A 230,686-nucleotide genomic window follows, 5' to 3' on the forward strand; every position below is an offset into this window, starting at 1 on the left:
CAAATGTATTGATTTTAGGTGAGTCAGGGGTTGGAAAGGAAGTGCTGGCCCGTTATATTCATAAGTGCAGTGAACGACGGGATGAAATATTCATGCCTGTTAATTGTCATTCATTTTCAGATGCTTTATTAGAGGCGGAATTGTATGGATATGAGAAAGGTTCTTTTACCGGAGCTCAGGAAAAACGAATCGGTAGATTTGAGGCATCAGATAAGGGTACTCTTTTCTTAGACGAAATCGGAGAAATCCCTCTATTAAATCAATCTAAAATATTAAGAAATATTGAACACAAAGAGATAGAAAGAATTGGAAGTAACAAATCCTTCAAAATAGACTTTCGTTTAATTTGTGCTACGAATAAAAATCTGGATGCAGAAATAAAAAATAAAAATTTCAGAGAAGATCTGTATTATAGAATCAGTACATTTATTATTGAAATTCCACCTTTAAGAGAAAGAAAAGAAGATTTGAGGGCAATGATTTCTTATTTTACAGAAAAGGCCTGTGCTGAACTAAAGAAACGTGTCATATCTTTTGATGATCCCCTTATGGATGTTCTATTGAATTATGATTATCCAGGAAATGTGAGAGAATTAAAAAATATTATTGAACGTATGGTGGTGCTAGCGGAAAAAGAAAAGTTTACATTACAGGATTTCAGTCAATATGATATTTTTTCCAGCTCACTGTTTATTGCAGGGAGTGAATCCTTGAGAGATGTTCGAGAAAAGGCTGAACGTTATCACATTATGAGAATGTTGGAAAAAAATCAATATAATATTGAACAAACTGCATTGGTTCTGCAGATTACATCCAGACAACTTTATAACAAAATGCATCAATATAATATAAGGTTTAGTAAAACCAATTCATAACATAAAAAAAGGCAGCTCTTATGAGCTGCCTTGATTTTTTAAAATCATAATAGAAATTTTTTGTACCCTTTTAAACAATCATTGATCTCCTGCTTATTTTATGTAAAAATAGGTTTATTTATTTGGGAAGGAATTAACTTACAAATATAGCCGAGAAAATTTAGGGGCTATTTTTGGAACTCTGAAGTGAAGAATATTTAATTCTGCCATCCTGTAGTTCAAGCAGCACTTCGGCCCTTTCTATCAAAGCACCCTGATTTCGGGAATCCAAAGTGTTATATAATTTACAAAGCTTTATTAAATCGTTACTGTAAGAACTTGTGCTTCCAAGCATTGTATCAACTGAAACGTTTAACTTTCTGCAAATTAATAACAAAGTGTCAAAATCAGGCTCTCTGTTGCTGTTTTCATAATTTCGGTATGTTGTAACATTAATTCCCAATTGTTCTGCAAAGGCTTTTTGAGTTAAATTTACATTTTCTCTAAATTTCCTTAGATTTTCTCTAAACAGATTCTGTTTCACATTTTCCTCCATAAATTATTTGAGTCAACGAATTCTTTTATTTTAAAATATCTTGCGCACTAATTTGCTAAATAACACAAAAAGAATTATTTTAACTGGATAACATTGACAAATAGCACATAATGAATTATTATTAATGCGACACAAAATGAATTTAATTATAAAACTATACTATAAATAACAGAATATTTCATGCAGAATTGAACCCATCTTATTATTAATAAAAATTGAAATAATAGTAAATTTTCATTTAATGGTATTATAATAATTTCTTTTACTATATAATATGGCGTTTCGCTGCCCCTAAATGCGAAAAGGTAATAGAAAAAGCGCGGTTTACAGCGCTTTATTTTTTTGAATGCAGTGTGAAATATTCAATGTTATGAATAGCTCATACTGTTTTTATTATGAGGAAAGCCATTAAGGATAGAGCAATCAAGCAAGTATAACTCATGACCAGGCTTCTTTTGAAGCAGAATAAATAGTTAATTAAGGGGACGTACAAATATAAAAAAATTATTAAAAGGAGAAAAAATATGTTAAAAAACTTGGAAATCGGTAAAAAATTATTTGTTCTTGTACTAAGCTTATTAATCTGCTTGTCAGTTGTGGGTGGATCATCGATTGTATTCATGAAACAGATTAACCAAGCCAGTACCGAGATTACAAAAAGCTGGTTACCCTCGGTTATTGCAGCAGAGGAATTAAATACTTGTACTTCTGATTACAGAAGATATGAAATAAACCATATTGTATCACAAGATAGTGCCACAATGAAAGAGTATGAGGATAAGCTCACCAGCAAGCAGAAAGAAATTGATGATAAATTTAATGCATATGAAGCTTTAGTCACAGATGACACAGATAGAAAGTTGATGGACAATGCCAAAACTGCCTGGGATAAGTATCTGAAACTTAGCGATGAAGTCATCGGGTTCAGTCAGGAAAATCAGAAGGAACAGGCACTGACTATTCTAAGAGGGGATTCTAAAACCTTATTTGATGAAGTGTCCGAAACCTGTATAAAAATAGTTGATTATAACAAATCTGGTGCAGAAAAGGCCAGTAACTATGGAGATTCATTGTTTAGTTTTTCTATTATCAGTATTATAATCATATCCCTGGTCGCAATAATCCTGTCAATCTTATTATCTGCATATATCGTTAAGCTGATAGTTAAACCGATTAATGAAATTAACATTGCTGCAAGAAAAATCGTTGAAGGGGATCTGGAATCATCAGTGGTTTACGATTCTAATGATGAAGTGGGAATGATGGCAAAGGCATTTTCATCAATGAGCTCTAATCTTAAGAACATGATAGAGGATATTAAGTATCTTCTTGGTTCCATGGCGGCAGGTAATTTCACAGTAGATTCTGAGTGCTCTGAGCTTTATGTAGGTGGGTACGAAAATATTTTAATTGCCATGAATCACCTTAAGGAAAATCTTAGTGATACTCTTGTTCAAATTGAGTATGCAGCAAGTCAGGTTGAAACAGGTTCTGATCAGGTTTCAGATGGGGCACAGGCTCTTTCACAGGGATCTGTAGAGCAGGCGTCTTCCATTGAAGAATTATCTGCAACAATTAGCGAAGCACTGGTACATATAAAGGCTAATGCCAAGAATGCGCAGGAAGCCAGTCAGCTGGTTATACAATCAGGAAATGGCGTTAAAGAAAGCAATAAGACCATGCAGGAAATGATAGTTGCAATGGATGCGCTGGAGAGCAGTTCAACTGAGATTGAAAAAATAATAAAGACCATTGAAGATATTGCATTCCAGACAAATATTCTGGCTTTAAATGCAGCAGTGGAAGCTGCAAGAGCAGGAAATGCGGGAAAAGGGTTTGCAGTTGTGGCTGATGAAGTCAGAAATCTGGCGCAAAAATCCGCAGATGCTGCAAATACTACAACCAGACACATCGAAAGCGTACTGGATGCCATTCAGAATAGTATAAAAATCGCAAATGATACAGCTGCTTCTCTGGAAACCGTTGTTCAGGATACAGGAGTGGTAGCTGATCAGATTCATGATATAGCAAGTGCTTCGGAACAGCAGGCGGATACCATTTCACAGATAACAATTGGTGTTGACCAGATATCCAGTGTAGTACAGACTAATTCTGCTACAGCAGAAGAAAGCGCTGCTGCATCGGAAGAACTGAACGGACAGGCTCATTTATTGAAAAATCTGATTAGCAAATTCCAACTAAGTGATAATTAAATAAGTAAAGTGAAAACTTAAAAGGCACCCTATGGTGCCTTTTGTTTTTTGCAGATTTTTTGTTCTCATTTTATATGTTTTATCTCTTGCACTGGCTGCGGGTTGACCTGTTGGATCTGCACTGGTTAGCATAATCATTACAGTCGTCAAAGCAGTCATCGTTGCAGCTGTTGTTGCAGCTATTGTTATTGTTGCAGCTGTTGTTGCGATTGTTTGCACCACAAGGGTTGCAGTCACATTCATCTTCTTCTGCACTAACGTCAGCGCAATTTTCCATTGTATCACTTTCCTTAATCTGATTAGGGAAAAGTGAAGGGAATGTTGAGCAAACTGCATTTACCTGAGGACTGATCTGTGCGAAACCAGTTGAAAGAACACAAAGCTGAACTGGTACTATGATTTTCTTTTCACAGGTAAAGACAGTTATTTTAAAAGGAGAAATAAGCTGGTTATATCACCAATCTCTACGATTCACAGATTTTTTAAACTTAAGTAGTAAAGCAATGCTTCTAATAATATATTATATTAAGTCAAAAAGTAGGAGGTTGGTGTATGAGATCAGTTAAAATATTTCAGGATTCTTGTATTCCGTCAAGTCAAATGAATTTAATCTTTGAGTCAAGGATAATATGGAGAGATCTGGCTAATTGGATTAGAGCTTATCTGGTAAGTGTTTATGCTGGTTTTGGCAATAAAACCGCAGTGGAAGAAAAAATTAAATCGATTTTATTAAAAAATACCAATATAATAAGCCTGATATTTGGCGAACAAAGTGCAGAACAATATATAGGTCTCATTACAGAATTCATCAGTACGTTAAAATCTTTAATTGATGCACAAATAAATGGTGACGCTGATGCAGTCAATGAATATACGAATAAGTTATATGAAAATGCAGATAAAAGAGCGGCTTTTGCATCAAGTATAAATCCTTTCTGGGTAGAAAGCGAATGGAAAAATTTTTTATATCAGTTTGTTCAACTAACAATAGATCAATCAGCCACCTTTTTAAATAAAGAATATACTAAGAACATAGAGATATATGACAGGATCTTAAATCTTACAAACAAAATGGGGGATTACTATTCTCAGGGATTAATCAATTATCTAACATACTCCAAATAAAAAAGCCTTGCATTTTTTCCTTAAATATGGATATAATAAAGAAAAGGATTACCGCTTCGACAATGGCGGATAGTCCAAAATACGAAGATTTTGCTAACCGTCTAAATTGTGAGTTTAGGCGGTTTTGCATTTATTTACTCTTGTGAATACACAAGGAAACAATGGCTACAATAAGCAATCCGAACTGAAAAAGTTCTGAATAAAAAAAGTCAAGTCTTTATTTAAGAAAATATAGGAGTATAGTGATATAGGAATCTAGTGTATGTGTGATTTAAGAATGGAGGAACATAAAGATGATTAAATGTACGCACTGTATGAGATATTTTGTTAAGAATTTAAATGATTCTGCAGAGAATGGATATATAAGATGTCCTTATTGCGGGGAATTAATAAAGGTTGAAACATATTAAAAGTCTAAATCAATAATAGTACTGTTTTAAAATAATTACTTTGAAGGTTAGCTATTTTAAAACAGTATTTTTTATTTAATGAGTCCTTTGTTGTGTTATGACATTAGGAAGCAGTGCAGGTACTCTCGTTTACTGGCAGATGATTTGCTTTTTTCAGATTTTTTATTACAAAGTACAGAGTGACAAGCACTGACAGGAAATCTGCAATGGGTTGTACTGCCAGCAAACCATTAATCCCGAGTATATGGGGCAAAATCAGAATCAGTGGTATAAAGAATGCGCCTTGCCTGCAAAGACTGAGTATGCCGCCTTCTCTGGCTTTTCCAATGGCCAGGAAGTAGGATCCATATACCACCTGAAGTCCCAGGGTCATAGTAGACAGAGAGTTAATGAAAAGGGCTTTTCTTCCCATTTCATAAACAAAAGAAGAATCCTTGTTAAACATATGAATCATTGGACCTGAAAAGGTGATACACAAAATCCCCATCAGTATGCAGAAGACCGTGCTCCAGATTAAAGCAGTCTTTGTAGCAGACTGGATTCTTGCATTCTTTTTCGCACCAAAATTGTATCCTACAAATGCCTGATATCCTTTCATAAATCCAAACATTGCCATTACTTCTAAAGAAATGATACGGCTGACGATACTCATGGCTGCAATCATTTCTTCTCCAAAGGGCTTGGCTGACACATTAGTCAGTCCGATTGCTGCTCCTGATAAAAACTGAAACATCATAATAGGGAATCCAATCTTAAGTATTTCAAAGTACATTTTTTTTGATGGATGGAAATTTTTTATGGATATACAGAACATACTTTTTCCATTCTTCAGGTAATAGATGTACAGTAAAAAGGTCAGTGCTCTGGTGGATAGGGTAGATAGGGCAGCGCCCGTAATTCCCATGTGAAATCCAAAGATAAAAACTGGATCCGCAATGGCGTTGCAGATTCCACCCAGCAACATAGCCATCATGCTGAAGGTACTGGCTCCTTCTGCTGTAATCATATTGTTGATGATTACATTGAAGATGTTTAAAAACAGACTAAGGATAAAGATGTATCCGTATTCTTTTACATATGGCATGATGCTGTCTGTCGCTCCTAGCATTTTCATGAGGGGCTCAAAGAAGATTAGCTGACAGGCTACTACGATGGCGGATACTGTGATACCTGTAATTAAAGTGGTGGAGGCACATTCTTTGACTTTATCATATTGTTTTGCACCTAAAAGTCTTGCCAGATAGGAGCTTCCACCGCTGCCAAACAGCAGCCCCAGTCCGGTTACGGCCATTGATACCGGGAATACTATGGATACCGCTGCCAGTTGGTTTGTTCCCAACTGTCCCACGAAATAGCTGTCTATGACATTATTCATTGCAGTCATGAGCATACCAATCATGGTAGGTACTCCAAGTTTTATTAATGCTTTTGTTATCGTTGCGTTTTGCATAAGATCTAATCTTTTACTCTCTTGCATATAAATTTCCTCTCTTTTTATGTTTAGTGGATATAGTGAATATGATGTATATCAGATTTACAGTATAGTAACTATACTGATGCGGCAAAAAAAACCTCCTTTTCATTATTGGTTAATTAAATCATCCATTGACTTTTCGTATTCCTGCATCAGTTTAACTAACAAATCATAAGTTTTATCGTCAAGGCCTTTCAACTGGGCAAACAGCATCTCATCGGCTTTTTTGTGATATTCCGTATGCATATCATATGCACCAATACCTGCATCAGTCAAAGAAAGAACGACCTCCGTATCTGATTCGGGAGAGACTTTTTTAATAACCAGGCCTTTATCAACCAGCTTATAAATCATCTGGGAGGCTCCGCCTTTTGTAATGCCAAGGTGTTTTGCCAGATTGGTCACATTGATACCAGGATTGTCTCCCACGGCTACTATAGTGTGGATTTCAGCTCTGGTCAGAATCAAATCAGCACCATAGGGCCTTTTGCGGTTTTCTACCTGATTGTATTTGTGGGCAATACGCTCCATCAATGTTGCAAGCCTTCTATAATCTTTCATTTACTCACCTCTTCATCTTGATGTATAGTTACTATATTGTATATTATATTAACTGTTTGAAATTGTCAACAATTTTTATATTTTAAATATTGATTGCTTTTAGAAAATAAATGAAGTTATAAATTTAACCATTATGGATAATATAAAGCTATAAAATTAAAAAGGAGAGGATATCATGCAAGAGGTAACTAAAACCAGTTTAGTGCATCAGATATTAGAAAGATTAAAACACCAGAGGCACAGCAAAAAGAGTACAATAAATAATAAATAAGGCAGGCATCCAGAATATTAAATTTAAGCCAGTTGCAAAATCAGCAGCTGGTTTTTTATTTTAAATAAAGTGTCTATTAATGTCGAAAAAGTATGAACAAACGTGTCACAAAAAGTAGAAAAAGAGAGGTATACTTAAAATGTATAATTATTTAAAGTTTGTATTGCGTTTAATAGTAATGCGTAGTCGGTGAAAATTAAGTAAATTAGCAAGTTAGATGGAGGACTCTCAATATAAATATTTTATAAGGAGGAAATATTTATGACTAAAAGATGTAATAGGTGTGGCAAAAATCTAGAAAAAGGTGAAGTACTCTATTGTGAAGAATGCAGGCAGATTGTGCACCAAGAATATTTAGAAAAACAAAACACTTCAAATACACTGGATACTCAAACTAATAAATTAAAATCAATTAATGCTCCATCAACCAATAGAATTGGTAATGCCTTAAAAATTGTTGGATTTATTTATATAGGCGTTTGTATTATATATAGGCTAATTATACCTGGATCAGATTCTGTGGGATATAACTTGTATGATGCTATTGTTTCAACGTTTTGTGCTTCTGCTTTTGGATTGCTGATCAGCGGTATTGGAGAGATTATATTATTATTACAAGCAAATTACGATAATTTAAAATCCATGTTATCAATAGATAAAAATAATCAGTAGAATAAATGAACTAAATGCCAATTATAGCAATACTGGGAAGTTACATGCTTAGTAATAGTGCGTATTAAAGGACGAAGATAACTATTAAGATATCTGTGTGGTGTACCATTTAAAAGAACGACTGCAAGTAAAAGAGTCGCAGGAGTGTTGAATTATCTTGCTGCACCCACTCTGAGCAGAAGAAAAAAAGCTATCATGTAAAATAGGATATTAAAAGAATGAAGGAGAAGAACTGTATGCGTTTTGACGACGAAGTTGTCAGAGCGGTAAAACACCAAGCCGCTCTTGATGATACTCAGCCGAGAAAAACAGATGATGAGCTTACTGCAATCACAGAGACAGTATGCGCTGCTGTTTCTTCTGGCACTTATGATTTTACCACTTCAACATCTCAAGTTCTTACGCAGTCTGGCGGTAAAAAGCGATATATAAAACAATATGCTGACTGCTATTCTGCAGAAAGCGTATTGTGCCAATGCATTAAGCAAATATTAGACAGAGCATTCCGAATTCGGTATCCAAATCGCAATAAATCTGTTCATTCGGTGTTCAATACGCTAAAGGCTGTTAAGCAAATGGCTGATTTTACAATAATCAAGTGTGATTTTAAGGATTACTTTAATTCGGTTTCTGCTCAATATGTATTTGAGAAATATATCAAGGCGAAATTATCGAACAGATTCGAGGCAGACCTGGTTGAAAAATTTACAAAGCAAACAAGATTTGCCTATGCCGGATTTAGCACATCAAATGTAATAGCTGAAATAATTGCAGAGCAATTTGATTCAGCGGTAAGGCTGGCATTTGCAGATAAAGGTATTTTATTTTTCGAGCGTTATATTGACGATACCCTAATTATTGTTAATGAGCATATTGAAGAAGCAAAATGCCTCCGAATTTTGAACGACATTCTAAAATCTGTTTACCACGATGAAAGCATTAAGCCAAAACCAAAATGTAAGACACGATTCAATCACTCAAAGTTTATCCATGTTACCCATCGAGGGTTAATGGCTATTCCAAATACAGTTAAGCCTGTTGATTATTTAGGTTATGAATTTCGATTTTTACATAATCCAAATGCTAAGAAGAACCAAGACATTGTTTTAACATATGGTATCACCGAAGCTAAGCGAAAGAAATATAAAAAGCGTCTGGAGCATCTTATTGCTCTGTTCACAGAGGAACGGATAGATGGTGTTGCAAATCCAGATTATCAAAATCTCGAACTTCTACGTCATAGAATTGCGGCATTTACTTCGAGAGAAGTATACCAAAGCCGAAGATTCCGTCAAACAGTATGGAAAACAAAAGGTTTTATCGGTAACTATGGAGAGCTTAGATATTTGTTGGAAACCGATTTGATTGATAGCACCACAAAAAACTTCTTGAAAGATATGGTAACCAATGCGTTCAATAATGCCGGTTTCACTACGCTTCCGTATTTCATGTTAGGTTCTTCAGGGAAAAGTGGTTATAACCTATTTGAAAATATGAAAAAGAACAAGACTCTTTTGTTTGTCGAGCGTATTGGATATTCAGAACAGGCATTAAAAAAGCTGTGTTCCCAAGTGGGAATAAGTCTCACTGATATTAACGGAAAAAATCGTGGTTATGGTAATTTAGCAAGAGATTACCTGATAAAGGTAAAAGTAGGTTACTAAATAACGAAGCGGCAAGGTTGCCCTTGCCGCTCCGGTACATTAAGCCTTAGCTATGTACTAAACGCTATGTCGTGCCGCCAAAGCGGTCGTGCAATGCGCCGATGATGTGTGTACGAGTTACCCCGCACTGCAAGTGAATTCGACTTGCTTAAATAGATTATAGTAGATTATGGAGGAAAAATCAATGGGTTGGAAAGGTTTAGAGCGTGATAAGCTCGATTATATATTAACGGATTTACTCCCGGTTGAGCTTTCGGAGCTTTTTTCCTTTCGTCCATTTTATGATTTTTTGATGCAAAAGGAGCAACAAAAGAAGCTACATCAACTCGCTGAGAGCCTTAAGACAGTTCAGACAAAGGCAACAGGAGTTATGTTTCAAGGGGCTTGGGCAACTGTTCCGTTCAAGTATAACATTCTTAAAGGGAATGATTCTTTACGCGAGATGAGCATAATACAACCGCTTGCCGCCCTGAATATTTATTTTTTCATGGAATGCTATCAAAAAGACATTTTAAATTTTTTGGATAAACACCATTGCTTTTCTATCAGGTATCATAAGAAAAGTTCCGACTTATACTATAAATCACGTTCTAAGAAAGCAATTCAATACTTTTCTTTGGATGTTCGCCGAAGAATAGGTAAAGCAGCTGTTCAGCAAACAGGCAATTTTTTTAAAATTGCAATGTTTGAGTCAATAAATTCGTTTGCCGATTCGCGAATATGGCGTATGTCAAATTTTGAATATAGATACTATGCTCAGATGGATTATAAGTCCTGCTTTGACAGTATCTACTCCCATGTTTATAAATGGATTATCGAAAGAAATGTTATAGACTCGAAAGATGCTAAGAATTCAAACCTCTTTATTACGATTGACCGCATTTTGCAGAATATTAATGGCCGACAGTCGAATGGATTAGTAGTTGGTCCGGAATTTTCCAGGATGATTGCCGAAGTGATGCTACAACAAGTAGATACAGAAGTTAAACTTTTTCTTTTAGGCCAAGGGATGGAACACGGTCGAAATTATAGAGTGTTTAGATATGTCGATGATATATTTGTTTTTGCCGATTCCCAGGAAAATATCAATAGGATTATAAAAGCTTTTCAAATAATTGGAAATCATTACTTGCTTCACTTAAATGAACTCAAACTAACCACAGGATTAACACCGCCATTACCTAAGCGTTGGCTTGAAAGAACGCGAATCCTTGCTGATAAAGTAGATGGATTTTTTCAAAAGATAAGCAAACATGAGTATGATAAACTGCCAGATGAAGAAAAACATCTCATAAAGAGCGATTATTTTCCTGTTGACAGGATTAAAGATGAGTTCATTACTTTAATGAATGATTTTCAGGATAACCGACGAACAATAGTATCATTTTTGCTTTCCGCTTTATTAAACAACATAAGCAAAGTTAAGGATGGATTTCGTCTGTTTGCAAATGAAAAAGCGAACAAAGCTTTATTGTTGATTGATTTAGCGTTTTTTATGTATGCCTTTTCTCCAACTTTTGATTCAACGCGAAAACTTATTTCTATGATTTCTTATGTGAATGATGAGGTCAACTTTATTCAGGAGAATAGCAAGGAAAATGATAGGCTGAAAAATGTCATCCAACGGTACTCTTTTATTTTTCAACGTGGGAACCTCCCCGACATAACCGATTGGTTACCTTTTTTTGCAGAATATCATATTTCACTGGATGCTTTTACAGAGACTGAAATAATAAAAAAAGCGGAAGCAGACAACAACCCCATTACATGGGCAAATCTTTTGCTGTATTCAAAGTATTACCAGCCCTTCTTCGAGAAAATAAAAACCAAGGTTGATATGATTATTGACAGAGAAGTGTCAAAGCTGTCGTCTGATGAATATATGATGCAAACTGAGTTTTGGTACATCCTTGTATATCATAATTGCCCCTATATCAGTAGCAACACAATTTCAAAAATAAATGATGTCATTTCAAGTATTCACACGCAGGCGCGTGCACAAATGAGCAATGGGAACACCATTCATACAGGGACAGCAACAGATTTGATATGTGACTTTTTGTGCCAACAATCTTCGGTAGGGAACAAGCCGCTTGAGAGCTTTTATGATTGGAATGAAAACAGGAGTATATCTCAGCAGATAACTTATCGTACATTTCAGAGAACGATTTTTAAGAAATACAGAAACAATCGCAATAATTTATTTACAAGCATTGACTAGCTTAAATGCAGATAATTAAGGTAATAACAGCTTAAAAATAAATGAATGCATTAAAGTCATAACCGTATCTAAAATCAGCAGATATCAGTATTATAGAACTTCGTTTAATGTTTATGATGGATAAGCTCAGAATAACAATTATGAAAGCTGAAATAAAAGTTTTAGCATTGCAGTGTCTACGTTTTTTGTTTACAAATATAAGAAATAATTAAAAGAGGTCTTGAATTGCCAGGTCAAGCAAATACAGTTGAAATGGAAGCTGAATATTTCAAAAGTCTATTATGTTGTGATAACAAGAGCATATACTGCCTTGATTATTTATCACAATCACAGGAGTTTGACGAAATCTCATACTTTGAGCAATTATTAGATAGTATTAAAGCAACCTGATTTATCATTTAGACCAAAATTATTCTAATAAAGTAGCTAAAAAAATATAAATGGTTTCGAGTTGCATGACGATATTGTATTTGCTGCTATCGAAAAGGGTACGCCAGCTTTCGATGAATCAAACGAGGAAATGAAGTTTGTATATGCTTATAAGGCATTTTTTTTTGAATACTATAAGTTACATATTGGAATGGATAGTTATAGAGAATGTTTCAAGAAGACAGTGGCCTTCAAGTCTCCTCAAATGGTGGGAATGTATAGAATGCTACAATTAAAAGTACAGGAGTTTGAACCAATAAAATCCCATTTTGATAAAGAAATAATGCAAGGCACTTATGGTGGTATAGTGACATGCGTAATCAAAATTTCAGAACAGATTAAATTTGCAGATTATGCATATATTGCTCCAGAATATGATTTGAATGGGAAGAAAATAAAGCATACAGTAAAAGGTATAATGCATCGGTTAGCCGTGACAGCGTTTCCAGAATCAACTCAGTCTTATATCTTGTTGAGTTGCTTGGAAACAGAAAGAAATATTTATCAAGAATTGTTCGATCAGTTAAAAAAGGCATCAGTTGATAAAATAAAATTCTATATGTCTATGGTATTACCACTGTACTCGGAAAATATGGTTTTGAGCTCAAAGTTGTGGGACTCATGGAATGAAGATACTCAGATGGCGTATACCTTCTACTCAAATTTGAATGGTCCAAAGGCTTTTGTATTTGGAAAATGTATTGGAATGGGATTACGAAACGCCGCAAAGATGAAGCCTAAGTTTGACTATAGTAAGCGTGGAAAAATTGATCTATTTATATAAAAATCCTAATTTACAAGTAACAAATCAGTAAAATATGGAATGTTACTATGAGTTTAGCTGAACTTCATGGCTAACGGGCTTGCATTGATGGCAGCCTGTAACTGATTGTCATCTACATGTATATATATTTCTGTTGTCACAATGCTCTCGTGACCGAGAATTTGTTGTAGGGAGCGAATATCGACACGGCCATACTTTGTATATAGGTGTAGCTGCTTTACGGCGCAGTTTGTATATTTTTTACAACATTCTGGATTGAGTGTGTTGTTAGGTGAGTTCTATTACGAGAAATAAACAAAGTGTTTGTGCTTACAGCCGTTGTGCCTGTTTAATGGCTGGAGTTATGTAGATCTTACGCTCCTTATTTCCTTTGCCAACAACGACGGATATGATATCTGAATCTACTTGATCAACATTTAGCGATGCCAATTCAGATAAGCGTAGGGCACAGTTTAAAAAGATTGTTATGATGCAATTATCAGATAATGATTAATATATGAGTATTTTGTTGTAATTATATATTTAAATCAAAATATATACAAAGGTAAGCTATTCAATAATGAAAGGGGAAACAATGATATACGAAGACTATAATTATAATAAAGAGGAAGATTTATCTTGCTGTGGAATTTGTAATAAGCAATTTTCAGAGGGAGAGCCAGTATCGGTTATTGATTTCCCTAAAGGACCTTTTAGAATAGTTTGCAAAGAATGTATGGATGAATTAAGATCTCTTTCATTGAAAGACCAAAGAACAGATAATGGTATTGTGGAACCCCAAAACATAATAAATGAATTAAAAGCTGAAAGTAAATTATGGAGATATATGGATTTAGCAAAGTTTATTAATATGTTGAAAAATAGTACACTTTATTTTTCGTCGCCAAATGACTTTGAAGATATATATGAAGGCGCATATGGTGAATTGAGAAATAAAGAGGCATGGGATAGTTATTATTTAAACCATGCAAAGACAAGTATAATTACAGCGCCAGATAATTGTTGGCATAATATAGAAGAGGAGAAACTTGAAGTAGATGCGCGAAGACTAGTTGAGCAAATTTCAATGAGACATGATAATATGATTTTCATAAATTGCTGGCACGAAAATGAGTATGAATCAGAAGCAATGTGGAAAATGTATTCTAAAAATGTAGAAAATGCAATTGCAATACAGACTAATTTTGGAGAGTTGAAAAAACAAATTGGTGAAAAAGCATCAATTGGCAAAGTAAAGTATATTGATTATTCCAAGAGATTTGTTGGAATAAATAAAGTATATTGGAATAAAAGAAAGGCTTTTGAATTTGAAAGAGAAGTCAGAGCAATTGTACATGGTTTTGATGAGTGCGGTAAAAACGGAATAGAGATTAAAATAGATTTGAAAGAACTAATTTGTAATGTCTATGTTTCACCATATGCTCCGAGTTGGTTTTGTGAGTTGGTAAAAGATATAATAAAAAAATATGGTTATGGGTTTGATGTGAAATATTCCGAATTACGTGAAGCACCGTTTTAAATTAAACAGAAAGAGTGAGGTGTGATGGTTAAATGCAAATTTCAATTTGTGAGTAATTTCAACTTCCCATTATGTTTATTTTAGGTAAGCTTGAAACGGAATAATGGAAAGTTTAAAAGTGAATGGAGAATAAAGAAATATGGGTGAAATTAAATAGATTTATCATTACTGTAGTGCAGATACCTTTGTTGCTATTATCAATATTAGGGTAAATTTACAGCCAAAATGACAAGTCATATTTTGGAATAGATATTGAAGGTGAGGGCTTGAAAAAAATTAAAAAAGAACTTCGAATTATGATAATAATATTTTTACTGTGGTTTGGGATACATATGCTGATAATTACAATTGATGGGTTAAATGATGAACTTGGGAAGTCTGATGTTGCAGTTGTTTTGGGAAACAAAATTGAGCTAGATGGAACCCCTTCTAAAAGATTACAGGGCAGGCTAGACAAAGCACTAAATTTGTATAAGAAAGGATATTTTAATTACATTATCGTCAGTGGGGGAATTGGCAAAGAAGGATACAGTGAAGCAGTAGTAATGAAAGAGTACTTGATAGAAAAAGGAGTTCCTAGTAATAGTATTTTGATAGATGAAGTGGGAAATGATTCTTATATGACAGCAAAAAACACAAAAAACATTATGAATCAGATGAATTTTCATTCCGTCACAGTAATTTCTCAGTTTTATCATATAACAAGGACAAAATTAGCATTTCGAAAGGTTGGTCTGAATGATGTATATACTGCCCATTCTACAAGCTATGATGTTCGGGATATTTATTCCCTATTAAGAGAGTTTCCTGCTTACTACAAATATCTAATAATGTAATGCCTTTTTTCAATGGCTGTAAGCTCAGAGGGAGTTCTTATGTTTATATTATACATAAAATCTATAAGGAAAGTTTTTCTTAAAGGTTTTTGAAATCAGTATTCACTAAGTGTCTTAAAGAGACTTTGCCTGATTATTTGAAGGCTTCTCAAGTGATTATTTTTAGGATGGTAATTAAAACTTCATATTGCTCTCTTCACTTTAATTATAACACAAGGAATGTGGGAAATATAGTCTTATAATACTTGGCATATGTAAGTATACTACTAATACAGTAATTCAACTTTGGTTATAATTTACTTATTATAACTTATTAATAAAAGGGGGAGATACGGAAGATGACTTACATACGTTTTGGCAACTCTGCCATGCCGCCAGTATGCCTGATTATGGGTGGTAAAGACATTATGTCTACATACGATTTAATTAATTTGGAGGTAAGATTAGATGAATATAAAATTTGATCCCAATAATAGTGTTATTAAACTCTGTGTAATGGGGATGAGTTTAGAAGATAGTGGGAACGTAGAAGAAGCAAGCGCTATGTTTCATAAAGCATGGAATGAAGCAACAGATGACTATGAAAAATTTATTGCAGCTTATCATTTAGCTCGTCAACAAAAGGATATTACAGATAAATTAAAATGGATGGAAACATCTTTACAGTGTGCGCTAAATATAAATGATGATAATGTAAATAGTGCATATTCAACGTTATATGTAAACATTTCAAAATGCTATGAGGATTTGGGTGATTCTGATAATGCAAAAAGAAATTATGAATTATCTGAATTATATAAAGGCGTGCCTTCTGATAAGGGACCGTTTTATCATGGGACTAAGGCAGATTTAAAGGTTGGTGATTTACTGACAGCAGGTGGAATTTCAAATTACAAGCCTGAGCTTCAAATGAATCATATTTATTTTACAGCTAATCCCAATGGTGCAGGACTTGCAGCGGCATTAGCAAAAGGTGAAGGGAGAGAACGCGTTTATATAATTGAACCAACAGGTGAATTTGAAAATGACCCGAATGTTACTGATAAAAAATTTCCAGGTAACTTAACACGTTCTTATCGCTCAAAAGAACCTTTAAGAATTATTGGTGAGGAAACAGAGTGGGCGAAACTGACAACTACGGAACTAAGTAAATGGCGTGAAAATTTAGCAAAAAACAAGGGCGAAATTATCAACTGAACAATATAAAAATATTAAAGGGGATATATGTTATGGCAGATGTAAGGGCCAATGGCATACAAATTGAGTATGAAATTTTTGGAAACAAGGAAAATCCTGCAATAGTGCTTATTGCAGGAAATGGTGCTCAGCTAAATTTTTGGGAACCAGATTTTTGTGAAATGCTTGCAAAAGAAAGTTTACAAGTTATACGTTTTGATAACCGTGATGCGGGACTGTCTACAAAATTTGATGGGGCTGGTATTCCTGATATGGAGAGAATATACCAGGCAGCACAAGAGGGTAAACCGATTGACACAGCATATACATTGGAAGATATGGCTGATGATGTGGCTGGTTTGATAGATGCACTGGAAATAAAGAAGGCTCACATCTGTGGTGCTTCTATGGGAGGCACCATTGCCCAGGTTTTTGCCTATAGGCATCCTTCTCGTATATGTAGTTTAATTTCTATTATGTCATCTACCGGTAATCCGAATAATCCTCAAATATCACCGGAAACATTAGCGATTGTCACAGCAACACCTCCAACTGGACGGGATGCATATATTGATTATACTTTACATATGTGGAAAAATATTTGGAGTGAGGGGTTTCCTTTTGAAGAAGAACGTGCAAGGCGCTATTGTGAAGAAAGCTATGATCGTTCTTATTATCCGCAAGGAGCTGTACGTCAAAATGCAGCGTTAGTTGCTAATGGTGATAGGAGACAACACCTTTCATTATTAACAATTCCAACACTGGTAATTCATGGAACTGCAGATACATTGTTTCCTGTTGAAGCTGGAAAAGATACGGCATGCACAATACCTAATGCTATATTACTTTTGATCGAAGGAATGGGACATGATATGCCTAAGGGAACATGGAAATCCATAGTGGAAGCTATTGCTAGCCAAGTGAACGACACCCAGAAAATAGATTGATTATCTGGAGGTAGATGGTATGAACCACAAATTCCCATACTATTTAATTAACAAGATATTTTCTATTGTTATTTTTATTATATTTTATTTATTTGTTGTTTATTTACAAGAAAAAATTAACGAGTATTTACCCTTTGGAATGTGGGGCTTAAATACCATAGGACTAATTATAAATCTTACATTTGGGGTTATAATTGGTTGGTTTTTGTTGGATGATATAAAATTGAAATTAAATAAACACCAGAATATTGCTACAATATGTATTTTGATATTTTTATCATTATACCAATACTTTTTTTATGCTCCAATTCTCAATAAATACTTAAGTTTTGAGTTGTTTTATGCAGTTAAGTATCCGCAATTAATATTAGGAGCATATCTAGTATTATATCTGAAAAAATTTTTTAAGGAGAAAACTTAATAAAAATCATATTAGGAGTGAGTAATGATAATTAAAAAGATAAGCACTGAGAACCGAAAAAAAGCATTGGCACTTGTATTATCCGTTTTTATGCAATATGAAGCACCAGAGTATTCACAACAGGGAATAAAAACTTTTATAGACTTTATCAGTAATAAAGATTCGATAGATGGACTCAAAATGTACGGTGCATTTAGAGAAAAAGACATAGTGGGCGTGATCGCAACCAGAAATGATGGCAATCACATCGCTTTGTTTTTTGTCCATGAGATTTATCATGGACAGGGAATTGGCAGAAAGTTGTTTGAAACAGTTATTAGTGAAAGCACTGGAGAAAAAATCACAGTTAATTCTTCCCCATATGCAGTTAAAATTTATAAAAAATTAGGGTTTCTTCCCGACAGTGATGAACAAATTGCAGACGGTTTGAGATATATTCCAATGACTTATATAAAATAAGTGTAGCATTCTGATTATAATGTATGAGGGCGCACATGCTAGTCAGGTGAGCGACGAGCTAAAAGGAGAAGAAAATGGATACATTGAGGAAAGTAATTAAAATTACAAAAGGCAAACCTGCTGTTGATGGTGCAGGTGTTAAGCTGGTTCGAGTCATAGGGTATCCGGATACAAAGGATTATGACCCGTTTCTGATGTTAGATGCATTTGACTCAGGAAATTCTGAAGACTACATAAAAGGGTTTCCATGGCATCCCCATAGAGGTATTGAAACAATAACCTATTTAATCTATGGAAATATTCAGCATGGAGATAGTCTTGGTAACAATGGGAGCATTCTAGATGGAGAATGCCAGTGGATGACGGCGGGTTCCGGTATTATTCATCAGGAAATGCCGAAAGCCAGTAGACGTATGTTAGGCGCTCAATTGTGGTTAAACCTGCCGGCCAAAGACAAAATGACTGAACCTGGTTACGGAGACATAAAGGCAGAAGATATACCAGTGATTAATGAAAACGGAGCAAAGGTTCATGTGATTGCTGGAGAGTATCAAGGGCATAAAGGTGCTTTTGAGGGTAAATACATTAATGCAACCTATCTGGATGTTGAATTGCAGTCTAATCAGGAATGGCATTTCATAAATAATGCTGAAGATACTTTATTTGTCTATATTTTTACTGGAAAAGCAATATTTGACCCAAATGAATCAATTAATAATCCTGAAGATTTAGTTGATGAAAAGCAAGCTGTGCTATTCAGCCATGGTGATAAATTTTGGATTAAGGCAGCAAATCAAGGTGTTCGTTTTATTCTTTTATCTGCTAAACCATTGAATGAACCTATTGCCTGGGGGGCCCCATTGTCATGAATACAAAGGAAGAACTTGATTTAGCGTTCAGTGAGTTGGATAACAATACTTTTATAAAATAACATATTACAAAAGAATTATAAGGAGGTTGGTTAATTATGGATAAAGTAATTAAAATTGTTGGATTTACAGGTAGCCTGAGAAGAAATTCATATAATAAAGCAGCATTGAGAGCTGCTCAAATGCTACTTCCGGAGAATGCAGTATTAGATATTCTTGACCTGGCTGAAATACCTTTTCTAAATGAAGATCTTGAAGCACAGGGGTTACCAGCTTCAGTGGCTGATTTCAAGAAAACATTGTCTGAAGCGGATGCTATACTGATTTCCACACCGGAATATAATTTTTCAATCCCTCCTGTTTTGAAGAATGCGCTGGACTGGGCGTCAAGAGGAGAGCCATTGCCGTTGTATGGTAAACCACTTGCAATAATGAGTGCTTCTCCAAGCATGCTTGGGGGTGCCAGAGTTCAGTATCATTTGAGGCAGGTATGTGTTTCACTAAATCTTATTCCATTGAATAAACCTGAAGTCTTTATTGCCAACGCAAATACGAAGTTTGATGAGGCCGGCAATTTGACAGACGAAAGAACCAGGAAATCTATTGAGGCATTATTAAAAGCCCTTGTTCAAAATGTATAAAATATATAAAAATATAGGGGCATACAATATGAAAGGCTAAAGGAGATTAAATGAATAGGCTTATAATATTAAAGATTGAAATGTCTTATGGAAAAGATACAGAATATATTTATCCAGTAGTTCTTTGCGACCATATCAATTGCGTACTAGTGGATTGTGGTTATGTGGGTTCTCTTTCTAAAATTGAGGAAGAACTTCATAATAACGGGCTTTCTCCAGAAGCTGTCACCCACATTATTCTTACACATCAAGATCACGACCACGTTGGTGCGGCAGCAGCCTTTAAAACGAAGTATCCTAATGTGAACATTCTGGCTTCGGCTGAAGAAACGCTTTACATCTCCGGTATTCAGAAATCACTTCGGCTGGAGCAGGCAGAGCAGCTACAAAAAGATCTTCCAGCAGATATGCAGGACTTTGGACATGCATTCTGTAGGCTGTTAAAATCTGTTGAGCCTGTCCAGGTTGATCAGGTGCTTTTGGATGATGAGGTGTTACCATTTTGTGGTGGCTGCCAGGTTCTCTCCACTCCAGGTCATACCCCAGGACATATTTCATTGTATCTTCCAGAATTTAACACCCTTATTTCTGGTGATGCCATGGCACTGGAAGACGGCAGACCCGTTTTGGCTAATCCTCAGTTTACCTTAGACAACGAGAAAGCCAACGCATCCATGCAACGATTATTAGCACATCCTGCAGAAAAAATTATTTGCTATCATGGTGGTGTATTGGTGAAAAATTCTTGAGTTATCCTGTTAACCATTTATAGATTTCCTTAATATCATATAATAATGTGATTTTAAGGAGTGATACATAAATGAAACCATATTATAAGAATAATTCATATTTACAAAATCAAGAAGATACCAATATACATATTTGCCCATTTTGTAATAACCTCATCGCTGATTCTGATGAACAATATGATGAGAAGCAATGGAATACGGTAATCGTGAATCAGAGACCGGATGAAATTAATAAAATTATGGCATTGATAAATCAGCAATTTAAAGATTATTATACGGAGCTTCAAAAATATAGAGTACAAAGACCGATTGCCCGTAATATCTTTAGAGGGATTGTAAGTTACGTAATAAATAAAGAAGAAAACTACACTGGCAACATTGAACAAAAAACAAATCGATTATTTGATGCGTATAGCCGGGATAATTTACTTATTCTTGCAACTTTAAGAGGATTTGGTGTACCAGCCAATCGTATTACCAGGATTATAAAAGATATTATACGCTTTACATTACAAAATTTAGAAGAGCAGCCTCCGAAAGAACAACCGCCTTCAGGATGGAGCAAGTGGGAGGATCTCGGTGGAGTGTTAACATCTGCGCCTACCGTATCATCATGGCAGTCTAATCGTTTAGATGTATTCGGCAGAGGACAAAATAATGCATTATGGCACAAGTGGTGGGATGGTTCAAGTTGGAGTACATGGGAAGATTTAGGTGGTATACTTACTTCTGCTCCTGCAGCAGTGTCCTGGGGGCCAAATAGAATTGACGTATTTGGCAGAGGACAAAATAATGCATTATGGCATAAATGGTGGGATGGCTCAAGCTGGAGTGGATGGGAAGATCTTGGCGGAGTGCTAACATCTGCACCTACCGTATCATCATGGCAGTCCAACCGTTTAGATGTATTTGGCAGAGGACAGAACAATGCATTATGGCACAAGTGGTGGGATGGTTCAAGTTGGAGTACATGGGAAGACTTGGGTGGCGTACTTACTTCTGCTCCTGCAGCAGTGTCTTGGGGGCCAAATAGAATTGATGTATTTGGTAGAGGACAAAATAATAGCCTGTGGCATAAATGGTGGGATGGCTCAAGTTGGAGTACATGGGAAGACTTAGGCGGAGGAGCCATAAGTTCAGGTCCTGCTGCAGCATCTACTGGTGTTAATCGCCTTGATATTTTCGCACGTGGGAGTAACAATCAGCTGCTCTATAGAACCTGGAATGGAAGAAGATGGGGTGGTTGGCAATCCCTTGATGGACAATTAACCTCAGAACCTGGGGCGGTGTCTTGGGGAGGCAATCGATTAGATGTATTTGTGAAAGGTGAAAATAATCACCTTTGGCATATTTGGAGACCTTAGTTATAAATCTAGGATAAGGGACAGGGGCAATTCCTTGTCCTTATCTAATTATGAATAGAGGTATTGACTATTTATATAATCCAGAAGATCAAAAAATCAGAATTTGAGGTGAACGTGTGAACAAATATACACAAGAAGAGTTAAAAGAAGCAGTGCAAATTGTGTCTTCCGTAATCAGCAGATGTGAAAAAATACAGCCTAAATTTGTGGAGGGTACCTCTCAGCACACACTCCTTAAGAACAGGATAAAAGCTTTGTATATTTCCAAATCATTGATAATGGATGAAGACGTTATAGAAAAATATATAAAAGAAGAATTGATAGAAGCGCTACAGCAAGTATCTTCGATTATCAATAAGTGTGAAAAAGCACAGCAAAAATTCCCGGAGGATACCTCTAATCATACTCGTTTCACGAACATGATTAAAGCGATGTACATTTCTAAATCACTAATAACAGATGAAATTAATAGAAGAGGTTGAATACCTATTTTGTCAGATGAGCAACCTGACAATTAGCAACATAAGATATACATTCTGTTATGCATATAACAGGAATATGATAAATTTTAATTTACAGGGAGGTATTATGAATAAGATAACTTGTATTTGTTTAGGCGTAAGAAACATGGAAAAAGCCCTTCAGTTTTACAGGGACAGGCTAGGGTTTCAAACCGAGGAAAAAGGTGATAGCCCCCAAGTTGTATTCTTTAACACGACTGGAACAAAGTTTGAACTTTATCCTTTGGATTTATTAGCGGAAGATATTAGTAAAGAACACACACCCCAAATCGGTAATGGTTTTGGAGGAATCACATTGATCTATAATGTGGAACATAGGGAAGATGTTGAAAAAGTAATAGAGTTGGCTAGAAATGCCGGAGCTGAAATTGTTAAGGAGCCTCAGGATGTTTTTTGGGGTGGATACCACGCATATTTTTCTGACTTGGACGGTTATTATTGGGAAGTTGCCTGGGGACCTGATTTCAAGTTTGATGATGAGGGTATGCTGGTATTTTAGCTAAGCCGTCTCCGGGAGTTATCGTATAATCTTATATATGAAGAATATAAGCAATTACAATCTTAAATTTAGAAAGAGGAACAATGATGGAATGTCCAAAATGTAATGACGTAATGATTCATGGGTTTATTCAGAGTGCCAACGGAATTTTTTGGAGTGAAAAAAAACACAAGATATATTTTGCTGCCAATGAACGTAAGGGAGAAATAGTGGTAACCGATACTTTGACAGATTATTGTACAGAGGCCTATTACTGCTCTAGATGCGGAACGATTGTGATACCAAACAAAGTTGAATAATTTTCCTTTCTGCTCAATTGCCTCATTAAAAGTACATTGAAATAAAAGAAAAAATGTAGTAAAATGTGGGACATAATGTTTAAAGGAGAAGTTTTTATGTTTTCTATGCCCTACTTATGTATCTGCATATACTGCATGCTTCAGTTAAGCTTTTTTATTATAATGGACAGACGATACCGAAATACCAGTTTCACAAAGGAATGCTATTTTCCTTTGATTTTGGTTATGATGCTGCTCTCGTTTGTAGCAGATATTGTAAGTACTCTTAATCAGACATCTGATTGGTTTTTCCCTTTTGCAGCCGCAGGTAATTATTTTGAAATTATTATTAATACAATGCTGCTTCCCGTATTTTACCTTTATGTTTGTGCACAGATTTATAATATGGACAAAATATTAAAACAGAGAATATATAATATTCTTTGGATATTAGCTGTGATTTGCAGTATGGTAGTAATTTCAACAGCCTTTACAGGACAGATTTTCTATTTTGATGATGACAGAATGTATCATCGGGGTCATTTATTCTGGCTTCCAATGATGATTCTCCTGGTCATGATGCTGATTATCCAGGTGTTTATTATTAAGCATAAGCCAAAAATAGAAGTAAGACATTATAAATCTTTGATTTTTTTCCTGCTTTTACCCTTACTTGGATGGGGATTACAGTTTTTGATTTTTGGATTACCTTTTTCATTGATTTGTGGAACTTTAGCGGCTCAGATTGTATTTATAAACATTCAAAATTTGAAAATGTCTATAGATTATCTAACTGGCGTTTTTAATCGTAAGGAACTGGACAAATATATGCAGAATAAAATTGCCGCTGCAGTCAGTAATCAATCCTTCTCAGCGATACTTCTCGATATTGATAATTTTAAGTCAATTAACGATCAGTTTGGTCACTATGAAGGGGATCTTGCATTATCAGATGCTGTTAATATTTTACGCAATTCATTTGAAAATAATGAGTTCATTGCACGTTATGGAGGAGATGAATTTTGTATAATTCTTGATTCGGATCAGGACTCTGAATTAGAAATTACCATACAGCGTATTAATAGTAACCTTCTAAACTTTAACAAACATTCACAAAAGCCATATGAACTAAGTTTTAGTATGGGGTATGCGGTATATCACCCGTCAATCGGGAAAAGTTCTGAACTATTCTTAAATACCATAGATCAGAAAATGTATGTTGAGAAAAAATCACGCAAAAAATGATAAGTTAATGCTATAACAGCAAGAAAAGGTATTAAAACTTTTTTCTGCTGTTATTTTTTTAAATGAGAACCTCTAAAAATTATTTACTTAAAAATAAAATATATATTTTTTAATTTATTTATTGAAAAAAATGTCGAATTTTGTTTAAATAGTAATAAAAATAGGAAATTCATGGCATAGTAATTCTAACTTTTACTAAAAAATAAGGGTACGCTGTTTTTAATTGTGGGAAATATTTGAGATTGTCTAAAGTAATTTGTACTTATTTGGAAGGAAAGAAAATGAATTTAGCTAAAAAGGTTTCACTATTAATCGGAATACTTCTCATTATTGCTTTATTTATATTAGGACTTATAGCTACCAAATTAAGTTCTACAGCACTTTTAAACGAAACCGAGACATCAATGCTGAAATATTCGAAAGAATGTGCAAATCGTGCAGGGATTGTTTTATCAAAAAACCTGGCAGTTTTACAAGCTGAGGCGGATAAAACGGAAGTAAAATCAATGGATATTATTATACAGAGAACAATGCTTTCTAAGGATGTAAATACTTTGGGGTATCTGGATATGGCTATTGTTACCCAGGATGGAGTGGCCCATTATATTTTAAATGATGAAACTGCACAATTGGGGGATCGTGAATATATTCAGGAGGCATTGAATGGAAAGGCAAATATCTCAGATGTAATAATTAGCAGAGTAACAGGTGAGCCAGTTATAATGGAGGCAGTGCCAATAAAAAATGGAAATCAGGTTATTGGCGTTTTGATTGGGCGAAGAGATGGGCGTGAAATAAGTCAGGAACTATCTATAGACAAAGAAGAAGGTTATGTTTTCGTTCTGGGTTCGGACGGAATTGTTTATATTCACCCAGATAAACAGATCGTTAAAGATAAGCGGAGCGTATTTAACGAAATTGAAACAAAAGGGGAGTTCAAAGATTTCGGGATTGAACTAAAAAAGCTGGGACTTAGAAAGGCCGGTATTTTGCGTTACAGTCTGGATGGTCAGAAACATATTACAGCAATGGCACCGATTCCAAACACTAATTGGACTCTGGGTGTAGGTAATTATGAAAGCGCTGTACTGAAGAGAGCTGTCTACCTTCGCAGCCTGATTCTTGTCATAGCTTTGGTTATTACTGTGATTGGTGTTACTGTAGTGGCGGTAATCGGAAAAGTGATGAAAACAGCTGAGAGAAAAATAAACGTTTTAAATCAACAACTGGAACAAAAGGTTTTACAACGTACAACTGAATTGCAGGAAATAAATGAAGCACTGGAAGAAAAAGTTTCTGAAGGTGAGCAGATGCAGGAAAGAATGCAAAAGTACCAGCTTCTTGCTGAAAATACCAATGATGCTATCTTTTTTACGGATAAAGAGGGAAATATTTTTGAAAGTAATTTTGCTGCAGCAAGAATTTATGGCTATTCCCATGAAGAATTTTTACTGATGAATATTTCTGATTTAAGGCATCTTGACCAGTTTTCATATTCCAGTGGTGAACTAAATTGTAAATATATAAATGGGGAAATTTTTGAAACCGTACATTATCTTAAAAATGGAACTGCTATTGATGTTGAAGTAAGTTTACAGGGCATCTTGTTAAAAGATAAAAAAGTCTTTTTAAGTATTGCAAGAAATATAACTGAGCGTAAAAGAACGGAAGAAAAAATTCTTTATTTAAGTTATCACGACCAACTTACTGGTATTTATAATCGAAGATTCTATGAAGAAGAACTGAAAAAAATTGATACAAAGCAGAATCTCCCAATTACTATTGCAATGGGGGATGTGAACGGTTTAAAGCTGATTAACGATACCTTTGGACATTCAGATGGAGACCAGCTTCTTAAAAAGTAACAGAAGTAATGAAAGAAAGCTGCAGAGAATCTGATATTATTGCCAGATTGGGAGGAGATGAGTTTGTAATTCTGTTCCCAAAAACCGATTCTCTTGAAGCGGGACAAATTATCAAACATATAAAGAAGCTGGCCTTAAATGAAAAGATTGGATTAATTGATGTTTCCATTTCTTTTGGTTATGGAACTAAGACACAGGAAAGCGAAGATATCCATGAGATAATTAAAAAAGCGGAACGGTATATGTATAAGAAAAAGCTTTATGAAAGTCAGAATATGAAAGGAAATACAATAAATACTATTATTGATACTCTTCATAAGAATAACAAAATGGAGGAACTACATTCTAACAGAGTTGCAAAGGAATGCGAAAAGATGGGGATAGCCCTTGGTTTGACAGAAGACCAGATTATGGAACTTAAGACTGTTGGACTCCTTCATGATATAGGAAAAATAGCTATCGATGATAATGTCCTTCATAATGCCAGAAAACTCACAGATTATGAATGGAAAGAAATAAAACGACATCCAGAAATCGGATATAGGATACTATGTACAGCAAATGGTATGTCAGACATTGCAGAGTATGTATTATACCACCATGAACGATGGGATGGAAAAGGATATCCAAGAGGTTTGGAGGGCGAAAAAATACCACTGATGTCAAGGATAGTTGCAATAATCGATGCTTATGATGCCATGACCAGTGACAGAAGCTATAGGAGAGCTTTGTCAGAGAATGCTGCAACAGAAGAATTGAGAAAAAATGCAGGTACTCAGTTTGATGCAAGATTAGTAAACGTATTTATTGAAAAAGTGTTATAATGGTAATATAGAACTTAGAAACTACCATATACTGACCAGAGATAAATTAATTCCTGCCTGTTTAATAGGTGACATATTCGGGAAATACTAAAATATAATGGTACTAAGCGGATAAAGAAGGAGTGGTTTAAGTGGAGAAAACTTATACAACCAAAAAAGGCAGCATTTTAGGATTTATAGTTGCAGTAGCCATACCCTTGCTGTGGGAGCATTAAGTGCATTCCTGACCAAAGACACTATGGCAAAATTTCAACAGCTGAATAAGCCAGATTTTGCGCCTCCAGGAAGTATATTTCCTATAGTGTGGACTATACTTTTTATCCTCATGGGTATAGCCAGTTATAGAATTTATCTAAAGGGCACGGAAAATCAGAATGTTAAAAGTGCACTTATATTCTATGCGGTTCAGCTCATAGTGAATTTCTTCTGGTCCATACTGTTCTTTGGGTTTGGTATGAGAGGTCTAGCCTTTATATGGCTGATTATTCTTTGGATTCTGATTGTTATTACTACTGTAAAATTCTATAAAATTGACAAGACAGCAGGTTATTTGATGATTCCATATATTCTTTGGGTTAGTTTTGCCGGAGTACTTAATTATTCTGTATGGATGTTGAATCGTTAATAAAAAGATAATATCCAGGAGCCAGTCTGAAAGGACTGGTTCTTTTTTTATGCGGGTAGTGGAAACCAATAGCAATATATGGTATGATATCTCAACAGACAGAAATGGTCAGTCAGACTGACTTTATACAACTGAGGTGAAGAAATGAATCAATTAAAATATCAACCGCTTCATGAGTCTCATGCAAATGATTTATTAGCGATTTGGTCTGATGAAGACGTTATCAGGTATACGAATATAAAAGAACCTTGCTCCTTGCAGGAAATTAATGAAAGAATCCAGATATTAAAATCCTTTGACGTTTTTATTGTCAGCAATGGGGATGGAGTTATTGGAATCATTGGTTGTCCCTGTGTGGATAAAGAAAAAGGCCAATATGGAGTGTTTTATCAATTTAGAAAGTCAAGCTGGGGGCAGGGATATGCAACGATGGCAACAGACTGGCTGTTAAACTATATGAGAAATAAATATAATGATGTAACTTTTTTTGCAGATGTGGTTACAGATAATGTGGCCAGTGAAAAAATCCTCAAACATTTTGGGTTTAACTATATTTCTGAAGAAGATGGGTTTGAACGTAATGGAATTAAAATGAAAATACATAACTACAGATTATGTTACTGAAAGGAAATGGTATGAAGAACTATTCAATTTATGTAAGAATTGATGAAGAACAGAATTTAGTACATACCTCTGGGGTTATCTTTAAGGAATTTGTTAAGGGATTAAATATAGTGAACAAAGGCTATTTAATACTAGCGGGTTTTCCAAACAACTGTTCATTTAATATGAATCTGCTTTTAGAATATGTTCCCAAAGAAATGGCGGAAGCTTTTATAAATGAAAATGTATATCATTATGGGGATTTTTGCTGGGTTGATTATACAGATCAGCAGCAGCTGGAGTACGTGACAAATGAAGAGTTAGCAGAGCTACTATATATGAGCCATAAAAAAGAACCACTTCACTGCTTTAAGATTAAAAGTTTAAATAACAATTATGCATACCTTTGCCATGATGACGGGTGGTGGAATAATGTATATATGGAAAATGTATCGGAATATAAAAGAGTTATTTCCTACAAATTGATGCAGGAGTTTAAGGGAAGGAAAAGAACAATAAGTGAGCCTCAAGAGGAACTAATGGATAAGATTTATGAGATGTGCAAAGATGGTCTTGTTATAGATTTTGAGAAAAAGACGGATAATGGCGTGAACTTATTTTGTGTAGGAAAAATATCAACCATGGACGACCTGGAAAACAAGATGCATCGATACAGAAATAAGTCAAACGGTTTAAGCATTTATTATGATACACGAAAAAAGTTGTGGGTATATTTTTAGTCGGTTACCTGGCGTAACAGGACAGGAAAATAAAAACAAAAAAGAAGGAAAATAGGGGATAAAATGAATTACAAAAAAATGTTTGTTAAAAGTTCTAGCTGCCTTTTAGTGTTTTCCATTATCATGAGTGGAATAACGGGAAATGCATATGCAAATACCAAAGGACAAAAATCTATAGGAGATATAGGTGTAAATATTACTTGGTATGATTTTGGAAAGAACTGTACTCATTATAATATTCAGGACGATTCGGACACAGGGTTTTACATGCTCAATATAAGTAATAATTCAGATGCTGCTGGTAAAACAGCTTTTGTCAACGGAAAAGGCGAAGTTGTTCTTAAACCTGATACTTATGATGGATATTCTTCCAGCAGTACAGGTGGAGAAAGCATGACTTTAATGAAAAAAGGAAGCCAGTATTTATATATTGATTCTTTCGGAATAAAGACCATAGATGGGAAAAACTATAGTGACATAGGATCATTTATTATGGGTTATGCTACCGTAACTTTAAAGTCTAATGGACATAAAGGGGTAATGGATAAAACCGGAAAGCTTATTTTTGAAGATAAAGAGGGAAAGTACAAGGAGTTTGAGTATATTGGTAAAGGACTGTTTTCAGCCTCTATAGATGGACGTTTATTTGACCTGTTAGATACTGCAGGGAAGCCCCTGACAAACAACCACTATGGATATGCTCCGCATATTAGTGAGGATACCATCAGAGTATCTAAAAACGACAAATATGGCTTTTTAGATTTATCCGGGAGGGAGATTATACCATTGATTTATGATTACTGCACTCCGTTTTATGAAGGACTTTCTGCAGTATCAAAAGATAAAAAGTGGGAATATGTGGATAAGGCAGGAAAACAAGTATTTTCCCAGCAATTCGATGAGGCAAAACCCTTTCATAATGGCCTTGCTCTTGTATCACTTAACGGTAAGTGGGGAATTGTAAACAAAGTGGGGGATCTTGTAGTTCCCATTGAATATGATGGAATTGTGGAGAATGATAAAGGATACTTTGAAGCTCAGAAGGGCCAGAAATCATTTCTAATTAACGCTTCTGGTGAAATCCTGAGTACTAAGGAGTATTCTTCTTTTAACATAGAAACAAAGGATAGAATTCGTGTAGAAAAAACCATACATAATTTACAAGTAAGTGGATATCTGAACAAAGATGAAAAAATGCTAACAGGATATAAGGATTTCGACCTTAGATATCTTAGTGACGACCTATATTTAGGAGGAAAATTCGGGGAGTATCCCCGGGAGTAGTGCCCCCACATGATTATGATCAGCGATTTGCACTTCTTGATTCAGCAGGAAATAATTTAACGGGATTTAAGTATTCAAATACTGGAGATTTCCTAAATGATTTTCAGGTTGTTTATAAGTATTATTATAATGAAGTTGGATTAGTAAATAAGTATGGGGCAGAAGTTCTCCCTACCATTTTTGATAATATTTTACTGACCAAGGATGGCTATGCTTTTGTGTCTATAGGTGATCCTGACACGGGGGATAATTCACGTGTAGGCTATTTCAAAATTCCAGACAGTTTTTCTGAGAAAAAAGGTTTAAAGCCAATTACCGTATATTTAGATGGGGTAGAGTTATATTTTGATTGTGAACCGATTATGAAAAATCAACGGACTATGGTTCCTATGAGAAAGATTTTTGAATCTTTAGGTGCCCAGGTAAAATGGGATAATAAAGCAAAGACTGCTTCTGCCAGCATCCATGGTAAAGAAGTCAGTGTAAGTATCGGAAGTCAGGTGGCCTATGTAAATGGTTCTAAAGTTTCCCTGGATACGGCACCTCTTATACAAAGTGATTTTACGCTGGTTCCATTGAGGTTTGTATCAGAAAATCTGGGTGCGGATGTAAAATGGGATGCAGATGCAAGACGAGTGATTATTACTTCGTCTGATCAGTAAAAAAGAAGGTGAGTGTAATGAACCATATCAATGAGTTGGTTTGTGGTTTAAAAGATAAAGATAATAAATCTGCATATCAATGCTTAAAACAGCTGGAAGCTGTGAGTGCTGAATCAGATGCTGTCTACCCTTATTTTGATACATTTGTGGAAATGCTGGATGATTTAAACTCTTACGTCAGGACAAGAGGATTGATTTTAATTGCTGCCAATGCCAGATGGGATAATGATTTCAAAGTGGACGAGGTTATTGACGAATATCTGAAACATATAATGGATGATAAGCCCATTACAGCAAGACAGTGTATTAAGACGCTGCCAGACATTGTTAAATATAAGCCAGAATTAAAAGAATGCATTTGCAGTGCTTTACGTAAAGCAAATCCTCAAATGTATAACAGCAGTATGCAGCCCTTAGTTTATTCAGACATTCAGGGTGCCTTAAAAAATATAGAGTCCCTCTGATCAAACTATGTTGACAGTTAATAGGGAAAATGATAGCATAAAGTAACAAATAAATAGAAATTTATGTTCTGCCCATAGATAACAACCAACTATTCTTTGTTATCTGCAGACTAAGAGGGAAGCAGGTAAAAGTCCTGCGCGGTCCCCGCCGCTGTATATGAAGAGTTCCATCAGATTGAGTTTATGAGGCTTTTAATCCTCATGAATGATATACCACTGAGCTTTTAGCTTGGGAAGGTTGAAGGGAATGATGACCCATGAGCCAGAAGACCTGCATAAATTTTCAAAAGTCTTCGACGGGTAATTTCGGAGGGCTTGAACAAGGGTGGGTATCCCACGGAGTTCTACAAAATTAATAATTGCAGAAAAACGGCTGTAACAGTAATGTTACAGCTTTTTGTATGTCATCAGGCAGAATCGATGTAAGCTTTATAAACAGAAATCATCATAATGGAGGAGGCAGATGGAATTGAAAAGTAATACGAAATTTACAGGATCATACAGCAGTGGCAAAGACAGCACCCTAGCTATATATAAAGCAATTCTCATGGGGTTTGAACCTCAAAGTTTAATAATGACATATAATGAAGATAAAAACAAAACGTGGTTTCACGGCATTGACGAAAAAATGATAGAAAGGCTTTGTGATTCTTTACAAATACCTATAAGACTAATAAGAACCTCAGGCAAAGATTACGAAATGAACTTTGAAAGAGTCTTAAAAGAAGAGAGAGCTAAAGGTGCAGAAGTCTGTGTCTTTGGAGATATAGATATAGAAGAACATCTGGCGTGGAACACAGATAGATGTAACAATGCAGATATAAAGCCTTTGCTTCCCCTTTGGAAAAAATCCAGGGAGCAGGTGGTTTATGATTTTATAGACAGTGGATTTATAACTTATATCACCGTTATAGATACACAGAAAATGGATGCAAAATATATAGGAAAACAGCTGACAAGAGAGCTTGTGGCAGAGCTAAAGTCAGAGGGTGTTGATGCATGCGGTGAGAATGGCGAATACCATACCTTTGTATGTGATGGACCACTTTTCAGTAAACCTGTTGAATTTAATCCAGGTATTCCGGTTTTTGATGGCAGGTATGTAAGAATAAAGGTTTTATAAATTGCTTAAATCTGAACTCAACAAGTCTTTAGCAAGGTATGGAGGTACTAATGAAAAATGAAATAGCTATTTATGGGAAGGGTGGTATTGGAAAATCTACGCTTAGCGCAAATATATCAGCGGCACTTGCTGACTCAGGAAAGCGGGTATTACAAATCGGCTGTGATCCAAAGCATGATTCAACCAGACTTCTGTTAAACGGGAGAAAGATAACAACGATTTTAGACTATATCAAAACAACAGGAGCGTTAGATTATAAAAAAGAAGACATATTGTTTGAGGGATATGGTTCTGTTGGGTGTGTAGAAGCAGGAGGGCCTGAGCCTGGAGTTGGGTGCGCAGGAAGAGGAATTATTACATCTTTTGAACTTCTGGAGCAGTTCAGGGTTAAGGAAGAATATGAGATAACTTTGTACGATGTTTTGGGTGACGTTGTGTGTGGGGGGTTTGCTGTTCCTATACGAAGAGAATATGCGGATACTATTTTTTTAGTGACCTCTGGAGAATATATGGCAATGTATGCAGCCAATAATATTCTCAGAGGGATAAAGAATTATGAAAATGGCAAGTACAGAGTAGCCGGCCTGTTATATAATTCCCGTAATATTGAAGATGAAGACAGAAAAGTTTATGCTTTTGCAGCAGCAGTGGGACTGCCTGTATGTGCTAAAATTCCAAGAAGCAATGTTTTTGCCCAGGCAGAAAGAAAAAATATTACGGTTGTAGAACTTATTTCTCGCAAAATGAAGCTAAATAAAGGAGCAGATATTCAAGATGAAGAACAAAAGATTTATGACATCTTTAAGTCTTTAAGCAGAAATATAATTGATGGTGTTCCAATGTATGAGGCAAATCCTCTTTCAGACGATGAATTGGAAGCCGTTATTTACCAGACCGTAAAGGCTGACTATAAGAAACCGTTTAGCAAATGTGATTCAGAAACAAAAGAAAGCGAAAATCATCAGGGTATAACCGTAAACAGCGAAAATCATCAGGGTATAACCGTAAACAGCGAAAATCATTCAGTCAAAGATGAAGTTACGTCATTAAACAGATATTTATCAAAGAATGTTATTCGAAATGAACCTTTGCACGGGTGTGCATTTAATGGCGCTATGACTATGAGTATCCATATCCGGGATGCTGTAATACTGGCACATGCGCCTAAGAACTGTGCCTATTTATCCTATCAAAGTATCAGTTCCTCTGGCAGGCGCAGACTCTTTGAACGGGGAGCGCTGATGCCTGTTTCTATATCACCTAATTTTCAATGTACAGATATGAACGAAACAGATATGATTTTTGGGGGCATGGAAAAACTTACTAAGAAAATAAAGGATATAAACAAACAGCAACCTAAGGCTATCATCGTGATAAGCTCTTGTCCTGCTGGTATCATAGGAGATGACATTGACCGGGTAAAAGATTTAGCAGACAAAGATATTCCAATACTTACGGTAAAATCTGACGGGAATTTGTCAGGGGATTATTTACAGGGGATGCTCTTATGCTATACAGAACTGGCAACTCAGATCATAGATAAAAGCGTTAAACCTGAGAAAAAAATAGTAAACATCGTATTTGAGAAGGTTGTTGCTAAAAATACAGAAAGTAATTTTCAAATAATTGAAGAATATTTAAAGCAGATGAATATAACAGTAAACTGCAGGTTCCTTTGCAACACAACCTTTGATAAACTGAAGAATTTTTGTAAGGCTGAATTGAATTTACTGGCATATAAAGACTATACAGGTATGATTCTGGAAAAATTCTTTAAAGAAAAATATGGCTGTAAATTTTTCGATAAGCAATTTCCTGTGGGATTTTCTGAAACTGCACAGTGGCTTAAGGAAATAAGTTCAGTAATGGGAGAAAGTGATGTAGCCCGAAAAATTGTCGAAGAAAATACTGCCGTCTATAAGGAAAGAATTGAAAAAATTAAAGCTACGTTAAAAGGCAAGAGACTTATGATTATTACATACAATCATAGTCTTGACTGGATTCTGACGGCAGCTATTGATGCGGGGATAGAAATTGTAAAAGTATGTATACTCAACTTTTCACAGGACGAAGGTTTCAGAACTCAATTGAATCATAGTTTTCTCATTGAAGAAAATTATGATAATGAAAAGAGGGAAAGTGATATAGAAAAATATAATCCGGATATTTTACTGTCTAATTATGAGTCAGGTAAAGCATATAAAAACTGCATAACCGATACCATACCTATGTGCCCGGATGCAGGTTTCTTTTCAGGATGCAGTATGGTAGAAAGATGGGCATCTTTAATAAAATTAAATTTACAGGGAGAATGGAAAAAAGATGAACGATTATTTAAAAAATATTACACCAGATAGCTTCTCCGGTATTGTTTTTGGACTGGAGGGGATTCCTAAAGCTATCGTTTTAATCAATGGACCTACTGGGTGCAAGTTCTATCATTCTGCTACTTCAGATAATCAAAATACAAAGCAGCTAGAACTGGATCCTTTGAACTATCCTGAGAAATGGTACTTCGGACAACCCAGAGTACCTTGCACATATCTTGATAAAAGGGATTATGTGTATGGAAGCAAAAATAAAATCATAGAAGCCTTAACTTTTTTTAAAAAGAATATGGAGTTTGATATAATATGTATAGTAAATTCACCGGGAGCATCTTTAATTGGTGATGATCTGAAGGGAATAGCAGAAGAATTTTGTGAAAATATTCCCTGCGTGTTTATCCAGACGCCAGGATATTCCAAAACGGTATGTGAAGGTTTTGAATATTCATTAATACAGTTATTCACTCAACTATTGGAAAGAGGATGGATAAAGAAAAAAGCAGAAAAAGAAAATCATGGTAGTCACCTTAAAAAGGTGGTAAATCTTTTGGGAATCTCCATCATACATAAACACTTTGAGGGGGACATTCAGGAACTGAAGCGTTTATTAAATATGTGCGGCATTCAGGTAAATGCAGTTTTATCTTGTGACTTAACATTGGAAAGTTTAAAAGAAGCAGGTAACGCAGATTTAAATATTGTTATAAATCCCGAATATGGACTAAACATAGCGGCGTATCTAAAGCAGGAATTCGGAACACCTTATTACCTGTGTGAGGGAATGCCGGTAGGATTTAAGGCGGTTGAAGGTTTTATAAAAGATATCTGTAGATTTCTGGAGACAGACCATGAAGGAATGGAACAGTTTTTAGAGGAAAGTGAAAAAGCCAGAGCACGGGCATATATATTTTTATCCAGATTAAATTCTTTAACAGGTCTACCAAAAGGTGTGCCTTTTGCAGTAGAAGGAAACTGGTCGGAGTGCTATAGCTATGTAACTTTTCTGGTAGAGTATTTTGGCATGGTGGCAGAAAGTATATCTATCTTAAATGCTTCGTATGATCCCGGAAATATGCAGTTAAAGCTGAGAGAGTTTCTAAAGCTTCACAGTATGGAGGCTTCCCTGGAAAACAATATTTTAGAGACCAACAGCGAACTGGTATTTGCCAGCGCAAATACCATAGCAAAGTTAAAACTTACGGAACTGAGGTTTAGTGGTATAGAAATCTCTTTACCAACCATGGGCTATGTAGATGTAATTCCTAAAACCCATATAGGGATAAAAGGGGCGCTGCTTTTAATTGAACAGGTTATAAACGGAATGATGTTCTAAATGCAGAAGAAAAAATGAAAAAAATATATTTAACACGGGATAAGGGCAGATAATGTCCTTATCCTGCTTTTTATAGAAAAAATTGAATATAACAGGAGAAAAATATGAAGATAATAAAAATACTGTGGGCAGTGCAATGGTGATACAAAAACATTGTGAGATAATAGAAAATAATGTAAAATAATAAGATATAATATTGAACTAAAATAGTAGGGTAATGGGAAATTTATTTTGTTGATAGGAGTTACATATGAATAAAATTCTAAGAAAAATGATAGTATGGACCATAACATTAATTCTAGTATTTTCTACCTTCAGTACCGCATATGCAATGCAAATATTTGTCAGAACATTAACAGGAAAAAATATAACGTTAGATGTTGAAGCAAGTGAATCTATTAAGATTATAAAAGCTAAAATACAAGATAAAGAAGGCATTCCACCTGAGCAGCAGAGATTAATTTTTGCTGGGAAGCAATTGGAGGATGGCAGGACCCTATCTGATTATAATATTCAGAAAGAGGCTACGATACATCTTGTTGTATCAAAAAACAGCAGTACGGTCATTACTGCCAAAGATGATGGACTGGTTGTGGATGAAGGAAACAAAATCATATCAAGTGGTACGTATTCTATTGTTCCCGGGGAAAGCCTCATCTCTGATGTTGAGACCAGGTTGAATTTCCCTACTGGCGCAACCATTAAATATTTTGATGATACGGTAGGGGCCAGTGTGAATAGTTTAACCGATCATAATTCTAATACAAGTATTCCTATGGTAGAATTACCTGTTTATAATAATTATTATATATCCCTAGTTTCAGAGGATGGGGCAAATTGGGCCAAATATCGTATATTGGCAGGGAAACAAGACCAACAAGCACCCACAGGACTGGCAGGTGTTGCACCCACATCAGCATTAAATGATGGAAAAATAACAGGAACTACAACTTTAATGGAATACAAACTTTCATCGGAGTCAACTACTTGGACTCCTGTGAGTGGAACGGAAATAACAGGATTGACTGCAGGAACTTATAATGTTCGGTATAGAGAAAAAGCAGGATTTAATGCAGGGGCATTAGCTAATGTGGTGGTGGAAGCATATACGGAATCCACTGGTAAAAGCAGTTCAACACATAAAGCAAAAGAAGCAGAAGATAAAATAGCTGTAGCAGTAAATGGACAAAAAGAAAAGGCAGGAATTGAAACCCAAAAAATAGTAAATGGTGCAACAGAAATTAACTTTGATGTGGATACTTCTATTTTATCTAAAAAAATAGAAGATGTATTGAAGGAAAAGAAAGACGGCCAACAGAATTTAGTTGAGGTAAATGTGGATAACGGAGATAATGCTACGGTAAGATTTACAGGTGACATTGTTAAGAAGATGGAAAAAGATGATTTCATTCTATCCGTTAATAAAGACAAAGTTAATTATGCTATTCCGGCTTCAGAAATTACAATTGATAAAGTAGCTGATATTTTAAAAGTAGATTCAACTACACTAAAAGACATAGACATTAATATAAAAATAAATAAAGTACCTGATTCTGTTTTAACTAAATATAATGAGATTGCTAACAAGTTTCAACAGGAATTAGTTGTGGCACCAGTTGAATTTGAAATAATTGCTAAAGCTACGGGAACAGACGGCAGTTTAAAGGAAACAACGGTAAGTAAATTTTCCAATTTTGTTGAAAGAGTGCTGGAAATACCATCAAACATAGATCCTAAAAAGATTACCACTGGTATCGTATTTAATGATGACGGAACTTATTCACATATACCAACTGAAGTATTCCAAAAAGATGGTAAGTGGTATGCAAAATTAAACAGTTTAACAAACTCCGTTTACTCTGTAATCTATAATCCAGTAACTGTAGAATCTATAAAAGGGCATTGGTCTGAAAAAGCTGTAAATGATATGGCGTCACGATTAGTTTTAACTGAATACAAAGATTTTAATGCTGACAAGGCTGTTACAAGAGCGGAATTTGCAGATTATATTGTAAGAGCACTGGGAATATACAGAGAAGATAAAGATAATAAGAGTGATTTTAAAGATATAATGGTAAACAGCGACAAATCTTTAAGTATTCAGATAGCCAGTGAATGGGGACTTGTTAATGGTTATTCAGATGGTACCTTCAAGGGAAACAATACCATATCAAGACAGGAGGCTATGGCAATGTATGCAAGGGCAATGGATATTGCTAAGATAGCCGATAACAAATCAAATAAATTGACTTATTACAGGGATAGTTCCCAGGTAGCAGTTTGGGCAGAACCATCTGTAAAGAGGGTAGTGAATACTGAAATATTTAATGGAAAAGGAAGTAATATATTGGATCCAAAGAGTAAATTAACGGAAGCAGAAGCATTAACAGCTGTACGAAATTTACTTGTAAAAGCAAAACTGATTAATGAATGAGATTAATAGCTTTATTTAAAAAACAAAAACTTGCAATTATAGTTGCAAGTTTTTGTTTTTTTGTTTTGTGATATAAAGTAAATTGTTTAAGATATGAGTTTGGTTATAAACATGCTGTTAAATTAATATATTGTATCAATATATAGACAAGGAGGAATTTATCGTGCGGAAAGAAAAAGAGCAGCAGCCGGAAATTATAACGGTTAATATTTTTAAGAGTTCAGAGGAAAAACGTAAAAAGATATTTGTAGACACGATGGCAAAAACCATTGCCAGAAATGAAGTAAATCTAAAAATAATCAGGTCTGAAGATCTAACGCATAACCATTAAGTTATAAAAAATTCATATCTAAATTTTCGGAGGTCAGGATGACAGTACGAGCAGTTGGGTATAGCAGATTAAGTAAAGAGGATTTAAATAAAATATACGACGACAGCGAAAGTATTAAGAATCAAAATAATCTCATATCAGAATATGTAGACAAGCAAGGGTGGATTCTTCAGGAAATCTACAGTGACGATGATTTTAAAGGCTCTGACAGAAACAGACCAGATTTTAACCGGATGCTTTCAGATGCATATCAAAACAAGTTCGACGTTATAGTCTGTAAAAACCAGTCAAGATTTGCAAGAGATATAGAATTGATCGAGAAATACATACATGGAAAATTTATTGAGGGAAATATTCGTTTTGTTGCCATACAGGACAACATTGACACGGCCAATATGAACAGCGCTTCTAAAAAAATCTCACAGCTTCACGGATTGACTGATACCTGGTATCTTGAGGATTTGTCTGGGAATATAAGTAACGTCTTTGATACAAAACGAAAAAAAGGAGAATATATTGCTTCCTGGGCACTTTACGGGTATTTAAAGAACCCGGAAAATAAAAATGAGCTGATTATTGACCCGGTTGCTTCAGAAATCGTTAAACTCATTTTTAAATGGTACATAGAAGGGAGGGGTCTGCAAAAGATTGCAAATCTGTTAAATCAGCGGAATATACCTAACCCCCTTAAATATAAGAAAGACATGGGCATGAAAATAGGTGCAAAATCCCGGATCACTTCTAAATCTTATCTCTGGAGGGGAGACACCATTGGCCGCATGCTGGAAAACCAAATGTATATGGGACATATGGTTCAGGGCCGGCTAAAAAAGGTTAGTTATAAAAGTAAGAAAATAGTCAGTGTGCCAAAAGATCACTGGATTATTGTTAAAAATACTCACCCAGCTATTATAGACCGTGAAACATGGGATACTGTTCAGAATATAAGGAAAACAAAAGTCAAACCAAGAAGAGACGGTATTGTGAACATGTTTAACGGCAAATTAAGGTGTCTGGAATGTTCAGAACTCATGTACGCTATTACATATCCTAAGCAGCTTCACGGTATAAAATCCAAAACAGAATTTAACACCATATTCAGGTGTTCCAAAAAAATGATTCAGTCCAACGCATGTGTCTCAACAGGAATTTCAATGAATCTGCTGGAACTACATGTATTATCTGAACTTAAGAAGTTTTCAGAGATATATTTTGACGAAAAATCTATTGAAACACAGCTGACTATAACGGACGGCAGGTTCGAAAATCTCACAAGGCTACAGTCAGATAAGGAAAGACTTAATAAACAGATTTCAGAAGGCAATCACGCAATCGCTACTCTTTATATGGACAAAGTCAGAGGGCTGATATCTGAAAAACAGTTTTCTCAGATTAATACCCAGATACTCATGGAAATAAAATCATCAGAAGAAGCATTGAAACAGGTAGAAAAGGAATTGGAAGGTATCTCTTTTAATATGTTTCAAAAAATAAATCTCTCTGAAATTATAGAAAGGTACAGAGAAATCAACAAGTTAAACAGAAATATTATTTTAGACCTGATAGATGTGATCTACATTGGGCGTAAAGACGAAAAAACAGGAAAGAGAATCATTAAAATCCTTTGGAATTTCTGAGAGGTTGTTAATATTTTTATCACAGAAAAAATATTGTCGAATTATAAAGTTTTTTCTGTAACGAGAAAAAACTTTGACGTTCATAGTTTTCAGTGATATACTTTGATAAAAGCGAGGTGTTATTAATGATTCAAAGAAAAGAATATTTGCAACAACTAATCACTAACAGAGAAAAACAAATTATCAAAGTAGTTACAGGGGTCAGACGATGCGGTAAGTCCACTCTTTTTTCATTATATATTAATTATTTAAAATCTGTAGGTGTATCTGATGAGCAAATTATATCAATCAATTTAGAAGACATCGATTATGAGGAACTTTTGAACTATAAGAGCCTTTATCAATATATAAAAGAAAAACTTTGTAAAGATAAATACAATTATGTGTTCATTGATGAAGTACAAAACTGTCAGCAGTTTGAAAAAGCGGTGGACAGCCTATTTATAAAAGAAAATGTTGATGTCTATATTACGGGCTCTAATGCGTATATGCTGTCGGGAGAACTTGCAACCCTTTTGTCCGGCAGGTATATTACCATTGATATGCTTCCACTTTCATTCTATGAATACTGCGAAGCAGAACCAAGAGCAACTCTGACAGTAAAAGAGAAATTCAATCAATATCTTAGATACGGTTCTTTTCCATATGTTGCAAGTATGGAACAAAACGATGAGACAGTACGATCCTACATTGATGGTATTTATAATACGATTTTGATAAAAGATGTGGCAAAGAGAGAGGGCATTACTGACATTGTACTGTTAGAAAACATAGTAAAAACTATAGCAAGCAGCATAGGCAGCCCTATTTCAATTAAAAAAATAAGCGATACCATAAATTCGGCTGGAAGAAAAATATCGGTCAATACCGTTGATCATTATGTCCATGCACTTACCGACAGCTATATTTTTTATAAAGCAGATCGATATGACATCAAAGGAAGACAGTATTTAAAAACTTTGAGTAAATATTATTTGGTGGATACAGGGATTCGTAATATGTTGCTGTCATCTGCTGCTTCGGATATAGGTCACTTGATTGAAAATATCGTATATTTGGAATTGCTTCATCGTGGGTACAAAGTGAACATTGGAAAGCTTGCAGAAAAAGAAGTGGATTTTGTTGCAAGTAATATGGATGGTATCACATATTATCAAGTTTCTGCCACTGTATTAGATGAGAAAACATTGGCACGAGAATTGGAACCATTACGAAGGATACCCGATCACTATCCTAAAATACTGCTGACTTTAGATGAAATAGGTGCAGGTGCAAATTATGAAGGAATACGGCAAATAAATTTAATTGAATGGCTTTTGAATAAATAACCAAAGAATAAATTAAATCTCAGATTACGGTCTGAGATTTTTTAATGCTGCAAATTACTTAGAAAGGAGGTATGAAGTCATTATTGGAAATCTGGAAGCATAAATGAAAAAACTCCTTTGGAATTTCTAAGAGGTTGTAAATCTTAAAATAAATGTTTTTACACAAGTTATACAGATAGCTATAATCAGGTTTGCAGAAATCTCTCCGTTTTGACCAATTGTTAAGTCTCTTCCAAAATTGTTTGTTGCAAGTCTTGTTTCGCATGCAGTGTTACAAAATTCAGTAAATCTTGGGAGAAATGCTGTATCAATTGTAGAAGGCATACAGATTTCAAAGAAGTTTGTAAGTACTAATGGCTGGGAATTTGTAGCTATGTTTACATCTGCACAAACGGTAAAGACTACTTCGTTATTGTTTCTATCACATAACAGTAAGTCAATAAATATCTGGACATTTCCAGTTACTTCAATACTTTGTGTACCGAAAATTGGTGTTCCCATACATTTTTCATCGCATTCGCTTGTATCTGCATATAAGATTTTTTCTGAGAAAGTTCCGTCAGGGCCTACTACTTCTATAGGGTTGCCCTGACCATTGTGTAAAAAGGTAGCGCCGGAAATAGTTGTATTCAAGTTTAGATTTAGATTTTTCGGATCGTCTATGTTACCTGGGTTAAAGAACCTCTTACAGCGTATGTCTAAAACTCTTCTAACTCTGTGACCTCTTGGAATATTTGGTGTGAAGTGCTGATTCTGAACTGTTTTCATTCCCTGAAGATTAAATAATACGGCATCGTATACTTTTTGAACATACAATGGTTCAGTTACTAAATCTTCAATATTACCGCTAAACTCACAGAGAGTATTTGCGTTGCAGCAATTCTGATAGAGGTCCGGCGATACTCTGTTGCCGAAACAACTCATATATTTCCCTCCTTCATGTGGCATGATAGTCTTTATGAGTTAGTATATGAAAGTTTGAAATAGTGTGTTACTGCAATTTGCATTTTCAGCTTCTTTCATATATAATAATAGATTATGTATTAGGAGAGAAAATCATGGCAGTAGGTATCAGAAAGACTACTTTTGACGAATTCTTTGATAATAGGAAGGCGTTGATTTATAAATATCAGAAAGGGGACTTAACAAAAAAAGAGTTTATAGAAGAACATTACTACTTTATGACAAGACTGAATTTAAAGCCTTTTCAACGAATAGACTCTTTTGAAAAGGGGATTTACAATTATCAGTATTACAATGCAGTGGCAAAATATAACACCCTGAGGGCCAGGGATAAAAAACTTATAGAAAAACATCCTGATCTGGTTCGGGAGATAGAAAATAAAATTAAATATAATTATAATAAAAAAGATGAATCTATTATAAAACTTCTGAGATATCTGAATTATGAAGAAATAGAAGCTTACTATATTAAATCAAAGTCAGATTATCTTGATAATAGGTTAATTGAAATAGTACTTCTGGATTACGATGATGTAATATTACACACCATCAATACTGGTATAGTGGATGAACTAAAACGTGAAGGTGTATTTGAAGATGTACGAAAACGATCCAAAATAGACAACTATGTCAACAAAAAATATTAGAAAATTACGGAGATATAAATATGCTGTTTTCATCAATTATTTTTATAAGCTGTTTTCTGCCTATAGTATTATTTCTCTATTATACCATATTCAGTTTCAGCCTTCGGGTGCAGAATATTTTTTTACTGGTAATAAGCTTGGGGTTTTATGCCTGGGGTGAACCGAAATTTGTATTTGTACTCATCATCTCAATTTTGGTGAACTGGATATTTGGACTTGCAGTTTCTAAATTTCGAATGGACAAACTCAAATCGAAAATAACAATTATTTTAATGCTTATTTATAATTTAAGCATTATTTTCGTGTTCAAATATCTGATGTTTACAATGGAAAATGTCCAGTATGTTACAGGTCTGGACTACAAAATTCCTAAAATAGTATTGCCAATCGGTATTTCATTTTTTACATTTAAAGCAATTTCTTATGTAGTTGATATATATCGGGAGAAGGCAGAAGCTCAGAAAAACCCCCTCAATGCGGGGCTTTACATAACTTTTTTTCCTCAGCTTCTGGCAGGACCTATAGCACGATATGAATCCTTTGCAGACCAGATTCAAAACAGAAAAGTCAGTTTTGACGATATATCAGCTGGTGTCTGCAGATTTCTTATAGGATTATCTAAAAAAGTACTACTGGCTAACAACCTGGCGCTGGTTGCAGATAAAGCTTTTAAACTGCTTGGGACGGATGATTTATCCCTGGCCATGGCCTGGTTAGGGGCTTTATGCTATACATTACAGATTTATTACGATTTTTCCGGATATTCTGATATGGCTATCGGACTTGGAAAAATGTTTGGCTTTCATACAGAGGAAAACTTTAATTATCCCTATATATCAAAATCAACCACCGAGTTCTGGAGAAGATGGCACATTTCTTTGGGTTCATGGTTCAGAGATTATGTATATATTCCTTTAGGGGGAAACCGGGTAGGAGGCAAAAAAAGATTATTCTTCAATCTCTTTGTAGTATGGGCCTTAACAGGGTTGTGGCATGGAGCAAACTGGACCTTTATTTGCTGGGGATTACTGTATTTCGTATCAATTTCATTGGAAAAAGTCACTGGATTAGACAAAATGCAATCTCATGTTATGCTTCGTCACATATACACCATGCTTCTTGTCATGTTTGGCTGGGTGCTTTTCAGAGCAGAGAATATAACAGATGCTCTTATTTACCTGAAGACCATGTTTATACCAGGAGGAGCCGGACTGGTTGATGCAGATGCCATGGTATGTTCGAAAGAATATTTAGGCTACTTGTTTTTCGGTATTCTGTTTACCAGACCTTTTGCAAAGAAACTGGCAAAGACAAAGCTGGCAAAGCTGAAATTATCTCAGGCATTTTATGTTATTACTTTAATGGTATTATTTCTGGCATGTATTTCTTATATGTTAAAGAGTGCTTATAATCCATTTATATACTTTAACTTTTAAGGAGGGACAGCTGTGAGGATTAAAAAAGAAAATATTACGGCCATTCTTTTCTTTGCGGTAATATGTGGAATGTTTGTAGGATTGCTTACATATAAGGACAATGACCCGATAAATGATTTTCTGACAGAATACAGGACAGAAGTATTACCAGGAACCCCTATATTGGAAAGATTGTCAGAGGCCATCGATATCGCTGATGATATTGTTTATGATCAGACCTGTTTTGAAGAACAGTATAATACGTTTTATGGGCTTATACAGAAACTTCTGGGGAAACACATTATTACAGATGCAGGATATGGAGAAATATACAAAACAAAATACAACCAGATTATATTCAAAGTACCTAAGAAAAATTTCAGAGTTATGCGTTCGTTAGATGCTGTTGAAGAATTAAAGTCTAAATTGGACGAAGCTGGCATACCATTTCTATATGTACAGGCACCATTTAAGCTGTCTGATGATGAGCAGCAGCTGCCAGCCAATAAAACAGATTATGCTGATTATAATGTAAACTTATTTTTAAAAGGTTTAGATGAAAGAGGTATTAAATATCTGGATTTAAGACCGCTGCTCAGGGATGGAGAAAAGACTCAGAACCAATTATTTTTTGACACCGATCATCACTGGAGAATTGAAACAGCTTTTGAGGCTACAGGCCATATAATGGACGAACTCAATAAAGATTATGGTTTTACTATTGACAGTAAATATAAGGATTTAAAGAACTATAATGTAGAAACTCTGAAAAAATGTTATCTGGGATCTATGGGCAGGCGTACAGGAAGGTTTTATTCTGGTTTAGATGACTTTACTTTGATTACTCCAAAATTTAATACCAGTTATACTTTATATGAACACGATTACGGGGCAGAGAAAATATACAAAGGTTCTTTCTATAAGGCAATATTGGACAAAAAATATTTAGTAAAAAAGGCGCCGGTTGACCTTAATAGATATGCTGTATACCATGGTGATAATGAAGAATTAATATTTAACAATAACCTAGTAAATAATGGAAAGGTTATGATGATAAAGGATTCTTTTGGAGTTCCTGTATATTCTTTCCTTTCTCTGGGAGTCCATGAGGTAAGAGCGTTGGATTTACGGCTTTTTAAAGATTCTGTGGCAAAATATGCAAAAGAAAATAAACCGGATGTAGTGATTCTTTTGTATAACGGAGACACCTTTAATGAGGAAATGTTTAACTTCGTAATGGAACCGTAACTTGAAGTTTTGCCAAGGGGTGTTAAAATAAAAATGTCGGGCTTAGATGGAAAAAAATAAGTTTTATGGCATAAATGATAATAAAAAGGGGGAAAAAATGAAAAAAAGTACGAAATTTTTAGCTGTATCTCTGGCCATTTCAGTAATAATTGCAAGTTTCTCAGGGTTTACATATTACGATGGCTTTGGTAATGTTTATCTGGATTCGGAAAAGAAAATCTTTGATGGAGTTACCTATCATGAACAAATTGGTGTAAATGGTACCCATGGGCTGGAACATGCTTTCTTTGTTCAGGCAGATACTTCGTCAGGAAATGTTAAACCTATGGTTTTCAATGGTGAAGTGAGAAGCATGGCAACCGTTGGAACCATGGCCCAATATGCGGAACAACAAGGCTATAAAGTTCTTGCAGCTGTAAACGGTGACCTTTTTGATACTTCAACTGGTACACCAAAGGGCCTTGTTATACATAATGGAAACATTGTTACTTCAGGCTATGCTCCTGACCGAGTTGTTGCTTTTGACAGCCAGGGAAAAGCTTCTCTGCAATATGTCAATTTAAGCTATGGGCTGAAAGGGACACTGGCTTATGATGATACTTCAACAGGAGTAACACAAAAGGTGCAGGCACCTTTTTCCGCTAAGATTGATTATTACAATGTTCCCCATGGAGCGGCCAAGGGACTGCATTTATTTAACAGGCATTATTCATCAAGTACAAAAACAGCAGGAAGTTGTATAGAAGTTGTTGTAGACTGTGGAAGTCAGGACAACATGCAGCTTCAAATCGGAAAAACTGTGAAGGGAACGGTGAAATCCGTCAATGTAGATACACATAATACTCCAATTGGGGATAATGAAGTCGTTTTATCAACCGTTTCTGGCTCTGCAACCGCTTCACAACTATATTCCATGGTGGTAGGAAGTCCAGTAGAAATCAGTGTAAGTGATAACGCAAATACAGGGCTTGCCAATGCTACAGAGGCTATGGGAATCTATTATTCCTTAGTTGAAAATGGAAATGTTGTGACCACTGGAGCAAACATAAATCCAAGAACTGCAGTGGGCATAAAGAGTGATGGAACCGTTATTCTTTACGCGGTAGATGGAAGAAAAACAAATTCAAAAGGCTTAAATCTTGTAGAGCTTGCCAATCATATGAAGGCTTTAGGCTGCACCTATGCTTTTAATATGGATGGAGGCGGGTCCACCGCTTTATATTCCAGACTGCCAGGTAAGGAAAATACTGCAGGTATAAAAAATACTCCGTCAGATGGAGCTGAAAGAAAAGTTTCTAATGCTCTGCTATTTGTTTATAAAGCAGATAATGGGGGAAGTTCGGCTCAGAATTTAAACCTTTATCCTTCTCTGACTTTGGCCATGCCAGGCGCAAATGTTCAGATAAACAGTTACGCTTCCAATAAGCTTTTTGAAACAGTATCTCTTCCGGGCACTGTAGGCTATACAGTAGAAAATGGGAACGGCAGTATTACGGGTAACGGATTATATACTGCAGGTGATACAGAAGGAAAAGTCAACATAACCGGAACCTGTGGAGATATATCGGGAACTACCCAGGTGGAAGTAGTAAAAAGCAATCTATCAATCACTCCATCGGTTACCAAGTTGTTTTTAAATGCGGGGCAAAGTTCCGACATCAATCTTTCTGTTAAAAGTGGTCCTATTGATGTAGTCTCCACTGATAAAACATTTACATGGACCTGTGATCAGAATATAGGTACCATTGATGGCAACGGACTGTTTAAAGCAGGGAGCCAAAATGCTCAAACAGGAAATATATACGCTACATATAATGACTATAAAATTACCATACCAGTTCAGGTGGGTTCCATGAGTGTTGACTTTAAGGATACTGCTAACCACTGGGCAAAGACTTATATTGGTTCTCTTGCTGCAAGAGGCATTGCAAATGGCATGGGAGGCAACTTATATCTGCCTGATTCACAGCTGACAAGAGCGCAGTTCCTTGCACTGCTGGCTAAGACTTTAGACAATGTTGATGTAAGTAAATCAAGTCCTGCAGGCTTTACAGATGTGCCAGCGAGTGAATGGTACTATAATTATGTAAACTGGGGATTTGAAAATGGTATTGTAAGCGGTATGACCGATACCACATTTGAGCCAAATGCAAATATAACAAGGGAACAGATGTGTATCATGCTTTGCAAGTTTGCGACAAGCCAGCAACTGGTATTGCCTCAGAAATCAACGGGCATAAACTTTACGGATCAGTCTGCAATCAGTCCATGGGCAACAAATTATGTAAATACTATTGTTGGTGCTGGAATCATAAACGGCCAGCCGGAAGGCAATTTCCAGCCTCAGGGATTAGCTACAAGAGCACAGGCTGCAAAAGTTATTTACGTATATCTGAATGTCAGAGATGGCATTACTAAAAAATAACTAGTTAAAATTAAAGTATAAAACAAACACCTCCACGCATAGTTTTAGTGGGGGTGTTTTTTTATGAGAAATAAAAACTGGACAGTCATGGGAATTGCTTTGTTCGCTGTTTGTGCGGCTGCATTTCAGGGCTTTACACATTTAGACAAGATTCTGGCGGATCAGACAGCGCAGACCTGGAACAGTATTTATGAAAGTCAGGAAAAAAATAATGCAGTAGAAACAGCAGCAGACACAAAAGATTACGAAAGTAAGATTATCAGGAACGGGGTAGAAGGAAATAAGCTTTGTACTTTTGCCTGTAATGTGGACTGGGGAGAAGAAATTATTCCCGATATGCTGAAAGTATTTAAAGATAATAATATCAAAGTAACATTTTTTGTAACAGGAAGGTGGGCAGAAAAAAATAAAGATTTATTACGGCAGATGTATGCAGCAGGCCATGAGATTCAAAGTCATGGTTACAGTCATGCTCTGTGCAGTGACATTTCTTCTGAAAAAGTTGAAGAAGAAATAGAGAAAACAGAAACAGCTATTATTGATGCTATTTGCATAAAACCCAACTATTTCGCTCCGGCTGCAGGGGATCACGATGCCAGAACGGTTGAAATAGCAGAAAGACTTGGGTATAAGGTAGTTCTTTGGAGTTCTGATACCATTGACTGGAGAGAAGGCTCCACTGCTTCTGTTATTGTGCAGCGGATTATGTCAAAACCTCTTGACGGAGCTATCATTTTGATGCATCCAAAACCAGAAACCTTAAAGGCATTACCAGAACTGATAAGTCAAATAAATGCGCAAGGTTACAGAATTGTCCCACTTTACAGAATGCCTGTATAAATGTATAATAAATAGGTATGACTATTAGTGAAATTAATTATAAAAAGAAAAGCGGTGAGGGTATGATTGAAACAAGAAAATTAGACTGTGGTATACGCATTGTTATGGAACAAATACCTTATGTTCAATCAGTTGCACTTGGTATATGGGTAAAAGCCGGGGCTGTTGACGAAACAAAAAATATTTCCGGTATTTCTCATTTTATTGAACACATGATGTTTAAAGGAACCGAAGAAAGAAGTGCAAAGAAAATTGCTGAAGATGTGGACCGTATAGGCGGACAGATAAATGCATTTACAGGCAGAGAAGCTACATGCTACTATATGAAAACTTTAAATTCTAATGCGGAACAGGCAGCAGAAATTCTTTTAGATATGTTTTTAAATTCTAAATTCGATAAAACAGAAATGTCTAAAGAAAAACAGGTTATTTACGAAGAAATGAAAATGATCGAAGATACTCCTGACGATTATGCACATGAAGAAATCAGTGACCTGATTTTTAAAGGATGTCCTTATGAAAAATCAATCATTGGAACACAGTCTTCTTTAAAAAGTATTTCCCAGGCAACATTAAAAAAGTATATTGAAGATGAATATACCAGGGACAGTATCGTTATTTCCATAGCTGGAAACGTTGATATGGATCAAATGTGTAAAATCTTTGAGGGAAAGCTGAGACATCTCAAAGAGGAAAAAGAAGTTAAGAAATTTTATAATGAAGCTTATGAACCTCGATTTAAGGTAAAGGTTAAAGAAATAGAGCAGTCTCATATTTGTCTTGGAACAAGAGGACTGTGCCTGGAAGATGAGAATTATTATGCATTGTCACTTTTAAATAATATAATGGGTGGAAGTATGAGTTCCAGACTTTTCCAGAATATCAGAGAACAAAAAGGCCTTGCTTACTCTGTTTATTCCCATGCAAGTTCTTTTGTAAATGCTGGATATTACAATATCTATGCCGGAGTGAGCCATGATAAGATTTATGATGCCATAAACGGTATAAAAGAGGAACTTGAGCTGTTAAAGAAAGATGGTATTACAGAAGACGAATTACATGTGGCAAAAGAACAACTCAAGGCAAATTATATCTTTGGACAGGAAAATGTAAACGGCAGAATGTTCTCTATTGGTAAAAACACGATTTTATTGAACAGAGTTTATACAGTAGAAGAAGTTATAGGAGAAATTGATGCGGTTACCATGAAAGATATAGAGAAAGCATCCGCCTTGATTGATAATATAGACAATTATTCAGCAGTCATTGTTACAAATAAAAAGTGCGATTTAAAGAAAATGGTAAAATCCTGATACAAAAGGATAAGAGGTAACATTAATGCAAAAGATGGCTAAGTTCCACAAAATAAGCTTAGAACAATTTAAAAAGACTGGGAAGATACCTTTGGGAAAGGTCAGTTTAAGCAGGAGATTTATGAAAATATCAGTCTGCCTGAACGGGCAACCACTGGTTCTGCCGGTTATGATTTTTTTGCTCCTGTAGAGATTAAGCTGGCTGCAGGTGAATCAGTAAAAATTCCTACTGGAATTCGGGCTGAAATTTCGGAAGGCTGGGTGCTTATGTGCTTTCCACGTTCCGGACTTGGATTTAAATACAGACTGCAGCTTGACAACACGGTAGGTATCATTGATGCTGATTACTTTGAGGCAGAAAACGAAGGGCATATTATGATTAAAGTTACAAATGATTCCAAGGAAAATAAAATACTGGTAGTGGAAGATGGAAAGGGGTTCGCCCAGGGGATATTTGTACCCTTTGGGATAACTGTTGATGACGAATCAACAGTACATAGAACAGGTGGATTTGGAAGTACCAACTAACAGGAGGATTTTATGAGAATTGCGTTGATTTCCTTCACGTTAAATGGAGGAAGGACCTGTAAATTAATAGCTGAGAAGCTTTCTCTCATGGGTGAGATGTGTCTTGCTTATGGTATGAAAGACTGGGCTTCTGATATGGGGCTGATTCCTATGGAAAAGTCTCTTGGTAAATGGACAAAAGAGGCTTTTGAAAATAATGATGCTATTATATTTATAGGTGCCACCGGAATAGCGGTCAGAGCTATTGCCCCTAATTTAAAAAGTAAAGATCAGGACCCTGCAATTATAGCAATAGATGAAACTGGCCAGTATGTCATATCTCTTTTATCAGGACATCTGGGAGGAGCCAACAAACTGGCTTCTGTTATAGCAGAAGCCATGGATGCCATACCGGTCATCACTACTGCTACAGATATAAATAAGCAGTTTGCAGTTGATGTATGGGCTAAAAGCCAAAATCTTCATCTGGTAAATTTAAAGGCTGCCAAACAGGTTTCAGCAGATATACTCAAAGGTAAAATGGTTTATCTCTATTATGATGGCCATATAGAAGGAAATACACCACAGGGAATCCAACGGATTGATGCTGTTACATTAAAAGAAAAGATTCATGAAGGTGAAACCTGTATTGTGATTACTGAAAAAGTTTTGGAATCCCTGAAAGGCAGAGATAAATTTTTACTCCAGCTTGTTCCCCAAAATATTTCTGTGGGAATGGGTTGTAAAAAAGATATTTCTTATAAAGCAGTTCTGGAATTGTTTGAAAAAGCCCTTGCTGAAACCCATGTTCGATTGGAATCGATTCAAAACTTAGCATCTATTGATTTGAAAAAATCGGAGAAATCATTGATAAAGCTGGCTGAGAAGTTCCACATACCATTTATAACTTTTTCAGGGGAAGAATTGATGAACGTACAGGGAGAGTTTACTCCATCTTCTTTTGTAAGAAGCATAACGGGAGTGGAAAATGTATGTGAAAGAGCTGCGGTGGCTTCTGCTCCAGACAGCACCTTATTACTCAGGAAACAATCATTAAACGGTGTAACTGTTGCCATAGCCAGGAAAGACATAACTTTAAGTTTTGTGGAGAATTACTAATGAGAAAGATTTATATAATTGGAATAGGTATGGGTAACCCAAATACTATTACGGTAAAGGGCGGGAAGTGCATTTCAGAGAGTGATGCATTAATCGGTGCAAAGAGAATGGTGGACAGCTTTAAGCTGGACAATCAGGAGACTGCATTTGCTATCGCACCAGATGACATATTGAACTGGATTGAAGTGCATAAAGAGATTAAAAACATTTCCGTTTTAATGTCTGGAGATTTAGGTTTTTTCAGTGGTGCGAAAAAGCTCCGGACCTTGGTTGAAGATCAATACGGTTCCATATGGGGAAATGAGCAGATTCACTTTGAGTATATACCGGGTATCAGTTCAATCTGTTACTTTTCATCTGCCATCGGCATTGCATGGGAGGATGCGGAGATTATCAGTCTGCATGGCCGTGATGATAAAGATATATCAGCCGTTTTAAATCACACAAAAACATTCTTTTTAACAGATGGTACGGACCACACTGTAAGGAAAATTTGTGGCAGACTGGTTGAATCCGGACTGGGGAATGTATTGGTTTTTGTTGGGGAACGGCTTTCTTATGAAGATGAAAGGATTACCAAGGCCACGGCTTTAGAATTATATGAAAAGGATTTTGAGCCATTAAGTGTGATGATTGTTCTCAATGACAATGCCTTATATCGTGAAAAAAATACGCTGGGCATAAGAGATGAAGAATTTATCCGGGGTAATGTACCTATGACCAAAGAAGAAGTTCGTACTATTACTGTATCAAAGCTGAATTTGAGTAAAAACCATGTTGTATATGACATCGGTGCAGGGACTGGATCTGTATCTGTAGAAATGGCACTGGCATGTCCTTATGGGGATATTTATGCCATTGAGACTAATCCCGAGGGCATCAATTTAATAAATGAAAACAAAAGCAACTTTGGAGTGAAAAATTTACATATAATCAAAGGGTTAGCCCCTGAAGCCACGGAAAACCTTCCTGCAGCTGACAGGGCATTTATTGGTGGCTCCAAAGGAAATTTAGATGAAATAATAAAATCACTTGTTACGAAAAATCCTGAGGTAAGAGTGGTTATAAATGTAGTAGCCCTTGAATCCCTGGTAGAAGCTGTAGCCTGTATAAAAAAATATGGGTTTAAAGATATAGATATTACCCAGATTAATGTATCCAAAGCAAAAGCTTTAGGGCACTACAATCTGATGATGGGACAAAACCCAGTATATATTATAGCTGTTCAGGGAATAACAGAGGCGGTTTAAAATGGAGACAAAAAATATACCTAGAATATTAATCGGGGCGCCAAGCAGCGGAAGCGGCAAGACTACTGTAGTCTGCTCTATACTTCAGGCGCTTATCAATAAGGGATTGAATATCGTATCTTTTAAGTGCGGACCTGATTATATTGATCCGATGTTTCATAAGGAAGCTCTGGGACTGGAATCAAGAAATCTGGACTTATTTTTTAATGATATGCCCACTATTAATTATCTTCTTGCCAAAAATTCAAAAAATGCTGATTTGGCAATTATAGAAGGGGTCATGGGATATTATGATGGTATGACCGGAAAATCATATGAAGCAAGCTCCTATGATCTGGCCAGAAGTACAAAGACTCCTTCAGTTTTAATCATAGACTGTAAGGCAAAGGCGGTCTCTATTCTGGCTGAAATAAAAGGGTTTAAAGAACTGGAAAGTGACAGTAATATAATAGGGGTGATTCTAAATAGAATTTCACCTGTCATTTATCAGGAAATCAAACCTCTTATTGAAGAAACCTTAGATATTAAGGTTTTGGGATACATGCCTATTTTGAAGGCATGCTCATTAGAAAGCAGACATTTAGGACTTGTTACTGCTCAGGAAGTAGGAAATCTCCACGAAATTCTTGATACTTTGGCAAAACAGGCAGCAGAATCAATTGATTTAGAACAATTAATAGAACTGGCACAAACTGCTCCTGCTATTGGATATACTAAACCTGAAATTGTTTGTGGTGAAAAAGTACGTATTGGAGTAGCCAGAGACAAAGCTTTCTGTTTTTATTATCAGGATAATCTGGACTTGCTCTGTGAACTTGGGGCAGAGATTTGCTATTTTAGTCCTTTGGAAGATAAGGAACTGCCAGAAAACATATATGGAGTATATTTTGGCGGCGGGTATCCTGAACTATATCTCAAAGAATTAGAAGCAAATAGTTCTATGAGAGAAAGTGTAAAAAATGCTTTAGAAGAGGGTATGCCATGTATGGCTGAATGCGGTGGATTTATGTATCTGCATGAAACCGTAAGGGACAAGCTTGGTCATTCTTATAAAATGGCCGGGGCTGTTGAGGGAGAAAGTTATTATGCTGATAAACTGGTCCGGTTTGGATATATAGATTTGGAAGCTGAAAAACCAAATCTTCTTTGTTCTGAAGGAATGCATATAAAGGGACATGAATTTCATTACTGGGACAGTACTAACTCAGGGGACTGTTTCCATGCCCAGAAACCTAAGAGAAAAACCAGCTGGAAGTGTGTTATTGGAAATGAAAATTTATATGCAGGCTATCCTCATGTGCATTTTTATTCTAATATAAAATCTGCAGAAAGGTTTGTAGATATATGCAGGAAGAAAAAAATAAAAGTTTAAATCCTAAAGAAGGGCAGATGCGAAGAGGCTATACAACAGGCACTTGCGCAGCTGCTGCAGCAAAGGCAGCTGCAATGCTTTCTTTAGGCCAACAGATACAGGAAATATCGGTGGATACCCCTAAGGGAATTCCCCTTGTTTTAGATATACTGGATTGCAAGATATGCTCTCAAAAAGTCTCCTGCGCCATAAAAAAAGACAGTGGAGATGATCCGGATATAACCAATGGCATATTGGTTTATGCCGAGGTGGAACTGTTTGAAAGCGATTCTGGTGAAATCATCATAGACGGGGGCACAGGAGTTGGCAGAGTAACCTTGCCAGGGCTTGCCTGTCCGGTGGGTCAGGCTGCTATCAATCCTGTTCCGAGAAAAATGATTAAACAAATGGTGTCGCAGGTTTTTTCACAATATGGTTATGAAGGTGGTGCAAAAGTGACTATTTCCATTCCAGAGGGTGAAGTACTTGCCAAGCGGACATATAATCCCAGACTTGGCATTGAAGGTGGTTTATCGGTGCTGGGAACCAGCGGCATAGTAGAACCCATGAGTGAACAGGCATTAATTGATACCATAAAGGTGGAAATAGACGTGAGAAAAGCTCTGGGAGCAGAGTATTTAGTCATTACCCCGGGTAACTATGGGGAAACCTTTTTAAAAGAATATTTTACTGATAGAGATTTTTATTCTGTAAAGTGCAGCAATTTTATTGGTGAAAGTCTGGATTATGCTGAGGAGCTTGGATTTAAAGGTGTGCTGTTTGTGGGACATATGGGCAAACTTGTAAAGGTGGCAGGAGGTATCATGAATACCCATTCTAAATACGCAGATGCCCGAATGGAAATTATATCAGCTCATATTGCCAGATTTGCTGGAAATCCTGAACTGATAGATAAAATTTTGAATTCTGTTACTACTGATAATGCTTATGAAGTGTTGGAATCTTATAGTGATGAATTAAAGAATCAGGTTATTTTATCCCTGATGAATAAAATAGAATTTCACTTAAAGAGCAGGACCCATGAAAGTATGGAAATTGGGGCAATCATGTTTTCAAATAAACATGGATATCTGGGCAAAACTTCGGAGGTTGACAATATTCTGCTTAAAATTTGAAGGAGCTTATATTAAATTAATAAATGTAGAAAGGTATTTTTTAAAATGATTAATTTTGTTGGAGCAGGTCCGGGAGCACCTGATTTAATTACAGTTAGAGGACAAAAGTTATTGCGAGAGGCAGATGTTATTATATATGCCGGTTCTCTGGTTAATCCTGAATTATTAAAACTTGCAAAGCCAGAGTGCAAAATCTACAATAGCGCCAGCATGACTTTAGAAGAAGTTATTGCAGTTATGGAAGAAGCAGAAGCTGAAAGTAAAATGACCGTAAGACTACATACGGGAGATCCAAGTTTATATGGAGCCATCAGAGAACAGATGGACCTTCTGGAACCAAAGAATATTCAATTTAAGGTAACACCTGGAGTTAGTTCGTTCTGTGGTGTGGCAGCTGCTCTGAATGCAGAGTACACCCTGCCAAATGTATCACAGTCCGTTATTATTACCAGAATGGAAGGAAGGACTCCTGTTCCTGAAAAGGAGGAAATGTCCCTTATGGCTTCCCATGGAGCAACCATGGCCATATTCCTGTCTACAGGTCTTTTAGATACATTAAAAGAAAAGCTGTTAATGGGAGGGTATACTGAAGAAACTCCGGCAGCTATTGTTTATAAGGCAACCTGGCCGGAAGAAAAAGTTTTCAGATGTACAGTAGGAACTTTACCGGAAACAGCGAGAAATAATAATATTACTAAAACTGCCATGATTGTAGTGGGCGGATTCCTTGGAGATAGTTATGAACGTTCAAAACTGTATGACCCAGGTTTCACACATGAATTCAGGGAGGCTTCTAAATAATGAAAAAAATATTTGTCGTAGGATTAGGACCAGGAAATCTCAGTCAGACTACTGAACGGGCTATTGAAGCTTTAGAAGCAAGTGATGTTATTGCCGGATATACTGTATATGTAGATTTAATAAAAGACCGTTTTAATAACAAAGAGCTGATTTCCACCGCTATGAAAAAAGAAGCCGACCGATGTAATCTTGCAGTAGATGAAGCAGTTAAAGGTAAGATTGTGTCTATGGTCTGTAGTGGAGATGCAGGAGTATATGGTATGGCAGGGCTGATGTTCGAAATTGTTCATGCCAGAGGATTAGATCAGGAGATTGAAATAGAGGTTATTCCAGGTATTACAGCAGCATGCAGCGGAGCTGCTGTTTTGGGGGCACCATTAATTCATGATTTTACAGTGATAAGTCTAAGTGACCTGCTTACCCCTTGGGAACTGATTGAAAAGAGATTAGAATGTGCTGCCATGGGGGATTTCTCCATTTGTTTATATAATCCTTCCAGTATAAAAAGGTATGACTATTTGCAAAAGGCCTGTGATATTCTTTTAAAGTACCGAAAGCCTGAAAATGTTGCAGGTTATGTTCAGAATATCGGACGAGAAGGTGAATCCGGAGTTGTATTGGACTTGAAAACTTTGAGGGATACAAAAGTAGATATGTTTACCACGGTATTTATCGGTAACTCCAAGACTAAGAACATGAATGGAAAAATGGTTACCCCAAGAGGTTATAAGGAAGTTGAGGCATTGATGAATGAATAGTATTATCATTGCTGTTCTGCCTTTGTTTATTGGATTTATCTTAGACCTTATCATAGGAGATCCCCATAACTGGCCGCATCCTATCCGATTAATAGGAAAGTCAATAGAAAAGTTTGAAATATTTTTCAGGTATTGTTTTTCTAAGACTAAAGGGGGAGAACTGGCAGCAGGAACTATAATGGCTATTTGCATCATTGTTCTGTCATTTTTCCTGCCTGCTGTAATTTTATGGATAGCTTATAAAATCCATCTGATTTTAGGTCTTGTTATGGAAACAATTATGTGCTATCAGATTCTGGCTGTTAAAGCTCTTAAAACGGAAAGTATGAAAGTTTATAAGGAACTTGAAAAAAATCATGTTGAAGGGGCCAGAGAAAAAGTATCCATGATTGTGGGAAGAGATACGGAAAGTCTTACAGAGGAAGGCATCATTAAAGCCACAGTAGAAACTGTTGCAGAAAACACTTCAGATGGAACAGTTGCACCAATGATTTTCATGGCCATCGGAGGTGCACCCTTAGGATTCTTGTATAAAGCTGTAAATACGATGGATTCTATGATTGGATATAAAAATGATAAATATCTGTATTTTGGCAGATTCGCAGCAAAACTTGATGACGTACTTAATTTCATACCTGCCAGATTGTCGGGTATATTTATGATTATTGCTTCTGCTTTCTGTGGACTTGACTTTAAAAATGCAGCCAGAATCTACAGAAGAGACCGAACGAATCATGCCAGCCCAAACAGTGCCCATACTGAGGCTGTTTGCGCAGGGGCATTAAATGTCCAGCTGGCAGGAGACGCTTATTATTTTGGCAAGCTGTATGAAAAAAAGACCATAGGAGATAAAAAAGACCTGTAGATAAAAGGGATATAATCCTTTCAAACAGGCTGCTTTATGGAACAGCCTGGATTACGTTAATTGTTTGTATGATAGGAATGGTAATGGTTAGATGGCTAATTTAATTCACGGTGGAGATATATATAGTGCGAAAGAAAAAGGAATAGAAGACATTTTGGATTTTTCTGCAAACATTAATCCAAATGGCCTTCCTGAAAGGGTAAAGCAGGCAATCATCGATGGTCTGGATTCATGTGTAAATTATCCGGACCCTCTTTGCAGACAGCTTATAACTGCAATTTCAGAATTTGAAGGAATCAAAGGGGATTGCATAATATGCGGTAATGGTGCTGCTGATATTATCTTTAGATTTGCACTGGCATTAAAACCAGAAAAAGCTCTGGTTCTGGCTCCCACATTTGCAGAGTATGAAATTGCTCTAAATACAGTGGGTTGTGAAGCAATTCATTATGAACTAAAGGAAGAAGAAGACTTTTCGTTAAGTGAGGAATATCTTAATGCCCTTGATTCTTCTTACGATGTGGTATTTTTATGTAACCCCAATAATCCTACGGGGCAGTTGGTTACAAAAGAATTGCTGGAAAAAATACTTCAGATCTGTGTAGAAAAGAATATTATGATGGTTCTTGATGAATGTTTCATCGAATTTATTGAGGAATATGAAAAATACACAATGAAATCTTATATTGAGAGCTGTAAGAACTTATTTATATTAAAAGCTTTCACTAAAAGTTATGCCATGCCTGGTCTAAGATTAGGTTATGGATTATCTTGTAATGGAGATTTACTAAAGAAGATTACAGATATGGGGCAGCCCTGGTCTGTTTCTATACCGGCACAAATTGCTGGGGTTCAGGCACTGAAAGAAAAGGAATATCTGGAAGAGTCTTTAAAACAAATCAGAGAAGAAAGAAAATATTTAGTATCAGAACTTAATAAGTTGGGAATAAAAAATTATAACCCGGCTGCTAATTACATATTTTTAAACATTGTTGATAATAAGCGATACAGCATATCAGATTTTAAGGAAAAGCTGTTAGAAAAAGGAATCATCATAAGAGACTGCAGTAATTATGCAGGACTTACAGCTGGATATTACAGAATCGCAGTTAAATCACACAGTGCAAATGAACGTCTTATAAATGTATTAAAATCCCTTTAATCATAAGGCTGTTCAAACAGTTTAAAGGATTTGAAGTACAGAGGAAAATGGAGGTTTTTTATGGCTAAAGCAATAATGGTTCAGGGAACCATGTCTAATGCCGGCAAAAGTTTACTTGTTGCAGGATTATGTCGACTATTTAAACAGGATGGATACAAAGTAGCACCATTTAAGTCTCAGAATATGGCGCTGAATTCCTTTATTACCAAGGAAGGGCTGGAAATGGGAAGAGCACAGGTGGTTCAGGCAGAAGCTGCTGGCATAGAGCCCTCTGTATTAATGAATCCTATTCTTTTAAAACCCACCAATGATATGGCATCACAGGTAATTGTAAATGGTGAAGTCTACAGTAATATGGATGCGAAGGAATATTATAAACATAAACGTGATATGGTTCCTGAAATAAAAAAGGCTTATGATAAACTGGCATCTCAATATGACATTATTGTTTTGGAAGGGGCTGGGAGCCCTGCTGAAATAAATCTGCAGGAAAATGATATCGTAAATATGTATATGGCAAAAATGGCTAAAGCTCCTGTTCTTCTTGCCGGTGATATAGACAGAGGAGGTGTTTTTGCTTCTCTGGTTGGTACCATGGCTCTTTTCAGTGAAGAAGACCGGGCAATGGTAAAGGGTACTATTATCAATAAGTTCCGGGGAGACAAAACCATACTTCAGCCAGGACTTGACATGCTTGAAGATATCATACACGTACCTACTGTTGGTGTTGTTCCTTATCTTCATGTGGATATTGATGATGAAGACAGTCTGACAGAAAGATTCAGTCGAAAAGGAAAAGTGGCCTTAATTGATATAGCGGTAATCAGGCTGCCTAGAATTTCTAATTTTACAGACTTTAATGTGTTTGAATATTCAGATGCTGTAAGTCTGAGGTACGTTGATTCTGTTGGACAGCTGGGAAATCCGGATTTGATTATTATACCTGGTACTAAGAATACCATGGAAGACTTACTGTGGATGAGACAGTGCGGGCTGGAGGCTGCGATTATAAAATATGCTGCTTCAGGTAAACCGTTGTTTGGGATTTGCGGTGGTTTTCAGATGCTGGGCACAGAATTGTCAGATCCATTTAATGTGGAACATGGTGGCAGTCTGAAAGGTATGGGACTGTTACCGGCTAAAACTGTATTTGAGAAAGAAAAAACCAGAACCCAGATAAAAGGACATTTTGTTACAGGGGGGAAAGGTTATTTTTCTGCCCTTGAAGGTGTAGAAATAGAGGGTTATGAAATACATATGGGACAATCTGCTGTTGAGGAATCACAGCAGGCCAGCGTCAGCAGTTTAACAAGGATAACTGAGATTTCTTCTGAAAAAGCGGATCAAGGTGCAGGACTTTTCAAAGAAAACATTTACGGATCTTATATACATGGTATCTTTGATAAGGAGAATGTGGTTAAAACCATCGTTTCTATTCTCCTTAAAAATAAGGGCCTTGATGAATCTGCAGTGTCTGGACTGGACGTAAAAGCATATAAAGAAAAACAGTATGACCTGCTTGCTGACGGGCTTCGTGAGAATATGAATATAGAAGCTGTTTACAGAATATTAAACGAAGGAGTTTAAAATGAAGATAGAATTACAGAAAGTACTACCAGCTGATATTGAAAAACGTAGTTTTGAAATCATCACAGAAGAACTGGGAGACAGAAAGATTCCAGAAGAATTAGCACCTATAGTAAAAAGAGTAATCCATACATCTGCGGACTTTGATTATTATGATAATATGAAGTTCTCAGAAAATGTTGTAAAGAATATTGCGCAGACTATAAGAAATGGAGCATGTATTGTAACGGATACCCAGATGGCAAAGTCTGGAATCAATAAGAAACTTTTAGAGACATTTGGCGGAGAAGTTTTCTGTTTTATGTCAGATGAAGATGTAGCTGAAAAAGCAAAAGAAAATGGAACAACCAGGGCAACAGCTTCAATAGACAAAGCCTCTTTACTGGAAAGACCGGTAATCTTTGCAATAGGCAATGCTCCTACTGCATTAGTAAGGATTTTCGAACTATATAGTGAAGAACAAATAAAGCCAGAAGCTGTAATCGGAGTACCTGTTGGATTTGTAAATGTAGTAGAGTCCAAAAATTTAATTATGTCCTCTGACATGCCGTATATTGTAGCTGCAGGCAGAAAAGGCGGAAGTAATGTTGCAGCAGCAATCTGCAACGCAATACTTTACATGATGCGTGACGGACTGCTGTAAAGTTCATGATCTTTTAGCATCTGACCTTCCATCAATTTGTTTCACAAATTGGGATAGGTCATGATACGATAAATTTCTATGAACTAAAGTTCATGTCTTTTTAGCATCTGACCTTCCATCAATTTGTTTCACAAATTGGGATAGGTCATGATAAACAAAATATAATCTGCTGCATATACTATTACATAATGGGGTGGTATTGTGACAGATTTTCTTTTATTTAACAAACTGGCTGAAATGAACAGAGAGATGACGCCAGAACGGTTATTTCATGAAAAGGGTGTAGGCGCTTACGGTAAATTTAATCTTTACATGCCTTTTTTTGACTACACTAAAGCGGGTTTTTTGAATAATACAGAAGAACCAACAGAAGTTTTTGTACGATTTTCAAGAGCTCTTGGACGAAGAGGCTCTTCTGAAACTGCCAGAGACATAAGAGGCATGTCTGTAAAGTTTTTTACAGGAAGCGGGAATTATGATCTGCTGTGTCAGAATATGCCTGTTTTTTTTATAAATGAGGCAGGTAAATTTCCTGATTTATATGCTGCCTTACGTCCTGTGAATGGACTGTCCTGTGACAGAGAAAAATTCTGGAAGTTTATTGCCGATAATCCAGAAGCTTTTCATCTGATTATGTGGCTGTTTTCAAATAAGGGCACTATAAAAAGTTATCGTCATATGGAGTCATTCAGTGTGAATACATATATATGGCGCAATGAAAAAAATAAAATCTTTTATGTCAGATATCATTGGACACCTCTTGCTGGTATTAAAAATATATCATCACAAGAGGCAGAATTCCTGGCAGGTTATGATCCAGATGCCTTGACCAATGATTTATATAAGGCTATAGAAGATGATATATATCCAGAATATGAACTGTCAGTGCAGATTATTCCTGAAAATGCTGCGAAAGAAGTTCCTTTTGATATCTTCAATAAAACATTAATCTGGCCTGAACGAGCCTGTCCTCACATAAAAGTTGGAAAAATGACCTTAAACAGGCTGCCATCAAACTTTCATGACGAAGTGGAAATGTGTTATTTCAGCCCGTCAAATATTGTGCCAGGTATCGAAATTCCAGATGATGAAATGTTAGCACTTATGTGTTTTGCCCATGATGACGGATGGCGGAACAGGAGGAGGTAATAAAATGGAAATCATATATCAGCAGGCCAACGACAGTTTAAAGTCTTTCAGTCCAACTGATAAAGAAGCTTTAATTTATAATTTGGTAGAAAGTTTAATGTTTATCAGTGATGAAGTACAGGAAAAGGTAATAGAATGTTTAAAACTTGTCAATGAAGAGCTAGGATCTACTATTCAAAAACAACTGTAATTTGAATAATTTCCTTAAATTCCCTGTAAATAAGGCCTTATCAGGCCTAATTTACATGCATTTTACAGTTATTTAACATTTTCTTAACAGAAACCGCACTTTTTGGCGTATAATTAACATAGAGTTAAATGTAAATACTTTTTTAACAAATTTGATTATGATATGAAAGAGAGGAAACCATGCTTAGTGCAAAGAAAAAAGAGGACATATTCTACAACTTATTTATAGAGTATGCTGAAAAGATTGTAACAGCTGGAGAAGCTTTTGAAGACCTTGTAAAAAATTATGAGAATGTTGAGGACAAGGTTGCTGCAATAAAAGTTATTGAAACAGAATGTGACATGGAAGCACATAAGATTTTGAAAGCTTTAAATGGTTCATTTGTTACCCCTTTTGACAGGGAGGACATCTATTCCGTGACAAGAGAAATGGATGATATCGTAGATTCATTAGAAGAAGTTGCCAATAGATTTTTAGTATTTAATGTACATGCTATCAAACAGGAAGCTGTGTATATGGCTGATCTGATCATGCAAAGTATCAGAGAATTAAATGTTTTGTTTAAACATCTTTCTGAAATGAAGAAAAATCAGATTGTAAGAGATCAGATTATTGAAGTTAACAGAATTGAAAATGAAGGTGACGTAATATATCGAAAAGCATTAGCAAAACTTTTCAGAGAAGAAAAAGACCCAATTGAGTTAATAAAATGGAAACATCTTTTTGAAGAACTTGAAGCTAGCCTTGACTCCTGTGAGAATGTGGCAAATATTTTGGAAGGTGTGGTAATGAAATATGCCTAGTAGCATACTGATATGGGTAATGGTGGTTTCGCTGTTATTCGAGTTCATAAATGGATTTCATGATACTGCAAATGCAATTGCAACTTCTGTATATACAAGAGCCTTATCAGCAAAAGAAGCTATTTTGCTTGCAGCAGTTATGAATTTTTGTGGTGCGTTAGTAAGTGAAAAGGTTGCACTTACTATATCCAAGGGATTAGTAAACATTGAGCTGGAACAATATGTTATACTTTCAGCTTTAATTGGAGCCATTATCTGGAACCTTATTACATGGTGGAAGGGGATTCCAAGCAGTTCTTCCCATGCTTTGATTGGTGGGCTGTTAGGGGCAACTATCGTTTATACTGCCTCATTAGACCATATTGTATGGTCAGGGGTTTTAGAGAAAGTTATTATTCCGCTATTCACTTCACCTGTTGTTGGTTTTATTTTCGGTTTCTTTTTTATGAAATTGATTTTTATTGCTTTTGCAAGCTGGTCCCAGAGAAAAGTAAATAAACTATTTTTGAAGCTGCAAATATTGTCTGCAGCTCTGATTGCTTATTCTCATGGTAATAATGATGCTCAAAAGACTATGGGAATTATGACACTGGCATTGATGACTGGTGGCGTTTTAGACAGCAACAGTGGAATTCCTCTATGGGTGAAAATAGCGTGTGCCACAACTATGGCAGCAGGCACTTCTATTGGAGGCTGGAAAATCATGAAAACTATGGGTGGCGGCGTTACTAAGCTGCAACCGGCCAGTGGATTTGCTGCACAGACTGGAGCTGCTTTAGTAATTGAAGGTATGTCATTCTTCGGTGCTCCTGTGAGTACGACTCACGTAATTACAACTGCGATTATGGGCGCTGGCAGCGTTAAAAGACTTTCAGCCGTTAAATGGGCTATAGCAGAAAGTATAGTAACCGCATGGGTTATAACTCTGCCAATAACCATGTGTTTAGGTGGAATGGCCGCATTTATAATAGAAAAGTTAATGGCATTATAAAAAACAGTTCCTGATTTGAATAAATAGAGGGTTAAATATGGTTACCAGGGAAGATTTAGAAAAAAAAGAATATATTAATTTATCATCTCTTGCTGCTAAATCAGCAGAATCAAAAGGCAGGGCATTACAGGAAGAAAAATGTCAAGTGCGTACAGAATTTCAAAGAGATCGAGATCGGATTATTCACTCAAAATCTTTCAGAAGGCTTATGCATAAAACTCAGGTCTTTCTTGCCCCCGAAGGGGATCATTTTAGAACCAGACTGACTCATACCATAGAAGTTTCCCAGATTGCCAGAACCATTGCCAGAGGGTTAGGATTAAATGAAGACTTGACCGAAGCCATTGCGCTTGGCCATGATCTGGGACATACTCCCTTTGGGCACAGTGGTGAGACCATTTTGAACAATATACATCCAGGAGGCTTTAAACATAATGTACAGAGTTTAAGGGTAGTTGAGGTGCTGGAAGGCAGCAAAGGCAAATTTGGCATGAACCTTACAGCTGAAGTAAAAGACGGGATTGTTAACCATACAGGACCAGTCAGACCTTTTACCTTAGAAGGGCAGATTGTTAAATTCAGTGACAGGATTGCCTATATCAATCACGATATTGATGATGCACTGAGAAGTAAAGTTATAGAACTTTGTGATTTGCCTGAGGAATGCCTTGATGTTTTAGGCAATTCCCATAGAGAAAGAATAAACACTTTAGTTATGGACATTATTGTTAATAGTGACAATCGAGATATGATTGCAATGGGCGATAGTTGTCAGGAACAGATGGATAAACTGAGAAATTATATGTTTGAAAATGTTTATCACAATGAAAAGGTCAAAAGACACGAAGATTTACACAGAGTTGAAATTATTATAAGCTCTTTGTATGATTATTATCTGGATCATCCAGAATATCTTCCCCAGGAACGACAAGAACTCATTGAAGAATATGGAATTGCAGAAGTAGTGAAAGATCATGTGGCTGGAATGACTGACAGATATGCCTTAAACATATATAACGAAATATTTATTCCTAAAGGATGGAAATAAACTAATTATTTAAAAAAAAAGAGCAAAAAAATAAAAAATAAAAAAAGGATTTGCTTAAAAATGTCGTATATAAAACTATGCAATATTTTTTAGTAAGCGGTGATTGATTTTGAGTAAATCTTTTAATGATAGTGTAACAGAAGAAATAAAAAGTAGGTGTAATATAGTTGATGTCATCGGACAAGTTGTTGCCTTAAAAAGAATGGGAAGCAACTTTAAAGGAGTTTGTCCGTTTCACAATGAAAAGACGCCTTCTTTTGTTGTTTCTGAGGCAAAACAGATTTTTACCTGCTTTGGATGTGGCGCTACGGGAGATGTTTTTGAGTTTGTTAAGAAATATTATAATCTTGATTTTCCAGGAACCGTTGAGAAACTTGCCAGAGAATATGGGGTTGAATATGTAAATAATTATAAAGAAGACGGCAGAAAAGAATTATATTATCAGATAAACAAGGAAGCTGCTACATATTATCTGAAGGCTTTCTGCCAGAAATCAAACCCTGGGTTAACCTATATGTTAAAAAGAGGAATCCAGCCTGTCACTCTGAAAAAATTTGGTATAGGATATGCCGATGGAGAGTGGGACAGTCTGTATAGATATTTTTTGTCAAAAACATTGATGTGAAGATATTAAAAGAGCTTGGACTGGTTTCAGAGTCTAAGGGCAGATACTATGATAAATTTAGAAACCGAGTTATGTTTCCTATTATAAACACAAGAGGTAAAGTAATCGGATTTGGCGGAAGGGCAATAGATGATTCCACTCCAAAATACTTAAATTCACCTGAGAGCCCTGTATTTATGAAAAAAATAATTTATATGGTTTAAATCTCAGCAGACAGGATATAAGTAAAGAGAACTGTGCTATTTTAGTAGAAGGATATATGGATGTTATATCTCTGTACCAAAGTGGTATCAGAAATGTCAGTGCGTCCCTGGGAACTGCTTTGACAGAAAATCAGGCTAAAATCCTTAGAAGATATACAAAAAATATTGTTTTGTCTTATGATGCTGACAATGCCGGACAGGCAGCAGCTCTTAGAGGTATAGATATATTATTTAAGGAGGGGTGTAAGCCAAAAGTATTACATGTAACAGACGGTAAAGATCCCGATGAGTTCGTAAAAAAGCATGGTAAAGATGCTTTTAAGAAACTGGTTGACAAATCCTTGGGGTTTGTTGACTATAAAATTTCTGTTCTTAAGAAAAAGTATAATCTGGATTCATATGAAGAAAGTATTGACTTTTTAAAGGAAGCAGCAGACATTTTACGGAATTTAAGCCCAATAGAAGCAGATATTCATATAAAAAAGCTTGCTAATGAAATTAAAATATCAGAAAATGCAATAAGACTAGAAATTAATGGCAATAATACACAGGAAGAGTTGATGATTCATAATCACATTGAAAATAACAAGAAGGAAGATAAGCAGATAAATTCCTCCATGTTATTGGTTGAAAAGAATCTTATCAAGCTTATGATTACTGATTACGAATACTTTAAAATTATTTCACAATATGAAGATGCCTTTAAGTCAGATCATGGGAAAAAGATTTTTTCCATAACAGAATCACTTTATAAAGAAGATAAAGAGCTTGATATTATGAAACTGCAGGATGGTTTGGAACAGGATGAAATGAATATGCTGGCAGATATTATAGATAATGTTCAGCTGGCAGACAAAGAAGAGCAGGTCTTGCAGGAATGTTTAAATAAAATTGAAGTAGAAAATTTAAAAGAAAAGGAAAACTCATTATTAATGAGACTTTCTATGGCTGATGAAGAAGAAAATCAGGAGACAATAAAAGTATTAACAGAGGAACTAATGGATTTGCAAAGACAGAAAATGGAAAGGGGTAAATAAATGAGCTTTGAGGAAGGAAACGCTATGGAAAAAAAGGACTATGTTCAGGACCTTGCGGAAAAAGCAAAAGCTAAGGGATCGATATCTTTTAGGGAAGTAGCAGATTATTTAGAGGGTATAGACTTAAATAAGGATCAGATGGATGAGATTTATGATTCACTGACAGCTATGGGGATAGAAATTGTATCAGAGGTCGATCCGGATGAATTCGAGCTTCTTTCTATAGAACAGGATGAAAATGACGATGTAGATATTATTTCAGTTTCAGACGATTCCAATGAAATTGATTTAGAAGCTACATTGCCTAAAGGAATTGCGGTAGATGACCCCGTAAGAATGTATTTAAAAGAAATCGGAAAAGTGCCTCTGCTGTCAGCGGATGAAGAAATAGAGCTGGCTAAAAAAATGGAACTTGGTGATGAGGAAGCAAAAAAGAGGCTTTGTGAAGCCAACTTAAGATTAGTTGTAAGTATTGCCAAGCGTTACGTTGGAAGGGGAATGCTGTTTCTTGACCTGATTCAGGAAGGAAATCTTGGATTAATTAAAGCAGTAGATAAGTTTGACTGGAGAAAAGGATATAAGTTCAGTACTTATGCCACATGGTGGATCAGACAGGCAATTACCAGATCTATTGCTGACCAGGCAAGAACCATTCGTATACCTGTACACATGGTAGAAACCATTAACAAACTTATCCGTATATCAAGGCAGTTGCTTCAGGAATATGGCAGAGAGCCTTCTCCAGATGAAATAGCTAAGGAAATGGATATTTCCGAGGAAAAGGTAAGAGAAATTTTAAAAATTGCTCAGGAGCCAGTGTCACTTGAAACTCCTATCGGTGAGGAAGAAGACAGCCATCTTGGAGACTTTATTCCTGACGAAGATGTTCCTGCACCTGCTGAGGCTGCGGCATTTTCAATGCTTAAGGAGCAGCTTGTTGAAGTACTGGATACTTTGACTGAAAGAGAGCAGAAAGTTTTAAAGCTGCGTTTTGGACTGGAAGATGGCAGAGCCAGAACTCTTGAAGAAGTTGGAAAAAGGTTTGATGTAACAAGAGAAAGAATAAGACAGATTGAAGCAAAAGCTTTAAGAAAACTGAGACATCCTTCAAGAAGCAAAAAACTTAAGGACTATCTGGAATAAATTTAACTATAAAATAAGGCAGATTGAGGTAATAGATGATTAAGCTATCAGACAGATTACAAATGATTGCCGACCTTATTGAAAATGGACAAACCGTGGCTGATATAGGTACCGACCACGGTTTTTTGCCTATTTATCTATGGGAAAGCGGAAAAAGTTCCAGAGTGATTCTGGCAGATATAAGCAAAGGCTCTCTTCAAAAGGCAATTGATAATGTGGAAATGCAAAACTTTAAAGAAGAGACCGTAAAAAACGGTTTTGATTTCAGACTGGGCAATGGTATAGAAGTTCTCCAAAACGGAGAAGTGGATGTAGTGGTTATAGCCGGTATGGGCGGTATCTTAATGACTGAAATTCTGGGAAAGAATCTGAATAAATCAAAAAGCATGAAATGTTTTATCTTACAGCCCAGAAATAGTCAGGGTAAACTCCGGTGGTGGCTGTTAAATAATGGATTCATCATAAAACAGGAGAAAATAGTCAGAGAAGGCAAATATATATGTGAAGTCATATTTGCTGAAGCGGAAGAAAATGACTCAGTTCTTATAGAGCTACCCAAGGAATCTGATTTAGAACTGCAGTCAGAAGACATAAGATATGAGGTCCCAGAATCAATACTTATGAGTAATGGCTCTTTAGCCCTGGAATTTGTGGAAAGAAAATTAGAAATTGAATTAAATATTCTGAAAAACATAAAAAAGTCTGCATCAATCAGTGGTGAAATAATTCAACAATCGGAATTACGCATTCTCTATTTGGAGAATTTATTAAAAAAATATAACAAAAGCAGGTGATTCGTATGGGTATTTCTAAGTTACAATTTATGAGCACATTGGAAAAAATAGCTCCAGCAGAATTGGCTGAATCCTGGGACAACTCAGGTTTCCAGATAAATCTTGAAAAGGGCATGATTAATAAAATCCTTGTAACCCTTGAAATTACTGGAGAAGTAATAAAAGAAGCTGCTAATTTGGGAGTTGATATGATAATCACACATCATCCTTTATATTTTTCTCCTTTCAAGGTTGTTGACCGTAATACAATTATAGGAAACTATACCCTAGAACTTATAAAAAATGGAATTTCAGTGTATTCTGCACATACAAATTTTGATAAAGCAGAGTATGGCAACAACTTTTATCTGGCCAGACTGCTGAATTTGAAAAATATAAATAATTTTGAAAAGTATAGCAGTGATTATACCGGATTGTTTGGGGAGCTACCTGAAAAGAAATCATTAAAAGAGATTGTAAGGGAAATGGAGAAATTATTAGATTTGCATCCCAATGAACTTCGTGTTGTTGGAAACCCAGAAGAACAAATCAGGAAGATCGGACTTTGTACTGGTGCTGGAATAGATATGCTTGAAATAGCAGAACTGAATGGCTGCCAGCTTTTTATTACAGGTGATGTTAAATATCATGATGCGATGAAAGCAAAAGAAAAGGGAATGAATGTCTTAGATGCTGGACATTATGGAACGGAAAAAATATTTGTAAGTAATATGGCCGGTCAGTTAAAGAATGAGTTAAAGGATGCAGTGGAGATTTTTCAATCCCAGGTTGATATAAATCCATTTGACTTTTTATAAGCATATGATATAATACTAGAGCATGTTTTGGGTAAGCCAGACAGTCGCGTGCATCTGCACGAGGAAAGTCCGGGCTCCATAGGGCAAGGGTGCCAGATAACGTCTGGCGTAGGTAACTATAGGGAAAGTGCAACAGAAACATACCGCCGAAACAGTCAGGCTGTGGTAAGGTTGAAATGGCGAGGTAAGAGCTCACCGGCGTTATGGAGACATAACGGCCGTGTAAACCCCACCTGGAGCAAGACCAAATAGGGCGCAAAAAGCGGCGGCCCGTCGCTGCCCGGTAGGTAGGTCGCTTGAGCGTATTAGCAATGATACGCCTAGATAGATGATTGTCAAATACAGAACCCGGCTTACAGACTTACCCAGAACATTTATTTTTGACTCTTTAAGACAAGGGTCTTTTTTTATTTTTTGAAATAATTAAATAGTTTAAAATGTTGTAATATTATGTCGGATAGTGTCGTATGGAAGGCATAGGAAAATTGAGGAAACAGATATAAAATATAATTAAAGATTTAAATTACCAGAATAATTTGTGTGGTTAATGAAAGGAGAAAATCTTATGGCAAACAAAATAAGAACATGCAAATCTTGTGGAGAAGAGTTAGAAAAAGGAAGTAAAGTCACCTGTCCAAAATGTGGGACAGTGAATACAAAGCCTGTATATACAAGAGCATGGTTTATCATTTTATGTATTGTAGTGGCCTTAGGTGTTATAGGCAGTTTAGGTGGTAAAGACGATTCAGATAATTCTTCAAAAAGTGCCAGTACTGAACCGGCAACTCAGGAAACTGCATCAAAGGATGTTGAAGAAAGTAAAATTAATTATGATAATTTCTTAAGTATCAATATGGGTTCAAGCTATACAGACGTGGTTGCTTTACTGGGAGAAGACGGAAGCGAAACATCATCTTCTGAAATAGCTGGAATTAAAACTGTAATATATACCTGGAGCGGATCAGGAATAGCAAATATGAATGTAACCATCCAGAATGACAAAGTAGTGTCAAAAGCACAATTAGGCTTAAAGGACGCAAATGATGGAATTACTCTTGAGAAATATAATCAGATAAAAGAAGGAATGACCTATGCACAGGTAAAAGATATTTTAGGAGAAGGCCAACTTCTTTCAGAAGCTGAAACTATGGGAATCCAGTCTTCAGTATATGAATGGATCAATAAAAATGGAGCAAATGCAAATTTAACCTTCCAGGGCGATAAACTCCAAATGAAAGCACAATTTAATCTGGAATAATACATATTATTTAAAACAAACTCGTGTAGCTGATTAAATTAGATAAATTATATTTTACCAAAACATAAAAAAGATCGGTATCTTATCTTATTGATATATGCCGATTTTTTGTTACCAGATAAATTCCTGCCTTTAATTATTCCTCATTTTAACAAAACTTGACAGAATGAAAATTGATGGTATAATATCTTAGCTAATAAAAACAAGAAAACAAAAATAGGGAACGATTTTATCGTTCCCTATAATGTTGAAATAGCAATTGTTTTGACTCTAGAAAAAGATGAGGGGTGGATTTATGAATGGAGAAAACAAAATGGGCACGATGCCAGTAGGAAAGCTTATGCTGTCCATGTCCTGGCCTGCGATGCTATCAATGATGATACAGGCCTTATATAATGTAATAGACAGTATTTTCGTAGCAATGATAAGTGAATCTTCACTTACGGCAGTTACACTGATATTTCCTATACAAATGTTACTTATTTCCGTAGCTGTAGGTACTGGAGTAGGGGTAAATTCTCTTATTGCAAGAAGACTGGGTGCTAAAAGATTTGAAGAAGCTGATCTGGCTGCCAGTCATGGATTCAGAATAGCATTTATAAACTGGGCAGTGTTTGCTATAATGGGACTGTTGTTCTCAAAAACATACATATCAGCTTATTCTGATTCCCCATATATTATTGAGAATGGTGCCTTATTTTTAATGATAACCACAGGTTTTTCATTATTTGTATTTATACAGGTAAATACAGAGAAAGTATTACAGGCAACTGGAAGTATGCTTTTGCCTATGCTTTGCAGTCTGTCTGGTGCTATAATAAATATAGTGCTTGATCCTTTTTTAATATTTGGTATTGGATTTTTCCCTAAAATGGGAGTTGCTGGTGCAGCAATTGCGACCACATTTGGACAGTTTATCTCCATGTGTTTAGGATTAACACTGTTATTTGGCCGTAAACATCAGGTTACCGTTAAAATAAAAGGATTTAAGTTTAATGGGGAAATTATTAAAGATATATATAATGTAGGATTCCCGGCAATGCTTATGCAGTCGATTGGTTCTGTAATGCTTTTCTGCATAAATGGAATTCTGGCATTTTCAGAAACTGCTGTAGCAGTACTGGGAAGTTATTTCAGACTGCAGTCTTTTATATTTATGCCAGTGTTTGGATTAAACCAGGGGGCTATGCCAATCATGGGGTACAACTATGGTGCACGTAATAAAGAAAGATTAATGCAGGCGTATAAAGTGGGAATTATTATAGCGGCAATCATAATGACTATTGGGACTATCATATTCTTAACTTTCCCAGAGCAGCTTTTAAAGATGTTCAGTGCCTCTGATAATATGTTAAAAATAGGAGTTCCGGCACTTCGAACCATTTGCCTATGCTTTATTCCAGCAGCGTTTGGCATCTTAACATCTACTATATTCCAGGCAACTGGGCATGGAATGCTGAGTATGTGGCAGGCTCTGATCAGACAATTAATCGGAATTGTGCCTTTAGCATGGATATTACTTAAAATAGGTGGGCTTACAATGGTATGGTGGGCATGGCCGATGGCAGAGATATTGGGACTTGTGTATTCGTTAATATTTGTAAAAAAACTATATAAAAAGGAAATTGAACCTTTAGGACACGAAAATGAAAAGTATAATCAAGAAAAAAACTTATAAAGCTATATACAGATTACTTGACAGAGTTTCCCCAATCAAAGGTGATTGCGGAAAACTTTGTGGAGCTGCCTGCTGCACTTGTGGGGGTGACAGTACGGATGAAGAAGGCCTGGATTACGATTTAGGCATCTATCTGCTGCCAGGAGAAGAGAAGCTGTTTACCATGAAAGAAGAGTGGCTTAAATGGAGTGTGGAATATGCAGAAGACTATGATTTCCCAGATTCCTGGTTTGGAAAAGTATATTTTGTAAGGTGTAAAACACCACCGGTATGCCCGAGGGAAAGCAGGCCTCTGCAATGCAGATTCTTTCCGTTGGCTCCACATTTTTCACCTGAAGGAAAGCTGCAATTAATTTGGTCTACTTCTGAACTTCCTTATACCTGTCCTTTGATTGCAGAAAAAACAGAGCTTACACGGGAGTTTAAAAAGGCAACATATACAGTATGGAAACATTTAATAAAAGATCCCTTGATATTTGATTTAGTGGAAATGGATTCAAGTGACAGAGAATCCATGGGCATAGAATATGAAGTGATTTACCAGATTTAAATACAAACTGATAAAAATTGTTTGTTCTTATTTGCTTGAATTTATGGTATAATACATCATTAATATGCATAATAAACAAAAACCTGAGGAGGGTATTGCTTATATGAGATTAGGTATTGATGTTGGCTCAACTACAGTTAAAGTTGTGCTTATGGATGAAAAAAATGATATATTATTTAAGAGATATGAGCGGCATATGTCTAATGTCTTTGAAAAAGTTCTTAATTTAGTTAAAGAACTTTATGAGAAATTTGGAAATGCAAAGGTACATATGACTATTACAGGATCAGGGGGGTTAGCCCTGTCACAGCTTTTGGATATTCCTTTTGAACAGGAAGTTGTAGCTTGTAGTAAAGCCGTTGAAACAATAGTGCCACAAACAGATGTGGCTATTGAACTTGGAGGAGAAGATGCCAAGATAACTTTTTATGGGGCTACGATTGAACAGCGGATGAATGGTACTTGTGCTGGAGGAACGGGTTCTTTTATAGATCAGATGGCCGTTTTGCTGAACACGGATGCCGGAGGGCTTAATGAAGCAGCCAAAAAACATAAACTGATTTATCCTATTGCTGCCAGATGTGGTGTTTTTGCTAAAACCGATATACAGCCATTAATCAATGAAGGTGCCAGTATTTCAGATTTGGCAGCCTCTATTTTCCAGGCTGTTGTGAATCAGACCATTAGCGGACTGGCTTGTGGACGAACTATTAAAGGCAATATAGCTTTTTTAGGCGGACCACTTTCATTTCTATCAGAACTTAGAACAAGATTTATTGAAACGCTGCACCTTAAGCCGGAAAACATTATTTTCCCGGAAGATTCACAGTATTTTGTGGCTATAGGAGCTGCTCTGACATCTCAGAAGTATGAACTAAAAAGTATAGACCAGGTTTTCCATGCCTTACAAAATGCAGATTCTACTGCATTATCTGAAACAAAGCGTACAAATCCCCTTTTTAAAAGTTATAATGAATATACTGAATTTAAACAACGACATGATAAAGATAAAATTAAACGTAAAGATATCAGAAAAGCAAAAGGAAAAGTTTTTCTAGGTATTGATGCCGGCTCAACAACAACAAAAGCGGCATTAATAGACAGTGAAAATAACCTGTTATATTCTTTTTACAGAAATAATGAAGGGAAACCCTTAGAAGTAACCATGGCCCTTCTGAAGGAGATGTATAACCTCTTACCAGATAATATGCAGATTTCAAACGCAACGGCTACAGGTTACGGAGAGGGATTAATAAGGGCTGCATTTAATGTGGATTTAGGGGAAATAGAAACAATTGCCCATTATAAAGCTGCTGAAGCATTTTTACCAGGAGTTGATTTCATTTTGGATATTGGCGGCCAGGACATGAAATGCATGAAAATAAGAGATGGTGCCATTTATAACATCATGTTAAATGAGGCCTGCTCCTCTGGCTGCGGATCTTTTATTGAGACTTATGCCAAGTCCGTTAATATGGATGTTCAAAATTTTGCCAAAGAAGCTCTTTTTGCAAAAACTCCGGTAGATCTGGGAACAAGATGTACTGTTTTCATGAACTCTAAGGTAAAGCAATCACAAAAAGAAGGGGCTACAATAGGTGATATTTCTGCAGGTCTTTCTTTTTCTGTTATTAAAAATGCCCTTTATAAAGTAATTAAGCTGAGAAATTCCGATGAAGCCGGAGAAAAAATAGTAGTCCAGGGGGAACTTTCTTAAACGATGCCATTCTCAGAAGTATAGAAACCATCCTTGGAAAAGAAGTTGTAAGGCCGGATATCTCAGGTATTATGGGTGCTTATGGAGCTGCACTTATTGCTAAGGAACGTTATGTAGAAGGTACGGAATCTTCTATTATAAAGCCTGAAGATATGGAGCTTTTTACAGTGATGAATTCCCATACCAGATGCAAAAAATGTGAAAATCAGTGTATTCTTACAATCAATAAATTTAATAGCGGAGAAAAGTTTGTAACGGGAAACCGATGTGACAGAGGAACCGGCAAAGAAAAAGATACGGATGAACTTCCAAATATGTATGAATACAAATATAAAAGACTTTTTTCTTATGAACCCACTGCAGAAATGTATGCTAAACGTGGAGTAGTAGGTATACCAAGAGTTCTTAATATGTATGAAAATTATCCGTTCTGGTTTACTTTCTTCACTAATTTGGGATTCAGGGTAGTGATTTCACCGCCGTCTACAAAAGCATTGTATGAGCATGGAATGGAAACCATTTCTTCTGACACAGCATGCTATCCGGCTAAGATGGTTCACGGGCATATAAAGTGGCTGGTGGATCAGGGAATTAAATGGATTTTTTATCCTAGCATTAATTATGAAGTAAGTGAGGATGAAACAGCACCAAATCATTATAACTGCCCAATAGTTGCTACATACCCGGAAGTAATAGGAAGCAATATGGATGAAATATTTGACGAACATGATGTTACTTTTACTCATCCATTTTTACCTTATGACAATGATCTTAGCCTGATTAAAGAGATGTATAATACATTAAAGGTATTAGGCGTATCCTATGCTGAAGTAGTAAAGGCTGTAAAAAAGGGCAGAATTGAAAATAAAAGATTTAAAGATGACATAAAAAAGCATGGGGCAAATGCCATAAGATATGCAAAGAAAAATAAAAAGAAGTGCATTATTTTGTCCGGCAGACCTTATCATCTGGATCCAGAAATAAACCACGGGATAGATAAACTGATTACCTCCTTTGACATGGTTGTATTGACAGAGGATTCTGTAGCACATCTTGCAAAAATGAACCGACCTATAAGAGTACTTGATCAGTGGGTATACCATTCAAGGCTGTATAAAGCAGCACTGGTGGCAAGCAAAGATGATGATATGGAACTGATACAGCTTAACTCTTTTGGATGCGGACTGGATGCTGTAACAACAGATCAGGTAGAGGAAATCATGAAGAACAGTAACAATATGTATACTGTTTTAAAAATTGACGAAGGTTCAAATTTAGGGGCAGCTAAGATAAGAATCCGTTCGCTTAAAGCAGCAATTGACGAAAGAGAAAAGAATAATATCAGGCATATTGATTGCGATAATAGGTTTATAAGAAAAGTTTTTACTCAGGAAATGCGTAAAGACTATACGATTCTGGTTCCCCAGATGTCGCCTATACATTTTCAGTTTATCGCGCCAGCTATGGAAAAGTGTGGATATCAGGTCCAGCTGCTTCCTTCTGTGGATAAACATGCAGTAGATGAAGGCCTGAGATATATTAATAATGATGCCTGTTATCCAACCATTGTTACCTTAGGTCAGATTATTTCTGAATTGAAATCCGGAAAGTATGATTTAAACAGGACAGCTGTATTTATGTCTCAAACCGGAGGCGGATGCAGAGCAAGCAACTATGTGGCATTGTTACGTAAGGCTTTAATTGACCTTAAGATGGAGCAGGTTCCTGTAATATCCTTTAATCTTGTGGGCATGGAGAAAAACAGTGGATTTAAACTTACCATGTCCATGATAAAGAGAATTTTAATGGGTGCGGTCTATGGAGATGTATTAATGCGTATGCTGTACGCAACCAGACCTTATGAGAAGGTACCAGGATCTGCAGATAATCTCTATGAAAAATGGTCCCGGGTTGCCTGCAAAAACATTAAAAACGGAAGTTTTGTATATTTTAAGCGGTTGATTAAACAAATGGTTCATGACTTTGATAATCTGCCACTTGAAGACATAATAAAGCCTAAAATCGGTGTGGTAGGGGAAATTTTGGTTAAATATCATCCTACAGCGAATAATGACATCGTAAAAATCATTGAAAATGAAGGCGGGGAAGCAGTTGTTCTGGATCTCATTGACTTTTTCCTGTATGGCATGCACAGTAAGGAGTTTAATTTTAAACATCTGGCAGGAAAATACAGTACCATGGTACTGAATAAAATGGCCATACAGTTTATTGAATGGTTCAGAGAGCCGGCCAGACATGCGTTAAACGAAAGTACAAGGTTTAGTGGACCTCATCGTATTGAAGATACGGCTAATAAAGCGAAACAATTAATTTCTTTGGGAAACCAGTGTGGTGAAGGATGGCTTCTTACAGGTGAAATGTTAGAATTACTTGATAGTGGAGTGAATAATATCGTTTGTCTTCAGCCTTTTGGATGTCTGCCAAATCATGTAACCGGGAAGGGCATGATGAAAGCCTTAAGAAGATATAATGAAAATGCAAATGTAGTGGCTGTAGATTATGATCCGGGTGCAAGTGACGTTAATCAGTTAAACAGAATCAAACTGATGATGGCTACTGCTTATAAAAACATGGAAAAGTCAGATTGCAATCACGAAGAAAAAGTAGTATAATATTTGAGTTGAAATTAAATAAGTTAGGAGGTGTCTCCATGGGAAGACACGGTACAATCGCAGGACGTAAAGCGGCACAAGATTCAAAAAGAGCTGCAGTATTTACAAAATATTCTAGAGCTATTACTGTAGCTGCTAAAAACGGTGGGGATCCAGAATACAATGCGTCACTAAAGGTGGCAATAGAAAAAGCTAAAGGCATTAATCTGCCAAATGATAATATTAACAGAGCTATAAAAAAAGGAACCGGTGAACTTGAAGGTGAAACTTACGAAGAATTGAACTTTGAAGGCTACGGTGTAGGCGGCGTTGCTGTTATCGTTGAAGCTTTAACGGATAATAAGAACAGAACAACAGCAGCTGTAAGATCTACTTTTGATAAGTTTGGCGGTAACCTTGGAGCACCAGGTTGTGTATCATATATGTTTTCAAGAAAGGGCGTAATCATCATTGAGAAAACAGATTCCATTGATGAAGATACTCTTATGGAAGCAGCCCTTGAAGCAGGCGCAGATGATATGATTGTTCATGAAGATGCATTTGAGGTCCAGACAGAACCGGCTGTTTATACAGATGTACATAGTGCATTAACAGCAGCAGGCTATGAATTACTTGAATCAGACATTGAATATGTTCCATCCATGGAATCAGCTCCATCTGATGAACATGATATCAAGAAGCTAAAGAAAATGATTGATATTCTGGAAGACAATGATGATGTCCAGAAAGTTCATCATAACTGCTCACTTGACTTAGAAGATTACGAATAGTTCAGATGATTGATAGATAGCCATCTAAATTTTATTTAGATGGCTTTACTATTATCCTGTACCAACAAAATACAATTGGTACAGGTAATTATGTGACTTGTGATTGTTAAATCTTAAAGTCTAAGGTATAATTATCTAAGAGCAGTGTCTATGGATTAAGGGGGAGTTTTATGCGTTGCGTACATTGTGGAAAAGAAGTAAGAAATAACATTGTGTTTTGCATTCATTGCGGCAGACCTGTGAAACGAGAATATAGTCACTATGCTTGTGAATATTATGACGGACTTTCTTTTTGGGATAAGTTTTTAAATCTGTTAAATGGGGTATCTATGGAGAAGAAAGATTACAGACAGGATGCCCGCTTAAGAATGACTACAACCAAAAACGTAAATATAAAAAACGTAATTAAGAATAAGCAGAACTCTATACAGGAATTATATGCCAGCTATACGAATGAAAGTGCAGCTAATACTAATCCCAAGAGAGTTCACGGAGACGGCCGTAGAATAGATACACATGAAAGCTCAAATGTTCATAATAAACAAGGGGCAGAAAATTTTAACGTAAATAACGTAAAAGATTCTATGCAAAAATCTTTTAAGAATTTTGCTAATTCTTCTGAAGAAGAAACATCTGCAAGCATAATGAAAACTCTGGGAATTATTTTAGCTATCATATTTGCAATCATAAGAGTATTTTCTGGAAGTTAAGACTAAACCATCATTTTAATAAAATTTTTGATAAATTTTTTAAATACTTTTCCAAAACATACTAGGCTATACCTATTGCAAAATCTGAATGAAATAGTATAATAGTCATATAATATAAATGCAAGAAATCCTGAAGTGTTCGTTAAGGTAGTATAATTCAACCTACACTGTGACCTTGGGAATCCGAGTCTTTGCAGCTTATGTCAAGCCTCCTTTGCAGTGGAAGACAGAAGCGGAAGCAGGGTACCCCCCTATCTACTGATAGGGTGTGAATTATCACCTGACGGCATGTCGGGATTTTTATTACAAAAGAATTTTGTATACTGTATATTACATATGGAGGAAATAAATGAAGCCATTAAAACCTGCAGAGATACTTGACTACACTATTGAAACAGGAGTAACCAAGTCAGATGGAAGTTTTTTAAAACTATTAATTTTAGGGATTATGGCGGGAGCATTTATTGCTTTTGCTGCAGAAGGCTCAAATATGGCGGCATTTAATTTATTTTATCAGCCAGCTACATACGGCCTTGGAAAAGTTCTGGCTGGAGCAGTCTTTGGGACAGGCCTCATGCTGGTAGTGCTTTGTGGTGGGGAATTGTTTACGGGGAACACATTGATTCTGGCTGCTGTATGTAGTAAAAGAGTCCGCCTCTTTACCATGTTTCGTAACTGGATTATAGTATATGCAGGAAATCTGATAGGTTCTCTGCTGATTGCATATATGATGTATCATTCAGGATTGTTTGCAAGTGGAGGAGATGTTCTTGGTGCAGTTACTGTAAAAATTGCAGCATATAAAACGGGATTAAGTTTTTCCCAGGCTTTCATTCTAGGCATCATGTGCAACTGGCTTGTATGCTTAGCTGTATGGCTTTCATATGGTGCAGACACCATGACAGGGAAAATATTTGGAATTTTCTTTCCAATCTGGCTATTTATTACTTCGGGTTTTGAGCACAGTGTAGCTAACATGTATTACATACCAGCAGGTATTCTGGCAAAAGCCAATGAACATTTTGCTGAATTATCTCACGCTTCTGCTGAAGCTTTAAATAATCTCACATGGAGTGGATTTTTCATTCATAACCTTATTCCGGTAACCCTTGGAAATATAGTAGGTGGAGGCATTTTTGTAGGCATAGCGTATTGGTTTGTTTATAAGAAAGCCTAGAATCTTCAATTTTAATTTCTTTGTATTGACTAACAATCACCAAAATATGTATGTTACTATATTTTTATTAAAAATAGAAAGAATAATAGAATCTAAAAAATTGAGTATATTGACATTGTAATGAAAAGCATGCTATTATACATAATGTTAGCTTTAGCTAACCTGATATATAATACAATTGTCGTATACCAATTTTTTTTATGATTCAAGGAGAATAAAAATGTGTAGCAAAGAAGAAATAAATGAAAAGTCACATAAGCATACCCATCATGGACATAGCTGTGGCTGTAGCTGTGGTGGACATGGACATAGCCATGATACTGAACAGGTACAGAACTGTGGCAGCTGTCATTCAACGAAGGAGCAGGGGCCAATTAATTTATCCAGGGAAGAACTTGAAATTCTGCTGGAGTTGAAAGAATTTAATTACTTACCAATTAGTGAGTTTATCATGAGTAATAGTGAAAATCACCATATAGAATTCAGTAGTCTAGCTCCCGTTTATATAAGGGATTTAAAGGATACCATGGAAACTGTCAGAAGTATAGGTTCCATTTTAAAAGAGCTGGAGAAAAAGGGATTAATTACTTTAGATTATGATATTCCACTGCAGGGTTATGATTATACAATGCATACCGAGTCTGAGTTGTATAAATATTTTATTAAAACAGTAGAAGAAGGGAAAAACACACCAGGTTTTCTCTGTGACAGAGGTGACATAGAGTTTGGCAGCGCAGCACTTACGCCATTAGGAGAGAGTGTCGTAAAAAGCATTCATGTGGAAGAAGATTAGTGGCATTAGAAGAAGATAATTACAATTAGTATTGAATTTTCCTGTTATTTATGCTATATTGACTAACGTGGACAGTATAAATGTAACTGTACCTTATGATTTTTTTATTTTTATTTTGAAGCCTATATCCTAAGGAGTGGGACTGATATATTAAAAAAAACATAATAAGGAATCATAAATCTTATGATTTTTTTATGTTTTCGAGTTCAGAAACATAGGCAGCTGATTTAATCAGACTGCTTTTTTTATGAGGAAAAGGGCGGACATTTCTTATTTTAAGGAGGAAAAGATGTCTTCACAAAACACGAAAGTAAAATACGCTGGATCATTTAAAGAACAATTGACTGCCAGAGGGCTCATTATTGGAAGTATTGGTGCCACCATACTGACCATGAGTTCTATGTTCGTTGCATTAAAACTGAGCTCATTGCCCTGGCCAATCATGTTCGTTGCCCTGGTTTCCATGTTTTCACTTAAAGCATGTGGCAATACAAATATAAACGAAATAAACGTGACGCATACAGCCATGTCAGCCGGAGCAATGGTAGCAGGCGGACTTGCATTTACATTACCTGGCATCTGGATGCTGAATAAAGAAGCAGAAATTAAACCATTAACACTTATTGTAATAACAGTTGGTGGTGTTATATTAGGATTAATATTCACTGCATTAATCAGAAAATATTTTGTAGTTACCAAAGAACTTCCTTATCCTATGGGACAGGCAGCGGCGGAAGCATTAATTATAGGTGATGCAGGGGGGAAAAAGGCAGTTATGCTTTTTGCATCTATGGGCTTTGCTGCAATTTTTACTTTATTAAGAGATGTTTTTCATAAAATTCCGGCAACCTTTATGAATTCAAAAATGCTTTCTTATGGCTCCGGAGGAGGAATCTGGCTTTCACCCATGCTTATCTCTGTGGGATATATAATCGGTCCCGTTTTTATCGGTATTTGGTTTTTAGGTGCTGTAATAGGTGACTTTGGTATCTTAATAGGTGGTCAGTATTTCGGTATTTGGAATGCTGCAACAGCTTCTTCCATAAAAGCATCTCTGGGAATCGGTTTAATGGTGGGAACTGGTTTAGGTATCGTGGTAAAAGGTATACTGCCACAGGCTAAAGAAATTTTTGGGGCAATGTTTAAAAAAGATAGTATAGGGGGAAGCTTTATACCACTTAGATGGGCTCCTTTTGTTATGGTAATCATAGCATTTTTATTTACTATTTCAGCTCATATGGGTATTGTTGCATCCATTGTAACCATACTTGGAGTATGGGTAGCTACAGCCATGTCAGCACAATGTGTGGGACAGTCTGGTATTAATCCCATGGAGATATTCGGAATCATTGTACTTATTGCAGCTAAAGCCGTTTCGGCTATAGGGCAGACAGAAGCCTTTTTTGTAGCAGCTGCTGTAGCCGTAGCATGTGGCCTTGCAGGAGACGTTATGAATGATTTTAAAGCAGGTTATATATTAAAAACTGACCCGAAAGCACAGTGGATTGCAGAGGCAGTAGGGTCTATAATAGGAGCAATCGTCTCCGTAGGAGTTCTACTTATTATTGTGGATGCTTATGGCTCCAATGTGTTTGGAACAGAAATTTTTCCTGCCGCTCAGGCAAGTGCTGTGGCAGCTATGGTAGGAGGCATTTCAAGCATACCTGCCTTTGCCACAGGGTTAGTTATAGCGGTGATATTATATTGTATCAATTTTCCAGTTATGACCTTGGGGTTAGGTGTATACCTGCCGTTTTACCTGTCTGCTACAGCTTTTATTGGTGGTATGCTAAGACTATTTGCAGATAAAGCTTTTCCTGCATTTGAAAAAAAGGGAACAGGCTCTATTATCGCTTCAGGCTTATTGGGCGGCGAAGCAATCGTTGGTGTTATACAGGCATTAGTTATTGCTGTCGGAATCATTGCAAAATAAAATATAATTTATTAGATAGCCATATTTGACGGGAAGGATTGTTTATGAAAGAGATTAGTATCAACCAAATAGAGGGAATCAGAGTAGGACATGCTCAATCTTTGGAAGGGGGCACAGGCTGTACTGCTATCATATGCGACAAAGGGGCATGGGCAGGTGTTGATGTCCGTGGAGGAGGACCCGCTACAAGGGAAACGGATCTTCTTAAATCAGAAAATATGGTTCAGCAGATACACTGTGTTATGTTGAGTGGTGGCAGTGCTTATGGACTGGATGCCTGTTCAGGCGCCATGGCCTATTTAGAAAAGCAGAAAATCGGATTTGATGTAGGAGTAGGCGTGGTGCCTATCGTTTGCGGAGCCTCCTTATTTGACCTGATTGTAGGCGACAGCACCTGCAGGCCGGATAAAGATATGGGCTACGCAGCCTGCGTGGCTTCAGAGAGAAATAATCCAGAGCAGGGTAATGTGGGAGCAGGAACAGGAGCTACTGTGGGAAAATATTTGGGAATTAATCGGCTGATGAAAAGCGGACTGGGTATTTATGCAGTACAGGCAGGAGAAATACAATGTGCAGCAGTAGTGGCCGTCAATGCTCTTGGAGATATACTGGACATTGATACAGGCGAAAGGATTGCTGGAATTTTAACGGAAGACAAAGCAAGTCTTGCCAATACAGAGGAAATCATGCTTTCAGAAATATCAGCACCCAGAAACGTGTTTAATGGAAACACTACTATCGGCTGTCTCATTACTAATGCCAGATTGAGTAAGCCTCAGGCAAATAAACTGGCATCTATATGTCATAATGGTTATGCCAGAGCTATAAGGCCTGTTCATACTTCGGCAGATGGTGATTCAATATTTGTTATGGCAACTGGGGAAGCAGAAGTTGCACCAGATTCACTAGGTGCTTTAGCAACTCATGTGATGGCTAAAGCCATAAATAATGCGGTAATCAATGCTAAGCCAGCCTATGGATTGAAAGCAGCATCTGATTTTGTAAATAACAGTTTATAAATATATTCTACCTGAACAACTCCTATATTTGTGGGAGTTGTTTTTTTCAATAAATTCATTAAACCAGTTCATGCACATATTTTTGGCTTTTTCACGAAAAATAACTTTAATTATGTAAGGCTGGAAGGAATAACTGAATTTATGAATACAATCATTCGTATATATAAACGAGACATCAGACGAATACTAAAAAATAGCGTTCTTTTGATCATAACAGCAGGATTAATTATTATACCAGCTCTTTATGCCTGGATTAGCATAAATGCCAACTGGGATCCTTATGGAAATACAAAAAATCTATTAGTAGCCGTAGTTAATAATGATAAAGGTACACAAATTAAAAATACTCATGTTAATTTCGGCGCTGAAATTATAGAAAAACTCAGGAAAAACCAAAGTATAGGCTGGACATTTGTAGATCAGGAAGAAGCAAAAAGAGGAGTCCAGTATGGAAAATATTATGCAAGCATCATAATATCAGAAGATTTTTCATCGGATTTGTTGTCCATTTTAACCCAAGATCAGCCACACAAAGCAAAACTAATCTATTCAGTAAATGAAAAAGTCAATGCTATTACACCTAAGATAACCAAAAGCGGTCTTACAAGCCTCCAGAATGAAATTGTAACTTCATTTACGCAAGAGGTAACAAACACGGTGCTTCTTTATTTAGATGCATATGGCGAGGAATTTGAGCAGTTTAAAGATAAAATGGATAACATGCTCAGCCAGACTGGAGAATTAGAATCAATTTTGCCTGATATGGGTAAAAAAATTAATCTGGCCAGTCAGCTGTCCAGTGACATTCATCAATCTGTCCAGAATATACAAAAAAGCATTCCGGTTATGACTAATATGCTCAATCAGTATACCGAAATGGCAAAAGCAAATAATAATTATATATCCCGGCTCAACGGGCAAATGAAAGATATTTCAAGGGTAATTAATACTAATTTGACTAATGCACAGGCTAAAACTGATAACGCTGTAGCCGGGCTAAAAAATGTTAACAGTACAATCATAACAGGTGACCAGGTAAGCGGTCAGGATATACAATGGGTTAGCGATAAGTTGCAGGATGCACTTACCATTCTTACAAATAATGTTTATGTTTTAAAATCAATGGACAATGTACTGAACAGCAATATTCTTTCTGGGTTTATTGACGATCAGCAGGGAATGATAACTAAGCTTCAGCAAGGTGTAGAGAACCTGAAACTTTTAACTCATGAGATAAATCTGGGTCAGAAGATTTCCACTGATACAGTGAATGACATGATTCAGTCACTAGGGAATGTTTCAAAGCTTTTAAATGGGGCAGAGAAGACTTTTAATAATAATATTTCACCTGTGATTAACAACTTTTCTGAAAACCTTATGGCTACTTCTGACAACTCTCTGCTTTTATTTCAAAACGCAAAAGACAATCTGCCCCTTATGAGCAGTATTCTTCAGGACACAGAAATTGCAACCGGACTGGGCAGTACACAGCTTAAAAAAGTCAATGATCGGTTTCCAGCTGTCCAACAAGATTTACAGAATGCAATAAGTAAAGTGAAGAATCTTAATAATAACGGTAGATTAAACAGTCTGATGGATTTGCTCCGTAAAGACCCTCAGGCAGTCAGCAATTTTCTTTCTAATCCTATTGAATTACAACAGGAGCGGATTTATCCATTTCCCAATTATGGCTCTGCCATGACGCCTTTTTATACAACTCTTGCACTTTGGGTGAGTGCCATTGTGCTTCTTTCACTATTAAGTGTAAAAGTAGATCCTTTTGAGAATGGTGCGGAAATACAAGCAAAAGAGCAGTTTTTCGGACGGTTTTTAACCTTTGCTACCATAGCCATTGTACAGGCTTTAGTAGTCAGTGCAGGTAATCTGTTTTTACTGAAAGCCTATGCTGTAAGTCCAGTAATATTTTTATTGTTCTCTGTTTATACAGGGATTATATTTAATATGATTGTGTACACGCTGGTTTCAATCCTGGGAAACGTGGGGAAAGCTTTGGCATTGATTATAATGGTTTTACAGGTCTCTGCATCGGGTGGGACGTTTCCAGTTCAACTGACTCCCAGATTTTTTCAAAACATCAGTCCCATGCTGCCCTTTACTTACGCAATAGGTGGAATGAGGGAAGCACAGGGAGGGATTATCTGGAGCATCCTGATGAAAAATGCAGCTATGTTATCAGTATTTTTCTTTATCTCCATGATTCTTGCAATATTCTTTAAAGAAAAAGTCAATAAAATCATGGAACGGTTTATTAATAAAGCAAAAGTAAGTGGGCTAATAGGGGATTAAAAATCACAAGAGCTGAACCAGATATGACTCCAGTTCAGCTCTTTATAAATTTTTAATTAAATAGTCTTAATGAAAATTTCATTTATTCTTCTCTGGTCGCAGTCAAAGATAATAAATTCGTAATTTTCATAGAGAATTTTATCATTAACCTGTGGAATAGATTTTAACTGTGAATATATCCATCCTCCAATGGTGTCAATATTATCATCTTCAATGTTGATATCTAAAAGATCATCAATCTCATCCAGGTGTACTTTACCCGACACCAGATAGGTACCATCTTCATTTCTAACTATTTCAGGACTTTCTACATTAAACTCATCCTGAATATCACCAACTATCTCTTCTAAAATATCTTCAAGGGTTATGAGGCCGCTTGTTCCTCCATATTCATCAATGATTACAGCTATCTGGTTTTTTTCTTTCTTGAAGATCTTTAATAATTCACTAATTGACATGGATTCTGGAACAAAGTCAACCTCACGGATGATATTTTCTATCTTTTGATCTGTACCCATAATTTTTTGCTTGTATAAATCCTTTATATGAATGAAACCTATCACATGATCCTTGTCCTTTTTACATACTGGATATCGGGTCAGTTGTCGTTCCAGAGCGTAGGCCAGAATCTCAGTGAAAGGGTCCTCAAGGAAGATACATTCCATATCCGTTCTTGGTATCATTATGTCTGTTACTGTTTTCTCAGAGAAATCAAATATATTATCAATTAAAGCCAATTCGGTTTTATCTACCAGACCATGCTTATAGCTTTCTTCAACCAACAGTTTGATTTCTTCATCTGTATGGGCATCTTCGTGCTCATCAGCCTGTGAAAGTCCAAATATCTTTAAGACTAAATTCGTGGTATGATTAAAGGCCCACATAATAGGGTAAGTTGCTTTATAAAACATGATTAGGGGCAGTGCCGTATATAATGCTATTTTTTCTGTATTGACAATTGCCAGTGATTTAGGAACCAATTCTCCAAGAACAATGTGAAAAGCTGTTATTACAGAGAATCCTATAATGAATGAGATTGAATGAACCATTGCACCTGAAAGATTGAATAAATCAAACAGGGGTTCAAGCATTTTAGAAACAGCAGGCTCGCCAACCCATCCTAATCCTAAAGAGGCCAGTGTTATTCCCAGCTGGCATGCAGACAAATAAGAGTTTAAATTGTTAACAATGGTTAACGTGTGTCTGGCACTATTGTTTCCGTCATTAACTAACGTTTCTATCCTGGACTTTCTTACTTTTACCATAGCGAATTCTGTAGCAACAAAGAATGCGTTAAAATAAACAAGTATCAATACAACGATAATATTTAACAAATGAATCATAAAATCAGTTCTTCTCCTTATATTTACGTATATGTCTGATGAATATTTTCTACTACCTATAGGATGTGTTGTAGAAATGGATTTTAAATATTAAATGGGAATAAAATTAACTTTTCTGTTTTCAAACGTAGAAATGTACCTGAATCCAATGTTTCTAAGAATTTCAAGAACCTCATCATAATGGTCCCCAATAAAATCCGGATTATGTGAATCAGAACCAAAGGTGATAATTTCACCCCCCAGTTCTTTATATAATGATAAGATCTCCCGGGTGGGTGTGGTTCTTCCGTCCTTTAAGTATCTATAGCAGGAGGAATTAAATTCAATGCCTTTCCCATTTTCTATCAGTTGCTTTAAGATTGAATGAATAATATCCATATAAGGTTTATAAGGTGGTATTTTATCAAAAGGCAAATATCTGTCTACTACATTGATATGACCCATCACATCAAAATCAGTATAATCTTTCAGGCATTCATGGGCATATTCATAATATCTCTCAAATGCTTTTGGAATATCTGTTTCTTCCGTAAAATAACCAGTATATAAATCTTTATTATCTGTGCAATGGAAAGAGCCAAGGATGAAATCATAGGGAAAAGCATGGGCAGCATTCCTGCATTTATTTAAAGTCTCTCCATGTTGAATACCTATTTCAAGACCTTTGATAATCTTAATTTTATCTTTATATTCTGCCTGCATCTGCAACAGTGTATCATGATATTTTTCAAAATCAACGACAAAGGGGTATTCCTGGTCCGGATAATCTGGATCATAATGATCCGTTATGGCTATTTCTTTCATTCCCTTTTTTATAGCTGCTTCTATCATATCCCTTGTAGGTATATCACAGTCATCCGAAAAAAAAGAATGAGTATGGTAATCATACATCTTTATAATCTCCTTGTGCTTTATATGTAAATTTTGTTATAATAAAGTATATTTGCCTTAGTTTATAATTTAAATGAAAGAGCAAATATTTTAGTTATGTATATTAGCTATATATATTATCATAAAAGGGACAGATTGAAAAGAGCATGGGCATTATGATTTCTGAAGAAGAAAGATTATTAATCAGAAAAGCAAAAGATGGAGACGAGGGTAGCTTTGAGACCCTCATTTTGTCATGCAAAGGAAAAGCCTATAATATTGCCCTGAGATATGTCAAAAACGAAAATGATGCTATGGATGTACTGCAGGAAAGCTTTATAAAAATATTCCGTCATCTGGGAAAATTTAATGAGGAAAGTAAATTTGAAACCTGGGTATATCGGATAGTAGTTAATTCCTGTTATGACTTTTTACGAAAATATAAAAATAAATATGATGAAATACCTATTGCTCCAAATGATAATCAGGATGAAAAGACGCTGGAGATTCCAGACCATACGCCTCCGCCAGAAGAGGTTATCCTGAACAGTGAGCAAAGTACATACATTTTAGAATGTCTTGAAAAAATACCCATAGATCATAAAAAAGTTATTATTTTAAGAGACATACAAGGGCTTTCATACGAAGAAATTTCAGTAATACTGGAATGCTCAACTGGAACTGTTAAATCCCGGATATCAAGAGCCCGAAAGAATCTAAAAGAAGTCTATTTAAATAATGATGCATAAAAAAATGAATTAATGCTTAATTTTATGGAACAAAACAGTTTGTTTTATGTCTAAAATAAAGAGATAAATTATGAAGGAAAGGAGACATCGTATGACTTGTCTGGAAGTACAAGACTTATTATCTGCATTTATCGATAATGAGCTTGATGAAGAGAAGATGAAAGAAATACAGGAGCATATTGAAAGTTGTCCTGTATGTAAACAGGATGTTACAGAGTTAAAAAGCATGCTTTCAGAGCTATCAGGTCTGAAAGATGTTCCTGTGCCTGAAATATTCCATGAAAAGCTCCATGAGGCTCTGGTTCAGGAAGGAATCAGTATTAGAAATTCAAGGGATATTTCCATAAAACACAAGAAAAAAATAATGTGGAAAAGATTATATTCTTTAGCAGCAGTTTTTCTGGTTGGTTTATTCTCCGTTATATTGTATAATAATAATTTAGATGACTTCTTCAGTAAGCAGGCTTTAAATTATAGTTACGTGGCAGATGATCAGGCACCGGTAAAAGAAAAATCAAAAGCAGAGGATACTCCGTCCCATAAGACCAATAAAGAAGCGTCCAATGCCAATGATTCAGCCTCTTCAAATATGAAAACAACCCCTAAGGAGTCTGTAAGCTCCAGCAGTAAAAAAGATTCTGCTGAAGTAACTGTAAAGAGAGCTCCTAAAACTTTAGAGCCTGAAAAGGCCAGTCTGCAAGCGGGAGGAGCTGCCTTGAATCAGGCACCGGTAAATGCTCCTTCACAGAATAAAACCATAGAAAGCCAGCCGGATATGTTTTTTAATTCTGTTGATAACACCGATCGTTCTGAGAAACTGAAATCAATAAATCTCCAGAATGTTAATGAAGAACTTAGTGACTATTTAGACCAGCTGGATAAAACTTTAGCTGAAAGTAATTATGAAATCATTTCTTGCACCCAGAACGATGAAGGAAATATGTGGATAATAGATATAACCATTACTACAGTTAATTCAGAGGGGCAGGAAGTAAAAGAAGATGCCGTTTATTGCGGTCAGGATGGTAAGTTATGGAAAAAAGAATTATAATTATAGATGGAAACAGTTTAATAAACAGGGCGTATTATGCTATGCAGCGTCCAATGATAACAAAAGAAGGACTGTACACTCAGGGAGTGTACGGTTTTCTTAATATGCTCACAAAAATTAAAAATGACTATGAACCTGCATATATCGTTGTAACTTTTGATAAAAAGGCGCCTACTTTCCGTCATCTGGAATATCAGGAATATAAAGCAGGAAGGAAAAAGATGCCTCCGGAACTGGCCATGCAGCTTCCTCTTTTAAAAGAAGTTCTTGAAGCCATGAATATTAAGATTATTGAGCTGGAAGGATACGAAGCAGATGATTTAATTGGAACCATTGCCAGAGTGGCAGAAGAACAACTTCTGGAACCTTTAATCATTACAGGAGACAAAGATGCATTACAGCTGGCTACGGATAAAACAAAAATTTTAATTACCAAAAAAGGTATTTCAGAGTTTGAAATATATGATAAAGATGCATTAATTGATAAGTATGGGTTTACTCCCACACAGTTTATTGATTTTAAAGGATTGATGGGAGATCAGTCGGATAATATTCCAGGCATACCCGGAGTAGGGGAAAAGACAGCCCAAAAACTTATTTTAGAATTTGGTTCAGTAGAAGCGTTAATAAGCAGCATAGATTTTATGGCGAAAGGAAAGCTCAGGGAAAAAATTGAAGAAAATGCTCAGCTGGCAATCATGAGTAAAAGACTTGCAACCATCAATACCCATGTACCTATTGATATAGACTTTTCTGAATATCTCATGGAAGAACCTGATTATGAAAGCTTAGTAAGTATCTACGTAAAATTAGAATTTAACAGTCTTTTAAAACGCTTAAAAGCAACGGATCTGGCAGCCGCCACAGATAAGCTGTCAGAAATAAATCAGGATAGCAGAAAATTTGAAAAAAAGGAAAGGCAGGCAATAAAAATCTCTTCTTTAGAGGAATTTGAAAGTTTCTTTGATGGCTTGGAAAATCAGGAAGAAATAGCTTTAAAAGTTTATTCTGATAAGAATCATAAATCTACGTCGTCTGTATACGGAATAGGAGTTATGTCTACCAACACGATTGCCTTTATTCAATGTGATGAATATGCTGATATTTTAAAGAGATTTGCAACTTTAATGGTAGAAAAAAGCTTGAAAATATTTGGATATTATTTAATAAATGATTATTATGTACTTTTAACATCATTAATCAGGAATGATAGCCCAATTATCGCCAGAGAGCAGGGCTTTTTCTTTAACACCATCTTTGATTGTGCCATAGCTCAATATGTTCTGGAACCGTCAAAGAGTAACTATGAATTGAAAACCGTGGCTTTTGAATTGCTTCACACAGAAATTGAAAATGAAGAAGAATTTATGTCTGCTAATGGACAGTTAAATATTTTTGGGGATTTAAGTGACAGTTATCTGGATTATACAAAGAAATGGGCGGAGACCATTGAAGAAATCAGATTTGTTCAGGAAAGCAAGTTGAAGCGTGAAGAACTGGAAGAAGTATATTATCAGGTGGAACTTCCGCTGATTGAACCAATGGCTTCTATGGAGTGCTATGGATTTAAGCTTGACAAAACGGAATTAATGACTGCTGGAGAATCCATTTCAAAACAGCTGGAAAAACTCACCGATATAATTTATGAATATGCAGGAGAAGAATTTAATATTAATTCACCTGTACAGCTTGGCACTATTTTATTTGAAAAGATGGGACTGCCTGCTGGTAAAAAGACAAAACGTGGTTACTCCACCAATGCAGAAATTCTTGAAAAAATCAGACATGAGCATGATATTATTCCTTGTATCCTGGAGTATAGAACCTTATCAAAACTGAAAGGAACCTATATCGATGGCCTGCTGCCCCTGGTTCATGATGATGGAAGGATTCATGCCCATTTTCAGCAGACTGTAACTGCTACTGGGAGAATAAGTTGTACGGAACCAAACTTGCAGAATATCCCTATAAAGCAGGAATTGGGAAGAAAACTCAGAAAAGCATTTGTATCAGAAGAGGAATTCACTTTAGTAGGTGCAGATTATTCTCAGATTGAGCTCAGAGTACTGGCACATATGTCAGAAGAGCAACATCTGATTGATGCGTTTAATAATGGGGATGATATTCATAGAATTACGGCTGCCAGAGTGTTTAAAGTCCCAGAAGAGGATGTTACAGCATTACAGAGAAGTAATGCCAAAGCCGTTAACTTCGGTGTAATATATGGAATGAGTGGTTTCGGCCTTTCGGAGGAACTTAATATTACAAGAAAAGAAGCCGAAAGATATATTGATGAATACTTTAAAACCAACACCAATGTAAAAATCTTTATGGATGAACAGATTAAGTTTTGCAAAGAAAATGGATATGTAGCCACAATCATGGGGAGAAAAAGAGCTATACATGAAATCAACGCAAGTAACTATATGGTCCGGCAGTTGGGAGAAAGGCTGGCAATGAACAGTCCTATTCAGGGAAGTGCTGCTGATATCATCAAACTGGCAATGATTAAAGTATATCGTGAACTTAATAAGAAGAATGCCAAATCCAGGCTTATTTTACAGGTTCATGATGAATTAATTATTGAAACTGCTGAAGAAGAGACAGCTGACATAGAAATTCTCCTAAGAGAATGTATGGAAAGTGCCATGGATCTTAAAATTAAGCTTGCAGTAGAACTGAATCAGGGTAATAACTGGTATAATCTGAAATAACAGATGAAGAAGGTGAAACAGTAATGAAAATCATAGGACTGACAGGCGGTATTGGAAGTGGCAAATCAACAGTATCAGACTATTTATCCCAAAAAGGATATCCGATTATTGATGCAGATAAAATTGCAAGGCAGATTGTTGCGCCGGATTCTGAAACTTTATTTAAACTTGTTGAATGCTTTGGAAACAGCATTTTGAACCAGGATGGCACTTTAAACAGAAAGGGTCTGGCTCTTACAGCTTTTTCCAATAAAGAGCAGAAACAAAAACTGGACAGTATCATGCTTAGTGAAATCGTGAGGATTATTTCAGATAATATTGAAAAATATGAGAAGCAGGGTGAAAAACTGATATTTATTGATGCTCCTCTGCTTTTTGAAACTGGATTAGATAAAAAATCAAATGAGATATGGGTAGTAGATGCTGAAGATGAAGTAAGAATCCAAAGAGTGATTAAAAGAGATGGCTCCTCACGGGAAGAAATACTGCTGAGAATTGAAAATCAGATGAGCAGGCAGGAGCAGCATGACAAGGCAGATTATATTTTGAACAATTCCACAACTCAGGAAGCTTTATATGAGCAAGTTGACAAATTATTGAAAAGTTAAATAAGGAAAATAAAAAAATGGTAAAGAAAGTATTAATTATAAGTGTAGCTATAATTATTCTGGCAGGAATCATTATATATAGCCAGCATGGTCAGGTATATAATTTATTAAATAAATCAAATAAGGAAAAAGTAGTTTATACAGAATCCCAAACAATTAAACTACCTATGGAGAAAGTCAGAACCCTCAATCCGGTCACATCAAAAGATTCAGATACGTATCAAATAAGCAAACTAGTCTTTGAAAGTTTGTTTTATCTGGACAACAATCTCTCTTTAACCAATGGCCTTGCCAGCAGTTACAGCTATTCACCAGATAAAGACTCCGTGACCATCACTATAAAAACAGATTCTTATTTTAGTAATGGGAGCAATGTAACTGGGGAAGATGTTAAATATTCTATTGATAATTATATAGCTGCTGCTGCATCCGGCAATACAATTTATGGTAGCTATGTTGCAAATATTCAGTCAGTATCTGTTGAAAGAAATGACAAATATTCTGTTGTGGTTAATTTTAAGAATAAAAGCGACGTCTCAATGGAAAACTTTGTATTTCCTATTGTTTCAGAGAGAAATTTCGGTAAATATCAGGCATCCAAGGTGGTCTCAACAGATTTTATACCTGTTGGATCTGGTCCTTATGCCATCGAAAATTATAATGACATCTCTAAACTGGATTTAGTTGCAAATGATTATTATAATGGTGAAAAACCAACGAATGCTTTGTCTTTCACTGTTTTGCCTGAGAAAAACGATGTTATTCCTTTGCTGGAAGTAAATAATATCTCCACGGGCTGTTTAGAAGCGTTATCAAGAAATACTCTTATTTCAGATAAAAAAATTAACTCTAAAAATTTTGCTTCTAATGAAGTTGAAGTTGTGGGATATAATTTTACCAAGGAAGCTATGGCTGATAAAAAGGTTCGCCAGGCAATAGCTTATGCCATTGATACAAAATCTTTAAATGAAACGGCCTACTATAAAAATGGAATAGCCTGTGACAGTATATATTTCCCAGGGTATTTAGGAATAAAAAATACTGGTGATCATTATAAATTTGACTTAAAGAAGGCGGCAAAGCTGCTGGCTTCGGCAAATTACCTTGATAAAGACGGAAATGGATATTTAGAAGATAAAAACAACAATGAGCTTACAGTATCAATTCTTGTGAATGGTGCAGATCAAAGCAGAAAGATGGTTGCTGAAGCTATAAAGGCATCACTGGATAAACTGTCTGTTTCCAGCCGTATTATTTACGCTACAGATTCAGATGATTTTAACAATAAATTACATGCAAAAGATTATGATATATTTGTAGGCGGCATGAAAATTAATGAAACATACGATTTAAGAAGCTTTCTCCATTCCGATTATAATAATATAATTGGTTATTCCAATAAAAAAGTTGACAGGCTTTTGGATAAATTAAAATCTGGAATAACACAGGATCAGAAAATAGAAGATGTAAAAGCCATAAAAAGCATACTCAGCGATGAACTACCATATTATTGTATTATTTATAAAACTTACGGTGCACTGACAGCAGAAAGTTTAAAGGGAAATAACAATAGTTTTATGTTCAACAATTTTTATAATGGCTGCCAAAGCTGGTATTGCAAATACCCTGTGGCTGAAACTCCTAAGGTGGTTGATTCAGCTGTGAATAATAATTCTGAAAATCAATAAGACAAACTATTTACTTTTTTATATAATTATGGTATTATATTCTTCGTGATTTATGGTTTGCGCCCGTGGCGGAATGGCAGACGCGCACGTTTGAGGGGCGTGTGAGCAATCGTACCAGTTCGAGTCTGGTCGGGCGCACCATTTAATAGTGCAAAATGATATATTTTGTACTTGAAATCAGATTAGAATTATGATATATTTATAACAATGCGCCGGCGTGATGGAATTGGCAGACGTGCGGGACTCAAAATCCCGTGGTGGCAACACCGTATGGGTTCGACCCCCATCGCCGGCACCATTTTTATATAACAAGTTAATCGTATTTAGATTTTAGATATTACACAAGGAGGAGTTACGAAATGGGATCGTTATACCAAAATTTATTGCCTTTTGTCCTATTAATAGTAATCATGTATTTTTTATTAATACGACCACAAAAGAAAAAGGAAAAAACTGTCAACGAAATGAGGAACAGCATTAAGGCTGGAGATGAAATTATTACTATTGGCGGTATTTGCGGAAAAGTCGTTAAAGTTAAAGATGAAACCATTGTTATTCAGGTTGGAGCAGAAAAGCTTAAATTTGAAATGATGAAGTGGTCTATTTCTAAAGTAGTCAACAGGGATGAATCAAAGAATTCTTCAAAGAAATCAAAGCCTGTTGAAGAAACTGAAGAAGCTCCTAAAAAGTCACTTCCTAAAAGACTGAAAAAGACAGAAGAAGATAGCGCAGAAGTTCCTGCTGTGGAAGAAAATACAGCTCAGGAAAGTCCGTTAACTGAAGAAGAAACTGAAAAATAAAAGTTTTTTATGGCCCCTGTAATGTTACAGGGGCTTTTTTTTGTTCTGATTTCCTTTAAAAATCAATATACTTATATAGATATCTACATTGAAATCTTGTATATAATGAGGAGGGAATGCCATGAACTATGTTTATAAATTACTAAAAGGTTACCTGATTGCTTTTATCATATTTTTTATTCTAACAGCTGTAATTACACTTTTTATAAAATTCACATCAACCCCTGAGAATTTATCAGTCTATTATCTGATTACGGCAATGTGTGCTGCGACCTTGTTTTTAGGGATTTTTTCAGGAAAATTAATTGGAAGGAAAGGACTTCTGTCAGCAATAGGATTATCGGGTATCTTTGTGTTTTTTATTATTTTCACCATAAACTGTACTTATTTTCAAGATTTAACATTAAATAGCTTCAATCCACAATATCTGTTTCCTGTGGCAGTGGGAGGTATCGGTGGCATAATAGGTGTAAATGCTAAAAAATAGCGATTTTGCAGTGATTAATACTTGTAGAAATGCTCAAAAAGTAGTAAAATAGTATGAAGTACTTTTTGATTATAAATACTAGGTATAGTATTTTATATAATGTTGATTTTCCTTAATCTGGCTTTGCCTAAGGAAATCAGCATTATATCATACGGCGGTGCAGCTTGTATGATACAAATTTACAAAAATAGAGGGGAAAAATAAAATGAGCGCACAAATGAAAAAAGCTTTAGCAGTCTTTACAATTATTATTATTGTACTGGGATGGGCAATCACCATATGGGGAGCAGGGCCTATACCATCAATTAAAGATAAAATAAAGCTGGGCCTTGACATCGAGGGTGGTGTTTATGTAGTAATGGAAGCAAAAACAAACGCCACTGGTGACAATTTGAAAAAGTTAATGGAGCAGACTCAGGCTGTAATCGAGCAGAGAGTAAACCAGATGGGTCTTTCAGAACCAATCGTAACCATTGAAGGTCAAAAGAGAATCAGAATTGAACTGCCAGGAGCAGAAGATGCAGATGAAGCCATCAAACAGATTGGTAAAACTGCTCAGCTACAGTTCTTCTTAGCTGATGGAACTAAAGTTCTTGATGGTGGTATGGTCAAGGATGCCGGTATTGAATCTGACAAACAGAATGGTGGATATGCTGTTTCACTTAAGTTTGATAAAGATGGTACAGAAGCTTTCGCACAGGCTACACAAAAGGCACTATCCGGCAGTGTACAGTCTACAATAAAAGGAGTGGATTCAAGAGCTATTGCTATTGTCTTAGATAATAAGATTATTTCAGCTCCAGTAGTAAACTCCGTTATTCAGAACGGACAGGCTATTATAACTGGAGGAACGGGTGGTTTCCCTCAGGAGGAAGCAACAAATCTTTCTGCTTTAATCAGAGGAGGATCATTACCTGTAGCCCTACAAGAAGTTAACACTTCAACACAATCTGCAACAATTGGTTATAATGCCTTTGAAATGAGTGTAATTGCAGGTATTATAGCAATCGGATTAATTATCTTTATAATGCTTGCATTTTATGGAATCATGGGTCTTGCAGCTAATATAGCTTTACTACTTTATGTTATACTTGTTCTTTGGTCCATGGGACTTATGGGAACTGTTTTAACCTTGCCGGGTATTGGAGGCTTTATTCTTTCAGTAGGTATGGCCGTTGACGCCAATGTTATTATTTTCACCAGAATCAGAGAAGAAATTGCCGCTGGAAAATCTGTAAGAGTTGCAGTGCACTCTGGTTTTAGAAGAGCTTTAAATACGATTATAGACTCACACTGTACAACAATTATTGCATCTATCGTGTTATATCAGCTTGGTACAGGTCCTGTTAGAGGATTTGCTATTACGCTTCTTCTTGGTATCATCGCAAGTCTGTTTACTGCAACTGTTGTTACGCAGCTGTTCTTAACTTTAAGCAGCGAGTCAAAACATTGGAGTGCAAAAAAATATTATGGCATGAATGAAGATAATACTCCAAAGCATTATATTAAGAAACAGTTTTACTTTATAAAATACAGAAAAGTATATTATATCATCGCAGCTTGTGTAATTATAACTGGACTTATTGTAGGTGGTATAAGAGGATACAATTATGGTATTGACTTTACAGGCGGTACTATGATGCAGATTAATATGGAAAAGCAGGTAAACTTAAATAATGTTGATAAGTCTTTACAGGCAGTTGGCATTAAGGCATCTGAACTGGTGTATGCAGGAAAAGACAATTCTGAGATTATTATTAAAACCATGTCTTCACTGGATAATGCAGACAGAAATAAGGTTATCGCACAATTTAATAAAGACTTCGGTATTACAGAAAAGAATGTTTTAACTGTTGAACAGTTTGGTCCATCTGTAGGTAAAGATTTACGTACAAATGCGGTTAAAGCAGTAATCATTTCCTGTATAGCCATGTTAATTTATATCAACTTCAGATTCGAATGGAGATTCGGTGTTGCTGCTATTGCAGGTGTATTGCATGATGTATTAACTGTTATTGCATTATATGGAATTTTCCATGTAACCATAAACAATCCATTTATCGCAGGTATTCTGACTGTTTTAGGTTATTCTATGAATGATACCATTGTAATATTTGACCGAATCAGAGAAAATCTGGGAATAATGAAAAAGAATAAACTGGAAGAATTAATTGACTATAGTATAAATGAAACCCTTGGACGTTCCATCATGACTTCATCAACAGTGTTAGTAGTTATGATTCCTCTGTTTATTCTGGCTTCAAATTCAATCAGAGAATTTATGCTGCCACTTTTTGTAGGTGTAGTAGTAGGAACCATGTCATCCATATTTATGTGCAGCCCGATTTATTACGAATTGTGTAATTTATCAGGTAATGCTAAAAATAAAGGAAAGAAATACAAAAAATAGTCTAAATAATATCGCAGTTAAAGGAAGATTACATGTTAAGTATGGAACAATTTTTAAACGACCTTTTAGCTATTAACCCACACTATGATGTAGAGTTAATAAGCAAAGCTTATAAAAAAGCAGAAGAAATGCATGAAGGACAACTTAGAAAATCTGGAGAACCGTATCTAATCCATCCAATGGCAGTTGCAAAAATATTAGCTGAAATCGGTATGGATGAGAATACTATTGTCGCAGGTCTGCTTCATGATGTCGTTGAAGATACTCCATATACAAAAGAACAACTTAAAGAAGAATTTGGAGAAGAAGTGCTGTTACTGGTTGATGGAGTAACAAAGCTCAGTTCCATTGTTTTTGAAAGTAAAGAAGAAAGACAGGCCGAAAACCTCAGAAAAATGTTTTTGGCCATGTCTAAAGATATCCGGGTACTAATTATAAAATTAGCCGACAGACTCCATAATCTTAGAACGATTAATTACATGAATGAAAATAAGATTATAGATAAATGTAAAGAAACCCTGGAGATATATGCACCCCTTGCAAGCAGACTAGGTATTTATACCATGAAATTTGAACTGGAAGATATTGCACTGAAATGTCTTGACAAAGATGCATATTATGAATTAGTAAATGCAGTAAAAGCAAAAAAAGAAGAACGAGAAGAAGTAATAAATCAGGTAATTGATGAAATACGAAACAGTCTGGATGATCTAAAAATTCACTATGACATTAATGGAAGGTCAAAGCATTTTTACAGCATATATAAGAAAATGAAATACCAGCATAAACAAATTGATGAAATATTTGATTTAACTGCTGTAAGAATCATCGTTGACACAATAAAGGATTGTTACGCTGTACTTGGTGTAGTCCATACCATGTGGAAGCCTATACCTGGAAGATTTAAAGATTATATCGCCATGCCAAAGCCTAATATGTATCAGTCTTTGCATACTACAGTTATAGGAGATAATGGTGATCCTTTTGAAATTCAGATAAGAACTTATGACATGCATAAAGTTGCAGAGCTCGGTATTGCTGCACACTGGAAATATAAAGAAGGTATATCTTCCAAAGAAATGAACGGTGAAGAAGTAAAGCTGGCATGGCTGAGGCAGACTCTTGAATGGCAAAAAGAAATGAATGACCCAAAAGAGTTTATGGAAACCCTTAAGGTAGATTTGTTTGCAAGCCAGGTATTTGTTTTTACTCCTGGGGGCGATGTTATAGAATTGCCTGCAGGTTCCACGCCTTTAGACTTTGCTTTTAAAATTCACTCTGCTGTAGGGTATAAATGTGTTGGAGCCAAAGTGAACGGGAAAATGGTACCTATTGATCACAGGCTTGAAAACGGTAATATTGTTGAGATTGTTACTTCTTCAAATTCTAAAGGACCGAGTACTGACTGGCTGAAAATCGCGAAAAGCAGCCATGCCAGAAATAAGATCAGAAGCTTTTTAAAGAAGGAAAATAAGTCTGATAATGTTGAAAAGGGGAAAGAACTTTTAGAAAAATACTTGAGGAAAAAAGGTTATGACCCAATTCAGGTAATGAAAAATTCCTATATAAACAGACTGGTAAAAAGTTTTAATCTGACTTCCCATGATGATTTATATACTCAGGTAAGCTATGGCGGAGCCTTCTTAGGGAGAGTAGCCATCAATCTTATTAGTTATTTTCATGAAGAAAAGCAGGAAGAACTTAAGAAAAGTGAAAATGACATAACTAACATTACTGTAAACGAGAAGAAGAAAAAACAGAATAAAGATAAAAACCAGACAGGAGTATCTGTAAAAGGCGTTGATAATCTTCTTATTCGCTTTTCCAAATGCTGCAATCCTGTCCCTGGAGATGAAATTGTAGGTTTTATAACCAAAGGTCGTGGTATATCTGTACATAGAAAAGACTGTGTAAATATACTGACGATGCCTGAGGTGGAAAGAAGCAGATTTATTGAAGTTGAATGGGATGCAAATGAAGACAGTAAGTCGTATAATGCTGATATTTGCATACTCTCAGAAGATCGTAAGGGACTTTTTTCAGATTTGTCAAGAATCTGCGAAGATATGGACGTTCATATTACTGGTGTAAATGCAAAAAGTGCCAAAGATCAGATTATAAATATTACTATGACATTATCTATTTCCAACACGAATCAAATGGAAAAAGTATTACGTTCTTTAAGGAATGTTCCTGGAGTAGCTGATGTATATAGAGCTATAACATAATATATCAACCATAAAATTATTATGTCAACTTTAGCGGTTTGGAGGCGAGATGAGAGCAGTTGTACAAAGGGTAACAGATGCTGATGTAACTGTAAATGGAACGGTTACTGGAGCAATAAAAAAAGGTTTTGTTGTGCTGTTAGGCGTAGAAGATACCGATGATATAAAAGACGTTACTTATATCGTAGACAAAGTGTCTGGCTTAAGAGTTTTTGAAGATGAAGATGAAAAAATGAACCTCTCCTTAGTTGATGTGGGAGGTGAAGTACTGGCAGTTTCTCAATTTACTTTATTTGGGGATGCCAGAAAAGGTAAGCGGCCAAGTTTTATTAAAGCAGCCAGACCAGAACTGGCAAAAGAACTTTATGATGAGTTTGTCAGGCAGATAAAAGCCAAAGGCATTATTACGGGTGAAGGTGTATTTCAGGCTGATATGCTTGTAAGAATTAACAATGATGGTCCGGTTACTATATTGCTTGACAGCAAAAAATTGTTTTAACAGATGGAGGGTATATGCAGATTAATTGTATTCCAAGTGGAGCACTGGGTGTAAATACTTATTATGTCAGGGATGAACATACCAATAAAGGTTTCATTGTGGATCCCGGAGGTTTTAGTCCTAAAATGGAGACGCTTATTAAAAAGGATTTTTGTGATATTGAATATATCATTCTTACACATGGCCACGGTGACCATATTGGCGGAGTTAAAGACTATCTTTCTTTGTTTCCAAATGCCAAGTTAGTAGCCTGCATCCATGAGAAAGATTTTCTTGCAAACCCTGTATTAAATATGTCCCGGGACTGCTGCGGCATGAATATAGGTCTTGAGGCAGATATCTGGGTTAATGATAATGATACACTTCAAATTGGTAATCTGACCCTTAAATTCCTTTATACCCCAGGTCATACGCCGGGAGGCATGTGTATCTCAGTAGAAAATGTGTTATTTAGTGGCGACACTTTATTCCAGCAGTCTATTGGCCGAACGGATTTTCCAGGAGGTTCATTCCCTCAATTAAAAAATTCCATTCATACGAAACTGTTTACTCTCCCAGAAGATACAGTCGTTTACCCTGGTCATATGGGTTCTACAAATATAGGTCTGGAAAAGAGGAGCAATCCCTTTGTATAAAATAATATTAAATGGGATAACAAATAAATATGAATATGACGAGTTAATCAAAATTTTTCTAAGACCGGAAGAATATTTGTTGTTTTGTGACTCGGACAAAGATAAGGAAAACAGTACCAACGAAGAGTCAAATTTTTATTTTCATCAGTTACTGGAATTTAATGAAAGGGAAAGTAATGCCCTTAAACGGATGTTGTATGAAAAATTAAGGGATTTAACCGGGGTAAGACCTGAATGGGGTATCCATACCGGGGTCAGGCCGGTTAAACTTGTAGGGGAACTTATTAATAAGCTGGGTTCTATGGAACAGGTCATAGACAAGCTTAAAAATTTTTATCTTTTTGACGATGAAAAAATTTCCTTAATTTGCAGCACATACCAAACCCAAAAGGAAATATTGAATGAACCTGTGCCAGATGCCATTGGGCTTTATATAGGTATACCTTTCTGCCCAACCAGATGTTTATACTGTTCTTTTACTTCTAATCAGTCACAACCTGCTAAAATCCAGGAATATATGGATGCTTTGCATGAAGAAATCAGACATACTGGCAGAAAAATGGCTCAGACAGGTATGTACCCGGAATCAGTATATATAGGTGGTGGGACCCCTACCACACTTACTGCAGAACAACTGGACAAGCTATTAACTGAGATTAAACATGCATATGATTTAAGTAAAACCAGAGAATTTACAGTAGAAGCCGGAAGACCTGATACTATAACACTGGAAAAACTTGAGGTATTAAAAAATCATGGTATCAGCAGAATCAGTATAAATCCACAGACCATGAAAGACAGTACCTTGGAATTAATAGGTCGTTCCCATAACAGCAATGATATCATTAAAGCATTTGATATGGCAAGAAATGTTGGAATTTCCATCATTAACACAGATATTATTGCCGGGCTTCCTGAAGAAACTCTTCAGGATTTTGAAAATACCATTAATACGATTATAGAACTGGGAGCTGAAAACATTACAGTACATACTTTAGCTGTAAAAAGAGCTTCCAGGTTGATTGATATAGATAAAGAATTTCATTATAAACAGGCTCTTACAGTTAAAAATATGCTGGCCTTATCGAAAGACAAGCTTTATAAAAACAATTATAAGCCATATTATCTTTACAGGCAGAAACATATGGCGGGTAGCTTGGAAAATGTAGGTTACTCAAAAAAAGGCTGTGAGGGCATTTATAATATAAGGATAATGGAAGAGCACCAGACCATTGTTGCACTTGGTGCTGGAGGAATATCAAAAGTTTATTATCCGGATGAGAACCGACTGGAAAGAGTTCCAAATGTCTCAAATTTTGAAATATATATATCAAGATTGAACGAAATGTTACAAAGGAAAGATGACAATTTATTTAGGAGGTAGTTTTTAATGTTAACAAATGCGCCAAAAGGCACGAAGGACGTTATGCCGAATCAGGTGTACAAATGGCATTTTGTTGAAAAAGCTTTTGCTGATATATGTCAAAGATATGGATTTAAGGAAGTTAGGACTCCTATTTTTGAACATACTGAATTATTTACAAGAGGTGTTGGCGATACTACTGATATAGTAGAAAAACAAATGTATACTTTCGATGATTATGCAAAAAGAAGTATTACTTTAAAGCCAGAGGGAACATCACCTGTTGTAAGAGCTTTTGTTGAACATAAGTTGTTTGCTGAAGTCCAGCCTACAAAAATGTATTATGATATACCTTGTTTCAGGTATGAAAAGCCTCAATCCGGCAGGCTCAGAGAGTTCCACCAGTTAGGGATTGAAGTTTTTGGAACGGCTAATATGATGGCGGATGCAGAAGTGATTTGTCTTGCGTATGATTTCTTAAATTCTCTTGGAATTAAAGATTTAGAATTAAGAATTAACAGCATAGGCTGTCCAAAATGCAGGGAGAAACACAGAACAGCTTTGAGAGAGTTTTTAAAACCAAAGTATGATCAGCTATGTGATACCTGTAAGGGAAGATACGACAGAAACCCTTTGAGAATCCTGGATTGCAAATCAGAATCCTGTCAGGAATTAGGAAAAGGGGCTCCTGTTATGCTGGATTACTTATGTGATGAATGCAAAGATGCTTTTGAAGAACTAAAAGAAGATTTTACAGCTATGGGTGTTGAGTTTATTGTAGACCCTGGTATTGTCAGAGGATTGGACTATTATACAAAAACTGCATTTGAATTTGTATCCAATAAAATTGGAGCACAGGGAACTGTGTGCGGAGGAGGCCGTTACGACCATCTTATTGAAGAACTTGGTGGACCTGCGACTCCGGGCGTAGGTTTCGGGCTTGGCATTGAAAGGCTTCTTCTTACTATGGAGGCTAATGAAATAGTTATTCCAGAACCAGAACCTGTGGATGTATTTATTGCTGTTATGGGAGAACCTGCTAAAAAATATGGACTTTCCCTTATGAGAAAAATCAGGAAGGAAGGAATAAAAGCAGAAATGGACCTTCTTGCAAGAAACTTTAAAGGTCAGTTTAAATATGCAGACAGAATAAATGCGAAATATACTATTGTAATTGGTGATAACGAACTTAGCGAAGGCAAGCTTTCTATTAAAACCATGGCTACGTCAGAGCAAAAAGTTGTTGGAATAGACCAAATCATTGAGGAATTAAAAAAGTAAGATAGGAGATATAAAATGAGCAATGTTTTTAAAAGGACACATATGTGCGGCGTTTTGAATTCAGGCAATATTAATGAAAATGTTGTATTAAATGGGTGGATTCAGAAAAGAAGAAATCTTGGAGGTCTTATTTTCTGTGATTTAAGAGATAAAACCGGAATTGTCCAGGTTGTTTTTGATGATAAAATTCCTCAGGAAATTTTTGAAAAAGCTGACCGCCTGAGAAGTGAATATGTTGTTGGTATCAAAGGAATCGTAAAGGAAAGACAGTCTAAAAATAAAGACATTCCTACAGGAGATATCGAAATATTTGCCAGTGACCTGGTTATCTATTCAGAAGCTGAAACGCCTCCAATTTATATTAAAGATGATGATAATGTAGATGAAAATTTACGATTAAAATATAGATACCTGGATTTAAGAAAAGTTAAAATGCAGAAGAATTTAACTTTCAGACACAATATCACAAAGCTGGCCAGAGACTATTTTGACAGCCAGGGTTTTACTGAAATTGAAACACCTATCTTAAATAAACCAACGCCAGAAGGTGCAAGGGATTATTTGGTGCCCAGCAGGGTTAATCCAGGGGAATTTTATGCATTACCCCAATCACCTCAGTTGTTTAAACAGTTGCTTATGGTAGGCGGTGCTGACAGATATATGCAGATAGCCAAATGCTTTAGAGATGAAGACCTTCGAGCTGACAGACAACCTGAGTTTACCCAGATTGACCTTGAAATGTCCTTTGTGGATGTTGACGACGTTATTGAAATTCAAGAGGGTTTCTTAAAGAGAGTCATGAAGGAAATCATGAATGTAGATATTCAGATTCCATTTTTAAGACTTCCTTATGATGAAGCAATGGAAAGATACGGAAGCGATAAACCAGATACAAGATTTGGATTTGAGCTGAAAAAACTGAATGATGTAGTTGCAGGTACTGAATTTAAGGTATTTGCTGATGCATTAGAAAAAAATGGTGACGTCAGAGGTATTAATATAGATGGTGGTTCTGATCACTTTAGCAGAAAAGATCTGGATAAGCTTACAGATTCTGCAAAGCATTATGGAGCTAAAGGACTTGTATGGATGAGAATGTCTGAAGGAGAAATTAATTCTTCTGTAAACAAATTCTTTACACAGGAACAGCTTGCACAAATTGCTGCTGTATTTGATGCAAAGCCTGGTGATTTAATTCTTATTGCAGCAGATAAACCTAAAGTTGTATTTGATACTCTGGGCTTCCTTCGAAGAGAAATTGCCGGAAGACTTGGGCTTCTTGATGATAAACAGTTTAACTTCCTCTGGGTTGTTGATTTCCCTCTGTTTGAATATGATGATGAAACGGATTCTTACTCAGCTATGCATCATCCATTTACATGTCCAAGACTGGAAGATGTACCAATGCTTGATTCCCAACCAGGAAAAGTTAAAGCACTGGCCTATGACATTGTCTTAAATGGTGTTGAACTGGGTGGCGGAAGTATACGAATTCATGATAAAAACCTTCAGGCTAAAATGTTTGAAGTGCTTGGATTAAGTAAAGAAGTTTGTGAAAGCAAATTTGGCTTCCTGCTTGAAGCATTTAAATATGGAACTCCTCCTCATGGTGGACTGGCTTATGGTCTTGACCGACTGGTAATGTTACTTTCAGGAGAACATAGCATCCGTGAAGTTATGGCATTCCCTAAAAACCAGGCAGCACAGTGTATGGTCAGTGATGCCCCTACAGGTGTACCGGAAGAGCAGCTTGAAGAACTCAGTATAAATATAAGGGGTTAAATTTATTCCTGCACGAGTGGAGAAGTTATGGAAAGAATAGGCATATTCGGAGGAACCTTTGATCCTGTTCATTTAGGCCATATTGAGCTGGCTTTGCAGGCAAAAGAAGAATTACACCTGGAAAAAGTAATTTTTCTTCCTGCAAAGCGCCAGCCTTTTAAGCTTAATAGAAAAGTAACCTCTGAAAAACATAGAGTAAATATGTTGAAGCAGGCACTACAGGGAAAAGAGGGTTTTGAAATTTCTTATGCAGAGCTTGAAAACGATGAAATTTCATATACTGTAAACACATTAAGGCGTATAAAATCTTCCTGCCATAATGCTGAAGTTTTCTTTATTTTAGGCACAGACTCGTTTTTAAGTATTGAATTCTGGTATAAGGCAGAGGATTTACTGAAAGAATCCAGCTTTGCTGTTGGCAGCAGACCTGGTTATAAAGAAGAAGAATTAAAATGCTGTATAGACAGAATAAGAGAGGTTTATAATACTAATATTGTATTATTAAACAATAAAAAGCTCCCAATATCTTCAACGGATATTAAAACAAAGGTAAAAATGGGAAAAAGTATAATCGATCTTGTTCCGGAGTCTGTAGAAAGGTACATCCATGAAAACGGACTATATAAATAATTATATTGAAAAAAACATATCAGAAAAAAGGAAACGCCATATTTATGCAGTTAAAGACACAGCACTGAAATTAGCTTCTTTATATGGCGCTGATTTAGAAAAAGTAGAAACGGCTGTTCTATTCCATGACATGTTCAAAGAACTATCTGGTCAGGAAATGAATCAATATATTAAACATTTTAATTTGGATTCAAAATATCTGAACAACAGCAATTTGGCTCATAGCAAAATTGCAGCTGCTGTAATGGCAAAAGATTATGAAATTACAGATGAAGATATTTTAAATGCTGTAAGTTATCATACTACGGGCAGACCTAATATGTCAAAGTTAGAGAAAATTATATATTTAGCTGATGCAATAGAACCAAACAGAGAATATCCCGGTGTTGAGGAACTAAGGAAAGCAGCATTTGTTAACTTAGATGATGCTTGTATTTTATCGTTAACCAGAACAATTGATTATGTTCAGTCACAGAATTCAATTCTGGATGAAGATACTATAAAAGCAAGAGATTACTTAAAAGAAATGAAAAGGTTAAAGGAGATTGTAGATGAACAGTAAAGAAATAGCATTGCTGGCGGCTAAAGTTTTAGACCAAAAAAAGGCACAGGATATCGTATGTATTGATATTAGCGTTAAGTCTTCATTTGCTGATTATTTTATATTAGCTTCCGGTAATAGTGAAAGACAGATTAAATCACTCAGTGATGATGTTGATGATGAATTTTCAAAAAACGAGATATTTGCCAAGAGTGTAGAAGGTCAGCCTAGTTCTGGCTGGATTCTCATGGACTTTGGTGATGTAATAGTAAATGTTTTGACTACTGAAATGCGCCAGAGATACAATATAGAAAAAGTCTGGGGCGATTGTGAATTTTTAGAACTTGATTTGGAGGATTAATTGATGTTAGACAAGTACAACTTCAGAGAAATTGAGAAAAAATGGCAGAAGTACTGGGAAGAGAACAAAGTTTTTACTACTTCTGAAGATGAAAGTAAAGAAAAGTATTATGTATTGGAAATGTTTCCATATCCATCAGGGAAATTACATATGGGACATGTAAGAAATTATTCTATAGGTGATGTTATTGCAAGATACAAAACCATGGCTGGATTTAATGTATTGCATCCAATGGGTTATGATTCCTTTGGTCTTCCTGCAGAAAATGCTGCTATTAAGCATGGAATTGCCCCTGCAAAATGGACCACAGACAATATTGCAGAAATGACAGAGCAGTTAAAAGAACTGGGGTTTGCTTATGACTGGGACAGAGAAGTTGCAACCTGCCGTCCAGAATACTATAAATGGATGCAGTGGATTTTCATACAATTCTATAAAAAAGGACTGGCTTATAAAAAAGAAAATCCAGTAAACTGGTGTCCAAGCTGTCAGACTGTACTTGCAAACGAACAGGTTGTTGACGGCAGCTGTGAACGCTGCGGCACATTAGTTGGTAAAAAGGAATTATCTCAATGGTATTTTAAAATTACTGATTATGCTGAAAGACTTCTTGATAACCTGGAAAAGCTGGAGGGTTGGCCAAGCAAGGTTAAAATCATGCAGAAAAACTGGATAGGAAAAAGTATTGGTGCTGAAGTTGATTTTGATGTAGATGAATTTGATAAAAAACTGAAAATCTTTACAACCAGACCGGATACGCTGTACGGTGTCACTTACATGGTACTTGCTCCGGAGCACCCATATGTAAAAGAGCTGGTAAAAGGTAGTGGAAAAGAACAGGATGTTGAAAAATATCTGGATGAAGTCCAGCACAAATCAGATATTGAGAGAACCTCTACTACAAATGAAAAAACAGGTGTATTTATTGGCAGATATGCTATAAATCCTCTGAATGGAAAGAAAGTTCCTATTTTCATTTCTGATTATGTTCTGATGCATTATGGAACAGGGGCTATTATGGCCGTACCTGCTCATGACCAGAGAGACTTTGAATTCGCCAGAAAGTTTGACTGCGAAATTATACCTGTAGTCGAATCCGAGGATCCTTCTATTGATATTAACAATCTGACTGAAGCTTTTGTTGCAGAAGGTAAAATGATTAATTCTGAGATGTTTACTGGAATGAACAATAAAGAAGCTATCATAAAGATTATTGATTATCTGGAAGAGAAAGGAATCGGAAAGAAATCTATTAATTACAGACTTAGAGATTGGCTGATTTCAAGGCAAAGATACTGGGGTACACCTATTCCAATGATTTATTGCGATGATTGCGGATGGGTGCCTGAAAAAGAAGAAAACCTTCCTGTAATGCTTCCAACTGATGTTGAATTTACTGGAAGAGGGGAATCCCCACTTACAACAAGCAAGACTTTTGCAAAAGCCGTTTGTCCTAAATGTGGTAAACCTGCCAGAAGAGAAATGGATACAATGGATACTTTTCTTGATTCATCCTGGTATTTCTTAAGATACACGGATGCAAAAAATGACAAAGAGGCTTTCTCAAAGGACAAGCAGAAATACTGGATGAATGTTGACCAGTATATTGGAGGGGTAGAACATGCCATACTCCACTTAATGTATGCAAGATTTTTCCAGATGGCCCTTTATGATCTTGGATATACTACTAATGAAGAACCTTTTGAAAATCTATTAACTCAGGGAATGGTTATAAAAGATGGAAAGAAAATGTCCAAGTCCATCGGCAACGTAGTAACCCCTGCAGAGATTATAGAAAAATACGGAGCAGATACAGCAAGATTATTTATTTTATTTGCTGCACCTCCGGAAAGAGAACTGGATTGGTCAGATGCTGGTGTTGAAGGAAGTTACAGGTTCCTTAACAGAGTATACAGACTGGTCTATGAACTAGCGGATGTTATAGAACACGCGCCAGATTCATATATTTTAGAAACAGAAGAAGACAAATCTTTAGCTTTTGAAATGAACACAACAATTAAAAAAGTTTCTGAAGATGTTGGCGGCAGATTTAGTTTTAATACTGCAATCAGTTCTATTATGGAAATGGTAAATGAAATGTATAAATACAAAGAGAATGAAAATATCAATCTGGGACTTCTAAAAGCTGCAGTTGAAAATCTTGTACTCATTTTATCACCATTTACACCTCATATCTGCGAAGAAATGTGGCAGAGTTTAGGACATAATAAATCTGTTCATACAATTAGCTGGCCAAAGTATGATGAAGCTGCTATGGTAAAAGATACTGTAGAAATCGTAATCCAGATAAACGGAAAAGTTAAAGAAAAAATGAACGTAACAAACAATTTAGATAAAGCAACATTTGAAAAAGTTGCCATGGAGAACGAAAAAGTAAAAGCTTTAATTGATGGAAAAACTGTTATTAAAGTTGTTGCAGTACCTAACAAGCTATTGAATATCGTTGTAAAATAAATTTCATAGCAAAAGTAGAACGGAGAAAGAATGAGAAAAAGAACGAATAAAAAGGGTGGCAGTCCACTTCGCGTTATTCCTATAGGCGGATTAAATGAGATCGGTAAAAACATGACCGTTTTGGAATATAAAGAGGATATACTGATTATAGACTGTGGACTGTCCTTTCCGGAAGACGAAATGTACGGAATCGATATCGTAATTCCTGATTTTACTTACATTGTAAAGAACAAAGAAAAAGTAAAGGGTATGATATTAACACATGGTCATGAAGACCATATAGGAGCTATTCCTTACCTTCTAAAGCAAATAAATGTTCCTATTTATGGAACAAGATTAACTTTAGGGTTAGTGGAAAATAAGCTTAAAGAACATGGAATAAAGGCTGATTTAAACACAGTAGCTCATGGAGACAAGGTCCAGCTGGGAGCATTTAATGCAGAGGCCATCAGGAGTACACATTCTGTTGCAGATGCAATCTGTTGGTGTATAGATACTCCTGTAGGAAGAGTATTCCACACTGGAGACTTTAAGATTGATTATACACCTATAGGCGGAGCACCTATGGATTTTGCAAGACTTGCAGAGCTTGGTTCCAAAGGAGTCCAGCTGATGCTCTGCGATAGTACAAATGCAACACGACCTGGTTATTCCATGTCAGAGCAAACGGTAGGCATTACCCTTGAAAATATTTTCAGGAACTCTGAGGCACGAATTATTATTGCTACATTTTCATCAAATGTTCACAGAGTCCAGAGAATTATTGACAATGCAGTAATGGTTGGCCGTAAAGTTGCAATATCCGGTAGAAGTATGGTTAACGTAGTAAATATTGCCATGGAACTTGGCTATTTAAACGTACCTGCCAATGTGCTTGTGGATATTAATAAAACGAAAAATATTCCGGATAAAGAACTTGTAATCATAACTACCGGAAGTCAGGGTGAACCTATGTCTGCTCTTGCCAGAATGGCCTCTGCAGACCACAAGGCAGTTTCCATCAAAAAGGGAGATATGGTAATCCTTTCTTCCAGCCCTGTTCCAGGAAATGAAAAAACCGTTTCAAACGTTGTAAATAAACTTTTTGAAAAAGGTGCCGAAGTTATTTATTCAGATATAGCGGATATTCATGTTTCAGGCCATGCCTGTGAAGAAGAATTAAAATTAATGCATTCTCTGATTAAGCCAAAATTCTTTATGCCTGTACATGGGGAATACCGACATTTGAAAAGACACGCACAAATTGCTGAAAGTCTTGGTAAAGACCCTGAAAATATCTTTATTTTAGAAAATGGCAATATTCTTAATGTAACTGCTAATAAGGCAGAAATCATTAAAGAGGAAGTACCTTCACAGGCTGTATATGTTGACGGGCTTGGTGTAGGGGATGTAGGAAATATAGTACTTCGTGACAGAAAACTTCTTTCTGAATCAGGTCTTATCATCGTAGTTGCTGCTATTGATAAAGCATCTGGTACTATATGTTCCGGTCCTGATATTATTTCCAGAGGGTTTGTTTATGTAAGAGAAAACGAAAATCTTATTGAACAGGCAAGAAATCTGGTAGCAAATACACTTGATAAATGCTGTGAAGAAAACATTAAAGATTGGAATGCGCTTAAATCAGCAGTAAGGGACGATCTTAGAAGCTTTATCTATAAGCAGACGAAAAGAAGCCCTGTAATACTGCCTATATTCTTGGAGGTATAGTGAATGAATGTATATGATGCAGCCAGAGGCCTGGCTACAGCAATTAAGGATTCAGAAGAATTAAAACAGTATGAAGCTATGAAAGCTACAGTTTCTCAAAACAGTGAGATAACTGAAATGATTAATGATTTCCAGTCAAAGCAAATGGAAATGCAGACAAAACAAATACTAGGTCAGGAAATAGATGAAGAATTTACTGGTCAGATACAGCAGCTCTATGGGATTATGATGAGTGATCCTCTTGCTGCTCAGTATCTGCAGGCAGAACTTAGATTTTCACTTATGATGAATGATATTTATAAAATCTTAGGAGAAGTAATTAATCTTGGTGGAAATAATAAATAAGGTAATCAGCTAATACCAAAAAAAGTAAGAGTTTATATTGAGGTCTTGGCAATTGCTACATCTTTTGGTATAATAAATACCGTAAAATCTGTAAGAGACTTAATAATTCTCTAAAAACTGAGGTTTTTAGTTATTTAGACACTAATTATAAAGGAGTAAAATATGTTATACGCAAGTGATTTTAGAAAAGGTATTACTTTTGAATTAAATGGTGAACCACATGTTGTATTAGATTTCCAACATGTAAAACCAGGTAAAGGCGCAGCATTTGTAAGAACTAAATATAAAAATATTCTTACTGGAGCAACAAGAGAAGAAGCTTTCAACCCAAATGATAAATTCCCTAAAGCTCACATCGAAACAAAACAGATGCAGTACTTATACAATGACGGCGAGCTTTATTATTTCATGGATCAGGAAACTTTTGAACAGGTTCCTCTAATGGAAGAACAGGTGGAAGAAGCTATTAAGTACTTAAGAGAAAATGATGATGCCACTATTAAATTTTACAAGGGATCAGCATTTATGGTGGAAGCTCCAAACTTTGTAAATCTGAAAGTAACTGAAACTGAACCAGGTGTTAAAGGGGATACAGCTACTAATGTAACAAAGGCAGCTACAGTTGAAACAGGTGCAGTTATTCAGGTTCCTATTTTTATTGAAGAAGGCGAAGTTATTCAGATAGATACAAGAACAGGCGACTATTTAGGAAGAGCTAAATAAGCAGAAACTGAATAAATTTATTCTAAGGGGCGTTCTATACGTCCCTTTCTAGTTAAAAAAGAATCCTAGGCGAATAAACACAAATTTATCACACAAAAGAGGAAACATTTATGGGGAAAAGAAATCAAAGTAAGGTAAAGGGAAAGATATTTAATATAATAGTTATAATTTCAGTTCTTGTAGTTATTCTAACTGGAAGCATTTTCTATTATGTCAGCAATTTAGGAAAACCATTTGACAAAAATAATACTAGAGCGGTGGCTGTTAATATTCCTCCTGGATCAGGCACAGGAACAATCGGCCAGATACTACAGAAAAACAGAATCATTTCCAGTGCTAATAATTTTAAACTCTTATCAAAAATGGATGGAAATGACGGAAAGTATAAGGCAGGGGAATACTCACTCTCACCATCCATGACAATTGAGCAGATTATGAAGATTATTATATCTGGTGATTCAAATACTGGCAGATTTACTATTCCGGAGGGTTTGACCCTTAAAGAAACGGCTGAAAAGCTGGCAGCAAAGAATTTAATTAATAAAGAATCTTTTATGTCTGAAGCACAATATGGTACTTTTAATTATAAGTTTATGTCTCTTTTACCTAATAACGCCAACCGTCTTGAAGGTTTTTTATATCCTGAAACTTATGATATATACACAACTGCCAGTGAACATGAAATTATCAATAAAATGCTGGCACAATTTGATAAACTTGTAACAGATGAATATTACAACAGAGCAACTGCAATGGGTTATGATATGTATAAAATTATTACCATAGCTTCTTTAATTGAAAAAGAAACTTTAGTTTCCTCAGAAAAAGCCACAGTTGCCAGTGTTATATATAACAGATTAGCTATCAATATGCCTTTACAGATAGATGCAGCGGTGCAGTATGCATTACCTGAGCACAAAGACAGACTGGACTACAATGATTTACAGGTAAATTCCCCGTACAATACCTATCAGAATACTGGGCTTCCTCCTGGACCAATATGTTCACCGGGAATTGATTCAATAAAAGCAGCTTTATATCCTGCAGATACCAATTATTATTATTATGTGCTTAGCGCTGAAAAAAATGGATCTCATAAGTTTTCAAATACTTATGAAGAATTCCTGAAAAATAAAAAAGCATATATAAAATCACTTTAGCGGAGAATATTATGAATATTATAAATGATAAAGTAACCCAATATATCGATGAGCTTTACAAGCCTTTAACATCACAATTAGGACAACTCCGTAAAGAAGCGGAAGAAGCTAAAGTCCCAATTATACTTAAAGATACTGAAAGCCTGATTTTAAATTTAATTCGTATGAATCGGCCAAAACGTATATTGGAAATCGGTACAGCTGTTGGATATTCATCTTCCTGTTTTGCTACTATTTATAATGATACAAAAATAGTAACTATAGAATATAATGAAGAAACATACAAAACGGCTTTGGCAAATATTGAAAAGCTGGGATTATCGGATAGAATCACTGTATATCTGGGAGATGGGACAGAAATAATAGAAAAGCTTTATACAGAAGGTTGTGAACACTTTGACATGGTTTTTATTGACGCTTCCAAGAGTCATTATAAACGTTTCTTTGATGCAGCCATAAAGTTAGTCTGTAAAGACGCTATAATCATATCCGATAACGTACTTATGAAAGCAATGACCGTTTCCGATGAGTATGATACTCATGGAAAACACAAAACAAATATCCGTAGGATGAGGGAATATGTAGAGTATATTAATCAGGCTGATTATTGTCATACCTGTGTCATTCCGGTAGGTGACGGATTGGCAATCAGTATTTTCCATCAGGAAGCTATGGATTTACAATAAATATATTATGGATACAAGAGGTAAAAATGAAGAAAATAGAACTTTTAGCTCCCGCAGGAGATTTAGAAAAATTAAAAATAGCCATTGATTATGGTGCAGATGCCGTATATTTTGGTGGAGAAATGTTTAGTTTAAGAGCAGGAGCAGGTAATCTTACAATTGATGAGATTAAAGAAGGGGTATATTATGCGCACGCAAAAGGTAAAAAAGCATATTTAACGGTTAACATATATGCCCACAATGAAGATATTAAACCTTTTGAAGAATACCTGAATAAAATAAAGGATATTAATATTGATGCATTTCTGGTTTCTGATCCAGGTATCTTACTGCTGATAAAAGAAGCTATTCCAGATGCAGAGTTCCATCTGAGCACTCAGGCGAATATGACTAATTTTAAAGCTGCTGAATTTTGGCACCAGCAGGGGATAAAAAGAATTGTATTAGCCAGAGAGCTAACCTTTGAAGAAATAAAAGAGCTTCATAGTAAAATGCCTGAAGGAATGGAAATAGAAGCTTTTGTTCAGGGAGCAATGTGCATTTCCTACTCAGGGAGATGTCTGCTTAGCAATTTTATGATTGAACGGGATGCCAACAGAGGTCAATGTGCACATCCTTGCAGATGGAAATACAGTCTTGTTGAGGAACAACGACCTGATGAATATTTTCCTGTGGAAGAAGATGAGCGTGGAACCTATATCTTAAATTCCAGAGATTTATGTATGATTGATCATATACCAGAACTGATAAATTCAGGAATTGTATCTGCAAAAATAGAAGGCCGTATGAAAAGTGTTTTTTATGTTGCTACTATTGTAAGTGCCTATAGAAAGGCCATTGATGCTTACTATGCTGATCCTGAAAATTATGTATTCAAAGAAGAATGGTTAAATGAACTGAAAAAAGTCAGCCACAGACAATTTACCACTGGATTTTATTTTAATAAGCCTACAAACAAGGATCAGGACTATCAGACCAGCGCATATACAAGAGAGTATACTTTTACAGGATTAGTAAAGGATTACAATCCTGAGACAGGAATAGCATTAGTTGAGCAAAGGAATAAAATGAGTATAGGGGAAGAAATCGAAATATTTGGTCCAAATGATGATTTCTTTACCCAGACTCTTCAAATCATGATGGATGAAAATGGAGAACCCGTTGAATCAGCACCTCATCCTCAACAACTTTTACAGATAAAAGTGAATCAGCCTGTTGCATCTGGATTTATGTTGCGAAAAAAGAAATAAAATGATATAATTTTCCACGTAATTCAAATATTAGTCAAAATTTTTTTAATTGTAAAAAGGAGAGAAAAAAGAATGTCTTCGGACCCCAGTATGCCAGTGATGGCACAAATATTATTTTTAGCATTTTTAATTTTTATAAATGCATTTTTTGCAGCTGCAGAAATGTCTATCGTATCTGTCAACAAGAATAAAATAAAAGTTCTTGCACAGGAGGGTAATAAAAAGGCTGCAATGGTACGTGATTTATTAGATAATCCCAATATATTTTTATCAACTATTCAGGTTGCAATTACTCTGGCAGGTTTTCTTGCCAGTGCTTCGGCAGCTGTAGGTATGTCTGATATTTTAAGTAAATTCTTCATTAATTTGGGGATTCCTTATAGTGACTATATTGCGATTCTTGTAGTAACCATTATTTTATCTTATGTTACCCTTGTTTTAGGTGAACTGTATCCTAAAAGAATAGCCCTTCAACATGCTGAAAGTATTTCAATGCTTGTGGTGCGGCCCATTGTACTCTTATCCAAAGTAACAAAACCTTTTGTATGGGTTCTGTCTTTCTCAGTAAATATAATTTTAAGACTAACCAGACAAAAAACAAATATTGAAGACGAAGAATTTTCGGAAGATGAAGTTATGTCTATGCTTGAAGTAGGTCAGGAAACTGGTGTACTTAAAGAAAAAGGGAAAAAAATGATTAACAGCATTTTTGCCTTTGATGATAAGCTTGCTTACGAAGTAATGACCCCTAGAACAGATGTCTTTTATATTGATATAAATGATCCTACTGAAGAATATATTGATGAATTAATGGAACTGAGATACTCCAGAATTCCAGTATACGAAGATGATAGTGACAATATTATCGGCATACTGCATATAAAGGATTATCTTATAAAGGCCCGTGAAGATGGATTTGAAAATGTCGAAATCCGTTCCATTTTAAGAAAGCCTTATTTTGTTCCTGAAACCAAGAATATTGATTCACTATTCTTTGATTTGCAAAGTTCAAAACAGCATATTGCTATACTAATTGATGAATATGGTGGATTTTCTGGTATCGTGACCATGGAAGATATTATTGAAGAAGTAATGGGAAACATCGATGACGAGTATGATGAAGAAGAACTTCCAATTGAGAAAATTGACGATAATACATTTATTGTTGATGGATTTATCAATTTAAATGATTTAGATGAAGAACTTGATTTAAACCTTCAATCTGAAAACAGTGAAACTCTGGGAGGACTGTTAATTGACCTTCTGGGAGAAATACCAGATGAGGCCGAACCGGATAAACGTGTTATCGAGTACGAAAACTGTGTATTTAAAATACAATCTGTTAAAGAGCGAAGAATTGAAAAAGTAAAGTTATATATTGTTCCAGATTCCCTGGAAGATACAATAGTAGAAAAAGCTGAATAAATAAGTAGGAACACATTCTCCATGAGAATGTGTTTTTTTTTGCACATATTAAATTTTAATCATAATTTCTTGTCCAAGCAATATCTTTATGATATGGAGGTGTTAAACATGGACAAAAATATTGAAAGTATACTGATAAAAATGCCGCAGGATCTTGAGAATACGCTTCGGAGTCTGCCCGATACCATTATAAATAATGCTGAAGAATTTCGGTTTAGAATCGGACAGCCCATTTCAATAATTTCAAAAAATGAAGAATTCCATATATCATATGCTGTAACCTATGAAATGCTCAATAATCTCATAAACCGCATGCTAAATTATTCTTATTATGCTTACGAAGCGGAATTAGCAAATGGTTATATAACCATTGAAGGGGGCACAGAGCAGGTGTATGTGGTAAGGTGGTTCTTGACAAAGGTAATGTGAAACTCATCAAAGATATATCTTCTGTAAATATCCGATGCAGCAGAGAGGTAATAGGGGCTTCCGATGGATGTATTAATAAGATTTTGAAACCGGATGGCACTATCCATAATACCTTGATTGTTTCGCCGCCTAAGTGCGGAAAAACCACTTTGTTAAGAGATCTCATAAGAAATTTAAGCAGTAAAGGATTTCGGGTGGGAGTATGTGATGAAAGATCAGAAATAGCCGGCAGCTATCGCGGCAATACTTACTATGATTTGGGTCCACGCACAGACATTTTAGACGGCTGTCCCAAAGAGCAAGGAATCATCATGCTCATAAGAGCCATGTCGCCTAATATCATTGCTACAGATGAAATCGGTAAAAGTGCTGACATTTATGCTATAGAAACCGCCATGTGTGCAGGGGTTAACTTGATTACTACTATACATGGGAATTCTTATGAGGATGTTTTAAATTCGGCCATAGGCGGTCTTATCAAAAAAGGAATTTTCTCTTGTATCATTTTTTTATCAAATGTACCCAAAACCGGATCAATTAAAGAGATTATATATTCCAGTCAAAAAAAGGCCGATAACGGTAAAAATATTATGTAAATCATAAGAAAGGAAGATATATTTTGCTTAAGATTATTTTAAACACCCTGATTTTTATTATCTGTTGTGCCATAGGATATTTTAAAGCACAGGACTATCAGTGCAGAGTTACAAATTTACAAAGCTTCCTTGATGGCCTGAAGAATTTAGAGGATGAAATCTTATATCGCAAAACACCTCTTCCGGAAGCCTTAGCAATAGTTTCTGCAGAGAAGGCAAATCATGGTGCTAAAAATTTATTTTCACAAGTATCCATGGATTTAAAAGGCAAAAACAATTGCAGTTTTATTGAAAGCTGGATTAAATATTCAAATGAACTGGGGGATAGCTGCTCATTTACTGCAGAAGACATATATGCCATAAATGAGCTTGGAAAAGGCCTGGGTGGTACTGATGTATATGGTCAGAGCGCTGTTATTCAAAGGTCTTATAAACAACTGGAGAACCAGTTAAAAGATGCTGTTCAAGAGAACAATACAAAGGGCAAGATGTATAAAAACTTAGGAATTGCTATAGGTTTAACACTTGTTATTATACTATTATAAAATTGTGGAGGGCACAAAAGATGATGGATGTTGACATCATATTTAAAATTGCCGGAATAGGGATTGCAATAGCAGTAATAAATCAGATACTTACGAAAGCTGGACGGGAAGATTATGCACTGATGACCACGTTAGCAGGAATTATCGTGGTACTTTTCTTTATCATCCGTATGATAAGTGAATTCTTTGAAACTGTAAAAACTTTATTTCAATTGTAGGCGACAGGGGTGAACCTATGGATATAGTAAAAATCGCACTAATAGCACTTGTAGGGGTTATTTGTGCACAAATAATAAAAGGTTTCAAACCGGAATTTGCTATTTACGTTGTGCTGGCAACAGTGATAATCATATTTACTTTAGCCTTAGAAAAACTTATGTCGGTATTTTCATTTCTACAAAGTATATATGGCAATATTACATACGGAAAAACCTTTTTCCCTATCATCATAAAGGTACTGGTAGTTGCTTATATTGCTGATTTTACTTCTCAGCTTTGTAAAGACTCAGGGGAAGGAGCCATTGCGGGAAAAGTAGAACTTGCGGGGAAAATAATCATATTTTATCTGGCGATTCCAATACTGATTGCAATATTACAGCTAATAAATTCTGTATTAAAATAGAAAGTTAAAAAGCATATGGATACCAATCCATATGCCTTTTACTGTTCATTCGTCATTTGTTTGTATTAAATTGCCAGCCATATTTAGTTTAAAACATGATAATTGCACGAACAGGACATACGGGTGCACAGTAGCCACAAGTTAAACAAACTGAATGATTTACCCCTGCTGAACCATTGTCATTAAAAGTAATTGCATGATTAGGGCACTTTTCAATACATGCTCCACAACCTTCGCAGTCACCTTCATCAATATGAATTTTCTTCTTGGTAATGTCAGGAATATAATTCTGATCTAAAGACCCTTCTATATATTCAATAATCCTGTCTATTTCCTGTTTATGTCCAAAACCGATCATCATGGAAGAAACTCCGGGTAGTGTATGTACATAGTCCAGGGCCTCAAGGTAATGGCCCGTTAAATTGCCGCCTCCAAAAACCTTCATGGTAAAAATACCTTTATCGTGCTCTGTATTTTTCTTTATGGCCACAGCCATTTCTTCTTTTGTTCCTGGTCCATTTCCTTTTCTGATTCCCAGACTCCTGAAATTAATAAGAGGGAAGAGTACATCCAGTTCAGAGATTTGGGCTGCATGTTCAGCTACATCTACATGATGAGTGGAAACACCAATTGCCTTCACCAGACCTTTTGTTTTGGCTTCCTGAAGATATTCCCATGCCCCAATACGGTTTTCCCAATCAGAAATACTTCTGACTTCATGAAGAAGAAATATATCGATAACATCTCTGTCCATTTCTTTTCTTGCCTGTTCAACGGCATACTTCATCTGATTATAAGAGGGATCTAAACATTTGGACGTGATAACCGGATTATAGTTTGTACCTTTTAAAGCACGTTTTATATAATGATACGTGTCATAATACTGTGCAGTATCTAAAAAATTTATGCCGCATTCTAAAGCGTATTTTAAAACAGCAGAACCTTCTTCCAATGACATATTTAATTGAGTTTTCCCTATAGTGAGTACGCCAAATCCTACCTGAGTAACTTTTAAATCCGTTTTTCCAAGAACATTCTTTTGCATAAACCCTCCAATTACACGATGTGTTTATATATACTTATGGTTTTCTTCATTATTTTCTTTAATTGTAACATAAAATATGTTATAATAATCGGGTTATACGACAAAAATCAATAAAATGAATTTCATGATAATAATTCACGGGAGGAATCAATATAAATGGAAAAACTTGGGTTAAATCAAATTAGGGAAACATTCCAAAATTTTTACGTTAGTAAAGATCACTATAAAAGAAAAAGTTTTTCTCTTGTTCCGGAAAAGGACAAGAGTCTGCTTATCATAAATTCTGGTATGGCACCACTAAAGCCTTATTTTGCTGGCTTGGAAACGCCACCAAGCAAAAGAATGACTACCTGCCAGAAATGCATCAGGACAGGAGATATTGATAACGTTGGAATGACTGCAAGACACGGTACTTTTTTTGAAATGCTGGGCAGTTTTTCCTTTGGTGATTATTTTAAAACAGAATCCCTTACTTGGGGATGGGAATTTATTACTCAGGTTTTAAAACTTCCTGAAGAAAAAATCTGGGCTACAATCTATGAAGATGATGACGAGGCTTTTGATATCTGGAAAAATACCATTGGAATGCCTGAAGAAAGAATTGTAAGACTGGGAAAAGATGATAATTTCTGGGAAATAGGTACTGGTCCATGTGGACCATGTTCTGAAATCTACTTTGACAGAGGTGAAGAGTATGGCTGTGGCAGTCCTGACTGTAAACCTGGATGTGACTGTGACAGATATGTTGAATTCTGGAATCACGTATTTACTCAATTTTCCAGAGATGAAGATGGAAATTATTCTGATCTAGCTCATCCAAATATTGATACCGGCATGGGGCTGGAAAGACTTGCATGTATCATGCAGGGAGTAGATTCCATATTTGATATTGATACAATTAAATATATTCTTGATGCTGTTGTGGATAAATCCGGGATTAAATATGGCAATGGTAAATATAAAACAGATGTATCCATTCGAATCATCACAGACCATATACGTTCTGTAACATTCATGATTGCGGATGGTATCATACCTAGTAATGAAGGCAGGGGATATGTTCTCAGACGATTGCTCAGAAGAGCTGCAAGACATGGCAAACTTCTGAATATTGATGGAGCTTTTCTGGCTGAATTATCAAAGAAGGTTATCGAAGTATCAGGGGGAGCATATCCTGAGCTTGAAGAAAAATCTGATTATATTTTCAAAATTATTACTATAGAAGAAGAAAAATTCAGTTCAACAATTGATCAGGGTACTGCAATTATTGCTGAGTATGTGGAAGAATTAAAGAAAGAGGGTAAAACAGAACTTTCCGGAGAAAAGGTATTTAAGCTTTATGACACCTTTGGTTTTCCTCTTGAATTAACTCAGGAAATTTTAGCTGAGAATGAATGTACAGCTGATATAGAAGGATTTAATGCCAATATGCTGCATCAGAAAGAAACAGCAAGAGCTGCAAGAAAATCTGTAGATGATGATGGCTGGGCAGAAGAAAATCTGGATTTTGCTGCCGGAAGTAAAACTGTATTTACTGGTTATGAAAAAACAGAAGATGAAGGAATTGTAAAAGGCATTTTCTGCAATAAAAATATTTCAGAAGTGGCAAAAATTGGTGATGATGCGAGAATTATACTGGACAAGACACCTTTTTATGCGGAGAGCGGCGGTCAGATTTATGACCACGGAGTAGTATGCAATGACAACTTTACTGCTGAAGTCGTTGAAGTTACTAAATTTCAGGGCAACTTTGCCCATAAGCTGAAAATCGTGAATGGCCAGCTTAAAGTCGGAGATAAATTAAAGTTATTTGTTGATGTTCCTGTAAGAAATCATATTTCAAGAAATCATACTGCTACACATTTACTGCAGCAGGCTCTTAGGGAAGTAGTGGGAAGCCATATACAGCAGGCTGGATCCAGCGTAAATGCTGAAGGTCTGCGTTTTGACTTTAATCATTATGAAGCTGTCACAAAAGAACAGCTGATTGCTGTTGAAAAAATTGTAAACGATAAAATCATGCACTTCCTGCCAGTTACTATGGAAGAAATGTCCATGCAGGATGCAGTTAAAACCGGAGCTACTGCTTTATTTGGAGAAAAATACGGGGATACTGTCAGAGTTGTCTCTATTGGCGAATTCAGTAAAGAACTTTGTGGTGGTACCCACGTGGCCAATTCTGGTTTAATCGGATCTTTCAAAATTATAAGTGAATCCGGGGTTGCAGCAGGGGTGAGAAGAATTGAAGCGGTTACAGGTTTAGGCATTGTTAACAAACTGAAGGAGGCTGAATCCGTAATAGAAAATGCTGCCGATATTTTAAAAACCAGTCATACAGGACTTCTTACAAAGATTTCAAGTCTTTCAGAAGAAGCTAAAGCCTTAAAAAAGAACTGGATGAACTAAAGAAGAGCGCTATAAGTTCATCACTTGATTCTATTTTAGATGAAGCAAAAACCATTGGGGACGTAAAACTGCTGACAAAAGCCTTTACAGATTATGATATTAATGATCTCCGTCAGATTTCAGACGATATAAAGAAGTCTCATAAAGGCTACGTATTGGTATTTGCTACTCAAAATGGTGAGAAGGTAACCTTTATGGTTTCTATTACGGATGATCTCCTTGAAAAGGGTTATCATGCAGGAAATATGATTAAACAGATCGCAGCAGCTGCCGGCGGCGGTGGCGGCGGAAAAGCCGATATGGCACAGGCTGGAGCAAAAGATCCTTCAAAAATTCAGGATGCTTTTAAAGTTGCAGAAACTCTTATAAAGTAAAATGCTATAAATTTCCATCATAATTTAGTGTAAATATTACAACAATATTAAATATGCAAATTAGGGTTGTTTTGATTATGGAAATATGTGTATAATAATAGAAAAGGAAGAAGGTGAGTAGGATTGGATAGAAACACTATTATGTTTAACAACTCAGAGAAAAGTGACCAAAAAACAACAGAAGATATTTTAAAGACCGTTTATGATGCTTTAGATGAAAAAGGTTATAATGCAATCGATCAGATGGTAGGTTATATCCTTTCAGGAGATCCTTCCTACATAACTGGGCATAACAACGCTAGAAATATCATTAGACACATTGAAAGAGATGACTTAGTGGAAGAATTACTTCGAGCATTTCTAAAAAAATAAGACACAATCTAGAAAAAGGGCGGACAGATGTCCGCCTTATTTTTTAGTATTATATTACAAAAGAAAGGTAATTAATATATGAGAAAACTTGCACTGGACGTAGGCGATAAAACAATTGGAGTCGCTGTTAGTGACGAATTACTGCTCACAGCAAACGGAGTCACAACCATAGAACGTGTAGGCATAAGAAAAGATGCTGGTAAAGTCATGGACTATATAAGAGAATATAATTGTGATACGGTAGTCGTAGGTCTTCCCAAGAAACTGGATGGAACGGACAGTATCCAGACAGAAAAAGTTTACGAATTCAAAACGATGCTTGAGAACAAGCTTAAAAGTTCAGGAATGGCTGATATAGCCGTAGTTTTCCAAGATGAGCGTCTTACTACTGTCATGGCAGAAAAAATTCTGATAGAGGCCGATGTCAGCAGAAAAAAGAGAAAAGAAGTTATAGATAAACAGGCTGCTATTTTAATCTTACAGGGATATCTTGATAAGCTGGCTTATCAAAAAAAACAGAAACAGGATTAAATATAATAAATTACTTACAAGAAGTCATTAGATATATAATGGCTTCTTTTTATATCTAAAAGATAAGATTTGCACCTTAATACCAGATGAATAACCATTAAACTTTATATAATATCATATATTAAAAAAAAATCAAGAATTTTTATTACATTTTATAGCTTTTTTGTGATAAAATTAATATACACACATGTAGTTTTGACAAACATAAATCCAGTTGTTCAATTTAATGTTTATTAATAATGATTAATTTATGCAAATATAGTCAAAAGTTAAGTAAAGGAGGCTTTTATGTATAAAATTGGAGATCTTATTATATATGGAAATCAAGGTGTCTGTAGAGTTGATGAAATTGGCATACCTGACATCTCAGGTATTGCGGAAGATAAATTATATTATACTTTATCCCCTGTATATAATGATGGAAAAATATTTATTCCCGTAGACACCTTAGTCTATATGAGGCCAGTAGTTTCAAAATCTGAGGCAAAAAATATTATAAAACAAATCCCTAAAATTCAAGCAGAAATTATTGAAAACCAGAATTATAAGGTTATGGAAGACCACTATAAGAAATTACTTTCCACTCATAAATGTACTGATTTAATATATATTATAAAATCTGTATATGGAAAAAGAAAAGCTGTACAGCTACAAGGTAAAAACTTAGGGCAGACGGATGAGAAGTTTAAAAAAATTGCAGAAGAATTACTCAACAGTGAATTTGCATTAGCTTTAGATATTCCTAAAAACGAAGTAAATAAATATATTGAGGAATCTATTAAAAAAATACAAAAAGGCGAAGATATGCTGTAGACATGGTTACTTCTTAATTTAAAATATCCTGGGTTTGTCTGCTTACAGATGCCATTGTTGGGGTTTCCAAAACAGGGTGGGTGAATGTAAATGGAACATTTAATAAAAGGAGTAATATATTATAACATAAAACTATAAATTGGAGGTTTTTATGTTATCAACCACTGAGTATGTACGGCAATCATTAGAATTGCATTTGTTTTTTACAAGAATTATGAAGGAGCATTCATTTTTTTTGGAGATTGGGTTCACTCCTCGAGACAAAGATTTCGCAGAAACTGCAGATAATTTTAGAAGGGCATTTGATATCATTTTAATGGAAGCCCTTATTCTTTCTGACGGAGTAATCAATCAGAGCTTTCTTAACTCTGGAGAAGTCATTACTCCTTATACACTAAAAACTGAGGAAGTTTCAGTCTTTTATACTGGTGTACCTATCAATACTGAACTTACGAAGATAGAAGAAAGCTTGTCAGAAGGTACTCCAAATAATATAAATATGCTGGAGCAAAGAGTAAATGATCTTAATGTCAGGATCTTGAATCTATTAGATGAGCTCATACGGTTTAAAACAAAAGTCTTAAGTGATGTGACTTCTTGTAATATGTTTACAGTAAATTATCCACTTTTAATAGATCATATTTTACGTGAAGCAAAATTATATAATTTATTAATACAAAGGCTGGAAGAAAAAGAAAAAATAACCATTGAACAGGAGGCTATTGAGCAGGAACTTTTTTGGAATAGAATTATGGCTGAGCATTCACTTTTTATCCGTGGGCTACTTGATCCAACAGAAAATGAATTGATTATTGCTGCAAATAATTTTGGAAATGAATTTAATCAACTATACGAGGAATCCAAAAAAGCTATGGATCAGACTTTGCCTCTTTCAGAGGTAACAAGCGAAAGCTTGAGCGCTACAACAGACGTCCGTAATTTCAACGAGCAAGGCACCCAAGGCATTCTGAATTGTAAGGTTAAGTCAATAATTATCCCCCTCTTAGGAGATCATGTATTAAGAGAATCCAATCATTACCTGCGTTTGCTGAATACATACACAAAATAAGAATAGCTATAACCCTGAAAGCTTAGTACTAAACTAAAATATCTTTGCCATAAAGTAATTGCAAAGATATTGTGGTTTAGTACTTTATAGAAGTATTTTCTGTTTTTTTATGTTTCTTTTTTTCAATATATTTATGGTATTCAGCAGGGACATCTGATAGTTGTATTCCGTCATGTACGGCACAAGTACCTGCTTTTTCAGCGGTTTGATAGTACCACGTCTTGTAGTTCAGCATATCAAGCATTGATTGCATTTCTTTCATTTGTTCCATTACAGAAATTCGCTGGGATTCAATAATGGAAAGCCTTTCCTGGATTTTAGAATCTCCCTCCACACAACAATCAATAAAATGCTTGATTTCCTTAATAGGCATACCCGTTTTCTTTAAACATTCAATAAGCTCTAAGCCTGATAAATCCTGCTCATTAAACATACGTATTCCGTTTGCAGAACGTTCTACAAATGGGATTAATCCTTCTTTATCATAATATCTTAATGTAGATGGAGCCACATTAAGTTTCTTTGAAATTTCACCAATTGTATAAATCATTTTCTATCCTCCTAAATGAAATTTTTAAAATAGGTATTGACTTGAAGTTAACTTTAAGTTGTAGAATGGTATTTAACTTAATAGCTGAGTTTAGCATGAATAAATTATGAAGTCAATTAAGTATGATTTACTATCAATATACCTAGAGTCAGGAGGATTGATAATAACAGAAAGGATTTATGTATGGAAAGAATAGAATTGGAGAATATATCTGATTTTGCACTGGGTGATGAGAATATAGCATTTGCTCCTTATTTTATCGGTAAAAGCTATATAAGTCTCTTAAACGATAATGAAATAAGGATTCACAATGTCACCTTTGAACCAGGGTGCCGCAATAACTGGCATATTCATCATGGCTCTGGGCAAATACTTATTTGTGTTGGCGGACACGGCTGGTATCAGGAAACTGGGAAAGAGGCCAGACTTTTAAAAAGCGGGGATGTGGTTTATATCGCACCAGAAATAAAGCATTGGCATGGAGCAGTAAAAAATGAGGCATTTTCCCATTTAGCATTATCAGTGCCCATAGGAAGTTCCAGTAATGAATGGTGTGAAGCTGTTACCCATGAGGAATATGGAAAACTATAGATTAATGAGGAGAAAAGCAAATGAAGTATGTTAATTATGGAAAAACCGGATTAAAGGTTTCAAGATTTGGACTGGGATGTATGAGGTTCCCGGACAACGAAGCAGAAGCCATTGAAATGGTTAGATATGCTTTAGATCATGGCGTCAACTATATTGACACTGCCTACGTGTATCAAGGTAGCGAAAACATAACAGGGAAATCACTAAAAGACGGGTATAGAAACAAGACTTATTTAGCAACCAAAAGTCCTATATGGAATATCACAACATATAATGATTTTGAAAAATATCTCGATGAGCAGCTAAAGAGGCTCCAGACAGACTATATTGACGTATATCTTCTTCATAACCTGGGATTTGATAACTGGCAGAAAGTAAAACGCTTTGACGGACTTACGTTTCTTGACAAGATGGTTAAGAAGGGAAAAATAAGACACACGGCTTTTTCTTATCACGGACCTTTAGAATTATTTAAAGAAGTAACTGAGTCCTATGATTGGGAGATGGCTCAAATCCAGTTAAATATTTTGGACGAGTTTTATCAGGTAGGTACCCAAGGGCTGAAATATCTGGCAGAAAAGGGCATTGCTGCTGTAATTATGGAGCCCTTAAAAGGCGGAAGTATTGTAAACCAGTATCCCCCTGAAGTTAAGGGAATACTCAGCAATTATCCAGAAAAGCGAACACTGGTGGAATGGTGTTTCAGGTGGCTCTATAATATGCCAGAAGTTTCAGTTGTTATAAGCGGAACAAGTACATTAGCTCAATTAAAAGAAAATCTTGATATTTTTCATAAAGCCGAGTGCAACGTGATGACCACAGAAGATTTAAATCTGATAAATAGAATCAGAGAAGCCTTTGAAAAGAAGAAGGGTATTGATTGCACAGGCTGCAGCTATTGTATGCCATGTCCTAAAAATGTAAACATACCAGAAATCTTTAAATTATATAACTCTGTAAGTATGACCGATTCTTTTATAGATGGATGGACATATAAGAGTTCTATTATCTCTTCAGGAGCGGGAGCTGATCAATGTATAAATTGTGGTTTATGCATGACCTACTGTCCTCAAAATATAGTGATTCCCGAAAATCTAAAAAAGGCACATTCACTATTATTAAAGTAGTTTATTGTAACTCATAGCAATTACCCCTAATTAATATAAGCCAGCATCAGCTCATTACGAGTTGATGCTGGCTTATATATGTTGCTTTCTTTCTTACGGATAAGATATATGTTTTAACTTGGATTTAGCGCCTGCAATTATGCGTTAGGAGATGTTCCTTCAGCATTTGCTACAACCACATCAATTTGGATTAAAGCATCATTCAGCAAAGCGGATACGCCAACTGTCCTTCGGGCAGGAGTACCACCTGGGAAGAATGTTTTATAAACTTCGTCTACAGCATCCATATCTGCAAGATCTTTAAGGAAGATATTTACTTTAACTACATCGTCCATCACATGGTCAATACTTTCTATAATTGCCTTAATATTCTTTAGGCACTGTCCTGCCTGTTCTTTTACACCACCAGCTACCATTTCACCTGTTTTTGAATCGATTGGTAATTGAGCTGAAAGGTGATTATAATGAGAAAATGCAACCGTTTGTGTGGATAGAGAACTCTTTGGAGCCTTTTCCGTATTACTTGCTTTTATAACGATTCCATGTCTGTCTTCCACAGCTTGTGGAGGTGTACCATCTCCGTGTGAAACCACAGCTTCAATTTGTACCAATGCATCCATCTGTAAAGCTGAAGCTGCAATTACTGTACGAGCAGGAACATAAGCTACAGCCCTGGCGATAGCTGAATCTGGGAAAAATGTAGTATATACTTTGTTGACAGTTTCAATATCAGCAAGGTCTTTAAGGAAGATATTAATTTTTACAATATCATCAAAAGGAACATCGATACTTTCTAAAATTGCCTTGATATTTTTTAAGCACTGTACAGCTTGTTCCTTTACACCTCCAGCTACCAATCTACCTGTTTTGGGATCAATCGGTAATTGAGCGGAAATATTATTGTAATGAGAAAAAGCTACCGTTTGTGTAGATAGGGTACTTGTTGGCGCATTTGCTGTGTTATTGGTAAGCTTTATCAGATCACCTGCTTGCGGAGCATTTGGAATTGTACCTTCACCGTTTGAAACAAGTGCTTCAATTTGAACTAAAGCATCCATAGGTAAAGCTGCAACTGCCACTGTGGTTCGTGCAGGAACGTAAGTAGGGAAGAATGTTTTATAAACTTCGTCTACAGCGTCAACATCTTTGATGTTCTTAACAAACACAGTGATTCTAACCACATCACTCATAACATGATTGATGCTGTCTAAAATTGCCTTGATATTTTTTAAGCATTGTTCAGCTTGTTCTTTTATACCACCAGCTATTAATTTACCTGTTTTCGGATCAATCGGTAATTGAGCTGAAAGATTATTGTAATGAGAAAAAGCTACAGTTTGTGAATATGGGCCGATACCTTTTGGTGCATTTTCCGTATTTCTTGCTAATACTACGTTATAGTCGCTCATGAAAGTATTCTCCTTTGTTTTATTAATTTAATTATAAAATTTATTTAAGTGAATCATAAACCTTTGACTAACTCCAAGGTCAATAGGTATTTTTACTTATGCCAAAATAAATTTAATCGCACTTAAAAAATGCTCCTAAGTATTGCCGATACAGGATTCCTACTGTATAATATCCATTAACTCACATAGGATTTTAATAAGAAATAAAGGAAAATTTTTATGAAAGATAAATTTTTAATTGGAGAACTGTCAAAAATATTTAATATTAGCACTGACACCCTTAGGCATTATGACAAGATTGATCTAATTAAACCTGAGTATGATGAAAATAATGACTATCGCTACTACAGCATCAGAAACTTTTTCAAGCTAAGTAGAATCCTTTTTTTAAAAAACCTTGATATTTCATTAGGTGAAATAAAAAAATACATGGGTAACAAGAATACAAACAGCCTGCTTTGCCTGTTGAAAAAAAAGGAAGAGGAAATTGATATAAAAATTAACAAACTGGTAAATCTAAAAAAGAAAATTCAGACAAAGCTCGAACTTTTTGAAAATATAGAGGACCAGTTGGATCAAATAATTATCAAGAAAATTCCCCAAAGAATAGGGGAGTTTATAGATATCAATGATCTTAAAAGTGATTATGAAATCAAGCAGACTTTAAAACGTAACGAAAAATATTTCAGAATAAGCTCCTGGCTTATTGAAGGACAGATTTATACTTCATTATCCAAGGAAAACATGAATAGTGGGATTTTAAATAAATTCAGATATTTTATTGAAATTGTGCCCTTTGATCCGGAGATTTGTAAGCAATTGACGGTAATTCCTGAAAACGAGTATGTTTGTATTGCATTTTTAGGACCCTACACGGATATGGGAAAGCATTATCAACTACTTATCCGATGGATTGAGGAAAATGGATATCAGATTGCAGGAGACTCCATTGAAAAAAATATAGTTGATTATGATTTTTCCGACTCTGAGAATGAATACATTACAGAAATTCAAATTCCTATAATAAAAAAGAACTAGGACTTAAATAATAGCCGAACCAAGTCTTGGCTCTATAGAGGGTTAAATACAAACCTATAAAGAGAGGACAGCCGAATGGCTGTCTTTTTTATACTACAAATATGGAGAATCAGGAGTTTTATATTCTTTTTACTTTTCTTATGGTTAAAATGAGCCCTGTTGGGATAAAAATAATTTTTGTAAGGGGATAAATTAGGGCTCCAGTAGCAGTAATTCTGAAAGTTATTAAGGAAAATTGGATGGTTATTTTTCATTAATTGGTTGGGTACAATTGGATAAAGCTTTGATATAATAAACAAAATAAAAAAACAATTTACTCAATGAAAAAAGGTATGGAACAGTATTTTTAATTTATTTAATTAAATTTGATTAAAATGAAAGGGTTTTGATGATGAAAATTTTATTATTAAATGGCAGCCCCAGAATAATTGGAAACACGGGGACTGCACTAAAGGAAATACGTACAGGAATTCAATCTAATATTCCAGAAGCGGAAGTTGAGCTATCTGAAGTTTCAGAGTTCAAACTCAGTGGATGTACTAACTGTGATGCCTGTAGAAAAAACGGCGGTAATTGCATAATTCCAGATGACAGCGCTAAAATTATTCAAAAGATTTATGATACTGACGTACTTATTCTTGGCACTCCTGTTTACTACTGGGGTATGACTTCTCAATTAAAAATAGTCATTGACAAATTATACTCCAAAGACGATCAACTTCGTAAGCAAAAGAAGAAACTGGGAATCGTGGCCGTTGGAGAGGCTTCTTTGGATGATTTGGAATATAAACTAATCAGTGATCAATTTGAATGCATTTGCAACTATTTTGGCTGGAGTCTCATTTTCAATCAATCTGTTTGCGCTTTTGAGGCAGGGGATTTAGCCAAGGATAGAGTTCGGCTTCAAGACTTAAATATTCTTTGGAAATCCATAAAATGAATCTATCCTTTTAGTTTCTATCAAATATCTGGAGTTACCACTTGAATTAAAATAAAATGTCACGAATATAATAAATAGAAATTTATTATGAGGTGACGTTTATGATAATTACTCCAAATATTAACAATCTTCCTTTTATGATACAAAACGGCATAAAATATTTTGAATTAATTGCTGAACCGGTTGAACAAGAAATATTACCGGGATTGTTTATAAAAGGGTGGGGGTATAATGGAAGTATACCAGGCCCAACAATTCAAGTAAAATCAGGTGATTATGTAAACATTCGTGTTATAAATTACTTACCAGAACCCACAAGTGTTCATTGGCATGGACTTGATGTACCTAATAATATGGATGGGGTTCCAGATGTAGAACCTTCTCCCAAAATAAGACCAGGAGAATACTTTGATTATCAATTTAGAATAACTAATCCCCAGGAACACATATGTACCACACCCATGTTGATTCTTCAATGCAGCAAATGATGGGTTTGGGAGGGGCTTTTATTATAACTGAATCACACCAAGAGGATTGCAGAGACTACTTTTATATGCTCCAGGAATTTAAGATTAAAGACTTAAAAGCCGGAGAGGTGAAACCTGGAATATACGAAATTGATCCTCATAGCATGGAATTTAACTTTTTTACAATGAATGGGCGCTGTTTCCCTTATCTGGATCCGATTCATGTTGAATTAGATGAAACTGTCAGAATCAGGCTTGGCAATATCGGACACGATTCTCATCCAATGCATCTTCATGGCCACCAATTTGTGGTATCAGCTAGCGATGGAAACTCTGTTCATTTTGGAAACAGACCTGTGAAGAACACTATAAATGTGGCATCTGGTGAAACATATGATATAGAGTTCCTTGCAAATAATCCTGGAATATGGCCATTTCATTGTCATATTCCACACCATATGTGCAACAATATGACGAAGCCATTTGGAGGGATGTCAACCATCATTATTTATATGAACTGAATTAATAATATTGCATAGTGATAGTTAAGCAAAGCGATTAAAGAAATTTAATCGCTTTTAGCATTACTAGTAACTAAATTAAATACAACTTTATTTAAAAACAGAATATTTAAGTGATACTTAATCAAAATAGATTTAAATAAGCTTTTATATCAAAAATAGTTTATGAGGAGAATATAAATGAAAAAAACACGGGCAATTAATATGACAGGCATACTTCATGAAGGGTTTAACATTGGAATATTACTAAAGGCAATTAACGGAACTTTAGAAATTATAGGTGGGATTTTGCTGATGATTCTAAACCCCACCAGATTAAATAGCATAATAGTTTTATTGACACAGAATGAATTATCAGAAGATCCCAGGGATATTCTGGCTAATTATATGGTTAAATTAAGTTATCAGTTTTCTGTAAATACACAATACTTTTGGGTTTTTTATTTAATTTCTCACGGTCTTATTAAATTAATTCTTATATTATTGCTATGGAAAAGGAAACTATGGGCTTATCCTCTTACTATATTTGCCTTGATTCTGTTCGTTACTTATCAGATATACAGATATACGATTTATCATTCAACATGGCTGATATTCCTGACCATACTTGACATTCTAATAATATTATTAACTTTCGTTGAGTATAAAAGAATAAAAAACTATTCTTAGTTTAATTGGATATTCAAGATCTTAAACAAAGCAAATAAATAAAAATGAAAAGGTTGTCTAAAGAACACCGTTATTACAAGTGTTAATAGTAGCAAGAGAACTCCTCGTCACATATTATAAACAAACAAAATATATGGAAGGAGTTCAAAATGCGACAGTATACTGTAAAACCTAATGATACCTTATTTATGATTGCAAAACAATTTGGAGTACCTTTAGTACAATTGATTAAGGCCAATCCTGAAATATCAAACACAAAACCCTTATATATAGGACAAATCATAAATATTCCAGAGTTGTTACCCATTCCAAAGCAGCTGGATGCAATAGAGTCAAATGCTGAGGATATAATAGATGATATTTATGCGGCGGATTGGGAAAAAGCCGTAAGCAAGGTAAATTTAATAAAGACAAATATGGATGAATTGACACCTTTACTTAAGGAGGCGGTGGTTCCTGCTGAATTGATTTCTGGAATGAATTTAGCAATTAAAAACCTAGAACAAAATGTAATTCAAAAAAAAGCCTATTCTGCAATAGCTCAGGCGAATCGTATTACCATGTACATTCCTGATATGCTTGACTATTTTAAGGTAATCATTCCAACAGACGTAATCCGGTTAGACTATCTAGGACGACAGATTATATTAAACGTTGAAGGTAATGATTGGAATGAAGCAAACAATAATTATATAGCAGCTAAAAAAATCTGGGAAAGATTAAAGCCTCAATTGGATACAAAATATAGTAAAGATATTGAGGATTTCGATCAGGCAACGAAAACTTTAGGGGAATCAATAAATAACAAAAATTATCAAAATACAATTGATAATGCCAATATTCTTCTTGATAAAGTAGATGTGCTGGAAACAGACTTCAAACAACAAAACACATAAGGGTACACAAGTAAATATTCGAACTTATAACAATATGTGTGTTCAACAAGAAGCTTAAGCCCATCAATTTAATAAGTAATCATTCAAGGTACGAAAATATTAATTTTATCATAAAATAATAGGATTAAATATTCATTATGATGGGGAGGTTTAAAATGGATTTTAAGCAGAGTCAAACATATCAGAATCTGAAGAATGCATATAATGGGGAAAGGATGGCTAGTACAAAATACGCAATCTATGGATCAAAAGCAAGAGAAGATGGCTATGAACAAATTGGTAATATATTTGATGAGACATCGAGTAACGAACGTGAACATGCGGAAATATGGTTAAAACAATTAAATGGTGGGGAAGTTCCTTCAACATTAGATAATCTTAAGGAGTCAATTGCAGGTGAAGATTATGAATGGACCACTATGTATCGAGAATTTTCCGATACTGCTCGTAAAGAAGGATTTGATGAAATTGCAAATCTATTTGATGGGGTAGCATCTATAGAATACAACCATGATAACCGATTTAAGCAATTAGTATATAATATAGAAAATGACCAGGTTTTTTGCAAAGAGCGAAACATGGTCTGGGTTTGTTTGAATTGTGGTAATCTTTATTGGGGTGAATGTGCACCTGAATTTTGTCCTGTTTGTGGATATCCCCAAGCATTTTATCAACTATACGTTATTAATTATTAGATTAAAGCTATTTATTAGGATTTTAACATAACAATGCTATGAAAAGCCAGGTATGATACCTGGCTTTTTTACATCTGTTGACAGAATTACTTTTAAATATTCTTTTTTTTCTTCATGTTTACTAACATTGATAATTCAATTAAAAGTGCAGGTAGGGACACTAATTGCGGATAGGCAAGATATCTTGGCTCCCATTTAGGGTCAAATTTATCTTTAAATTTACGCAAACCTTCAAAGCTATATATTAGCTTACCATGTTCATAGATAAAATGGGCGATTTTCTCCACCTTGTGGGATCTAAGGGCAAATCCAACCTTAGCCAGTGGTGCCACACCAAGGCTGAAATAATGGTATCCGAGTTCTTTAAAATGCAGTAGAAGCTGAATGAACATGAAATCCATTGTAGAATTCGGTACATGGCTTCTGAATCGCATCAGATCAATTCCGATATTCACAGAATCCTTACCCTGCAATGTCATGGATACAAAGGCAATAATTTCATAATTTGACTGTTTCCTTATGACGGCAAGGGGGCCTTCTGTAGGTAATCTTTTTGGAACCAACCAACAGAATACCCCATTTCCTTTCGATTATCCAGCCATTCTTTAGAGATGCTTTCTAGATTATACAATAGCTGGTCATCAAAAGGTGGTGACAGCACTTCAAAGATATATCCGTCTTTTTCAAAGCGTTTGACGATGTTGCGAAAGCTCCTACGGGAAGAGCCAACCATATCAAACTCCTGCAAATTTACAATTGCTTCTTCTCCTAGTTTGAAGAAAAAAAGGCCATTGTCATGGTACAGAGATAGCTTATCTTCATCCACCTCATAGAATACGGCACGGTATCCATAGGTATCAATAAATCTTTGGAATTCCTGTATTCCATCTGAAAGGAGAGATTCTTCCCCCAAAGGATCTCCCAAAACTACTGCTTTATCGGAAAAAAGCGAATAAGCGATAAGAACCTGATCATCTTCAGCCCAGAATAAATTTTTATCTCCCAGATAAATCAAATGAGACAAGTGGTGACCTATATTTGTATCAAAAAACTTATTCACCTTAACTAAATCTAATGTTTGGAAGAGAGGATTCTTCTCAATTCGATCACGTTTCAAATACCAGAATATGATAAAGGCTAAAAATAGTACGTAGGCCAATATACCAGAGTGTATAAATGCTTGGACATCATGGAATATCAAATGTGGATAGTGGAAGGTTTTAATGTAACTGGTAAAAAGGATATGACTAATTTTTAGGTATATCGTCAACAGGATTGGTACACTGATGACAACCACAACAATATGGCTCGGCTTAACAAGGATGCTCCTTCGGTAGAAGTTCGTCTTGGATAAACGTAAAATCCCCATAGCTATTAGAAGGAATAAAAATTCTTCAATATCAAACCCTTTGATAAAAGTAAAAATACCCCCAGAGAGAAGTAAAATCATTGTAGTATTGTAAGCTCTTTTTACGCGGAAGAAAACTTCCTCTGCTAAAAAAAGCAACATGAAGCCAATGGCAATAGAAATACTGCGGGAGTACTGCAAAAATACCACAGCCTCCATGTTAGTGATTAATTTGCTTCTTGAGATTAGACTAGGGGTCAGTGCTGAAATCAGCAAAAGTAAACCGCAGGTGATAACGATGATAGCCATAACGGTTGCAACTAGCTGCCCATAAATTTGGGATTTGATTACATAGCCTTTTTGCTCACTTCTTCTCAGAACTTGTAAAGAAAAGTTGACAATTGCTACACAGGAAGGGAGGATAAAGTAAAAGACCCGATACAGAATAACAACGGTTAGAGCTTCATTATCCGTTAGGCCCATAAATTGAAGTCCTATGATTGCTATTAGATCAAACGAGCCAACTCCCCCAGGCATGAAACTTAATATACCAGCAGCTGATGCAACAGCAAAGATTGATAGTATATTAAAGAAGTTCTGATCTCTCTGAAAATAGTAAACCAAATTATAAAAAAGGAGCCCAGCAAGAAACCATTCAAGAATAGAAACTCCCAGTAATTCAAATCGAAGAACCAGCAGCTTGGTTACACCAAAGGAACAGGCCCAGCTCCGAAGCTGCTTTATCATTTTGTCGAGAAAAAAATACACAAGAAGATAGCAACTGAACCCAATGAGGCAGAGCATAAGCCATTTGTGCTGACTAACCAGTGAAGCAATGCTTGGGAAATTGAATAACGATAAAATTATAATAAATGACAGGCCGGTAATTGTGGATGTTACCAGTAGGGTATTATAGGAGAGCGTTTCCTTTAACTCAATGTTCTGTCTTTTTAGCAATAATGATTTGACTGAAGCCCTGTCAGACCTCCAAACCCGAGTAATGTATTTAAGGAATTAGAAAGAAAAGAAATACTAAAAAGTTGTTTTTTTTCAATATCAAATTGAAATGCTTTCATTCCGAAAACATCATAAAGCACCATGGACACGGATGCTATGATTCCTAGTATGAAAAACCGCCCAATGGATAGAAGCGGGATAGAACGCATAGTATGCAATGTGGTGGCAGGATGAATGCTTTGTATCTGCTCATGACCTTCATATAGGATTAACGCCGAAAGAGCAAAGGCGAAGACTAGCTTTAGCAAGCCTCTATAGTGCTTTACAAGTTGGATTTGTGAGCTTTTAATTATCTCCATAAATTAAAATATACCTCCGAGAAATGATTTAATCACTCTTCATTGATAGTAAGATTCTGTTATAACTGTTATGATACCCAAAGAAGCAACTATAATTCTAAGTAACCAATTTATAGTATAGAATGTTGAAGAAATATTTTGAAGAACTAGATAGTTATTTCGTCTCTAACATACATGGATTTCCAATGGGATACCATGAGCTATTATTTATGGCCGGCCACGTATAGGAAAAACTAGTGCTTGTGGTACAAAATGTTCAACCAATTAAAGACGTTTAGTTCAATTGACAGTTATCTGTTATAACTGAAAGTTTTAGTACTAAATTCAAATATCCTTATATATGCAAGGAAACAAAAATATCAAATTGTGTCTAAATGTGTCGAAAAAGAAAGAAGAACAAAGAAACAAAAGTAGAAAAAGAGCAGTATACTTATAATAAGGGGAGTTTTAAAATACTGCAGAAATTAATAGCTGGATGCATCAACTATAATATTCCTCAAAATTTAAAGCCCACTAATTGTTTGTAATGAGAGAAGGCATTTACAAATGTCTATTCTTATATTTAAGAAGGAGAATGATATGAAAAAAACAGTATTAATACTTTTTGTAGTATGCACACTCATCCTAGCCCTGCCATCCTTATCTTTCGCACAAAACTCCAAGATCCATGTAAATGTTAATGGTGAAGCCGTTAATTTTGATGCAGCCCCCTTTATTGAGAATAATGTGACTTATGTTCCTGTAAGAGGTGTTTTTGAAAAATTGGGCGCTAAAGTTGTATGGAAAAATAACACAAAAGAAATTATCGTGTATAAAGGCAGAACTGTACTTGTGTTAATATTAAATAATCGTTGGACTGTTATTAATGATGGATTAGTAAACGCCAATGCTACTCCTAAAATCGTAAATTCCAAAGCGTTTGTACCAATTAGACTTATAAGCGAAAATTTAGGTGCGACTGTAACCTGGAATCAGCAGACTCAGACAATTAATATTGTACAAAATCCCGTTGATGATTCAGGGAAAAGTTTACTACCACTTTATTACCTTAAAGATAGAATTACAAGAACTGAATCTGTGTCTATCTCTGGTACAGGTATGGAATATCCGGATAAATTGTTAGTCTATCAACCAAGCTCTGAAGAGGGTATACGGCTAGCTGACTTAGAGGCTCAACAGAGACTACTAAAAGATCAAATAATTGCAGCCAAAGAAGGTATTGAAAATGATAAAAAACACATTATCGATGGAAGTGGCACTGAGGATCTTTTAGCGATTGATGAAGAAAATTTGAAACAATTGGAACCAAAGCTTGTTTCTGTAACGGAAGAACTTAAGAAATTCGAAGAAAGCATTTTAAAAACAGTTTCTACCCTCTAATTTAAAGAAATATTCTAAATTCCAATTGTACGAGAGAAACTTATTTTCCTACATTGGAATTTATTTTTAATTTTAGTTAAACAAGATTTTCTACATATTTTTATACAATATTTAAGAAGGAGAATGATATGAAAAAAAAGATATTCATGCTTTTGATGGCTGCCACACTCATCTTATCCATGCCATCCTTTTCTTTTGCACAAGATTCGAGTATACACGTTAAAGTTGATGGTGAAGTTGTTAATTTCGATTCGAGTCCTTTTATTCAAAATAATAAAACCTATATCCCAGTAAGAGGCGTTTTTGAAAAAATGGGTGCTAAAGTTTTATGGAATAATAATTCAAAAGAAATTATTGTTTACAAAGGACGAACTGTTCTTGTACTAATATTAAATAATATCTGGTCTGTTATCGATGATAGATATGTAGATGCAGATGCTACCCCTATAATGATAAATTCCAAAACTTATGTGCCGGTGAGGTTTATAAGTGAAGCCCTAGGTGCAACTGTGAAATGGGATCAACAGACTCAAACGATTAACATCGTGCAAAATCCCGTTGATGATTCAGAGAAAAGCTTAATTCCTTTATACAACATTAAAGAAAGATTTACTACAAAGGGGCTGGATACTCCTCCCCAAATACATATATTTAAAGATACTTTCTATGTCCCTTACCAGCTTTCGCCTGAGCGTGATCGTCTAGCCGCATTAGAGAAACAACATAATCTAATTAGAGGTCAGATAATTGCAGCCAAACAATGCATTGAAAATGATAAGAAAAACATTATTGATGGAAGCGGCTCAGAGGAGCTGTTAAAGATGGATGAGGCCAATTTAAAAGAATTGGAACCAAAGCTGGTTCCTTTAACGGAAGAACTCAAGAAGTTTGAAGAAAATATTTTAAAAACAATTTCTACACTCTAATCTCAATGATATTGAAGACTCGTATAAAGACATTTTTTATAAGATAAACGGGAACTTGTTGGAATCCTATTACGTTATTTATTGCAAGATGGTGAGGGCTTTGCGTTTAAATCAAGTATATAAAAAATTACATGCTGCTTAATTTTCCAAGTTTCCTATTATATTTGAAGGGCATTCATAAAAAGATTATTTAGAGAATAATATAAAATATTTTAAAAAAAGTACTAAATAATGGTCAATTGAACTAAAAGCCTTTAATTCAAAGAACAGTATAAAGCTCAAACCTTTACTGTTCTTTTTTAATTCAATTTATTTTATTACAAAGAAGAGGACGATAACTGAAAGTTTTAGTACTAAATGATGGGAGGCTATCAATTGTGAAGATACTGGAAGAGCCTATAGATACACAAGTGAGCGGATTTTTTATTTAAAAAGAATTGTAAGTACAGAGTACATAAAAGGTAGAGGAGGTAATTTATATCGTTCTATAACTATTCCTAAAATATTCATTTTCGGAATAGAATCTTTACCTTAAAGCAACAACTTCTATATATTGCTAACTTTATTCTTTTTAAATACTTATAAACGTTTATTTTTATGAAATACTAATTATAGTTTCCTATATACCTATATTTAACTAACTACTAGATTTATAAGGATGACAAATAATAAATTGATTAAGGAGAATATAAAAATGAAAAAACTATTTTTACTATTACTGATTAGTATACTCACTCTTACTATGTTTACAGGTTGTTCACAGCCTAATAATAATAATATGAATCTGAACAAAAATAAGAATGACACTGTATTAAGCGCAAAAGATACCATTCAACCAGTTGCTTCAAGCTCTACTCCAATTGGAGATTTTAAAGCACAGGATGTAAAAGGAAATCAAGTTACCAAGGATATTTTTAGTAATTATGACCTGACTCTTGTCAATCTTTTTACTACATGGTGTTCCCCTTGTGTTAAAGAAATTCCAGAATTAAATGAAGTAGCCAAAGAAATGGCTAATAAAAAAGTTAACGTGGTTGGAATCGTCCTTGATGTAAATGAGAACGGTAAAATCGATCAAAGCAAAATGGATAAATTAAATAAAATTATAGAGGCAACAAAAGCAGATTACACCATTCTTTTACCAGATGAAGTTTTACGATCAGGTCCTTTAAAAGGTGTTAATTCAGTGCCAGAAACCTTTTTTGTAGATAAAAACGGTAATATTGTAGGTGAAAATTATCTTGGTTCTCATACGAAGGAAGAATGGATTAAAATCATTAATGATGAACTTGCAAAACTAAACAAATAAAAGAAAGGCTCTCTTATGCATATACAAGAAAGGCATATAAATCTTATTTCTCTTTTGATTGTTTTAATAGGTGTTTCTTCAATGGTATTTGGAGTTTTCCGTGGAGAAACTCCTGTTATGTTTGAAAAGGCAATCAATATCTGTTTGGAGTGTATTGGAATTGGCTAAGAAAATCAATAATAATAAAAATTTCAGATATAGCATACAGGCCTTCTGGGCACTTGTAACTAACAGTTTCCTAATTGGTTTTGTTCAGGGCAAAATTTATCAGGGAAAGATAAAAAATGTATGCGTTCCTGGCCTAAACTGTTATTCCTGCCCAGGTGCCATAGCCTCCTGCCCTATTGGATCATTACAGGCAGTCATCGGGAGCTATGAATTTAAATGGTCCTTTTATGTAGCAGGTTTTTTGATATTCATTGGGGCTATTATGGGTCGTTTTGCATGCGGCTGGCTTTGTCCTTTTGGATTTATTCAGGAATTGTTGTACAAAATACCCTTCGTTAATAAAATAAAAACCTTTAAAGGCGACCGTGCAATGAGGAAGCTTAAATATATGTTTCTTGTAGTATTTGTAATTCTGATGCCTATTTTTATAGTGGATATCATTGGACAAGGTGCTCCATATTTTTGTAAACTCATTTGCCCTGCTGGGACTTTAGAAGGTGGTCTCCCTCTTGTGTTAATGAATAAATCTCTTCAGGAAACTGTGGGATGGCTCTATGCCTGGAAAAACTTACTACTAATAATCACAATTATTGGTTCAGTTATTATATATCGTCCATTCTGCAAATATGTTTGTCCACTGGGAGCAATTTATTCATTGTTTAACCCTATATCAGTTTTTAAATACCATGTGGATAAAGAAAAATGCAATAATTGTCATGCCTGCTCAAATTCTTGTAAAATGAATGTAGATTTAGTTAAAAATCCTAATGATTTAGAATGCATCAGATGCGGTTCCTGCAAAACCATATGCCCTACTCATGCCATAGAATACAAATGCCTTCAGAAAACAAGCAAAAAGGATTAAATAATAAAAAATCATGGTGGTAGCTTCTTAATGAACTGTCACCATGATTCTTTATTAGTAAGTCTCTATTTTGTTGAAATTTAGCGAATTTTATATTTATTAATTAATGTTAATATTTGTTATTACCCTTGAAATATATTTTATCTAGTATAGACTATATACATAGGATTATTTTTTATTATGTTGTTGATCACCTGTTTTTCGGAAATTAATCTTATAGATTTAAATAGTTATTAAATTTTATAAGTTAAATTAAGGAGGCTAAGAAATATGAAAGATACAGCAGTAATAAAAATTGAAAAAAGAACTCAATGCAGCAGCGGTGAGAATAAAAGATTAAGAAAAAACGGCTATCTGCCTGGAAATATCTTTGGCAGAGGAACGGAATCTACTGCAGTTATAGTAAATAGAAGTGAATTAAGAAAAAAAATAAGCGAAATGGGGAGAAATGCTATATTCACACTCACTCTGCCTGGAGAAAAAGATTTTCCGGTAATTATAAAAGAAATTCAAATATCCCCAAAGGGTGAAGAATTACATATAGATTTCCAACAAGTTTCTCTTTCCCAGGAAATCAAAACTGATGTAATGTTGAAAATCACAGGCAAAGAAGCATTAGAAGCGCAGAAATTAATTTCAACATATCAGATGGATTTCATTTCTGTAAAAGGGCTGCCTCAGGATATACCAGATTCTATAGATATTGATGTATCTGATTTACACATGGGTTCCGTTATCACTGTTGGTGATATTAAACTTCCTAAGGGAATAACCTGTGAAAACAATCCAGAACATATAGTAATCACTGTAAATCAGTCAAAAATAAAAACAGTAGAAGCTATTGCTTAAAACCAAATTTTACTTTAAAAATAATCCTAAAATTATAAGGCGATCTATTACAATATATCAGCCGGCTTTTTAGTCGGCTTTTTATTTTTTCTATACAAAAAGACTCCATTGCTGAAGTCCTTTTTGAAAATTTTATATTTATATTATACTAGCTTGAACCCTTTCTTTAAAGTGTACTTTATTGTAATATTGTTAGTTCCTGCTTGAAGATCAATGGAATCATTTCCATTTAAACATTTAACAAATTCATATTTGTTCTCATAACTGTATTTTTGAAAAGTTACTTTATCACCAACAGTAAGTTTATCTACAGTTTCATAATCATCACACACTACATCCCCTTGTTGAAATAAATGGTGAATAACTAATGTACTCTCCTCTTTTGGTAGTTCTGTAACTGGTTGTTCAATTGCTAGCGTCTCTACTGCTGGGGTTTCTGTAACCGGCTGTTCAGTAACCGTTTTATCTACTACAGCTGGTATTTCTACTGGAGTTCCTGTAGCTGGTTTACTTACATTAACAGCCGGTGTGTCCACTACAGGTTTTTCTGTTGCAGGTTGCTCCATAACAGGTTTTTCTACTACTGGCTGCTCAACAACTGTTGTATCCGTTATTGGAGGTTCTGCAACTGGTTTTTCTACTACTGGCTGTTTAGTAACTGGTACTTCCACCGTAGGCGCCTCTACTGCTGATTTTTCAGGACCTACTGTATTCTTTTCTAAATTATTTGATTCACCAGCTTCAGCCGAAACATTATGAGTTAATCCCCCACAACTTGGAGTGGCTACCGCTTCATCAGTGGCAAAAGCCATTGTTGGTATAGCAAAAGTTACCATTAAAGCAACTAACATAACACCTATTTTTCTTTTTACCATATTATTTCTCCTCTTTAGTCATTTAAACTTTATCTCTCTTTATTGGCTTTTCTTCTTAGTCCTGCTCCCAGAGCTACAAGCCCCGCACCAAAACCAAAGAAAATTTCTTCGCCTATACCACCTGTTGCTGGAAGTTTACCCAATGGCACCTTATCTTCATCGATAGTACCTTCTCCCCGTGGTGTTTCCTGATTTTCAATTATTACTGGATCCGGTTTTTGTGGATTTTCAGTAGGCTTATTTAGTGGAACATCTTCATCAGGAATATTTACCTGTGGTTTTTCTTCCGGATTATTTGGTTTGTTGTGACTGCCACCACTGCTGCCCCCATCCGGACGTTTTTCATTTTCTACAGTGTAAGCAAACTCAACATTATTCTTCACAAAATCTTTCTCAGTAATGTTTATAACTTTGTCACTGGCTATGTAGCCTGAAGGAGCTGATGTTTCCTTTATGATGTAATTTCCAAATCTGATGTTTTCAAATTTGGCTATACCCTTATCCCCTTCTGATACAGCTTTTGCCACAACTTTTTGATTCTCATCGTAAAGTGTAAATTCTGCTCCCTTTAACGGACTTCCTGTTTTATCTGTCTTAGAAATTATCACATTTCCCTTATATGCTGCATTTTTAATTGTTGGAACATCGGTTACAGCGTTTGCAAAATTCTCACCTGAGAAATATGAAACTTTGCCATCTTTATCAACTACTGCCTTAATAATGGCACCTGCTGTACTGGCTGAATATCCTGTTGGGGCCTTAGTTTCCACAATATAATATTCCCCCATTGCTACATTGTTAAAAGTAACAGAACCATTTACAGCACTTTCTGACTTTGCTACAACATTCTCATTTGCTATGGCCTTTTTAAATAATGTAAACTCTGCACCTGGAAGAGCTTTCCCCAGGTCATCCGTCTTTAAGAGCTGAATTGCCCTTAATAGTGGTTTATTTGTAATATTTAAAGTAACTATTCGTGTATCGTTTTTGGAAGTATCCAGTTCTATGATTCTGCTTGCTGAGTCCTTATCAATTTCGTACCCTACAGGTGCTGTAACTTCAACAAGCTTATATTTTCCCGAATTTAACCGTCCAAACTGAATCGTTCCTTTTTTGTCAGTTACCTTTGTATATTTAAGGGTTTCCACTGGATTACTATCATCAGAAAGCTCATACAGTTGGAATACTGCTCCTTTAAGGAGAATACCGGTCTTTTGAGACTTCTTTGTTAAGATTATTTTACCTGCTAAATTTGCCCATGCACCCCATCAGCATATTCAATTTTAATGGTCTCATTTTTGGAAACAATATCTGTTTTTACACCTTCTAAAGATGCAGTATTATTAATTTCCGTTACTGTATCACTGGTAAGCCTTGTTACTAACTCAATCCTATAGGAGCCATCTGTTTTAGGAAGCTTTATACGCAGTTCTTTGTCTTTATAAGTTATCCCTGACTGTACAGTTTCCTGAGAAACTTCATCTGCTTTCTCCCAACTGCCATCTGCCTTTAGCTTCATCTCCCAAATACGTATTTTATAGTTGCCATTTTCCATTTTAGGTTCAAGATAATTCTGTAGCTTATCGATAACATATACCTTGCTTAATTCGTCTTTTTGGGGTAAATGAATGGCATTTCTGTTAACATCAATTGTCCAGGTAGCATCTCCGGTGTAATTTCCCTTACTGTCTTTATCCAATGCTCCTGTCTTGGAAACCAGACTATTCTTAATGGTTACATCTTCCCAATCTCCCTGACTTCCATTGATGGAATCACCTATCATAGATGCATTATTTCTTATAGTTACATCACCATTTTCAGCAAATTGTCTATCCAGTGCAGCCTGATTTGGAAGCTTCGTTTTGATAAGAATTACATATTTACTGCTTATTTTATTAAATTCAAACTGGATTGTTTTTACATCATCTTTTTCTGTAACTCTTACTTCTTTAACAAGGGCTTTTACTTCATCTTCTGTAAGTTTATCTCCATTCTGAATTGTTGCAATTCCGCCACCTAATTTAAAATCCTTACCTTTATAAATCTCATAAAAATCGTCACCATTTACATCCCAATATTTAGGAAGAGTATCTGTAATAACGCCGTCTTCAATATTTAAAGAATTATGGTTTACATAAAGTCTCCAAGTAATAGTATGATCAACATAGTTATATCCAACTGCACAGTCCTTATCTAAAATACAGCTATAATGTTTTTCTGTTGCAGAAGCGGATAAAGGGGAATTGCCATCACCATCACCATAATATAAATAAGCCGTATTCTTTAGGATATATTCAGTGCTTTTGCTGTTTACTCCATAGGCTGTTTTATCGGTTACCTTTGTGTTTAAAGTAACTTCTTGTTTTTCCTCTATGTCTCCTAAATAAATTTCCACAATTTGGGCTTCTACTGTAGAATTTAGTTGTATGGTTTTAATTCTATACTGACCTTTTTGAGAGAATTCAGCGTTTTCACTAATTTTTATTCCTTCAGAACCATCTATTTTTAATGTTTCGGCTATATACTTTTGATTGAGCGTTATAGCATTGCCTTTATATTTGTCAAATTTTGAGGCATTCGGTGCGCTATTTATTTTGCTTACTTCATTCTTGTTATAAGCAAACAATTCAACTACTGTAGCATTCTTAATTTCTTTTTGAGCTGAGTTGATTGTTATCTGCCACGGCATTTCATTCTCTTTAAAGTCATATTTGCCAATGGCACTTTTAGTTATGAATCCACTTGTTATATCAACTTGTCCCTGGGTATCTACTGGGCTTAATACTGTTGAACCATCATTTCCTCCAGTGATACTAGAGCCTTTATCGTTCCACGTAATAGTTGCCTTATTTGTAACTTTTGCTTTAATTGTGTTATCTAACTTTGTATTAAGCTTAATTACAACCTGTTTATCTTTATCTCCTAAATGAATTTTTACAGTCTGTCCATTTAAAGTATAATACTGTGGTTTCGTAACATCATTGGTTAATTTATTTTTTTCAATTATAATGTCTCCCAATGTCATTTCTGGAGCAAGCTCATCTGTTACAACCACATTTTTCAGTGTTGCCTTACTAGAATTTACTGTTATTGTCCAGTCAACAGAATGATTTGACACGATATATGTACCTGACTTTGAAATCAATTGAGGTTTTACTTTAACAGTAGCAGCTGCACTGGTTGTGGTATCCGGATCTGTCAGACTTACATTGTTGGTAATAGTCATATCCTTGTTATTATTTTGGGCTACGTCTTTTATTTTTGTCTTATATGTTATAGTCTGAATCCCCTTTACATCCTTATCAAAGGTATATTCTATCGTTCCTTGGGCTTCATCTATTTTTAAATTATCTTTATTTAAAGCAGAAGGCTTTATTTCAAAAGAATCTTTAACATAAGATGTATTGGAAGGTAACGTATCCTTTAAAACGTACCCCTCATACTTCTTATCTTCTTTACTTGGAGTAGCCGTTATAGTCCATGTAATTTCTTCATTTGCTATATCTGGATTTCCCGATTTCTTCAGTGAAATAACTCCTTTATCAGGATCCTTAACTAAAATAGTAAAATCATTTCCTAAAATAGTAACTACAACCTTATCTTCAGATGTTTCAACCTTTGTTTTATCAAAAGAAAGTCCTGCTGAAAACCATCCTGCTCTTCCTGAATATTCTTCATTCTGAGCAGAGTCTGCAAAAGTTAAAATAGCTTTACTGCCAGAAACCGTTACATTTCCTAAAAGGACTTCTCCATCTCCTACTTTCATATAAATCTCTGTTTCATGCAGATTAGAAAATCTTAAGTAATCTGGCAATTCCACCTGCATATAATCTCCTGCTTTTAAGATTAAGGTATCTGGTATGCTGAAATCTACCTTCATTGTCATATCCTTCGTTGGGTCAATGGTATCCCCTTCCTCAACCTTAGCATTGTTATTGGTTATTTGAACCTTCATTTGGATGTCCTTAGTAACATCATTTCCCTCTATGCGTTCTACATTCAAATTGCTTATACTTCCTGCAAATGCTGCCGTAGGCATTCCCATAAGTATCATCAATACGATTAGTAAAAAGCTTATTCTAACTTTTAAATCTCTTTTCATGCATAATCTCCTTGTCTTATCTAAACTATTTATACACATCTAATTTTTATATACCAAATTTATTACTTGCATATATTAACAATTTTTAGTCACAAAACAGTCACAAAACAAATTTTAACAGTAGATAAAATAAAAACGGTGATATCATAGTAGTCAACTATAATAACACCGTTATTAAATACCATGTTTACCCACAGACTTATTGTCAACGGATATAATATTTATTTGGAATAATCAGGAATAAGTATTGTCTGTCCCGGATAAATGTTATCCGCAGTAATATTGTTCAAACTGCATATGTCATATACAGTTTTTCGGGGGTCAGTATGGCCTGGCCCATATTCACACGCAATGTTCCAAAGTGAGTCTCCAGATTGTATCTCAATTTCTATTGGATTTGTTTTTGTTAAACTGCTGACATTATTCAGGCCAAAAGCAGTGTTTGCCATAAACATAATCAAAATAAGTGCTATGGTTATTGATGTAGTGAATCTGAACTTGGATTTAATTCTATATGACTTTTTTCTGTTTGTCATTTTTATTCCCCCCATACTTAAGAACTTTTGTTCGTATTTTTATAATATACGAATATATGTTCTTTGTCAATAATTTTATAAACATTTGTTCTTAAAATATTAAGGTAAAAAAATATCCTCAGGGTTTTCATATAACCTTGAGGATTTAATCATTATTTTATGCGTTTAAACATAGGATGATTTTCTTTAAACTGTACCAGATCCCACAGATTTCCGTATAAATCTTTAAATACAGCTACTATACCATAGTCCTGCTCTTTAGGAGGTCTTACAAATTCTATTCCTAGGCCCTTCATTTCATTATAGTCTCTCCAGAAATCATCCGTTCCCAGGAACAGAAATACTCTTCCCCCTGACTGGTTTCCAACAAAAGGCTCCTGTTCTGATTTGGAGGCCCGGGCAAGTAATATAGTCGTTCCCAAAGATCCTGGAGGAGATACCACTACCCATCTCTTATCTTGTTCCTTCTGGTAAGTATCTTCTATCAAAGTAAAATGAAGCTTTTTTGTATAAAACTCTATTGCTTCATCATAATCCCTGACAACCAAAGCAATATGAACAATTGACTGTACCATAAATCCTCCTTTTAGTTCAAATACCTCTTTAACCTGTGATTTTTACATGTGAACGAGTTTTTCATACCATTTATCCATCATTAAAGTAAGTTTTTCATGATGCTTGGCACCCCATATAAATAAAATAGCCATAACCACTGTAAGGATGACAATTCCAACATAGCTGCCTTTGTTAAACATGCTTCCAATCATAATAGAAGCCATCATTGCAGGGGTTCTGCCAACCAGACTGATTATGAGAAAAACCTTCAGCTTCATTTCCGATACACCTGCAGCATAAGTGAACAGATCTTTTGGAAGACCCGGAATTAAAAATATTACAAATACCAATATAAACGCACGTTTACTATTTAATTTATCTACAAATTTTGTAACTTTCTTTTCATCAAATAAAAGGCGAATCGCATCTTTCCCCAGAAACCTGGCCAGATAAAAAGCAAATATGGTTCCAAGAGCAGTTCCAATAATGGAATATAAATAGCCAAGCCAGAAAGTATATGCATATCCTGCAGCAAACTGCATAGCCTGTCCAGGTATAATACATATGACAATCTGAAGAATTTGTATCCCAATATAGGCGAATACACTGGCAGTTTTATACTTCAGTAAATAAGCATTTACAGTGTCTAAACTTTTGAACTGACTTATAAATGCTCTTTCATAAATCATAATATATAAAGGAATTCCAACTATGACTATAATTAGCAATAGAAACTTTATAATCGTAATCATACGCTTGACTCTAATTCTTACCTTATTCTTATTTTCAGAAATAGACTTCATAGTCAGAATCTCCCCTGCTAGATATTTTTCAGTAAGTTTTTTTCATAGAGAGCCTGAAGTGCTTTAATAACACCAAACTTGGAATGTTCATAAGTCAGACCACCCTGGAAATAAATAATATACGGCTCCCTTAATGGTCCATCTGCACTTAATTCTATCGAAGAGCCCTGAACAAAGGCTCCTGCAGCCATTATTACATCACTGTCATACCCTGGCATAGCCCAGGGAACAGGTTTTACATGGGAATCTATTGGTGCTGCTGACTGAATACCTTCTGCAAAAGCGCACATAGCTTCGGGATTATTCAGTTTAACTGCTTCTATGATATCGCTTCTTTTTTCTGAAGCTTTCGGGCACACTTCATATCCCAGGCTGTCGAAGGCCTGAGCGCAAAGAATTGCACCTTTAACTGCTGCATTTACGGCTTTAGGGGCAAGGAACAATCCCTGAAACATGGTTCTTGTCTGTCCAAACATAAGGCCGCATTCTCCGCCAATTCCAGGCGAAGTCATTCGATAGGATATATTTTCAACCAGATCTGCTCTGCCAGTAATGTATCCCCCAGCTAGAGCCAAACCTCCTCCCGGATTTTTAATGAGAGACCCTGCTATTATATCTGCACCCACCTCTGTAGGTTCTTTCGTGTCCAGAAATTCTCCATAACAATTGTCCACCATGCAGACGATGTTGGGATTAATACCATGAACAAAAGATGCCCATTCCTCAATTTCTGCAATGGTGATAGCTTTTCTCCATCCATAGCCGGTAGCTCTTTGAACCGTTATTATTCTGGTCTTCTCTGTAATAACTTTTTTCAGAGCTTCCAGATCAATATTCCCTTCAGATGTTAATTCCACCTGATTATAGGTGATACCAAACTCTTTTAAAGAACCTTTTCCTTCGCCTCTCAGGCCAATTACTTCTTCCAGAGTATCGTAAGGAGCACCTGTACAATAAATTAGTTCATCTCCAGGCCTTAAAATACCAGTTAAAGTTAGTGTAAGCGCATGAGTACCATTTACAATAATGGGTCTGACTAAAGCTGCTTGTGTTTTAAAAATATCACAATATACTTTTTCTATGGCTTCTCTGCCCGGATCGTCATATCCATAGCCAGTATTCCAGCTGAAATGCATATCACTGATTTTATTTTTCTGAAATGCCTCTAAAACTTTATATTGATTAAACGCCATGATATCATCAAGCTCTGTGAATAAATCTGATACTGCATTCTCTGATTCATCAATAATTTTTATAACTTCAGGTGCAATTCCCATTTTCTTTGTCAATAATTCATATGTATTTTTCTGCATGTAAAATTTTAATCCTTTCTTTATTACTGTTTACGTAATAATTTTATAGTATCCTATTTGTCTTTTCTTTATTTTTCACCTTTACGTTCCAGTTCCCATTCCATATTGTTTACCAAATCCCGTTTAACATTCTCTTTATGTTTGGCATATAACTGAGTGGTTGTAACATTTTCATGGTCCAGCAAAACCTGAACATCATATATGTCTTCTCCTCTGCCTATTAAGCTGGTTGCTGCCGTAGCCCTTAATTTATGAGGACTATATCCGCTTTTCTGAGTAGTTTTCAAAGCATATGCGGTGTATTTTTTCACCAGTTCGCGAATCTGCCGTTCCGTCATTCTCCGCCCTTGCAGGGAAAGGAATAAAGCCTCTCTGTTTTCCTCATCCAAGGTATCATCTGAAGGACGTTCCTGCTCCAGATATTCCCGTATAACCAGTTCACAGGACTTATTAATAGGCATAATGGATTCTTTTCCACGTTTTCGATAAATTTTATACTCTCCTCTGTCAAAATTAAAGGAGTCTACATTGAGCTGCTGCAGCTCTGAGAGTCTTAACCCATAAGTTATGAACAAAACTAATATAGCTTTGTCTCTTTTTTTAGTCTTTTTCCAGAACTCAAGCTGTTTTTTAGTCATGCCGACTCCTTCAGAAACTGTATTCAGCATCAGTCGCACTTCTTCGTCTGTAAGAGCCTTTATTTCCCGCTCTCCAGGTTTGGGTACCCGAATAGGGTCCAGTCCATCTGTAATATTCTTTGATAAAATTTCATCTCGAAACAAATATTTAAACAATACAGATATGGAAGATTTTTTTCTGGCCAGAGACCGGTTGTCGTTTTCATAAATATAAATACTGTTTTCTTTTTCTTTCTGATACCTTCTGGCAAAATCCAAAAAAGTATTAATATCTCGTGCCCTTATGGACTCAAAATTGCTGGAATTAAGCTCACTGACTTTTTCTGCTTTGAACATACAGGAGTCAATTAAATAATTGCAGAAGAACCTGATATCATTTAAATAAGCAAGCCTTGTCATGGGCAATACGCTACCCCTCAGATATGCAAAAAAACCATTCATAAAGGAAGGAAGCTCCTGTTCTATCTCCTTGCATTGGTCATAAATGTCCTGCTCTTTCTTTAGAATATTTTCCGGTTTACCAGTTTTATTCTGAATTTTTATCTGTTTTCCCTCAGCCATGTGATAATCTCCTTTACAGCTTCATCATCACTGTTATATTCTGATATATTAAACCATTTTATATCGTCATATCTTTTAAACCAGGTTATCTGTCTTTTTGCATAATGTCTTGTATTACGCTTAACCAGATAAACAGCATGCTCCAAATCATATTCTCCATTTAAATAGCCTATGATTTCTTTGTATCCTATGCCTTTCATGGAAATACTGTCTGAAGTCAGGCCCATGTCAAGAAGCCCTTTTATTTCATCAACCAGTCCCATATCAAGAAGCATATCCACCCTGAGATTAATCCGCTCATACAGTTCTTCTCTGTTACGAGAAAGTCCTATTAACTTATAAGCATAATCCGAAGTTTTTACAAAAGATTTCTCGAAGGGCTGAATGCCTTGCTCTGAATTTTCTGCTACTTCCAGTGCCCGAATCACTTTCTTTAGATTATTTGGGTGGATACGTGCTGCTGCTTCACTATCCTGCTTTGAAAGCAATTGATGTACATATTCATTGCCATGTTTTGCAGCAAGATTTTCCAGTTTCTTTCTGTATTCATTTCCCACAGGAGGGGCTGAAAAATCCATCTCATATATTAGAGAATTTACATAAAGCCCTGTTCCGCCGGAAATAACAGGTGTTTTTCCCTTGGAAAAAATCTGTTCAATGGCATCTCTGGCACGTTTCTGATACTCAGCTACAGAAAAAGGCTCTCTTGGATCAATCTCATCTACCAGGTAATGTTTTACCTGATTTTGCTCCTCCTGGGTAGGCTTGGCACTTCCTATGTCCATAAACTTATAAAGCTGCATAGAATCAGAAGATACAATTTCCCCATTAAAGTTTTTTGCTATTTCAATAGCATATTTAGTTTTTCCAACTGCAGTTGGTCCTGCAACGATTATTATTTCTCTATTCATAATTTGTACCGTTTACAATAAAATATTTACTTAAACCCGTTTAAACATTTTTTCAATTTCATATTTTGTCATTTTTATAAAAGTTGGTCGTCCATGAGGGCATGAATATGGGTTTTCACATTTTGCCAAGTCATTCATCAGTTGTCTGCATTCTGCCATGGACAATACATCATTGGCTTTAACTGCCGATTTGCATGATCTGGTTATAATCCGGCTTACTTTTGCTTCATTTTCAATGTCTACATCTTCTCCTATATTTTCAAGGAAATAATCTACCATATTCTGTGCTTCAGAAAGCTCCATAAACATAGGGATTTCTTTAATGATATATGTTCTAGTTCCAAAAGGTTCAATTTCGAATCCCATATTGCGAAGTAACTGCACCCATGATTTCTCTGTTGATTTTATAGCATAAGGTACCTCTGCCATAATCGGCGTTAAAATAGTCTGGTGAAGTTTTTCCTCATCCTTATATTGTTTTAATAGCTTTTCATAAAAAATCCGTTCATGAGCTGCATGCTGGTCAATCAAATAAAAGCAATTTTCATCTACCGCCGTTATGTAGGTATTAAAAATCGTTCCTGTAAGATTCAGTTTCATAAAAAACGTATCTGTAGGAGGAGTCTGTTCCGCGGTTACAGAATTCTCCACATGATCAGGATTATAGTCAAGTTCCTCCCGTTCTTTGACCAATGTTGACAATATTTTTTTTATATCAACCTGCTCCTGATTCTCTTCACTCTTTTTTATCTCCTGTTTATTTTCATTTAATACATTTAAGACCTTTTCATTTACTTCCGCTTCCTGAATCTTTTGTTTTACTACTTCTTCCTGATTACTTTCAGAAAAAATAGTTTTAACCTGCAAGTGCTGGTGTTGTGAGGCAACACCTTTATCTTCTATGCTTTTTCCCTTTAAAGGGGATTCTTCCAATTTATAATCATATACTTTTGGCGTTAAATCTATTTTATTTCTGGTTATATGGCTTTCTGTAACCTGTGGTATTGCCTGCTGGGAAAGCAGCCCCCTCTTTATGGACTGTGCAATAAAGTTTTTTACTTCCATATCCTGATTGAAACGAACTTCCTTTTTATTTGGATGAATATTTACATCTACAAGTTCAGGCTTTATTCTGAAAAACAAATATGCTATAGGATATCTGCCTTCAAATAATCTTTCTGTATAACCTTCCTGAACAGCTAAATCCATTATCCGGTTAGAGATGCTACGTCCATTGACAAAGAAAATCTGCTGTTTTCTATTGGTCTTACTGAAATCCGGCCGTGATATGTACCCCTCTAAGCTCATACTTTCACTTTCGCTGGATATATGAATTAAGCCTTCACTAAAGGATTTACTATAAACAGTGATTATATTACTGTATTTATCCCCTTTACCATTAGTAGAAAATAAAATGGTCCCATTATTGATTAATCTGATTTTTATTGCTGCATAAGCAAGGGCTATTTTGGAAATAAAGTCTATAATCAGGGTACTTTCTGTGGCATCCGTCTTCATAAATTTTAATCTTGCAGGGGTATTGTAAAATAAGTCAGAAACAATAATTGTAGTCCCGTCAGGGCAGCCTGTTGCAGACTTTTCAAATACTTCTCCTCCATGAATCTTCAAGGACACACCAGTTTTTGCATCCACGGTTTTAGTAATCAGTTCAACCCTGGAAACGGCTGCTATGCTGGATAAAGCTTCTCCTCTGAAGCCTAAGGTGAGTATACTGTTTAAATCTTCATCTGTGGTAATTTTACTGGTTGCGTGGCGTAAAAAAGCTAGTTCCACTTCATTTTCACCAATACCGCAGCCATTATCCGTCACTCTGATATAAGTTTTGCCACCATTTCGAATCTCCACAGTAATATTAGTTGCACCAGCATCAATGGCATTCTCTACTAACTCTTTTACGATGGAAAGGGGTCTGTCTACTACCTCTCCTGCTGCTATTTTATCTGCAACGTTTTTACTAAGAATTTTAATCATTTGCAGCCTCCTGCAATTCACCTAATATTTTTAGTGCTTCCCATGGTGCAAGTTTCATTAAATCGATACTTTTCAGTCTTTCTATAACAGGATTTGGTGCAAAACTGAATAAGGACAATTGCTCTCCCTGTGATGAATCGTTGTATTTTAGATTTTTCTTTTCACTGGTAACTGCCTCTTGTTCTGCTACCTTCTCTGCAAGTACATTACTGCCAAAGTCCAGATTACTCTCATCGTCATATTGTCCGGATTCCAGGCCCACCAGCTTATTTTCTGCAGCTTCCAGCACCTTCTTAGGAACTCCTGCAATTTTTGCCACATGAATTCCATAACTCTTACTGGCACTGCCAGACACAATCTTATGTAAGAAAACGATATTTCCGTTTTCTTCTGCCACATCTACGTTTAAATTTCTTACTCCCGGAATGCTCTCTTCCAAAGCAGTAAGTTCATGGTAATGGGTGGCAAATAACGTTCTGATTTTATTTCTTTCATTGCAAAGATATTCCACAACAGCCCATGCGATGGATAATCCGTCATAGGTGCTTGTCCCTCTTCCGATTTCATCAAGAATAACCAGACTCTTTGAGGTCGCAGTATTTAATATGTAAGCCAGTTCACTCATTTCCACAAAGAAAGTACTCTGTCCCTGAGCCAGATTATCAGAAGCTCCAATTCTGGTGTAAATTCGATCCACTACTCCAACGGAAGCACTTTCACAGGGAACGAAACACCCAGCCTGAGCCATCAGTACAATTAATGCAGTCTGTCTCATATAGGTAGACTTTCCTGCCATGTTAGGCCCGGTTATAAGTAGCAGACTTGAATCCTTATCATTCACATAAGCATCATTGGAAACAAAAATTCCGTCTTTAATCATTTGTTCTATGACAGGATGTCTGCCTTTTGTGATGATAAGACTACCGCTGTCATTTACATCAGGTTTTACATATCCCAAGGCAGAAGACACGTGCGCAAATGAAGTCAGTACATCGATTACAGCAATAGCTGAAGATGCTTTCTGTATGGTACCGATATACTCCTGAATATTATTTCTGATCTCAGTAAATATTTCGTATTCCATCTGATTGATTTTAGATTCTGCGTTAAGCACCAGGTTTTCCATCTCTTTAAGTTCAGGCGTTATAAAACGTTCACAGTTTACCAGTGTCTGTTTACGAATATAATCTTCTGGTGCCAAATCTAAGTTAGATTTGGTTATTTCTATATAATATCCAAATACTTTATTAAACCGGACTTTAAGATTCTTAATTCCTGTTCTTTCACGTTCTTTTCCTTCCAGTTCTGCAATCCAGCTTTGTCCATCTTTTATAGAAAACCTTAAATCATCCAATTCTTTAGAAAAATCGGGCTTAATAAGGCCTCCTTCTTTTATGGTGAACGGGGGTTCTTCAACTATAGCATTTTCAATCAAGTCGTGAACCTCCATTAAGGAGCTGTTTATCTGATTATTTAAACGGTTAAATAACTCATTATCTAAAGACCCCATTTCAGCTTTAAGCTCAGGAAGAATAAACAATGAATTCCTCAGGGCTATTAAATCCTTTCCATTGGCATTGCCGCATGCTATGCGTCCTGCAAGCCGCTCTAAATCATAAACTTTCTTTAAACACTCTTTTATATTGTTTCTGATAATAATTTCGTCGCAAAGGACCTCAACCGCATCCAGTCTCTCATTTATTTGGCTGCTGCTGTTTAAAGGTTCTCTAAGCCATTGTTTCATTTTTCTTGACCCCATAGCTGTATGAGTTTTATCCAGTACGCCTAATAAAGAACCTTGTACATTTTTTTCATATAAAGTTTCTGTTATTTCCAGGTTTCTGATGGTGGCCTTATCTAAGGACATATGTGAGCCAATGTCATATACCGTGACGTTAGTAATATGACTCAGATTATGTTTTCTCGTTTCAAACAGATAGCTTAGCAGTGCACCGAGAGAAAGGCACGAAAGTTCAGCATTTTCAAGACCTAAACCGACAAGCGATTTAATATTAAACTGTTTTAAAATCACATCATTTGCCGTAATAATATTATGGTAACTTTCCGGCAGAAGATTAAAATAGGCATCTGTAACCTTTTTCATTTCTTCTATGGAAACAATGTTTTCCGCTGTTTCATTGATGATTACTTCTTTTGCCTTTATTTTTACCAGCTCATTCAGTAAGACTTCTAATGCCCCACTGTCCTTTATACTTGTTGTATATAATTCACCGGTAGATATATCACAATATGAAATTCCTGCTCCATCTTCATTTAGAAATATGGATGCCAGATAATTATTTTCTTTTTCATTCAGCATTGTCTGATTGACAATAGTTCCCGGCGTGATAATCTGTATTACCTCACGCTTCACTATACCCTTTGCAGTGGCAGGGTCTTCTACTTGTTCGCAAATTGCAACTTTATAACCTTTATCCACTAACTTTGCAATATAAGTGTCTGCGGAATGAAAAGGGACTCCGCACATGGGAGCCCTTTCCTCTTGACCGCAGTTTTTTCCCGTCAAGGTTATTTCCATTTCTTTTGATGCAGTGATAGCATCCTCAAAAAACATTTCATAAAAATCGCCGAGCCTAAAGAACAAAATACAGTCCTGATGATTTTGTTTTATTTCCATATATTGCTGCATCATAGGTGTTAATTGCATATATTCTTTATACTCCTTTTAATTAATAGATTTTGTTATTTATGTCCTAATGCTTTATATTTTTCAAGACCTAATCTCATTAGTTCTACACCACGTACTAAATCTTCCTTCTTCAATACATAAGCAATTCTAAGCTCATCTTTTCCTAATCCCTTAGTTCCATAGAAGCCCTGAATTGGAGCATACATAACCGTTTCACCATTATCTTCAAATTCTGTCAGAAGCCATACTAAGAAATCTTCTGAACTTTCTACCGGCAGCTTAACCATTATGTAGAATGCACCACCAGGTTTCTGGCAAACTACTCCAGGGATCTTCATGATTTCTTCGTAAACAGCATCTCTTCTGCTTTCATATTCTGTTCTTACATCATTAAAATAAGAAGGATCCAGTTGGTATAATGCTGTAGCACCTATCATGTCAAGAGTTGGGCAGCATAAACGTCCCTGAGCAAGTTTCATAGCATTTGACATAAGTTCTTCGTTTTTAGATACGATACAGCCAATTCTTGCACCACAGGCTGAGAATCTCTTTGATACAGAATCAACGATGATAACTCTTTCTTTTATATCTTCCATCTGGCCGAAAGATGTCATTTCTCTTCCATCGTATGCAAATTCTCTGTATACTTCGTCAGCAATAATCCAAAGATCATGCTTCTTAGCAACATCAGCAATAACCCTCATTTCATCTCTTGTCAGAATGGTTCCTGTAGGATTGCCCGGATTTACTAAAGATATTGCTCTGGTTTTATCGGTTATTACTTTTTCAATTCTATCAGCAAAAGCATAACGATAACCTTCTTCAGCATTTGTTGTAACAGGAACAACATTGCCTCCTGCTGCAGAAATAAAGGTCTGGTAATTTGTGTAGAATGGTTCTGGGACAAGGACTTCATCACCATAATCAAGCAGGCACGTATAAATCATGCTCAATGCTTCTGAACCACCATTTGTGATTAGTACATCTTTTCGTTCAATGCTCATTCCAAAGCGGTTAAAGTAATTTGCAATGGCATCCTGTAACTGCACAAGTCCGCCTGATTCTGCATAAGCAAGAACTTCGGAATCAAAGTTTTTTACAGCCTCCATAAATGCTTTTGGAGTCTTAATATCAGGCTGGCCGATATTAAGGTGGTAAACCTTTTTACCTTTTGCTTTAGCTTCAATTGCGTACACATTGAATTTTCTGATTGGTGAAAATTGCATCGCCTGTACTTTTTTTGATAATTTCATTTTAAATTCTCCTTTTTACCTTTAAATGAAATAGTCTTAAGAATTGATTAAAATTTATTGAAAAAAAAAATTGAAAACTAATCCAGGGTTTCATGAGACATATCAGCAATCTTTTCTATTGTCTCATCACCGAAACCTTCACATTGTTCTTTTTTTAAGTGCAGTAAATATTCTATATTACCTTTAGCACCAGTTACTGGTGAAAAAGTAAGGCCCTGAGGATATAAGCCACAGTTTTTTGCATAATCAATAACATTTCTTATTACTTCTTTATGGACTTTGATGTCCCTGACTATTCCTTTTTTGCCTACCTGCTCTCTGCCAGCTTCAAATTGCGGCTTGACTAAACATACAATACTTCCCGTATCTGCCAGAAGTTTCCCTGCCACAGGGAATACCAGTTTAAGTGAAATGAATGACACATCTATACTGATAAAATCTATATCTTTATCCACAGTATCAAAATCCAGGTATCTGATATTAACCTTTTCCATATTGACTACTCTTGGGTCATTTCTTAATTTCCAGTCTAACTGTCCATAACCTACATCTATAGCAAAGACCTTTGCAGCTCCTTTTTTCAGCATGCAGTCAGTAAAACCTCCCGTAGAAGCTCCTATATCCATGCATACTGCATTTTCAAGGTGAAAATCAAACAGGCCTAATGCTTTCTCCAGTTTAAGTCCCCCCTGCTTACATAAGGGCAGATGTCTTCTTTCACAAAGAATTCGGAAGTATCTCTTACGGAAGTCCCTGCTTTATCTACTCTTTGACCATCCACATAAACGATTCCTGCCATAATTGCACTTTTTGCTTTTTCTCTTGATTGAAACAATCCCTTTTCAACTAGTACTACATCAAGTCTGTCTTTCAATAAAGTCACGCACCCTTTCACTTATACCTTCTACATCCAGTTTATATTTTCCGAAAAGCTCTTTATCGTCTCCATGTTCTACAAAATAATCAGGCCAGCCGATATTTCTGCATGGAATATTTATATCATTATTTATTAACAGCGATACTACCTGCTGACCAAAGCCACCAGTAATAACATTGTCTTCAATCGTAACAATTTTCTTTGTTGTTTTTGCTATGCTTATTATAGACTCTTCATCCAGCGGACGAATAGCTCTGGCATTTACAAGGCCTATATCCACGCCCTTTTCCCGTAAATCCAAACATACTTCAAAAGCAATGGAAAGCATCTTGCCTACAGCAAAGATAACCAATTCTGTTCCCTCGAAAATGACTTTGTTCTTTTTGATATCTCCATAATCTCCGTTATATACGGATGTAAAATCCAATGCTTCACCTCGAGGATACCTTATTGCGCACGGTCCGTCAAGTGTTAAAGCATATTCAAACATTTCTGCCAATTCTCTTCCATCGGCAGGTGCCAGTATAGTCATGTTTGGCATATGATTCAGATAAGATAAATCAAACACTCCATGATGAGTTTCTCCATCAGCGCCTACATTTCCTGCTCTGTCAATGGCAAAAATAACAGGCAATTTCTGCATACAGACATCAATCATCATCTGGTCATAAGCTCTTTGTAAAAAAGTAGAATATATGGCTACTATTGGTCTGTATCCTGCGACAGCAAGCCCTGCTGCAAAAGAAACCGCGTGACCTTCTGCAATGCCCACGTCAAAAATCCTGTCCGGATATCTTGCATAAAACTTATCCAGACCTGTACCATTAATCATTGCTGCGCAAATCGCCACAACTTTTTGATTCCTACCCGCAAGCTGAATCATTTTATTGCCAAAAACCTGAGAATAGGAAAATCCATCAGCGGCTTTTAAAGGTAATCCCGTAGTTGGATTAAAGGGTGCCACCCATGAAATTTATCAGGGCTGTTTTCAGAATTTCTATAACCTTTGCCCTTTTTTGTTAATACATGAAGAACCACAGGGCCTTCCACGTTCCTGGCAAGCATAAGAGCTGTAGTCAGATCTTCTATGTTATGGCCATCAAAGGGCCCCATATATTTAAAGCCAAGTTCTTCAAACAGAGCTCCTTCTACCACTGCATACTTAATGGAATCCCTCAGGTGCTCAATACCCGCATATAAGCTTTCCCCCACTCTGGGAATTCCCTTTAGCGTTTTCTTCACTTGTTTTTTGAAATCCAGATATGTAGAGGACATTCGTAAGTTACTCAGATGTTGAGATAACCCCCCAATATTTTTTGATATAGACATACCATTATCATTTATAATAATAATCATCTTGGATTTGGATGCTCCCGCATTATTCATTGCTTCAAAGGCCAGGCCTCCAGTTAGAGCACCATCACCAATAACCGCAACAACTGCAAAATCATCTCCGGTTAAATCCCTTGCTGCTGCTATACCTGCAGCAGCAGAAATAGAATTGCTGCTATGTCCCGTATCAAAACAGTCATGAGGGCTCTCCTCTCTTTTAGGGAATCCACTCATACCACCATATTGTCTCAGGGAAGAAAACTTATCAGCTCTTCCCGTTAAAATCTTATGCACATAAGACTGATGTCCTACATCCCAGATAATTTTATCTCTAGGACTTTCAAAAACAGTATGCAGTGCAATGGTAAGTTCAACAACTCCCAGATTTGACGCTAAATGGCCTCCTGTTTTTGATACATTTTCTATTAAAAAGTCTCTTATCTCATAAGTCAGTAATTCTAACTCATCATTAGACATACGCTTTAAATCCTCAGGGAAATTCCCTGTCAAAAGATTTATTTTGTTTCTTTCACCCATTACACCGTTCTCAAAAGTGAGCTCCTTTACAATCATTTACCTCGAGCGACCATTTCCTCAGCGAAATTATTAAAGAACTCAGCCTCATCATAATAACATTCTAAAAAAGATATTGCCGTTTCAGTAAGGTCTCTTAAATAAGCTTTGCAGTCTTCTAAATCATACAAGCAAGGATACGTTGATTTATGTTTCTTCTGGTCATTTCCAGCTTTTTTACCCATTTCCTGTTCATCACCACAAACATCCAGTATATCATCAGCAATCTGGAAAGCCAGGCCCAGATTCTCTGCATATCCCGTCAAATCCCTAAGCTGTTTTTCTGTGGCTCCTCCTAAATACGCACCTGCTCTCACAGAAGCAGTAATTAAAGCCGCAGTTTTATTAAAATGAATATAGTCCAGCATTTCTTTCGAACACTGTTTATTCTCTGCTTCTATATCAGCCACCTGTCCAGCTACCATCCCACGGCACCCAGCGCCCTTTGATATTTCATAAATGGCTCTTATCCTGCGTTTTAATTTAACAGAATCATCCAGATATAAAAGCATGTCTTTATTCATGGCTTCAAAAGCAGAAGTAAGCAGTCCATCACCGGCAAGTATAGCCATGGCTTCTCCATAAACAACATGGTTTGTTGGTACTCCTCTTCTTAGCTCATCATCATCCATAGCCGGTAAATCATCGTGGATAAGAGAATAAGTATGGATATATTCCATGGCGCATGCATAAGGAATTGCAGCACGAATATCTCCTCCTACAAATTCACATGAAGCCAGTAGTAACACAGGTCTAAGCCTTTTACCTCCGGCAGTTAAACTGTATTTCATCGCTTCATATACTGTAATGCTCTTGTGGTCAATTTCAGGTAGAAAATCTAAGATATGTTCATCAATTAAATCTTTGTATGTTGAATATGAAATATTGTCCATAACGTGTTCCTCCTTTATTGCTTTGAATAGAACTCAATTTTCTGCTTCGCATTATTTAATATAGCATCACACTTATTGTAATACTCAATACCCTGTTCAAAGCTTTTTAAAGCATCTTCCAGAGATACCTGATCACTTTTTAAATATTCTGCCGAAAGTTCAAGTTTTTCAAGAGCTTCCTCAAATGATAAATCTTTTTTTGCGGCCATGATTATTTATCCTTCCTTATTTCTTTCACTGTACCTTCAATACTGCCATCTCTCAATATAACCTTAAAAACATCATCAACCTTTAATGCTTCTACCGAATTAATTAATTTCCCTTTATTATCTGTTAAGGCACTGTAACCTCTTGCCATAATATTTCGTGGATTTAAAGCTTCCAGCTGGGCTTTGATTGAATCAATTTTATTTTTATCATTGGATACCAACGAATTTAAAAGCGTAAACAATTCTTTATACTGGCTATCTATATAATTTTTTTGAATAGTAATTCTGTGTTCCAGCTTTGAGGTTAATGCTTGTATATTACAGCTCTGAAGCTGAAGTTCCTTATCCCGGATAAAAGAATAAATCTGATGCTGCAAATTGTCTTTTAGCTGTAAAATATAATTCCGGAGTTCATTAACATCTGGAACCGCTATTTGTGCAGCTGCCGTCGGAGTTTCTGCTCGTTTATCCGCTACGAAATCAGAAATTGTAAAATCAATTTCATGTCCAACTGCTGAAATCACAGGAATTTTTGATTCAAATATGCTCCTTGCTACAATTTCTTCATTAAATGCCCATAGCTCTTCTATAGAGCCTCCTCCCCGGCCTACAATAATGGTATCCGTTTCAGGAAATAACAGATTAACCTGCTTTATGGCTTCTGCTATATCTGGTGCAGCATTTGGTCCCTGGACCAATACAGGATAAACCAGAACATCGACTATATTATTCCTTATTTTTATTATTTTTATGATATCCCTGACAGCAGCTCCCGATTCTGAAGTTATAACTACTATTTTATTTGGAAAAAAAGGAATGGGCTTTTTATATTTTTCATCGAACAATCCCTGTTTTAAAAGCTTTTCCTTCAATTTTTCGAAAGCAATACTTAAATTTCCCAGCCCGGATATTTGAATATCCCTTATATTTAAAGAATATGTACCACCTTTTTCATATAAATATATATACCCTTCAGCAGTAATTTCCATCCCATCGGCCAGTTCAAAACGTAAATGCTGAAAATTTTCTGCAGGTAAAAAGCAGTTTATCTTACTATTCTCATCTTTAAGGGTAAAATATACATGACCGGTTCCATGGAATTTCAAATTAGAAATCTCGCCTAATACTGAAACATTACCTAAAAGCGGATCTGTTTGCAGCACCCTTTTTATATATGCATTTAGCTGTGAAACTCTTACTGGCTTTATTGCCATAAGCTTTTTCCTCCTAATAGTGCTACTCCCACTGCATTATCACCAGCCAGTTCCTGTCTGCCAAATTGGATTTTTGTGTGTTTGCCTTCAAAGGAACTTTTTATTTCAGCACTGATATATTTACTGCAGGATACACCTCCTGCAAAGATAATATCATTTATTTCAAATTGTTTTGCTGCATTCACTGAAACCGAGATAATGGTTTCAGAAATTTTATCAAATAACTCTTTAATCAAAAGATTTTGGTTAAGGGATTCTCTTTTCTCCATTTGTCTTTGTATTATTCTACTGCACTGAGTTTCTATACCAGATAAATTAAAATATAATCCGTCCATTTTAATCCTGCTAAGCATCTTTTCCTTTTGTTCCAGCAGAGTTTTTCCCTGTAAAGCCACGTTATCCATCTCTTCACCTGAAGGGAAATTCATTCCTAAAAGAACCCCTACCCTGTCGATAACCTGTCCTAAGGAGATGTCTTTACTTCCTCCTGCGATTTCTATTTTTCCATCAGATACTTTAAGCAGCTCGCAGGTACCTCCTGATAAATGCCATGCAAGATATGGAGTTTTTTGATTCATGCTGCTGTAATATCTTATTGCTTCCAAATGTCCTTCCTGATGGGAAAACATGAAAAAAGGAATGCTTAAGGTATCTGCAATAGCTTTTCCAAATCCATAACCTGCTTTAAAGCAAGGCATATACGACCCTTCTACTGGCCTTGGTCTATTAGATACAGCAACTGCAGAAATATTCATCTTTTTATCTGCAAGGGCTTCAAACATTTCCGGAAGATTCTCAACATGCTGAAAAAGGGCTTCAGATTGTCTTAAACCCCTTTCACCTTTCTTTACCTTCAATAATCTTCTTTTGTCAATTACTATATTCCCTATGCCATCGACTACCGCAATGGAAGTTTTATAATTGCTTGTATCAATTCCTAAAATATAACCATTTTCCATTTTTATTACGCTTCTGTTAACTGATGAGCTATATTTCCCAAAATTCCATTTATAAATTTACCTGATTCATCCGTACCAAACTTCTTGGCCAGAATAACTGCCTCATTTATAGATACGGAAGTGGGAATATCATTCATATGGAGTAATTCTGCTACAGCAAGTCTCAATATAGCAAGATCCACTTTATTTATTCTGTTAATCTTCCAATTGGCACTGGCTTCTTCTATTTTCTGGTCTATTTCTTCTTTATGTTCTAGTATAATATCAAAAATTTCATCTATATAATGTTTTTGAACTTTTAAATCTTCTTTATCTTTAAAAAACTTTTCTTTTATTTCAATGTTGTATTCGTTTTGTACTTCCACCTGAAATAATAGCTGCATCATTAATTCTCTCGCTTCATTGCGATTCATATTTTAATCCTCCTGCTCTTCCTGTTGTTCCTGTTCTGCAAAGTGTACGCCCTGAACATGTATGTTTATTGTTTTTATCGGAACATCTACTATACTTTCCACTTCTTTTTTTACATTTTTCTGTATGTTCCATGCAACTTCTGGTATTTTAACGCCATAGTTAACAATAACATAAATATCTATAATAATTTCATCATCCTCTTTGGATAATTTGATGCCTTTTTTCAGAGGTTCTTTTCCAAGTATATTCTTAGAAATAGTATCAGTTAATCCACCGCTTAATCCAGCTACTCCTTTTGTAGCCAAAGCTGCATTTATAACACAGATAGCTATAACATCATCGGATATTTTAACTGCTCCTAATTTTTCTTCCTGTTCAATACTCATTATCCTTCACCTCAGTAAGTTTGTCTCTATTTATTATAGCAGACATTTCAAGTTAAAACAAGACCCCCAAAGTGTCCCTGCATAAGTAAATACCTATGATTTTTGACACATCCGAGGGCCTAAAGGAATATTAAACTTTACTCTGAATTATGATTTGATTTGCAGGACGTCCCGTTTCTCTGATAACAATATCACAAATTTTCGCTACATCTGCCTGTTCCAGCTGATCTTTGTTTACAGTTACATTTACCGCATTATCTGTTAACAAAACTAAGCATTCCGGAAGCCCTTTTGCAGTAATAAGACTTTCTATAGTTTTTTCCTTCTCCATATAGCCAATGATTTTGAGTTTTTGCTGAGTGGCATTTTCTTTTTCTACTGCATTATCTGTTTCTGCTACAACGTCTGTCAGCATTGATATAACCTGATTTCTATCTGAATCTATGGTATTTCTTATTTCTCCAAAATATGTATCAGTATTATCCAGTTCAGCCACATCATCAGAAGTCACAACTTTTGAAGTTATGCCACTTTTGCTGGTATTGTTTATAGCAGCTTTACTTACAGCTTCATTTCCGGACACAGCCTTGATATTCAAACTGTCAACTAAAACATCTCCATCATGTTTAAGCATTTCCTGTTGTTCATAATCGGTATATTCTGCTGAAGTTTTTAAAGTCTGCTCTTTATTTAGTGATTGGTTTACCACAGCAAGACATAATACTAATGCCAGTAAACCAAACAGAGCTAATTTTTTCTTTTTAGAAACCTTATTCATTGTACAGATCCCCATTCTCCTCATCCTCGGACAAAATAATTGGCATGCTTACTTCAACTCCGCCATTTTCATCTACAATCTGCCTTCTTCCATCTTTATTGTTGGTTACAACTTTAAACGTTAAAAGCATTAAGCAGAGGATTACTATAACGGTAATAAGCCTGTATATTATTATCTTGGTAGAAATATTTCCCTTTCTCTTTTTCACAAGAAAATCCTCCACAGTAATATATATTTTATAATTTGGTTCTTATTCCAGAAAAATTAGCAGCGGCGATAAAATAGTAGCCATAATAATTAAAGAAAATACAAATTTTATATAATTCTGCATTTCACTAGAAGGTAATAATGTTTCAATAAAAGATAATGCAACTACAATAACAAATATATTCCGGACCCATTCTTTTATAATCTCCATTTTTGCTTACCTGCTATTTCAGCAGACTTCCTCCTCCAATACCAATAATGATAGTCAGAAAGACCAGAAACATCAATGCCGCTAAAAACAAAACTACTGCCATGGTGATAACCGAGTTTCCCATTTCATTCATACATCCAGATACCTGTTTATTTCCTATAGGTTCAATAATAATTGCTGTAACTTTATATATGATTGCAATCGCCATAAGTTTAATTAAAGGGATAGCTAAAAGGAATATAACAAGAATCACTCCAAAAATACTAATGCCATTTTTTATCACGCCTACACAGGAAAGCACCATATCAATAGAATCTGCAGCAAATCCGCCAACAATAGGTATAAAATTATTTACAGAATAACGTGCTGTATTGATTAGTACTCCATCCGCAGTTTCAGAAACAAATCCCTGTATTGCAGTAAGACCAGCAAAAAAAGTTACACATAAACCTGTTGCAAAAGTCGCCACACCTCTCAGAAATACCCCCAGCTTGTTTACATAATCCCTTTCCGTAAGACTATTTACCAGAATAAATATTGAAGAAATAAAAATGGCAGGTAATATAAATTTCTGAAGTATGGTGTTAAACATGGTAATAGATCCTACAATTACCGGATTTAATATGCTTCCAGTCGTTATCCCTCCTATACTGATTAGAAGAGGTATTAATATAGGAAGCAAAATCTGCATGGTTCTGGTCATGGTATTGAGCGTATCGGAACACATGTCAAAAGTTTGAGAAAAATTATTCAGACACAATCCGATAACGAAACAACTGCATACTATAATTCCTAATCTTGATGCAGCTTTGTTGCCAAAAGAATTCGAAAGATTTGTCAGTAGTCCTATTACTATACATATTGTCACTAATTGAACTCCCAGGATTATACTGCTTTTTATTTCATATAAAAACAAATCAATAAAATTATGTATTATGACCTGGGAATCAAATATAGGCTGCCCATTTATGGCTTTGTTTAGAATATCCTGAATACTTAGATTTGGAACCACACCACCACTTTCCAGTGACGTATCATTCATAATACTCTGCAGGTCACTAAGATCCATATTGGCCAGCTGTTCTTGTATAATACTTTTGTAATCCATACTTACATACCTCACCTTTGTCCATATTCCATATATATGGACATCCTTCAGATTTATGCACATTTTTTAGGCACAAAAAAAGTGGCCTGGCCTATCTTCACTGGAAATACTTTTTATTGTATAAAAAAACCCGTCAAACAATTTGTTTAACGGGAAATACGATTATCTAAAAATTTTCATTTTTTGTTATACTTCACAGCCATGCTCATCCTCATCTGCGTTAGGATCGAACCCTTCCAGACCTTTATAAGTTTTACCATTCTTTTGCGCGTAATCATAAATAGCAGATTTAATCGCATGGTCTGCCAAAACAGAGCAGTGTATTTTAATAGCTGGCAAACCGCCCAATTCATCAATAATCTGTTTATTGGTTACTGCCAGTGCTTCATCAATTGTTAAACCGATAATCATATCTGTCGCAACACTGGAAGATGCTATAGCAGAACCACATCCAAAAGTTTTAAATTTTGCATCTTTAATCACATCATTCTCAACTTTAATGTCTATTTTCATCATATCACCGCAGACAGGGCTACCATATGTACCTGATCCGTCTGCACCTTGAATTTCTCCAACATTGTGTGGATTCATAAAATGATCCATTACTTTATCATTATACATTGCCATAATATATTACCAACCTTTCGTCTTAGAAACTGAAGAAATGCTTCTTAATTTATTCACAACTTCAACTAACTGTTCCACAACATAATCGATATCTTCTTTTGTTGTTGGTTCTCCAACTGTAAATCTTAAGGAACCATGTATTTTTTCCACCGGAATACCTAGTGCGGAAAGAACATGAGATGGTACAAGGGAAGCCGAAGAACATGCTGACCCTGTAGATACTGCAATTCCCTTCATATCCAGGTAAAGCAGCATTGCCTCACCTTCAATAAATTCAAAAGTAAGATTAGCATTGCCTGGGTGTCTGAATTCTTTACTGCCATTAAGAGTAACATTTTCTATCTTTGACATAACCTGATCAATAAAATAGTTCCTTAACTCACTAACCTTCTTGATATGTGCATCCAGATTTTCATAAGCTAGTTCTGCAGCCTTACCAAAACCTACGATACCAGGTAGATTTTCAGTTCCTGCTCTTCTCTTGCTTTCCTGGGCTCCACCATGCATAAAGTTTGAAAGCTGTACGCCTTTTCTGATATATAATGCTCCCACGCCTTTTGGTCCATAAATTTTATGTGCAGACACTGACATTAAGTCAACGCCTAAGTCTTTTACATCTATATGAACATTTCCCAGGGCCTGGACGGCATCTGTATGGAAAACAATTCCTCGTTCTTTAGCAATTGCTGCCAACTCTTTGATAGGCTGAACAGTCCCCACTTCATTATTTACAAACATAATGCTTATCAGAATAGTCTTGTCCGTAATTGCAGCTTTTAAAGCTTCCGGGTTCACTCTTCCATCTGGTTCCACATCTAGGTATGTTACATCATATCCGTGTTTTTCAAGAAAATCACCAGTGTGTAATAAGGCATGATGTTCAATTTTTGTGGTAATGATGTGATTTCCTTTATTTTTAAGAGCATCTACAATACCGAAAACTGCCCAATTGTCTGCTTCTGTACCTGAAGAGGTAAAAAATATTTCCTTATCCTGTGCATTTATAAGTTTTGCAACCTGACCCCTTGCTTTTTCTATAGCTTCTCTTGAGACAGTGCCAACTGTATATAAACTGGATGGGTTTCCAAACTTTTCTGTAAAATATGGAATCATTGCATTCAATACGTCTTCCTTAACAGGAGTCGTTGCTGAATAATCTAAATATACTTGTCGCATAATTTACTCCTTTTATTTATACATAAATTTAATTTCTATCAATATTATACCAACATTTTCAAAAATATAAACCCTTTTTTTTAAATTTCCTACTAAATAAATATGATTTAAGGTCTATAGGATATTAAAGAAAAAATTTTAATACCGTTTCACATACTAAATACCTAAAACTAAATCATTAACTGAATGCCAGCTTGTCCAGCAACTTTAACTATAACCCTCAATTAACCATTATTCATTTATATGGGATCAAAACAGGATAATTTGTACTGATTATTGATCTTTTTAAAGACCACATGGTAGCCGCCCTCCATAAAATAATCTTCACTGAGCCCACTCATCTCCCAAATTATATCTACCCTGTATGTCATATATTCTAACAAATTTTTTTCTGTTTTTATATTAGTAATACTCATTTTTTTCACTACGTCTATATCTGTACTGTCCCATTGCCTCAGTTGTTTTATATCATCTGTAATGATTGGATATGTCTCGATTCTTTCTAATTCAGCTTCTGCTCTTTCCTTTGTTATCTGATTATAAAAAGCTTTCTGCATGATGCTTGTCCTCTGTTCAAGCAATTCCTTCACAATATCTTCTTCTACAGGATTACTGAATCCTGAAAAAACACTGATGATAATGATAATTATGGCACCAAATGTTAATAAATGATAGTATTTCTTCATAACGCATATACCTCCAGAAATACTATATAAATAAAACAGCGAAAAATTTGTTATTTCTCGCTGTTTTTCTAAAAAAAATTAATTCACTTTTACGTCAATTTCGACTTCTTCTTCAGTTTCTTCAACAATTTCTATGTTTTCAAGCTGTTGCCTGAAGCTCTCTCTAAATTTAACTAAATACTCTTTTCTCAGCGTTTGCTGTTCTTCTTTCTCAGTATCAGTTAATCCGACAGTTTTTGATTTTTTAGCCAATTCATTAATTCTATCAATTTTTTCTTTTGGAAGCATTGTTCATTTCCTCTCTGTTCTAAGTTATATTTTAATACCATACGTTATGCTCTTTTTGCACGAATCAATGTGCTTTTACTAATACCTGTTTTTTCCTCTACAGATTTATAACTATTAGTCTTTAAAAGCAAAAGAGCTTCTTCTATTTCAGATTTAGTATATTTTCTGGGTCTTCCTTCTTTAAACCCTTCTTTCGTTTTGGCAATGGCCTTTCCAACCTGGGTCCTCTCCACAATCATGGCTTTATCAAATTCAGCAAAAGCATTCATAATGTTAAGAACCATTCTCCCGGTATGAGTTCCATCAACCATTCCAATATTTATTATATTTATGCGAATGTTTTTACTTAAGGCATCCTCAATAAAACATATGCCTTCCTTTATTGTACTGCAAAGTCTGTCCAGTTTTGAAACAACCAAAGTATCACCACCATACATGTTCGCAATGCATTCTTGTAAAACGGGCCTGTCTTTTGGATCATCATATTTCTCTATAATCATTTCCGCACTGGGATATCTTTGTTTAATCAGTTTTGTCTGCTCCTCTATTGAATTCGCTTCAAATTGACCTCTGGCAGAAACACTTGCATATCCATATATCATTTGTATCAACCTTTCTTAGTTTTGATTATAAGTTTTGGCACAAACATTCTTATAGATTATATACTAATAAATGAAATACTGTCAACAGTGAAATAAATGGTGCTAATCAATTGAATAGCACCATTATGAATAGATTTAATATAATCAATTTATATAAATAAGTTTTTCATATGATTTTAACTTTATTGTGCCCAAATATAAAAATCAGTATTACTTTTATAAAAGATAAATTTACCAAATAAATTTATCGTAAAGTATTATATTTTTATTCATACTATACTATATTTTTATTGTAACATCTATAGGAGTATCAAAACATATTATCGTTTGACAAATTACGACAAAATACTACATTTTTATATTTTGCACTTTTATCAGTACATTTTTATTTCACTAATTCTGGTGCAGTTTCTCTGATAACAGGCTTCAGCTCTAAAAGGGATTCCCTAAGCTTTTCAATAGCAAAATCAATATCTTTTTGTGACATGGCAGTTGACATACAAAACATACCTCGAGGAGCATTAAATACCCCTTTTAATAACAGAGACATAAACAATAAACTGTTCAGTTTTTCATAAGAACCGGCTACATCTCTATAATTCCTGATTGACTTATTGGAAAAAATAATATTATATAGGGATCCAGTTCCACTGACCTGTAAATCTAATCCTAATTCAACAAACACATTTTCCAGTTCTGTTTTAAATTTTGTACCCAAGTCATTTACTTTATTCACCATATCCTGATTATATGCAGTTAAAGTAGCTATTCCGCCCGCCATTCCCAATGCATTTCCGTTAAAAGTCCCTGAATGATACATCTTTTTTTCTCTTGGATCATACATTTTCATGATTTCTTCTTTACCTCCAAAAGCTCCAATTGGAGTACCCCCACCAATGATTTTGCCAAGAGAAGTCAAATCTGGAGTTATTCCATACTTTTCCTGGGCTCCTCCCATGGAAAGCCTGAAAGTTACAACTTCATCAAATATGAGAAGAATGCCATAATGCTTGGTAATCTCTCTTAAAAATTCCAGATATTCTCTGGTAGGGACAATTTGGCCTGCAGAACCCATGACAGGCTCAATAATAAGACAGGCTACATCATTAAAATTGTTTTCAATAACTTTTTTTGTATTTTCTATATCATTAAATGGAACAACCAGTACATCTTTAAGCGCATTCCTGGAAACTCCCCGGCTTTCAGGAATTACTTTAATATTATCTAAGGTTCCCGCTTTTTTTATATTGGGATCAACACTGGCTTCAAATACATCTGTGGTCCCATGATAACCCCCTTCAGTCTTTATGATCTTTGACTTTTGGGTATACGCCCGTGCGATTCGGAGTACATGCATGTTTGCCTCTGTTCCCGAATTGGTGAAACGGATTAAGTCTATACTTGGTACCCTGTTTATTAAAATTTCTGCCAGTCTTGTCTGTTTCTCAAATGGTGCGGTATAGGCAGTACCTAAAGCGGCCTGCTCTTGCAAAGCTTCAACTGTAGGCTTATGATTATGTCCATGAATTAAAGAGGTATAGTTGTTTTGGAAATCCACCAGCTTATTTCCATCTGCATCATAAATATATGCTCCATCCCCTTTTACAATGTAATGAGGATATGGCTCAAAATATGTAGCCGTCCTTGTATCACCACCCGGCATATATTTGCAGGCTTCCTTGTGAAGTTTTAAAGAAATTTTCCTGCTTTCTCTGTATCTGTTGAAAGTTTCTTCAGTAAATTGTTGTTCAATGCTCATTGGGTACCTCCTTTTAAATAATCAAATTAATTCATTCTCTGCTTTTTCTATGCAAAAACTCCTTTCATTTCATCGGAATCTTTAGCCAATTAATAAAAGGAGTTTTGATTTTAAATAAATAATCTTAGTCTTTAGTTATATATATTACACCTGCAATATTTTCTATGCAGTTTTCTGTCTATTGAATAGTTTGAAATCAATACCTAAGAGATTTTGCGTTCCAGTCTTAACTTATCTGCGATAATTGCGATAAACTCTGAATTTGTAGGTTTGCCCTTGTCATTATGTACTGTATATCCAAATAAATTGTTTATTGTTTCTATCTTGCCTCTGTTCCAGGCTACTTCTATTGCGTGTCTTATAGCTCTTTCAACTCTGCTAGGTGTTGTATTGTTCAGTTTAGCTATGGCAGGATACAGTTCTTTGGTAACTGCCCCAAGCAAATCCATATCTTCAACCACCATAGTGATAGCATCTCTTAAATACTGATATCCTTTAATATGAGCAGGTACACCCACTTCATGAATGATATTGGTGATATCAACCTCCAGATCATTATTTGTCTTTTCAGTACTAGTATTATTGTTCACTACCGTCCTTATACTGGTTAGTTTTCCGGAACCTTCTTCGAGCTCTTCTCCAAAAAGCTGGTTGATTCTTTTTGACAGGACACCTAAATTAAATGGCTTAACCAGATAATATTCCGCACCTAATTTGGTTGCTTTCTGTGTAATCGATTCTTGTCCTACTGCAGAAAGCATAATGGTTTTTGGATATTTGGGAAGCTCCATATTATTAATGCTTTCCAAAACACCAAGTCCATCTAGGTGCGGCATAATCATGTCCAGAATCAAAACATCTGGTAAAAACTTTTTAACACAATCTACAGTCTGTATTCCATCATTTGCTACAAAGGTAATATCAATATTTTCCTGCTCCGCGAAATAATCGCTCAGAATTTCGCAAAAATCCTTATTGTCATCTGCAATTCCGATACTTATTTTTGTCATACATATCCCCCTTAATTTCATAATAATCTTCACAGATTATTATATTTTTTAGCAATACTCCAGCATCTTTTAATTTATACTTTTTCTGTAGTTTATGCAACATAAATTATCAGAAAATATACATAAGTTTGGTCATTTCTCGACATTATTCGACATTTGTTCTTGCAGCATCCACTCAATATATATCCCATAACCTTTTTCAGGATTATTTACAAACACGTGAGTTACAGCACCTATCAGCCTTCCATTTTGAATAATCGGGCTTCCACTCATTCCCTGTACAATTCCCCCGCTTTTCTTCAAAAGTCTTTCATCTGTTACCTTTATTGTCATACTTTTTGTCTCTGGTCTGGTCTGTTTATTTACCTTTTCAATCTCTATTTCGTAACATTCTACTTTGTTATTATCTAAAGTTGTCAGGATATATGCCGGACCCACAACAACAGATTTCTGATATCCAACTGGTATAGGTTTGTTATAATATGGATTATTTATATTGCCATATAACTTGCCGAAAATGCCAAATTCAGTATTTTTTTTCAGACTTCCAAGGGGTTCGTCGGCTTCATAGAATATGCCCCGGATTTCTCCCGGATCTCCTGCTTTTCCCTGTTTAACAGATTCTACTTTTGAATTAACCAGTTCTCCCTCTGCTACAGGAAGAATGGCAGATGTTTCAGGATCGGTTATTGCATGACCCAATGCTCCATAATAGTTATTTTGCGGATCATAATAAGTTAAAGTTCCGATACCAGCAGTTTTATCCTTTACCCATATACCCAGTTTATACATATTGTCAGATTTAGCAATTACTGGAGTTAAAGTTATCTCTATAATATCATTTTTTCTCTGAAGCTTCAACAAAACTTCTCCTCTTATTTTATTAACTATAGTCTGCACTTCAGATGCACGATAAACTTTTTGTCCATTTATCTCTAATATTGTATCACCAATTTGCAGACCGGACAACAATCCCGGATTAACAACTTCTCCAGTTACTGTTTCAATTTCCTGAAGCCCTACGATTAGAACCCCCTTTACATCCATTTTAACACCAATGGACTGCCCCCCTGGCATTAAAACTTTCTCCGATACAACATTTATAGCAGCAGGTGCCGGTTCCTCCGTCTGTTTTACAACAAATGAAATACCGGTAACCACCGCAACCAATAAAACAAATACCCATAAACATTTAACAATACCATGTGTTCTCATTTTTTCCATAAAGCAAATTTACTCCTAGCTTTCAAAGTCTTGTAATAAGTCTAATAATTCCGATTCAGTTTTCACCACCACACCTTTGGAGAATAATTCCTGATCATCCTCACTAAGCATTGAAAAGACAATGTCTGTTGTTCTAAGCAGGCTTTCTTTTCCATTCTCATCATACTGATACACTTTTATTATCCCATCTGATTCCTTAACTAAATAATATTCACCTGATTGATTTTCTTGAACATTATTATCTGAATCTTCATCATTAATTTCAGAAACATCGTTTTTTTCATCATCCGGTTTATCATTACTTTGCTTTACTGTCTGATTTACATTGGTACTGATATTCTCACTCTCCGGTGTTTCTTTGGGAGAAATAAGAAGACTGCACATTAAATATCCTACGCCTAAAATGGCTACTAACGTAATATAAAACTCTTTTCGTTTTACTAAACTCTTTTTTCTTGTAAACATAAAACCACCTCTTACTAGGATAGTTTTAACAAAATTAACTATTTTAAACCGTAATTTTGCTTTTTAGCTTAGCAAAAGTTTTTTCTCCTATGCCACTGACATTCATTAACTCCTCTATTTTTTTAAATCGGCCATGCTCCCCTCTGTATGAAATAATCTTTTCAGCAGTGGAAGGGCCAATTCCCGAAATAGTCTGTAATTCTTCGCTTCCTGCAGTGTTAATATTAATCATGCCCGTTGAAATCCATTGATTTTCTTGTACAGAACTGTTGTTTACATTGGTTATTGTTGAAACTTTATTGTTTGTCAATGGAGTCTCAGCCGTTCCTCTTTCAATTTGATTTTTTGTAGAAACCGTTATTTTATCTTCATCTTTTAAAATTTGTGCCAGATTAAGATTACTTACATCTGCATCAGGGTTTAGCCCTCCTGCAAGTTCAATTGCCTCATAAACCCTTGCCCCTTCTTTCATTTCATAAACATATGGTTTTCCAACGGCTCCACTAATATCTATATAGATTTTGTCCGGCTTATTTTTTTCTTTTTCTCCTGTTTCTACTGCCTTTGTTGTTACAGATTCTTCTATCTGATTTTGCACGTCTGTACTGCTGATTAAATCGAATTCATCCTTAGTGTCTTCATGATCTCGTATGCAAAAAACAAAAAAAGCAGCTGCAAAAAGCACAAAGCCTGCAGCTACCTTTATAATAGTTTTTTTATGATACCTGATAAAATTTTCAACATAATCCCTGTTTAAAAAACATTTCATAAAATACCCCCTTAAATATATACACTTTATGTGCTTATTTCCTATATTTTACATTGGTAATTTATGGATGTCAATGTTAAATTGTAATTATATGGAAAATCCGTTGCTGAATAAAAGTTTCTTCCGCATTACATCTATATCATTCCTCGAAATATCAATCTTCCAGAACTTGATTATAGCTTCAATAAGTAGTTCGGGACTTAGATTAGATTCACTTCCCGCATCTAAAGATGCACTGATGATTAACTGGTCATTTGCATCAGCAAAATTTAATCGAATAATTTTAGATTTTATATCGATTTCCACTAATTCTTTTGATTTTTTTTGCTTCTTTTTTGCAAAAATCTGTTCCTGTGATAAAAATTCATCACAAAGTTCTGCACATGTTTTCCCACCTAATGATTTTACTTCCAAAGGTATGCAAATCATGTATTCGGCAGCTTCAGCAAGAGCTGCCAGGGATTTTCCCTCTTCTTTATAAACTGCACATCCAAGTATAAGTATTCCCTCAGGCATCATGGCATTTAATTTATTTTTCATGTCCTCTGGTGAATCATTTTGAGAAGTCTCAAATTCCAGCAACTCATAAATACTGGAATAACCCAATGAGAGAGGTTGTGCAAACCCCATCTTTGGATGGGGATTAAAGCCTTGTGAATAATCCAGTTTTATGCCTGCCCGTTTAAAACTTCTTTTAAAAAAACGTAATAGATCCAAATGGGATGTATATTTAAAGTATCCTTCCTTGGAGAATTTTAATACATATTTAGCCATGAATACCCTCCATCTCACATGTTACATTCTTATTCATACCACAGCCAACACATCCTTTTCTGCAGTCCTGTGTTGTCTCCTCCTTTACAGCCTTTTCGTTTTCTCTTATTAAAAATTCCTTTGTTACACCACAGTCAATAATATCCCATGGCAGAATTTCGTCATAACTTCTTTCCCTTGTAGTATAAAATTCTTTATCTACACCTGTTTCATCAAAGGCTTTCATCCATGCATCATATTTAAAATGTTCTGTCCATCCATCAAATTTGCAGCCCAATTCAAAAGCTCTGATAAGGACTTTTGAAACACGTCTGTCTCCCCTTGCAAATACAGCTTCCAGAATACTGGTTTCCGTACCGTGGTAATTAAATGTCACGCCCTTCACAGGTCTTAGTTTGTCCTTCAGATAATAATGTTTCTCACTGAACTGCTCTTTCGTATTCTGACCCATCCACTGAAAAGGAGTATGCGCCTTTGGAACAAAATTAGAAGCACTGACTGTCACATTAAATCTGCCTTTTCCGTTAATCTTCTTATTCAGTTCCACTATATTTGAAGCGATTTGAACAATCCCATCTAAGTCCTCCTGAGTCTCAGTAGGTAAACCATTCATAAAATACAGTTTTATATTTTTCCATCCCAGTTCAAGAGCCTGTTCTACAGAATGATAAATGTTTTCCTCCGTGATACATTTATTAATTACATTTCGAAGCCTTTGGGAACCTGCTTCAGGGGCAAAAGTCAATCCGGATTTCTTATAGCCCTGTATTTCCTCTAAAACTTTAAAGGAAAAGGAATCTAACCTGAGGGAAGGCAAAGACAAAGAAACATTACTATTTTTACACATACCCATCAGGCTGGTTGCCAATTCTTCAAATTGGGAATAGTCGCTAGTGGATAAGGATAGTAAAGATAACTCATCATGTCCTGTATTTTCAAGCTGCTTTTTAGCCAGTTCTTCAATCAGGGCCATTCTTCTTTCTCTGACAGGACGGTAAATAATACCCGCCTGGCAGAAGCGGCATCCACGGGTACATCCCCTGAAAGTCTCAACAACGGCTCTATCATGTACCGTTTCAATAAATGGTACGATGGGATCCACCGGAAAGTCAATTTCGTTTAAATCCGCAACAATACTCCTTAAGATTCGATCCGGTGCTTCTTCATAAAGCTTGTCCACCCTGCAAATCTGTCCATTCTCGTCATATACAGGCTGATAATACTTAGGAATGTAAACACCTTGCAATTTAACCACTCTTTTATAAAAATCTTCTCTGTCTTCTCCTGCATTTTTGGAGGCCTGGTATTCATTAAACAGCTTTACCAGAATCTCTTCTCCATCCCCAATTAAGAAAATATCAACAATGTCGGCCAATGGTTCTGGATTATAAGCGCAGGGTCCGCCCGCAACAATAATTGGAAAACTGTCATCCCGATCTTCTTTTTTTAAAGGAATGCCTCCAAGGTCCAGAATATTTAAGACATTGGTGAATGAAAGTTCGTATTGAAGTGTAAAACCTAAGAAATCCACAGTATTTATAGGAGTTTTTGTCTCTAATGTAAAAAGCGGCAGGTGCTCGTTTCTTAAGATCTGCTCCATATCAAGCCCTGGGCAAAATACTCGTTCACAATACACATTTTCTTCTTTATTTAAAATATGGTATAAAATCTGCATACCTAAATAGGACATGCCTATTTCATAAGTATCCGGAAAAGCAAAACAAAATCTTGTTAAGCCCTCAGTAATTTCCTTTTTAACAGAATTAAGCTCCCCTCCAATATATCTGGCTGGCTTTTCAACTCTTTTAAGTATGTTGTCTAAATTTAAGTTCATTAAATTTTTTTACCTTTCTTTTTTCATTAATTCGTCTATGGTAACACCTAACCTGTCCTCTATCTTTGATAACAGTATTTCTGTTTCTGCCTGTTTTTTCTTAATCCTTATTACTGCATCTGGACGGTCTTTCACTTTATCTATAATATATGCCATGCGTTCGGATAAACCTACGTACTGATCTTCTTTTACCACTCGATCTCCAAAGCATACCATATCAACTTCCGTCAAATCCTCAACATCTTTTTTCAGCTCATAGGTCATATGAGCATGTATAATTTCTGCCTCCTCATCATAGCCTAACGAATGGGCTATTTGTGCACCTTTTTCTTCGTGATGTTCCTGAGTCCGGGCTATGTCATGAATTAAAGCTGCCCCCTGATTAATTCTATATCCAGGTGACTGCCCTTTTCATTTAATGCCGCTGCCAGTCTGACAGCAGCATCTGCTACCGCCTCACAATGTCTGATTACATGGGGGGGCGTATCATATTTCTTCAGTAATTCTGAACATTCTTCAACCGTTAAATATTTATGTGACATAAAACAACCGAACCTTTCAGTAATGATATATTTACCGCAACATTTTTCTAAATATTTATTATATCACATTTTTCCTGTAATTAGCCATAGTTTCCTCCGTATACTCTATGGCATTTTTAGTTTTGGCCTTTAATTCTCTGACATTATTAATGGTATTAATGCAGGTCTTTTTTACATCAGAGACTGTATAATCTTTACAAATAGCCATTTCACATTTATTTGTAATGCCTGCAATAGTTTTGTTGTCAGAAGCCTGACATAACGTAAAAATAAAGCCAATTAAAATGCAGATAATGATCTGTTTTACTATTCCCATATTTTTGTCCTCCTTATATTTTATTAATACGTGGAAGACCTTTAAATAATGCTATTATTAGCAAATTAACAGGCAGTCCTTGCAGAACTGCCTGTTAATTAATTAATACTCTTCAAAATATTCAAATTCATAATTAAATATTCTTATGGTATCGCCTTCTTCAAGGCCCATTTTCTTTAACTCATCTAAAGCGCCCTTCTTTTCAATATATTTATATAAATATCGTAAAGAGCCGCTGTCATTAAAGTTTGTTGAATCAAAAATCTTTCTAAGCTGCTTTCCAGAAATCTCATATGTGCCATCATCAGCAATGGAAGTATACACTTCCTTAAAGTCTTCTTCCATATCATCTCTTTCAAAGTCAAAGAATTCGTATTCTTCTTCTTCTGACTTTTCTAACGCAAGCTTGTCTAACATTGCTGCTGCTTCTGCCAGTAGTTCATGAATACCTACATTAATAGGGGCAGAAACCGGAAATACTTTTATTCCCTTAGCTTCCACATACTCCTTAAATTTAAGGTATTCTGGATCATTTTCTTCAACCATATCCATTTTGTTTGCAGCAACAATCTGAGGTTTTGAGGAAAGCTTCTCATTATATAATTTGAGCTCATTATTAATTTTATCAAAATCCTCTATAGGGTCTCTGCCTTCAGAGCCTGATACATCTACTACATGAATAAGAACCTTGGTTCTTTCTATATGTTTCAGAAATTCATGACCTAACCCTGCGCCCTGATGTGCACCTTCAATAATTCCCGCAATATCTGCCATTACAAATCCATCTCCGAAGATGGAAACTACCCCCAGATTTGGTGTTATAGTTGTAAAATGATAATTAGCAATCTTTGGATTTGAATTGGTAGATACAGATAATATAGTAGACTTACCTACATTAGGAAATCCAATCAATCCTACATCCGCTATCAGTTTAAGTTCAAGAACTACATTTCTTTCCTTTGCAAATCCACCTGATTCTGCGAAATTCGGAGCCTGGCGCACTGAATTTTTAAAATTCACATTTCCCTTACCGCCTTTTCCACCTTTCGCAGCTACAAAGTTATCTCCTGCCTTTACAAGATCCTTCATAACAAATCCAGTTTCTTCATCTATTACTACAGTTCCCGGCGGTACTTTGATAATAAGGTCCTCACCCATTTTACCGAACCTTTTTTTCTTCATACCGTCCTGTCCATTTTCAGCTTCATATTTTCTTTTATATCTAAAATCCATAAGAGTTCTAAGACTTGCATCGGCCATAAATATAACGTCTCCGCCTTTACCGCCGTCACCACCATCTGGGCCGCCTTCCGGAACGAATGGTTCTCTTCTGAAAGTTACTGCACCATTCCCTCCTTTACCTGATTTAATTGTTATTCTGGCTCTATCAACGAACATACCTGAGCCTCTCCTTCCTATACAGAAAATCCTGTTTACTCTCGTAAATTATTTTAAAAGCCCCTATAAATAGGGGCTTTAGAATCAATTTAAGCTTCTTTAGGATAAACGCTTACTTGCTTTCTTGTTTTGTCATATCTTTCGAACTTTACAGCTCCATCAATCTTAGCAAATAAAGTATCGTCTCCGCCAATGCCTACATTATTTCCAGGGTGAAACTTAGTTCCTCTCTGTCTAACCAGGATGCTGCCAGCACTTACATACTGACCGTCGCCTCTCTTAACGCCTAAACGTTTCGACTCACTGTCACGACCGTTCTTGGAGCTACCTACTCCCTTCTTACTTGCCATAGACTACACCTCCTTTTTTCCTGTGTTGTCTTGCTAATTTCTTAGCTATTATGATAAGCTAACCTACCAATGATTGTAAAAATTATTCTGCTGCTTCTTCAGCTTCAGCTGCAGCTTTAGTTTTTCTAGCTTTTCTAGCAGAAACCTTTTCGATCTTAATCATTGTATAAGGCTGTCTGTGTCCCTGCTTCTTTCTGTAGTCTTTCTTTGACTTGTACTTGAAGATGATAACCTTCTGACCTTTGCCATGTTCAACTACAGTTCCAGCTACATTACAGCTTTCAACGTAAGGAGCTCCAACCTTGATTGTTTCTCCATCGCTTAATAAAAGTACTTTATCGAAAGTAATCTTTTCGCCAGCTTCAATATCTAACTTTTCAACTGTGATTACGTCACCTTCCTGTACTCTGTACTGTTTTCCGCCTGTTTCAATTACTGCGTACATATTGTCTCTTACCTCCTCTATCCAGTCTCGCCATCCAAAGGTAGCAACTTAAAAGCTGCTTTTACAAAAACCCATTCTGAGCGGCTTACAATAAAGTATAATATCATATTGGACATACAGTGTCAAACGTTTTTTATGTAAACTATCAATTATTTTACTGTTCGATAACCACGCCGTCCTCGTCTACTAACAGACCGTCTTCCTTCTTTTCTTCCTCTGTTTTAGGCTTCATATTTTCTTTTAATAAGAATTCAACTTTATTTAAAATCTCCGGATTTTCCATCAGATATCTCTTAACATTTTCTCTTCCCTGTCCAATTCGGTTTCCATCGAAACTATACCAGGATCCGGCTTTTTCTACAATCTTAGCTTCAACAGCACAATCCAGTACATCACCTTCTTTAGAAATTCCAGTTCCATACATGATATCAAACTCAGCCTGTTTAAATGGAGGGGCAACTTTATTCTTCACTATTTTTACTCTTGTTCTGTTTCCCAGAACCTCATCACCCACTTTAATGCTTTCAATTTTTCTCACATCAAAACGCATGGTTGAATAGAATTTAAGAGCACGACCTCCTGTTGTAGTCTCAGGGTTTCCGAACATAACCCCCACTTTTTCACGCAGCTGATTTATAAAAATCACTGCAGTATTTGATTTGTTAATACTGCCAGTCAGCTTTCTAAGGGCCTGGGACATAAGTCTCGCCTGAAGTCCTACGTGGCTGTCTCCCATTTCTCCCTGGATTTCTGCTCTTGGAACCAATGCAGCTACAGAGTCTACTACTACAATATCCAGCGCACCACTACGAACCAGCATTTCACAGATTTCCAGTGCCTGTTCCCCTGTATCAGGCTGGGATACCAGCAGCTCATCTACATCTACCCCCAGATTTCTTGCATATTCAGGGTCAAGGGCATGCTCTGCATCAATAAATGCAGCTTTGCCTCCTGCCTTCTGCGCTTCTGCGATTACATGAAGGGTAAGGGTCGTTTTACCTGAAGATTCAGGTCCATAAATTTCAATTATTCTTCCTCTTGGAATGCCTCCTATACCACTAGCAATATCAAGGCTTACTGAACCTGTGGAAATAGCTTCAATATTTAATCTGGCCGTATCATCTCCCAGTTTCATGATTGCTCCCTGTCCAAACTGCTTTTGGATCTGAGCCATAGCTTCTTTAAGAGCTTTGTCCTTTTCATTTTTATTTATATTAATATTGACTTCCTTATTAGCTGCCATTTGTTTTCCTCCTAACCGTAGTGAACATTTGTTCTTTACTAATAATACCTTACCAAAAGAATTTGGTCAATAGTTTTTTGACTTTCTTTAGAAAATAAAGAAATGGAATTTATTGGATATTATTATATTAATATACATTATTTTCCAAGTCAAGTTATTTATGAACAATTGAAGTAAAAATTATTGGATAAGTTCTCTAATCATATCAAACATGTTCAATACTGACGTGGTTCTGTTTGATTTTCTGTCCCCCTGCAGTCTTAGTTCTCTGCACAGTTTTTTATTGTCAAATACCGCGCAGACATATACCAGTCCCACAGGCTTTTCTAATGATCCCCACCTGGCCCGGCCACACCTGTAACTGATACACCTATTCTTGTGTTGGCTTTTCTTTTTATTCCTTCGGCCATTTCCACTGCGGTTTGTTCACTGACAGCACCATATTTATCCAGAGTCTGGCTTTTCACACCCAGTTCTTCTATTTTCGCTTTATTACTATAGGTTACAATACCCCTGTCAAAAACTGCAGATATACCAGGTATGTCTGTCAATGTCTGGGCAAACATTCCTCCTGTACAGGATTCAGCACAGGCAACAGAAATGTTATAATCCATTAGCATTTTCCCTACTGTATAGGGCAGACTTACATCAAATTCAACACTTTCCTTTTCTGTTTTTTCATTCATTTTAAAAATCCTTCTTTCTTTTTATTAAAACAAAAGGACTGTCTTAAAAAATAAAATTTAAAACAGTCCCATCCACCGTATATTACATAGAAAATACAGTTTTATTCTTCACGATATATTCAATACCAGAATAAATGGTCATTATTAGTGATGCCCATAAGAATCCCTCCGCCAGCATAGTAATAACAGGCATTACTGAAGTTAATTCCTGCACATTTACCAGAAGCAGAAGAGGCACCGCAATCATCTGAAGTACGGTCTTTATTTTGCCGCTCATACCAGCAGCTATAACAATACCTTCCGATGCAGCTACTGTTCTCATACCAGCAATGGCAAATTCTCTTGCAAGAATAATTATAAGCATCCATCCCGGAACAAGGCCATTGTCTACCATTAAGCAAAATGCTGAATAGACTAAAATCTTATCCGCCAGAGGATCCATTATTTTGCCAAAATTAGTTACAAGGTTATACTTTCTGGCAATCTTTCCATCCAACATGTCTGTCAGAGATGCTGCAATAAAAAGAACGAAAGCAATCAGGTTATATCCCAGCATATATAATACTACAAAAAACGGAACAGCAATAATCCTTCCTACGGTCAGCTTGTTTGGTAAATTCATCTCTATACCTCCACTCCTACTAAATCATAATCAAATGCATCGGTTATTCGAACCATTACCATGTCCCCCGGTTTCAAAACTTTATCAGAATTGAATATCACGGAATTATCAATTTCCGGAGCATCGTACTGGGTTCTTCCTACATAAGCACCTTCCTCATCCTGTTCCTCCACAAGAACCTGTAAAACCTGTCCGATTCTTTGCTGATTGGAAGCAAGAGAGATTTCCAGCTGAAGCCTCATAATGGAGTCCTTACGCTTTTCTTTTACATCAGAACGCACCTGTCCTTTCATATCTGCTGCAGGAGTGCCTTCTTCTTTGGAATAAGCAAATACTCCAAGCCGTTCAAACTTAGTAGTTTCTACAAAATCATACAACTCATCAAATTCTTCCCTGGTCTCTCCCGGAAACCCCGTTATTAAAGTTGTCCGTATGGTTATATCTGGCATGGCTTGCCTTAATTTGTGAATTTTGTTCATAATACTTTCGTGAGTTGAACGCCTGTTCATCAGTTTCAGAATCTTATCACTACTGTGCTGGATAGGAATGTCAATATAATGGCAGACTTTCTTTTCACTGGCCATAACCTCAATCAGTTCATCGGTAATCCTGTCTTCATAACAGTACATAAGCCGAATCCACTGCAATTTATCAATTCTGCAAAGCTTCTTAACAAGTTGTGCGAGTCTGAATTCACCGTATAAATCACATCCGTAAGCGGTAACATCCTGAGCAATCAGAATCAGTTCCCTGCATCCATTTTCAGCCAGCATTTCTGCCTCTTGCAAAATATCTTCTTCTTTACGGCTTCTGTAGTGTCCACGAATATGGGGAATAATACAGTACGCACAAATATTATCACAGCCTTCTGCAATTTTAATTGTGGCCGTATATGGATTTTCGTTAAGCTTTCTGTTCGTTGTCTCCTGAAACTGCTGATTACAGTCATATATATATATTTCCCTGTCAGTCTGGTGCTTCTCCAGAATTTCAGGGAGTTCATGATATTCATTTACTCCAATAAATATATCTACTTCAGGCATTTCTTTAAACAGGTCATCCCCATAACGCTTTGAAAGGCATCCAGATACAATGAGTAACCGTTTCTTATTTTCATCTTCCTTTAAATCAGCCATTTCAAAGATCTTGGCAATGGACTCTTTTTTGGCGTCATTTATAAACCCACAAGTGTTGACAATAATCGCATCACTGTCAACAGGACTATTTACAATACAGTGTCCTTTTTCTTCCAGTATGCCCGCCGCCATTTCAGAGTCATTGGCATTTTTGGGACAACCCAAAGTGCACAGATAAATGTTATATTTTTTTTGATTTTCTTTTTTATTATTCATACTCTACCTCTTAAATTACTTATTACATTTTAACAGTAACAGCTAATAAATCAATATATTTTTTATTAACATATAATTTGATTAGATAATATTATTAGGATTTAAGCTATTAATTAAATTATTTTGTTAATTTTAACATAATATATTTTGAATTATACTAAGTGTTTATTTCTTTCAGTTCGTTTATTTTTTATAGCGCAGTAATTGTATGCTAAGCTTGCTATCAATACCCAGTCCATTTTTTCATCTGCATCAGTTATTTTGTAAATGTCTTCTAATACCTTGCTGTCTATTGGTTGTTTTAATAAAATGCGTTTAAGATTCTCCATGCTAATTCCTCTTTCATTAAATATAACTTTCAACATTTTTAAAATAATTACTATAATTTAATTAATAGCTTTGCTTCATATAGTGCGTATATATCTATTTCTAACTATTTATTTAATTGAATATCAGGCGATGTTGTCTTACTCGATAATACCACAACTTTTCGACCTAATATATAATGTAGGTTGAATTTGTTGGAAGGGAGTGTTTAAGATTTATCTTCGTTGCAGAATAAATGAGATACGGAAAGAGATAGGGATTTCCCAAGCAGAATTATCAAATAGAACAAATCTGACTGTAGGCCAAATATCTCGCATTGAAAACAATAAGACACTGCCTGGCCTCTATACCCTGTTTACCCTTGCTGAAGGTTTAAATTGTAAGATAGAAGATATGTATTATAAATATAATAACTAAATTGTCTAATTTACAATATAAATTAAATAGGGAAATTGTGGAATACTTATATACATACAAAAAATCAATAAAAAGCCACCTATTTTAATTAGGTGGCTTTATCTATTAATTGGGCCTATTATATGTAAGTGCTCTTAGGCTGTCATTTGCCCCTTCAGTAGTGGGATCAACCAGCACCCCTAAAGTCCCTAACAAATTAATCACAATTCCTGCCCCTTGCATGAATTGATTTTCTGAAATTGGTACTGTAATACCAAATATGCTTAATAGCTGATACACAAAAGCTACTATGCAAGCTATTAATGCCGTTAGTGTCGTTTTATTCTTTAACCTTAATTTCCAATTTATTTTCATTCCTTTTCCTCCATTCCATCTATCCTGTGGTGTGCTGATTTTGCAGATTCCTCCACTTTAGCAATGGCTTTGCCATGCTCTTTTACTTCGTTTTCCAAAGCTGTGACACGCTTATCAATTCCAAGTATCGCATCAAGTTTGCCATTAATAGCACCTCGCCATTCCGCATCTCCAACTATTCTTTTATCCCTTCCAGATAGCCACCCTCCAAGCCCTACAAAGCAGCCTACAATCGCAATAAGAAATAATATTGTGTTTTCGTCCACTTTTAGTCCTCCTATTTAGTAATTCTGTCTAATAAAGCGAATAACTGGCCTTTTGTAATAGGTGCATCCAAGTCTTTGTGCTCTTCTGGATTATTTATAATCCCTTTCTTCACAAGGCTATCCAAGTAAGGTTTTGCCCAGTGCGCTTTCTTTGTCTCAGGCATTTTGCTTTCCTCCTTCCATGCAATTCCTAAATATTCTAAAATTCCCTTCGCATCACAAATGGCGCATTCTTCCCTGAAATTATTGGCCTTAAGCTTTACTAGTTCCGATTGATTGGTATAGAAGCCATGCTCTATAAGTACTGCTGGGGGTGTAGTGCTTACCACAATCCCAGCCACACCATGGGCATCTTTTATGCCTCTATCCTTTAGCCCTAATACCTTGCTGTTCTTCTCAATTAATTTAGCTAACATAGTGCCTTTAGAATTGCTGTCAGTGGGTGCACTGCAATAGATTTCCCAACCACTAGCCTCATTCCACGTAGTACCAGCAGCATTAGCATGTATGCTTACTACAAAATCTGGCTTAGTTTTATTAATTGCAGATATTCTGGCGTTTAGTTCTGTTTTAGGGTTTGCATTTTCCACATACTGCACATAGCTTTTTACTCCATGTCGGTCTAAATGTCCTTTTATTCTACAGGCTACATCATGATTAAATTCCCATTCAAAAAAGGAGCCGTCAAATGCCCTTTTCCCCGGGGTAAATTTACAATGTCCTGCATCTATACAAATATTGATTTTAATCACCTTCTTTAAAGAAATAAGGGAGCATTACGCTCCCTTCACCTACTACTTTTTAATTAATTCTTTGTAATCTGCTTCAGCAGTGCCCCAGTCAAAATCAGCAGGAATCCCCTTAGATGTCTCCTGCCTTTTCTGCATTCCTAATCTTACCCTGATTTCATACATAAGCATATCTTCAGCTTGGCCCATGTCACATTCCTCGGCAATAGCGATACTTCTAATCACTTCATCGTACTTCTTTGTAAAATCCTTCTGTTTTCTTAATTCTTCTTTAGTCATAATAGACCTTCCTTTCTGCCTCTTTGGGCTTAAAAAAATGTATTAAAAAACACGCATTATTGCGTGTTTTTATCTAAATTATTAAATTAGGTTTAATTTCATATTTTCATGTCGCTACATTTGCGACATTCTCGCCGTTCCGTTCATTTTATTCTGCTTTACCTGACTTATAATAATGAATTGAACAACTTAAACACATAATAATAAATACAAAAAAGAAAGCACTATAGCTGTTTATTATATGTCTTACATAATTACCAATAAATAAAGTACCATACCATATAATCAAACTATATGAATACCCTTCTAAATTAGGTGCTATCAATTCTATTATTGCTTGTAACAGCGAAGGTGCACCAAAATACATATAACAAATTATAAATGCTCTTAAAAATTATCTATTGAAAATCCACCACATATAAAAGTGAAAATCAAAGAAAAAATTGCACAAACTATTATTCCTATTGATATATACCATATCGGCTTTATATATTTCGCCATGTTGTTTACCCCCATGTTTTTTATATATTTATCATAACAATAATAACCATTTTAATCAATATCTTCCTACTTATTGGCGATGCATTTTCACTGCTAATTAAACTGTTAAGCTATTTTATAACAATCCTAATTCGGATAGTTTCTTTTCAATCAAGGTCAGCTGCCCCATAGTGACCATTACCCTCTCTTCTGTTACTTCTGGCTCAGTAGATGTGGCCGGAGTAATAATCACAGGTTCCATTTTCATACTTACTCTCAGGGAGTAGTTATCATAAACATGCTCTGTTGGGGTTTCTACGGTCTTGCCGTCTGTATCTGTAGTGGTTACTGTGTCTAAAACGGAGATTTTCTTCGTTTTAGACACATCTGCGAACAATTTATCCAACTGATCAAATGGATAATCACCCTTCTTGAAAACGAATTCAAGGCTGTCCCTGTTCGCCCCTTGGAAATATGTAGACTTCCCATTTATACATATAATATTTAACTCTGTATTATCATTTAATTTTATTTTCATATAATCCTCCTATTTATTCCAACCATATTTTACTTACTTTAATTGAACCGTTAGCAGATGCTCCGATGTAAATATAATGACTTGTGGAAATGCTAGATATGGGCAATGCAATTTTACCCGTTCCTGTAAAAGAAATTGATGCTGAAAAATCCCAGTTACCTCCACTTACTTTTGAATTTTGTGCAAGTAACCAACCACGCTGACCACCAGAATAATAATCAACCTGCGCATATACATAATTGTAATTTGCCAAATTAATTTTATTATTAGTTATCATACCTACGTCAGCACTACTATTAGCTGTGCATACAATTTGACTACCATTGTTTAACGCTATTCCGCTGTCACCACCTGAAATATAGAATTTTACCCATCCACCTGCATCTGCTATATTTTCTTGACCAGAGTTATATAATATTGGTAGGCTCAAACCACTGCTGAACACTTTCCGAGTTACACCACCAACACCCCTATACTGCTCTTTTATTTCCCTGTTTACACCGCCAACTCCCCGAAATTGCTGTTTAATCTCACGGTTTACACCGCCTACACCTCTATATATTGTCATAGTCAATCACCTCTCTATGCATATACTTGGTGTTGTGCACCCTCAGCAAGTGCGGCAGATGGCGCGGAAGTTGATACTGTGATGTTGTGCTCACCGTAAACCTTCCAAGCCGTGCCTGAACCATAAACACTTAATTTTAATGCGGAACTTATTTCACTATTCTCATTGCCTAATACTAAACATTTCCCATTAACACCTGATAAACTATAATTTGCAAATAAAAGAGTATCGTCATCTGCCATTCGCACTAAAGAGCCCCTTTGTCTTGTTGTGTTGGTGAGTACAACATTGGTATTTGAGAGACTCTTAACTTCCAAATATCCATTTAATGTTCCACCAGTTAAAGGCAGACCTGTTTTATCTGTAAGTAAATAGCCACTCAAGCTAGTATTATCGGTACAAATAGCATTTTTTAATCCGCTTTGAAAACACCTTTGGTATACACCGTTCTCACTTCCACGTATTTTAAAGAACATAGCTACACCGTCTGACGAGTAACGCCAATTTGTGCCATCGTAATAACAATTTGAGCAAAAGATATAATAATCACCTTGCGTATACATACCATTTATTCCGCTAATAATTTGCATACCACTATCTCCAAGAGTCTTTAATACTCCTGTCATCTGCACGCTGCCGTCTTTTTTAAGGAAAGAAGCGTTTACATCTTCCCAGTAAGTTGTATCTGACAGAGGCATGCCAGTATTATTATTGGTTTTTGACCTGTAAATTTTGCCTTGATATGTACAAGATTCATCTTGTGCATAAGTTATTGTTGCATCATAAGTCATTAGTGTTTTTGCAAGCACATTTACTATTTTATCCCAGTTCTGATTTAATGCTTGCTCAATGTTAAATGTTAAATTGCCCTGCGTTGCCGGATTATATTTAAACAAGTTTAAAATGTTTGATATATTCATTGTCCCTCCTTCTAAAATGCAAACTGACTAATAGTATGACTTTCTAGTTCAGATATTGTCATCATGCTTACATCTTTAACTAATAAGTATCTAAATAAATACTCAATATCTAAGTGACACGGTTTTGCTTTGCTTATTTCCGACCTTAGCCCTGCTATGTCTGTTGGTGTTCCATACTGACCTATAAATTTAACCACTATCTTCCCATTAATAAAAGAAATGGAGGTCTCCCCATTTTTCCAGCTATTTGCAATATTTTGGAGTAAATCAATATCAGACTTACCATTATTCTTAAATCGTGCCTCTACCAGACTGTTTTTTTCAGCTTGGGTTAATGTGTCACTAAAGTTAATGTTCATCTTCTTAGCAAGAATATCCGCACCCCATGTCATACTATCAAACCAGAATTGATTATACAGGTCTTGCAAAACTGTCTCTAAAATATCAATTTCTATTCCAGCGCTTTTACAGATATTCATTATGTATGGATCATCTCTCAATATTTGGTGCAGATTATTACTTAATCTTTCTTGGGCTGTCATTATTCAACCACCACACTTCCCATCACAGCTACTTCTTCATTCCCTACATTTATACTTGTCATGCCACCATTGACAGTAAGAGTAGTGTAATCCTTAACACCTTCAGTATCTAAAATAATACTGCCAATCTTGGCATAACTTACATAGTCCTGTTCAAAAGCAATGGATTTAAGATAAGCTGTTATGTTATTTTTAATATTTGTTGTCACAGTTTCAAGCGTATATCCACTTGATAATGTTGCATCCACACTAATATTAATATTTACACCTGCTGCGCTTACAACTGTACAATATGCTCCGATTGGAGCTTCACCTTTTCCTGTTCCCCAGGTGGAATTATTTGTACCTTTGGGATCAATGTAGTTTTGCACCGCATCAATAATCGTCTGGCTTGCTACCTGCATATCGGAGTTTATAATAACAATTTTTACAGTATTGGCACCATTCCATAACGGTATGACTTTTGCATTTCCGCAACCATTAATTGACTTGGCCCACTCCAAATAATGATATATATTTCCGCTTGTAGCAGGTTTTTGCAAGGCTTCATAGTATCTTGATTTTAAACTATTATCGGTTTCTTCATCATAACCATCATAGCTTGCGGCCGGATTGTTCACCGCTGTAATTCCTGTAATGGTAATAGGCATACTTATAATTGTATTAGCTCCGACATTGCCTGTTGCCCCGGCAACAACCGCCTGTGCTCTAATCGTACCATTTCCTGTTATTGCCTTACTCTCAAGACTTTTGAATTGAGTATTACTTGCGGTTGCAAATAAGTCCCCTACTGCTACGTTGCCTGTTCCAGTGATATTCAATACAACTTGTGCATAGGTGGCAGTCTTACGACTTATACCTTTTCTTTGCAACACATATTTGGTTAATTCCTCACCAGCCAGATTGTCCACATCAACCAGTTTAATAAGCTGCCCTACAACTTCATAGACTTTTGCCATTTCAATAGCGTTAGACTTTGCTAAATCTGCTGTCAATGTGCCAGTACTTTTTTCATAATCATCTGGTATGTTAGACAATAAATCAGTATAAATGTTATCCTGATTTTTAATTATAATTGACATTAGATCACCACCATTTCATTAATGCTTGTACTTGTGCTATCTACTAAATTAATTGTAAATTGCACTGTTAACGTAGTCCCTGACAGGCTTGCTTCAAAATCGGTAACGCTCTCAACAGCACTTAACTTTTCTATCTTTTCAACTATTTCACGTTTAACCTCTGACTGAATGAATCCCATGGGTAAATCTCTACGCCCATATACTTAAAATATGAAACTCCGAACTCAGTATCTTTATAAACCTTATATTTATCCAAAGCGGTTCGGAGTAACAATTTTACATACTCTTGAATTTTTTCTGCTGTAGAAACAGCCTCCACAGGCTTTCCATTTGCTATTTTTACGGTTGCTTTGCCATCTATATTATTAAAGTCCATCACCATTACTCTACCAAGAGTGGTAAAGTTTGAGCCTGTACTCGTTTCTTCTATTGTTTTATTGACAATAGAATCTATATCTAGCGTAGGAAACATTTATACCACCCTTTCTATAACTTTGTTATCTTATCTACTATAAACCATTTAGTGCCATCCGAACTATGTTGTAATAATACTAAATCACCTATATTTAAACCAATGGAAAATGTAAGGCTACAATCAGTATTTATATTAATGCTGTGTGAATGTTCTTGTTGTGTGTCTGTACTGGCAGTAAGCCGTATACTGGCCTGTTTATCGTGACTTAATAGACTGTTGCAGCAATACAACTTATCTTTTCCTAAAATCACATTATCATCTAATATCGAGACTTTAATATCCGGCAATCCTGCAACCACCCTACCAACAATATTGCCTATAGGTTTCTCATTATCCCTTTTTTTAAATTCCTTTGCTAAGTCAGTCTCATATGCCATTTACATCACCTTACTTTCAACTGTTAAGCTCATTTTATGTATTTTATTACTATAGTTGTGGGTTACATCCTTAACTAAATAAGCACCTGAAAGTTTTGTTAGAGGCTCCGTAATATAGAGTATTCTTCCACTCAGTACTCTATCATCACCTAACAATTCTATTGAGGTACTCTCTGTGATCTTATTTAATTCAGTAAGCTTATTTTTTGCAATATTATAGGCTTGTGGAAAATCTTTACTATCCACACTTACATTCTCCTGTAATAGACCATACTTGGAAATGCTGGCAGAATCTTTTACTAAAGCTTTAACACCCAGATCACTTTCCTCTGAAGAAGTAACAATAATACTGTTTCTCATATCTCCTATGCTTCGTTGCTTGGATACACTCCCTATAGCTTTACCAACATCAAAAGCAGGTGTATTATATGACATTTGATAAGTTGCATTAATGACTAAATCAGTATGCTTAGCAATGAAAAGCTTTCCCTGCTTCATTTCTGCCTTGTATTTGATGCCAAGTTCATTTGTGGCTTGCTCCAATATATCCAGGAGGATTTCCGCAAAGGTTTTATCTTTGTAAATTGCATCTATTTTAGTACTTATGTGAGGAATACTATATATTCCAATATTTAGTTTTTGGCACAATCTCGTAATAGCCTGTGAAGCAGCTTCTTTATTAACTTGGATGGGATCAGTTTTACTTTTATTCATATAGAACATATAGTCATACGCTGTATAGCTCCTGCCAGTTCTACCCTGTATATCTTCATCTGTAATAATCCCCCTGAATACTTCATTTCCATTATTGGTAAGTATGGTTTTATCCCCTACCTCAATAACATCATATCCTGCCAAATACTTTTCATCGGAATGTGCCTTACTAAAGGATAGCTCCACGCCTAAAGTATCTAAACTATCTTTCCAGCTTAAGCTACCGATTATGGGGGTTATATTGAATGTTTTCCCAGTATTCTTTATCAGGGTAAGTAAATAATTATCAATTGCCATAATTACACCACCAGACTAACAAATTTATACTCTTTAACCTCTAAGGAATAGTTTATATTGCCATTTCTGGCTTCAGAATAAGTAAAGTTATCTACTGTGCAAGGAATATTTAATATTTCCTTACCAGAGGAACTGGTAATAATCAACCTTAAGGGAACTCGTTTTGCTCTCCACTTCTTAAAAAAATCCACATAGGACCATCCATCGGAGCTGCTCCCCTGCTTCATAAATGCATATTGCCTAACCGGAAAAAATGAAGCTATAGAAAGAGTTCTAAGTCCTATATCTCCAATTAAGTTAAGGACTCCATTATTAATCGTTGTAAACTCTTCATTATTTTGTGTTTCTGCAATGGATACCTCGCTTGGGACTATTGGTAGTACCTTAATTTCTTCGTTATTATTGGCACTAAAAACAATGTTCATAAACTACACACCCTCTCTACGCCATATTTGCCATTGCCATTTGGATTTTTCTACTTATCCTTTCACCAATGGTATCAGCAAATTCCTCCTGACCTATAAATGAATCAATATGTATGTTAATTTGCATACTTCCGCTACTGCCACCGTTAACAATTCTATCCGCTTGTTTTACAAGCTGTTTACTTCTAGGGTTATTTTGCTTTAGTGGTATAGCTATTTCAGCACCAGCTTCACCGAAAATGGATGGCTGTGTTGCAATACCTCCTGTGGCATAACCTTTCATACCAGCTTTTACGGCATTAACCCCAAAACCTACAACACCTTTAAAGCCTTTATAAAGTTCTCCTATCACGGGGATTCCTTCTATTTTTTTATTCAGCCAACCTAATTTATCTCCCATCCATGAAAAGAAACCTTTTATTTTTTCTTTTGCAGCTGTGAAAGCTCCGACGATTGCTTTTTTTATTCCGCTAAACGTGCCTTTAATCTTTTGCCATAATTCACTCGCCTTGGCTTTAATTTTATCCCAGTTTTTCCAAAGCAGAATACCTATGGCAATTACTGCACCAATTATAATAACTAACCAGCCAAATGGACTAACAACAAGTGTACCGTTTAACAAAAGCATGGCTATCCTCACAACCTTAATTACTCGCACTATTGCCATACCAATTTTAACAGCTATCATAAAACTACCTATAACAATTAAAATATTACTAATGGCTGTTTTATGAGCCTTAATGAAAGTAAAAATAGATGTAACTACCCTAATGACGGTTTTTACCGTCTTGGTAATCTTTTCTCCAATCCTCTGTATGGTTCCGTCACTTTGCCACTGAGTCAATTTATCAGCAAGTATCTGGACTTTACTCTTTAATAATTCAAGCAAACTCCCTTGTTTTATCGTTCCATCATTTTGCATCCCTAATATGTTTGCAAGGGATGTTTTAGTTACTCCAGTTATCGTAGACCACATACCTTTAGTGGTTCCGGCCAATTTATCTGCACCGCCTTTGTACTTATCTTCCATCAATTGCATCAATGCCTGATTAAATTTTTCTTGATCTACAATCTGACCTTTATTGTTTACAACCTCTTGGTTTGCAAACATCTGACCTGCTTTTTTAGAAATCATAGTTTTGGTGATACCAAACTCTTTAAGCCTTTCAAGTTCTCCTGTCTGTGCATCAATGATGGCCTCTGTTGCCTGTATTACGTCTTTATTGGTAGCACCTGCCATGTCTGCTGTAATTCCGCCCCATTTCTTAGCACTCATGCCCATTCCCTCAAATTTGCTGGACATTTCAACGATACTGCCTGTTTCAAATGGTGTTTTATTTGCAAGGTCAACAGACCATTTCATTATTTGACCTGCTTTTTTTGCTGATTTGGTAGCAGTTTCAAGCTGGGTTCTAAAGCCTTCCATGTCTACCGCTTCTCCGAAACCAGTCTTTAATGCCATTGATGTGCCTATGGCTGCCATTCCTGCTGCTACTTTAGCTGATTTTCCAACCATTTTATCAAAACTCTTTGCAGTTTCTTTTCCAAATTTACTAACGGCATTATTGGCTTGTTTGGTCTCCTTTTCCAATTCTTTGGTTTTTGATACAACCTTAAACATTGGTTTGCTTACTTGGTCTTTTAAACTTAAAATTATACCAATAGTTCTGCTCGCCATTGAACCACCTCACCTTAAATAAAAGAAGGCTATAAATAGCCTTCTAAATATTAATTGATTTTAATTTTTCCTGATCATACTTTGCTTGTAACTCTATATTGAATAACATACTTTCAATAAAAAAACGCTTTTCATAGTACTGTAAATTCAATAAGTAATCAAGCTTATGTCCTTTGTTGAGGTAGTAACTAATCCAGTATAACTGCCCACCTTCATCGTCACTACCTCTTATTAGTTTTTTATTATATTGTCAACCTCTGTTGCAAGACGGTCTCCATCAAAAGCCTCTTTTATTTTTGCTGCTAATTCCAGTGTGCCTTCCACGCCACAAATTTTGACTACTACATCAGTGGGTTCAGTTACTTCAAAGGCTTTCTGCAACTCTTTGTCTTGCATGAATTTACAAGTAGCATATACAAAATCCCTGCTGCTTTCAAACATTTTGCTACTGTCCTGCCCAGTATACTTGCCATTAGAATCCCACTCTATGGCTCTTGCAGTATCATCAATATACCTAAGTAAATCATACTCAGATGGCCTGTTAAACGGTATCAGGTCTCCGTTTACTTCCAGATTTACAACCATCTTTCTATTCTTATACCTTTCAACAGATTTTTTAATAAAATCGTCTAAAGTAATGTTTTTATCTGTATTACTTATTCCACCCATGGTTAACCTTCTTTCTTTTAACCTGCGGTTTGCAGTATTTCAAAATCCTCAGCCTTAAATGGTACTTCGATTTCTTGAATTTTCTTTTCCTCAAAATCGCTTAATGTGAGTTCGTCAAAAGTAACTCCTAAATAAGCAATTCTCTCCGTTTTTCCTGTGGACTGGTTCATTGCCTTTCCCACTATTTTAATATCCGTTATAACCCCTTTTTTGTAATCTTCAGCAACAAGGGCTAACACTCTGCTGTCAGTCTTTCTCATTTTTATACTGCCGGAAACGGAGTATCCCATAGGCACCTGGGTAGTTTTCATTCCATCTGGAACCTCTTCCCAGTTTATTTCCATTTTTGCCTCAAACTTACTTACTGCCTCCCAGAGCTTATCATTTACCCAAATCCTACCGTTTGAGCCATTCCAATACTTATTTCCTTCCATTTCATAACCCTACCTTTCAAATTTACATTGAAACTACCATACTGAAATCTTCCATTGCATTTAGGATTTTTACATCTGCCTTTATATAGACCTGCGTTCCCACGGTCATATCAAGCACCTTTGCATCATCCCAAGTTGCAACAACATCAGCACCATATTTAGGCACATTAGCCATTCTCTGAGCTTCAACATCAATTCTAGCGAGGTTATTATAACTATCATCAAGCAGGCCCTCTTTTTCTAATGCCTTGAAGTAGCTATTAATCGCTCCGATCAGTAAGTGCTGATTGTCAGAACTGTTTTTATACTTACCTTTGTAAGAGTCTTTCCAAGTAGTGATAATGTCATTGTAAATCAAATCTTGGGTTTCAATAATCATTATGTGCTTAAAATCATCCGTAACACCATCACCAGTAGTTATTAGGCTGTTTACACCCCTTGCCACTCTAACAATGCCCTCATCATTATATAGTACAAATTTGCCAGTATTCACTGCTGACGCTAAATCTACTGGCTCTGTTACTGCTTTTAAATCCGTAAATGAGTAGGAAATTGCACTCCTTGTAAGTGGTAGCCCTGCCAACATACCGATTAACCGTGATACAAACTTTTCTCCTGTTACTTTTCCTCTGGCATCAGTAAAGGTAACATCAGAATTTGCAAAGTTAACAACATGAATATCATCAGTTGTCGTTGCATTATATACAACACACTTATACTTTTTCTTCTCACTGGTATTAACAGACTTAATCCAGGTTGCCAATGCTGTCTGATCTGCTGCTTCTGCTTCAGCTAATCCAATCCAATCCATTTTTTTACCTTTTATCTTAGCAAGTATGTCCGGCAATGTTCCTGCAACATTTCGTCTTGCTACAATTAATTTAGATGGAATGCCAGCTAGTACATCTTTTATGTATTGCAAGTTAGTAGCTGTATACTTTTTAATTTCATTACTTGTCAAATCGTCAATACTCGTGTATTCTACGAAATCAAAAGTCTTATCTGTATCATCCGATATAATAAGACACGCTACACCTCTGCTGCCTCTTTTTACAGCACTGGTTCCAAGTCCTGTAAATACAAGTGACACATTTGGTAGTCCTATATCTGCCATTTTCTTACCTCCTATTATTTATTTACATTTTCCTGTAGTTCAATATCTCCCATCAATTCTCTATCATCAGTGATGATTAAGTCCTCATACAGTTCAAGGTCAAAGGTAAAATGCAATACACCGTCTACGGTTTCACTTTCACACTCATGAGTTTCAATTATAAAACCACTTTTGGTAGTAATATTACCTATTAAAAATAGGTCTACTAATTGCCATTGAATATCAAGTATTTCAAGCCTATATTTTTCTCTATCCGATGGAAAAAACAATATCCTGACTGGTATGCTCCTGTCCTGAGCTGTATTCATAAAGTTGCTTGAACTAACACTATCAAAAGTCACTCTAAATGATGGCCGAACTAATCCTTTTTCATTATCTGAGGCCTGTATTTTAATTTTAGGAAAATGACCTCTTACTTTATTAACAATAGCTTCATGAATTTCACCATATGTAATCATATAACCACCACCTTACAGCCCACAATTATCAAGTAAACCGTCAATCCATTTTAAGGTATCTGTTTCAAATGTACCCTCAAACTTTGACTCTGCACTTTCCAAAAAGTGTACGCCCTCTTTAAATCCATGTTCTGTACCATTTTTGTCAACAATTCTATGACCATTATTTAATAAGTGACCGGGTTTTCCTGCATAAACCCTAATTGCTAAATCACCATTATATTTATATGCCTTTCCTTTTTTAATACTTTTAAAAAGGCCTCCTGTTCTTTTCCTTATCTTACTTTTAGCTTCAGACAAAGTAACTTTTTTCAAGTCAGTCCCTTCTTTTCTCAGGAACTGTTTTGCATGGTTCCCTTTATTTAAAGTTAAAGCAGCAGAAATTAAATCCTTTGAAAGGTCATCTAAAGTATCCACCAGCTCCTCCTATTCCATAATTAAACTGCAAAATATTTCTATTCTGTCTCTATATTTATAATTAGGGTTAAAGTATTTAATATCATACCTTTGCGCCTTAAATATAAAGTACATGTCGTTGGATAAGTTTGAAATAGAATTGGACCTGATTACAAATTTATGAGAAATATCTGCATGAGTGGTATTTCCTTCACCGCTCAAAAGGCTCCCCCCACTTGGAGTTATTTCTGCATATATACTTTTTAGTTTTTCATAAATATAATCATCTTCACCAAGTGCATTAATATAGTCTTTTTTTCCATAAACATCAATTCTGCAATTTAATCTACTACTTAAACTCATACTACTCCCCCTTATAGTAAATTAGTTGAATGCATACCTAAAACCGTTTCAACAACTTTATTTAGGTTATTCTTATCTACATATAGAGTTCTATTATCATACATATCCTCAACTAGAATATAGACCACAATTACAAAATCTTCATGTGTATCTATGTCAGATAACCCTGTATATGATTTAATAAAGCTTTTAGCAATATCCAATAGATTTGTAATTGTGGTTTTTTCATTTTCTGTTAAATCATCAATTTCAAGTCTTAAATAATCAGCAATTTCTTTATTTGATATTTCACTTACTTTCATCGGACTTCACATCCTTGTCGCTTACTTCTTCTATGTAACCGGCATTTGTGAGGTCTTGGAGTATAAACTCATCATTACACTCTAAAACCTCACCTTTAGACATAGAAAAAGCGCCAGAAAAATTAACTAACGCTTTAATTTTCATATGTTACCTCCTAAACAGCTTTCATCTTTAATGCTGAAATCTTCTGCCCATTTTCGATTTTTGAATCAAGTTCAACCCAAGCAACAACCCCAACAGCGTGCTGAGTAGCAAACTTTTCTCTTAATACTTCAATACTTACATCCTCTGATAATTTTACTGCCAACCCACTCATGTCACCATAATAAATTGCAGTTTTTCCAGCTTCCATAGTTGGCATATTTGCAGAAGTGTATACATCTTTTCCAAGTAATGTATATCCCCACTTAGCAGTTACATCTTTATTTAAAAGATAATTGCCCTCAGAATCTTTTAACTTTCGGATTGCTTTTCGTGTTGTTTTATTCATTATCCAAATTGCAGCGTTTTGATATGTATCTGGGACTTCTTCCTGAACATCAATAAGTTCGTCTGCTGTAACTGCTGAAGAAGCAGCTGACGTTACAACCTGAGTTACCATAGATAACCCTGTGACTTTATCTGTTGTTCCATTTAACAACTCTTTTTCAATCCACACAGCAATAGAGTCTGCCATAGCATTAATAACAAATTCAACAATATTAAACTGAGAATTGTTTATTAATGATTTTGATACTTTACTTAGGGCCCCAGCTAAGAATCCTTTTAGCTCAATACTTTTAAACTTTCCACTTTTTGATTCAAGCTCATTAAATTCCGTAGCGTAAGCCATTGTGATTGACTGAGTTGACTCATCATAATATGGAATAGACAATGTTCCGCCCACATTATATCTTGTAGCAAGGCTGTAAATCGGTGAAATATCAACAACTTTTTTTATGATCTTATTTGCAATAGAAGCTGGTATTACAGCCCCATTATCGCCAGTAGTTAAATTTACATCAGCTCTTTCCTCAGGAGCCACACCTCTTAAATAAGATTCAAACGCTCTAACTTCTGCCTCTTCTTTTGTTTTATTCTTATCTTCAGGTTCATCTTTTCCCCTGTTTTCAATTATTTCTAGTGCACTAGCACGTTTTTCCGCTGCTATAGTCTTATCAATAGCAGCAATTTCTTTTTCTAAATTGTCAAACTTAGTAACTTCATCTTCAGTTAAGGCTCTTGTTTCAGACTTCGCACCCTCCACAATTGCTTGTACCTCTGCAACCTTATCATTTCTCTGTTCTTCTAAGCTTTTTAAGTTAGCTCTAAACTCAGCAATACGTTTTACCATTTTTTTTCTCCTTTTATCTTCTTAATTCTGTTTTCATATTTTGAATAATCAATATTTGTTTTATTAGACTCATCTACAGTTACAGCTCTAAATTCATCCCCCTATGCTCTGCAACCATTTCTTTATCTGCTCTTTGCTCTATGGATGTTCCTATATAACATGGTGACATTCTGTCATCAATTATAGATACTTCAAACATATCAAGTTCCTCAACATGCCTTCTAGGTATGTCATTAGCTCTTTCTTCTAAGGTTCTCTTAATTGTGAACATCCCAAAAGACCAACCTTTTAATTTTTGCTCTCTGGCCTTTTGAACTACTTCCGCATCTGTTACTGTACAAATTGCTCTAAGGCCTATGTTGTCTTCAAATAATTCAAGGTTTTTATCCGTTGTAGAGCCAAGCTTTCTATTTTTGTTATGGTTAAGCAATAAATCAACATTTGGCGCTCTCTGTAAAGCTCTTTCAAAAGCTCTAGGTTCAATCTGTTCTACACATTTACCATCAGCAGTAATAATAGGTCTAGAATCTCTACCAACGGCATTTACATATCCGTCGAGCAATACGCAATCGCTTCTAATTTCAATTCTCAACCTCTTCACCTCCTTTTACTTTTTTTAAATTTGTTTTCATGTTTGTATTAGCTGTATAAATTTCATTTGTTGTAGGATCATATAGCACACTATCAAGCCCCAACTTAATCCAATTTAGTCCCAAGGCTGGAAGATTTTCCATGAACCTCACTTCATCTATTTGCATAAAGTTAGATTCAAGAGCCGTTTTATAAGCATCATAGCGTTCTTTTATATCCCCTTTCAGCATTTCCTTAGTATCAAAGGCATAATAAAAAGACTCCTTTTCTTTTTCAAGTAAGTAGTCTCTATTAAGTGCACATTCTATTGTTTTTATTACTGGTAATGCTGCCATTTTAAATGCCTTTGTGTAATCTGCATTTGTTCCTGTTCCATTTATTACACTAGCTGGCATTGTAAACAATTTATACAGCTCTGTAGAATTAGTTTCTTTATTTTCATTAAGCTGCATTTCTACTGACGTATTACTTGATTCTTGAAATTCTAATCCGTCATTAAGCACTACAACATTTTCACTATTGTTACAGTATAATCTTTGCCAAGCTACTTTAAGCATATCTATTACTTCTTGCGTTAGTTTTTTGGTTGATTTTAAAAAGCCTTTTTTATTTCCACCTTTTTTTACTAAATTATCTTCAAATTTTAAGGTATTTATTGCTACGCTTAATATTAATGGGCTTTCTTCAATTATACTGTGACCTTTAGCACCATCTTTAGTATTCCTTAGAATTTTTATAAATTCATGGGGTTCATACAGCTTACCGTTAACACATATGTTGTAATTTTTAAAAATTGGATCAGTATTTTTATTTACACTAATATAAGTTTCGTCAACATAATGTAAACTCATATATTTATTCCCTTGCTTATTAATATAAGCGTACCCGCCCTTTCCAAGGAAATAATCTGCTATTATTGCTCTCCAAAACTGTTCCGCATTTAATGTATCACCTGTCTCATTGTTTAGTATTTTAACCCGGATATCATTTTTAATTTCAACAGCTTTACCATCTTCATTCTTATAAAGCTTTATTGGTAACATGGTTACTATATCAGCAATAAATTTGATACACCCTTTCACACTTGGAATATTGAGAGCATCAGCTTTACTACACTCACTATTTCCTAACAATGCCCTTAACAAAGTTTCATCTACTGGATTTTCATTTGCATTAATCGGATCAGCTCTTGTCTCATTTCTCTTAAAAAATTTAATAATAACACCTCCTAAATTACTTGTACGGTAAAATCATCTACCCCAAACAGCATTTCTTGCTGTAACAAATAAGTGGCATTGATTAACCCGACTACTTGGTCAACCTTGCCACTTGATTTCTTTTTATTAACATATTTATTTTTATTTGTATCTTCAGTGCACTTAGCATTTTGAAAATTAATTTCAAGCATTAAGTTTTCATCATAATTAAATTTCTTTTTTAAAATATATTCTCTTAATAATTTTGTTGGCATATGAAGAACAGAACTGTGTTGCTTAATTTCAACGCACTCATATCCCGCCTTTTCTAATTTCTGTACTGTACTTATAGCATTCCATCGGTCATATCCAATTTGCTTAATCTCAACACTATATTTATCTTGGATTCCATTTTTACCAGTTTCATCTTCACCAATAATAAAGGTTTCAATAAATCCATAATCAATTACTTCATCACCACACTCAAAGCATGCACCCAGCTTTATAAGCTTGTCATAATCCACATCTTCTTTTTTAGTTTTTATACGTTTTTTATCCTTAGGTATAAACCCCCATACTTTAGCATGAATAAATCCAAACTCATCTATACATATCATTGCCACACAAACATTATCATCTGACATGGATAAATCTATGCCAAGATAAACAGTTCTGCCTTTCCAAAATTCTAAGTTTTCCTTTACTTTGCATGGTCTGACTTTAGTAATTTCAATATACCCCTCAACACCAAGCCCTTTATACTTAATATTATTATGTTTACATAGGTAATTTTCACGCTTGTTCTCATAAAGGACTGCCATCTCTCGCATTTCTTTTATTGCTTCAAAGATGTATTTATGTGCTACTGCAACTGGATTACTTTGATAAATAACCAAATCTTCTGTCTGCCAGAGGTCATCCTGCATATACTTTTCATCCGGCTCATATAATAATGAAAATCTCCGCTTGTTCTCTATTAAGCCATCAAGTACCTTTTTAGAAATATCTATTTCATCTATCATACCATTGTTGTCATTTGGGTATTGTGTAGAAATTATAATCCCAAGCTTGTTAAACAATGTGATTTGTGATGATCTCATGGCTTCAATTGGATAAGAGTCCATAGCCCCCGCTTCGTCCGCTAAAAAAGCATTAGCAAGTTTACCATCCATTCTATCCTCTGAATAAGCAAGCGGTATATACTCACTGTCTGTTAATACACATCTTATTTCACTTCGAAGCACTTTAAAAATATTTTCTTCTGCAAGTAAAGGGCTTGATTTTATTATTTTTTAAGTGCTACCTTTAATTCTGATGAAAGTTTTAAATCTGGAGCAACAGAAAAGAATCTCGAAAATTGTTGATCAGTAAGAAGCAATAAAATAAAAATAACTGCTGCATTAAATGTCTTAAAATTCTTTCTTGAAATTTCTAGTACAACGGTTGTGTAATACCGTATGTCCAAATTTTGTGAATTTCTAAGCTTGGTACATAGTGCAGCCACTATTAAAAGCCATGCGTAATCTTCTAACCCTTCATCCATAGTACATCTTAAATCTGGATGAATCATTAAATGAAGCAGACTTTCAATCTTTTCAAAAGCCTCATCATCTATGTAGGCTTCAGGATGATTACCGTCTACAATGTCAATCCAATCTTTAGCCTGTTTTTTAACATAAATAGGTACTTTATTATTGCCATTTTGTATACACCATGTGGCATATCTATACGCCTTGCTGTTTACGACCACCTCGTAACACCTCTAATATTTTATTTTCTTTGTTTTCCTCTTTCTTAGGAATACTCTTCAGTGCTGCTGCTATAGTCATGAGATTTTCTTTTTCTATATCCAGAATCATTTTTCGCTTAGCCTGTACCTGCCTATCTAAATTTATAATTGATGATTGTATTGCATTCTTATGCTTATAGTAAGTGCTTAAGGACATTTCATCTTTAGAAATAAGATCATCTTTATCCTCAGTGAGTTCCTGTAAGTCATTGTAGAAAGATTCTCGTTTTTCTTCAAAATCCTTACATTCGGCCTGAAGCATACAATATCTATTAATAACAGGCTCATATATGGCATCATTCTTTTTTATTTTTTTCAGCAGTTTGTTTACCCTTAAAAACTCTTTATGGGCTATTGGATTATTTGCAACCTCAGGGCGTTCTTTAATTTCTACTCCTGTAGCAAGTGATTCCTCTGCGTTTTTCCTTGCGTTTAATTCTGCTTTGGTTCTATGGGACTTGCCTTCTGTCACAAGTACTTCATATGATTTTGCTGGTGTTGGCATATTTAACTCTCCTTTCCTAGAATCTTTATGAAAAGTTGATGTGGGAATTTTTTGTTTAATTAGGTGGGGCTGTGGTATCCACGAGCTTCAATTTTTTATCATTGACACCCTGGGGGGATGCTTATCACGTTGCTGGACTAAGTCCACCTTGCTCAACACTACGTTCAACTCCACTTGCTAAATCAATCCCTACATACGCAGGAATTAACTTGCCACTACACTTATCACATAACCTTCCATCCATTGTTTTCATTTTGCGCTTTGGATATGGCCCTGAGATTTTACCACAGTCTAAACATATATATGCGTTTATATTATCTGTCATTGTTCTCCCTCGCTATCTTTAAAAGTAATTCCCTTGGTATCTCTCCACGCTCTGCCTTTTCATGGTACTCTTCTGATAGAGTGATAAGGTTATCATCGTCAAGCCTTAAATCCCAATCCTCTTCTATCGGTATGATGTGATGGGCTTCTAAGTTTGTATATACATATCGTGGTGGATTCTCTCTTAATGCTAATTGACAAAGGTATTTATCCCTCTCCTTTATCTGCAGTGCTTTTTCTCTCCACTTCCTCGACCATCTAAACTTATTCTTGTCATTGGCTTTCTTAAACCTCTTAGGTTTCTTTCCACAATCAAACTTTGTATCATGGATTCTTCCACAATAAACACATGATTTTTTCATTTCATCCCTCAATTCCATTTTTGAGTAAAAGTGACATATCTTAAAATTGTGTAATGTTTTTAAAACACCCTTAATCTATAATAAATTCAAGGCTTTAGAGCATTTTAAAATATTAAATGTTACGTTCTTTCATTGTGTAACGTTTTTTTGATTTTTTATAAAAAAAGATATTTTTAAATATCCTTTTAATAAATATAATTGCTCTAAACAATCTAATATTTTCAATGTCTTTCAGACTCACAATTTATCAGTATCATGTTTCAATTTTTCAATATGTAACATTCTTAGTACAATTTAAAACCTTTCAATTTATCGTTCATTACATCCTGTGTAATCCCTATATAAATTAAGGTTACATCAACCGACGAATGATTAAATATCATCTTTAAAGTTACAACATCTTTAGTCTGCTGATAATAATGATACCCCATTGTCTTTCTTAAACTATGTGTACCAAAATTGCCCTGCAAACCTACAGCTCTAGCTGCATCTTTCAAAACCTTATAGGCCCTTTGTCTACTAATAGGCTGATTGTAACCTTTTTGACTTTTAAAAATATAATCATTATCTTCTAAGTCATTCTGCTCAATATATTCATTAGCAGCTTTTTTCAAGATAGGATTAATTAAAAGCTTAGTCTGCTTTTTAGTTTTCTTCTCTCTGAAATAAAAATAATCTCTGTTATGAAAATCTTTAACCTTTAGATTTAAAATGTCAGAAATTCTATATCCTGAATAAAACCCGGTAAGAGCCAGAATATAGTCTCTTTCATTTTTACCTCTAAGATAATCTACAAAATTACTAATATCTTTTGTACTTCTAATTGGATCAACGCTATTCATCTGACCTCACCTCCTTTTTAAGCAATAAAAAAGACGGAAAGTTTTTCTTTGCTTTCTGTCTCTCTACGTTTTACCACTATACACAATATATCATATAAATAGGTCGTACTACTATCAACTTTAGAGAAAATATGTATTCTTTATACCTATTTATCCTTAATATCAGTATTAGTTTTTATTAAATTACATACTTTTTATGGCTCGCTTTTAGATTTTCCTGGGCACTTTGAGCATATATCATCGTTGTGTCAATCTGTTTATGCCCTAGCATTTTCTGAACTTGTTCTATAGGCATTCCCCTGTTTAAAGCTATTGTCGCAGTAGTTCGCCTAAACCTATGAGGATGAACGTTGTTTACCCCTGCCGTTTTGCCGACCTTACGGACTATATCCTCTATAGCCGATTCTCCAATGCGATTATACGGCTTTCTTGACCTTACAAATAATGCCTCATTATTATCTGTGCGCTCCTGAAGATAATTGTTTAAGGATACTACTGCCCTTGCATTAAAATATACAACTCTTTCTGTTTCACCTTTACCAAATACGATACATTCATCATTTATAATATCCTGGCGATTTAGTTGGACTATTTCTCCCACTCTCATTCCCGTACTTAAGAGGGCATCTATAACGGCTAAATCTCTTTTTCTCTCTGATGCACGCCTCAGCTTCTCAATCTCTATTTCTGTAAAAGGCTTTTTAATCCGCTTTTCCTTCTTAATGGCCTTTATTCTTAGTGTGGGATTTTTGATTATGTACTCTTCCGCTGTCAGCCATGCATAAAGGCTGCGCAATACACGCAGATCATTATCCTGTGTGGTCTTCGACACTCTGTCCTGTATATCTCTTTTTGCTATATACATTCGAATATCATTGGTGGTCACTTCTAAAAGAGGTTTTCCGATTATCCGAAGAAAAAACCGTAATACCCCTTTATAGCTGCCTATGGTTCGCACGGTGCAACCTTCAACTTTCTTTGCAATCAAGAACATTGCTATCAGCTTTTCATTTTCTTGGATTGATGGGATTATAAGGCTTGTCTCTTTTTTACATATCTCATAACCATCTAATGCTAAATAAAGCATATTTCTAAGGTTACTCGCTGTATCTGTACCAAATTTTTCGATAACTCCGGCCATGAATTTATTTATTACTTCATCCATAACCCCATCCTCCTTTCTTTACTCCGTGCAGATTTTAGTTTAGTGAACTATCGTTCCCCAACGTTATAGATACTTTTAATGCTTTAAAGACTTTATCTGCACTTTCTACACTCATGCATTTACTCCCTTTTTCCCAATAGACTATTGACCTTTTGGTCACGCAAGCCATATCTGCTAATTTTTGCTGTGATATGCCTTGCCGTTTTCTTTCTTCTAGTAAAATCTCACCCAAATTCATGATTGACACTTCCTTTCCCATTGGATATAATAAAATTAATCGGTGAACTCTTGTTCTTATTTTTATATGAAAGGATATATTTATGGCTACATCTAAAATCATTACTTATGATCTCTGCAAAAGTGGAAAAAACTATGACGATTTGTATAAATACCTTAAAGCTTACTCAGTTTGGGCACGTATTACTGAATCAACTTGGTTTATCTCAACAGATAAAACTTGCGTAACTATTCGTGAGGAAATAGATAAAATAATTGATTCAGATGATAGAATTTTTGTAGGGGAATTAACCGGTACTGCTGCTTGGCGAAATGTTATATGTGATTCCGACTATTTGAAAAAGAATCTTTAGAATTGCAAGAGCCACCACTATGCGTGGCTTTTTTTATTATCCTTATCTCAATTACATTTTCATCTAAGATTTCTTCTATTTTTTTAGCAACATCACGTACTGATTGATGCTCCATATTGAATCCTTGAATTTCCTCATCTATAATTAATCTCATACACAATCTCCTTTCATTTGCACCGTGCGAATTTTAGTTTATCTGTTGTTCATTTTCTTTTGAATTTATATCAATATCATATCTTTTCCCATTGAAACACACATAATTAGTGCCGTTTTTTCTTGTGTGTATTTTTAAGGGCTTGCTCATATCGATTCCCTTATAATCGCATTGATAACGGACATAAGCTTTTGTAGGTGGGATATTCCACTTGTCAAATAATGATACTGATACCACTTTAACTATCTCTCTTTTAAACTTGACAGGTCTTATATTATCGTTTGAATATCTATTATATTCGCCCATTTACCTACCCCTTAAATTTTAATTTTCTTGTTTACGCAACTCTGGTTGCAGATATTTCTCAAAGAAGTTACATATCACTTGCGCTCTAAGCGGATAGTCCATTTCTGTTTCAATATTTTCAGAACTAATCCCTGAATATAATGCAGTATCTACTTCACGATAAAAGCCTTCTTCTGTATTTGACTCAATATCACTAATTTCATCAACAAGATATTCCTGCTGCGATGTAGGTAATTGTTCAAACGCAAACGACTCTCTTATATTTTCAATGGTTTTTCTTTTGCTTTCCTCTAAATTTAATACATTCCTAGATGATATCTTATCCATAAGGTACCATTTATCAATTCGAGCCATAAGAGCTTTAAACGGCTCTGATTCTGTCACGCTCCATCCATATGAAAACGAGCCACAATCTGATTCTATTGATAATACATAAGTATCGTGGTTAAGGAGGAATCTCGCCCATGTACAGTTGATATATAAATCATCATTCTTATCCAAACGGAAACAGTATTCTGTTGTCCTTGGTTCTCTTACTCTAAGTTTCATGCATATCTCCTTTTCTGCTTCTCAGCTAAATTCTACTTTACTTTAGTTAACCCATCTAATGCATAACCGCCTCTGTAATTCTCCAACATTACGCATACTGTTCCGCATAAATCAAATGGTTTACTTCTTACTACAAATTCAATCCCTTTGTTTTTTTCTGACACTCTATAGTTGTCATTCATAACAACCTTATCTCCAACTGAAATTTTGTTATTCATATTTAATCCTCCAATAATTCTAACTATCCTTTTTACCAAGTGCGCTAATGATTTCAACGTCATCCTTGTCAAAATTCATACCTGCATTATTATCGTAATCTTTTGACTCCCAATCTCGCTCAAATCTTTCTCTATCGTCTATATAGGCACCAAAGTACCCATCCTGTTCCATAAGGTAAAAGGCTTCTTTTATCTTTTCGTCTGCTTCATCACCCCATGCGATAAGCGTATAACCTTCTCCGAAAACAGCTTCTCCAACAATTACTTTCAGTCCGTCCAGTGTGTTATAATATTCCATCATTTCTTTAACGTCTTTGTTGGTTAATTCTCCTATCCAACTTTCTTGTAAAGCCTTTTCTCTAAGTTGCTCTGATGTTTTATTTCCAGTCTTTAATATTGCTTCATAAAACATATCCATCCTCCATAAACCCTAACTGTTGTCTATCGTTCAAATTACATACCTCCTACTGGAATTTATACAATTTCCCTTTCATCTTTGTAGAACTTGGCTCTTAGCTTATTATTGTCAATCCGCAGCCCTCTTTCTTTTGCGTACATGTGCCTTGCTGTTGCTAAATACCTGTAGGCACTAGCAGTGGAAATGCTTAATTCAGCACAGCATTTAATCACTCTGTTAGTAATGTCATTTCGTTCTATGGGTTTATCCGGCTCAAACATATAAACCATTTCTATTACCTGCCAAATTAAATCCCTATAACTCAAATCACTCTGCTCAATTCTTTTTTTAGTATTTTCAACAGCGTAAAGGTCTAACAAATCTGCCTTATATGCCTCCATCTGCTCTTCTACTTTAACTATTTGCGCTTCTGTAGGTTTGGAAACATCAGTACTGCAACTCTCAGATTTTTCTAAGCGTTCCATAATCCGTGCTCCAAGTTTTCTTTTGTACTTTTCATAACCGCCTACACTGGCATAGAACCTAAAAGCTGCTGTGATATAATCACGGACATTGTCATTCTTCATTTTTCCACCTCCAAACTTTTATAATATAGGCCCATCTTTTTCTTTAATTCTTCCGGCATTGGAACTGACTCTATCGGCTTTGATTCTATCTCGCCAACAACTTTTCTCTTTTTAGGCCATTTATCCTCTCTTGCAATTTTACATATTAGAGCATAATGGCTCTGATATAATCTAGTTGCATTCTTTAAGTATTCAGATACCTTATTAATCAGATCATTATAATTTTCAAATGTAACTGATAGTTCGTTTAATTCTGTTTCAGATAATTCCACATTGGCAAAGGAACCTAAAAGAGTGGAGTGTGGAATTGTGAGGCTCTCCTCACTTTCCTTTTCTTTACTTTCCTTTCCTTTCCTTTCCTTTGTGTAGTTTCTTTGTAAATTAACTGGGTTATTTTGCAAAGAAATGAGGTTATTTTGCAAAGTTATATTTTTAAAGGTAAGCTTTTTAGAAATACTTGCTGGGACATCTTTTGGATTATTGATGTCAAGCAGCCAGTATTCCGCTATCATTTCGATACTATCACGGTTGGAGACAGCCCTTAAGTATCGTCTTTGTATTCCACGAGAAGTCAGTATCCCGAACGCATTAAACACCCCTTCATCAAAGATTGAACGTCTAATACACCCTTTTACAACTTCATCTATGAAAGATGGGGTACAACCACAAGCAACAGTGTCTACCATCAAAATGCAATCGTCATTATCCCATTCTTTGTAATATCCATTTTCGCCATAGCAAGCACACCATAAATTAAGTAATACTAAAACTCCTTTGGCTCCAAATTCTCCCCTTATAAGCTTTACCTTTTTATCTTGCAAAGAACCCACATCAAGTGAAAAATAATCAATTCCATCTTTGATAGGGCGTGCCAATTTTACCACCTCCAAATATTTATAAAGTTTTATAGTTAATCGTTCTAAATCACTTCGACATCAGGTCTAAACATTTCCCCCATGCCATCGTCAAACTGAACGTATCCGCTTGGCGTTATTCTTGTAATTTTATGTGGTATTTTACTATCCCAACTGTTTTTAAAATAACCACCTCCAGAACGAATAATTTTAACTGTATCTCCCACCTTAGCACCTAATCTTGTTAATTCTTCGTCTAATAATTGTGCCTCATAGTGTGATATATCAATTTTGTCAGAAGTAACTGTCATTTCTCCTTCTGGGGTTTTTATAATATATAAATCTGGACTATTTCCAGTATGTAGATAGTCGCAATAATATCGATAGCCTTCAAACTCGCAACCCGAAAATTCGCCCATTAATATTTTTACTTTTTTCATAACATTCCTCTCTTCTTTTACAGGTTAATCCTAAATTTTATCGAAAAATCCAATTTGATTTCCAAATTGAATTACAGAGCTAATTATAAGATACAAGTCCTGTCCCCCAATCCCACACATATTGAATGTTACAGTAGCATCTTCTGCGCCCACATTTTCCCTTATCTCTACCATAAATCCCTTTTCAAAGCTTTTCTTTTCTCCGTCCTCATATTCTACTGTAAAACTCTTTATATCCTTATCTTTCATATTGCATACCTCTCAATTTCAACTTCCTTATTACTTCAATCCTCTGTAAGCCCTTGTAACACTATCTTTTCTAACCTTTTCACAGCAACAGTCCACAAATACCTGTTTTTTAATAAGTTCTCTCCGTTCTGTATTAGCAGTTGCAAATGATATATATTCTGCACATTTGCCATGGCACCCAACATATCTGTCAGTACAGCCCTTGCACGGACTATTAATCATATGTACTACCTCCTAAAATGGAATATCACCATCATTTTCGCTGAAACCCTCTGGTATACCCTCCATACTTGCGGTACTTTGCTTATTATCTCCCCATTCAAGAAATTCCACGTTATTAGCCACAACATCCGTAGTATATACAGTCTGTCCCTCTTTATTTTTGTAGCTGCCTGTCTGGATTCTCCCCTGAACACCTACGAGTCTGCCTTTTTTAAGAAATCTCTCACAATTTTCAGCCATTTTACCAAACACGGTTATCCTTGGAAAGTCAGTCTGCTTTTCTTTTCCCTGGCCAGTAGGTCTATCAATCGCTAATGTAAAAGTAGCAACTGCCATTTGTGTACTAGGGGTATATCTCACTTCGGGATCACGAGTAAGCCTCCCAATAAGAACCACACTATTCATTTTCTTTACCTGCTCTTTCTTCACATTTAGCTGCTAAAGTTTCTAATTCTAAAGCCTCGGCCTCAGTTATAAATCTGCACAGCTTAATTAATTTTTTTAAAGTGTCTTTTGCAAAGACCTCATTAACCTGTTCTGTGTAATCATCTGATTCAGGCTTATTGGGTTCAGCCGGAGAGTTATCTTGCAGTACTTCATTATTAGCAGCTTTAGGCAAGCACTCAGGAAAGTCTTTAATATCCATTTGGCCTTCCAACTCTTCCTCTACTATACAATCAGGCTCTTTAATTTCTTCCATATCCTCAACGGCATTAGCTGTAAGCTCACCTGTCTGTTTATAACTTTCGTATAAGGCGTTCTGCTTCTTATCGTCAAGCCCTGCAACCTTATTGGCTGTTGAAGTACTTATATTCCCTGCTGCATACTCTTCCATAAAATTTTCGTTCAGATTTTTTTCAATGTTTGAAAGAGTACCCACTTTAGTTTTATTCGTATTTAACAAAGAGGCTATTATATCCTGCTTTTTACCGGGTAGTTTTTTATCTTTTTGATACTCCGTCAAAAGTTCACGGACCCTTTTCATTTCTAGCATTTTTTCATAGTCAGTTCTGTCACGTTGGGTGGAATTTGTAAAAAGCAAAATGAGTTCATTGCGGATATTGTCACCAGATTCTTCTACTTTGCAAGGCATCATTTCATATTCTGTTTTACCCTCAGATACAAGCTTAAGCACCGCACATCTTCGCTTGTGCCCTGCTATAACTTCATATTCATCTGTTCCGGCTATAGGTTTGACAACCGTATTTTGTTGTAGCCCTACAAGTTCAATAGACCTTGCAGTATTTTCAATTTCTGCATCATCTAAATGATAGAAATTTTCTTTATCAGGTGCAGGTCTTAACTTATGCACACTGATTTTTACAGTCTTAAAATCGTTCTTTATCTCTTTTCTGCTTTCATCATTTAGAAATTTATTCATATCAAAAGCCATATGATCACCTGCTATTTTGTACCCAAATTGGGTACATTTTCAGAGGGAGAAATAAGCTTTAAAAATTCATCTACAAATTTTTTATAATCTTGTGCAGCTCCGCATCTTGAAGAATACTTAGAAATCGGCATTTTAGCAAAAGTGGACTCATTTACCTTTGCAACGGTCTTTCGAACACTCTGTTTAAATACCGAGAAACCCATATTGCGTAAATATTCAATTCCCTGATTGTTAACCTCATTGTTCTGGTACTGCGTAATCAAGCAGCCTAAGAAATTCAAACTAGGGTTAAAATCTTCTCTTATGTTCTCTATCTGCTCTTTTAGAATGTCTAACCCATCGAATGAATATTGGTCTATAATAATCGGCACAATGACATAGTTTGACGTTGTAAGAGCGTTCATGATGCTCATATTAATATCTGGAGCATTATCTATGATACAAAAATCATATTTATCCGCTACAGCAGTAAGAGCTTTCTTAAATCTGGTCTGCTGCTGCCTACTGGTGTCAATAGTTGTTCTTAAGTTGGCATCCAGTAAATCCATATTGGCAGAAATAATATCTATATTTTTATAATCAGTGGGCTTTATTACCTGTCCAATATCTAGGTTCCTTTCAAGTAACAGCTTTGCCACATTGTATGAATCCTCCGGATCATAAACATTAAATGCCTTTGATGCATTACCCTGTTTGTCGTTGTCTATTACCAAAACCTTTTTATTATGTATCGTTGCCAATAAATACGCTGTATTAATGGCAGTGGTGGTCTTGGCTACCCCACCTTTTAAACTTATAATTGAAATTGTTTGCATTTAAACATCCCTCCAACTTAAATATGGTTTAGGAAAAAGTCTTGTGAACTTTGGTCTTGATAAAACTCTACCTTTCTTGTTTCAATACCTGCATCCATAAACTTTTTATAGATGCTTGCAAGATACCGTCTAAACCAATCTTTATAATTTACTCCGCTGCTAGACACATCAATATAATTTGTCGTAGCTTCAAAGCTCCACATTTTAATAGGTTCACCTTCCGTTAAAAGCAGCTTGATACAATATGCAGTTGTTTTTCCTGTGCATTTTTCATTCGTGCAAGGTAAATATCCATTAAGGATATAATCTTTCTGGCAAGCATAAAGTTCAATTTGTAATGCTTGTTCAACCGTTGCAATTATTTCACCGCCTATTTTTTCCATTGATAACCTCCTACATTGACATTAAATGCAAAACATAGTACACTGTACTTGCGATTTAGGTTTACATTTTAGTAAATCTTTATAGTCGGTTTGCTTCGGTGAGCCGATTATTTTTTTACCATCATCTTCATGATATAATCTCTTTCTTCGATATATCGTTAATAGGAGCAGTAAAAACTGATATATCAATGGGCTTCATCTTATTAAACTCTTCATAGAATTGTTCTTGAGACGAAATTCCGAAATCTTCTTTTAAGCATTTCATCATAAAAGCCAACCTTTCTGTGTCAGTCACCGAATCTCCCTCCTATCATTTAACGGCTTTGCAAACTTCAATGAATAAATTGCAGCTGTAATATCATCAAGCTCTTTTAAAATTTCCTTAAATCTTGGCATTTCCTGATTGTCAATAATTCCATCACATGTAATATCAATAAGTTCATCTTTACACTTAATAAAATCCGTCACTTCTTTTTGTAGACGTAACATTGCTGTTGGTAAATCTTTTAATTCTATGTCTGGTAAATAAGCCTTACCTACCTCAGCATTTGTCTTAAGATGTTGATATGCTAAATACTGTGTGTTATACAATTCAATCATTCGGATAACAGTTTTATCTGGTGGAACCCTTCTGTCTCCTTCGTACGCCCTTAAACTTTCCACAGATATATTAAGCAATTCAGCAGCCTTTTCCTGAGTAAATCCACTGCTCTCTCTTGCAATCTGATAAATATTTCTGTAATCCATTATTTTCCTCCTGAAAAATATGTATTTTTACTAATTAAATCCGAAAAATTATGTACTTTTACGAACTATTAAAAAAATGTTATTATGGTAAACTTTAATTAATTAAACAATTTTGCACTGCTTATGGTGCATTTTATTTAACTTAGAAATATATGTGCATATTTCATCTTGCATTTCAGGCCGGATGATTTTACCGTGGATAATATTTGAAAGATATGGTCTGGATACGCCTAAATCTGTCGCAAGCTCATGCATGGTTAAATCTAAATCAATCATATCTTTCAAAATTTGTTTGCCCCATAAAGGCGTATATTTCCCAATCATTGCCAAACTAAGCCCTCCTTTCTGTTTACATTTGTATTTGTTTTGGTTATAATAAAAATTAAAAGGCAAAGGTAAAAAATAAACGCATAAGTATATTTGAGAGAATCATTCACATGAAAAAAGTTTTCAGGCTCCCTGCCAGGAGCTTTCTTGTTTGATAGTTTGCAATAACATGAATTGCCCTTCGTGTTATTACTGTGTGTTTACGTTCGTTGTTTACCTTTGTAATTAAGATTATATTACTAACATTTGCTAACGTCAATAGTAAATGTTAGTAATATGTCGTTTTTATATTAGGAGTATTTTATTATGAGAACATTAGAAAAAATTTTATATTTAATAAAACTTAATGGCTTTTCTAATGCTGAATTTGCAAGGCAAGCTGATTTCCCTAGAAATATAATAAATGAATGGCAAAATGGTAAATTAAAGTCTTATAATAAACACTTGCCTAAAATAGCCGAAGTTCTTGGAGTTGATGTGGAAGAATTAATGGATGATCCAGAAGAAGAAACTCCCTTTAGTTCTTTTGTATTAGCAGATAATCTAGAAAAGATTTCTGAATCTAAAGGGTATACGATGGACAGGCTTATTGCAGATTTAAATTTAAAACCAGATATTGTAAAAAAAATGAAAAAGGGAATAAATCCTACTGTTGAAACAATAAAACTATTTTCTGAAAAATTAGGTGTTTCCTACGGTGTTTTATATGGAATTGAGGACCCTGAATCAGATAATAAAGTAGACTATGACTCTATTTTAATTACAGATGATTATAATCTTTTAATTGAGAGAAAAAGTAATAAAGAAATAAATGCTGACATATACAGAAAACTTCTATATTATTTTTATAGACTAAAAGAAGAAGATCAAGATTATATTCTTGGTCAAATGATACAACTCTATAATATATCAAAAGAATAAAAAAACATTTTGTTTTTAACCGATTTAGTAATTATATGTAGCAATGGTTTGTTTTACTGTATAAATAAATCGGTTTATTTTTTATATCTTCAATTGTTATTTATCTATGAAAGGAAATTGTTATGGATGCAATTAAACAATCTGATTCTAACTCCTATTGCAAATTTACAGGAAAATCTGAACTTGATAAAGCTATTTCTACCCTTATAGGTATTGTTGACGGAATTACTATAGACAACTCCATAAATGAAGATGAGATGGCTGAACTGGCAAACTGGATTAGCATTAACTCCCCTCTTGAAAAGATTATCCCATTTAACGAAATAATCCCTATGATAAAAGCTGCCCTATCAGATGGGGTTATAGATGAAGAAGAAATTAAGGACTTAATTTGGGTTTGTAACAATTTTAAACATGATGGTATTTATTATGATATGGTAACATTATCAATTCAGAACCTTCATGGTCTTATGCATGGAATTCTTGCAGATAATACTATTACGGATGAGGAAATTATTGGATTAAAAGAATGGATTGATAATCATAGTTTCCTTGAATGCACTTATCCTTTTGAGGAACTTAAATCTTTGATTCTAAGCATTTTAGATGATGGTGTAATAACAGAATTAGAGAGAGAACAATTAAAGGCTTATATGGGTGAATTTATTGATTGTTCCACATCATATAATTTAATTAAGGCTGAGTTGATTGAATTACATAACAAATATAATATAGTTGGTATCTGTACTAAAAATCCTAATGTTAAGATACCTACACATTTATTCTGTTTCACTGGGAAATCTTCCAGAGCATCTCGAAATGAAATTAAAGATATTATTATCGCACATGATGGTAAATTTAATAATAACGTAGTTAAAGATACAGAATACCTTGTTGTCGGTGATGAAGGTAATCCTTGTTGGGCTTTTTGCTGCTACGGAAGGAAAGTAGAAAAAGCTATAGAGATGAGAAAAGAAGGTAAAAATATACTTCTGGTTCATGAAGAAGATTTTTGGAATGTTGTATAATCAAAAATTGCTTTGCTTCAATTATGAGACTACATATCAAAATAAGGAAACTCCCAGAAAGGAGTTTCCTTATTTAACTACTCATCTTCAGTAAAATCTATAAACGGTAAATCTATGGCACCAATCGGTGAATAATTTGTAATATTAACAATTATAGGCCGTAAATATGATACCAATAAAGCAGGAGCGTTCTGTTTTAACAATACATCAAGTACAGTTGAATCTACTGAATCATTCCAACTAAAAGAAGATCCTATTTCTGCCTTAATAGTAAAAAAACCATTTTTTTCTGTTACTAAAATACTCAACTCAACAATAGATTTATTTTTTCCTTTAATATTATTAATGTTGATATCAAAATTGGTTTCTAAAGTAAAATCCTTTGATTTATCAAAATCAGCGTCTCGATTAAAATTGAATTCAAAGTTCGTCAAACGTGGATTATTGAATTGAAAATCACTGTTTTTCATATTATACCTCACAAATTTAGGAAGCCATATAAGCTACTTTAGTTAATTCCGTAGTTCTTTTAACAAATTTTCCAATACAATTGTTATGCAAATTGATATTTTTATTAATCGTACTAATTAAACTATTGATTTCTTCGTCTTCAAGTTTACAAAATAACTCACTAATTTCATTTTTATACATATTTTCTGTAAATTTAAATATAGTATCATATTTTTCCCAATTTTTTATTGAAGCAATCTGATCATAATAGTTTTTATATAGTTCCTCTTTAAATTCATAATCAACTAGAAAATTAAATGAAACACAATCACAATTTTCTAATTTCTCAACATATTTAAATAAATCTTCATTTTCATTTTCAAAATATTCATTTTCTAATGGTAAATATGCGTCTTTAATTTTTCCATCATATGACACCACATTTTTAAGCTGTCCGTCAACACTTAAATCACAAAACCAAGCAATCGGATATTCCTTGTCACTAAACAATTCCCTCATAGTTATTTTATCTGATAACATCTGAGCGAGTTTAGTATTGGAGGACCTAACGACTAAATATCTAGTATATTCTTCCTCTTCTTCAACGCACAAAGCAATGTATAAATTATTCTCTTTATCCCTACAAGATAGCATTAATGGAACATCTAACTGAACTAAAACTTTTTCAATTACTAATTCAATTTGCTCGCTAATTCTAAATTTCATTACTATTTTCCCCTCACTCTACCCTTTTAAATTTATTATTGTCCCAAAGAGTACTATTTTTATACAACCAACATTGAACATGATCATCATCTTCTTCGTTAACTACAGAGCCTGCTTCTTTATTTAATTCTCCAATTATAATACGTTTATCATGCGGTGGCAATTTCATTACCCTTTTTAAAACACTCATATTTTTAAAGAAAGAACAGCTATAAAATTCTATATTTTGTAAATCAAGTTTGGGATGTTTTACCCCATTTATTAGAAAGCACTCGGCTTGAGAATAAAAATCATTTTGACTAATTGGTTCTTCACTTTTTCTAACTTTTCTATAAACTTCTATTATATCATAATCATATTCCATGTTTGCTGGGAAATGAACTTGCTTTTGATCAAGAGCATTCTGCAAAATATCCCGATATTTATATCTGCCATATTATCCCTCGCTCAATTATCAATAACTAATATATATTAAAAATCTTTAAAAAAAATTTTTTAATCTAATATAAATTACTTTTTTCTACATTATACCACAAAAAACAATATAAAAAGTAAAATTTTGATTACATTTGTATTTTTTACTGACTTTATTTTCATCTTATTAGGTATAATTAAATATGTTATACTTATTTATACGCCTTAAAAAAAGTAGCTTAAGGAGAAGTTTATGTCAAATAAAGATAGAATTTTAAAAGCAGCATTATATATTAGAGTGAGTACAACTTATCAAATAGATAAGGACAGCCTCCCTTTTCAACGTCAGGAGCTTATAAACTATGCTAAATACGCCCTTGGAATTGATGATTTTGAAGTTTTTGAGGATGCCGGATATTCAGGGAAAAATACAGAACGCCCTGCATATCAACAAATGATGTCACGTATTAGAAAAAAAGAATTTACTCATTTGATGGTATGGAAAATTGACCGTATAAGCAGGAATCTACTTGACTTTTCATCTATGTACGAAGAATTGAAAAAATGGGAAGTCACTTTTGTAAGCAAAAATGAACAATTTGATACTTCTACAGCCATGGGGGAAGCTATGTTGAAAATAATCCTTGTTTTTGCAGAATTGGAACGTAAGCTGACATCTGAACGTGTCAAAGGTGTTATGATGTCAAGAGCTGAAAAAGGATTGTGGAATGGTTCAAAAGTTCCTTTAGGCTATTCCTATAATAAGGGGGATGATTTCCCTACTATAAATCCATCTGAAGCAAAAATTGTTCAACATATATTTAACCTATATGATGAACTTCATTCAACAGGTAAAGTGGCAAATGCTCTTATGGAGTCCAAAATTACTCCTAGACGAACAAATATGTGGTATCCTAAAGTAATCAACGACATGCTCAAAAATCCTTTCTATATCGGCACTTATCGGTATAATTTAAGAGCATATCCAGGAGGCCCTCTGCGTAAAGAATCTGAGTGGATAGTTGTAGAAGATAATCACCAAGGAATTATCTCTAAAGAACAATTCGAACGAGTAAACAATAGAATTGTTTCAAACCGAAAAGCTGAGTCACCTGATGCCTTTAAAAAACATAATCATGTTTTTTCTAAATTGGTTAAATGCGGCATCTGTGGACAAACATACACTCCACATTTGGACAGACCTAGATCTGATGGATATAGACCATCTGTATATATATGTTTAAGCTTTTCGCATGCGAATGATTGTGGTAACAGTACTTTCGGAGATATTCATCACGGTCCTTTTATTTTTAACTATTTAGCAAATGTCTTAAAGGCTAAAAAATCAGTAACTTATAAATCTACACCTGAAGATTTACAAAATATACTTTTAAATGGTAATTGCTTTAATGATATTAAAGCGCTTGAAGATGAGGGTCTAAATGAAACTTATATGACCTTACTTGGAAATAATCCATCGGATATGCTACATCCTACTGATAAAGGGAAACTCATTCAACTTTCTACGGATGAAATTGAATACCAAAACTTAGAAGAAAATAAAAAGAAGCAAGAGCGTGCTTTAGAAAGGCTTCAAAATTTGTTCTTATTTTCCGATGATTCAATACCAGAAAAGGAATACTTAATTAATAGGCAAAAGATATTAGATGAAATTGAGCAGATAAACATTAAGATTAGAGAGTATAGAAAAGTAGAACAAAGAAAATTGACAGCAAATAACTCTAGTTTTATGAGAGATGTAGAATTTTTTTATATTACTCATATGCTATTAAACGGACAAAATATCGATTTTCGTAAGTTAGTAGGTATTGTTGGTCCTAAAGAACTAAATAATGTCCTTAGTACAATGATTAGTGAAATTGTGGTACTCCATAGAAAAATAATATCTATAACCTTTACAAATGGAATCACACATAAATTTGTATATAAACAGCCTATTATACAAAGTTCAAGAAAAAGAACCCACAAATAAAGTGGGTTCTCTTTTTTTGAATTGTTACAAGCATTGATTTCACTAGGGTTTAAAATCATTTATCTTTTTACTTTGGGACAGCCTAATGTTTCAAAATAAATTTTCATATAAAATTTTTTCCTTTTACTAATTATTTTTATGGAACCAGTTATACTATCTCTTCAGGAACGCCGTCATCCTCCAACGCTTCTTCTCCTTCAGACCTGATATTCAGAAGTTCATCTAAAGTCATGAGTACCTGCCTTGGTCTGCTGCCATCAGCAGGACCTATGATGCCTCTGGCCTCCATCATGTCTACAATTCGCGCTGCTCGGTTATAACCTATTCGGAACCTTCTTTGAAGCATGGATACGGAAGCCTGTTCTGCCCGGACAACAGTTTCAATGGCATCCGCCAGAAGTTCATCTCCATCATCCGTTACTTCTGTAGTATTATTTTTTTCAATGCTGGATATGACATCACTTGCATATTCCGTTTCAGTGCACTGCTTTTTTAAATGTTCTATAACACTATGTACTTCTGAATCAGAAATAAAGTTTCCCTGTACCCTGACAGGTTTTCCTGCACCCAAAGGGTTAAACAGCATATCACCTTTTCCCACAAGTTTTTCTGCACCCGCCATGTCTAAGATAGTCCTTGAGTCAAACTGTGAAGATACTGCAAAAGCTATTCTGGACGGGATATTAGCCTTAATAACCCTGTAATAATATCAACGGATGGTCTCTGGGTAGCAACAATCAGATGCATACCAGCGGCTCTGGCCATCTGGGCAAGCCTGCAGATAGATTCTTCAACCTGGGATGGGGCTGCCATCATCAAATCTGCCAATTCATCAATGATAATAACAATCTGTGGCATAAATCTGTCTGGCTCTCCTTTTTCCTTAACCAGATCATTGAATCCAGCCAGATCCCGTACACCTTCTTCTGCAAACTTTTTATATCTGTCTGTCATTTCAGCTACAGCCCAGTTCAGTGCTGCAGCAGCCTTACTTGGTTCTGTAACCACAGGAATCAGCATATGAGGTATACCATTATAATTCCCAAGTTCAACCACTTTAGGGTCAATAAGCACAAACTTAACCTCATCCGGTTTGGCCTTGTATAAAATACTTACAATGATGCTGTTGATGCACACACTTTTACCAGATCCGGTTGAACCTGCAATAAGCATATGGGGCATGGTCTTAAGATCAGCCACAATAGCTTTTCCTGCAATATCTTTCCCTACTGCAAAAGTAATTTTAGATTTGGATTCGCTAAATTCCTTTGAATCAATAATTTCACGGACAGTAACCATATTTATTTTTTCATTTTCTACTTCAATACCTACCGCTGCTTTACCTGGTATAGGTGCTTCAATTCTTATGCTCTTAGCCTCTAAATTAAGCGCAATATCATCAGCAAGTCTTACTATACTGCTGACTTTTACTCCAGTATTCGGGTGAATTTCATATCTGGTAACAGCTGGTCCCTGAGTAACCTGTACTACTTTGGCATCAACCTTAAAGTCCTGTAAGGTTTTTTCCAGCTTTGCAGCTTTGGCTTTTAAATTGTTAGTCAGTGCTGCATCATTTCTATTATTTTTATTTTTATTTAAAAGCTCAATAGAAGGAAATTCATAATTTACCATAGCCTCATTAGGCTTATTTAAATTAAGCTCGGATGGATCCAGTTTGGCGTTTACTGCCTCCTGCTTGGTCAGCTTCATCTGCATTTGCTGCCCATTTTCAACCTCAGATTTATTTAAAATTTCAGCAGAGGATGCGCTTTGAATTTTTTCCGGCTTAGTTTCTGTTTCCACAGTATTATCACGTAATACTTCTGCTGCCGGTTCTTCATAACCTTTAATTTTTAATCCTGCCAAATCAATGGCTTTAGCCGCTATGCCTGCTTCTGGTGCAGATGCTGGCAGGACTATATCGTCAGAAAGTCCAAATCCTGCAGGTACTGGAACGGATTCTTCCAAGCCATAACTGATTTTCACTTCTGGTTCCTGGGCAGCTGGACTGTCAGACTGTGACGACTCTTCCTTTTTGCCTTTAAAAAGTTTATCATCCTTCATATAGCTTAAAATATTTTTCTTTTTTTCACTGGTCTGAACCTGACTAACTATAGGAGTATAACTTTTCTTTAAGTCCAGTTCAAGTTGTTTTTGTTTCTCGGCCACAGCTTCAGCTTCCTCTACAGCAGCCTGCTCTGCCATTTCTCTTTTCACTTGTTTTTTTATTTTATAATTGTCAACGAACTGTGATATTGGCGTATTTATAATAAGCATCATACAGACAATAATCACAAGAGTTGCAAAAATATACAGTCCTGTAGTTCCCACAGCAACGATAACTGCAGATGCTAGAAGCATTCCCACTGCACCACCATTTGTCATTTTAATACCAGCTTTAAACCAGCCTAAAAAGTCAATATGGGCAAAGGATAGTTTTTGTACATCAATATATCTTCCGCTGTAAATAATGGAAAACATCAGGAATGTTATTAATAGCAGGATTGCAGACCGTTTATTTATGTGGGTTGTCTTTTTTAATAGAAGTAAAATACCATAAAGAATCAAATAATACGGTAAAATTATAGCAACCTGACTAAAACAGCCCAGAAAGAAATTTTTGATTACTGCGCCAAGTTCTCCTGCTGCTTTGGTTTGAATAGAAATAACAAAAAATATACCAATAGCAATAATTATTATGGCCCAAATCTCGTCTTTCACTCTGCTGCCTGTTACATTTTTGGTCTGAGCTGTCTTTTTTGCTGTACTGTTTTTGGTGCCTTTCCCTGCTCCAGATGTTTTATTTTTTGACCCAGGTGGTCTTCCAGGCTTTTTCTTTTCTTCTGCCATACTAATACCTCACTAATTAAAAGTATCACAACTTCTGCTGTGAAACATAAAAACTCAACGTATATTATAACATAAAAAAAGAGGATTTTCAAAGAAAACCCTCTCAAAATTAACCAATTAAATAAATTGTCTCTATTTCGCTTTGATATATCCTTTAGCCGTTAATGTTTCTGCACAGAGAACTGCACCCCCGGCTGCTCCTCTTACTGTGTTATGGGATAGCCCCACAAATTTAAAATCGTACAAACTATCTTCACGAATACGTCCGATGGAAACCCCATACCCTTTTCAAAATTTACATCTTCCTTAACCTGTGGCCTGTTGTCGTCCTCCATATATTGTATAAACTGTTTTGGAGCACTTGGCAGGTTAAGTTCCTGAGGAATCCCCTTGTAATTTTTAATTTTTTCAATCAGCTGTTCTTTTGTCGGTTTCTTTCTAAATTTAACAAAAACTGCTGCAGTGTGCCCATCCAGCACTGGAACTCTTATGCACTGACATGTAATAACCGGGGAAACTGCTTTTTCAATCACTCCGTTTTTTACCTCTCCCCAGACCCGAAGAGGTTCCTGCTCACTTTTTTCTTCTTCACCCCTATATAAGGGATAATATTTTCTACCATCTCAGGCCACTCTTTAAAGGTTTTTCCTGCTCCGGAAATAGCCTGATAGGTAGTAGCAACCACTTCATAAGGTTCATACTCCATCCACGCAGTCAGTGCAGGAACATAACTCTGAATTGAACAGTTTGGTTTAACTGCAATAAAACCATTTACCGTTCCCAGACGTTTTTTCTGATGTTCTATTACTTCAAAATGGTCCGGATTTATTTCAGGAATTACCATAGGTACATCAGGTGTCCATCTATGAGCACTATTATTTGAAACTACAGGAGTTTCTGTTTTAGCATAAGCTTCCTCGATAGCTTTGATTTCTTCTTTGGTCATATCAACAGCACTAAATACAAAATCAACCGTAGATGCAACTTTTTCTACTTCACTTACGTTCATCACTACAATTTTTTTAACCGCTTCAGGCATTGGAGTGGTCATCTTCCATCTATTCCCCACGGCTTCTTCATATGTCCTTCCCGCACTTCTTTCACTAGCGGCTATAGTTACCACTTCAAACCAGGGATGATTCTCTAAAAGAGAAATAAAACGCTGTCCTACCATTCCTGTTCCACCAAGAATGCCTACTTTTAATTTCTTATCCATTTTTTACTCTCCTATGCATATATATAAATTAATGTTTTTTATGTAATGTCACTATTTTTTATCGATATTTTGTTATTTTATCACAAATATTTTTTGTATTCAATATATTTTAAATATTATCTTCATTTTTTATAATATTTTAAAACTTTTATATTGACATTGAATATATTGAAATAAGTAAGATTATATTTTATATAGGTATAATGAAAGGATGATTAGAATGGCACTTTTCACAGGTGCTGCAGTAGCACTTGTAACCCCTTTTAAAGAAGGAATTGTAGATTTTGATGCCTTAGGCAGACTTATAAACTGGCAGATTAATGAAAAAATTGATGCTATCGTCAGCTGTGGAACTACAGGTGAGGCATCCACTTTAAACGATGAGGAACATATCCAGACAGTACGGTTCACTGTTGAACATGCCCATGGCAGGGTGCCCGTACTGGCAGGAGCAGGCAGTAATGACACAAATCATGCAGTATGGATGTCACAGCAGCTAGAGAAAGCTGGTGCTGATGGCCTTTTACTGGTTACACCTTATTATAACAAATGTACTCAGAAAGGTTTAATCAGCCATTATAAGGCAATTGCAGATTCTGTAAGTATTCCATGTCTGCTTTACTCTGTACCTGGCCGTACCGGCGTAAATATATCTCCTGACACAGTTGCAGAACTTTGCACTCACCCCAATATTATTGGAATCAAAGAAGCCAGTGGGAACATATCACAAGTTGTGGAAATTTCAAAATATATCTCATCGGATTTTGCATTATATTCCGGTAACGATGATATGGTAGTGCCCCTTCTTTCCATGGGTGGTTCAGGAGTAATATCTACTGTTGCCAATATTATTCCTAATGATACACACCAAATGGTAGCAGCATACATTCAGGGAGATCTGAATAAAGCAAGAGAAATGCAGATTCGTATGAAACCACTTATCGATTCACTCTTTGCTGAAGTCAACCCTATCCCTGTAAAAGCCGCTCTGAATATGATGGGCATGATTGAAAGAGAGTATCGGCTGCCTTTATGTGATCCTGAAAACAAAACTTTGTATCAGATATCCAATGAATTAAAAAGCTATGGTCTTATCAATACTAATATTTAAGAATAAAAAAATAACACCGGATGCATGTCCGGTGTTAAAATTTTGTTTTGGTTGACTTATTACGCTTCAGAAGCTATAACTTCCTTACCATCGTAATAATTGCAATTCGGGCAAACTCTATGTGGAAGTTTTGGCTCGTGGCACTGAGGACAAATTGAAAGTCCAGGTAATGCCTTCTTCATGTTTGGTGATCTTCTCTTGTCTCTTCTTGCTTTAGATGTTTTCCTCTTTGGAACTGCCATTCTCTACACCTCCTTTTGCTCGTGTCTCTTTGTATTTATCTCATCACAAATTACTTGTGATAAATGCAACTTCTAAAGTATACCTTTATAAGATGAATCTGTCAACAATTATTTTAAATATTCTTTGTTATATTGAATGTGTCTCTGGCAATCATCAGTTCTTCATTGGTTGGAATCAGAATAACCTTAACCTTAGAATCATCTCTGCTGATAATTGCTTCTTTACCTCTAACCTTATTCTTTACAAGGTCTAGCTTAATTCCAAGATTTCCAAGTTCATG

240 protein-coding genes, 2 tRNA genes, 2 other RNA genes, 9 pseudogenes and 1 riboswitch (2 of these 254 only partly in view) are annotated in these 230,686 nt (G+C 35.4%); of the genes and pseudogenes, 134 read left to right on the plus strand and 119 right to left on the minus strand.

Annotated elements, in window-relative coordinates:
• Positions 1 to 875: the 3' portion of a sigma-54-dependent transcriptional regulator gene (locus tag Ami3637_RS15585; RefSeq protein WP_162363364.1), read on the plus strand. The gene continues 490 nt to the left of window position 1, outside the view; 875 of the gene's 1,365 nt are visible here — the last part of the coding sequence; its start codon lies beyond the left edge, outside the window; its stop codon occupies positions 873 to 875.
• A gap of 160 nt (positions 876 to 1,035) precedes the next feature.
• Here Ami3637_RS15585 and Ami3637_RS15590 read toward each other — a convergent pair whose 3' ends face one another.
• Positions 1,036 to 1,398, minus strand: coding sequence for a helix-turn-helix domain-containing protein (locus Ami3637_RS15590; RefSeq protein ID WP_162363365.1), 363 nt, complete (start codon positions 1,396 to 1,398; stop codon positions 1,036 to 1,038).
• A 536-nt stretch (positions 1,399 to 1,934) separates the two neighbouring features.
• Here Ami3637_RS15590 and Ami3637_RS15595 point away from each other — a divergent pair.
• Positions 1,935 to 3,623, plus strand: a complete 1,689-nt coding sequence (locus Ami3637_RS15595) for a methyl-accepting chemotaxis protein (RefSeq protein WP_162363366.1) — start codon at positions 1,935 to 1,937, stop codon at positions 3,621 to 3,623.
• Here Ami3637_RS15595 and Ami3637_RS15600 read toward each other — a convergent pair.
• Positions 3,609 to 3,878 (minus strand): hypothetical protein, encoded by a 270-nt coding sequence (locus Ami3637_RS15600; RefSeq protein WP_162363367.1) that lies wholly within the window; start codon positions 3,876 to 3,878, stop codon positions 3,609 to 3,611. The genes Ami3637_RS15595 and Ami3637_RS15600 overlap by 15 nt on opposite strands.
• Positions 3,879 to 4,175: 297 nt before the next feature.
• Here Ami3637_RS15600 and Ami3637_RS15605 point away from each other — a divergent pair, with 297 nt between their 5' ends.
• Positions 4,176 to 4,748 (plus strand): hypothetical protein, encoded by a 573-nt coding sequence (locus Ami3637_RS15605; RefSeq protein WP_162363368.1) that lies wholly within the window; start codon positions 4,176 to 4,178, stop codon positions 4,746 to 4,748.
• A 513-nt stretch (positions 4,749 to 5,261) separates the two neighbouring features.
• Here the strand turns inward: Ami3637_RS15605 and Ami3637_RS15610 are convergent.
• Both Ami3637_RS15610 and Ami3637_RS15615 read right to left on the minus strand, forming a co-directional pair.
• Positions 5,262 to 6,635 (minus strand): MATE family efflux transporter, encoded by a 1,374-nt coding sequence (locus Ami3637_RS15610; RefSeq protein WP_162363369.1) that lies wholly within the window; start codon positions 6,633 to 6,635, stop codon positions 5,262 to 5,264.
• Positions 6,636 to 6,740: 105 nt separating this feature from the next.
• Positions 6,741 to 7,193 carry a MarR family winged helix-turn-helix transcriptional regulator gene (locus Ami3637_RS15615; protein ID WP_162363370.1) on the minus strand — a complete coding sequence of 151 codons (453 nt, stop codon included), beginning with the start codon at positions 7,191 to 7,193 and terminating at the stop codon, positions 6,741 to 6,743.
• A gap of 532 nt (positions 7,194 to 7,725) precedes the next feature.
• On the opposite strand from Ami3637_RS15615, the gene Ami3637_RS15620 reads away from it, so the two are divergent.
• From Ami3637_RS15620 to Ami3637_RS15635, 4 genes are all read left to right on the plus strand, one after another.
• Positions 7,726 to 8,136, plus strand: a complete 411-nt coding sequence (locus tag Ami3637_RS15620; protein ID WP_162363371.1) for a hypothetical protein — start codon at positions 7,726 to 7,728, stop codon at positions 8,134 to 8,136.
• A 236-nt stretch (positions 8,137 to 8,372) separates the two neighbouring features.
• Complete coding sequence (locus Ami3637_RS15625) at positions 8,373 to 9,800, plus strand: reverse transcriptase domain-containing protein (RefSeq protein ID WP_162363372.1); 1,428 nt, start codon at positions 8,373 to 8,375, stop codon at positions 9,798 to 9,800.
• A gap of 184 nt (positions 9,801 to 9,984) precedes the next feature.
• On the plus strand, positions 9,985 to 12,021 hold the full coding sequence (locus tag Ami3637_RS15630) for an RNA-directed DNA polymerase (RefSeq protein WP_162363373.1): 2,037 nt from the start codon (positions 9,985 to 9,987) through the stop codon (positions 12,019 to 12,021).
• Positions 12,022 to 12,472: 451 nt separating this feature from the next.
• Positions 12,473 to 13,234 carry a hypothetical protein gene (locus tag Ami3637_RS15635; RefSeq protein ID WP_162363374.1) on the plus strand — a complete coding sequence of 254 codons (762 nt, stop codon included), beginning with the start codon at positions 12,473 to 12,475 and terminating at the stop codon, positions 13,232 to 13,234.
• 309 nt (positions 13,235 to 13,543) lie between these two features.
• Here the strand turns inward: Ami3637_RS15635 and Ami3637_RS19195 are convergent.
• Positions 13,544 to 13,708 (minus strand): annotated as a pseudogene (locus tag Ami3637_RS19195) (tyrosine-type recombinase/integrase); the annotation flags it as partial.
• A gap of 100 nt (positions 13,709 to 13,808) precedes the next feature.
• Between Ami3637_RS19195 and Ami3637_RS15645 the strand changes: the two are divergent.
• The 29 genes and pseudogenes from Ami3637_RS15645 to Ami3637_RS15785 all read left to right on the plus strand — a co-directional run bounded on the left by Ami3637_RS15645 (position 13,809) and on the right by Ami3637_RS15785 (position 42,338).
• Positions 13,809 to 14,753: a hypothetical protein gene (locus tag Ami3637_RS15645; RefSeq protein ID WP_162363375.1), complete on the plus strand. Its 945-nt coding sequence runs from the start codon at positions 13,809 to 13,811 to the stop codon at positions 14,751 to 14,753.
• Positions 14,754 to 15,019: 266 nt separating this feature from the next.
• The gene (locus Ami3637_RS15650) at positions 15,020 to 15,589 is read left to right on the plus strand and encodes a YdcF family protein (RefSeq protein ID WP_243158047.1); all 570 of its coding nucleotides are present in this window, start codon (positions 15,020 to 15,022) and stop codon (positions 15,587 to 15,589) included.
• Between the two features lie 338 nt (positions 15,590 to 15,927).
• Positions 15,928 to 16,053 carry a hypothetical protein gene (locus Ami3637_RS18040; RefSeq protein WP_279286678.1) on the plus strand — a complete coding sequence of 42 codons (126 nt, stop codon included), beginning with the start codon at positions 15,928 to 15,930 and terminating at the stop codon, positions 16,051 to 16,053.
• On the plus strand, positions 16,037 to 16,786 hold the full coding sequence (arr, locus tag Ami3637_RS18995; protein ID WP_162363376.1) for an NAD(+)--rifampin ADP-ribosyltransferase: 750 nt from the start codon (positions 16,037 to 16,039) through the stop codon (positions 16,784 to 16,786). The genes Ami3637_RS18040 and arr overlap by 17 nt, the downstream gene beginning before the upstream one ends.
• A gap of 32 nt (positions 16,787 to 16,818) precedes the next feature.
• Positions 16,819 to 17,712, plus strand: coding sequence for an alpha/beta fold hydrolase (locus Ami3637_RS15660; protein WP_162363377.1), 894 nt, complete (start codon positions 16,819 to 16,821; stop codon positions 17,710 to 17,712).
• 19 nt (positions 17,713 to 17,731) lie between these two features.
• The gene (locus Ami3637_RS15665; RefSeq protein ID WP_162363378.1) at positions 17,732 to 18,133 is read left to right on the plus strand and encodes a hypothetical protein; all 402 of its coding nucleotides are present in this window, start codon (positions 17,732 to 17,734) and stop codon (positions 18,131 to 18,133) included.
• Between the two features lie 24 nt (positions 18,134 to 18,157).
• Complete coding sequence (locus tag Ami3637_RS15670; protein ID WP_162363379.1) at positions 18,158 to 18,592, plus strand: GNAT family N-acetyltransferase; 435 nt, start codon at positions 18,158 to 18,160, stop codon at positions 18,590 to 18,592.
• A gap of 74 nt (positions 18,593 to 18,666) precedes the next feature.
• Positions 18,667 to 19,461, plus strand: a complete 795-nt coding sequence (locus Ami3637_RS15675) for a pirin family protein (protein WP_330586705.1) — start codon at positions 18,667 to 18,669, stop codon at positions 19,459 to 19,461.
• A gap of 98 nt (positions 19,462 to 19,559) precedes the next feature.
• Positions 19,560 to 20,102, plus strand: coding sequence for an NADPH-dependent FMN reductase (locus Ami3637_RS15680; protein WP_162363380.1), 543 nt, complete (start codon positions 19,560 to 19,562; stop codon positions 20,100 to 20,102).
• Positions 20,103 to 20,152: 50 nt separating this feature from the next.
• Entirely contained in the window at positions 20,153 to 20,851 is a 699-nt protein-coding gene (locus tag Ami3637_RS15685) for an MBL fold metallo-hydrolase (RefSeq protein WP_162363381.1), read from the plus strand.
• A 71-nt stretch (positions 20,852 to 20,922) separates the two neighbouring features.
• The gene (locus tag Ami3637_RS15690) at positions 20,923 to 22,215 is read left to right on the plus strand and encodes a hypothetical protein (RefSeq protein WP_330586706.1); all 1,293 of its coding nucleotides are present in this window, start codon (positions 20,923 to 20,925) and stop codon (positions 22,213 to 22,215) included.
• 116 nt (positions 22,216 to 22,331) lie between these two features.
• Positions 22,332 to 22,697: a hypothetical protein gene (locus Ami3637_RS15695; RefSeq protein ID WP_162363382.1), complete on the plus strand. Its 366-nt coding sequence runs from the start codon at positions 22,332 to 22,334 to the stop codon at positions 22,695 to 22,697.
• Positions 22,698 to 22,803: 106 nt separating this feature from the next.
• The gene (locus Ami3637_RS15700) at positions 22,804 to 23,235 is read left to right on the plus strand and encodes a VOC family protein (protein ID WP_162363383.1); all 432 of its coding nucleotides are present in this window, start codon (positions 22,804 to 22,806) and stop codon (positions 23,233 to 23,235) included.
• Positions 23,236 to 23,318: 83 nt separating this feature from the next.
• Positions 23,319 to 23,534, plus strand: a complete 216-nt coding sequence (locus tag Ami3637_RS15705) for a PF20097 family protein (RefSeq protein WP_162363384.1) — start codon at positions 23,319 to 23,321, stop codon at positions 23,532 to 23,534.
• A gap of 96 nt (positions 23,535 to 23,630) precedes the next feature.
• Entirely contained in the window at positions 23,631 to 24,758 is a 1,128-nt protein-coding gene (locus Ami3637_RS15710; RefSeq protein ID WP_162363385.1) for a GGDEF domain-containing protein, read from the plus strand.
• 506 nt (positions 24,759 to 25,264) lie between these two features.
• Positions 25,265 to 27,447: pseudogene (locus tag Ami3637_RS17730) on the plus strand (HD-GYP domain-containing protein); the annotation flags it as partial.
• Between the two features lie 238 nt (positions 27,448 to 27,685).
• Complete coding sequence (locus tag Ami3637_RS15725; protein WP_162363388.1) at positions 27,686 to 28,072, plus strand: TspO/MBR family protein; 387 nt, start codon at positions 27,686 to 27,688, stop codon at positions 28,070 to 28,072.
• A gap of 144 nt (positions 28,073 to 28,216) precedes the next feature.
• Entirely contained in the window at positions 28,217 to 28,696 is a 480-nt protein-coding gene (locus Ami3637_RS15730) for a GNAT family N-acetyltransferase (protein ID WP_162363389.1), read from the plus strand.
• On the plus strand, positions 28,687 to 29,415 hold the full coding sequence (locus Ami3637_RS15735) for a hypothetical protein (RefSeq protein ID WP_162363390.1): 729 nt from the start codon (positions 28,687 to 28,689) through the stop codon (positions 29,413 to 29,415). Before Ami3637_RS15730 ends, Ami3637_RS15735 begins: the two co-directional genes overlap by 10 nt.
• Positions 29,416 to 29,493: 78 nt before the next feature.
• The gene (locus Ami3637_RS15740; protein WP_162363391.1) at positions 29,494 to 30,699 is read left to right on the plus strand and encodes a WG repeat-containing protein; all 1,206 of its coding nucleotides are present in this window, start codon (positions 29,494 to 29,496) and stop codon (positions 30,697 to 30,699) included.
• The gene (locus Ami3637_RS15745; RefSeq protein ID WP_162363392.1) at positions 30,699 to 31,361 is read left to right on the plus strand and encodes a stalk domain-containing protein; all 663 of its coding nucleotides are present in this window, start codon (positions 30,699 to 30,701) and stop codon (positions 31,359 to 31,361) included. The genes Ami3637_RS15740 and Ami3637_RS15745 overlap by 1 nt, the downstream gene beginning before the upstream one ends.
• Positions 31,362 to 31,378: 17 nt before the next feature.
• On the plus strand, positions 31,379 to 31,825 hold the full coding sequence (locus tag Ami3637_RS15750; protein WP_162363393.1) for a SufBD protein: 447 nt from the start codon (positions 31,379 to 31,381) through the stop codon (positions 31,823 to 31,825).
• Between the two features lie 49 nt (positions 31,826 to 31,874).
• Positions 31,875 to 32,118, plus strand: a riboswitch (cobalamin riboswitch).
• A gap of 170 nt (positions 32,119 to 32,288) precedes the next feature.
• Entirely contained in the window at positions 32,289 to 32,948 is a 660-nt protein-coding gene (locus Ami3637_RS15755; RefSeq protein WP_162363394.1) for a Dph6-related ATP pyrophosphatase, read from the plus strand.
• A 50-nt stretch (positions 32,949 to 32,998) separates the two neighbouring features.
• Positions 32,999 to 35,305 (plus strand): nitrogenase component 1, encoded by a 2,307-nt coding sequence (locus tag Ami3637_RS15760; RefSeq protein ID WP_243158048.1) that lies wholly within the window; start codon positions 32,999 to 33,001, stop codon positions 35,303 to 35,305.
• Positions 35,271 to 36,608: a nitrogenase component 1 gene (locus Ami3637_RS15765; RefSeq protein ID WP_162363396.1), complete on the plus strand. Its 1,338-nt coding sequence runs from the start codon at positions 35,271 to 35,273 to the stop codon at positions 36,606 to 36,608. The genes Ami3637_RS15760 and Ami3637_RS15765 overlap by 35 nt, the downstream gene beginning before the upstream one ends.
• A 250-nt stretch (positions 36,609 to 36,858) precedes the next feature.
• Positions 36,859 to 39,042: a ubiquitin-like protein gene (locus Ami3637_RS15770; RefSeq protein WP_162363397.1), complete on the plus strand. Its 2,184-nt coding sequence runs from the start codon at positions 36,859 to 36,861 to the stop codon at positions 39,040 to 39,042.
• Between the two features lie 163 nt (positions 39,043 to 39,205).
• Positions 39,206 to 39,373, plus strand: a complete 168-nt coding sequence (locus tag Ami3637_RS15775) for a hypothetical protein (protein WP_162363398.1) — start codon at positions 39,206 to 39,208, stop codon at positions 39,371 to 39,373.
• 38 nt (positions 39,374 to 39,411) lie between these two features.
• Positions 39,412 to 41,010 carry a recombinase family protein gene (locus tag Ami3637_RS15780; RefSeq protein ID WP_162363399.1) on the plus strand — a complete coding sequence of 533 codons (1,599 nt, stop codon included), beginning with the start codon at positions 39,412 to 39,414 and terminating at the stop codon, positions 41,008 to 41,010.
• Between the two features lie 125 nt (positions 41,011 to 41,135).
• Positions 41,136 to 42,338 carry an ATP-binding protein gene (locus Ami3637_RS15785; RefSeq protein ID WP_162363400.1) on the plus strand — a complete coding sequence of 401 codons (1,203 nt, stop codon included), beginning with the start codon at positions 41,136 to 41,138 and terminating at the stop codon, positions 42,336 to 42,338.
• Positions 42,339 to 42,464: 126 nt separating this feature from the next.
• Here Ami3637_RS15785 and Ami3637_RS15790 read toward each other — a convergent pair whose 3' ends face one another.
• Positions 42,465 to 43,262, minus strand: coding sequence for a hypothetical protein (locus Ami3637_RS15790; protein ID WP_162363401.1), 798 nt, complete (start codon positions 43,260 to 43,262; stop codon positions 42,465 to 42,467).
• Between the two features lie 134 nt (positions 43,263 to 43,396).
• On the opposite strand from Ami3637_RS15790, the gene Ami3637_RS15795 reads away from it, so the two are divergent.
• The 41 genes and pseudogenes from Ami3637_RS15795 (at position 43,397) to Ami3637_RS15995 (ending at position 87,693) form a co-directional block, all read left to right on the plus strand.
• Complete coding sequence (locus Ami3637_RS15795) at positions 43,397 to 43,948, plus strand: DUF6648 family protein (protein WP_162363402.1); 552 nt, start codon at positions 43,397 to 43,399, stop codon at positions 43,946 to 43,948.
• 236 nt (positions 43,949 to 44,184) lie between these two features.
• Entirely contained in the window at positions 44,185 to 45,384 is a 1,200-nt protein-coding gene (locus Ami3637_RS15800; protein ID WP_330586708.1) for an MBOAT family O-acyltransferase, read from the plus strand.
• Positions 45,385 to 45,396: 12 nt separating this feature from the next.
• On the plus strand, positions 45,397 to 46,611 hold the full coding sequence (locus Ami3637_RS15805; protein ID WP_162363404.1) for an alginate O-acetyltransferase AlgX-related protein: 1,215 nt from the start codon (positions 45,397 to 45,399) through the stop codon (positions 46,609 to 46,611).
• A gap of 97 nt (positions 46,612 to 46,708) precedes the next feature.
• Positions 46,709 to 49,036 carry an S-layer homology domain-containing protein gene (locus Ami3637_RS15810; protein ID WP_162363405.1) on the plus strand — a complete coding sequence of 776 codons (2,328 nt, stop codon included), beginning with the start codon at positions 46,709 to 46,711 and terminating at the stop codon, positions 49,034 to 49,036.
• A 63-nt stretch (positions 49,037 to 49,099) separates the two neighbouring features.
• On the plus strand, positions 49,100 to 49,876 hold the full coding sequence (locus tag Ami3637_RS15815; RefSeq protein ID WP_162363406.1) for a polysaccharide deacetylase family protein: 777 nt from the start codon (positions 49,100 to 49,102) through the stop codon (positions 49,874 to 49,876).
• Between the two features lie 62 nt (positions 49,877 to 49,938).
• Positions 49,939 to 51,189: a M16 family metallopeptidase gene (locus Ami3637_RS15820; RefSeq protein ID WP_162363407.1), complete on the plus strand. Its 1,251-nt coding sequence runs from the start codon at positions 49,939 to 49,941 to the stop codon at positions 51,187 to 51,189.
• Between the two features lie 135 nt (positions 51,190 to 51,324).
• Entirely contained in the window at positions 51,325 to 51,717 is a 393-nt protein-coding gene (locus Ami3637_RS15825; RefSeq protein ID WP_330586945.1) for a dCTP deaminase/dUTPase family protein, read from the plus strand.
• Positions 51,718 to 51,729: 12 nt separating this feature from the next.
• The gene (locus tag Ami3637_RS15830; protein WP_162363408.1) at positions 51,730 to 52,815 is read left to right on the plus strand and encodes a cobalt-precorrin 5A hydrolase; all 1,086 of its coding nucleotides are present in this window, start codon (positions 51,730 to 51,732) and stop codon (positions 52,813 to 52,815) included.
• Complete coding sequence (gene cbiE / locus Ami3637_RS15835; protein WP_162363409.1) at positions 52,815 to 54,065, plus strand: precorrin-6y C5,15-methyltransferase (decarboxylating) subunit CbiE; 1,251 nt, start codon at positions 52,815 to 52,817, stop codon at positions 54,063 to 54,065. Before Ami3637_RS15830 ends, cbiE begins: the two co-directional genes overlap by 1 nt.
• 1 nt (position 54,066) lies before the next feature.
• A complete protein-coding gene (locus tag Ami3637_RS15840; protein WP_162363410.1) occupies positions 54,067 to 55,437 on the plus strand; it encodes a cobyrinate a,c-diamide synthase in 1,371 nt (456 codons plus the stop codon).
• The gene (gene cbiD / locus Ami3637_RS15845; RefSeq protein ID WP_162363411.1) at positions 55,410 to 56,552 is read left to right on the plus strand and encodes a cobalt-precorrin-5B (C(1))-methyltransferase CbiD; all 1,143 of its coding nucleotides are present in this window, start codon (positions 55,410 to 55,412) and stop codon (positions 56,550 to 56,552) included. The genes Ami3637_RS15840 and cbiD overlap by 28 nt, the downstream gene beginning before the upstream one ends.
• 45 nt (positions 56,553 to 56,597) lie before the next feature.
• Entirely contained in the window at positions 56,598 to 57,353 is a 756-nt protein-coding gene (gene cobM, locus Ami3637_RS15850; RefSeq protein WP_162363412.1) for a precorrin-4 C(11)-methyltransferase, read from the plus strand.
• Entirely contained in the window at positions 57,353 to 58,111 is a 759-nt protein-coding gene (gene cobJ / locus Ami3637_RS15855) for a precorrin-3B C(17)-methyltransferase (protein ID WP_162363413.1), read from the plus strand. Before cobM ends, cobJ begins: the two co-directional genes overlap by 1 nt.
• On the plus strand, positions 58,104 to 58,976 hold the full coding sequence (cbiB, locus tag Ami3637_RS15860; RefSeq protein ID WP_330586709.1) for an adenosylcobinamide-phosphate synthase CbiB: 873 nt from the start codon (positions 58,104 to 58,106) through the stop codon (positions 58,974 to 58,976). The genes cobJ and cbiB overlap by 8 nt, the downstream gene beginning before the upstream one ends.
• Positions 58,977 to 59,067: 91 nt before the next feature.
• Positions 59,068 to 60,138, plus strand: a complete 1,071-nt coding sequence (locus Ami3637_RS15865; protein WP_162363414.1) for a pyridoxal phosphate-dependent aminotransferase — start codon at positions 59,068 to 59,070, stop codon at positions 60,136 to 60,138.
• A 60-nt stretch (positions 60,139 to 60,198) separates the two neighbouring features.
• Positions 60,199 to 61,725 (plus strand): cobyric acid synthase, encoded by a 1,527-nt coding sequence (locus tag Ami3637_RS15870; protein ID WP_162363415.1) that lies wholly within the window; start codon positions 60,199 to 60,201, stop codon positions 61,723 to 61,725.
• 1 nt (position 61,726) lies between these two features.
• Positions 61,727 to 62,368: a precorrin-8X methylmutase gene (locus Ami3637_RS15875; protein WP_162363416.1), complete on the plus strand. Its 642-nt coding sequence runs from the start codon at positions 61,727 to 61,729 to the stop codon at positions 62,366 to 62,368.
• Positions 62,369 to 62,569: 201 nt separating this feature from the next.
• Complete coding sequence (locus tag Ami3637_RS15880; protein ID WP_162363417.1) at positions 62,570 to 63,517, plus strand: catalase; 948 nt, start codon at positions 62,570 to 62,572, stop codon at positions 63,515 to 63,517.
• Positions 63,518 to 63,521: 4 nt separating this feature from the next.
• Positions 63,522 to 63,707, plus strand: coding sequence for a catalase-related domain-containing protein (locus Ami3637_RS15885; RefSeq protein WP_162363418.1), 186 nt, complete (start codon positions 63,522 to 63,524; stop codon positions 63,705 to 63,707).
• Between the two features lie 179 nt (positions 63,708 to 63,886).
• Positions 63,887 to 64,510, plus strand: coding sequence for a DUF47 domain-containing protein (locus tag Ami3637_RS15890; protein ID WP_162363419.1), 624 nt, complete (start codon positions 63,887 to 63,889; stop codon positions 64,508 to 64,510).
• Entirely contained in the window at positions 64,503 to 65,501 is a 999-nt protein-coding gene (locus Ami3637_RS15895; RefSeq protein WP_162363420.1) for an inorganic phosphate transporter, read from the plus strand. Before Ami3637_RS15890 ends, Ami3637_RS15895 begins: the two co-directional genes overlap by 8 nt.
• Positions 65,502 to 65,538: 37 nt before the next feature.
• A complete protein-coding gene (locus Ami3637_RS15900; protein WP_162363421.1) occupies positions 65,539 to 66,549 on the plus strand; it encodes a deoxyguanosinetriphosphate triphosphohydrolase in 1,011 nt (336 codons plus the stop codon).
• A gap of 109 nt (positions 66,550 to 66,658) precedes the next feature.
• A pseudogene (locus tag Ami3637_RS15905) lies at positions 66,659 to 67,377 on the plus strand (DNA primase).
• A 38-nt stretch (positions 67,378 to 67,415) separates the two neighbouring features.
• A complete protein-coding gene (locus tag Ami3637_RS15915) occupies positions 67,416 to 68,414 on the plus strand; it encodes a toprim domain-containing protein (protein WP_330586946.1) in 999 nt (332 codons plus the stop codon).
• Positions 68,415 to 69,557: an RNA polymerase sigma factor RpoD gene (gene rpoD, locus Ami3637_RS15920; protein ID WP_162363425.1), complete on the plus strand. Its 1,143-nt coding sequence runs from the start codon at positions 68,415 to 68,417 to the stop codon at positions 69,555 to 69,557.
• Positions 69,558 to 69,592: 35 nt separating this feature from the next.
• The gene (locus Ami3637_RS15925; protein WP_162363426.1) at positions 69,593 to 70,351 is read left to right on the plus strand and encodes a tRNA (adenine(22)-N(1))-methyltransferase; all 759 of its coding nucleotides are present in this window, start codon (positions 69,593 to 69,595) and stop codon (positions 70,349 to 70,351) included.
• 29 nt (positions 70,352 to 70,380) lie between these two features.
• Positions 70,381 to 71,148 carry a Nif3-like dinuclear metal center hexameric protein gene (locus Ami3637_RS15930; RefSeq protein WP_162363427.1) on the plus strand — a complete coding sequence of 256 codons (768 nt, stop codon included), beginning with the start codon at positions 70,381 to 70,383 and terminating at the stop codon, positions 71,146 to 71,148.
• Between the two features lie 28 nt (positions 71,149 to 71,176).
• Positions 71,177 to 71,520: RNase P RNA component class A (gene rnpB, locus Ami3637_RS15935), an RNA gene on the plus strand.
• Positions 71,521 to 71,713: 193 nt separating this feature from the next.
• Positions 71,714 to 72,406 (plus strand): DUF3862 domain-containing protein, encoded by a 693-nt coding sequence (locus tag Ami3637_RS15940; protein WP_162363428.1) that lies wholly within the window; start codon positions 71,714 to 71,716, stop codon positions 72,404 to 72,406.
• A gap of 295 nt (positions 72,407 to 72,701) precedes the next feature.
• Positions 72,702 to 74,084 carry an MATE family efflux transporter gene (locus tag Ami3637_RS15945; RefSeq protein WP_162363429.1) on the plus strand — a complete coding sequence of 461 codons (1,383 nt, stop codon included), beginning with the start codon at positions 72,702 to 72,704 and terminating at the stop codon, positions 74,082 to 74,084.
• On the plus strand, positions 74,053 to 74,634 hold the full coding sequence (locus Ami3637_RS15950) for a hypothetical protein (RefSeq protein ID WP_162363430.1): 582 nt from the start codon (positions 74,053 to 74,055) through the stop codon (positions 74,632 to 74,634). Before Ami3637_RS15945 ends, Ami3637_RS15950 begins: the two co-directional genes overlap by 32 nt.
• A 103-nt stretch (positions 74,635 to 74,737) precedes the next feature.
• Positions 74,738 to 76,351, plus strand: a complete 1,614-nt coding sequence (locus Ami3637_RS18820; RefSeq protein ID WP_330586710.1) for a BadF/BadG/BcrA/BcrD ATPase family protein — start codon at positions 74,738 to 74,740, stop codon at positions 76,349 to 76,351.
• A gap of 71 nt (positions 76,352 to 76,422) precedes the next feature.
• Positions 76,423 to 78,984, plus strand: a complete 2,562-nt coding sequence (locus Ami3637_RS18825) for an acyl-CoA dehydratase activase-related protein (protein ID WP_330586711.1) — start codon at positions 76,423 to 76,425, stop codon at positions 78,982 to 78,984.
• Positions 78,985 to 79,022: 38 nt separating this feature from the next.
• Positions 79,023 to 79,754 carry a YebC/PmpR family DNA-binding transcriptional regulator gene (locus Ami3637_RS15960; RefSeq protein WP_162363431.1) on the plus strand — a complete coding sequence of 244 codons (732 nt, stop codon included), beginning with the start codon at positions 79,023 to 79,025 and terminating at the stop codon, positions 79,752 to 79,754.
• A 170-nt stretch (positions 79,755 to 79,924) separates the two neighbouring features.
• Positions 79,925 to 80,464, plus strand: a complete 540-nt coding sequence (locus tag Ami3637_RS15965) for a zinc ribbon domain-containing protein (protein ID WP_162363432.1) — start codon at positions 79,925 to 79,927, stop codon at positions 80,462 to 80,464.
• Positions 80,465 to 80,588: 124 nt separating this feature from the next.
• Positions 80,589 to 80,766, plus strand: a non-coding RNA gene (gene ssrS / locus Ami3637_RS15970) — 6S RNA.
• A 47-nt stretch (positions 80,767 to 80,813) separates the two neighbouring features.
• A complete protein-coding gene (locus Ami3637_RS15975) occupies positions 80,814 to 81,641 on the plus strand; it encodes a formate/nitrite transporter family protein (protein ID WP_162363433.1) in 828 nt (275 codons plus the stop codon).
• 220 nt (positions 81,642 to 81,861) lie between these two features.
• Positions 81,862 to 82,434 (plus strand): hypothetical protein, encoded by a 573-nt coding sequence (locus Ami3637_RS15980; RefSeq protein WP_162363434.1) that lies wholly within the window; start codon positions 81,862 to 81,864, stop codon positions 82,432 to 82,434.
• Positions 82,435 to 82,723: 289 nt separating this feature from the next.
• Positions 82,724 to 84,367, plus strand: coding sequence for an OPT/YSL family transporter (locus Ami3637_RS15985; RefSeq protein ID WP_162363435.1), 1,644 nt, complete (start codon positions 82,724 to 82,726; stop codon positions 84,365 to 84,367).
• Positions 84,368 to 84,411: 44 nt separating this feature from the next.
• Positions 84,412 to 85,386, plus strand: coding sequence for a P1 family peptidase (locus Ami3637_RS15990; protein WP_162363436.1), 975 nt, complete (start codon positions 84,412 to 84,414; stop codon positions 85,384 to 85,386).
• Between the two features lie 141 nt (positions 85,387 to 85,527).
• A complete protein-coding gene (locus Ami3637_RS15995) occupies positions 85,528 to 87,693 on the plus strand; it encodes a YhgE/Pip domain-containing protein (protein WP_162363437.1) in 2,166 nt (721 codons plus the stop codon).
• 56 nt (positions 87,694 to 87,749) lie between these two features.
• Here Ami3637_RS15995 and Ami3637_RS16000 read toward each other — a convergent pair whose 3' ends face one another.
• On the minus strand, positions 87,750 to 89,036 hold the full coding sequence (locus Ami3637_RS16000) for a hemolysin family protein (RefSeq protein WP_162363438.1): 1,287 nt from the start codon (positions 89,034 to 89,036) through the stop codon (positions 87,750 to 87,752).
• Between the two features lie 90 nt (positions 89,037 to 89,126).
• The gene (locus Ami3637_RS16005; protein ID WP_162363439.1) at positions 89,127 to 89,927 is read right to left on the minus strand and encodes a histidinol-phosphatase HisJ family protein; all 801 of its coding nucleotides are present in this window, start codon (positions 89,925 to 89,927) and stop codon (positions 89,127 to 89,129) included.
• Between the two features lie 155 nt (positions 89,928 to 90,082).
• Here Ami3637_RS16005 and Ami3637_RS16010 point away from each other — a divergent pair, with 155 nt between their 5' ends.
• From Ami3637_RS16010 to Ami3637_RS16165, 31 genes and pseudogenes are all read left to right on the plus strand, one after another.
• Positions 90,083 to 90,655, plus strand: coding sequence for an RNA polymerase sigma factor (locus Ami3637_RS16010; protein WP_243158049.1), 573 nt, complete (start codon positions 90,083 to 90,085; stop codon positions 90,653 to 90,655).
• A 70-nt stretch (positions 90,656 to 90,725) separates the two neighbouring features.
• Positions 90,726 to 91,706: an anti-sigma factor family protein gene (locus tag Ami3637_RS16015; RefSeq protein WP_162363440.1), complete on the plus strand. Its 981-nt coding sequence runs from the start codon at positions 90,726 to 90,728 to the stop codon at positions 91,704 to 91,706.
• Positions 91,688 to 94,420 carry a DNA polymerase I gene (gene polA, locus Ami3637_RS16020; protein ID WP_162363441.1) on the plus strand — a complete coding sequence of 911 codons (2,733 nt, stop codon included), beginning with the start codon at positions 91,688 to 91,690 and terminating at the stop codon, positions 94,418 to 94,420. The genes Ami3637_RS16015 and polA overlap by 19 nt, the downstream gene beginning before the upstream one ends.
• A 23-nt stretch (positions 94,421 to 94,443) precedes the next feature.
• Entirely contained in the window at positions 94,444 to 95,028 is a 585-nt protein-coding gene (coaE, locus tag Ami3637_RS16025) for a dephospho-CoA kinase (protein WP_162363442.1), read from the plus strand.
• A gap of 17 nt (positions 95,029 to 95,045) precedes the next feature.
• Positions 95,046 to 96,716 (plus strand): ABC transporter substrate-binding protein, encoded by a 1,671-nt coding sequence (locus Ami3637_RS16030; protein ID WP_162363443.1) that lies wholly within the window; start codon positions 95,046 to 95,048, stop codon positions 96,714 to 96,716.
• 59 nt (positions 96,717 to 96,775) lie between these two features.
• Positions 96,776 to 96,857: transfer RNA gene (locus Ami3637_RS16035), tRNA-Leu, on the plus strand.
• A 70-nt stretch (positions 96,858 to 96,927) separates the two neighbouring features.
• Positions 96,928 to 97,014, plus strand: a tRNA-Leu gene (locus Ami3637_RS16040).
• Positions 97,015 to 97,075: 61 nt separating this feature from the next.
• Positions 97,076 to 97,516: a preprotein translocase subunit YajC gene (gene yajC, locus Ami3637_RS16045; RefSeq protein ID WP_162363444.1), complete on the plus strand. Its 441-nt coding sequence runs from the start codon at positions 97,076 to 97,078 to the stop codon at positions 97,514 to 97,516.
• 121 nt (positions 97,517 to 97,637) lie between these two features.
• Positions 97,638 to 98,003: a TIGR04086 family membrane protein gene (locus Ami3637_RS16050; protein WP_162363445.1), complete on the plus strand. Its 366-nt coding sequence runs from the start codon at positions 97,638 to 97,640 to the stop codon at positions 98,001 to 98,003.
• A 205-nt stretch (positions 98,004 to 98,208) separates the two neighbouring features.
• Complete coding sequence (gene secD, locus Ami3637_RS16055) at positions 98,209 to 100,413, plus strand: protein translocase subunit SecD (RefSeq protein WP_162363446.1); 2,205 nt, start codon at positions 98,209 to 98,211, stop codon at positions 100,411 to 100,413.
• A 32-nt stretch (positions 100,414 to 100,445) separates the two neighbouring features.
• Entirely contained in the window at positions 100,446 to 102,641 is a 2,196-nt protein-coding gene (locus Ami3637_RS16060) for a RelA/SpoT family protein (RefSeq protein ID WP_162363447.1), read from the plus strand.
• A gap of 49 nt (positions 102,642 to 102,690) precedes the next feature.
• Positions 102,691 to 103,140 (plus strand): D-aminoacyl-tRNA deacylase, encoded by a 450-nt coding sequence (gene dtd, locus Ami3637_RS16065; RefSeq protein WP_162363448.1) that lies wholly within the window; start codon positions 102,691 to 102,693, stop codon positions 103,138 to 103,140.
• 14 nt (positions 103,141 to 103,154) lie between these two features.
• Positions 103,155 to 103,775 carry an MBL fold metallo-hydrolase gene (locus tag Ami3637_RS16070; protein WP_162363449.1) on the plus strand — a complete coding sequence of 207 codons (621 nt, stop codon included), beginning with the start codon at positions 103,155 to 103,157 and terminating at the stop codon, positions 103,773 to 103,775.
• Positions 103,768 to 105,159 carry a coproporphyrinogen dehydrogenase HemZ gene (gene hemZ / locus Ami3637_RS16075; protein WP_162363450.1) on the plus strand — a complete coding sequence of 464 codons (1,392 nt, stop codon included), beginning with the start codon at positions 103,768 to 103,770 and terminating at the stop codon, positions 105,157 to 105,159. Before Ami3637_RS16070 ends, hemZ begins: the two co-directional genes overlap by 8 nt.
• Before the next feature lie 6 nt (positions 105,160 to 105,165).
• Entirely contained in the window at positions 105,166 to 106,419 is a 1,254-nt protein-coding gene (gene hisS, locus Ami3637_RS16080; protein ID WP_162363451.1) for a histidine--tRNA ligase, read from the plus strand.
• A 15-nt stretch (positions 106,420 to 106,434) separates the two neighbouring features.
• Entirely contained in the window at positions 106,435 to 108,201 is a 1,767-nt protein-coding gene (aspS, locus tag Ami3637_RS16085; RefSeq protein ID WP_162363452.1) for an aspartate--tRNA ligase, read from the plus strand.
• A 27-nt stretch (positions 108,202 to 108,228) separates the two neighbouring features.
• Complete coding sequence (gene nadD / locus Ami3637_RS16090) at positions 108,229 to 108,831, plus strand: nicotinate-nucleotide adenylyltransferase (protein WP_162363453.1); 603 nt, start codon at positions 108,229 to 108,231, stop codon at positions 108,829 to 108,831.
• Complete coding sequence (yqeK, locus tag Ami3637_RS16095) at positions 108,809 to 109,393, plus strand: bis(5'-nucleosyl)-tetraphosphatase (symmetrical) YqeK (protein ID WP_162363454.1); 585 nt, start codon at positions 108,809 to 108,811, stop codon at positions 109,391 to 109,393. Before nadD ends, yqeK begins: the two co-directional genes overlap by 23 nt.
• Complete coding sequence (gene rsfS, locus Ami3637_RS16100) at positions 109,383 to 109,733, plus strand: ribosome silencing factor (RefSeq protein WP_162363455.1); 351 nt, start codon at positions 109,383 to 109,385, stop codon at positions 109,731 to 109,733. Before yqeK ends, rsfS begins: the two co-directional genes overlap by 11 nt.
• 3 nt (positions 109,734 to 109,736) lie before the next feature.
• Entirely contained in the window at positions 109,737 to 112,208 is a 2,472-nt protein-coding gene (gene leuS / locus Ami3637_RS16105; RefSeq protein ID WP_162363799.1) for a leucine--tRNA ligase, read from the plus strand.
• A gap of 30 nt (positions 112,209 to 112,238) precedes the next feature.
• Positions 112,239 to 113,918 (plus strand): ribonuclease J, encoded by a 1,680-nt coding sequence (locus tag Ami3637_RS16110; RefSeq protein WP_162363456.1) that lies wholly within the window; start codon positions 112,239 to 112,241, stop codon positions 113,916 to 113,918.
• Positions 113,919 to 113,921: 3 nt separating this feature from the next.
• Positions 113,922 to 114,263 carry a YlbF family regulator gene (locus Ami3637_RS16115; RefSeq protein WP_162363457.1) on the plus strand — a complete coding sequence of 114 codons (342 nt, stop codon included), beginning with the start codon at positions 113,922 to 113,924 and terminating at the stop codon, positions 114,261 to 114,263.
• Positions 114,264 to 114,425: 162 nt separating this feature from the next.
• Positions 114,426 to 114,986 (plus strand): elongation factor P, encoded by a 561-nt coding sequence (efp, locus tag Ami3637_RS16120; RefSeq protein WP_162363458.1) that lies wholly within the window; start codon positions 114,426 to 114,428, stop codon positions 114,984 to 114,986.
• A 110-nt stretch (positions 114,987 to 115,096) separates the two neighbouring features.
• The gene (gene mltG / locus Ami3637_RS16125; RefSeq protein WP_162363459.1) at positions 115,097 to 116,146 is read left to right on the plus strand and encodes an endolytic transglycosylase MltG; all 1,050 of its coding nucleotides are present in this window, start codon (positions 115,097 to 115,099) and stop codon (positions 116,144 to 116,146) included.
• Positions 116,147 to 116,157: 11 nt separating this feature from the next.
• Positions 116,158 to 116,832 carry an O-methyltransferase gene (locus Ami3637_RS16130; protein ID WP_162363460.1) on the plus strand — a complete coding sequence of 225 codons (675 nt, stop codon included), beginning with the start codon at positions 116,158 to 116,160 and terminating at the stop codon, positions 116,830 to 116,832.
• A gap of 26 nt (positions 116,833 to 116,858) precedes the next feature.
• Positions 116,859 to 118,082: a peptidase U32 family protein gene (locus Ami3637_RS16135; protein ID WP_162363461.1), complete on the plus strand. Its 1,224-nt coding sequence runs from the start codon at positions 116,859 to 116,861 to the stop codon at positions 118,080 to 118,082.
• 72 nt (positions 118,083 to 118,154) lie between these two features.
• Positions 118,155 to 119,507, plus strand: a complete 1,353-nt coding sequence (locus Ami3637_RS16140) for a hemolysin family protein (RefSeq protein ID WP_162363462.1) — start codon at positions 118,155 to 118,157, stop codon at positions 119,505 to 119,507.
• A 141-nt stretch (positions 119,508 to 119,648) separates the two neighbouring features.
• A pseudogene (gene spoIIIAA / locus Ami3637_RS16150) lies at positions 119,649 to 120,532 on the plus strand (stage III sporulation protein AA).
• A 23-nt stretch (positions 120,533 to 120,555) separates the two neighbouring features.
• Positions 120,556 to 121,077 carry a stage III sporulation protein AB gene (locus Ami3637_RS16155; RefSeq protein ID WP_162363465.1) on the plus strand — a complete coding sequence of 174 codons (522 nt, stop codon included), beginning with the start codon at positions 120,556 to 120,558 and terminating at the stop codon, positions 121,075 to 121,077.
• 20 nt (positions 121,078 to 121,097) lie between these two features.
• Entirely contained in the window at positions 121,098 to 121,295 is a 198-nt protein-coding gene (gene spoIIIAC / locus Ami3637_RS16160; RefSeq protein WP_330586713.1) for a stage III sporulation protein AC, read from the plus strand.
• Positions 121,296 to 121,312: 17 nt separating this feature from the next.
• Complete coding sequence (locus Ami3637_RS16165; protein WP_162363466.1) at positions 121,313 to 121,699, plus strand: SpoIIIAC/SpoIIIAD family protein; 387 nt, start codon at positions 121,313 to 121,315, stop codon at positions 121,697 to 121,699.
• A gap of 88 nt (positions 121,700 to 121,787) precedes the next feature.
• On the opposite strand, the gene Ami3637_RS16170 is transcribed toward Ami3637_RS16165, so the two are convergent.
• Positions 121,788 to 122,744, minus strand: coding sequence for an aldo/keto reductase (locus tag Ami3637_RS16170; protein ID WP_162363467.1), 957 nt, complete (start codon positions 122,742 to 122,744; stop codon positions 121,788 to 121,790).
• A 156-nt stretch (positions 122,745 to 122,900) separates the two neighbouring features.
• Between Ami3637_RS16170 and alaS the strand changes: the two are divergent.
• The 5 genes and pseudogenes from alaS (at position 122,901) to Ami3637_RS16195 (ending at position 128,309) form a co-directional block, all read left to right on the plus strand.
• A pseudogene (alaS, locus tag Ami3637_RS16175) lies at positions 122,901 to 125,524 on the plus strand (alanine--tRNA ligase).
• A 123-nt stretch (positions 125,525 to 125,647) separates the two neighbouring features.
• Positions 125,648 to 125,896, plus strand: coding sequence for an IreB family regulatory phosphoprotein (locus tag Ami3637_RS16180; RefSeq protein ID WP_456298126.1), 249 nt, complete (start codon positions 125,648 to 125,650; stop codon positions 125,894 to 125,896).
• Positions 125,897 to 125,974: 78 nt separating this feature from the next.
• Positions 125,975 to 126,427 (plus strand): Holliday junction resolvase RuvX, encoded by a 453-nt coding sequence (gene ruvX, locus Ami3637_RS16185; RefSeq protein ID WP_162363468.1) that lies wholly within the window; start codon positions 125,975 to 125,977, stop codon positions 126,425 to 126,427.
• Positions 126,428 to 126,715: 288 nt separating this feature from the next.
• Positions 126,716 to 127,240: a CarD family transcriptional regulator gene (locus Ami3637_RS16190; protein ID WP_162363469.1), complete on the plus strand. Its 525-nt coding sequence runs from the start codon at positions 126,716 to 126,718 to the stop codon at positions 127,238 to 127,240.
• A gap of 151 nt (positions 127,241 to 127,391) precedes the next feature.
• Positions 127,392 to 128,309 carry a DUF2935 domain-containing protein gene (locus Ami3637_RS16195; protein ID WP_162363470.1) on the plus strand — a complete coding sequence of 306 codons (918 nt, stop codon included), beginning with the start codon at positions 127,392 to 127,394 and terminating at the stop codon, positions 128,307 to 128,309.
• Between the two features lie 76 nt (positions 128,310 to 128,385).
• Here Ami3637_RS16195 and Ami3637_RS16200 read toward each other — a convergent pair whose 3' ends face one another.
• Positions 128,386 to 128,859, minus strand: coding sequence for a MerR family transcriptional regulator (locus Ami3637_RS16200; protein ID WP_162363471.1), 474 nt, complete (start codon positions 128,857 to 128,859; stop codon positions 128,386 to 128,388).
• A gap of 183 nt (positions 128,860 to 129,042) precedes the next feature.
• On the opposite strand from Ami3637_RS16200, the gene Ami3637_RS16205 reads away from it, so the two are divergent.
• Together Ami3637_RS16205 and Ami3637_RS16210 are read left to right on the plus strand one after the other, a co-directional pair.
• The gene (locus Ami3637_RS16205) at positions 129,043 to 129,450 is read left to right on the plus strand and encodes a cupin domain-containing protein (RefSeq protein WP_162363472.1); all 408 of its coding nucleotides are present in this window, start codon (positions 129,043 to 129,045) and stop codon (positions 129,448 to 129,450) included.
• 20 nt (positions 129,451 to 129,470) lie between these two features.
• Positions 129,471 to 130,577 carry an aldo/keto reductase gene (locus Ami3637_RS16210; RefSeq protein ID WP_162363473.1) on the plus strand — a complete coding sequence of 369 codons (1,107 nt, stop codon included), beginning with the start codon at positions 129,471 to 129,473 and terminating at the stop codon, positions 130,575 to 130,577.
• 137 nt (positions 130,578 to 130,714) lie between these two features.
• Here the strand turns inward: Ami3637_RS16210 and Ami3637_RS16215 are convergent, their stop codons facing one another.
• Positions 130,715 to 131,986: a RidA family protein gene (locus tag Ami3637_RS16215; RefSeq protein ID WP_162363474.1), complete on the minus strand. Its 1,272-nt coding sequence runs from the start codon at positions 131,984 to 131,986 to the stop codon at positions 130,715 to 130,717.
• 219 nt (positions 131,987 to 132,205) lie between these two features.
• Between Ami3637_RS16215 and Ami3637_RS16220 the strand changes: the two genes are divergently transcribed.
• The 7 genes from Ami3637_RS16220 (at position 132,206) to Ami3637_RS16245 (ending at position 137,212) form a co-directional block, all read left to right on the plus strand.
• Positions 132,206 to 133,024 (plus strand): MerR family DNA-binding transcriptional regulator, encoded by an 819-nt coding sequence (locus tag Ami3637_RS16220; RefSeq protein ID WP_162363475.1) that lies wholly within the window; start codon positions 132,206 to 132,208, stop codon positions 133,022 to 133,024.
• A gap of 388 nt (positions 133,025 to 133,412) precedes the next feature.
• Positions 133,413 to 133,964 carry a flavodoxin family protein gene (locus tag Ami3637_RS16225; protein ID WP_162363476.1) on the plus strand — a complete coding sequence of 184 codons (552 nt, stop codon included), beginning with the start codon at positions 133,413 to 133,415 and terminating at the stop codon, positions 133,962 to 133,964.
• 101 nt (positions 133,965 to 134,065) lie between these two features.
• On the plus strand, positions 134,066 to 134,452 hold the full coding sequence (locus tag Ami3637_RS17740) for a multicopper oxidase domain-containing protein (protein ID WP_243158050.1): 387 nt from the start codon (positions 134,066 to 134,068) through the stop codon (positions 134,450 to 134,452).
• A 5-nt stretch (positions 134,453 to 134,457) separates the two neighbouring features.
• Positions 134,458 to 134,952, plus strand: coding sequence for a multicopper oxidase domain-containing protein (locus Ami3637_RS17745; RefSeq protein WP_243158051.1), 495 nt, complete (start codon positions 134,458 to 134,460; stop codon positions 134,950 to 134,952).
• Between the two features lie 180 nt (positions 134,953 to 135,132).
• Complete coding sequence (locus tag Ami3637_RS16235) at positions 135,133 to 135,621, plus strand: DUF2127 domain-containing protein (protein ID WP_162363477.1); 489 nt, start codon at positions 135,133 to 135,135, stop codon at positions 135,619 to 135,621.
• A gap of 149 nt (positions 135,622 to 135,770) precedes the next feature.
• Positions 135,771 to 136,517: a LysM peptidoglycan-binding domain-containing protein gene (locus Ami3637_RS16240; protein WP_162363478.1), complete on the plus strand. Its 747-nt coding sequence runs from the start codon at positions 135,771 to 135,773 to the stop codon at positions 136,515 to 136,517.
• Between the two features lie 155 nt (positions 136,518 to 136,672).
• Positions 136,673 to 137,212 (plus strand): rubrerythrin family protein, encoded by a 540-nt coding sequence (locus Ami3637_RS16245; RefSeq protein WP_162363479.1) that lies wholly within the window; start codon positions 136,673 to 136,675, stop codon positions 137,210 to 137,212.
• Positions 137,213 to 137,304: 92 nt separating this feature from the next.
• On the opposite strand, the pseudogene mprF reads toward Ami3637_RS16245, so the two are convergent.
• Together mprF and Ami3637_RS16260 are read right to left on the minus strand one after the other, a co-directional pair.
• A pseudogene (gene mprF / locus Ami3637_RS16255) lies at positions 137,305 to 139,517 on the minus strand (bifunctional lysylphosphatidylglycerol flippase/synthetase MprF).
• Entirely contained in the window at positions 139,511 to 139,876 is a 366-nt protein-coding gene (locus Ami3637_RS16260; protein ID WP_162363482.1) for a hypothetical protein, read from the minus strand. The pseudogene mprF and the gene Ami3637_RS16260 overlap by 7 nt, the downstream one beginning before the upstream one ends.
• 579 nt (positions 139,877 to 140,455) lie before the next feature.
• Here Ami3637_RS16260 and Ami3637_RS16265 point away from each other — a divergent pair.
• The 6 genes from Ami3637_RS16265 to Ami3637_RS16290 all read left to right on the plus strand — a co-directional run bounded on the left by Ami3637_RS16265 (position 140,456) and on the right by Ami3637_RS16290 (position 145,373).
• Positions 140,456 to 141,256 (plus strand): copper amine oxidase N-terminal domain-containing protein, encoded by an 801-nt coding sequence (locus Ami3637_RS16265; RefSeq protein WP_162363483.1) that lies wholly within the window; start codon positions 140,456 to 140,458, stop codon positions 141,254 to 141,256.
• A gap of 128 nt (positions 141,257 to 141,384) precedes the next feature.
• Complete coding sequence (locus Ami3637_RS16270; RefSeq protein WP_162363484.1) at positions 141,385 to 142,182, plus strand: copper amine oxidase N-terminal domain-containing protein; 798 nt, start codon at positions 141,385 to 141,387, stop codon at positions 142,180 to 142,182.
• 694 nt (positions 142,183 to 142,876) lie between these two features.
• Entirely contained in the window at positions 142,877 to 143,491 is a 615-nt protein-coding gene (locus tag Ami3637_RS16275; protein WP_162363485.1) for a TlpA family protein disulfide reductase, read from the plus strand.
• Between the two features lie 15 nt (positions 143,492 to 143,506).
• A complete protein-coding gene (locus Ami3637_RS16280) occupies positions 143,507 to 143,659 on the plus strand; it encodes a CD1871A family CXXC motif-containing protein (RefSeq protein WP_162363486.1) in 153 nt (50 codons plus the stop codon).
• Positions 143,652 to 144,524, plus strand: a complete 873-nt coding sequence (locus Ami3637_RS16285; RefSeq protein WP_243158052.1) for a 4Fe-4S binding protein — start codon at positions 143,652 to 143,654, stop codon at positions 144,522 to 144,524. Before Ami3637_RS16280 ends, Ami3637_RS16285 begins: the two co-directional genes overlap by 8 nt.
• A 270-nt stretch (positions 144,525 to 144,794) precedes the next feature.
• The gene (locus Ami3637_RS16290) at positions 144,795 to 145,373 is read left to right on the plus strand and encodes a 50S ribosomal protein L25 (RefSeq protein WP_162363487.1); all 579 of its coding nucleotides are present in this window, start codon (positions 144,795 to 144,797) and stop codon (positions 145,371 to 145,373) included.
• A gap of 143 nt (positions 145,374 to 145,516) precedes the next feature.
• Here Ami3637_RS16290 and Ami3637_RS16295 read toward each other — a convergent pair whose 3' ends face one another.
• The 48 genes and pseudogenes from Ami3637_RS16295 to Ami3637_RS16525 all read right to left on the minus strand — a co-directional run bounded on the left by Ami3637_RS16295 (position 145,517) and on the right by Ami3637_RS16525 (position 189,220).
• A complete protein-coding gene (locus Ami3637_RS16295; protein WP_162363488.1) occupies positions 145,517 to 146,248 on the minus strand; it encodes a hypothetical protein in 732 nt (243 codons plus the stop codon).
• Positions 146,249 to 146,277: 29 nt separating this feature from the next.
• Entirely contained in the window at positions 146,278 to 147,486 is a 1,209-nt protein-coding gene (locus tag Ami3637_RS16300) for an MSCRAMM family protein (RefSeq protein WP_330586948.1), read from the minus strand.
• 8 nt (positions 147,487 to 147,494) lie between these two features.
• Positions 147,495 to 150,350, minus strand: coding sequence for an Ig-like domain-containing protein (locus tag Ami3637_RS16305; RefSeq protein ID WP_162363490.1), 2,856 nt, complete (start codon positions 150,348 to 150,350; stop codon positions 147,495 to 147,497).
• Between the two features lie 221 nt (positions 150,351 to 150,571).
• Entirely contained in the window at positions 150,572 to 150,886 is a 315-nt protein-coding gene (gene yneA / locus Ami3637_RS16310; protein ID WP_162363491.1) for a cell division suppressor protein YneA, read from the minus strand.
• A 152-nt stretch (positions 150,887 to 151,038) separates the two neighbouring features.
• Positions 151,039 to 151,461 carry a VOC family protein gene (locus Ami3637_RS16315; RefSeq protein ID WP_162363492.1) on the minus strand — a complete coding sequence of 141 codons (423 nt, stop codon included), beginning with the start codon at positions 151,459 to 151,461 and terminating at the stop codon, positions 151,039 to 151,041.
• Positions 151,462 to 151,503: 42 nt separating this feature from the next.
• A complete protein-coding gene (locus Ami3637_RS16320; RefSeq protein ID WP_162363493.1) occupies positions 151,504 to 152,244 on the minus strand; it encodes a TVP38/TMEM64 family protein in 741 nt (246 codons plus the stop codon).
• 17 nt (positions 152,245 to 152,261) lie between these two features.
• Positions 152,262 to 153,557 carry a methionine gamma-lyase family protein gene (locus tag Ami3637_RS16325; RefSeq protein ID WP_162363494.1) on the minus strand — a complete coding sequence of 432 codons (1,296 nt, stop codon included), beginning with the start codon at positions 153,555 to 153,557 and terminating at the stop codon, positions 152,262 to 152,264.
• A 68-nt stretch (positions 153,558 to 153,625) separates the two neighbouring features.
• On the minus strand, positions 153,626 to 154,756 hold the full coding sequence (locus Ami3637_RS16330) for a tyrosine-type recombinase/integrase (protein ID WP_162363495.1): 1,131 nt from the start codon (positions 154,754 to 154,756) through the stop codon (positions 153,626 to 153,628).
• Positions 154,735 to 155,667 (minus strand): tRNA (adenosine(37)-N6)-dimethylallyltransferase MiaA, encoded by a 933-nt coding sequence (gene miaA, locus Ami3637_RS16335; RefSeq protein ID WP_162363496.1) that lies wholly within the window; start codon positions 155,665 to 155,667, stop codon positions 154,735 to 154,737. The genes Ami3637_RS16330 and miaA overlap by 22 nt, the downstream gene beginning before the upstream one ends.
• 30 nt (positions 155,668 to 155,697) lie before the next feature.
• Positions 155,698 to 157,659, minus strand: coding sequence for a DNA mismatch repair endonuclease MutL (gene mutL / locus Ami3637_RS16340; RefSeq protein WP_162363497.1), 1,962 nt, complete (start codon positions 157,657 to 157,659; stop codon positions 155,698 to 155,700).
• Positions 157,652 to 160,327 (minus strand): DNA mismatch repair protein MutS, encoded by a 2,676-nt coding sequence (gene mutS, locus Ami3637_RS16345; protein WP_202931065.1) that lies wholly within the window; start codon positions 160,325 to 160,327, stop codon positions 157,652 to 157,654. Before mutS ends, mutL begins: the two co-directional genes overlap by 8 nt.
• A gap of 35 nt (positions 160,328 to 160,362) precedes the next feature.
• The gene (locus Ami3637_RS16350; protein WP_162363499.1) at positions 160,363 to 161,562 is read right to left on the minus strand and encodes a pyridoxal phosphate-dependent aminotransferase; all 1,200 of its coding nucleotides are present in this window, start codon (positions 161,560 to 161,562) and stop codon (positions 160,363 to 160,365) included.
• A 77-nt stretch (positions 161,563 to 161,639) separates the two neighbouring features.
• Positions 161,640 to 162,436, minus strand: a pseudogene (locus tag Ami3637_RS16355) (TlyA family RNA methyltransferase).
• On the minus strand, positions 162,420 to 163,403 hold the full coding sequence (locus Ami3637_RS18840) for a transketolase C-terminal domain-containing protein (RefSeq protein WP_330586717.1): 984 nt from the start codon (positions 163,401 to 163,403) through the stop codon (positions 162,420 to 162,422). Before Ami3637_RS18840 ends, Ami3637_RS16355 begins: the two are co-directional and overlap by 17 nt.
• Positions 163,367 to 164,308 (minus strand): 1-deoxy-D-xylulose-5-phosphate synthase N-terminal domain-containing protein, encoded by a 942-nt coding sequence (locus Ami3637_RS18845; protein ID WP_330586718.1) that lies wholly within the window; start codon positions 164,306 to 164,308, stop codon positions 163,367 to 163,369. Before Ami3637_RS18845 ends, Ami3637_RS18840 begins: the two co-directional genes overlap by 37 nt.
• Positions 164,309 to 164,340: 32 nt before the next feature.
• The gene (locus Ami3637_RS16365) at positions 164,341 to 165,237 is read right to left on the minus strand and encodes a polyprenyl synthetase family protein (RefSeq protein ID WP_162363500.1); all 897 of its coding nucleotides are present in this window, start codon (positions 165,235 to 165,237) and stop codon (positions 164,341 to 164,343) included.
• A gap of 14 nt (positions 165,238 to 165,251) precedes the next feature.
• Positions 165,252 to 165,446 carry an exodeoxyribonuclease VII small subunit gene (xseB, locus tag Ami3637_RS16370; RefSeq protein ID WP_162363501.1) on the minus strand — a complete coding sequence of 65 codons (195 nt, stop codon included), beginning with the start codon at positions 165,444 to 165,446 and terminating at the stop codon, positions 165,252 to 165,254.
• Between the two features lie 2 nt (positions 165,447 to 165,448).
• Positions 165,449 to 166,660: an exodeoxyribonuclease VII large subunit gene (gene xseA / locus Ami3637_RS16375; RefSeq protein WP_162363502.1), complete on the minus strand. Its 1,212-nt coding sequence runs from the start codon at positions 166,658 to 166,660 to the stop codon at positions 165,449 to 165,451.
• Positions 166,651 to 167,619 (minus strand): tRNA (adenosine(37)-N6)-threonylcarbamoyltransferase complex transferase subunit TsaD, encoded by a 969-nt coding sequence (locus tag Ami3637_RS16380; protein ID WP_162363503.1) that lies wholly within the window; start codon positions 167,617 to 167,619, stop codon positions 166,651 to 166,653. Before Ami3637_RS16380 ends, xseA begins: the two co-directional genes overlap by 10 nt.
• A gap of 5 nt (positions 167,620 to 167,624) precedes the next feature.
• Complete coding sequence (nusB, locus tag Ami3637_RS16385) at positions 167,625 to 168,032, minus strand: transcription antitermination factor NusB (RefSeq protein WP_162363504.1); 408 nt, start codon at positions 168,030 to 168,032, stop codon at positions 167,625 to 167,627.
• Positions 168,033 to 168,035: 3 nt separating this feature from the next.
• The gene (locus Ami3637_RS16390; RefSeq protein WP_162363505.1) at positions 168,036 to 168,419 is read right to left on the minus strand and encodes an Asp23/Gls24 family envelope stress response protein; all 384 of its coding nucleotides are present in this window, start codon (positions 168,417 to 168,419) and stop codon (positions 168,036 to 168,038) included.
• A gap of 130 nt (positions 168,420 to 168,549) precedes the next feature.
• Entirely contained in the window at positions 168,550 to 169,197 is a 648-nt protein-coding gene (locus Ami3637_RS16395; RefSeq protein WP_162363506.1) for a SpoIIIAH-like family protein, read from the minus strand.
• A complete protein-coding gene (locus Ami3637_RS16400; RefSeq protein ID WP_162363507.1) occupies positions 169,190 to 169,405 on the minus strand; it encodes a hypothetical protein in 216 nt (71 codons plus the stop codon). Before Ami3637_RS16400 ends, Ami3637_RS16395 begins: the two co-directional genes overlap by 8 nt.
• 42 nt (positions 169,406 to 169,447) lie before the next feature.
• Complete coding sequence (locus tag Ami3637_RS16405) at positions 169,448 to 169,615, minus strand: stage III sporulation protein AF (RefSeq protein WP_162363508.1); 168 nt, start codon at positions 169,613 to 169,615, stop codon at positions 169,448 to 169,450.
• A gap of 13 nt (positions 169,616 to 169,628) precedes the next feature.
• Positions 169,629 to 170,723, minus strand: a complete 1,095-nt coding sequence (gene spoIIIAE, locus Ami3637_RS16410; RefSeq protein ID WP_162363509.1) for a stage III sporulation protein AE — start codon at positions 170,721 to 170,723, stop codon at positions 169,629 to 169,631.
• Between the two features lie 186 nt (positions 170,724 to 170,909).
• Complete coding sequence (gene nifU / locus Ami3637_RS16415) at positions 170,910 to 171,350, minus strand: Fe-S cluster assembly scaffold protein NifU (protein ID WP_162363510.1); 441 nt, start codon at positions 171,348 to 171,350, stop codon at positions 170,910 to 170,912.
• A gap of 6 nt (positions 171,351 to 171,356) precedes the next feature.
• The gene (gene nifS, locus Ami3637_RS16420; protein ID WP_162363511.1) at positions 171,357 to 172,526 is read right to left on the minus strand and encodes a cysteine desulfurase NifS; all 1,170 of its coding nucleotides are present in this window, start codon (positions 172,524 to 172,526) and stop codon (positions 171,357 to 171,359) included.
• Positions 172,527 to 172,765: 239 nt separating this feature from the next.
• Positions 172,766 to 173,212, minus strand: a complete 447-nt coding sequence (locus Ami3637_RS16425; RefSeq protein WP_162363512.1) for a hypothetical protein — start codon at positions 173,210 to 173,212, stop codon at positions 172,766 to 172,768.
• Between the two features lie 78 nt (positions 173,213 to 173,290).
• Positions 173,291 to 173,500 (minus strand): DUF896 domain-containing protein, encoded by a 210-nt coding sequence (locus Ami3637_RS16430; RefSeq protein WP_162363513.1) that lies wholly within the window; start codon positions 173,498 to 173,500, stop codon positions 173,291 to 173,293.
• A 44-nt stretch (positions 173,501 to 173,544) separates the two neighbouring features.
• Positions 173,545 to 174,102, minus strand: coding sequence for a recombinase family protein (locus tag Ami3637_RS16435; RefSeq protein WP_162363514.1), 558 nt, complete (start codon positions 174,100 to 174,102; stop codon positions 173,545 to 173,547).
• A gap of 385 nt (positions 174,103 to 174,487) precedes the next feature.
• Complete coding sequence (locus Ami3637_RS16440) at positions 174,488 to 175,861, minus strand: aspartate aminotransferase family protein (protein WP_162363515.1); 1,374 nt, start codon at positions 175,859 to 175,861, stop codon at positions 174,488 to 174,490.
• A gap of 203 nt (positions 175,862 to 176,064) precedes the next feature.
• Entirely contained in the window at positions 176,065 to 176,871 is an 807-nt protein-coding gene (gene spo0A, locus Ami3637_RS16445) for a sporulation transcription factor Spo0A (RefSeq protein WP_330586720.1), read from the minus strand.
• 132 nt (positions 176,872 to 177,003) lie between these two features.
• Complete coding sequence (gene spoIVB, locus Ami3637_RS16450; RefSeq protein WP_162363516.1) at positions 177,004 to 178,095, minus strand: SpoIVB peptidase; 1,092 nt, start codon at positions 178,093 to 178,095, stop codon at positions 177,004 to 177,006.
• Between the two features lie 15 nt (positions 178,096 to 178,110).
• Positions 178,111 to 178,560 (minus strand): hypothetical protein, encoded by a 450-nt coding sequence (locus Ami3637_RS16455; protein WP_162363517.1) that lies wholly within the window; start codon positions 178,558 to 178,560, stop codon positions 178,111 to 178,113.
• A 43-nt stretch (positions 178,561 to 178,603) separates the two neighbouring features.
• Entirely contained in the window at positions 178,604 to 179,329 is a 726-nt protein-coding gene (locus Ami3637_RS16460; RefSeq protein ID WP_162363518.1) for a helix-hairpin-helix domain-containing protein, read from the minus strand.
• 87 nt (positions 179,330 to 179,416) lie between these two features.
• Positions 179,417 to 180,103, minus strand: coding sequence for a TIGR03936 family radical SAM-associated protein (locus Ami3637_RS16465; protein WP_162363519.1), 687 nt, complete (start codon positions 180,101 to 180,103; stop codon positions 179,417 to 179,419).
• Positions 180,096 to 181,937: a TIGR03960 family B12-binding radical SAM protein gene (locus Ami3637_RS16470; RefSeq protein WP_162363520.1), complete on the minus strand. Its 1,842-nt coding sequence runs from the start codon at positions 181,935 to 181,937 to the stop codon at positions 180,096 to 180,098. The genes Ami3637_RS16465 and Ami3637_RS16470 overlap by 8 nt, the downstream gene beginning before the upstream one ends.
• Positions 181,938 to 181,946: 9 nt before the next feature.
• Complete coding sequence (locus Ami3637_RS16475; RefSeq protein ID WP_162363521.1) at positions 181,947 to 182,201, minus strand: hypothetical protein; 255 nt, start codon at positions 182,199 to 182,201, stop codon at positions 181,947 to 181,949.
• Between the two features lie 101 nt (positions 182,202 to 182,302).
• Positions 182,303 to 182,479 carry a hypothetical protein gene (locus Ami3637_RS16480; protein ID WP_162363522.1) on the minus strand — a complete coding sequence of 59 codons (177 nt, stop codon included), beginning with the start codon at positions 182,477 to 182,479 and terminating at the stop codon, positions 182,303 to 182,305.
• Positions 182,480 to 182,537: 58 nt separating this feature from the next.
• Positions 182,538 to 182,795 carry a hypothetical protein gene (locus tag Ami3637_RS16485; protein WP_162363523.1) on the minus strand — a complete coding sequence of 86 codons (258 nt, stop codon included), beginning with the start codon at positions 182,793 to 182,795 and terminating at the stop codon, positions 182,538 to 182,540.
• 102 nt (positions 182,796 to 182,897) lie between these two features.
• A complete protein-coding gene (gene obgE, locus Ami3637_RS16490; RefSeq protein ID WP_162363524.1) occupies positions 182,898 to 184,193 on the minus strand; it encodes a GTPase ObgE in 1,296 nt (431 codons plus the stop codon).
• Between the two features lie 89 nt (positions 184,194 to 184,282).
• Positions 184,283 to 184,543 carry a 50S ribosomal protein L27 gene (rpmA, locus tag Ami3637_RS16495; protein ID WP_128745471.1) on the minus strand — a complete coding sequence of 87 codons (261 nt, stop codon included), beginning with the start codon at positions 184,541 to 184,543 and terminating at the stop codon, positions 184,283 to 184,285.
• A gap of 82 nt (positions 184,544 to 184,625) precedes the next feature.
• Positions 184,626 to 184,988 (minus strand): 50S ribosomal protein L21, encoded by a 363-nt coding sequence (rplU, locus tag Ami3637_RS16500; RefSeq protein ID WP_162363525.1) that lies wholly within the window; start codon positions 184,986 to 184,988, stop codon positions 184,626 to 184,628.
• A gap of 154 nt (positions 184,989 to 185,142) precedes the next feature.
• Positions 185,143 to 186,231 carry a recombinase RecA gene (gene recA / locus Ami3637_RS16505; protein ID WP_162363526.1) on the minus strand — a complete coding sequence of 363 codons (1,089 nt, stop codon included), beginning with the start codon at positions 186,229 to 186,231 and terminating at the stop codon, positions 185,143 to 185,145.
• A gap of 180 nt (positions 186,232 to 186,411) precedes the next feature.
• Positions 186,412 to 186,917: pseudogene (locus Ami3637_RS16510) on the minus strand (CinA family protein).
• Positions 186,918 to 186,999: 82 nt separating this feature from the next.
• Positions 187,000 to 187,539: a CDP-diacylglycerol--glycerol-3-phosphate 3-phosphatidyltransferase gene (gene pgsA / locus Ami3637_RS16515; protein WP_162363527.1), complete on the minus strand. Its 540-nt coding sequence runs from the start codon at positions 187,537 to 187,539 to the stop codon at positions 187,000 to 187,002.
• Positions 187,540 to 187,541: 2 nt separating this feature from the next.
• On the minus strand, positions 187,542 to 188,891 hold the full coding sequence (gene rimO, locus Ami3637_RS16520; RefSeq protein WP_162363528.1) for a 30S ribosomal protein S12 methylthiotransferase RimO: 1,350 nt from the start codon (positions 188,889 to 188,891) through the stop codon (positions 187,542 to 187,544).
• A 152-nt stretch (positions 188,892 to 189,043) separates the two neighbouring features.
• Complete coding sequence (locus Ami3637_RS16525; protein WP_162363529.1) at positions 189,044 to 189,220, minus strand: hypothetical protein; 177 nt, start codon at positions 189,218 to 189,220, stop codon at positions 189,044 to 189,046.
• Between the two features lie 202 nt (positions 189,221 to 189,422).
• On the opposite strand from Ami3637_RS16525, the gene Ami3637_RS19200 reads away from it, so the two are divergent.
• Positions 189,423 to 189,635 (plus strand): helix-turn-helix domain-containing protein, encoded by a 213-nt coding sequence (locus tag Ami3637_RS19200; protein WP_162363530.1) that lies wholly within the window; start codon positions 189,423 to 189,425, stop codon positions 189,633 to 189,635.
• A gap of 105 nt (positions 189,636 to 189,740) precedes the next feature.
• Here Ami3637_RS19200 and Ami3637_RS16535 read toward each other — a convergent pair whose 3' ends face one another.
• The 32 genes from Ami3637_RS16535 to Ami3637_RS16680 all read right to left on the minus strand — a co-directional run bounded on the left by Ami3637_RS16535 (position 189,741) and on the right by Ami3637_RS16680 (position 211,482).
• Positions 189,741 to 189,989, minus strand: coding sequence for a phage holin (locus Ami3637_RS16535; protein ID WP_162363531.1), 249 nt, complete (start codon positions 189,987 to 189,989; stop codon positions 189,741 to 189,743).
• The gene (locus Ami3637_RS16540; protein ID WP_162363532.1) at positions 189,986 to 190,255 is read right to left on the minus strand and encodes a hypothetical protein; all 270 of its coding nucleotides are present in this window, start codon (positions 190,253 to 190,255) and stop codon (positions 189,986 to 189,988) included. Before Ami3637_RS16540 ends, Ami3637_RS16535 begins: the two co-directional genes overlap by 4 nt.
• A gap of 11 nt (positions 190,256 to 190,266) precedes the next feature.
• Positions 190,267 to 191,007 (minus strand): N-acetylmuramoyl-L-alanine amidase family protein, encoded by a 741-nt coding sequence (locus tag Ami3637_RS16545; RefSeq protein WP_162363533.1) that lies wholly within the window; start codon positions 191,005 to 191,007, stop codon positions 190,267 to 190,269.
• 42 nt (positions 191,008 to 191,049) lie between these two features.
• Positions 191,050 to 191,283, minus strand: a complete 234-nt coding sequence (locus Ami3637_RS16550) for a hypothetical protein (RefSeq protein ID WP_162363534.1) — start codon at positions 191,281 to 191,283, stop codon at positions 191,050 to 191,052.
• Between the two features lie 616 nt (positions 191,284 to 191,899).
• Positions 191,900 to 192,301, minus strand: a complete 402-nt coding sequence (locus Ami3637_RS16555; protein WP_162363535.1) for a hypothetical protein — start codon at positions 192,299 to 192,301, stop codon at positions 191,900 to 191,902.
• 13 nt (positions 192,302 to 192,314) lie between these two features.
• Positions 192,315 to 192,869, minus strand: a complete 555-nt coding sequence (locus Ami3637_RS16560) for a hypothetical protein (protein WP_162363536.1) — start codon at positions 192,867 to 192,869, stop codon at positions 192,315 to 192,317.
• A 14-nt stretch (positions 192,870 to 192,883) separates the two neighbouring features.
• Positions 192,884 to 193,789 (minus strand): hypothetical protein, encoded by a 906-nt coding sequence (locus tag Ami3637_RS16565; RefSeq protein ID WP_162363537.1) that lies wholly within the window; start codon positions 193,787 to 193,789, stop codon positions 192,884 to 192,886.
• 11 nt (positions 193,790 to 193,800) lie between these two features.
• A complete protein-coding gene (locus tag Ami3637_RS16570; protein ID WP_162363538.1) occupies positions 193,801 to 194,331 on the minus strand; it encodes a DUF2313 domain-containing protein in 531 nt (176 codons plus the stop codon).
• Positions 194,331 to 195,413, minus strand: a complete 1,083-nt coding sequence (locus tag Ami3637_RS16575; protein ID WP_162363539.1) for a baseplate J/gp47 family protein — start codon at positions 195,411 to 195,413, stop codon at positions 194,331 to 194,333. Before Ami3637_RS16575 ends, Ami3637_RS16570 begins: the two co-directional genes overlap by 1 nt.
• A 142-nt stretch (positions 195,414 to 195,555) precedes the next feature.
• A complete protein-coding gene (locus Ami3637_RS16580) occupies positions 195,556 to 195,885 on the minus strand; it encodes a hypothetical protein (protein WP_162363540.1) in 330 nt (109 codons plus the stop codon).
• A gap of 14 nt (positions 195,886 to 195,899) precedes the next feature.
• Positions 195,900 to 196,265 (minus strand): DUF2577 family protein, encoded by a 366-nt coding sequence (locus Ami3637_RS16585; RefSeq protein WP_162363541.1) that lies wholly within the window; start codon positions 196,263 to 196,265, stop codon positions 195,900 to 195,902.
• Positions 196,266 to 197,276, minus strand: a complete 1,011-nt coding sequence (locus Ami3637_RS16590) for an XkdQ/YqbQ family protein (RefSeq protein ID WP_162363542.1) — start codon at positions 197,274 to 197,276, stop codon at positions 196,266 to 196,268. It lies immediately after the preceding gene.
• A 2-nt stretch (positions 197,277 to 197,278) separates the two neighbouring features.
• Positions 197,279 to 197,701 (minus strand): phage portal protein, encoded by a 423-nt coding sequence (locus Ami3637_RS16595; protein WP_162363543.1) that lies wholly within the window; start codon positions 197,699 to 197,701, stop codon positions 197,279 to 197,281.
• A gap of 16 nt (positions 197,702 to 197,717) precedes the next feature.
• On the minus strand, positions 197,718 to 199,379 hold the full coding sequence (locus tag Ami3637_RS16600) for a hypothetical protein (RefSeq protein ID WP_162363544.1): 1,662 nt from the start codon (positions 199,377 to 199,379) through the stop codon (positions 197,718 to 197,720).
• 231 nt (positions 199,380 to 199,610) lie between these two features.
• A complete protein-coding gene (locus Ami3637_RS16605; protein ID WP_162363545.1) occupies positions 199,611 to 200,048 on the minus strand; it encodes a hypothetical protein in 438 nt (145 codons plus the stop codon).
• Positions 200,049 to 200,065: 17 nt separating this feature from the next.
• Positions 200,066 to 200,482: a phage tail tube protein gene (locus Ami3637_RS16610; RefSeq protein ID WP_162363546.1), complete on the minus strand. Its 417-nt coding sequence runs from the start codon at positions 200,480 to 200,482 to the stop codon at positions 200,066 to 200,068.
• 22 nt (positions 200,483 to 200,504) lie between these two features.
• Positions 200,505 to 201,596 (minus strand): phage tail sheath C-terminal domain-containing protein, encoded by a 1,092-nt coding sequence (locus Ami3637_RS16615; protein WP_162363547.1) that lies wholly within the window; start codon positions 201,594 to 201,596, stop codon positions 200,505 to 200,507.
• Between the two features lie 14 nt (positions 201,597 to 201,610).
• Positions 201,611 to 202,054 (minus strand): phage tail terminator family protein, encoded by a 444-nt coding sequence (locus Ami3637_RS16620; protein ID WP_162363548.1) that lies wholly within the window; start codon positions 202,052 to 202,054, stop codon positions 201,611 to 201,613.
• Positions 202,055 to 202,066: 12 nt separating this feature from the next.
• The gene (locus tag Ami3637_RS16625; RefSeq protein ID WP_162363549.1) at positions 202,067 to 202,471 is read right to left on the minus strand and encodes an HK97 gp10 family phage protein; all 405 of its coding nucleotides are present in this window, start codon (positions 202,469 to 202,471) and stop codon (positions 202,067 to 202,069) included.
• A gap of 9 nt (positions 202,472 to 202,480) precedes the next feature.
• Positions 202,481 to 202,813 carry a phage head completion protein gene (locus tag Ami3637_RS16630; RefSeq protein WP_162363550.1) on the minus strand — a complete coding sequence of 111 codons (333 nt, stop codon included), beginning with the start codon at positions 202,811 to 202,813 and terminating at the stop codon, positions 202,481 to 202,483.
• Between the two features lie 11 nt (positions 202,814 to 202,824).
• Positions 202,825 to 203,115, minus strand: coding sequence for a head-tail connector protein (locus tag Ami3637_RS16635; protein WP_162363551.1), 291 nt, complete (start codon positions 203,113 to 203,115; stop codon positions 202,825 to 202,827).
• Complete coding sequence (locus Ami3637_RS17155) at positions 203,102 to 203,260, minus strand: hypothetical protein (RefSeq protein ID WP_202931066.1); 159 nt, start codon at positions 203,258 to 203,260, stop codon at positions 203,102 to 203,104. Before Ami3637_RS17155 ends, Ami3637_RS16635 begins: the two co-directional genes overlap by 14 nt.
• Before the next feature lie 10 nt (positions 203,261 to 203,270).
• A complete protein-coding gene (locus tag Ami3637_RS16640; RefSeq protein ID WP_162363552.1) occupies positions 203,271 to 204,449 on the minus strand; it encodes a phage major capsid protein in 1,179 nt (392 codons plus the stop codon).
• A 79-nt stretch (positions 204,450 to 204,528) separates the two neighbouring features.
• Positions 204,529 to 205,041 (minus strand): HK97 family phage prohead protease, encoded by a 513-nt coding sequence (locus tag Ami3637_RS16645; RefSeq protein ID WP_243158053.1) that lies wholly within the window; start codon positions 205,039 to 205,041, stop codon positions 204,529 to 204,531.
• Positions 205,031 to 206,173: a phage portal protein gene (locus tag Ami3637_RS16650; protein WP_202931067.1), complete on the minus strand. Its 1,143-nt coding sequence runs from the start codon at positions 206,171 to 206,173 to the stop codon at positions 205,031 to 205,033. The genes Ami3637_RS16645 and Ami3637_RS16650 overlap by 11 nt, the downstream gene beginning before the upstream one ends.
• 95 nt (positions 206,174 to 206,268) lie before the next feature.
• On the minus strand, positions 206,269 to 207,525 hold the full coding sequence (locus Ami3637_RS16655) for a terminase TerL endonuclease subunit (protein ID WP_330586950.1): 1,257 nt from the start codon (positions 207,523 to 207,525) through the stop codon (positions 206,269 to 206,271).
• Complete coding sequence (locus Ami3637_RS17750) at positions 207,522 to 207,986, minus strand: hypothetical protein (protein WP_243158055.1); 465 nt, start codon at positions 207,984 to 207,986, stop codon at positions 207,522 to 207,524. The genes Ami3637_RS16655 and Ami3637_RS17750 overlap by 4 nt, the downstream gene beginning before the upstream one ends.
• Positions 207,961 to 208,530: a hypothetical protein gene (locus tag Ami3637_RS16660; RefSeq protein ID WP_202931068.1), complete on the minus strand. Its 570-nt coding sequence runs from the start codon at positions 208,528 to 208,530 to the stop codon at positions 207,961 to 207,963. The genes Ami3637_RS17750 and Ami3637_RS16660 overlap by 26 nt, the downstream gene beginning before the upstream one ends.
• A 314-nt stretch (positions 208,531 to 208,844) precedes the next feature.
• Complete coding sequence (locus tag Ami3637_RS16665) at positions 208,845 to 209,216, minus strand: HNH endonuclease (protein WP_162363553.1); 372 nt, start codon at positions 209,214 to 209,216, stop codon at positions 208,845 to 208,847.
• Positions 209,217 to 209,500: 284 nt separating this feature from the next.
• Complete coding sequence (locus tag Ami3637_RS16670; RefSeq protein ID WP_162363554.1) at positions 209,501 to 210,058, minus strand: tyrosine-type recombinase/integrase; 558 nt, start codon at positions 210,056 to 210,058, stop codon at positions 209,501 to 209,503.
• A gap of 178 nt (positions 210,059 to 210,236) precedes the next feature.
• Positions 210,237 to 211,223 carry a tyrosine-type recombinase/integrase gene (locus Ami3637_RS16675; protein WP_162363555.1) on the minus strand — a complete coding sequence of 329 codons (987 nt, stop codon included), beginning with the start codon at positions 211,221 to 211,223 and terminating at the stop codon, positions 210,237 to 210,239.
• 34 nt (positions 211,224 to 211,257) lie between these two features.
• Entirely contained in the window at positions 211,258 to 211,482 is a 225-nt protein-coding gene (locus Ami3637_RS16680; protein WP_243158056.1) for a helix-turn-helix transcriptional regulator, read from the minus strand.
• 61 nt (positions 211,483 to 211,543) lie between these two features.
• Between Ami3637_RS16680 and Ami3637_RS16685 the strand changes: the two genes are divergently transcribed.
• Positions 211,544 to 211,813, plus strand: a complete 270-nt coding sequence (locus Ami3637_RS16685) for a CRISPR-associated protein Cas2 (RefSeq protein ID WP_162363556.1) — start codon at positions 211,544 to 211,546, stop codon at positions 211,811 to 211,813.
• Here the strand turns inward: Ami3637_RS16685 and Ami3637_RS16690 are convergent.
• The 17 genes from Ami3637_RS16690 to Ami3637_RS16770 form a co-directional block, all read right to left on the minus strand.
• Entirely contained in the window at positions 211,776 to 211,967 is a 192-nt protein-coding gene (locus Ami3637_RS16690; RefSeq protein WP_162363557.1) for a hypothetical protein, read from the minus strand. The genes Ami3637_RS16685 and Ami3637_RS16690 overlap by 38 nt on opposite strands.
• A 33-nt stretch (positions 211,968 to 212,000) precedes the next feature.
• Positions 212,001 to 212,273, minus strand: a complete 273-nt coding sequence (locus Ami3637_RS16695) for a hypothetical protein (RefSeq protein ID WP_162363558.1) — start codon at positions 212,271 to 212,273, stop codon at positions 212,001 to 212,003.
• 18 nt (positions 212,274 to 212,291) lie between these two features.
• Positions 212,292 to 212,822, minus strand: coding sequence for a hypothetical protein (locus Ami3637_RS16700; RefSeq protein ID WP_162363559.1), 531 nt, complete (start codon positions 212,820 to 212,822; stop codon positions 212,292 to 212,294).
• Positions 212,823 to 212,854: 32 nt separating this feature from the next.
• Positions 212,855 to 213,040 carry a hypothetical protein gene (locus tag Ami3637_RS16705; protein ID WP_162360752.1) on the minus strand — a complete coding sequence of 62 codons (186 nt, stop codon included), beginning with the start codon at positions 213,038 to 213,040 and terminating at the stop codon, positions 212,855 to 212,857.
• 19 nt (positions 213,041 to 213,059) lie between these two features.
• Entirely contained in the window at positions 213,060 to 213,452 is a 393-nt protein-coding gene (locus Ami3637_RS16710) for a hypothetical protein (protein ID WP_162363560.1), read from the minus strand.
• A 62-nt stretch (positions 213,453 to 213,514) separates the two neighbouring features.
• Positions 213,515 to 214,024, minus strand: a complete 510-nt coding sequence (locus Ami3637_RS16715; RefSeq protein ID WP_162363561.1) for a hypothetical protein — start codon at positions 214,022 to 214,024, stop codon at positions 213,515 to 213,517.
• Complete coding sequence (locus tag Ami3637_RS16720; protein WP_330586722.1) at positions 214,021 to 214,908, minus strand: DUF4373 domain-containing protein; 888 nt, start codon at positions 214,906 to 214,908, stop codon at positions 214,021 to 214,023. The genes Ami3637_RS16715 and Ami3637_RS16720 overlap by 4 nt, the downstream gene beginning before the upstream one ends.
• 35 nt (positions 214,909 to 214,943) lie before the next feature.
• Positions 214,944 to 215,318, minus strand: a complete 375-nt coding sequence (locus tag Ami3637_RS16725) for a hypothetical protein (protein ID WP_162363563.1) — start codon at positions 215,316 to 215,318, stop codon at positions 214,944 to 214,946.
• Between the two features lie 30 nt (positions 215,319 to 215,348).
• Positions 215,349 to 215,567 (minus strand): hypothetical protein, encoded by a 219-nt coding sequence (locus Ami3637_RS16730; RefSeq protein ID WP_162363564.1) that lies wholly within the window; start codon positions 215,565 to 215,567, stop codon positions 215,349 to 215,351.
• Between the two features lie 30 nt (positions 215,568 to 215,597).
• Positions 215,598 to 215,789 carry a hypothetical protein gene (locus Ami3637_RS16735; protein WP_162363565.1) on the minus strand — a complete coding sequence of 64 codons (192 nt, stop codon included), beginning with the start codon at positions 215,787 to 215,789 and terminating at the stop codon, positions 215,598 to 215,600.
• Between the two features lie 12 nt (positions 215,790 to 215,801).
• Positions 215,802 to 216,194: a single-stranded DNA-binding protein gene (locus Ami3637_RS16740; RefSeq protein WP_162363566.1), complete on the minus strand. Its 393-nt coding sequence runs from the start codon at positions 216,192 to 216,194 to the stop codon at positions 215,802 to 215,804.
• Positions 216,187 to 217,170 carry a ParB/RepB/Spo0J family partition protein gene (locus Ami3637_RS16745; RefSeq protein WP_162363567.1) on the minus strand — a complete coding sequence of 328 codons (984 nt, stop codon included), beginning with the start codon at positions 217,168 to 217,170 and terminating at the stop codon, positions 216,187 to 216,189. The genes Ami3637_RS16740 and Ami3637_RS16745 overlap by 8 nt, the downstream gene beginning before the upstream one ends.
• A gap of 23 nt (positions 217,171 to 217,193) precedes the next feature.
• Positions 217,194 to 217,997 (minus strand): ParA family protein, encoded by an 804-nt coding sequence (locus Ami3637_RS16750; RefSeq protein WP_162363568.1) that lies wholly within the window; start codon positions 217,995 to 217,997, stop codon positions 217,194 to 217,196.
• Positions 217,998 to 218,014: 17 nt separating this feature from the next.
• Complete coding sequence (locus tag Ami3637_RS16755) at positions 218,015 to 218,380, minus strand: hypothetical protein (RefSeq protein ID WP_162363569.1); 366 nt, start codon at positions 218,378 to 218,380, stop codon at positions 218,015 to 218,017.
• A 127-nt stretch (positions 218,381 to 218,507) separates the two neighbouring features.
• Positions 218,508 to 218,675: a hypothetical protein gene (locus tag Ami3637_RS16760; protein WP_162363570.1), complete on the minus strand. Its 168-nt coding sequence runs from the start codon at positions 218,673 to 218,675 to the stop codon at positions 218,508 to 218,510.
• Positions 218,672 to 219,127 (minus strand): helix-turn-helix domain-containing protein, encoded by a 456-nt coding sequence (locus Ami3637_RS16765; RefSeq protein WP_162363571.1) that lies wholly within the window; start codon positions 219,125 to 219,127, stop codon positions 218,672 to 218,674. Before Ami3637_RS16765 ends, Ami3637_RS16760 begins: the two co-directional genes overlap by 4 nt.
• Positions 219,128 to 219,229: 102 nt before the next feature.
• Positions 219,230 to 219,451, minus strand: a complete 222-nt coding sequence (locus Ami3637_RS16770) for a helix-turn-helix domain-containing protein (RefSeq protein WP_243158192.1) — start codon at positions 219,449 to 219,451, stop codon at positions 219,230 to 219,232.
• Between the two features lie 309 nt (positions 219,452 to 219,760).
• Here Ami3637_RS16770 and Ami3637_RS16775 point away from each other — a divergent pair, with 309 nt between their 5' ends.
• On the plus strand, positions 219,761 to 220,375 hold the full coding sequence (locus Ami3637_RS16775; protein ID WP_162363573.1) for a helix-turn-helix domain-containing protein: 615 nt from the start codon (positions 219,761 to 219,763) through the stop codon (positions 220,373 to 220,375).
• A gap of 122 nt (positions 220,376 to 220,497) precedes the next feature.
• A complete protein-coding gene (locus Ami3637_RS16780; protein ID WP_162363574.1) occupies positions 220,498 to 221,403 on the plus strand; it encodes a BRCT domain-containing protein in 906 nt (301 codons plus the stop codon).
• 77 nt (positions 221,404 to 221,480) lie between these two features.
• Here Ami3637_RS16780 and Ami3637_RS16785 read toward each other — a convergent pair whose 3' ends face one another.
• From Ami3637_RS16785 to Ami3637_RS16795, 3 genes are read right to left on the minus strand one after another with little or no spacing between them, the layout of a single operon-like run.
• The gene (locus tag Ami3637_RS16785) at positions 221,481 to 221,873 is read right to left on the minus strand and encodes a protein-export chaperone SecB (RefSeq protein ID WP_162363575.1); all 393 of its coding nucleotides are present in this window, start codon (positions 221,871 to 221,873) and stop codon (positions 221,481 to 221,483) included.
• Positions 221,874 to 221,889: 16 nt separating this feature from the next.
• On the minus strand, positions 221,890 to 222,579 hold the full coding sequence (locus tag Ami3637_RS16790; RefSeq protein ID WP_162363576.1) for a hypothetical protein: 690 nt from the start codon (positions 222,577 to 222,579) through the stop codon (positions 221,890 to 221,892).
• Positions 222,580 to 222,592: 13 nt separating this feature from the next.
• Positions 222,593 to 222,988, minus strand: coding sequence for a hypothetical protein (locus tag Ami3637_RS16795; protein ID WP_162363577.1), 396 nt, complete (start codon positions 222,986 to 222,988; stop codon positions 222,593 to 222,595).
• Between the two features lie 258 nt (positions 222,989 to 223,246).
• Between Ami3637_RS16795 and Ami3637_RS16800 the strand changes: the two genes are divergently transcribed.
• Positions 223,247 to 224,986: a recombinase family protein gene (locus tag Ami3637_RS16800; RefSeq protein WP_243158057.1), complete on the plus strand. Its 1,740-nt coding sequence runs from the start codon at positions 223,247 to 223,249 to the stop codon at positions 224,984 to 224,986.
• A gap of 148 nt (positions 224,987 to 225,134) precedes the next feature.
• On the opposite strand, the gene Ami3637_RS18850 is transcribed toward Ami3637_RS16800, so the two are convergent.
• From Ami3637_RS18850 to Ami3637_RS19280, 4 genes and pseudogenes are all read right to left on the minus strand, one after another.
• Positions 225,135 to 225,587 carry a DNA translocase FtsK gene (locus Ami3637_RS18850; protein WP_330586724.1) on the minus strand — a complete coding sequence of 151 codons (453 nt, stop codon included), beginning with the start codon at positions 225,585 to 225,587 and terminating at the stop codon, positions 225,135 to 225,137.
• Between the two features lie 65 nt (positions 225,588 to 225,652).
• Positions 225,653 to 227,836, minus strand: a complete 2,184-nt coding sequence (locus Ami3637_RS18855; protein ID WP_330586725.1) for a DNA translocase FtsK — start codon at positions 227,834 to 227,836, stop codon at positions 225,653 to 225,655.
• Positions 227,837 to 228,039: 203 nt separating this feature from the next.
• Positions 228,040 to 228,381, minus strand: a pseudogene (locus Ami3637_RS19275) (Asd/ArgC dimerization domain-containing protein); the annotation flags it as partial.
• Positions 228,378 to 229,052, minus strand: coding sequence for an aspartate-semialdehyde dehydrogenase (locus Ami3637_RS19280; RefSeq protein ID WP_330586726.1), 675 nt, complete (start codon positions 229,050 to 229,052; stop codon positions 228,378 to 228,380). The gene Ami3637_RS19280 and the pseudogene Ami3637_RS19275, both read right to left, overlap by 4 nt.
• 220 nt (positions 229,053 to 229,272) lie before the next feature.
• Between Ami3637_RS19280 and dapA the strand changes: the two genes are divergently transcribed.
• Complete coding sequence (dapA, locus tag Ami3637_RS16815) at positions 229,273 to 230,163, plus strand: 4-hydroxy-tetrahydrodipicolinate synthase (RefSeq protein ID WP_162363578.1); 891 nt, start codon at positions 229,273 to 229,275, stop codon at positions 230,161 to 230,163.
• A gap of 59 nt (positions 230,164 to 230,222) precedes the next feature.
• Here the strand turns inward: dapA and rpmF are convergent, their stop codons facing one another.
• Positions 230,223 to 230,405, minus strand: coding sequence for a 50S ribosomal protein L32 (rpmF, locus tag Ami3637_RS16820; RefSeq protein WP_162363579.1), 183 nt, complete (start codon positions 230,403 to 230,405; stop codon positions 230,223 to 230,225).
• A 113-nt stretch (positions 230,406 to 230,518) separates the two neighbouring features.
• A protein-coding gene (locus tag Ami3637_RS16825) for an acetate/propionate family kinase (protein WP_162363580.1) crosses the window boundary here: on the minus strand, positions 230,519 to 230,686 show its end. It continues 1,032 nt past the right edge of the window; the window shows 168 of its 1,200 coding nt (coding positions 1,033–1,200); its start codon lies off the right edge, out of view — the gene reads right to left on this strand; its stop codon occupies positions 230,519 to 230,521.

Origin of the sequence: Aminipila terrae, assembly GCF_010120715.1 — a bacterium.
GTDB classification, from domain to species: domain Bacteria; phylum Bacillota; class Clostridia; order Peptostreptococcales; family Anaerovoracaceae; genus Aminipila; species Aminipila terrae.

Bases quoted from the DNA above. Each gene is read 5' to 3' on its own strand.
- Ami3637_RS15595 (WP_162363366.1), top strand. From the start codon at position 1,935: ATGTTAAAAAACTTGGAAATCGGTAAAAAATTATTTGTTCTTGTACTA.
- Ami3637_RS15605 (WP_162363368.1), top strand. From the start codon at position 4,176: ATGAGATCAGTTAAAATATTTCAGGATTCTTGTATTCCGTCAAGTCAA.
- Ami3637_RS15610 (WP_162363369.1), bottom strand. From the start codon at position 6,635: ATGCAAGAGAGTAAAAGATTAGATCTTATGCAAAACGCAACGATAACA.
- Ami3637_RS15615 (WP_162363370.1), bottom strand. From the start codon at position 7,193: ATGAAAGATTATAGAAGGCTTGCAACATTGATGGAGCGTATTGCCCAC.
- Ami3637_RS15620 (WP_162363371.1), top strand. From the start codon at position 7,726: ATGACTAAAAGATGTAATAGGTGTGGCAAAAATCTAGAAAAAGGTGAA.
- Ami3637_RS15625 (WP_162363372.1), top strand. From the start codon at position 8,373: ATGCGTTTTGACGACGAAGTTGTCAGAGCGGTAAAACACCAAGCCGCT.
- Ami3637_RS15630 (WP_162363373.1), top strand. From the start codon at position 9,985: ATGGGTTGGAAAGGTTTAGAGCGTGATAAGCTCGATTATATATTAACG.
- Ami3637_RS15645 (WP_162363375.1), top strand. From the start codon at position 13,809: ATGATATACGAAGACTATAATTATAATAAAGAGGAAGATTTATCTTGC.
- Ami3637_RS18040 (WP_279286678.1), top strand. From the start codon at position 15,928: ATGACTTACATACGTTTTGGCAACTCTGCCATGCCGCCAGTATGCCTG.
- arr (WP_162363376.1), top strand. From the start codon at position 16,037: ATGAATATAAAATTTGATCCCAATAATAGTGTTATTAAACTCTGTGTA.
- Ami3637_RS15660 (WP_162363377.1), top strand. From the start codon at position 16,819: ATGGCAGATGTAAGGGCCAATGGCATACAAATTGAGTATGAAATTTTT.
- Ami3637_RS15665 (WP_162363378.1), top strand. From the start codon at position 17,732: ATGAACCACAAATTCCCATACTATTTAATTAACAAGATATTTTCTATT.
- Ami3637_RS15670 (WP_162363379.1), top strand. From the start codon at position 18,158: ATGATAATTAAAAAGATAAGCACTGAGAACCGAAAAAAAGCATTGGCA.
- Ami3637_RS15675 (WP_330586705.1), top strand. From the start codon at position 18,667: ATGGATACATTGAGGAAAGTAATTAAAATTACAAAAGGCAAACCTGCT.
- Ami3637_RS15680 (WP_162363380.1), top strand. From the start codon at position 19,560: ATGGATAAAGTAATTAAAATTGTTGGATTTACAGGTAGCCTGAGAAGA.
- Ami3637_RS15685 (WP_162363381.1), top strand. From the start codon at position 20,153: ATGAATAGGCTTATAATATTAAAGATTGAAATGTCTTATGGAAAAGAT.
- Ami3637_RS15690 (WP_330586706.1), top strand. From the start codon at position 20,923: ATGAAACCATATTATAAGAATAATTCATATTTACAAAATCAAGAAGAT.
- Ami3637_RS15700 (WP_162363383.1), top strand. From the start codon at position 22,804: ATGAATAAGATAACTTGTATTTGTTTAGGCGTAAGAAACATGGAAAAA.
- Ami3637_RS15705 (WP_162363384.1), top strand. From the start codon at position 23,319: ATGATGGAATGTCCAAAATGTAATGACGTAATGATTCATGGGTTTATT.
- Ami3637_RS15710 (WP_162363385.1), top strand. From the start codon at position 23,631: ATGTTTTCTATGCCCTACTTATGTATCTGCATATACTGCATGCTTCAG.
- Ami3637_RS15725 (WP_162363388.1), top strand. From the start codon at position 27,686: ATGGCAAAATTTCAACAGCTGAATAAGCCAGATTTTGCGCCTCCAGGA.
- Ami3637_RS15730 (WP_162363389.1), top strand. From the start codon at position 28,217: ATGAATCAATTAAAATATCAACCGCTTCATGAGTCTCATGCAAATGAT.
- Ami3637_RS15735 (WP_162363390.1), top strand. From the start codon at position 28,687: ATGTTACTGAAAGGAAATGGTATGAAGAACTATTCAATTTATGTAAGA.
- Ami3637_RS15740 (WP_162363391.1), top strand. From the start codon at position 29,494: ATGTTTGTTAAAAGTTCTAGCTGCCTTTTAGTGTTTTCCATTATCATG.
- Ami3637_RS15750 (WP_162363393.1), top strand. From the start codon at position 31,379: ATGAACCATATCAATGAGTTGGTTTGTGGTTTAAAAGATAAAGATAAT.
- Ami3637_RS15755 (WP_162363394.1), top strand. From the start codon at position 32,289: ATGGAATTGAAAAGTAATACGAAATTTACAGGATCATACAGCAGTGGC.
- Ami3637_RS15760 (WP_243158048.1), top strand. From the start codon at position 32,999: ATGAAAAATGAAATAGCTATTTATGGGAAGGGTGGTATTGGAAAATCT.
- Ami3637_RS15765 (WP_162363396.1), top strand. From the start codon at position 35,271: ATGAACGATTATTTAAAAAATATTACACCAGATAGCTTCTCCGGTATT.
- Ami3637_RS15770 (WP_162363397.1), top strand. From the start codon at position 36,859: ATGAATAAAATTCTAAGAAAAATGATAGTATGGACCATAACATTAATT.
- Ami3637_RS15780 (WP_162363399.1), top strand. From the start codon at position 39,412: ATGACAGTACGAGCAGTTGGGTATAGCAGATTAAGTAAAGAGGATTTA.
- Ami3637_RS15785 (WP_162363400.1), top strand. From the start codon at position 41,136: ATGATTCAAAGAAAAGAATATTTGCAACAACTAATCACTAACAGAGAA.
- Ami3637_RS15790 (WP_162363401.1), bottom strand. From the start codon at position 43,262: ATGAGTTGTTTCGGCAACAGAGTATCGCCGGACCTCTATCAGAATTGC.
- Ami3637_RS15795 (WP_162363402.1), top strand. From the start codon at position 43,397: ATGGCAGTAGGTATCAGAAAGACTACTTTTGACGAATTCTTTGATAAT.
- Ami3637_RS15800 (WP_330586708.1), top strand. From the start codon at position 44,185: ATGGACAAACTCAAATCGAAAATAACAATTATTTTAATGCTTATTTAT.
- Ami3637_RS15810 (WP_162363405.1), top strand. From the start codon at position 46,709: ATGAAAAAAAGTACGAAATTTTTAGCTGTATCTCTGGCCATTTCAGTA.
- Ami3637_RS15815 (WP_162363406.1), top strand. From the start codon at position 49,100: ATGAGAAATAAAAACTGGACAGTCATGGGAATTGCTTTGTTCGCTGTT.
- Ami3637_RS15820 (WP_162363407.1), top strand. From the start codon at position 49,939: ATGATTGAAACAAGAAAATTAGACTGTGGTATACGCATTGTTATGGAA.
- Ami3637_RS15830 (WP_162363408.1), top strand. From the start codon at position 51,730: ATGAGAATTGCGTTGATTTCCTTCACGTTAAATGGAGGAAGGACCTGT.
- cbiE (WP_162363409.1), top strand. From the start codon at position 52,815: ATGAGAAAGATTTATATAATTGGAATAGGTATGGGTAACCCAAATACT.
- Ami3637_RS15840 (WP_162363410.1), top strand. From the start codon at position 54,067: ATGGAGACAAAAAATATACCTAGAATATTAATCGGGGCGCCAAGCAGC.
- cbiD (WP_162363411.1), top strand. From the start codon at position 55,410: ATGCAGGAAGAAAAAAATAAAAGTTTAAATCCTAAAGAAGGGCAGATG.
- cobM (WP_162363412.1), top strand. From the start codon at position 56,598: ATGATTAATTTTGTTGGAGCAGGTCCGGGAGCACCTGATTTAATTACA.
- cobJ (WP_162363413.1), top strand. From the start codon at position 57,353: ATGAAAAAAATATTTGTCGTAGGATTAGGACCAGGAAATCTCAGTCAG.
- cbiB (WP_330586709.1), top strand. From the start codon at position 58,104: ATGAATAGTATTATCATTGCTGTTCTGCCTTTGTTTATTGGATTTATC.
- Ami3637_RS15865 (WP_162363414.1), top strand. From the start codon at position 59,068: ATGGCTAATTTAATTCACGGTGGAGATATATATAGTGCGAAAGAAAAA.
- Ami3637_RS15870 (WP_162363415.1), top strand. From the start codon at position 60,199: ATGGCTAAAGCAATAATGGTTCAGGGAACCATGTCTAATGCCGGCAAA.
- Ami3637_RS15875 (WP_162363416.1), top strand. From the start codon at position 61,727: ATGAAGATAGAATTACAGAAAGTACTACCAGCTGATATTGAAAAACGT.
- Ami3637_RS15885 (WP_162363418.1), top strand. From the start codon at position 63,522: ATGGAAATCATATATCAGCAGGCCAACGACAGTTTAAAGTCTTTCAGT.
- Ami3637_RS15890 (WP_162363419.1), top strand. From the start codon at position 63,887: ATGCTTAGTGCAAAGAAAAAAGAGGACATATTCTACAACTTATTTATA.
- Ami3637_RS15895 (WP_162363420.1), top strand. From the start codon at position 64,503: ATGCCTAGTAGCATACTGATATGGGTAATGGTGGTTTCGCTGTTATTC.
- Ami3637_RS15900 (WP_162363421.1), top strand. From the start codon at position 65,539: ATGGTTACCAGGGAAGATTTAGAAAAAAAAGAATATATTAATTTATCA.
- rpoD (WP_162363425.1), top strand. From the start codon at position 68,415: ATGAGCTTTGAGGAAGGAAACGCTATGGAAAAAAAGGACTATGTTCAG.
- Ami3637_RS15925 (WP_162363426.1), top strand. From the start codon at position 69,593: ATGATTAAGCTATCAGACAGATTACAAATGATTGCCGACCTTATTGAA.
- Ami3637_RS15930 (WP_162363427.1), top strand. From the start codon at position 70,381: ATGAGCACATTGGAAAAAATAGCTCCAGCAGAATTGGCTGAATCCTGG.
- Ami3637_RS15940 (WP_162363428.1), top strand. From the start codon at position 71,714: ATGGCAAACAAAATAAGAACATGCAAATCTTGTGGAGAAGAGTTAGAA.
- Ami3637_RS15945 (WP_162363429.1), top strand. From the start codon at position 72,702: ATGAATGGAGAAAACAAAATGGGCACGATGCCAGTAGGAAAGCTTATG.
- Ami3637_RS15950 (WP_162363430.1), top strand. From the start codon at position 74,053: ATGAAAAGTATAATCAAGAAAAAAACTTATAAAGCTATATACAGATTA.
- Ami3637_RS18820 (WP_330586710.1), top strand. From the start codon at position 74,738: ATGAGATTAGGTATTGATGTTGGCTCAACTACAGTTAAAGTTGTGCTT.
- Ami3637_RS18825 (WP_330586711.1), top strand. From the start codon at position 76,423: ATGGGTGCTTATGGAGCTGCACTTATTGCTAAGGAACGTTATGTAGAA.
- Ami3637_RS15960 (WP_162363431.1), top strand. From the start codon at position 79,023: ATGGGAAGACACGGTACAATCGCAGGACGTAAAGCGGCACAAGATTCA.
- Ami3637_RS15965 (WP_162363432.1), top strand. From the start codon at position 79,925: ATGCGTTGCGTACATTGTGGAAAAGAAGTAAGAAATAACATTGTGTTT.
- Ami3637_RS15975 (WP_162363433.1), top strand. From the start codon at position 80,814: ATGAAGCCATTAAAACCTGCAGAGATACTTGACTACACTATTGAAACA.
- Ami3637_RS15980 (WP_162363434.1), top strand. From the start codon at position 81,862: ATGTGTAGCAAAGAAGAAATAAATGAAAAGTCACATAAGCATACCCAT.
- Ami3637_RS15985 (WP_162363435.1), top strand. From the start codon at position 82,724: ATGTCTTCACAAAACACGAAAGTAAAATACGCTGGATCATTTAAAGAA.
- Ami3637_RS15990 (WP_162363436.1), top strand. From the start codon at position 84,412: ATGAAAGAGATTAGTATCAACCAAATAGAGGGAATCAGAGTAGGACAT.
- Ami3637_RS15995 (WP_162363437.1), top strand. From the start codon at position 85,528: ATGAATACAATCATTCGTATATATAAACGAGACATCAGACGAATACTA.
- Ami3637_RS16000 (WP_162363438.1), bottom strand. From the start codon at position 89,036: ATGATTCATTTGTTAAATATTATCGTTGTATTGATACTTGTTTATTTT.
- Ami3637_RS16005 (WP_162363439.1), bottom strand. From the start codon at position 89,927: ATGTATGATTACCATACTCATTCTTTTTTTTCGGATGACTGTGATATA.
- Ami3637_RS16010 (WP_243158049.1), top strand. From the start codon at position 90,083: ATGATTTCTGAAGAAGAAAGATTATTAATCAGAAAAGCAAAAGATGGA.
- Ami3637_RS16015 (WP_162363440.1), top strand. From the start codon at position 90,726: ATGAAGGAAAGGAGACATCGTATGACTTGTCTGGAAGTACAAGACTTA.
- polA (WP_162363441.1), top strand. From the start codon at position 91,688: ATGGAAAAAAGAATTATAATTATAGATGGAAACAGTTTAATAAACAGG.
- coaE (WP_162363442.1), top strand. From the start codon at position 94,444: ATGAAAATCATAGGACTGACAGGCGGTATTGGAAGTGGCAAATCAACA.
- Ami3637_RS16030 (WP_162363443.1), top strand. From the start codon at position 95,046: ATGGTAAAGAAAGTATTAATTATAAGTGTAGCTATAATTATTCTGGCA.
- yajC (WP_162363444.1), top strand. From the start codon at position 97,076: ATGGGATCGTTATACCAAAATTTATTGCCTTTTGTCCTATTAATAGTA.
- Ami3637_RS16050 (WP_162363445.1), top strand. From the start codon at position 97,638: ATGAACTATGTTTATAAATTACTAAAAGGTTACCTGATTGCTTTTATC.
- secD (WP_162363446.1), top strand. From the start codon at position 98,209: ATGAGCGCACAAATGAAAAAAGCTTTAGCAGTCTTTACAATTATTATT.
- Ami3637_RS16060 (WP_162363447.1), top strand. From the start codon at position 100,446: ATGTTAAGTATGGAACAATTTTTAAACGACCTTTTAGCTATTAACCCA.
- dtd (WP_162363448.1), top strand. From the start codon at position 102,691: ATGAGAGCAGTTGTACAAAGGGTAACAGATGCTGATGTAACTGTAAAT.
- Ami3637_RS16070 (WP_162363449.1), top strand. From the start codon at position 103,155: ATGCAGATTAATTGTATTCCAAGTGGAGCACTGGGTGTAAATACTTAT.
- hisS (WP_162363451.1), top strand. From the start codon at position 105,166: ATGTTAACAAATGCGCCAAAAGGCACGAAGGACGTTATGCCGAATCAG.
- aspS (WP_162363452.1), top strand. From the start codon at position 106,435: ATGAGCAATGTTTTTAAAAGGACACATATGTGCGGCGTTTTGAATTCA.
- nadD (WP_162363453.1), top strand. From the start codon at position 108,229: ATGGAAAGAATAGGCATATTCGGAGGAACCTTTGATCCTGTTCATTTA.
- yqeK (WP_162363454.1), top strand. From the start codon at position 108,809: ATGAAAACGGACTATATAAATAATTATATTGAAAAAAACATATCAGAA.
- rsfS (WP_162363455.1), top strand. From the start codon at position 109,383: ATGAACAGTAAAGAAATAGCATTGCTGGCGGCTAAAGTTTTAGACCAA.
- leuS (WP_162363799.1), top strand. From the start codon at position 109,737: ATGTTAGACAAGTACAACTTCAGAGAAATTGAGAAAAAATGGCAGAAG.
- Ami3637_RS16110 (WP_162363456.1), top strand. From the start codon at position 112,239: ATGAGAAAAAGAACGAATAAAAAGGGTGGCAGTCCACTTCGCGTTATT.
- Ami3637_RS16115 (WP_162363457.1), top strand. From the start codon at position 113,922: ATGAATGTATATGATGCAGCCAGAGGCCTGGCTACAGCAATTAAGGAT.
- efp (WP_162363458.1), top strand. From the start codon at position 114,426: ATGTTATACGCAAGTGATTTTAGAAAAGGTATTACTTTTGAATTAAAT.
- mltG (WP_162363459.1), top strand. From the start codon at position 115,097: ATGGGGAAAAGAAATCAAAGTAAGGTAAAGGGAAAGATATTTAATATA.
- Ami3637_RS16130 (WP_162363460.1), top strand. From the start codon at position 116,158: ATGAATATTATAAATGATAAAGTAACCCAATATATCGATGAGCTTTAC.
- Ami3637_RS16135 (WP_162363461.1), top strand. From the start codon at position 116,859: ATGAAGAAAATAGAACTTTTAGCTCCCGCAGGAGATTTAGAAAAATTA.
- Ami3637_RS16140 (WP_162363462.1), top strand. From the start codon at position 118,155: ATGTCTTCGGACCCCAGTATGCCAGTGATGGCACAAATATTATTTTTA.
- spoIIIAC (WP_330586713.1), top strand. From the start codon at position 121,098: ATGATGGATGTTGACATCATATTTAAAATTGCCGGAATAGGGATTGCA.
- Ami3637_RS16165 (WP_162363466.1), top strand. From the start codon at position 121,313: ATGGATATAGTAAAAATCGCACTAATAGCACTTGTAGGGGTTATTTGT.
- Ami3637_RS16170 (WP_162363467.1), bottom strand. From the start codon at position 122,744: ATGCAAAAGAATGTTCTTGGAAAAACGGATTTAAAAGTTACTCAGGTA.
- ruvX (WP_162363468.1), top strand. From the start codon at position 125,975: ATGAGAAAACTTGCACTGGACGTAGGCGATAAAACAATTGGAGTCGCT.
- Ami3637_RS16190 (WP_162363469.1), top strand. From the start codon at position 126,716: ATGTATAAAATTGGAGATCTTATTATATATGGAAATCAAGGTGTCTGT.
- Ami3637_RS16195 (WP_162363470.1), top strand. From the start codon at position 127,392: ATGTTATCAACCACTGAGTATGTACGGCAATCATTAGAATTGCATTTG.
- Ami3637_RS16200 (WP_162363471.1), bottom strand. From the start codon at position 128,859: ATGATTTATACAATTGGTGAAATTTCAAAGAAACTTAATGTGGCTCCA.
- Ami3637_RS16205 (WP_162363472.1), top strand. From the start codon at position 129,043: ATGGAAAGAATAGAATTGGAGAATATATCTGATTTTGCACTGGGTGAT.
- Ami3637_RS16210 (WP_162363473.1), top strand. From the start codon at position 129,471: ATGAAGTATGTTAATTATGGAAAAACCGGATTAAAGGTTTCAAGATTT.
- Ami3637_RS16215 (WP_162363474.1), bottom strand. From the start codon at position 131,986: ATGAGCGACTATAACGTAGTATTAGCAAGAAATACGGAAAATGCACCA.
- Ami3637_RS16220 (WP_162363475.1), top strand. From the start codon at position 132,206: ATGAAAGATAAATTTTTAATTGGAGAACTGTCAAAAATATTTAATATT.
- Ami3637_RS16225 (WP_162363476.1), top strand. From the start codon at position 133,413: ATGATGAAAATTTTATTATTAAATGGCAGCCCCAGAATAATTGGAAAC.
- Ami3637_RS17740 (WP_243158050.1), top strand. From the start codon at position 134,066: ATGATAATTACTCCAAATATTAACAATCTTCCTTTTATGATACAAAAC.
- Ami3637_RS16235 (WP_162363477.1), top strand. From the start codon at position 135,133: ATGAAAAAAACACGGGCAATTAATATGACAGGCATACTTCATGAAGGG.
- Ami3637_RS16240 (WP_162363478.1), top strand. From the start codon at position 135,771: ATGCGACAGTATACTGTAAAACCTAATGATACCTTATTTATGATTGCA.
- Ami3637_RS16245 (WP_162363479.1), top strand. From the start codon at position 136,673: ATGGATTTTAAGCAGAGTCAAACATATCAGAATCTGAAGAATGCATAT.
- Ami3637_RS16260 (WP_162363482.1), bottom strand. From the start codon at position 139,876: ATGGAGATAATTAAAAGCTCACAAATCCAACTTGTAAAGCACTATAGA.
- Ami3637_RS16265 (WP_162363483.1), top strand. From the start codon at position 140,456: ATGAAAAAAACAGTATTAATACTTTTTGTAGTATGCACACTCATCCTA.
- Ami3637_RS16270 (WP_162363484.1), top strand. From the start codon at position 141,385: ATGAAAAAAAAGATATTCATGCTTTTGATGGCTGCCACACTCATCTTA.
- Ami3637_RS16275 (WP_162363485.1), top strand. From the start codon at position 142,877: ATGAAAAAACTATTTTTACTATTACTGATTAGTATACTCACTCTTACT.
- Ami3637_RS16280 (WP_162363486.1), top strand. From the start codon at position 143,507: ATGCATATACAAGAAAGGCATATAAATCTTATTTCTCTTTTGATTGTT.
- Ami3637_RS16290 (WP_162363487.1), top strand. From the start codon at position 144,795: ATGAAAGATACAGCAGTAATAAAAATTGAAAAAAGAACTCAATGCAGC.
- Ami3637_RS16295 (WP_162363488.1), bottom strand. From the start codon at position 146,248: ATGGTAAAAAGAAAAATAGGTGTTATGTTAGTTGCTTTAATGGTAACT.
- Ami3637_RS16305 (WP_162363490.1), bottom strand. From the start codon at position 150,350: ATGAAAAGAGATTTAAAAGTTAGAATAAGCTTTTTACTAATCGTATTG.
- yneA (WP_162363491.1), bottom strand. From the start codon at position 150,886: ATGACAAACAGAAAAAAGTCATATAGAATTAAATCCAAGTTCAGATTC.
- Ami3637_RS16315 (WP_162363492.1), bottom strand. From the start codon at position 151,461: ATGGTACAGTCAATTGTTCATATTGCTTTGGTTGTCAGGGATTATGAT.
- Ami3637_RS16320 (WP_162363493.1), bottom strand. From the start codon at position 152,244: ATGAAGTCTATTTCTGAAAATAAGAATAAGGTAAGAATTAGAGTCAAG.
- Ami3637_RS16325 (WP_162363494.1), bottom strand. From the start codon at position 153,557: ATGCAGAAAAATACATATGAATTATTGACAAAGAAAATGGGAATTGCA.
- Ami3637_RS16330 (WP_162363495.1), bottom strand. From the start codon at position 154,756: ATGGCTGAGGGAAAACAGATAAAAATTCAGAATAAAACTGGTAAACCG.
- miaA (WP_162363496.1), bottom strand. From the start codon at position 155,667: ATGAATAGAGAAATAATAATCGTTGCAGGACCAACTGCAGTTGGAAAA.
- mutL (WP_162363497.1), bottom strand. From the start codon at position 157,659: ATGATTAAAATTCTTAGTAAAAACGTTGCAGATAAAATAGCAGCAGGA.
- mutS (WP_202931065.1), bottom strand. From the start codon at position 160,327: ATGCAATTAACACCTATGATGCAGCAATATATGGAAATAAAACAAAAT.
- Ami3637_RS16350 (WP_162363499.1), bottom strand. From the start codon at position 161,562: ATGAAATTATCAAAAAAAGTACAGGCGATGCAATTTTCACCAATCAGA.
- Ami3637_RS18845 (WP_330586718.1), bottom strand. From the start codon at position 164,308: ATGGGTGAAAGAAACAAAATAAATCTTTTGACAGGGAATTTCCCTGAG.
- Ami3637_RS16365 (WP_162363500.1), bottom strand. From the start codon at position 165,237: ATGGACAATATTTCATATTCAACATACAAAGATTTAATTGATGAACAT.
- xseB (WP_162363501.1), bottom strand. From the start codon at position 165,446: ATGGCCGCAAAAAAAGATTTATCATTTGAGGAAGCTCTTGAAAAACTT.
- xseA (WP_162363502.1), bottom strand. From the start codon at position 166,660: ATGGCAATAAAGCCAGTAAGAGTTTCACAGCTAAATGCATATATAAAA.
- Ami3637_RS16380 (WP_162363503.1), bottom strand. From the start codon at position 167,619: ATGGAAAATGGTTATATTTTAGGAATTGATACAAGCAATTATAAAACT.
- nusB (WP_162363504.1), bottom strand. From the start codon at position 168,032: ATGAATCGCAATGAAGCGAGAGAATTAATGATGCAGCTATTATTTCAG.
- Ami3637_RS16390 (WP_162363505.1), bottom strand. From the start codon at position 168,419: ATGAGTATTGAACAGGAAGAAAAATTAGGAGCAGTTAAAATATCCGAT.
- Ami3637_RS16395 (WP_162363506.1), bottom strand. From the start codon at position 169,197: ATGAATAAGGTTTCTAAAAAGAAAAAATTAGCTCTGTTTGGTTTACTG.
- Ami3637_RS16405 (WP_162363508.1), bottom strand. From the start codon at position 169,615: ATGGAGATTATAAAAGAATGGGTCCGGAATATATTTGTTATTGTAGTT.
- spoIIIAE (WP_162363509.1), bottom strand. From the start codon at position 170,723: ATGGATTACAAAAGTATTATACAAGAACAGCTGGCCAATATGGATCTT.
- nifU (WP_162363510.1), bottom strand. From the start codon at position 171,350: ATGGCAATGTATAATGATAAAGTAATGGATCATTTTATGAATCCACAC.
- nifS (WP_162363511.1), bottom strand. From the start codon at position 172,526: ATGCGACAAGTATATTTAGATTATTCAGCAACGACTCCTGTTAAGGAA.
- Ami3637_RS16425 (WP_162363512.1), bottom strand. From the start codon at position 173,212: ATGAAGAAATACTATCATTTATTAACATTTGGTGCCATAATTATCATT.
- Ami3637_RS16430 (WP_162363513.1), bottom strand. From the start codon at position 173,500: ATGCTTCCAAAAGAAAAAATTGATAGAATTAATGAATTGGCTAAAAAA.
- Ami3637_RS16435 (WP_162363514.1), bottom strand. From the start codon at position 174,102: ATGATATATGGATATGCAAGTGTTTCTGCCAGAGGTCAATTTGAAGCG.
- Ami3637_RS16440 (WP_162363515.1), bottom strand. From the start codon at position 175,861: ATGAGCATTGAACAACAATTTACTGAAGAAACTTTCAACAGATACAGA.
- spo0A (WP_330586720.1), bottom strand. From the start codon at position 176,871: ATGACAAAAATAAGTATCGGAATTGCAGATGACAATAAGGATTTTTGC.
- spoIVB (WP_162363516.1), bottom strand. From the start codon at position 178,095: ATGGAAAAAATGAGAACACATGGTATTGTTAAATGTTTATGGGTATTT.
- Ami3637_RS16455 (WP_162363517.1), bottom strand. From the start codon at position 178,560: ATGTTTACAAGAAAAAAGAGTTTAGTAAAACGAAAAGAGTTTTATATT.
- Ami3637_RS16460 (WP_162363518.1), bottom strand. From the start codon at position 179,329: ATGAAATGTTTTTTAAACAGGGATTATGTTGAAAATTTTATCAGGTAT.
- Ami3637_RS16465 (WP_162363519.1), bottom strand. From the start codon at position 180,103: ATGGCTAAATATGTATTAAAATTCTCCAAGGAAGGATACTTTAAATAT.
- Ami3637_RS16470 (WP_162363520.1), bottom strand. From the start codon at position 181,937: ATGAACTTAAATTTAGACAACATACTTAAAAGAGTTGAAAAGCCAGCC.
- Ami3637_RS16475 (WP_162363521.1), bottom strand. From the start codon at position 182,201: ATGACCTATGAGCTGAAAAAAGATGTTGAGGATTTGACGGAAGTTGAT.
- Ami3637_RS16480 (WP_162363522.1), bottom strand. From the start codon at position 182,479: ATGTCACATAAATATTTAACGGTTGAAGAATGTTCAGAATTACTGAAG.
- Ami3637_RS16485 (WP_162363523.1), bottom strand. From the start codon at position 182,795: ATGGGAATAGTAAAACAGATCATTATCTGCATTTTAATTGGCTTTATT.
- obgE (WP_162363524.1), bottom strand. From the start codon at position 184,193: ATGTTCGTTGATAGAGCCAGAATAACAATTAAATCAGGTAAAGGAGGG.
- rpmA (WP_128745471.1), bottom strand. From the start codon at position 184,543: ATGGCAAGTAAGAAGGGAGTAGGTAGCTCCAAGAACGGTCGTGACAGT.
- rplU (WP_162363525.1), bottom strand. From the start codon at position 184,988: ATGTACGCAGTAATTGAAACAGGCGGAAAACAGTACAGAGTACAGGAA.
- recA (WP_162363526.1), bottom strand. From the start codon at position 186,231: ATGGCAGCTAATAAGGAAGTCAATATTAATATAAATAAAAATGAAAAG.
- pgsA (WP_162363527.1), bottom strand. From the start codon at position 187,539: ATGAATTTACCAAACAAGCTGACCGTAGGAAGGATTATTGCTGTTCCG.
- rimO (WP_162363528.1), bottom strand. From the start codon at position 188,891: ATGAATAATAAAAAAGAAAATCAAAAAAAATATAACATTTATCTGTGC.
- Ami3637_RS16525 (WP_162363529.1), bottom strand. From the start codon at position 189,220: ATGGAGAATCTTAAACGCATTTTATTAAAACAACCAATAGACAGCAAG.
- Ami3637_RS16535 (WP_162363531.1), bottom strand. From the start codon at position 189,989: ATGAAAATAAATTGGAAATTAAGGTTAAAGAATAAAACGACACTAACG.
- Ami3637_RS16550 (WP_162363534.1), bottom strand. From the start codon at position 191,283: ATGACTAAAGAAGAATTAAGAAAACAGAAGGATTTTACAAAGAAGTAC.
- Ami3637_RS16555 (WP_162363535.1), bottom strand. From the start codon at position 192,301: ATGAAAATAAAATTAAATGATAATACAGAGTTAAATATTATATGTATA.
- Ami3637_RS16560 (WP_162363536.1), bottom strand. From the start codon at position 192,869: ATGACAATATATAGAGGTGTAGGCGGTGTAAACCGTGAGATTAAACAG.
- Ami3637_RS16565 (WP_162363537.1), bottom strand. From the start codon at position 193,789: ATGAATATATCAAACATTTTAAACTTGTTTAAATATAATCCGGCAACG.
- Ami3637_RS16570 (WP_162363538.1), bottom strand. From the start codon at position 194,331: ATGACAGCCCAAGAAAGATTAAGTAATAATCTGCACCAAATATTGAGA.
- Ami3637_RS16575 (WP_162363539.1), bottom strand. From the start codon at position 195,413: ATGTCAATTATAATTAAAAATCAGGATAACATTTATACTGATTTATTG.
- Ami3637_RS16580 (WP_162363540.1), bottom strand. From the start codon at position 195,885: ATGTTTCCTACGCTAGATATAGATTCTATTGTCAATAAAACAATAGAA.
- Ami3637_RS16585 (WP_162363541.1), bottom strand. From the start codon at position 196,265: ATGGCATATGAGACTGACTTAGCAAAGGAATTTAAAAAAAGGGATAAT.
- Ami3637_RS16590 (WP_162363542.1), bottom strand. From the start codon at position 197,276: ATGGCAATTGATAATTATTTACTTACCCTGATAAAGAATACTGGGAAA.
- Ami3637_RS16595 (WP_162363543.1), bottom strand. From the start codon at position 197,701: ATGAACATTGTTTTTAGTGCCAATAATAACGAAGAAATTAAGGTACTA.
- Ami3637_RS16600 (WP_162363544.1), bottom strand. From the start codon at position 199,379: ATGGCGAGCAGAACTATTGGTATAATTTTAAGTTTAAAAGACCAAGTA.
- Ami3637_RS16605 (WP_162363545.1), bottom strand. From the start codon at position 200,048: ATGGGTGGAATAAGTAATACAGATAAAAACATTACTTTAGACGATTTT.
- Ami3637_RS16610 (WP_162363546.1), bottom strand. From the start codon at position 200,482: ATGGAAGGAAATAAGTATTGGAATGGCTCAAACGGTAGGATTTGGGTA.
- Ami3637_RS16615 (WP_162363547.1), bottom strand. From the start codon at position 201,596: ATGGCAGATATAGGACTACCAAATGTGTCACTTGTATTTACAGGACTT.
- Ami3637_RS16620 (WP_162363548.1), bottom strand. From the start codon at position 202,054: ATGATTACATATGGTGAAATTCATGAAGCTATTGTTAATAAAGTAAGA.
- Ami3637_RS16630 (WP_162363550.1), bottom strand. From the start codon at position 202,813: ATGAGTTTAAGTAGTAGATTAAATTGCAGAATTGATGTTTATGGAAAA.
- Ami3637_RS16635 (WP_162363551.1), bottom strand. From the start codon at position 203,115: ATGAAAGTAAGTGAAATATCAAATAAAGAAATTGCTGATTATTTAAGA.
- Ami3637_RS17155 (WP_202931066.1), bottom strand. From the start codon at position 203,260: ATGAAAATTAAAGCGTTAGTTAATTTTTCTGGCGCTTTTTCTATGTCT.
- Ami3637_RS16640 (WP_162363552.1), bottom strand. From the start codon at position 204,449: ATGGTAAAACGTATTGCTGAGTTTAGAGCTAACTTAAAAAGCTTAGAA.
- Ami3637_RS16660 (WP_202931068.1), bottom strand. From the start codon at position 208,530: ATGCCAACACCAGCAAAATCATATGAAGTACTTGTGACAGAAGGCAAG.
- Ami3637_RS16665 (WP_162363553.1), bottom strand. From the start codon at position 209,216: ATGAAAAAATCATGTGTTTATTGTGGAAGAATCCATGATACAAAGTTT.
- Ami3637_RS16670 (WP_162363554.1), bottom strand. From the start codon at position 210,058: ATGAATAGCGTTGATCCAATTAGAAGTACAAAAGATATTAGTAATTTT.
- Ami3637_RS16675 (WP_162363555.1), bottom strand. From the start codon at position 211,223: ATGGATGAAGTAATAAATAAATTCATGGCCGGAGTTATCGAAAAATTT.
- Ami3637_RS16680 (WP_243158056.1), bottom strand. From the start codon at position 211,482: ATGGGAAAGGAAGTGTCAATCATGAATTTGGGTGAGATTTTACTAGAA.
- Ami3637_RS16685 (WP_162363556.1), top strand. From the start codon at position 211,544: ATGGCTACATCTAAAATCATTACTTATGATCTCTGCAAAAGTGGAAAA.
- Ami3637_RS16690 (WP_162363557.1), bottom strand. From the start codon at position 211,967: ATGAGATTAATTATAGATGAGGAAATTCAAGGATTCAATATGGAGCAT.
- Ami3637_RS16695 (WP_162363558.1), bottom strand. From the start codon at position 212,273: ATGGGCGAATATAATAGATATTCAAACGATAATATAAGACCTGTCAAG.
- Ami3637_RS16700 (WP_162363559.1), bottom strand. From the start codon at position 212,822: ATGAAACTTAGAGTAAGAGAACCAAGGACAACAGAATACTGTTTCCGT.
- Ami3637_RS16705 (WP_162360752.1), bottom strand. From the start codon at position 213,040: ATGAATAACAAAATTTCAGTTGGAGATAAGGTTGTTATGAATGACAAC.
- Ami3637_RS16710 (WP_162363560.1), bottom strand. From the start codon at position 213,452: ATGTTTTATGAAGCAATATTAAAGACTGGAAATAAAACATCAGAGCAA.
- Ami3637_RS16715 (WP_162363561.1), bottom strand. From the start codon at position 214,024: ATGAAGAATGACAATGTCCGTGATTATATCACAGCAGCTTTTAGGTTC.
- Ami3637_RS16725 (WP_162363563.1), bottom strand. From the start codon at position 215,318: ATGAAAAAAGTAAAAATATTAATGGGCGAATTTTCGGGTTGCGAGTTT.
- Ami3637_RS16730 (WP_162363564.1), bottom strand. From the start codon at position 215,567: ATGAAAGATAAGGATATAAAGAGTTTTACAGTAGAATATGAGGACGGA.
- Ami3637_RS16735 (WP_162363565.1), bottom strand. From the start codon at position 215,789: ATGATTAATAGTCCGTGCAAGGGCTGTACTGACAGATATGTTGGGTGC.
- Ami3637_RS16740 (WP_162363566.1), bottom strand. From the start codon at position 216,194: ATGAATAGTGTGGTTCTTATTGGGAGGCTTACTCGTGATCCCGAAGTG.
- Ami3637_RS16745 (WP_162363567.1), bottom strand. From the start codon at position 217,170: ATGAATAAATTTCTAAATGATGAAAGCAGAAAAGAGATAAAGAACGAT.
- Ami3637_RS16750 (WP_162363568.1), bottom strand. From the start codon at position 217,997: ATGCAAACAATTTCAATTATAAGTTTAAAAGGTGGGGTAGCCAAGACC.
- Ami3637_RS16755 (WP_162363569.1), bottom strand. From the start codon at position 218,380: ATGGAAAAAATAGGCGGTGAAATAATTGCAACGGTTGAACAAGCATTA.
- Ami3637_RS16765 (WP_162363571.1), bottom strand. From the start codon at position 219,127: ATGGATTACAGAAATATTTATCAGATTGCAAGAGAGAGCAGTGGATTT.
- Ami3637_RS16770 (WP_243158192.1), bottom strand. From the start codon at position 219,451: ATGATTGGGAAATATACGCCTTTATGGGGCAAACAAATTTTGAAAGAT.
- Ami3637_RS16775 (WP_162363573.1), top strand. From the start codon at position 219,761: ATGAGAACATTAGAAAAAATTTTATATTTAATAAAACTTAATGGCTTT.
- Ami3637_RS16780 (WP_162363574.1), top strand. From the start codon at position 220,498: ATGGATGCAATTAAACAATCTGATTCTAACTCCTATTGCAAATTTACA.
- Ami3637_RS16785 (WP_162363575.1), bottom strand. From the start codon at position 221,873: ATGAAAAACAGTGATTTTCAATTCAATAATCCACGTTTGACGAACTTT.
- Ami3637_RS16790 (WP_162363576.1), bottom strand. From the start codon at position 222,579: ATGAAATTTAGAATTAGCGAGCAAATTGAATTAGTAATTGAAAAAGTT.
- Ami3637_RS16800 (WP_243158057.1), top strand. From the start codon at position 223,247: ATGTCAAATAAAGATAGAATTTTAAAAGCAGCATTATATATTAGAGTG.
- Ami3637_RS18855 (WP_330586725.1), bottom strand. From the start codon at position 227,836: ATGGCAGAAGAAAAGAAAAAGCCTGGAAGACCACCTGGGTCAAAAAAT.
- Ami3637_RS19280 (WP_330586726.1), bottom strand. From the start codon at position 229,052: ATGGATAAGAAATTAAAAGTAGGCATTCTTGGTGGAACAGGAATGGTA.
- dapA (WP_162363578.1), top strand. From the start codon at position 229,273: ATGGCACTTTTCACAGGTGCTGCAGTAGCACTTGTAACCCCTTTTAAA.
- rpmF (WP_162363579.1), bottom strand. From the start codon at position 230,405: ATGGCAGTTCCAAAGAGGAAAACATCTAAAGCAAGAAGAGACAAGAGA.